This is a genomic window from Pseudomonas sp. ef1 (genome assembly GCF_007293365.2).
GTDB classification, from domain to species: Bacteria; Pseudomonadota; Gammaproteobacteria; order Pseudomonadales; family Pseudomonadaceae; genus Aquipseudomonas; species Aquipseudomonas siliginis.
Window position 1 is genome coordinate 1260365 of the sequence record NZ_CM129815.1, and the last position, 230686, is coordinate 1491050.

199 protein-coding genes, 2 tRNA genes and 6 pseudogenes (2 of these 207 cut by a window edge) are annotated in these 230686 nt (G+C 60.7%); 104 read left to right on the forward strand and 103 right to left on the reverse strand.

The window, feature by feature from the left end; all coding sequences use genetic code 11:
• The 9 genes from FEE99_RS05850 to FEE99_RS05890 all read left to right on the forward strand — a co-directional run.
• Nucleotides 1-477: the final stretch of an aminotransferase gene (locus FEE99_RS05850; protein WP_041477497.1), read on the forward strand. 2436 nt of this gene lie to the left of the window's left edge; only the last 477 of its 2913 coding nucleotides appear in the window; its start codon lies beyond the left edge, outside the window; its stop codon occupies nt 475-477.
• Between the two features lie 305 nt (nt 478-782).
• Nucleotides 783-1661 carry an N-carbamoylputrescine amidase gene (gene aguB / locus FEE99_RS05855; protein WP_041477498.1) on the forward strand — a complete coding sequence of 293 codons (879 nt, stop codon included), beginning with the start codon at nt 783-785 and terminating at the stop codon, nt 1659-1661.
• Nucleotides 1661-2767, forward strand: a complete 1107-nt coding sequence (gene aguA, locus FEE99_RS05860; protein WP_041477499.1) for an agmatine deiminase — start codon at nt 1661-1663, stop codon at nt 2765-2767. The genes aguB and aguA overlap by 1 nt, the downstream gene beginning before the upstream one ends.
• A gap of 245 nt (nt 2768-3012) precedes the next feature.
• On the forward strand, nt 3013-3225 hold the full coding sequence (locus FEE99_RS05865; RefSeq protein WP_041477500.1) for a hypothetical protein: 213 nt from the start codon (nt 3013-3015) through the stop codon (nt 3223-3225).
• Nucleotides 3226-3678: 453 nt separating this feature from the next.
• On the forward strand, nt 3679-4983 hold the full coding sequence (locus tag FEE99_RS05870) for an OprD family porin (protein ID WP_041477501.1): 1305 nt from the start codon (nt 3679-3681) through the stop codon (nt 4981-4983).
• Nucleotides 4984-5214: 231 nt separating this feature from the next.
• A complete protein-coding gene (locus FEE99_RS05875) occupies nt 5215-5961 on the forward strand; it encodes a 2OG-Fe dioxygenase family protein (protein WP_041477502.1) in 747 nt (248 codons plus the stop codon).
• 79 nt (nt 5962-6040) lie between these two features.
• Complete coding sequence (locus FEE99_RS05880; protein ID WP_008080517.1) at nt 6041-6418, forward strand: GNAT family N-acetyltransferase; 378 nt, start codon at nt 6041-6043, stop codon at nt 6416-6418.
• Nucleotides 6415-7131 (forward strand): AzlC family ABC transporter permease, encoded by a 717-nt coding sequence (locus FEE99_RS05885; RefSeq protein WP_016772152.1) that lies wholly within the window; start codon nt 6415-6417, stop codon nt 7129-7131. The genes FEE99_RS05880 and FEE99_RS05885 overlap by 4 nt, the downstream gene beginning before the upstream one ends.
• A complete protein-coding gene (locus FEE99_RS05890; RefSeq protein ID WP_041477503.1) occupies nt 7110-7427 on the forward strand; it encodes an AzlD domain-containing protein in 318 nt (105 codons plus the stop codon). The genes FEE99_RS05885 and FEE99_RS05890 overlap by 22 nt, the downstream gene beginning before the upstream one ends.
• Here the strand turns inward: FEE99_RS05890 and FEE99_RS05895 are convergent.
• Nucleotides 7344-8270 (reverse strand): LysR family transcriptional regulator, encoded by a 927-nt coding sequence (locus tag FEE99_RS05895; RefSeq protein ID WP_041477504.1) that lies wholly within the window; start codon nt 8268-8270, stop codon nt 7344-7346. The genes FEE99_RS05890 and FEE99_RS05895 overlap by 84 nt on opposite strands.
• Before the next feature lie 468 nt (nt 8271-8738).
• Between FEE99_RS05895 and FEE99_RS05900 the strand changes: the two genes are divergently transcribed.
• The 4 genes from FEE99_RS05900 (at nt 8739) to FEE99_RS05915 (ending at nt 10531) form a co-directional block, all read left to right on the forward strand.
• Nucleotides 8739-9029, forward strand: a complete 291-nt coding sequence (locus tag FEE99_RS05900) for a type II toxin-antitoxin system RelB/DinJ family antitoxin (RefSeq protein WP_041477505.1) — start codon at nt 8739-8741, stop codon at nt 9027-9029.
• Nucleotides 8995-9309 (forward strand): type II toxin-antitoxin system YafQ family toxin, encoded by a 315-nt coding sequence (locus FEE99_RS05905; RefSeq protein WP_041477506.1) that lies wholly within the window; start codon nt 8995-8997, stop codon nt 9307-9309. The genes FEE99_RS05900 and FEE99_RS05905 overlap by 35 nt, the downstream gene beginning before the upstream one ends.
• Before the next feature lie 137 nt (nt 9310-9446).
• Nucleotides 9447-9854 (forward strand): MbcA/ParS/Xre antitoxin family protein, encoded by a 408-nt coding sequence (locus FEE99_RS05910; RefSeq protein WP_041477507.1) that lies wholly within the window; start codon nt 9447-9449, stop codon nt 9852-9854.
• Nucleotides 9851-10531 carry an RES family NAD+ phosphorylase gene (locus FEE99_RS05915; RefSeq protein WP_041477508.1) on the forward strand — a complete coding sequence of 227 codons (681 nt, stop codon included), beginning with the start codon at nt 9851-9853 and terminating at the stop codon, nt 10529-10531. The genes FEE99_RS05910 and FEE99_RS05915 overlap by 4 nt, the downstream gene beginning before the upstream one ends.
• On the opposite strand, the gene FEE99_RS05920 is transcribed toward FEE99_RS05915, so the two are convergent.
• Together FEE99_RS05920 and FEE99_RS05925 are read right to left on the reverse strand one after the other, a co-directional pair.
• A complete protein-coding gene (locus FEE99_RS05920; RefSeq protein ID WP_052392142.1) occupies nt 10522-11316 on the reverse strand; it encodes a lipopolysaccharide biosynthesis protein in 795 nt (264 codons plus the stop codon). The two genes, FEE99_RS05915 and FEE99_RS05920, sit on opposite strands and share 10 nt — an antisense overlap.
• A gap of 333 nt (nt 11317-11649) precedes the next feature.
• Nucleotides 11650-11745, reverse strand: coding sequence for a DUF3077 domain-containing protein (locus FEE99_RS05925; protein ID WP_353188696.1), 96 nt, complete (start codon nt 11743-11745; stop codon nt 11650-11652).
• Between FEE99_RS05925 and FEE99_RS05930 the strand changes: the two are divergent.
• Nucleotides 11714-11815: pseudogene (locus FEE99_RS05930) on the forward strand (helix-turn-helix domain-containing protein); the annotation flags it as partial. The gene FEE99_RS05925 and the pseudogene FEE99_RS05930 sit on opposite strands and share 32 nt — an antisense overlap.
• Nucleotides 11816-11900: 85 nt before the next feature.
• Here the strand turns inward: FEE99_RS05930 and FEE99_RS05935 are convergent.
• The 6 genes from FEE99_RS05935 to FEE99_RS05960 all read right to left on the reverse strand — a co-directional run bounded on the left by FEE99_RS05935 (nt 11901) and on the right by FEE99_RS05960 (nt 16620).
• Nucleotides 11901-11976 (reverse strand) — tRNA-Thr (locus FEE99_RS05935).
• Between the two features lie 429 nt (nt 11977-12405).
• On the reverse strand, nt 12406-13641 hold the full coding sequence (locus FEE99_RS05940; RefSeq protein ID WP_041477510.1) for a methyltransferase: 1236 nt from the start codon (nt 13639-13641) through the stop codon (nt 12406-12408).
• The gene (locus tag FEE99_RS05945; RefSeq protein WP_016772145.1) at nt 13622-14311 is read right to left on the reverse strand and encodes an ABC transporter permease; all 690 of its coding nucleotides are present in this window, start codon (nt 14309-14311) and stop codon (nt 13622-13624) included. Before FEE99_RS05945 ends, FEE99_RS05940 begins: the two co-directional genes overlap by 20 nt.
• Nucleotides 14308-15003 carry an ABC transporter permease gene (locus FEE99_RS05950; protein WP_041477511.1) on the reverse strand — a complete coding sequence of 232 codons (696 nt, stop codon included), beginning with the start codon at nt 15001-15003 and terminating at the stop codon, nt 14308-14310. The genes FEE99_RS05945 and FEE99_RS05950 overlap by 4 nt, the downstream gene beginning before the upstream one ends.
• A 77-nt stretch (nt 15004-15080) precedes the next feature.
• Nucleotides 15081-15833 (reverse strand): ABC transporter substrate-binding protein, encoded by a 753-nt coding sequence (locus FEE99_RS05955; RefSeq protein ID WP_041477512.1) that lies wholly within the window; start codon nt 15831-15833, stop codon nt 15081-15083.
• Between the two features lie 13 nt (nt 15834-15846).
• Nucleotides 15847-16620: an ABC transporter ATP-binding protein gene (locus FEE99_RS05960; RefSeq protein ID WP_024011209.1), complete on the reverse strand. Its 774-nt coding sequence runs from the start codon at nt 16618-16620 to the stop codon at nt 15847-15849.
• A 543-nt stretch (nt 16621-17163) separates the two neighbouring features.
• Here FEE99_RS05960 and gabP point away from each other — a divergent pair.
• Nucleotides 17164-18555: a GABA permease gene (gene gabP / locus FEE99_RS05965; protein ID WP_016772141.1), complete on the forward strand. Its 1392-nt coding sequence runs from the start codon at nt 17164-17166 to the stop codon at nt 18553-18555.
• A 71-nt stretch (nt 18556-18626) separates the two neighbouring features.
• On the opposite strand, the gene FEE99_RS05970 is transcribed toward gabP, so the two are convergent.
• The 16 genes and pseudogenes from FEE99_RS05970 to FEE99_RS06045 form a co-directional block, all read right to left on the reverse strand.
• Nucleotides 18627-19079 carry a hypothetical protein gene (locus FEE99_RS05970; RefSeq protein ID WP_041477513.1) on the reverse strand — a complete coding sequence of 151 codons (453 nt, stop codon included), beginning with the start codon at nt 19077-19079 and terminating at the stop codon, nt 18627-18629.
• A 6-nt stretch (nt 19080-19085) separates the two neighbouring features.
• Nucleotides 19086-19499: a hypothetical protein gene (locus FEE99_RS05975; RefSeq protein ID WP_016772137.1), complete on the reverse strand. Its 414-nt coding sequence runs from the start codon at nt 19497-19499 to the stop codon at nt 19086-19088.
• Between the two features lie 29 nt (nt 19500-19528).
• Nucleotides 19529-20464: an alpha/beta hydrolase family protein gene (locus FEE99_RS05980; RefSeq protein WP_237143805.1), complete on the reverse strand. Its 936-nt coding sequence runs from the start codon at nt 20462-20464 to the stop codon at nt 19529-19531.
• A 106-nt stretch (nt 20465-20570) separates the two neighbouring features.
• A complete protein-coding gene (locus FEE99_RS05985; RefSeq protein WP_041477515.1) occupies nt 20571-21629 on the reverse strand; it encodes a PDDEXK nuclease domain-containing protein in 1059 nt (352 codons plus the stop codon).
• A gap of 279 nt (nt 21630-21908) precedes the next feature.
• Nucleotides 21909-22253, reverse strand: a complete 345-nt coding sequence (locus FEE99_RS05990; protein ID WP_041477516.1) for a hypothetical protein — start codon at nt 22251-22253, stop codon at nt 21909-21911.
• Between the two features lie 22 nt (nt 22254-22275).
• The gene (locus FEE99_RS05995) at nt 22276-23754 is read right to left on the reverse strand and encodes an aminotransferase-like domain-containing protein (protein ID WP_041477517.1); all 1479 of its coding nucleotides are present in this window, start codon (nt 23752-23754) and stop codon (nt 22276-22278) included.
• Nucleotides 23755-23781: 27 nt separating this feature from the next.
• A complete protein-coding gene (locus FEE99_RS06000) occupies nt 23782-25206 on the reverse strand; it encodes an L-lactate permease (RefSeq protein WP_041477518.1) in 1425 nt (474 codons plus the stop codon).
• A 15-nt stretch (nt 25207-25221) separates the two neighbouring features.
• Complete coding sequence (locus tag FEE99_RS06005; protein WP_041477519.1) at nt 25222-25836, reverse strand: glutathione S-transferase family protein; 615 nt, start codon at nt 25834-25836, stop codon at nt 25222-25224.
• Nucleotides 25833-27614, reverse strand: coding sequence for an FAD/NAD(P)-binding protein (locus tag FEE99_RS06010; RefSeq protein ID WP_041477520.1), 1782 nt, complete (start codon nt 27612-27614; stop codon nt 25833-25835). Before FEE99_RS06010 ends, FEE99_RS06005 begins: the two co-directional genes overlap by 4 nt.
• Nucleotides 27608-28639 carry a 2,3-diaminopropionate biosynthesis protein SbnB gene (gene sbnB, locus FEE99_RS06015; protein WP_041477521.1) on the reverse strand — a complete coding sequence of 344 codons (1032 nt, stop codon included), beginning with the start codon at nt 28637-28639 and terminating at the stop codon, nt 27608-27610. Before sbnB ends, FEE99_RS06010 begins: the two co-directional genes overlap by 7 nt.
• A 5-nt stretch (nt 28640-28644) precedes the next feature.
• The gene (sbnA, locus tag FEE99_RS06020; protein WP_041477522.1) at nt 28645-29619 is read right to left on the reverse strand and encodes a 2,3-diaminopropionate biosynthesis protein SbnA; all 975 of its coding nucleotides are present in this window, start codon (nt 29617-29619) and stop codon (nt 28645-28647) included.
• Between the two features lie 404 nt (nt 29620-30023).
• A tRNA-Phe gene (locus FEE99_RS06025) sits at nt 30024-30099 on the reverse strand.
• Nucleotides 30100-30190: 91 nt separating this feature from the next.
• Complete coding sequence (locus tag FEE99_RS06030; protein WP_041477523.1) at nt 30191-30463, reverse strand: oxidative damage protection protein; 273 nt, start codon at nt 30461-30463, stop codon at nt 30191-30193.
• Nucleotides 30460-31527, reverse strand: a complete 1068-nt coding sequence (gene mutY / locus FEE99_RS06035) for an A/G-specific adenine glycosylase (RefSeq protein WP_041477524.1) — start codon at nt 31525-31527, stop codon at nt 30460-30462. Before mutY ends, FEE99_RS06030 begins: the two co-directional genes overlap by 4 nt.
• Nucleotides 31524-33740 (reverse strand): AsmA family protein, encoded by a 2217-nt coding sequence (locus FEE99_RS06040; RefSeq protein WP_041477525.1) that lies wholly within the window; start codon nt 33738-33740, stop codon nt 31524-31526. Before FEE99_RS06040 ends, mutY begins: the two co-directional genes overlap by 4 nt.
• A 78-nt stretch (nt 33741-33818) precedes the next feature.
• Nucleotides 33819-34007, reverse strand: a pseudogene (locus tag FEE99_RS06045) (aspartate 1-decarboxylase autocleavage activator PanM); the annotation flags it as partial.
• Between the two features lie 361 nt (nt 34008-34368).
• Between FEE99_RS06045 and FEE99_RS06050 the strand changes: the two are divergent.
• The 7 genes from FEE99_RS06050 to FEE99_RS06080 all read left to right on the forward strand — a co-directional run bounded on the left by FEE99_RS06050 (nt 34369) and on the right by FEE99_RS06080 (nt 40348).
• Nucleotides 34369-36033 (forward strand): OFA family MFS transporter, encoded by a 1665-nt coding sequence (locus FEE99_RS06050; RefSeq protein WP_016772126.1) that lies wholly within the window; start codon nt 34369-34371, stop codon nt 36031-36033.
• A gap of 273 nt (nt 36034-36306) precedes the next feature.
• Complete coding sequence (gene hisB / locus FEE99_RS06055) at nt 36307-36900, forward strand: imidazoleglycerol-phosphate dehydratase HisB (RefSeq protein ID WP_016772125.1); 594 nt, start codon at nt 36307-36309, stop codon at nt 36898-36900.
• The gene (gene hisH / locus FEE99_RS06060; RefSeq protein WP_016772124.1) at nt 36900-37538 is read left to right on the forward strand and encodes an imidazole glycerol phosphate synthase subunit HisH; all 639 of its coding nucleotides are present in this window, start codon (nt 36900-36902) and stop codon (nt 37536-37538) included. The genes hisB and hisH overlap by 1 nt, the downstream gene beginning before the upstream one ends.
• Complete coding sequence (locus FEE99_RS06065; protein WP_016772123.1) at nt 37539-37799, forward strand: DUF2164 domain-containing protein; 261 nt, start codon at nt 37539-37541, stop codon at nt 37797-37799.
• 101 nt (nt 37800-37900) lie between these two features.
• Nucleotides 37901-38641 carry a 1-(5-phosphoribosyl)-5-[(5-phosphoribosylamino)methylideneamino]imidazole-4-carboxamide isomerase gene (hisA, locus tag FEE99_RS06070; RefSeq protein WP_039756586.1) on the forward strand — a complete coding sequence of 247 codons (741 nt, stop codon included), beginning with the start codon at nt 37901-37903 and terminating at the stop codon, nt 38639-38641.
• Nucleotides 38642-38748: 107 nt separating this feature from the next.
• On the forward strand, nt 38749-39519 hold the full coding sequence (gene hisF, locus FEE99_RS06075; RefSeq protein WP_016772122.1) for an imidazole glycerol phosphate synthase subunit HisF: 771 nt from the start codon (nt 38749-38751) through the stop codon (nt 39517-39519).
• 73 nt (nt 39520-39592) lie between these two features.
• Nucleotides 39593-40348, forward strand: coding sequence for a substrate-binding periplasmic protein (locus FEE99_RS06080; RefSeq protein WP_041477526.1), 756 nt, complete (start codon nt 39593-39595; stop codon nt 40346-40348).
• On the opposite strand, the gene FEE99_RS06085 is transcribed toward FEE99_RS06080, so the two are convergent.
• The 5 genes and pseudogenes from FEE99_RS06085 to gpmI form a co-directional block, all read right to left on the reverse strand.
• Nucleotides 40329-41702, reverse strand: coding sequence for a Vps62-related protein (locus FEE99_RS06085; RefSeq protein WP_081932411.1), 1374 nt, complete (start codon nt 41700-41702; stop codon nt 40329-40331). The two genes, FEE99_RS06080 and FEE99_RS06085, sit on opposite strands and share 20 nt — an antisense overlap.
• A gap of 115 nt (nt 41703-41817) precedes the next feature.
• A complete protein-coding gene (locus tag FEE99_RS06090) occupies nt 41818-42594 on the reverse strand; it encodes a divergent polysaccharide deacetylase family protein (RefSeq protein ID WP_041477527.1) in 777 nt (258 codons plus the stop codon).
• Between the two features lie 2 nt (nt 42595-42596).
• Nucleotides 42597-43916, reverse strand: coding sequence for a S41 family peptidase (locus tag FEE99_RS06095; RefSeq protein WP_039756590.1), 1320 nt, complete (start codon nt 43914-43916; stop codon nt 42597-42599).
• A 31-nt stretch (nt 43917-43947) separates the two neighbouring features.
• Nucleotides 43948-45232, reverse strand: a pseudogene (locus tag FEE99_RS06100) (murein hydrolase activator EnvC family protein).
• A gap of 313 nt (nt 45233-45545) precedes the next feature.
• Nucleotides 45546-47075, reverse strand: coding sequence for a 2,3-bisphosphoglycerate-independent phosphoglycerate mutase (gpmI, locus tag FEE99_RS06105; protein WP_041477529.1), 1530 nt, complete (start codon nt 47073-47075; stop codon nt 45546-45548).
• 153 nt (nt 47076-47228) lie between these two features.
• Here gpmI and FEE99_RS06110 point away from each other — a divergent pair, with 153 nt between their 5' ends.
• From FEE99_RS06110 to secB, 3 genes are read left to right on the forward strand one after another with little or no spacing between them, the layout of a single operon-like run.
• The gene (locus FEE99_RS06110; protein ID WP_016772116.1) at nt 47229-47642 is read left to right on the forward strand and encodes a rhodanese-like domain-containing protein; all 414 of its coding nucleotides are present in this window, start codon (nt 47229-47231) and stop codon (nt 47640-47642) included.
• A 1-nt stretch (nt 47643) separates the two neighbouring features.
• On the forward strand, nt 47644-47898 hold the full coding sequence (gene grxC, locus FEE99_RS06115; RefSeq protein WP_016772115.1) for a glutaredoxin 3: 255 nt from the start codon (nt 47644-47646) through the stop codon (nt 47896-47898).
• A 57-nt stretch (nt 47899-47955) separates the two neighbouring features.
• A complete protein-coding gene (gene secB, locus FEE99_RS06120; RefSeq protein WP_016772114.1) occupies nt 47956-48441 on the forward strand; it encodes a protein-export chaperone SecB in 486 nt (161 codons plus the stop codon).
• Between the two features lie 122 nt (nt 48442-48563).
• On the opposite strand, the gene FEE99_RS06125 is transcribed toward secB, so the two are convergent.
• A complete protein-coding gene (locus FEE99_RS06125; protein WP_016772113.1) occupies nt 48564-49019 on the reverse strand; it encodes a tRNA (cytidine(34)-2'-O)-methyltransferase in 456 nt (151 codons plus the stop codon).
• Between FEE99_RS06125 and FEE99_RS06130 the strand changes: the two genes are divergently transcribed.
• Nucleotides 49018-49458 carry a hypothetical protein gene (locus FEE99_RS06130; protein ID WP_041477531.1) on the forward strand — a complete coding sequence of 147 codons (441 nt, stop codon included), beginning with the start codon at nt 49018-49020 and terminating at the stop codon, nt 49456-49458. The genes FEE99_RS06125 and FEE99_RS06130 overlap by 2 nt on opposite strands.
• Before the next feature lie 187 nt (nt 49459-49645).
• Nucleotides 49646-51637, forward strand: coding sequence for a leucine-rich repeat domain-containing protein (locus FEE99_RS06135; RefSeq protein WP_237143807.1), 1992 nt, complete (start codon nt 49646-49648; stop codon nt 51635-51637).
• A gap of 610 nt (nt 51638-52247) precedes the next feature.
• Here the strand turns inward: FEE99_RS06135 and ntrC are convergent.
• The 5 genes from ntrC to glnA form a co-directional block, all read right to left on the reverse strand.
• Entirely contained in the window at nt 52248-53684 is a 1437-nt protein-coding gene (gene ntrC / locus FEE99_RS06140; protein ID WP_016772108.1) for a nitrogen regulation protein NR(I), read from the reverse strand.
• The gene (glnL, locus tag FEE99_RS06145; RefSeq protein ID WP_024011230.1) at nt 53681-54766 is read right to left on the reverse strand and encodes a nitrogen regulation protein NR(II); all 1086 of its coding nucleotides are present in this window, start codon (nt 54764-54766) and stop codon (nt 53681-53683) included. The genes ntrC and glnL overlap by 4 nt, the downstream gene beginning before the upstream one ends.
• Nucleotides 54767-54996: 230 nt before the next feature.
• Nucleotides 54997-55620, reverse strand: coding sequence for a DUF4124 domain-containing protein (locus FEE99_RS06150; protein ID WP_041477532.1), 624 nt, complete (start codon nt 55618-55620; stop codon nt 54997-54999).
• The gene (locus FEE99_RS06155; protein WP_041477533.1) at nt 55617-56129 is read right to left on the reverse strand and encodes a DUF4124 domain-containing protein; all 513 of its coding nucleotides are present in this window, start codon (nt 56127-56129) and stop codon (nt 55617-55619) included. The genes FEE99_RS06150 and FEE99_RS06155 overlap by 4 nt, the downstream gene beginning before the upstream one ends.
• 334 nt (nt 56130-56463) lie before the next feature.
• A complete protein-coding gene (gene glnA / locus FEE99_RS06160; RefSeq protein ID WP_016772104.1) occupies nt 56464-57870 on the reverse strand; it encodes a type I glutamate--ammonia ligase in 1407 nt (468 codons plus the stop codon).
• A gap of 327 nt (nt 57871-58197) precedes the next feature.
• Between glnA and thiI the strand changes: the two genes are divergently transcribed.
• A complete protein-coding gene (gene thiI, locus FEE99_RS06165) occupies nt 58198-59652 on the forward strand; it encodes a tRNA uracil 4-sulfurtransferase ThiI (protein ID WP_024011233.1) in 1455 nt (484 codons plus the stop codon).
• Nucleotides 59653-59791: 139 nt separating this feature from the next.
• Nucleotides 59792-61612 (forward strand): translational GTPase TypA, encoded by a 1821-nt coding sequence (gene typA / locus FEE99_RS06170; RefSeq protein WP_016772102.1) that lies wholly within the window; start codon nt 59792-59794, stop codon nt 61610-61612.
• A 155-nt stretch (nt 61613-61767) separates the two neighbouring features.
• Here typA and FEE99_RS06175 read toward each other — a convergent pair whose 3' ends face one another.
• On the reverse strand, nt 61768-62205 hold the full coding sequence (locus FEE99_RS06175; RefSeq protein WP_041477534.1) for a YkgJ family cysteine cluster protein: 438 nt from the start codon (nt 62203-62205) through the stop codon (nt 61768-61770).
• Nucleotides 62206-62464: 259 nt separating this feature from the next.
• Here FEE99_RS06175 and FEE99_RS06180 point away from each other — a divergent pair, with 259 nt between their 5' ends.
• The 5 genes from FEE99_RS06180 to FEE99_RS06200 all read left to right on the forward strand — a co-directional run bounded on the left by FEE99_RS06180 (nt 62465) and on the right by FEE99_RS06200 (nt 72014).
• Nucleotides 62465-64915: a glycogen/starch/alpha-glucan phosphorylase gene (locus FEE99_RS06180; RefSeq protein WP_041477535.1), complete on the forward strand. Its 2451-nt coding sequence runs from the start codon at nt 62465-62467 to the stop codon at nt 64913-64915.
• Between the two features lie 251 nt (nt 64916-65166).
• Nucleotides 65167-68745, forward strand: coding sequence for a DUF2339 domain-containing protein (locus tag FEE99_RS06185; protein WP_041477536.1), 3579 nt, complete (start codon nt 65167-65169; stop codon nt 68743-68745).
• Nucleotides 68742-70106, forward strand: coding sequence for a DUF3999 domain-containing protein (locus tag FEE99_RS06190; RefSeq protein ID WP_041477537.1), 1365 nt, complete (start codon nt 68742-68744; stop codon nt 70104-70106). The genes FEE99_RS06185 and FEE99_RS06190 overlap by 4 nt, the downstream gene beginning before the upstream one ends.
• Nucleotides 70107-70397: 291 nt before the next feature.
• On the forward strand, nt 70398-71408 hold the full coding sequence (locus tag FEE99_RS06195) for a class 1 fructose-bisphosphatase (protein WP_016772098.1): 1011 nt from the start codon (nt 70398-70400) through the stop codon (nt 71406-71408).
• Between the two features lie 3 nt (nt 71409-71411).
• Complete coding sequence (locus FEE99_RS06200) at nt 71412-72014, forward strand: DUF924 family protein (RefSeq protein ID WP_041477538.1); 603 nt, start codon at nt 71412-71414, stop codon at nt 72012-72014.
• A gap of 107 nt (nt 72015-72121) precedes the next feature.
• On the opposite strand, the gene FEE99_RS06205 is transcribed toward FEE99_RS06200, so the two are convergent.
• Complete coding sequence (locus FEE99_RS06205) at nt 72122-74014, reverse strand: methyl-accepting chemotaxis protein (RefSeq protein ID WP_041477539.1); 1893 nt, start codon at nt 74012-74014, stop codon at nt 72122-72124.
• Nucleotides 74015-74296: 282 nt separating this feature from the next.
• On the opposite strand from FEE99_RS06205, the gene FEE99_RS06210 reads away from it, so the two are divergent.
• The gene (locus FEE99_RS06210; RefSeq protein WP_016772095.1) at nt 74297-74551 is read left to right on the forward strand and encodes a hypothetical protein; all 255 of its coding nucleotides are present in this window, start codon (nt 74297-74299) and stop codon (nt 74549-74551) included.
• A gap of 29 nt (nt 74552-74580) precedes the next feature.
• The gene (locus FEE99_RS06215; protein ID WP_041477540.1) at nt 74581-75150 is read left to right on the forward strand and encodes a lipocalin family protein; all 570 of its coding nucleotides are present in this window, start codon (nt 74581-74583) and stop codon (nt 75148-75150) included.
• Between the two features lie 121 nt (nt 75151-75271).
• Here FEE99_RS06215 and FEE99_RS06220 read toward each other — a convergent pair whose 3' ends face one another.
• The gene (locus tag FEE99_RS06220) at nt 75272-76636 is read right to left on the reverse strand and encodes a formimidoylglutamate deiminase (protein WP_041477541.1); all 1365 of its coding nucleotides are present in this window, start codon (nt 76634-76636) and stop codon (nt 75272-75274) included.
• A gap of 145 nt (nt 76637-76781) precedes the next feature.
• Between FEE99_RS06220 and hutC the strand changes: the two genes are divergently transcribed.
• The 15 genes from hutC to mdoH all read left to right on the forward strand — a co-directional run bounded on the left by hutC (nt 76782) and on the right by mdoH (nt 96410).
• Nucleotides 76782-77492, forward strand: a complete 711-nt coding sequence (gene hutC, locus FEE99_RS06225) for a histidine utilization repressor (RefSeq protein ID WP_162803449.1) — start codon at nt 76782-76784, stop codon at nt 77490-77492.
• Entirely contained in the window at nt 77489-78061 is a 573-nt protein-coding gene (locus tag FEE99_RS06230) for a HutD/Ves family protein (protein ID WP_041477542.1), read from the forward strand. The genes hutC and FEE99_RS06230 overlap by 4 nt, the downstream gene beginning before the upstream one ends.
• A 475-nt stretch (nt 78062-78536) precedes the next feature.
• Nucleotides 78537-80225, forward strand: coding sequence for a urocanate hydratase (gene hutU / locus FEE99_RS06235; protein WP_016772090.1), 1689 nt, complete (start codon nt 78537-78539; stop codon nt 80223-80225).
• A gap of 148 nt (nt 80226-80373) precedes the next feature.
• Nucleotides 80374-81846, forward strand: a complete 1473-nt coding sequence (locus FEE99_RS06240; protein ID WP_041477543.1) for a purine-cytosine permease family protein — start codon at nt 80374-80376, stop codon at nt 81844-81846.
• Nucleotides 81847-81917: 71 nt separating this feature from the next.
• Nucleotides 81918-82886 (forward strand): ABC transporter substrate-binding protein, encoded by a 969-nt coding sequence (locus FEE99_RS06245; protein ID WP_041477544.1) that lies wholly within the window; start codon nt 81918-81920, stop codon nt 82884-82886.
• Between the two features lie 70 nt (nt 82887-82956).
• Entirely contained in the window at nt 82957-83808 is an 852-nt protein-coding gene (locus FEE99_RS06250) for an ABC transporter permease (protein ID WP_016772087.1), read from the forward strand.
• Complete coding sequence (locus FEE99_RS06255) at nt 83805-84635, forward strand: quaternary amine ABC transporter ATP-binding protein (RefSeq protein ID WP_016772086.1); 831 nt, start codon at nt 83805-83807, stop codon at nt 84633-84635. Before FEE99_RS06250 ends, FEE99_RS06255 begins: the two co-directional genes overlap by 4 nt.
• Before the next feature lie 184 nt (nt 84636-84819).
• Nucleotides 84820-86343 (forward strand): histidine ammonia-lyase, encoded by a 1524-nt coding sequence (gene hutH, locus FEE99_RS06260; protein WP_041477545.1) that lies wholly within the window; start codon nt 84820-84822, stop codon nt 86341-86343.
• A 117-nt stretch (nt 86344-86460) separates the two neighbouring features.
• Entirely contained in the window at nt 86461-87993 is a 1533-nt protein-coding gene (gene hutH, locus FEE99_RS06265) for a histidine ammonia-lyase (RefSeq protein WP_041477546.1), read from the forward strand.
• 100 nt (nt 87994-88093) lie between these two features.
• Nucleotides 88094-89299 carry an imidazolonepropionase gene (gene hutI, locus FEE99_RS06270; RefSeq protein ID WP_041477547.1) on the forward strand — a complete coding sequence of 402 codons (1206 nt, stop codon included), beginning with the start codon at nt 88094-88096 and terminating at the stop codon, nt 89297-89299.
• Nucleotides 89300-89309: 10 nt separating this feature from the next.
• Complete coding sequence (gene hutG / locus FEE99_RS06275) at nt 89310-90113, forward strand: N-formylglutamate deformylase (protein ID WP_041477548.1); 804 nt, start codon at nt 89310-89312, stop codon at nt 90111-90113.
• A gap of 241 nt (nt 90114-90354) precedes the next feature.
• Entirely contained in the window at nt 90355-91326 is a 972-nt protein-coding gene (gene pip / locus FEE99_RS06280) for a prolyl aminopeptidase (RefSeq protein WP_041477549.1), read from the forward strand.
• The gene (gene dtd / locus FEE99_RS06285; protein WP_041477550.1) at nt 91323-91760 is read left to right on the forward strand and encodes a D-aminoacyl-tRNA deacylase; all 438 of its coding nucleotides are present in this window, start codon (nt 91323-91325) and stop codon (nt 91758-91760) included. Before pip ends, dtd begins: the two co-directional genes overlap by 4 nt.
• 305 nt (nt 91761-92065) lie before the next feature.
• A complete protein-coding gene (locus FEE99_RS06290) occupies nt 92066-93847 on the forward strand; it encodes a glucan biosynthesis protein G (RefSeq protein WP_162098724.1) in 1782 nt (593 codons plus the stop codon).
• A complete protein-coding gene (mdoH, locus tag FEE99_RS06295; protein ID WP_041477551.1) occupies nt 93840-96410 on the forward strand; it encodes a glucans biosynthesis glucosyltransferase MdoH in 2571 nt (856 codons plus the stop codon). The genes FEE99_RS06290 and mdoH overlap by 8 nt, the downstream gene beginning before the upstream one ends.
• Nucleotides 96411-96660: 250 nt before the next feature.
• On the opposite strand, the gene FEE99_RS06300 is transcribed toward mdoH, so the two are convergent.
• The 11 genes and pseudogenes from FEE99_RS06300 to ubiE form a co-directional block, all read right to left on the reverse strand.
• Entirely contained in the window at nt 96661-97533 is an 873-nt protein-coding gene (locus FEE99_RS06300; protein ID WP_370695128.1) for a methyl-accepting chemotaxis protein, read from the reverse strand.
• 30 nt (nt 97534-97563) lie between these two features.
• Nucleotides 97564-98577: pseudogene (locus FEE99_RS06305) on the reverse strand (methyl-accepting chemotaxis protein); the annotation flags it as partial.
• A 205-nt stretch (nt 98578-98782) separates the two neighbouring features.
• The gene (locus tag FEE99_RS06310) at nt 98783-99490 is read right to left on the reverse strand and encodes a 16S rRNA (uracil(1498)-N(3))-methyltransferase (protein ID WP_041477553.1); all 708 of its coding nucleotides are present in this window, start codon (nt 99488-99490) and stop codon (nt 98783-98785) included.
• Nucleotides 99487-100278, reverse strand: coding sequence for a twin-arginine translocase subunit TatC (gene tatC / locus FEE99_RS06315; protein WP_016772075.1), 792 nt, complete (start codon nt 100276-100278; stop codon nt 99487-99489). The genes FEE99_RS06310 and tatC overlap by 4 nt, the downstream gene beginning before the upstream one ends.
• Nucleotides 100275-100718 carry a Sec-independent protein translocase protein TatB gene (gene tatB, locus FEE99_RS06320; RefSeq protein ID WP_081932413.1) on the reverse strand — a complete coding sequence of 148 codons (444 nt, stop codon included), beginning with the start codon at nt 100716-100718 and terminating at the stop codon, nt 100275-100277. Before tatB ends, tatC begins: the two co-directional genes overlap by 4 nt.
• Nucleotides 100719-100728: 10 nt before the next feature.
• Nucleotides 100729-101010, reverse strand: coding sequence for a twin-arginine translocase TatA/TatE family subunit (locus FEE99_RS06325; RefSeq protein ID WP_016772073.1), 282 nt, complete (start codon nt 101008-101010; stop codon nt 100729-100731).
• 25 nt (nt 101011-101035) lie between these two features.
• Nucleotides 101036-101368, reverse strand: a complete 333-nt coding sequence (locus FEE99_RS06330) for a phosphoribosyl-ATP diphosphatase (protein WP_003220849.1) — start codon at nt 101366-101368, stop codon at nt 101036-101038.
• Nucleotides 101361-101762, reverse strand: coding sequence for a phosphoribosyl-AMP cyclohydrolase (gene hisI / locus FEE99_RS06335; protein WP_007899278.1), 402 nt, complete (start codon nt 101760-101762; stop codon nt 101361-101363). Before hisI ends, FEE99_RS06330 begins: the two co-directional genes overlap by 8 nt.
• A gap of 120 nt (nt 101763-101882) precedes the next feature.
• Complete coding sequence (gene ubiB, locus FEE99_RS06340; protein WP_041477554.1) at nt 101883-103487, reverse strand: ubiquinone biosynthesis regulatory protein kinase UbiB; 1605 nt, start codon at nt 103485-103487, stop codon at nt 101883-101885.
• The gene (locus tag FEE99_RS06345; protein WP_016772070.1) at nt 103484-104107 is read right to left on the reverse strand and encodes a ubiquinone biosynthesis accessory factor UbiJ; all 624 of its coding nucleotides are present in this window, start codon (nt 104105-104107) and stop codon (nt 103484-103486) included. Before FEE99_RS06345 ends, ubiB begins: the two co-directional genes overlap by 4 nt.
• On the reverse strand, nt 104107-104877 hold the full coding sequence (gene ubiE, locus FEE99_RS06350) for a bifunctional demethylmenaquinone methyltransferase/2-methoxy-6-polyprenyl-1,4-benzoquinol methylase UbiE (RefSeq protein WP_016772069.1): 771 nt from the start codon (nt 104875-104877) through the stop codon (nt 104107-104109). Before ubiE ends, FEE99_RS06345 begins: the two co-directional genes overlap by 1 nt.
• Nucleotides 104878-105031: 154 nt before the next feature.
• Here ubiE and FEE99_RS06355 point away from each other — a divergent pair, with 154 nt between their 5' ends.
• The 3 genes from FEE99_RS06355 to FEE99_RS06365 all read left to right on the forward strand — a co-directional run bounded on the left by FEE99_RS06355 (nt 105032) and on the right by FEE99_RS06365 (nt 106851).
• Nucleotides 105032-105307 (forward strand): polyhydroxyalkanoic acid system family protein, encoded by a 276-nt coding sequence (locus FEE99_RS06355; RefSeq protein ID WP_041477555.1) that lies wholly within the window; start codon nt 105032-105034, stop codon nt 105305-105307.
• 229 nt (nt 105308-105536) lie between these two features.
• Nucleotides 105537-105959: a phasin family protein gene (locus FEE99_RS06360; RefSeq protein ID WP_041477556.1), complete on the forward strand. Its 423-nt coding sequence runs from the start codon at nt 105537-105539 to the stop codon at nt 105957-105959.
• 10 nt (nt 105960-105969) lie between these two features.
• Nucleotides 105970-106851, forward strand: a complete 882-nt coding sequence (locus tag FEE99_RS06365; RefSeq protein WP_041477557.1) for a phasin family protein — start codon at nt 105970-105972, stop codon at nt 106849-106851.
• Nucleotides 106852-106994: 143 nt separating this feature from the next.
• On the opposite strand, the gene FEE99_RS06370 is transcribed toward FEE99_RS06365, so the two are convergent.
• The 9 genes from FEE99_RS06370 to argS form a co-directional block, all read right to left on the reverse strand.
• Complete coding sequence (locus tag FEE99_RS06370) at nt 106995-107615, reverse strand: TetR/AcrR family transcriptional regulator (RefSeq protein ID WP_024011259.1); 621 nt, start codon at nt 107613-107615, stop codon at nt 106995-106997.
• Between the two features lie 30 nt (nt 107616-107645).
• A complete protein-coding gene (phaC, locus tag FEE99_RS06375; RefSeq protein WP_041477558.1) occupies nt 107646-109328 on the reverse strand; it encodes a class II poly(R)-hydroxyalkanoic acid synthase in 1683 nt (560 codons plus the stop codon).
• A gap of 140 nt (nt 109329-109468) precedes the next feature.
• Nucleotides 109469-110323, reverse strand: coding sequence for a poly(3-hydroxyalkanoate) depolymerase (gene phaZ / locus FEE99_RS06380; RefSeq protein ID WP_016772063.1), 855 nt, complete (start codon nt 110321-110323; stop codon nt 109469-109471).
• A 94-nt stretch (nt 110324-110417) separates the two neighbouring features.
• Complete coding sequence (gene phaC, locus FEE99_RS06385; protein WP_041477559.1) at nt 110418-112097, reverse strand: class II poly(R)-hydroxyalkanoic acid synthase; 1680 nt, start codon at nt 112095-112097, stop codon at nt 110418-110420.
• A 257-nt stretch (nt 112098-112354) separates the two neighbouring features.
• Complete coding sequence (locus FEE99_RS06390) at nt 112355-112726, reverse strand: gamma-butyrobetaine hydroxylase-like domain-containing protein (RefSeq protein WP_041477560.1); 372 nt, start codon at nt 112724-112726, stop codon at nt 112355-112357.
• A 77-nt stretch (nt 112727-112803) separates the two neighbouring features.
• Nucleotides 112804-114141 (reverse strand): ATP-dependent protease ATPase subunit HslU, encoded by a 1338-nt coding sequence (gene hslU, locus FEE99_RS06395; RefSeq protein ID WP_041477561.1) that lies wholly within the window; start codon nt 114139-114141, stop codon nt 112804-112806.
• Nucleotides 114142-114196: 55 nt separating this feature from the next.
• Complete coding sequence (hslV, locus tag FEE99_RS06400; RefSeq protein WP_007968352.1) at nt 114197-114727, reverse strand: ATP-dependent protease subunit HslV; 531 nt, start codon at nt 114725-114727, stop codon at nt 114197-114199.
• 288 nt (nt 114728-115015) lie between these two features.
• Nucleotides 115016-115726: an SPOR domain-containing protein gene (locus FEE99_RS06405; protein ID WP_041477562.1), complete on the reverse strand. Its 711-nt coding sequence runs from the start codon at nt 115724-115726 to the stop codon at nt 115016-115018.
• A gap of 1 nt (nt 115727) precedes the next feature.
• A complete protein-coding gene (gene argS, locus FEE99_RS06410) occupies nt 115728-117464 on the reverse strand; it encodes an arginine--tRNA ligase (RefSeq protein WP_041477563.1) in 1737 nt (578 codons plus the stop codon).
• Between argS and FEE99_RS06415 the strand changes: the two genes are divergently transcribed.
• Entirely contained in the window at nt 117463-117585 is a 123-nt protein-coding gene (locus tag FEE99_RS06415; RefSeq protein WP_256674698.1) for a hypothetical protein, read from the forward strand. The genes argS and FEE99_RS06415 overlap by 2 nt on opposite strands.
• 90 nt (nt 117586-117675) lie before the next feature.
• On the opposite strand, the gene FEE99_RS06420 is transcribed toward FEE99_RS06415, so the two are convergent.
• Nucleotides 117676-119895 (reverse strand): primosomal protein N', encoded by a 2220-nt coding sequence (locus FEE99_RS06420; RefSeq protein WP_041477564.1) that lies wholly within the window; start codon nt 119893-119895, stop codon nt 117676-117678.
• Between the two features lie 284 nt (nt 119896-120179).
• Here FEE99_RS06420 and rpmE point away from each other — a divergent pair, with 284 nt between their 5' ends.
• From rpmE to FEE99_RS06435, 3 genes are all read left to right on the forward strand, one after another.
• Nucleotides 120180-120401 carry a 50S ribosomal protein L31 gene (gene rpmE, locus FEE99_RS06425; protein ID WP_041477565.1) on the forward strand — a complete coding sequence of 74 codons (222 nt, stop codon included), beginning with the start codon at nt 120180-120182 and terminating at the stop codon, nt 120399-120401.
• Nucleotides 120402-120442: 41 nt separating this feature from the next.
• The gene (locus FEE99_RS06430; RefSeq protein ID WP_041477566.1) at nt 120443-121225 is read left to right on the forward strand and encodes a thermonuclease family protein; all 783 of its coding nucleotides are present in this window, start codon (nt 120443-120445) and stop codon (nt 121223-121225) included.
• A 184-nt stretch (nt 121226-121409) separates the two neighbouring features.
• Nucleotides 121410-122678 carry a malic enzyme-like NAD(P)-binding protein gene (locus tag FEE99_RS06435; RefSeq protein WP_016772053.1) on the forward strand — a complete coding sequence of 423 codons (1269 nt, stop codon included), beginning with the start codon at nt 121410-121412 and terminating at the stop codon, nt 122676-122678.
• 267 nt (nt 122679-122945) lie between these two features.
• On the opposite strand, the gene FEE99_RS06440 is transcribed toward FEE99_RS06435, so the two are convergent.
• A complete protein-coding gene (locus tag FEE99_RS06440; RefSeq protein ID WP_371924026.1) occupies nt 122946-125390 on the reverse strand; it encodes a penicillin-binding protein 1A in 2445 nt (814 codons plus the stop codon).
• 219 nt (nt 125391-125609) lie between these two features.
• Here FEE99_RS06440 and FEE99_RS06445 point away from each other — a divergent pair, with 219 nt between their 5' ends.
• The 11 genes from FEE99_RS06445 to hemE all read left to right on the forward strand — a co-directional run bounded on the left by FEE99_RS06445 (nt 125610) and on the right by hemE (nt 141765).
• Nucleotides 125610-126674, forward strand: a complete 1065-nt coding sequence (locus FEE99_RS06445; RefSeq protein WP_041477568.1) for a pilus assembly protein PilM — start codon at nt 125610-125612, stop codon at nt 126672-126674.
• On the forward strand, nt 126674-127240 hold the full coding sequence (locus tag FEE99_RS06450; protein ID WP_041477569.1) for a PilN domain-containing protein: 567 nt from the start codon (nt 126674-126676) through the stop codon (nt 127238-127240). The genes FEE99_RS06445 and FEE99_RS06450 overlap by 1 nt, the downstream gene beginning before the upstream one ends.
• A complete protein-coding gene (gene pilO / locus FEE99_RS06455) occupies nt 127237-127860 on the forward strand; it encodes a type 4a pilus biogenesis protein PilO (protein ID WP_041477570.1) in 624 nt (207 codons plus the stop codon). The genes FEE99_RS06450 and pilO overlap by 4 nt, the downstream gene beginning before the upstream one ends.
• The gene (locus tag FEE99_RS06460) at nt 127857-128381 is read left to right on the forward strand and encodes a pilus assembly protein PilP (protein ID WP_041477571.1); all 525 of its coding nucleotides are present in this window, start codon (nt 127857-127859) and stop codon (nt 128379-128381) included. Before pilO ends, FEE99_RS06460 begins: the two co-directional genes overlap by 4 nt.
• Nucleotides 128382-128394: 13 nt before the next feature.
• Nucleotides 128395-130473 carry a type IV pilus secretin PilQ gene (gene pilQ / locus FEE99_RS06465; protein WP_041477572.1) on the forward strand — a complete coding sequence of 693 codons (2079 nt, stop codon included), beginning with the start codon at nt 128395-128397 and terminating at the stop codon, nt 130471-130473.
• A gap of 4 nt (nt 130474-130477) precedes the next feature.
• The gene (gene aroK / locus FEE99_RS06470) at nt 130478-130996 is read left to right on the forward strand and encodes a shikimate kinase AroK (RefSeq protein ID WP_024011270.1); all 519 of its coding nucleotides are present in this window, start codon (nt 130478-130480) and stop codon (nt 130994-130996) included.
• A gap of 152 nt (nt 130997-131148) precedes the next feature.
• The gene (gene aroB, locus FEE99_RS06475) at nt 131149-132249 is read left to right on the forward strand and encodes a 3-dehydroquinate synthase (RefSeq protein ID WP_041477573.1); all 1101 of its coding nucleotides are present in this window, start codon (nt 131149-131151) and stop codon (nt 132247-132249) included.
• Nucleotides 132250-132259: 10 nt separating this feature from the next.
• Complete coding sequence (locus FEE99_RS06480; protein ID WP_041477574.1) at nt 132260-133846, forward strand: AAA family ATPase; 1587 nt, start codon at nt 132260-132262, stop codon at nt 133844-133846.
• 614 nt (nt 133847-134460) lie between these two features.
• Nucleotides 134461-138906: a glutamate synthase large subunit gene (gene gltB / locus FEE99_RS06485; RefSeq protein ID WP_041477575.1), complete on the forward strand. Its 4446-nt coding sequence runs from the start codon at nt 134461-134463 to the stop codon at nt 138904-138906.
• Between the two features lie 126 nt (nt 138907-139032).
• Nucleotides 139033-140451 carry an FAD-dependent oxidoreductase gene (locus FEE99_RS06490; RefSeq protein ID WP_007909438.1) on the forward strand — a complete coding sequence of 473 codons (1419 nt, stop codon included), beginning with the start codon at nt 139033-139035 and terminating at the stop codon, nt 140449-140451.
• 246 nt (nt 140452-140697) lie between these two features.
• Nucleotides 140698-141765, forward strand: coding sequence for a uroporphyrinogen decarboxylase (gene hemE / locus FEE99_RS06495; RefSeq protein WP_041477576.1), 1068 nt, complete (start codon nt 140698-140700; stop codon nt 141763-141765).
• 132 nt (nt 141766-141897) lie between these two features.
• Here hemE and FEE99_RS06500 read toward each other — a convergent pair whose 3' ends face one another.
• Nucleotides 141898-143172 carry an MFS transporter gene (locus FEE99_RS06500; RefSeq protein ID WP_041477577.1) on the reverse strand — a complete coding sequence of 425 codons (1275 nt, stop codon included), beginning with the start codon at nt 143170-143172 and terminating at the stop codon, nt 141898-141900.
• A 118-nt stretch (nt 143173-143290) separates the two neighbouring features.
• Between FEE99_RS06500 and FEE99_RS06505 the strand changes: the two genes are divergently transcribed.
• A complete protein-coding gene (locus FEE99_RS06505; RefSeq protein ID WP_041477578.1) occupies nt 143291-144193 on the forward strand; it encodes a LysR family transcriptional regulator in 903 nt (300 codons plus the stop codon).
• A gap of 103 nt (nt 144194-144296) precedes the next feature.
• Here the strand turns inward: FEE99_RS06505 and FEE99_RS06510 are convergent, their stop codons facing one another.
• The 22 genes from FEE99_RS06510 to FEE99_RS06615 all read right to left on the reverse strand — a co-directional run bounded on the left by FEE99_RS06510 (nt 144297) and on the right by FEE99_RS06615 (nt 163446).
• Nucleotides 144297-144734 carry a hypothetical protein gene (locus FEE99_RS06510; RefSeq protein WP_041477579.1) on the reverse strand — a complete coding sequence of 146 codons (438 nt, stop codon included), beginning with the start codon at nt 144732-144734 and terminating at the stop codon, nt 144297-144299.
• Nucleotides 144735-144869: 135 nt separating this feature from the next.
• Nucleotides 144870-145313, reverse strand: coding sequence for a hypothetical protein (locus FEE99_RS06515; protein ID WP_041477580.1), 444 nt, complete (start codon nt 145311-145313; stop codon nt 144870-144872).
• 29 nt (nt 145314-145342) lie between these two features.
• Nucleotides 145343-146569, reverse strand: coding sequence for a beta-ketoacyl-ACP synthase (locus FEE99_RS06520; protein WP_041477581.1), 1227 nt, complete (start codon nt 146567-146569; stop codon nt 145343-145345).
• Nucleotides 146569-147297, reverse strand: a complete 729-nt coding sequence (fabG, locus tag FEE99_RS06525; RefSeq protein WP_041477582.1) for a 3-oxoacyl-ACP reductase FabG — start codon at nt 147295-147297, stop codon at nt 146569-146571. Before fabG ends, FEE99_RS06520 begins: the two co-directional genes overlap by 1 nt.
• Nucleotides 147290-147754 (reverse strand): hotdog family protein, encoded by a 465-nt coding sequence (locus tag FEE99_RS06530; protein WP_041477583.1) that lies wholly within the window; start codon nt 147752-147754, stop codon nt 147290-147292. Before FEE99_RS06530 ends, fabG begins: the two co-directional genes overlap by 8 nt.
• Nucleotides 147751-148947 (reverse strand): beta-ketoacyl-[acyl-carrier-protein] synthase family protein, encoded by a 1197-nt coding sequence (locus FEE99_RS06535; RefSeq protein ID WP_041477584.1) that lies wholly within the window; start codon nt 148945-148947, stop codon nt 147751-147753. The genes FEE99_RS06530 and FEE99_RS06535 overlap by 4 nt, the downstream gene beginning before the upstream one ends.
• Complete coding sequence (locus tag FEE99_RS06540; RefSeq protein ID WP_177327007.1) at nt 148944-149555, reverse strand: hypothetical protein; 612 nt, start codon at nt 149553-149555, stop codon at nt 148944-148946. Before FEE99_RS06540 ends, FEE99_RS06535 begins: the two co-directional genes overlap by 4 nt.
• Entirely contained in the window at nt 149555-150280 is a 726-nt protein-coding gene (locus FEE99_RS06545; RefSeq protein ID WP_041477585.1) for a class I SAM-dependent methyltransferase, read from the reverse strand. The genes FEE99_RS06540 and FEE99_RS06545 overlap by 1 nt, the downstream gene beginning before the upstream one ends.
• Nucleotides 150277-151524, reverse strand: a complete 1248-nt coding sequence (locus tag FEE99_RS06550; protein ID WP_041477586.1) for an NAD(P)/FAD-dependent oxidoreductase — start codon at nt 151522-151524, stop codon at nt 150277-150279. Before FEE99_RS06550 ends, FEE99_RS06545 begins: the two co-directional genes overlap by 4 nt.
• Nucleotides 151511-152674: a hypothetical protein gene (locus tag FEE99_RS06555; protein WP_041477587.1), complete on the reverse strand. Its 1164-nt coding sequence runs from the start codon at nt 152672-152674 to the stop codon at nt 151511-151513. Before FEE99_RS06555 ends, FEE99_RS06550 begins: the two co-directional genes overlap by 14 nt.
• The gene (locus FEE99_RS06560; protein WP_041477588.1) at nt 152671-155001 is read right to left on the reverse strand and encodes an MMPL family transporter; all 2331 of its coding nucleotides are present in this window, start codon (nt 154999-155001) and stop codon (nt 152671-152673) included. The genes FEE99_RS06555 and FEE99_RS06560 overlap by 4 nt, the downstream gene beginning before the upstream one ends.
• On the reverse strand, nt 154985-155587 hold the full coding sequence (locus tag FEE99_RS06565) for an outer membrane lipoprotein carrier protein LolA (RefSeq protein ID WP_041477589.1): 603 nt from the start codon (nt 155585-155587) through the stop codon (nt 154985-154987). Before FEE99_RS06565 ends, FEE99_RS06560 begins: the two co-directional genes overlap by 17 nt.
• Entirely contained in the window at nt 155584-156009 is a 426-nt protein-coding gene (locus FEE99_RS06570; protein ID WP_143979012.1) for an acyl-CoA thioesterase, read from the reverse strand. The genes FEE99_RS06565 and FEE99_RS06570 overlap by 4 nt, the downstream gene beginning before the upstream one ends.
• Entirely contained in the window at nt 156002-157546 is a 1545-nt protein-coding gene (locus FEE99_RS06575; protein WP_041477591.1) for an HAL/PAL/TAL family ammonia-lyase, read from the reverse strand. The genes FEE99_RS06570 and FEE99_RS06575 overlap by 8 nt, the downstream gene beginning before the upstream one ends.
• Nucleotides 157527-158474 carry an LpxL/LpxP family acyltransferase gene (locus tag FEE99_RS06580; protein ID WP_041477592.1) on the reverse strand — a complete coding sequence of 316 codons (948 nt, stop codon included), beginning with the start codon at nt 158472-158474 and terminating at the stop codon, nt 157527-157529. Before FEE99_RS06580 ends, FEE99_RS06575 begins: the two co-directional genes overlap by 20 nt.
• Nucleotides 158471-159205 (reverse strand): glycosyltransferase family 2 protein, encoded by a 735-nt coding sequence (locus FEE99_RS06585; protein WP_041477593.1) that lies wholly within the window; start codon nt 159203-159205, stop codon nt 158471-158473. Before FEE99_RS06585 ends, FEE99_RS06580 begins: the two co-directional genes overlap by 4 nt.
• The gene (locus FEE99_RS06590) at nt 159198-160877 is read right to left on the reverse strand and encodes an acyl-CoA synthetase family protein (protein WP_041477594.1); all 1680 of its coding nucleotides are present in this window, start codon (nt 160875-160877) and stop codon (nt 159198-159200) included. Before FEE99_RS06590 ends, FEE99_RS06585 begins: the two co-directional genes overlap by 8 nt.
• Nucleotides 160874-161419, reverse strand: a complete 546-nt coding sequence (locus tag FEE99_RS06595; protein WP_041477595.1) for a COG4648 family protein — start codon at nt 161417-161419, stop codon at nt 160874-160876. The genes FEE99_RS06590 and FEE99_RS06595 overlap by 4 nt, the downstream gene beginning before the upstream one ends.
• Nucleotides 161416-161670: an acyl carrier protein gene (locus tag FEE99_RS06600; RefSeq protein WP_041477596.1), complete on the reverse strand. Its 255-nt coding sequence runs from the start codon at nt 161668-161670 to the stop codon at nt 161416-161418. The genes FEE99_RS06595 and FEE99_RS06600 overlap by 4 nt, the downstream gene beginning before the upstream one ends.
• 9 nt (nt 161671-161679) lie before the next feature.
• A complete protein-coding gene (locus FEE99_RS06605; RefSeq protein WP_039756723.1) occupies nt 161680-161955 on the reverse strand; it encodes a phosphopantetheine-binding protein in 276 nt (91 codons plus the stop codon).
• Nucleotides 161933-162745, reverse strand: coding sequence for a lysophospholipid acyltransferase family protein (locus FEE99_RS06610; protein ID WP_041477597.1), 813 nt, complete (start codon nt 162743-162745; stop codon nt 161933-161935). The genes FEE99_RS06605 and FEE99_RS06610 overlap by 23 nt, the downstream gene beginning before the upstream one ends.
• Nucleotides 162721-163446 carry a beta-ketoacyl synthase chain length factor gene (locus tag FEE99_RS06615; RefSeq protein WP_041477598.1) on the reverse strand — a complete coding sequence of 242 codons (726 nt, stop codon included), beginning with the start codon at nt 163444-163446 and terminating at the stop codon, nt 162721-162723. The genes FEE99_RS06610 and FEE99_RS06615 overlap by 25 nt, the downstream gene beginning before the upstream one ends.
• Nucleotides 163447-163802: 356 nt before the next feature.
• Between FEE99_RS06615 and FEE99_RS06620 the strand changes: the two genes are divergently transcribed.
• On the forward strand, nt 163803-164573 hold the full coding sequence (locus tag FEE99_RS06620; RefSeq protein ID WP_024011296.1) for a ParA family protein: 771 nt from the start codon (nt 163803-163805) through the stop codon (nt 164571-164573).
• Between the two features lie 130 nt (nt 164574-164703).
• On the opposite strand, the gene trxC is transcribed toward FEE99_RS06620, so the two are convergent.
• On the reverse strand, nt 164704-165138 hold the full coding sequence (gene trxC, locus FEE99_RS06625) for a thioredoxin TrxC (RefSeq protein ID WP_041477599.1): 435 nt from the start codon (nt 165136-165138) through the stop codon (nt 164704-164706).
• Between the two features lie 236 nt (nt 165139-165374).
• On the opposite strand from trxC, the gene FEE99_RS06630 reads away from it, so the two are divergent.
• Nucleotides 165375-165644 carry an AbrB/MazE/SpoVT family DNA-binding domain-containing protein gene (locus FEE99_RS06630; protein ID WP_008077592.1) on the forward strand — a complete coding sequence of 90 codons (270 nt, stop codon included), beginning with the start codon at nt 165375-165377 and terminating at the stop codon, nt 165642-165644.
• 74 nt (nt 165645-165718) lie between these two features.
• Nucleotides 165719-166006: a type II toxin-antitoxin system PemK/MazF family toxin gene (locus FEE99_RS06635; protein ID WP_241088571.1), complete on the forward strand. Its 288-nt coding sequence runs from the start codon at nt 165719-165721 to the stop codon at nt 166004-166006.
• 5 nt (nt 166007-166011) lie between these two features.
• On the opposite strand, the gene selO is transcribed toward FEE99_RS06635, so the two are convergent.
• The 5 genes and pseudogenes from selO to FEE99_RS06660 all read right to left on the reverse strand — a co-directional run.
• Nucleotides 166012-167475, reverse strand: a complete 1464-nt coding sequence (gene selO, locus FEE99_RS06640) for a protein adenylyltransferase SelO (protein WP_041477601.1) — start codon at nt 167473-167475, stop codon at nt 166012-166014.
• A gap of 48 nt (nt 167476-167523) precedes the next feature.
• Complete coding sequence (gene mscK / locus FEE99_RS06645) at nt 167524-170877, reverse strand: mechanosensitive channel MscK (protein WP_041477602.1); 3354 nt, start codon at nt 170875-170877, stop codon at nt 167524-167526.
• Between the two features lie 34 nt (nt 170878-170911).
• Nucleotides 170912-172654 (reverse strand): potassium/proton antiporter, encoded by a 1743-nt coding sequence (locus tag FEE99_RS06650; RefSeq protein WP_041477603.1) that lies wholly within the window; start codon nt 172652-172654, stop codon nt 170912-170914.
• Between the two features lie 294 nt (nt 172655-172948).
• On the reverse strand, nt 172949-173821 hold the full coding sequence (locus FEE99_RS06655; protein ID WP_370695130.1) for a methyl-accepting chemotaxis protein: 873 nt from the start codon (nt 173819-173821) through the stop codon (nt 172949-172951).
• A 30-nt stretch (nt 173822-173851) separates the two neighbouring features.
• Nucleotides 173852-174574 (reverse strand): annotated as a pseudogene (locus FEE99_RS06660) (MCP four helix bundle domain-containing protein); the annotation flags it as partial.
• A 277-nt stretch (nt 174575-174851) separates the two neighbouring features.
• Between FEE99_RS06660 and FEE99_RS06665 the strand changes: the two are divergent.
• Together FEE99_RS06665 and FEE99_RS06670 are read left to right on the forward strand one after the other, a co-directional pair.
• Nucleotides 174852-175082: a hypothetical protein gene (locus FEE99_RS06665; RefSeq protein ID WP_016772015.1), complete on the forward strand. Its 231-nt coding sequence runs from the start codon at nt 174852-174854 to the stop codon at nt 175080-175082.
• Nucleotides 175079-175381 carry a cell division protein ZapA gene (locus tag FEE99_RS06670; protein ID WP_041477605.1) on the forward strand — a complete coding sequence of 101 codons (303 nt, stop codon included), beginning with the start codon at nt 175079-175081 and terminating at the stop codon, nt 175379-175381. Before FEE99_RS06665 ends, FEE99_RS06670 begins: the two co-directional genes overlap by 4 nt.
• Before the next feature lie 57 nt (nt 175382-175438).
• On the opposite strand, the gene FEE99_RS06675 is transcribed toward FEE99_RS06670, so the two are convergent.
• Complete coding sequence (locus FEE99_RS06675; RefSeq protein WP_041477606.1) at nt 175439-175810, reverse strand: hypothetical protein; 372 nt, start codon at nt 175808-175810, stop codon at nt 175439-175441.
• Nucleotides 175811-176107: 297 nt separating this feature from the next.
• Here FEE99_RS06675 and FEE99_RS06680 point away from each other — a divergent pair.
• Both FEE99_RS06680 and FEE99_RS06685 read left to right on the forward strand, forming a co-directional pair.
• Nucleotides 176108-177085 (forward strand): annotated as a pseudogene (locus FEE99_RS06680) (cache domain-containing protein); the annotation flags it as partial.
• Nucleotides 177086-177292: 207 nt separating this feature from the next.
• Entirely contained in the window at nt 177293-178000 is a 708-nt protein-coding gene (locus tag FEE99_RS06685) for a methyl-accepting chemotaxis protein (protein WP_370695131.1), read from the forward strand.
• Nucleotides 178001-178091: 91 nt separating this feature from the next.
• Here FEE99_RS06685 and FEE99_RS06690 read toward each other — a convergent pair whose 3' ends face one another.
• Nucleotides 178092-179894 (reverse strand): acyl-CoA dehydrogenase, encoded by a 1803-nt coding sequence (locus FEE99_RS06690; protein ID WP_041477608.1) that lies wholly within the window; start codon nt 179892-179894, stop codon nt 178092-178094.
• A gap of 165 nt (nt 179895-180059) precedes the next feature.
• Nucleotides 180060-184013 carry a trifunctional transcriptional regulator/proline dehydrogenase/L-glutamate gamma-semialdehyde dehydrogenase gene (gene putA / locus FEE99_RS06695; protein ID WP_041477609.1) on the reverse strand — a complete coding sequence of 1318 codons (3954 nt, stop codon included), beginning with the start codon at nt 184011-184013 and terminating at the stop codon, nt 180060-180062.
• Nucleotides 184014-184471: 458 nt separating this feature from the next.
• Between putA and putP the strand changes: the two genes are divergently transcribed.
• The 5 genes from putP to FEE99_RS06720 all read left to right on the forward strand — a co-directional run bounded on the left by putP (nt 184472) and on the right by FEE99_RS06720 (nt 190680).
• Nucleotides 184472-185956, forward strand: coding sequence for a sodium/proline symporter PutP (gene putP, locus FEE99_RS06700; protein ID WP_016772011.1), 1485 nt, complete (start codon nt 184472-184474; stop codon nt 185954-185956).
• Nucleotides 185957-186303: 347 nt separating this feature from the next.
• On the forward strand, nt 186304-188319 hold the full coding sequence (gene tssI / locus FEE99_RS06705; protein WP_041477610.1) for a type VI secretion system Vgr family protein: 2016 nt from the start codon (nt 186304-186306) through the stop codon (nt 188317-188319).
• Nucleotides 188300-189022 carry a DUF4123 domain-containing protein gene (locus tag FEE99_RS06710; protein WP_221264868.1) on the forward strand — a complete coding sequence of 241 codons (723 nt, stop codon included), beginning with the start codon at nt 188300-188302 and terminating at the stop codon, nt 189020-189022. Before tssI ends, FEE99_RS06710 begins: the two co-directional genes overlap by 20 nt.
• Nucleotides 189023-189355: 333 nt before the next feature.
• Nucleotides 189356-189676 carry a hypothetical protein gene (locus FEE99_RS06715; protein ID WP_041477611.1) on the forward strand — a complete coding sequence of 107 codons (321 nt, stop codon included), beginning with the start codon at nt 189356-189358 and terminating at the stop codon, nt 189674-189676.
• A 164-nt stretch (nt 189677-189840) separates the two neighbouring features.
• Nucleotides 189841-190680: a 23S rRNA (adenine(2030)-N(6))-methyltransferase RlmJ gene (locus FEE99_RS06720; protein WP_016772007.1), complete on the forward strand. Its 840-nt coding sequence runs from the start codon at nt 189841-189843 to the stop codon at nt 190678-190680.
• A gap of 100 nt (nt 190681-190780) precedes the next feature.
• Here FEE99_RS06720 and msrA read toward each other — a convergent pair whose 3' ends face one another.
• The 5 genes from msrA to aceE form a co-directional block, all read right to left on the reverse strand.
• Entirely contained in the window at nt 190781-191446 is a 666-nt protein-coding gene (gene msrA / locus FEE99_RS06725; RefSeq protein WP_041477612.1) for a peptide-methionine (S)-S-oxide reductase MsrA, read from the reverse strand.
• 202 nt (nt 191447-191648) lie between these two features.
• On the reverse strand, nt 191649-194345 hold the full coding sequence (locus FEE99_RS06730; protein WP_041477613.1) for a putative bifunctional diguanylate cyclase/phosphodiesterase: 2697 nt from the start codon (nt 194343-194345) through the stop codon (nt 191649-191651).
• A gap of 254 nt (nt 194346-194599) precedes the next feature.
• Nucleotides 194600-195997, reverse strand: coding sequence for an alkaline phosphatase D family protein (locus tag FEE99_RS06735; RefSeq protein WP_041477614.1), 1398 nt, complete (start codon nt 195995-195997; stop codon nt 194600-194602).
• A gap of 276 nt (nt 195998-196273) precedes the next feature.
• Nucleotides 196274-198229, reverse strand: a complete 1956-nt coding sequence (gene aceF / locus FEE99_RS06740) for a dihydrolipoyllysine-residue acetyltransferase (RefSeq protein ID WP_041477615.1) — start codon at nt 198227-198229, stop codon at nt 196274-196276.
• 11 nt (nt 198230-198240) lie between these two features.
• Nucleotides 198241-200886, reverse strand: coding sequence for a pyruvate dehydrogenase (acetyl-transferring), homodimeric type (aceE, locus tag FEE99_RS06745; RefSeq protein WP_041477616.1), 2646 nt, complete (start codon nt 200884-200886; stop codon nt 198241-198243).
• A 262-nt stretch (nt 200887-201148) separates the two neighbouring features.
• On the opposite strand from aceE, the gene FEE99_RS06750 reads away from it, so the two are divergent.
• From FEE99_RS06750 to FEE99_RS06830, 17 genes are all read left to right on the forward strand, one after another.
• Nucleotides 201149-201274, forward strand: coding sequence for a hypothetical protein (locus FEE99_RS06750; RefSeq protein WP_256584330.1), 126 nt, complete (start codon nt 201149-201151; stop codon nt 201272-201274).
• Nucleotides 201271-204210: a bifunctional [glutamate--ammonia ligase]-adenylyl-L-tyrosine phosphorylase/[glutamate--ammonia-ligase] adenylyltransferase gene (gene glnE, locus FEE99_RS06755; RefSeq protein WP_041477617.1), complete on the forward strand. Its 2940-nt coding sequence runs from the start codon at nt 201271-201273 to the stop codon at nt 204208-204210. The genes FEE99_RS06750 and glnE overlap by 4 nt, the downstream gene beginning before the upstream one ends.
• A gap of 326 nt (nt 204211-204536) precedes the next feature.
• A complete protein-coding gene (gene waaF, locus FEE99_RS06760) occupies nt 204537-205571 on the forward strand; it encodes a lipopolysaccharide heptosyltransferase II (protein ID WP_041477619.1) in 1035 nt (344 codons plus the stop codon).
• A 1-nt stretch (nt 205572) separates the two neighbouring features.
• Nucleotides 205573-206634 (forward strand): lipopolysaccharide heptosyltransferase I, encoded by a 1062-nt coding sequence (waaC, locus tag FEE99_RS06765; RefSeq protein ID WP_041477620.1) that lies wholly within the window; start codon nt 205573-205575, stop codon nt 206632-206634.
• Entirely contained in the window at nt 206634-207755 is a 1122-nt protein-coding gene (locus FEE99_RS06770) for a glycosyltransferase family 4 protein (RefSeq protein WP_041477621.1), read from the forward strand. Before waaC ends, FEE99_RS06770 begins: the two co-directional genes overlap by 1 nt.
• Nucleotides 207755-208561 (forward strand): lipopolysaccharide core heptose(I) kinase RfaP, encoded by an 807-nt coding sequence (gene rfaP / locus FEE99_RS06775; protein ID WP_041477622.1) that lies wholly within the window; start codon nt 207755-207757, stop codon nt 208559-208561. The genes FEE99_RS06770 and rfaP overlap by 1 nt, the downstream gene beginning before the upstream one ends.
• A complete protein-coding gene (locus FEE99_RS06780) occupies nt 208561-209295 on the forward strand; it encodes a lipopolysaccharide kinase InaA family protein (RefSeq protein WP_041477623.1) in 735 nt (244 codons plus the stop codon). Before rfaP ends, FEE99_RS06780 begins: the two co-directional genes overlap by 1 nt.
• A complete protein-coding gene (locus FEE99_RS06785) occupies nt 209292-210044 on the forward strand; it encodes a lipopolysaccharide kinase InaA family protein (RefSeq protein ID WP_041477624.1) in 753 nt (250 codons plus the stop codon). The genes FEE99_RS06780 and FEE99_RS06785 overlap by 4 nt, the downstream gene beginning before the upstream one ends.
• Nucleotides 210044-211495, forward strand: a complete 1452-nt coding sequence (locus tag FEE99_RS06790) for a lipopolysaccharide kinase InaA family protein (protein WP_041477625.1) — start codon at nt 210044-210046, stop codon at nt 211493-211495. The genes FEE99_RS06785 and FEE99_RS06790 overlap by 1 nt, the downstream gene beginning before the upstream one ends.
• A 180-nt stretch (nt 211496-211675) precedes the next feature.
• On the forward strand, nt 211676-212005 hold the full coding sequence (locus FEE99_RS06795) for a YceK/YidQ family lipoprotein (protein WP_371924025.1): 330 nt from the start codon (nt 211676-211678) through the stop codon (nt 212003-212005).
• A gap of 172 nt (nt 212006-212177) precedes the next feature.
• A complete protein-coding gene (locus FEE99_RS06800) occupies nt 212178-213935 on the forward strand; it encodes a carbamoyltransferase family protein (RefSeq protein WP_024011327.1) in 1758 nt (585 codons plus the stop codon).
• Nucleotides 213919-215049 carry a glycosyltransferase gene (locus tag FEE99_RS06805; protein ID WP_041477628.1) on the forward strand — a complete coding sequence of 377 codons (1131 nt, stop codon included), beginning with the start codon at nt 213919-213921 and terminating at the stop codon, nt 215047-215049. The genes FEE99_RS06800 and FEE99_RS06805 overlap by 17 nt, the downstream gene beginning before the upstream one ends.
• Nucleotides 215049-215945, forward strand: a complete 897-nt coding sequence (locus FEE99_RS06810) for an antimicrobial resistance protein Mig-14 (RefSeq protein ID WP_041477629.1) — start codon at nt 215049-215051, stop codon at nt 215943-215945. Before FEE99_RS06805 ends, FEE99_RS06810 begins: the two co-directional genes overlap by 1 nt.
• A gap of 8 nt (nt 215946-215953) precedes the next feature.
• Entirely contained in the window at nt 215954-217354 is a 1401-nt protein-coding gene (locus FEE99_RS06815) for a PIG-L deacetylase family protein (protein WP_041477661.1), read from the forward strand.
• Between the two features lie 81 nt (nt 217355-217435).
• Entirely contained in the window at nt 217436-218392 is a 957-nt protein-coding gene (locus tag FEE99_RS06820) for a glycosyltransferase (RefSeq protein ID WP_041477630.1), read from the forward strand.
• A 54-nt stretch (nt 218393-218446) separates the two neighbouring features.
• Complete coding sequence (locus tag FEE99_RS06825; RefSeq protein ID WP_041477631.1) at nt 218447-219208, forward strand: hypothetical protein; 762 nt, start codon at nt 218447-218449, stop codon at nt 219206-219208.
• Nucleotides 219209-219262: 54 nt separating this feature from the next.
• Entirely contained in the window at nt 219263-220357 is a 1095-nt protein-coding gene (locus FEE99_RS06830) for a glycosyltransferase family 4 protein (protein WP_041477632.1), read from the forward strand.
• On the opposite strand, the gene FEE99_RS06835 is transcribed toward FEE99_RS06830, so the two are convergent.
• On the reverse strand, nt 220352-220918 hold the full coding sequence (locus FEE99_RS06835) for a lipopolysaccharide kinase InaA family protein (protein WP_224787295.1): 567 nt from the start codon (nt 220916-220918) through the stop codon (nt 220352-220354). The two genes, FEE99_RS06830 and FEE99_RS06835, sit on opposite strands and share 6 nt — an antisense overlap.
• A gap of 150 nt (nt 220919-221068) precedes the next feature.
• Here FEE99_RS06835 and FEE99_RS06840 point away from each other — a divergent pair, with 150 nt between their 5' ends.
• From FEE99_RS06840 to hldE, 3 genes are all read left to right on the forward strand, one after another.
• A complete protein-coding gene (locus FEE99_RS06840) occupies nt 221069-222241 on the forward strand; it encodes an O-antigen ligase family protein (protein WP_064361052.1) in 1173 nt (390 codons plus the stop codon).
• A 15-nt stretch (nt 222242-222256) separates the two neighbouring features.
• The gene (msbA, locus tag FEE99_RS06845; protein WP_041477635.1) at nt 222257-224062 is read left to right on the forward strand and encodes a lipid A export permease/ATP-binding protein MsbA; all 1806 of its coding nucleotides are present in this window, start codon (nt 222257-222259) and stop codon (nt 224060-224062) included.
• A gap of 99 nt (nt 224063-224161) precedes the next feature.
• Nucleotides 224162-225583: a bifunctional D-glycero-beta-D-manno-heptose-7-phosphate kinase/D-glycero-beta-D-manno-heptose 1-phosphate adenylyltransferase HldE gene (gene hldE, locus FEE99_RS06850; RefSeq protein ID WP_041477636.1), complete on the forward strand. Its 1422-nt coding sequence runs from the start codon at nt 224162-224164 to the stop codon at nt 225581-225583.
• Nucleotides 225584-225667: 84 nt separating this feature from the next.
• Here hldE and FEE99_RS06855 read toward each other — a convergent pair whose 3' ends face one another.
• The 4 genes from FEE99_RS06855 to FEE99_RS06870 form a co-directional block, all read right to left on the reverse strand.
• A complete protein-coding gene (locus FEE99_RS06855) occupies nt 225668-226636 on the reverse strand; it encodes a hypothetical protein (protein ID WP_041477637.1) in 969 nt (322 codons plus the stop codon).
• 32 nt (nt 226637-226668) lie between these two features.
• Entirely contained in the window at nt 226669-227481 is an 813-nt protein-coding gene (locus FEE99_RS06860) for an aldo/keto reductase (RefSeq protein ID WP_041477638.1), read from the reverse strand.
• Nucleotides 227478-228653, reverse strand: coding sequence for an NAD(P)/FAD-dependent oxidoreductase (locus FEE99_RS06865; RefSeq protein ID WP_041477639.1), 1176 nt, complete (start codon nt 228651-228653; stop codon nt 227478-227480). The genes FEE99_RS06860 and FEE99_RS06865 overlap by 4 nt, the downstream gene beginning before the upstream one ends.
• Before the next feature lie 117 nt (nt 228654-228770).
• Nucleotides 228771-229103 carry a DMT family transporter gene (locus FEE99_RS06870; RefSeq protein WP_016771980.1) on the reverse strand — a complete coding sequence of 111 codons (333 nt, stop codon included), beginning with the start codon at nt 229101-229103 and terminating at the stop codon, nt 228771-228773.
• 107 nt (nt 229104-229210) lie between these two features.
• Here FEE99_RS06870 and FEE99_RS06875 point away from each other — a divergent pair, with 107 nt between their 5' ends.
• The gene (locus FEE99_RS06875) at nt 229211-230107 is read left to right on the forward strand and encodes a LysR family transcriptional regulator (RefSeq protein WP_041477640.1); all 897 of its coding nucleotides are present in this window, start codon (nt 229211-229213) and stop codon (nt 230105-230107) included.
• An 11-nt stretch (nt 230108-230118) separates the two neighbouring features.
• A protein-coding gene (waaA, locus tag FEE99_RS06880; RefSeq protein ID WP_041477641.1) for a lipid IV(A) 3-deoxy-D-manno-octulosonic acid transferase crosses the window boundary here: on the forward strand, nt 230119-230686 show its 5' end (the start). Its footprint extends 707 nt past the window's final position; only the first 568 of its 1275 coding nucleotides appear in the window; its start codon is at nt 230119-230121; its stop codon lies off the right edge, out of view.

Genomic DNA, 230686 nt, shown 5'->3' on the forward strand with positions numbered 1-230686 from the left:
GGCATGGGTAACGGCCAGCCACTTGGCGCGGTGATCACCCGCCGGGAAATCGCCGAGGCGCTGGAGGCCGAAGGTTATTTCTTCTCGTCGGCGGGCGGCAGTCCGGTCAGTTGCCAGATCGGCATGGCGGTGCTCGATGTGATGGAGGAGGAAAAGCTCTGGGAAAACGCCCAGGTCGTCGGCGGTTACTTCAAGGCGCGCCTGGAAGCGTTGATCGATAAACATCCGCTGGTCGGCGCGGTGCACGGCTCCGGGTTTTATCTGGGGCTGGAGCTGATCCGCAATCGCCAGACGCTGGAACCGGCAACCGCCGAGACAGCGTTGCTGTGTGATCGCCTGCGCGAGTTGGGGATCTTCATGCAGCCGACGGGCGATGACTTGAACATCCTCAAGATCAAGCCACCGATGGTGACGTCGCGCCAGAGCGTGGATTTCTTCGTCGAAATGCTGGATCGGGTGTTGAGCGAAGGCCTGTAAGCAAGGCACATCCCCTTTGAGAGCGAGCCTGCTCGCGAAAGCTGTGTATCAGTCGCCACATGCGGTGACTGACACAGCCCATTCGCGAGCAGGCTCGCTCCCACATTTGTTTTCGCTCTCAAGTCCGATTTGTATCGATTTAATTAGCGTTCAAACGAAGAGATTACTTATTTATAGCTTTTAAAGCCGATATTTATCGGTTATAAATTCGCCATTGCTCCGGCATGGCGATCTCTTGTCCGGTGCGCGCGTTTTCTTTTCGGTTGAATTCTTCGACCGTCAAAGCACTAGCCCGGAGATGATTCATGAGCCGTATCGTTACCGTCGCCGCCACGCAGATGGCCTGTTCGTGGGACCTGGAAGCCAACCTCGAAACCGCTGAAAGACTGGTCCGTGAAGCCGCCGGCAAAGGCGCGCAGATCATCCTCATCCAGGAACTGTTCGAGGCACCGTACTTCTGCCAGAAGCCCAATCCGGATTACCTGCAACTGGCAACGACGGTTGAAGAAAACGTCGCCATCAAGCATTTCCGGAAAATTGCCAAAGAGCTGCAAGTGGTGCTGCCGATCAGCTTCTACGAACTGGCCGGGCGTGCACGCTTCAACAGCATCGCGATCATCGACGCCGACGGCAGCAACCTCGGGATTTATCGTAAAAGCCACATTCCGGACGGCCCGGGCTATCACGAGAAGTATTACTTCAACCCGGGCGACACCGGCTTCAAGGTATGGAACACCCGTTATGCGAAAATCGGCGTCGGCATCTGCTGGGACCAGTGGTTCCCGGAAGCGGCGCGCAGCATGGCCTTGCAAGGCGCGGAAATTCTCTTTTATCCAACCGCGATCGGCAGCGAGCCGCACGACAAGACCATCTCTTCACGCGACCACTGGCAGCGGGTGCAGCAGGGCCATGCTGGCGCCAACCTGATGCCGCTGGTTGCCAGCAACCGCATCGGCAATGAAGAGCAGGACGGCTACGACATCACCTTCTATGGCTCTTCGTTCATCGCCAACCAGTTCGGCGAAAAAGTGCAGGAGCTGAATAAAACCGAAGAAGGTATTCTTGTGCACACGTTCAACCTCGACGAGCTGGAACATATTCGCAGCGCGTGGGGTTCATTCCGCGACCGCCGGCCGAATCTGTACGGCGCGTTGAAAACCCTCGACGGTTCCCTGGAGTCCTGATGACCACATTGAAAAGTACCCCGCGCGCCGACGGCTTCTACATGCCGGCCGAGTGGGCGCCACAAACCCAGACCTGGATGATCTGGCCCGAGCGCCCGGACAACTGGCGTCTGGGTGGCAAACCGGCGCAGGCCGCGCACGCCACAGTGGCCAAAGCCATCGCCCGCTTCGAGCCGGTGACCGTTGCCGTCTCCGCCGGCCAATACGAAAACGCCCGCGCGCGCCTCGATGTGCCGAATATCCGCGTGGTGGAAATGTCCAGCGACGATGCCTGGGTTCGTGACAGCGGCCCGACCTTCGTTATCAATAACCATGGCGAAGTGCGCGGTGTGAACTGGGATTTCAACGCCTGGGGCGGTTTCGATGGCGGCCTGTATGCACCGTGGAACCGTGATTCGCAGGTCGGCGGCAAGATCCTAGAGATCGAACGCAGTCCACGTTACCGCACCGAAGGTTTCGTGCTCGAAGGCGGTTCGATTCATGCCGACGGCGAAGGCACGCTGATCACCACCGAAGAATGCTTGCTCAACCGCAATCGCAACCCGCACCTGAGTCGCGAAGAAATCGAAGCCGTACTCAGCGACAACCTGTCTGTGGACAAGATCATCTGGTTGCCGGATGGCTTGTTCAACGATGAAACCGACGGCCATGTGGATAACTTCTGCTGCTACGTGCGTCCGGGCGAAGTGCTGCTGGCGTGGACCGATGATCCGCAGGATCCGAACTACCCGCGCTGCCAGGCCGCGATGCAAGTGCTGCAAAGCAGCACCGACGCCAAGGGCCGCCCGTTCACGGTGCACAAAATGCCGATTCCGGGGCCGCTGTACGCGACCGAAGAAGAGTGTGCCGGCGTCGATGCGGTGGACGGTTCGCAGGAGCGCAATCCTTCCGTGCGTCTGGCCGGTTCCTACGTGAACTTCCTGATCGTCAACGGTGGCATCATCGCGCCGAGCTTCGACGACCCGATGGATGCCCCGGCCAGGGAAATTCTGCAGAAGCTGTTCCCGCAGCACGAAGTGGTGATGGTGCCGGGCCGTGAACTGTTACTGGGTGGCGGCAATATTCACTGCCTTACCCAACAGCAGCCAGCGCCGCACAAAGAGTGAGTTGAGTCGTAACAGCTTGAGTTGATTCACAAATCAGCCAGGCAATGATTAGCTCGCTCAGCATGAAAGCAAGCCCGCGGCCCGTCAGGACCGTGGGCTTGTTTGTATCCTCCGGTCGACATTCGAGTCGCCTTGGCATAGCTCTTGTATTGCTCCTGATGCACTAGGGAGGGAGGGGAACTTCAACAGTTCTGTCACAAACCTTGGATAACGTAGCCGCTCACGAACGGGGAGAGAGCGCTGAAATGAACGCCGAAGTGAACGTAGTCAGCGAGCGGACTGTGCATCCCATGGCCGTCAACGGCGAATCGCTCCAGCTTGTCGCGCACTGGTTGAAGTCCAATGGAACGCGTCAGATCAGACAACCTGATCCGCGCCGGATGATGATCGAGCGTTACCCCGCTGGCCTGTTCAGCGAGGCCGAGCTGGAAGCCTTGTGGGATGTGATGGACGGATAGGAACAACAGGGATTGGTCAAAAAGCGCTGCCGGGATGGCGGCGCTTTTTTTGGCCTGATTTTTATCCACAGGCATTCAAAGGTGGGAGCGAGCCTGCTCGCAAAGGCGTCAGCACTGCCAATGACTTTATGCGCGTTCGCGAGCAGGCTCGCTCCCACAGTTCAGAACTCCCTGCTTAACCTCATTTTTCTGCAACCGCCCAGCAAAAAAATTACGTTTCTTAGACGTTTTTCGCCTATTTAAAGACGATTCTTGAAATTGACACACAGTTCAGGGCGCGGCTACGATTCGGCCCAACGCCTGTGGCTAACCGCCATGACTCAAAATAAGGAGCAGGCCCGCCAGGACGTTACGTCGGCGGGCTTTTTTGTTTCGGGGTGAATACAAGAGTGCAGAAAGCGCCGTTTCAGCCGTTCGACACAGCGCGTTTCAACCCGTAATAAGGAAAACAAAATGTTGAACAAGCGAATCAGTCTGATCGCACTGGGGATGTTGAGTGCTACACAGGCCATGGCTAACGACCAGGCCGAATCCAAGGGTTTCGTTGAAGACAGCAGCCTGAAAGTGCTGCTGCGCAACGCCTACATCAATCGTGATTACATAGACGGTAACAAGGACAAGGCCGAATGGGGCCAAGCGGCCATCGGTACGTTCTCGTCGGGCTTCACCCAAGGCACCGTAGGTGTCGGTGTGGACGCTTTCGGTCTGTACGCATTGCGCCTGGACGGCGGCAAGGGCCGTAGCGGCGCCGGCGGCATCGACTTCTTCAGGCAGGAAAATGATGGTCGCGCGAACCACGACATCGCCAAGGGCGGTGCTGCGGTCAAGTTTCGTGTATCCAACACCGTACTGACCTACGGCGACCAGATGCCGGCCCTACCGGTGCTGAGCTACGACAACGTGCGTCTGCTGCCGGAAAGCTACACCGGTACTTTGGTCACTTCCCGTGAAATCGAAGGCCTGGAATTGAACGCCGGTCGTTTCACCGCCGAATCGCGCAAAAGCGATGAAGGCCGTGACAGCGGCGGTCTGAAGTCGATCAACGTGTTGGGCGGCAGCTATCAGTTCACCGAACACTTCAAAGGCGCGCTGTACGCCTCCGACGTTGAGGACGTCTTGAAGAAACAGTACGTGAACGCCAACTATGTGATTCCGTTCAACAAGGATCAGTCGCTGACCCTGGATTTCAACGGCTATCGCACCAAGCTGGACAGCTCGTACGTACGCGAAAACACCGTGCCGGGCGAAAGTATCGTCACCGGTCGCGACAACAAGATCTGGAGCCTGGCAGCCACCTTCGCCACCGGCCCGCACTCGTTCACCGTGGCGCACCAGCGTTCCACCGGCGACAGCAACCTCGGTTATGCCTACGGCGGCTACCAGAAAGATCAGGGGCGTGTCGGCGACGGTGGTAACTCCATCTATCTGGCCAACTCCTACTGGTCTGACTTTAACGCCGAAGACGAACGCAGCTGGCAGCTGGGTTACGGTCTGGACTTTGGTTCGTTCGGCGTTCCGGGTCTGAGCTACAACTTCGCTTACGTGCGCGGCGACAACATCACCACGTCCACCAGCGAAGGCGGCACCGAGCGCGAAATCTTCAACCAGTTCAAGTACGTCGTGCAGAGTGGCCCGGCCAAAGACCTGAGCGTGAAGTTGCGCAGCTCGATCCTGCGCGTGTCGCAGAAATCCAGCGAGTACAACGTCAGCGGTAACGAGCTGCGTGTATTCGTGGACTATCCGATCAACATCTTCTGATGATCGATCCGCTGTAAGAAAAATGAGAAAACCCCGATTCGTTCGGGGTTTTTTTTCGCCGGTTTTTCAGCGAAAACCGCAAATAACCGGTGTTCTTGTCATATAAAAGTCGTTTTTCAAGCGCTGCAGATTCCGTTTCAAGCAGTGCTTCAAATGCCTGAAATTCTTTCTCATGGACGCCAATTCTCCACCCAATAGATTAGGGCGTTCAACGCAGCGGAGAATTTGGTAATGATCGTTTTGAACAGAGAAGTGGGCGAATCGCTACGGCGCGACAAGTTTGTCAACGTCCAGGGTGGTGACTTCAATCTCTACGGTCATTTTGCCGACTTCGTCAGACTGACCAAAAGTTGGGAAAACATGGAGCCTGACAGCTATTACGGTCAGGCCGAAGCCGGCATGCGTTATCGTCGTTACAGCGACTTTGAATACAACCCGAAAACCCGCGAACTCAAGCAACTTGAGCATCGCGCCTACGTGCAATCGAAAGAGAACAACGCTTACGTCGGTGGCGTGGTACGGCACTTTCAGGACTTTTCCGAAGAAGTGATCTCTTCCCCGGTGATGCGCAGCCTGATCGACACCGATTTCGAAGTGTACAAAAGTGTGCTGCCGGAAGAGTTGCACGATGAAATCTGGCAGTGCCAGATCCATCAGATCCGCATCGAGATCAAACCCGGCAAACAGCTGGAAATCACTCCTGAAGGTATTCATTGCGACGGCTATCCGTTCAGCGGTGTGCACTTCTGGGGGCGCAGTAACGTAGAGGGTGCCGAGAGTCGACTGTACGACATCCACGAGCATCAACTGGCGGCGACCACCTACGAGGAAATTCTCGATACCACCTTCTTCCTCGACCGCGACATGCGCCATTACGTGACCCCGGCGCGCAATACCCACACCCATGCCATGGCGTACCGGCAGATTCTGGCGATTTCCTTCTCGCGGCCCGGGACCGCTTTCGACATTGTTCGCTAATCAGATCACCCCAATCGACGGCGTCGAGTGCTCGACGCCAGTGGTACTGCGCCGCGCCACCGCCAAGGATGCGCAACGCATGGAGCGCTTCTTCCGCCAGTTCGACGAAGTGTCGTTCTGCGAATGGCAGGACGCCAAATGCCTGCGCGGCGTGTTGATCCAGAAAACCACCACGGCGTATCTGGCGTTCGATGTGGCTGGCGAGATCGTCGGCGCGGTGCTCGGCGGCATGCTCGGCAGTCGCGGCACGATCAACCATCTGGCCGTGAGCCCGCGCTACCGCAGTCAGGGCGTGGGCCAGCGTCTGGTCGAAGCAGCGTCGTCCGACATGAAACGGGTCGGGGTGCTGCGGATGTTTCTGTTCGTCGACGATGCTAACCTCGCGGGCAAGCGATTCTGGACTGCCCAGGGTTTTTGCGAGCCTCACGGCGAACGGACATTTGAGAGGGATCTATGAATGAAAGGTCCGGCAGCGCGCCGCTGATGGCGACTCATCAGCCGTCGCGCACGTTTGCCGAAGCCAGCCCGGTGGTCGCCGGGTATTTCACCGTGTCGTTTGTTTTCGGGCTGATGGCGGTCAACGCCGGTCTGCCGATGTGGCTGCCAGTAGCGATGTGCTTGTTTGTCTATGCCGGCGCCTCGCAGTTCGCTGCGCTGGCGCTGATCTCCAGCGGCGCATCGCTGACCACCATTGTGCTGACCACTTTCCTGATCAATGCGCGGCACATGCTGATGTCGGTGTACATGGCCAAGGCGCTGCGCGCCCTTGGCTTGAGCCGCATGGAGCGTTGGGCTTACGCCGGTGGCCTGACGGATGAATCCTTCGCCTTTCATAGCGTCAAGCTTGGCACGGGCGCACCGGTCAATGTGCGTTACCTGATCGGCTTCAACCTGTTCTGCCACACCTCGTGGGTGCTCGGCGGTTTGCTCGGTGCGGTCTGCGCGCAGTACGCGGCGCACTTGATCAAATATCAGCTCGATTACGCGCTCACGGCGATGATGCTCTACGTGCTGGTCTCGCTGTGCAACACGCGCAACAAACTGATTGCCGCCGCTGCCGCCGTGGTCTGCATGGGGGCGCTGAGCCTGATCGGCAGTTCGCCCTTCAACGTATTTATCGCCACGTTTGTGGGCTGCGGAGTGGGTGTATGCCTGACCAAACGTTCCTGATTCTGGTGGTGGTGCTGATGATGGCCGTGACCTTCCTGCCACGCGCCTTGCCGCTGCAGATCAACACCGACCACTGGCCGCCCTTCGTGGCGCGGGCGCTGGAATATCTGCCGGTGGCGATCGTCGCTGCGATCAGCCTCACACCCCTGTTGATCAAGGATCGGCAGATCCAGCTCGATCGCCCGGAATTCTATGCTGCGATTCCGACGTTGCTATGTGCGTATTTCAGCAAAAACCTCTTTCTCAGTGTGGCGGTGGGGACGGCTGCGTACATTGCGCTCGGCTCGTTCATGTAGCGGCAGATCAACGACGTCGTTCAGCGCCTGGTGCGACAGCTCCGGATTGTTTACTGCCAGGCGCACTTCGAGGAAATCCTCGAAACCGGGAAAAATCGTCAGACCGTTCTTCTGCGCAGCTTCACGCGAGACCATGCCGACCGCATCCATCTGCGTGATCAACGACAGCGTCAGGGTTTCGCTGCAGGAATAGACCATGCGCTGGCCGTTCTCGTGATTGCCCAGCCCGGCGTCGAGAAACCGCAAGAAGCTGTGGGAATACGGACAATCTTCCGCAGGACGCACCTGAAACTTGTTGCCCAGCAAGGTCAGCGGATCGTTTTCCTGACCGCAATGCGCACCGACCACCTGCACCTGCACCTCGGGCAGCACGATGCTCGGCAGCCCCGGCCGCTGCGGGCCGATCAGCACGGCAAGGTCGAAATCTTCGTTCCTCAGCTTGCTGAGGTTTTCCATCGACTCGGCGTAGCTGAATTCCATCTGGTAATCGGGAAACACCTCAATCAGGCGTCCGATCATGCGTCGGTTGAAATCAGGCGACAGGGTGTTGTTCAACGCCACCTTCAACGTGCGCTGCCCGGGCACCTTCAGCGCCTCGACCTTTTCTTCCATTTGTCGCGTGGCGATCAACACTTTGTCGATGTAAGGCGTGAGCTCCGTACCTTGCGGCGTCAGCGTCAGGCCCTTGTTGGAGCGGCGAAACAAGCGGAAACCGAACTGCTCTTCGACCTTGTTCAACTGTGCGGCCAACGCCTGCACGGTCAGGCACGAATGCTCGGCTGCAGCCGACAACGAGCCGGTCTGCACGATGCGCATGAGGTTGCGTAAGGTTCTGCTATCCATGGGTAATGCCCTCTGAAGTGGGCTGGGTATTGTTGTTTACGAAACGACCGAAACGGCGCCATATGCCGGCTATATTCCTGCACCTGAGCATAGTTGTCGCGGATTTAGTAGCGAATTGATTTCCCCGCCGATGGCTGGAGGCTGACAGAGGATCGGGGTTTTTGCTGGGGTGGGGGTGATGAAGGTCAAAAAAGTGCGTGGTTTTGGTGCGCGGTGAGATTTTTTTCGAAGAGAAACAGCTTACATCTTCCTAGCTTTTTGCCTGCGTCATACGCAGATAGGTCTCAGGTAAAGTAACGATTCAGCTGATAGCGCCCGACAGTCAAAGGAGTTGAAATGGATGTCTGGCATGCGAGCCATGGTGGTAGATAACCACCTATCAACTTCGCGTTGACCGACGAAGATCACTCCGAACACAATGCAGAGGTAGCGCTGATGTAGCTACAAAACCACGATGAGGTAATTGAAATGGCTGCACTACTGAAAACTACCGATGTGCGCTGCCGCATTGATGAGGATTTGAAAGCGCGTGCGACTGAAGTCTTGAACGCTTGCGGGCTGAGCATTAGCGACGCCATGCGACTTTTTCTGCGACAGGTTGTTGCTACTCAGGGGCTTCCCTTCGAGGTGCGAGTTCCATCGGAGAAGACGGCCCGCGCAATGATGGAAGCACGAGAAATCCGTCAGCGTTTCGACTCGATAGACGACATGCTAAGGAATGCTGATGGCGAAACAGGAGAAAACGCAAAAACGCCCTGATCGGCCTAAACAGTGTGCACAGACTTCTGAATTCAAGAAGTCTTGGGATCGTTATAACCGTGCCGGAAGGCGAGATATGAACGACGTTCGGAAGGTGATGGCAATGTTGTTCCTGGGGCAGCAGTTACCGGCAGAATATCTGGATCATGCGCTGACTGGAGATTGGTCTGGATTCCGCGAGTGTCATATCGGTGGCGATTTTCTGATGGTTTACGAGAACACACGTCCAGACCTGATCACGTTCGTGGATTTAGGGAGTCATTCAGAACTGTTTAAATAGCGCAGAAAAACATAAGCCGGCTTAACTCTGGCTTCTGAGCGTTTGATTGTTACGATTCGTTCATTTGTGTATCAAAACGCTAAAAAATTACAGGTATGTACTAGTCTTCAGCTAAGACAAAAAATCAGGAGGCGTCTATGCCTACCTCATCCCCAGCTCTCACCCCACGCGAACAACTCGACGCCCCCGAAGCCGGCCGGGTTGCGCTGAAGTTCTTCTTCAGCCTCATGGAGCATTGGGGCTGTAGCGCCGAGCAACAACGCACCCTGCTCGGAGGAGTCGGCAACACCACGTTCTATAAATACAAACACCTGCCAAACATACGCCTGCCCCATGACACCCTCGAGCGCATCTCTTACCTGATGGGTATTCACAAGGCGTTGAGCATCATCTTCAGCAATAGTCGCGAGCGCGCCTACAAGTGGGTCAGCAGCCCGAACAACGCGGCACCGTTCAATGGCAAAACCGCGCTGGATTACATGCTGGCGGGCCGGGTGGTCGATATCGCCGATGTACGCCGCTACCTCGACGGAGTGCGCGGTTGAAAGCGCCGGCGCCGGTGGATGTGCCATGGCCGCGGGCGTATCGCATCGTCAACAGCAGCTTCCCGCCGATTGCGCTGTTCGAAGACGTCCTCGACCCCGAGGACCTCGAAGTTGCCTACGCCATCGAAGCGCTGACCAATGATCGCCTGATCGAACAGGCCGGCGTCCTTGCCCGCGTACGTCCCGAAGATCGCCTGTCCGGCCCCGGTTCCAGCCCGGTGATGGCTGCGTTCACTCACGTCGGCAAACGCAGCCGTTTCAGTGACGGCACCTTCGGCGTCTATTACGCCGCCAGCAGCCAGGCTGCGGCCATCGCTGAAACATGTTTTCACCAGGAACGCTTTCTTGCCGCGACCCGGGAAGCCGATCTCGAATTGACCATGCGTACCTATATCAATCAGGTGACCAAACCGCTGCATGATGTCCGCCATGGCTTTGATCACTTGCATCAGCCTGATCCTGAAGCCTATGGCCCATCACAGCTGTTCGCGCGGCAACTGCGCGATGCCGAGTCGTGGGGCTTGCTCTATAACAGCGTGAGGTTGCCTGGGCATGAATGCGTTGCAGCGTTCCGTCCGCCTGCGGTTTCGATTCCGAAGCAGGGCAAGCATTTGCGCTATGTCTGGAGCGCGAGTGAGGGCAGGATCTCGTTTGTGTTCGAGATCAGTCAGGTCTGAATTATCGCTTTGACTTTGTCGAGCGTTGTGACGGGAATGACGCTGGATGGAATTCGCGAAGAGGGCGACAAGTTGTAAACGGCAAATTTACTGTCGATGACTTTGTCGGACATGAGTTTCAGAGATGGAAGAATTCTGGAATGAAAATGCTGGTCCAGACCGCACGGCGAGATTGAGCTTCCATCAGTCTCGTAAAAGCGCCCCGCGGACTGGTTCATATCCGCTCCCACCAAAATCACCTTTGAAAAGCCTGCGTGATAGGCAAGTTGGAGTGCGAGATACAAGACTGTGCGGGCATCAAAAAAACCATGGGCCAGGTTTTTGCTGAATCCGATACTGCGGTTTCGGCTACCCAGAACAGCGCGACTACGTACCAGATCCTGGTTGTCGCGCAGTAGCCATTCAGTCAAGGTTGGTTTGGGCGCTTTCTTGAGCAAATAGAGATCACCTGTCGGTTCAACAATCAGTTCCTGAGCCTGGTTAGCCCACACAGCTACACGCTGACTAGTGCGCATCGCATAGGCAAACAGTTCAGGTTGTTGTAGCGAAAAACTGGTATCGGTGCATGCGTAGAAGAACGGCTTTATGCCTGTTCCCATGAACATGGATATCGCGCCGTTCACCGTGATCATCGGGATGTCGGCAAACTGTTCAATGGGAAAGTCCTTCGCGGAGTTGCCCGACGCGATAATGAATACAGCGCCTTGAGCAATGTTTCGACAGTCAGAAAAGTCCCTGATTTGCGAACGTGCGGAGCCGTTTGGCGTTTCTGATGTTGAGTTCATCGATGGTCTCTTGGTCCATGTCATGCATTCAGTCCGTTGTGCTGACGTGATGAAGCGGGATGACTCTTCCACAGCGCCGCGCTTTGTAAGGGAGTGTTGCGCTCGGCGTTAGTTCCCAATTGGCTGCGGGGCGGCCGATGCGTTGGCCAAGAACGCTCCAGTGGCTGGCGGGTTGTCTGGATAGATGCAGGAGGGAAGTCGGATATGTCCGCGCATCAAGGGATCTTGAGGAAGGCCGGCATGTTTTCGGCAGGCCTGAAATGCAAAAAGCCCTCGCATCAACGAGGGCTTCGAATGGCGGTTTGCATCAATGCCTTTCTGGTGGCGAATCCATTACTTCACCACATCATCGATCAATGCCTTGCTTAGCTCGTGCAGATACTGCGAGGCATAAGCGCGGACTTTGCAGGATTGGGAACAGGGGCACAGGCAGCCGACGGGTGCAGCGCAGACTCTCTTGCGGGTCGCAAGTCAGCATCCTGAGGCGTTGCGGGATTTACATCCTGCCCGATCCCCATTTTGGACGTCTTGGCTGACTCAGAAACAACAAAGCCCCTGCATTTCTGCAGGGGCTTTGTTTTGTATGGTGCCGGCACCAGGAGTCGAACCCGGGACCTACTGATTACAAGTCAGTTGCTCTACCAACTGAGCTATACCGGCGTGTGGGCGACGATTATAGCGATTGGGTAGATCCTGTAAACCCCTGAATTCAGACTATTTTTGCATTCCGGAAAAATCAGGCCCTGCGCAAATTAATGCGCAGCTTTTGTACCTCAAGCGCAGTAAGGCATTTATGCAGGGCGTACAGTTGAGTTTGGGCTTTCGGGACCCTGCAGTTATTCACTCGGCAAGCCCAATATTCGCCGGTTATGTCGTTTTGATTGGCAGCTTATGCACAACTGAGGGGCGCGGATACTGGCTTATGCGAGGTGTTGTGAACCCATTCTCATCTTGTTCGCAAATCCCTGTTTTACAGGTTTTTTATTCATGTGAACAAAAAATGACCAGTGTTGTTAAAGCGACCAAACAGGCGCAGATATTGGATCCACAGCAAATCCATCAACAGAGTTATCCACAGGTCGTAACGTTTTAGGCGCGCTCGGCGAGCAGCAGTAAGTTACGCGGTGTGAGAGAGGTATCGCAAAAGGTGCCGAGGCGTACGACGTATCCCTGTTCCGCGAGGAAAAGCGCCCGATCCAGATTCAGCCAGAGCTCCAATGGTCGCCGGAACAAACCGCGCAGCAATTCGAGATTGCGAACTTCGGCCAACCGCTGCCAACCGGCTGCTTCGAGTTCGGGCCAATCTGGCTCGCCGACTGTGGATAACTCTTTGAGCACAGCCAGATCGCGACAGTAAGCAGCGAACGGTTTGTCCAGCCAGGCGCTGGGCAGGGAGGGCGTTGGCAGGTATTCATCGACGCCGCGCACTTGCCGTTGCAGCAGGTCGAAAGCCAGGCGACGAGCCATCGAGGTGTCACGCTGGCGCCGGACGCGCGCACCGGCGGTGACGGTTTCGCTCATCGGCAGCGACAGATCTTCCAGCGAGAGCTGTAGAAGCGATGCCGATCCTGCGCAGGACGAGGCCTGGTATTCGTTACGACTGATGCGGTTGTAACAGCACGGTGCGATCGCCATTTGCTGGCAGCCGGCAGCACTGGCCAAATGCATCAAGCGCACGTGCAGATCACCGCAGGCGTGGAGGGCGACGGGGGTGTGGGCGGCGTTCAATACGACCGGGGCGTCTGCCGCGAGTACATCCTGTTCGACATGCAGGGCGTGCAAGTGATGACGCTGACTCAGTGACTGACCGCTGGCGACCAATAGCGGATCGTATTCAACACAAGTCAGTTGTTGTCCCGACCCCAGTAAGCGCCGGCCCAAATGTCCCTTGCCCGAACACCAGTCCAACCAATGCGTCGGCTGCGAAGCGAAAGACAAACGACTGGCAAACGCTTCAATCTGCTGCCACTTGCGCCCGGGCACATCGACATTCAAACGATGCCCGGCAGCCTCAAGCGCATGCCCCGAAAACTCACCGACCGCACTCAACTCTGCCGACAACTTCGCCAATGAAGCGAACGGCTCTGGCCCATCGACAAGATCAGCAGGATGGTTATGCGCGCGTTCTGCATCTTCCAGCGACCGCCCGCGTAGCCACGCAGACAACTCCGGGTAGGACGCTTCCCATGGAAGTTGTAGGTGAGTGAACGGTCGAGGTTTCCACAGCGCCTGATGCTCAATCAAATAAGCATCCAGCGCGGTGAAGCGGGCGAGTAGGGCCTCGTCCGTCAGCACGTGGGAAGTATCAGCGGCCTTGGCAGGCATCGACGCGCAGCCAGCGTTCCAGCAGCTTGAAGCCGCGAACCAGCACGTAAGCCATGACCAGGTAGAACACACCGGCGGCGAAGAAGATCTCCACCGGCAGATAAGTGCGGGCAATGATCGTGCGGGCCATGCCGGTCAGTTCCAGCAGGGTCACGGTGCTGGCCAGGGCGCTGGCCTTGAGCATCAGGATCACTTCGTTGCTGTAGGCCGGCAGGCCGATGCGCGCAGCACGCGGGAGGATGATGTAGAACATCGCTTTCGGTCTGGACATGCCCAACGCTCGCGCGGCTTCGATCTCGCCCGGTGGAATCGCCTGAATCGCACCGCGCAGAATCTCGGCGATGTACGCCGCCGTGTGCAAGGTCATGGTCACGGTCGCGCACCAGAACGGATCGCGCAGGTAGGGCCACAACGCGCTTTCACGTACGGCGTCGAACTGCGCCAGGCCGTAATAGACCAGGAACAGCTGCACCAGCAGCGGGGTGCCCCGGAAAAAGAAGATGTAGGCGTAAGGCAGCGAGCGCACGTACCAGCGCTTCGAAGAGCGGGCGATGCCCAACGGAATGGCGAGCAGCAGGCCGGCAATGACCGCGATGGCGACCAGTTCCAGCGTCAGGGTCGCGCCCTGTGCCAGTTTTGGCAGCCACTTGATGATGACTTCCCAGTTCATTGCGCGCTCCTCGCAAAGCCGCGGGCGGCGCGTTTTTCCAGGAAGTGCATGCCGGTCATCGCCAGCACTGTCAGGCCGAGGTACATGATCGCCGCGACCATATAGAAGGTGAACGGTTGTTTTGACACGGTCACACCGATCTGCGCGTGACGCATGATTTCTTCCAGACCGATGACCGATACCAGCGCGGTGTCTTTCATCAGGATCATGAACAGGTTGCCCAGGCCCGGCAGGGCGATGCGCCACATCTGCGGCATGATCAACCGGGTGAAAATCCGCCACTTCGACAGGCCCAGGGCCTGGCCGGCTTCACGGTGGCCCTTGGGAATGGCCAGCAGGGCGCCGCGAAACACTTCCGTGGCGTAGGCGCCGAAGCACAGGCCCAGTGCGATCACACCAGCGGCAAAGGCGTTGAGTTGCAGGTCGGGGTTGCCGAAGTACTCACCGAGGGCGCGCATCAGGTTGACCGTACCGAAGTAGATCAACAGCACCCAGAGCAATTCCGGGACGCCGCGCACCAGTGTCGAGTAGGTACCGCCAAGCCATTGCAGCGGCTTGTACGGGGAAGTCTTGGCCAAGGCGCCGAGCAGGCCGAGCACCAGGCCCAGGCACAGGGCGGTGAGGGCCAGTTGGACGGTCATCAGCGCACCAGCGGCGAGCGCCGGGCCGAATCCGTAGAGGTCGATAATCATGGGTTTCTGTTCAAATTGCGGCAGGCAAAGTCGGGAGCCGGCGCCGCTTGATCACGGCGCCGGTCCCACAGGTCAGATCAATAGATGCTGAACGGGAAGTACTTGTCGTTGATTTTCTTGTAGGTACCGTCAGCGACGATTTCCTTCAGTGCGGCGTTCAGCTTGTTGCGCAGTTCGTTGTCACCCTTGCGCACGGCGATACCGATCTTGTCGCTTTCCACCACCGGGTCGCCCTTGAACTCGTAGTTCTTGCCGGCTTCGGTTTTCAGCCAGTCATAGTTGGCGTACTTGTCGGCGAGGATCGCGTCGACACGACCGGAGGTCAGGTCGAGGTAAGCGTTTTCCTGGGTGTCGTAGAGGCTGACCTTGATGTCGTCACCGTAGGTGTCTTCCAGCCAGGTGCCGGCCAGCGTTGCGCGCTGGGTGCCGATGGTCTTGCCCTTGAGCGAGTCCTTGTCGGTTTTGAAGTCGACGTTTTTCGGCGCGATGAACTGCAATTTGTTCGAGTAGTACGGGTCGGTAAAGTCCACCGCGGCTTTGCGCTCTTCGGTGATCGACAGCGAGGAAATCAGGAAGTCGAACTTCTTCGCGTTCAGCGCCGGAATGATGCCGTCCCAGTCAGAGGTGACGACGGAGCATTCGGCTTTCATCTTCGCGCACAGGGCGTCGCCGATTTCCTTGTCGAAGCCGACCACCTGGCCGCTCGCGTCTTTATTGTTGAACGGCGGGTAGGCCGCTTCGATGCCCATCTTCAGGGTTTCAGCCATGGCACCGGCGCTGAACGCGAGGGTGACGGCGGCGGCCAGGAAGACCTTTTTGAAATTCTGCATGCATGTTGCTCCGTTAGCGGTTGCTGGACATGAATTGTTTGCAGCGCGCCGAAAGCGGGTTATCGAACACCTGCTGTGGCGATCCTTGCTCTTCTATAAGGCCCTGATGAAGGAACACCACTTCGCTGGAGACCTGGCGGGCGAAGCCCATTTCGTGGGTCACGAGCAGCATGGTGCGGCCTTCTTCGGCCAATGCGCGGATGACACTAAGTACTTCCTGAACCATTTCCGGGTCAAGGGCGGAGGTGGGTTCGTCGAACAGGATCACCTTCGGCTGCATCGCCAGCGTGCGCGCAATCGCTGCGCGTTGCTGCTGGCCACCGGACAATTGCGCCGGGTAGGCGTGGCGCTTGTCGGCGATGCCGACCTTGGCCAGCAACGCTTCGGCGACTTCGATGGCCTCGGCCTTGCTCTGGCCGAGCACGCGGCGCGGGGCCTCGATGACGTTGTCGAGCACGCTCATGTGCGGCCACAGATTAAAGTTTTGAAATACAAAACCAATCTCCGAGCGCAGGCGGTTGATCTGTTTGCCGTCAGCGGCGACCAGTTCGCCGTTCTTCGCGGCTTTGAGCTTGAGTTCTTCACCGGCCACCAGGATCTGGCCCTGATGCGGGTTTTCCAACAGGTTGATGCAGCGCAGGAACGTGGACTTGCCGGAACCGGAAGAGCCGAGGATCGAGATCACGTCGCCGTCGCGGGCGGTCAGCGAGATGCCTTTGAGCACCTCCAGCTGTCCGTAGCGTTTGTGCAAGTTGCGGATTTCAAGCGCGGGCGTGGCCTCAGCCATGTGCGTTCCTCATATATGTTGCGCTCCTGCTGTTGGCGGGCCTTCCTGGCGAGGCGGCCAAGCTAGCATAGCGTTTCAATGGCAGCCAACAGCGCTACGAGCGGTAAACGGGTGGCATGTGGCGGGTTGTCGCATCGGCGCAGCAGACTGTCGCCCCATCAACAACCGAACGGGTGTTTGATCGTGCAAACCCGTGGGTGCCGCGTAAAAAAAGGCGCGATGTTGCCAGCTTTGGCGGGGTGTTGGAAGCGCTATCCGGCCGAACGTTCCTTATTCGCCCTTTTTCTGTGCGCCGCACACTTTTTCTGTGTGTTTCTGGTGCGCGGATTCGTCTGGAAAGTGAGTCGCCGGGTAACGTTCTGGCGAATAGCCATTAAACTCAAGGACTTGCATCGGATGCCGGAGCCCCCGGCCCTCAAGGACTTGAAACATTTTGGCGCAAATATTGCGTGCAGAATAAGGAACAGGCCGTTGGATTCTTTTTACGAGAAAGAATTTACAGACGCGCCGGACGCACTCGCTTTCCTTGCAAAGGTAGTCTCTATGAGCAGTACCCCAAGCTCCACTGGCCTCGAACAGGGGCTCAAACCGCGTCATGTGACCATGTTGTCGATCGCCGGTGTGATCGGCGCCGGTCTGTTCGTCGGCTCCGGCCACGCCATCGCTGCCGCCGGCCCGGCCGTGCTGCTGGCCTACGCCGCTGCCGGTACTCTGGTGGTGCTGGTGATGCGCATGCTCGGCGAGATGGCCGTGGCTTCGCCGGACACCGGTTCGTTCTCGACTTACGCTGATCGCGCGATCGGTCACTGGGCCGGATTCACCATCGGCTGGCTCTACTGGTGGTTCTGGGTGTTGGTGATTCCGCTGGAAGCCAACGCCGCCGCGACCATCCTGCATGCGTGGTTCCCGGGTGTCGACATTTGGGCTTTCGCTCTGGTCATCACCATGCTGCTGACCGTGACCAACCTGTTCAGCGTGAAGAATTACGGTGAGTTCGAGTTCTGGTTCGCCCTGATCAAGGTGCTTGCGATCATCGGCTTCATCGGCCTCGGCCTTGCAGCGATTTTCGGCTTCCTGCCGACCAGCCAGGTCAGTGGCGTTTCGCACCTGTTCGACAGCGGCGGCTTTCTGCCCAATGGCATGGGTGCTGTGCTGGGCGCGATCCTGACCACCATGTTCTCGTTCATGGGTACCGAAATCGTCACCATCGCGGCGGCGGAGTCGAAAGATCCTGGCAAGCAGATTTCCAAGGCGACCAACTCGGTGATCTGGCGGATCGGCCTGTTCTATCTGGTGTCGATTTTCATCGTGGTTGCGCTGGTGCCGTGGAACGATCCTACCTTGGCCAACCTCGGCTCCTATCAGACCGTACTTGAGCGCATGGGCATTCCCAACGCCAAGATGATCGTCGACATCGTCGTACTGGTCGCGGTGACCAGTTGCCTGAACTCGGCGCTGTACACCTCGTCGCGCATGCTGTTCTCCCTCGGCAAGCGCGGCGATGCCCCGGCCATGTCGACCCGCACCAACAAGAGCGGCACGCCTTACTGGGCGGTGATGCTGTCCACCGGCGCAGCGTTCCTCTGCACCTTCGCCAACTATGTGGCTCCGGCCGCGGTGTTCGAATTCCTCCTCGCCAGCTCCGGCGCCATCGCGCTGCTGGTGTATCTGGTGATCGCCTTCTCGCAACTGCGCATGCGGAAACAGCGCATGGCGCGCGGCGAGAAAATCGTCTTCAGCATGTGGCTGTTCCCGGGGCTGACCTGGGCGGTGATCATCTTCATTGTCGCCGCGCTGACCATCATGCTGTTCCAGGAAGCCCACCGCGTGGAAATCCTTGCCACGGGCCTGCTGAGCCTGATGGTGGTAGCCGCTGGTCTGCTGGTGTCGCGCCGTCGCAAGCTGGAGAAGCGTGGTGCGGTGGTGTTGAACTGAGTCGTAACGCGTGATGTAAAAACGGCCGCTGTCAGGGATGACTAGCGGCCGTTTTTGTTTCTGAGAAGGGCTTATTCGCTCTTGTCTTCCTGGGTCTCTACCGACTTCCCATAAGCATCCAGCGCCACCCCGAAATCCGTAATGAACTGCGGCTCGCTCAGCCAGGCCTGGGCTTGTTCGATGGTCATGCCGTCGGCCCACATGCGGTAGTCGATGAGCATGTCGGCGGCCAGGTGCGTGGCGGCCATGCCTTCGTTGTCGGCGTTTTCCATGTCGAGCAGTTCAGGATGGTCGACGATGATGAAGGCCAGTTCGCGCAGCAGGGTCAGCAGCATTTCGTTGCGGCTGACGGCTTCGGCGTCGCGCATTTTGCTGAACATCGCCAGGGTGTATTCCGGGATCGGCTCGGCGAGGTGGCCGAGGTCTTCGTCCTGATCCAGCGGTTTGCGCCCGACCATGCGGATCTGCTTGGCTTTGGCCTTGGCGCGTTTGGCGCGTTTCTGTTGCTTGTTCAGGGATGCCATGGGAGCTCAGTTCTTCTGTTGGGTTTGTGCAGCGATCGCGTCGGATGCCGCTACATAGTCAGCCTGGAAGGCTGGGGATTCGATCCACGCCAGCGCGCCGGCCTCGTCGGTTTCCTGCGACCACTGGCGATACTCGATCAACGCGGCGAGGATGAAATCCATCGCGCCTTCCTCACCTTCCTGCTCATAGACCAGTTCCAGCAGCGGATCTTCAAGGAACGCGGTGCACATGGCCTGTTGGCTGATCTTCTCGGCGTCGATCATTTTCTTGAACAGCTCGGTCAGGTCCACCGATTCGAAGTCGATGCGGTCGTCGTTCGGGTCCAGCTCGACCGGCGCTTCGGCGCGCTTGGTGCGGTTCTGCTTGGCCTTGGCTTTGGCCCGGGTGGCGCGTTTTTGCTGCTTGTTGGCGGAGGCCATGATGTGTTCCGTCGTGCGTTGAGAGGGGCTCAGCTGCGTGGCACTTGTCGGCCGGGTGTATCGGCGGCCAGTGCGCCGGTCTGCAGCCAGGTCAGAGCAATGGGCCATAGTGTGGCTTGGTATGCGCTGCGAAAAAAGCCGAAATGTCCGACTTGTCGTTCGCCGATGTCCTGCGGCGCAATGCGCAGATGGGTTTTTGCCGCGTAGCTGAAGTAGCCGAGCAGGCGTTCGATCGCCGGGATCGTTCCGTAAGGATCATCGCTGAGGCTGATGGCGAGGGTCTGCGCGCGGACGCCATCGAAGGGCAGGGCGCCCGCCTTTTTCATCAGCACCCGACCGCTTGGACGATCCTCGTACCGTGCAGTGGGTGTGTTCCAGTCGCAGACTACGCCGGTTGGCGTGTCCTCCAGCCAGCCGATCCGCTTGCCTGGAAAATAGCCGCAGAGCAGCGTCATCAAAGGCATGATCACATGCCACTTGCCGAACATCCGCCAGCGCTGTTCGGAAGCATAATCGCGCCAATAAGCGAACTGCGCACCGACGGTTACCAACCGTCGGATCACCTTGCCCGACTCCGCCAAGCCCGCCGCGCAGCCGCCGAAACTATGGGCGACCACATCGATTGGCTGACCGGGAAACTCCCGCTGCGCCCGTTTGAGCATCGCTTCGAAATCCAGCGCGCCCCAGTCGCTCCACGAGGCACGCAGCCCTTTGATCGACTCGCCGCGCGATTCGCCGATGCCCCGATAGTCGTAGGTCATCACGTCGAAGCCGTGGCAGAACAGATAGGCCGCGAACCGTGAGTAGTGGCGACAGCGCACGGAGGTGGCGGCGTTGATGATGACCACCGGGCGCTGTGGATCGGGCGAACTATGGCGCCAGGTGAAGCCGCCGAGTGCGTAGCCGTCGTCGGCAGTTTCCTTGAAGGACGTGCCTTCAGCTGCAGTCAAAACTGGTTGGCTCAACTCTGCGTCTTCCAACTCGAATGGGGGCTTGCTGCCTATGGCGCTTGACCTCGGCGGTTAGGTGCCAACCATAGTCGCCGCGCTGATCAAGAACAATCCGGCCGGTTCATTCACTGGATTGAATGAGCATGCGTTCTTCGATCAACGCCTGTTCGCGGTTGAGTTCAGCACGTAACTCTTCTTCGCTCGGCAGTATCGTCTTGTAGCTGCTGGCGAACAGTTGCTCATTGCCTTTGAGCATGGAATAGCGCGCCACCGAGTCATTGCTTTCCGCGCTGAGAATGATACCGACGGTTGGCTTGTCACCTTCGCTGCGCTTGAGCTCGTCGTACATGCGCACATACATGTCCATCTGCCCGACATCGCGGGCGCTGAGCTTGCCGCGTTTCAGGTCGATGATCACGAAGCACTTGAGCAGGTAGTTGTAGAACACCAGATCGATATAGAGGTCGACGCCGTCAGTGCTGATGCGTTGTTGGCGGGCGACAAAGGAAAAGCCTTTGCCAAGTTCAAGCAGAAAGCTTTGCAAGTGATCGATGAGGGCTTGTTCGAGTCCGCTTTCCCTGACTTTGCCTGCCGAGGGCAGACCGAGAAATTCGAGCATGACCGGGTCGCGAATGAATTCCCGCGGATTGCATTTCATCGCGTCGATGTTGGTCGTGGCTTCCTCGACTACCTCGGCTTTGTCCTGACTCATCAGCAGGCGCTCGTAGTAGAGCGTCAGGATCTGACGATCAAGGGCGCGGCTTGACCAGTTGAGGTCGGCGCATTCGTTCATGTACCACAGGCGCGCTTTCTCGTTCTCGACGCGTAGCAGGCGGCGGTAGTGGGTCCAGCTCAATTCGGAACGCACTGCGTTCCAAATTGGAAAAGACTGATAAAAGCTACGCATATATCGCAGATTGCGCTCATCAAATCCCTTCCCGAATTGCCCCGTTAGATCCTTCGCCAGCAGCGCGAGCAACTGCTGGCCATAACCCGCTCGCTGAGCGCCTTTCTGTTCGAACTCGACGATGTGCCGGCCGATTTGCCAACAAGTCTGCACCTGAATCGTATCGACCGCGCGTAGCACTTTTTGCCGCGCCTGGCGAATCAGCTCGCCCGGTTCGCCCAGCAGTGAATCGATTTTATGGTCTTGCGTATCAGCAGGTTTGAGCTGGCTCATCGGGTCTTCCGCATTCTGGAAACAGAGACGCAAGCATGCCGGGGAAGGCGGCGCAGGTATGTCGGGCGAACCTGCGAGTTCGGAAGGAAGGGTGGGACAGGCGTTGCGGGACATTGCCACCGGAAGGCGCGCAACGGGGTAAATGTCCGTAGTCCATTTCGTACTTTTGCCCAGTCAATCGCCGCAGAGTTGGCAGCGCTGCGGTGAGCGATCTGGTGTTGCGCTGGAATGAAAGAACAGGCAGGCAAGAGGCTGCTTCAAAAAAGCGCCCCAGTTGCATCATCGCGAGCGCTTGCCCTTCGACCTCTGCTCACGCATCCGTCCTTTGCGATAAATCCACAGCCCGAACACACCGATGGCCAACATGAACGCGGTCCAGAAGCTCTGCCACATGAACTCGAACCAGTATCGCCGAGGTTGCAGTGCCAAGGTGTAGGTGCTGCGCGGTCCGCGATTGTTGGTGGTGATGGAACCGCTGACCCAGCTTTCGATAAGCATGTAGATCGAAAGACACACGGCTAAGGCAATCAGCACGCCAGCGAGCACGGTAAGCCAGAACGTCCAGCGGCTCGGGCGATACGGCGGGGGATGCGGCAAGCGAATACGGGTTCTTTTCTGATTCATAAGCGAGGCTCGCGCAAGCCGGTCAGGAAACTGCCAGCTCTTGAAGTTGTTCAGTCGGCATCTGCCGCGGGCTCGTCGGGCGTGCGGCAAGGTGGGCGCATTCGGCGATCACCTTGAGAATGCCGATCACCGCCGGGGTCAGCGTAGTGCCGAGGCAAATGCGCACGCCTGTGGAAGCCTGGCCGTCGGCGAAAAAGATGCCGCTGCCAGCCACGTGGCAACCGCGCTCCGTGGCCAGTTGCTGCAGCGCAGACATGTCGGTGTGTGCCGGCATTTCGACCCAGTGGATGAAGCCGCCGCGCGGTGGCACATAGACGGTCCCGAGCGGGAAATCCGTGCGCACCAGTGCTTCGACAAAACTCGCCAGCGAGGATAGTTGCGATCTCAATCTGGCGCAGTGTTCGTCCATGTAGCCACGGCCGATAAATTCATTGAGGACGTTTTGCGCAAGGCTGGAAACGGCCAGGTTGCGCGAAAACATCTGCGCGAGGATGGCATTGCGGTATTTGCCGGCCAGACACCAGCCGACGCGATAACCCGGCGCGATGGTTTTGGAAAAGGACGAGCAGTAGATCGTCTGGCCGCTGCTGTCGTAGCTCTTGAGGGCGCGCGGCCGATCAGCTTCGGGCACCAGGTCGAAGAAGATGTCGTCTTCGATGATCGGCACATCCGCTTCCCGGGCGATCCTGGAAAGTCGCGCGCGCGCTTCGTCGGGCATGATGAAGCCACGCGGATTCTGCAGCGTCGGGTTGAGAAAAATCACCGCGACCTTTTTTTGCTTCAGCGCTTCTTCCAGATGATCGACATCCAGGCCCGTACGCCCGTGGGTGCGGATCGGCAGGGCGCGCATGCCCAGGCGTTCGATGGTCTGCAGGATGCCGTAATAGGTCGGGGTTTCGATGGCGACTGTAGCGCCTTTCGACGCGACGGCTTCCAGGGCCAGTTCGAGAGCGATGGTGTCGCCCGATGTCACCAGAATGTCGTCCGGCCCGCATACCACTCCGCGAGTCAGCATCAGGCCGGCAATACGCCTTCGCAGCGCGGGAAGGCCGGGTGGCGCGACCAGGCCGCTCAGCGTGTTGTCAGTCTTGGCGGCCAGCACCGAGAGGCATTTGTTGAGCAGCACGTTGGGCGTGAGATCGCTGTGCAGGACAGCCGAATTCAGCGATGCGGTGGTGCGCGAGGCCGCTTCGGAGAGCATCGCAACCACCGCATGATTGACGTTGACGGTGACACTGGAAAAGTCGAAAGCGCCGGACGGTTTTGCCCGCCCTGATGCCGAGACGAAGTAGCCGACGCGCGGCACCGTCGAGACGTAGGCGTCGGCCTCGAGATCGGCCAGCGCCCGCTGCACCGTGGTGATGCTGGTCTCGAACATCCGCGCCAGAACGCGGATTGACGGCAGTTTCGCTTCGGCCGCCAGGTCACCGCTGTCGATCTGGCGAATAATCCAGTCCTTGACTATCCGCCAGCGCTTGTCCGGCAAATCAAACCTGTCCATAAGTTCTCTGTGATGATTCGAAACAATTCACAGAAAGTAGAGCAAAACGATCCCCGTTGCAGCAACTATGACGATGTTCAGCGCCACCAGACCGAAGGCGAAGCGGATCAGGCTGTTTTCTTCCTGGCGGTTGGCCCCGGCAAGTCCGGTGATCAATGACAGGATCGACAGCGAGCCAAGTGCGCCATGGCCGGCGGCGCTGTTGACCATTGCCGCCAGCCACGCCCCGTGTTCGCTGCTCAGCGCGGCAATGGACGGCATCACCAGCGTGTTGCCGCCGACGTTGGAGCCGGTGACATAGCCGGCAATCCCTGCCAGCAGGGCGATCGTCGGCGCCAGCGAAATACCCGACATGGATTGCAACGCGCTTTGCGCCTCGACAAGGAATCCGGCGTTGACCATCACCTGGGAGAGCAGCAGGAACAGGAAGATTGTCGTGACCGGAAACTTCGCCCGGTTCAACAGCGCTTGCCAAGGAAATCCGGCGCCTGCTGTTTGCCTGAACGCCATCAGCACGGTCACGATCAGCAGCGCCAGCCCTGGAGACGCCAATGGCTTCCATGAAACGTGTTCGCCCCTGATGACCCACAGGCCATCCCAACCCGACAGCACGAACAATCCGCGCGACGCCACAATCACTCCCAGCAAGGCCAGATAAGGCCATGCCGCGCTCGGCCAGCGCACCAGTTTTTTCCGTTGCGCCCAGGAGATGCCCAGGCCGACGCAAGCCACGGCCAGCCCGGCCAGCACACCGGAAACTTCCGGGCCGACCCACAGGTTGACGCAATACAGCACGGCAACGAACAGGGCGGTCACGACGATCAGCCCCAGCCACGGAGTAATCCTGCGGATGCCGGCCTGCCACAAGGCCAGCGACGCCAGGCAGAGGAACACCGGCGCGCTGATCAGCGCTGAATGGCTACCGAGGGTTTGCGCCGGCAAATGTGCCAGCAGGGCACCGATCACCGTTGCCAGACCCAGCGTGCCCCACGGCATGATGACCATGCCGGCGAGAGCGATTTTCATCCCCGACTGGCGAGTGAAAAGCCCCATCAGCAGCGGCACCGTGGCAATCAGGGAAACGCCGAAGCCGGTCATCGCTTCCAGCAGCGGCGCCAGCCCCAGCACGATGAAAATCACCTGCGCGGGGGGTGTCCAGCCGAGTTCCTTGACCCACGCGCCGATGGCCTGCGGTGCACCGCCGCGCTCGACCAGAATGACGAAGGCCAGCCCCGGGACGATTACGCACGCGGTGCTGAGAAACAGGATCGTGGTGTCCTGAAAAATCGCCGAGGAGATGGCCGCCGACACCGGCCCGGCAGCGCCCAGTGCCCACAGCACCAGCACCAGCACCACACCGGCCAGCGCGGCCTGTACCGGCGGACGCCGGAGGATCAGGATCAGCGCGATCACCAGCGCGATCGGTGACATTTGCAGCAAGAGAGAACTCATAGCAGTTTCCTTGGCTTAATCGTGCGTCTGTCCGCTGTACTCGGTCGCCCGCATGGACGCGCGCTGGCAGAACGTCTGATACCACTCGCTCAGGCGTGCTTGCGCCGAGAAGTCCGAGAGTTGACGGAAAGCGATCCAGTCCAGCGCGGTCGCCAAGGCGATGTGGCCGATGGTGATCGGGCCATTGAGGTCGACGTGTTCTTCGATGAAGCGATACGCCTCCTTGAGTTTGTAGGCCTGGCCGTCCGCGTACGCCGGATAGCGCAAAGCCTCGGGGCGCCGCTCGACTTCCCAGCGCAGCTTGATGCCGACGTCGCACATGCCCTGCGCCAATGCCTGCAGGCGCAGCGCCTTGTAGCGCTCGGGGCCGCTTGCCGGAATGAATTTACGGCCGTTGCTCAGGTCATCGAGGTATTCGCAAATCACGATGGAATCGAACAGTGCGGTGTCGTCGGGCAGCATCAGCACCGGCACTTTACCCAAGGGGTTGGCCTGGTAAATGGTCGCGTTCGGTGAAGTCGGGCTCGTCTCGTGATGTATCACCTCAAGGCTCGATGCGATGCCAAGTTCGTGAGCCAGCACCAACACCTTGCGGGCGTACGGCGAATGCGTCTGATAGTAGAGTTTCATGCGCGAGTTCCTGTCTCAAGGATGGCGGTGGCGACTCGATGGGCGTCCATGAACAGCCGCGAAGGTGCGCCCGCCGAGGTGACGTAGTGGTTGTAATAGCAAGAACCTTCGGCGAGCGGTCCCAGCACCCAGATGTCACGCACCGCTTCGCCGCTGTTCGACTTGGGGTTGGACGCCGCGTCGACATCGATGCCGTCGATGCCCGGCACATCGGTGCGTGGACGCACAAGGCCCAGGCGCGCGAGGTCGCGCACAGGTGCGCAGTCGCTGTGGGTGACGCCGCTGCTCTGCACGTAACCTGCGACTCGCTTGAAGTGTTCGATAGCCGGGCGTGAGCCGGGCTTGAGGAAGGTCAGCAGGCCGGCATCACACAGCGCGAGCAGATCGGCGTGGCGCTCCTTCTGCGGGCCGGCGACCAGACGGTTGATCGCCTTGTGCCAGCGGCCATAGAACTGCCGATGCGAATCTTCGGTGAGCCCGTCGAAATCGACCGCCTCACGCAGCCGATCACGCAAGTCACGCCAGACTTCGATGGCGGCTTTGATCGGCGACGCGCCGCGTCCCAGACGTGCTTCATGCAAGTCGGCTTCGAGGGTGTCGTAAATCCATGCGTGATAGTTGTAAGGCGTGACGCTGTCGGGCAGTTTGTGGCTGATCAGCTCCAGCGGACTGATAGCGCCGGCAATCGCTTCGAACTCGCGCAGCAAGGCTTCACAAGCGGCCACACCGGCAGGGCCGGCAACGCTGACGGTTCTGAGCTGCTCAAGCAGCTGTTGCGGCGCTGAAGGTTTATGCAGAACGGCGACCGCAGCGGCACGCATCTCCAGCAGCATCAGCGGCAGAATGTCCCGTTCGAAATCCAGTCGGCGGTTGTGCGCGTTGAGCCGCAACGACTCGATGCGCTCGCTCGTCAGCAGCACGGCGCTATGGCGGGGGCAGCCGACCAAGCCATTGGGACGCGTGCGAAACGGCAGCCCGTCCCGCGACTGAATGAAGATCACCGGCTCCTGACCCGAAGGCTGGTAAGTGTGACTGCCATCGGCCATGGGTTTGTAGATCCCGCCTCTGCCAGCCGTCAGCGCCGCCAGGGTGTCCATGGCGCCCAGGCCCAACCCTTCGATCAACACCGTTTCGCCGGGCTCGACGGTGGTGAGGCTGCCGGGCAGCGGATAGACGTTATCGACCCGGTTCTGCCCCGCCAGGCGCAGGCGCCCGGTGTGGCCGACGGTCAGCACCAGACGATCCACCGTCACCGCAGCGCCGTCGGCGGTCAGCAGAAGGTATTGCTGATTCTCGTTGCGCTCGACCGCCGTGACCTGATGCCGATGCAGATTGACCGTGACCCAGGCGGGTGCGGTAGCGAGGATCCGCGTGAAGGCGTCGGCCAGATAAGCGCCGAGCAGGTGCCGTGGCAGAAAATCCTCCGGCTCGACGTCGCGACCGTCGGCGGCGAGCAGGCCGCTGTCGGGGTCAACCTTGACGCGCCGTGCTCGGCACCACGCGAGAAAGTCCGGCCCTGGTCGTTCCCGGGCGTCGGTCAGATCACCGAACGCTGCTGCGTCGGGAAATACCCCGAGCTGACCGGCGACGGTGTTGAGCAACAGGTAGTCCGGTTGATCGGGCCAGTGCGCGCCGCTGCCGAGCACGTTGGGCTCGAAGATGTCGATGACGACCGGTTGTTGCGGGCGTTCCTCGGTGCGGCTCAACAGGCGCTCGAATACCGACATTCCGCGCGAACCGCAGCCGACCAGTCCAATGTGCACAGGCGCCTTCACCATCTGCGCTCCTCGCCAAAAAATGACGGGATGGCAATTGCCGTACCGGCCGCCACCGCAATGTCGTGGATCATCCGGCCAATCGCGAGATCGAGAATGCCCATGCCGAATGGCGAATAGATCAGCGGTTTGTCTTGGGCGACATGCAGGTCACCGCGAATCAGCTGCGCCACTGTGCCGGTGACAAAGTCGCGATGGCCGTATTGCTGCTCGGCCAGATGCGGTGAGGTATTGGCCTTCAGGCAATGGGTGATGTCGTCGAAGTAGTTGTAACTTTCCTCGATGATTTCGGCGCCGATATCCCGCAGCGAGATGTTCAGAACAATCTGCCCCGGGCGGAACGTGCCCTGGCCTTTTACGTAGGGCTCGCCCGCGCTGGTGGCGAACACCACGATGTCGGCAGTCAGTGCGTCTTCGAGCGACAGCAGGCGTACATCCGGCAGGCCCAGTTGTTCGCCAAATTCCGCGAGGGCTTGCGCCGATTCGGCGTTGAGATCGTGAATGCCCACGCTGTCGAAGGACCAGTCGTCCGCGACGAAAGTCTCGAGGATATTTCTTGAGATTACCCCGCCACCAATGATCGAAAGTGTCGCCGCGTGGCGGTTCTGGCCATTCAGCCACCAGGCACCCAAGACTGCCGACGCTGCCGTGCGCACGGCACTGATCAGTGCCCCTTCGAGCAGGGCGTAGGGATAACCGGTCTGCGGGTCGTTGAGAATCAGCACGGCAGATGCGCGCGGAATGCCTGACTTGATGTTGTCGGGATAACTGGCAATCCACTTGATCCCGGAGACGGATTGATCGCCCTCGCTGTCGACGATGGCCGCCGGCAGCGCAATGATCCGGTTCGCCGGTTGCGCAGGGAAACGCAAAAAGTAACTGTCGGGGTTAACGGTTTCGCCACGCTCGTGGGTCAGGTAGGTCTGCGCCACCATGTCGATGGTTGCATGCCGCAGCCCGTTGAGGATGTCTTTGACGACAGCGCCGGGGATGACGTGGAACGGCTGGATCGGATTCTGTGTGGTCATGAGGATTACGCCGAGAGTGCCAGAGCGATTTCAGGGAAAAGGGGCTGCAGTGCGGTTGCGCCGATCCGCTGGGTGACCCAGTCGTCGGAGTAGATGGTTTCGAGATAGCGCTCACCCATGTCCGGGGAGATCGCCACCACGACATCGTCGGGCCGGATACGCGGCGCCCACTGGCGGATGCCGGCGAGCACAGTGCCGGTGGAGCCGCCGAAGAGCAGGCCGTAGCGTTGCGCCAGCCAACGGCAGACCTTGATCGTCTGTTCCTCGGGAATCGACAGGAAGTCGTGAATGCCCGACGACTCGAATATCTCCGGCAGGCGGCTGGTGCCGAGCCCCGGGATATGGCGCGTGCCGCCCGGCAGGCCGAACGTCACCGAGCCGACGGTATCGACGGCAATGACTTTGGTCTGCGGATGATGTTCGGCGAAGTAGTTCTTGCAGCCCATCAGCGTGCCGGTGGTTCCCGCGCCGACGAACAGGTAATCCACCTGGGGAAACTTGCGCGCGATGGACCTGGCAGTCGCTTGATAGTGGGCGAGGGGGTTGGTCGGATTCTTGTACTGGTTGAGCCAGATGTAGTCGGCGTTGTCAGCGACCAGTTGTTCGATCAGGCGAATCCGCGAATTCAGGTAACCGCCGTTCTCGTCACGCTGATCGACCATGAGCATTTGCGCGCCAAGGGCTTGAATCAGCTTGCGGTTCGGCGCGGAAATATTCGGGTCGATTACGCAAACGAACTTGTAGCCCTTGGCGGCGCAGACCATGGCCAGCGCAACGCCCAGATTCCCCGATGAGGATTCGATGAGGCGCGTCTTGTGGTTGATCAGTCCGCGGACTTCAAGATCAGTGATCAGCGCGTGCGCGGTCTTCAGCTTGATGGAGCCCGCGGGATTCAGTCCTTCGATTTTCAGCTGGATCGTTGCGCTGCAAAGATCGCCGATCTGCACATAACTGTCTTCATTGATGAGTTGCTTGATCATACGTCGTCCGTTTCGCTCTTTTGCCGGGCGCACGGGGGCGCCAGCATTCATCCTGGAATGTTTGAAAAGCAGTAACTGCAGTTCGCCTGTGGGTTGGGTTTCAGATTTTTTTGCTGGACAGGAAGTGACCTTGCGGGCGACGCCGATCGATTCAAAAAATCAGGGTTTTGCGCTCTGAGGGCTACAGGAGTCCAGAGTGTTGCGGGGCGCAAAGTAGAGCCAGTCATTGGCTCGCCAAGGCTTGCTTGAAGTATTGGCGAAACGCCATCTGCGCGGAGAGATACAGATTTCCGGTTTTTTCCAGTACAGCTGGAATCCGGGTGTATCGAAGGGGACGAGGGGAGGGGAATCAAATCGCAGGCATAAAAAAACCCTGAATCTTGCGATTCAGGGTTTTCGGTATTTGGTGCCCAGAGACGGAATCGAACCGCCGACACGGGGATTTTCAATCCCCTGCTCTACCGACTGAGCTATCTGGGCAACGGGGCGCATTAAAAGGGTTTTTCGGATTTACGTCAACGACTTTTTGAAAATTTCTTAAATTAATTCCGTCGCTTACGAAATATACCGGTTATTCGGCTGGCGGCACGTAGCCTTCGGCCTTGGCGTATTCCTCGCCGGAGAAGTACTTGTCCATTTCGCCCTGCAGGTATTTGCGATCGTCGGCGTTCATCATGTTCAGGCGCTTTTCGTTGATCAGCAGGGTCTGGTGTTTCTGCCAGTCGGCCCAGGCCTTGGCCGAGACGTGGTCAAAAATATCCTGGCCCTTGGCACCCGGGAAAGGGGCGCGCTCCAGCGCGGGCAGTTCTTCTTTGTACTTGCGGCACATTACGGTGCGGGTCATGGCGACTCTCCTGCATTCAATACGGCGGCCGCGCGCTCGAGCAAGGTCTTGACCGGGGCAGCAAGGCCCAGGCGCGGCGGGGTGGCGAGGTTATACCAGAGCCAGTCGGCCTCGGCCACGTGATGGCTGGCTTCCTGCACCTGAACCAGCCACGGTTCGATGGACAACTGGAAGTGGCTGAAGGTGTGAATCAGGCTCGGCAGCGCCTGCTGCTGGCCCATGGTCAGCGAGTGCTGATCGGCAAGATGTTGCAGATCTTCCAGATCATCCAGCTCCGGCAGGCTCCACAAACCGCCCCACAGTCCCGTCGACGGGCGGCGGTAAAGCAGAATCGCGCCTTCACCGTTGGCGAGCATCGGCATCAGCGTGCGTTTTTGCGGGATGGCCTTGCGTGGCTTGGGAATCGGATAACGTGTTTCCAGGCCAAGCATGTGCGCTTCACAGCCACGCTTGAGCGGGCACAGCAGACAGCTCGGCTTGCTGCGCGTGCAGAGTGTGGCGCCAAGATCCATCATCGCCTGGGTGTAAGCGTTGACCCGATCGTGCGGGGTGAAGCGCTCGGCGTTGGCCCAGAGCTGTTTGGCCACTTTTGGCTCGCCAGGGTAGCCCTCTTGCGCAGTGAAGCGCGCCAGCACGCGTTTGACGTTGCCATCGAGGATCGGCGCGCGCAGGCCCATGCTGATGCTGGCGATCGCCCCGGCGGTGGACAGGCCGATGCCCGGCAGCTCGGTGAGTTTTTCCACGTCGCGCGGGAATTCGCCAGCGTACTGGCTGACGACGATCTTCGCGGTCTTCTGCAGATTGCGTGCGCGAGTGTAATAACCCAGCCCGGTCCACAGATGCAGCACCTCGTCTTCCGGCGCTTCGGCAAGCGCTTCGACTGTCGGCAGCGCCGCCATGAAACGCTCGAAATAGTTGAGCACGGTGCTGACCTGAGTCTGCTGCAACATGATCTCGGACACCCACACCCGGTACGGATTGATGTCCTGCTGCCACGGCAAATCGTGGCGGCCATGGCGGTCGAACCATTCCAGCACCGCCGTGGAAAACTGCTCCGCTGTCATCGCTTGAACAGCCCCTTCAATGCGTTTTTCAGTTCCGGACTGACTTTGTCGCCCAATTTCTCGTCGATCTTTTCGCTGAGTTTGTTGCCGGCCATTTTGCTGGCGACCTGACCAAGGCGGTCATTGTCGACGCGACAGGCCTTGGCCCCCAGTTCCAGCGGGCCACGGCAGCGCAGCGGCCACTCGATGCCGACGAACTTCTCGCCGACCTGACAGGCCGGGTCAGGCATGGCGCTGGTGTCGCCCTCGACGATGATGCCGACGCGGTAATCCATGCCGAGCACGCGCAGGTCGATGTCGCCGTCACCGTTGACGGTCATGCCAGGGATACGCACTTTCAGGTCGGGGTTGCTGGCGACGCCGTTGCGCACGGTCAGGTTGCCCTTGAGCTCCTCGAACGGCGTGTCCTTGCCCCGAGGCTCGCCGCTAAGGGTCTTGCGGTTGAGGGTGGCGATGCCTTTGCACAATTGCTGTTCGAGATTGGCGTTGAGCAGCACGCCGTTGTTGATGACGAAACTGGCGTTGCCGTTGAGCGTGTCGATCAGCGCCTGCTGGCTGTTGCCGCTGCCGGTGAGGCTGCTGGTCAGCGTTACCAGACCTTTGACCGGCGGAGTCTTGCCTTGGCTTTCGATGATTTTTTCAGCCGGCACACGGTTGAGCCGGGTCTGCAGGTTGAGCACCGGCGCGCTTGGGCGTACGTCGAGTGTGCCGTTGGCGACGAAGCCGCCGTTGTACAGATCACCGCTCAGGTTAGTCAGCGTCAGCAAGCCGCCCTGGCCGGTGGCTTTGAGCGCGGCGTTCTGGATCGGCAGCTTGTCGAGGGTCAGTTGGCCGAAGGTCAGGTCGGCATCGACGTCGAGTTTGGCCAGGCGTTCGACCGGCAGCAGACGCTCGGTGCTCCAGGCGGTTTTGCTCGGTTTGTCCGGCAGCGGCGTGGTGCCTGCGACGGCGCCAGCCTCGGTGCTGGCGACTTCGGCCTGACGGGTTTGCGTGGCGTTGTTGGCCTGGGCCGATTTCGGTGGCAGGTAACGGTCGACGTTGAACGTGTCGGCCTTGAGAATCGCGCGCAGCGATTGTTTGGCGAAGTCCTCGATGGCGATGCGGCCGCTGAAGCTGCTGTCATCGAGTTTCAGGTTGATATTGTCGAACGACAGACTGGTCGGGGTGGCCGCAACGCGGCTGACCAGTTCGACCTTGCTCAGGCTGCCTTCGCCCATCGCCGGCAGTGTCTGGCCGATGCTGTCGACGAATTTCGCCAGATCGAACTGGGCGATGGAAATGCCGCCGCTGATCTGTGGCGTCTTGTCGAGGTCGTTGGCTTTCAACTCGCCCAGGGCGCGCAACTGGTTGGCGGAAATCTTGATGCCGGTCCATTCGGCGACGTTCGCTGCCTTGTCCAGCAATAACTGGCCCTGAGCAGAGAAGGTCATGGTTTTGCCTTGCAGCGGATCGCCAGCGAGTTCGCCGGTCAGCTTCAAGTCTTCGAACTTGTAGCGTTGCAGGGCGCGCTCGAAGCGCAGCTCGCCGTTGAGCTCGGTACGCACGCGCAGCACCGGTTGATTGGTGCCAAGGAACGCGGTGGCTTTCACCGGGATATTGGTCGAATCGTGTACCGGGCCGGTGCTCAACTGAATGCTTTCGGCACTGAACTGCTTGCCGGTCAGCTCATCGTTGTATTCAACGCGGGCGTTGTTGACGGTCAGACTGTCGATGTCGAGGCGGATCGGTTGCGCCGGTTTTTCCACGGCGACGGTCGGCTCGCTGGCGGTCGCGCCCGGTGTGGCGGGTGGAGTCGAGCCAGGTGCCACAGGCACCTTGCCGATGTCTTCCCAGTTGCCGTGGCCGTTCTTGTCGCGGTTCAGGCGCAGGTTGAGGCCTTCGACGCGCACGTCACTCATCTGCACTTCGCGGCGCAACAACGGCAGCACGCGCACGGACAGGCCGAGCATCTGCAAGTCGGCAAACGGTTCGGCAGGTTTGGCCAGGGTGGCGACGCTGGCTTCGTGCAATTCCAGGCCGAGCCACGGGAACAGGCTCCAGCCGATATCGCCATTGAGCGTCAGCTCGATGTGGGCCTTGTCGCGGGCTATCTGGCGGATCTCGTCTTTGTAGTCGTTGGGATCGAAGAGGTGGGTCAGGGCAAAACCTGCCGCCACAATGATCAGCAACAGCCCGAGAAGTACCAGACCCAGGATTTTGCCGAACGCTTTCATGGGCGAGTCCTTGTAGTTAGTCGAATTCGTCATTTGGCCGGGGAGTATAGCGCTGCAAACACCCGGTTCGGTGTGGCGTCATCTGCCGAGGGTCGGCGGTGGCACCTGCAACTCCGCCACCGGTGCCTGCGCTTGAGGATGCCCGGCGGGCGCCAGAGGGCGCAATCCGGCCCCCGCTTGCGACGCCATTTTCTGCGCTTGGTTCACCAGTCGTTCAGCCCCGCCAAGGCGACGGGTAACTTTTCGCACGCATAAATGGGACAAGTAGCGAATGCACATATCGGTGTCAGGCACCTGAACAACATCCGGCATGGTAACCCCGTTGAAATGCCGTCTGTAGGAGCTGCGGAACGCTGCGATCTTTTGATTTTGGCATTTTCAAAAAGATCAAAAGTTCGCAGCGTTCCGCAGCTCCTACAGGGGGCGAACACAGTTGACAGAAAAAAGGTGATATCAGTTTGGTTTTTCTGTCACCTGAGAATGGTAACCTTCGCCAGTTCGTCCGCCCGTCTGCGACTTAACGTCGCGCCTTCAAGGAGCTTCACCTAAAAAAACGGTCATGCCTGCGTGCATAAGGCCGAGGGTGAGCAGTGGCTGGCGAACCATACTAACAATTGGGGGATACACAATGAGCACGAGCATCACGGCGGACGGCCTCAAAGCCGACCAGCCTGCGTTCCTGTCCAAGGAACGCATCATCGCCAAGCCCGGTTTCAACCGTTGGCTGGTTCCACCGGCCGCTTTGGCCATTCACCTGTGCATCGGCATGGCCTACGGCTTCTCGGTGTTCTGGTTGCCGCTGTCCAAGGCGCTGGGCGTTACCGCGCCGGTGGCTTGCGCGCCGGACATGAGCTTCATCGCACAGGTATTTTCGTCGAACTGCGACTGGCCGATCTCCATGCTCGGCTGGATCTACACGCTGTTCTTCATCTTCCTCGGCTGCTCGGCAGCGATCTGGGGTGGCTGGCTGGAACACGCCGGGCCTCGTAAAGCGGGCGTGGTCTCGGCCTTGTGCTGGTGCGGCGGTCTGCTGATTTCCGCGCTGGGTATCTATACCCACCAGATCTGGCTGATGTGGATCGGCTCCGGCGTGATCGGCGGTATCGGTCTGGGCCTGGGCTATATCTCGCCGGTGTCGACCCTGATCAAGTGGTTCCCGGACAAGCGCGGCATGGCGACCGGCATGGCGATCATGGGCTTCGGTGGCGGCGCGATGGTCGGTGCACCGTTGGCGACTGCGCTGATGAGCCACTTCGCATCGCCAGAAGGCGTGGGCGTATGGCAGAGCTTCGTGGCCATGGCGGCCATTTACTTCGTGTTCATGATCGGTGGCGCATTGTCCTACCGCGTGCCGCCAACCGGCTGGAAGCCTGAAGGCTGGACCGCTCCGGCGAAGAAAGCTTCCAACGCGATGATCACCAACCGTCACGTTCACGTGAATGTAGCGTGGAAAACTCCGCAATTCCGTCTGGTCTGGCTGGTGCTGTGCCTGAACGTGTCGGCGGGTATCGGTATCCTCGGCATGGCTTCGCCACTGTTGCAGGAAGTGTTCGGCGGCAAACTGCTGGGCGTCGATGTGCCGTTCGGTCAACTCGACGCTGGCCAACTGGCCTCGATCGCGGCGATCGCAGCGGGCTTCACCGGACTGCTGAGCCTGTTCAACATCGGTGGCCGCTTCTTCTGGGCTTCGTTCTCGGACTACCTGGGCCGCAAAAACACCTACTTCGTGTTCTTCGCGCTGGGTTTTGCCCTGTACGCGCTGATTCCGAACATGGGCCATCTGGGCAACGTTGCGCTGTTCGTGGCGGCGTTCTGCATCATCCTGTCGATGTACGGCGGTGGTTTTGCCACGGTTCCGGCGTATCTGGCCGACCTGTTCGGTACACAGATGGTCGGTGCGATCCACGGTCGTCTGCTGACTGCCTGGGCCGCTGCCGGTGTGCTCGGTCCGGTGCTGGTGAACTACCTGCGTGAGTATCAGTTGAGCATCGGCGTGGAACGCGCTGCCGCTTACGACATCACCCTGTACATCCTCGCCGGCCTGCTGGTTCTGGGCTTCCTGTGCAATCTGATGGTGCGCCCGGTGGCCGACAAGTACTTCATGACCGACGCTGAACTGGCCGCCGAACAGGCGCTGGGCCACGACAAGGGTGCCGATGCCAGCACCGTTCTGGAGTGGAAAGCTGCGCCGGGCACCAAGCCTTTGGCGATCGCTGCCTGGCTGGTAGTGGGTATTCCGTTGGCGTGGGGTGTGTGGGTGACCCTGCAGAAGACGGCGGTACTGTTTCACTAAGGTGTTAGCTGAATAAACACCGAACCTGTGGGAGCGAGCCTGCTCGCGAAGACGGAGCACCAGTCGACATCAATGTTGGCTGGCGTACCGCATTCGCGAGCAGGCTCGCTCCCACATTTGTTTATGGCATGCCTGTACTGGCTTGTATGGACATGTCTACCCGCGACAGCCGGGCGTTCTATCCGTCAGGCATCTCTCCTCTCGTGTTTCTGTTTGCGCCTCGCGTGCCTATAATGGCTGCCTTTTTCGCCCAATGATTTTGCGGAGCTGGTGATGGCCGAACGTAAGGCGTCTGTCGAGCGCGACACTCTGGAAACCCAGATCAAAGCCTCGATCAACCTTGATGGCACCGGAAAGGCCCGATTCGATATCGGTGTACCTTTTCTTGAGCACATGCTGGATCAGATTGCCCGTCACGGGTTGATCGACCTGGATATCGAATGCAAGGGCGATCTGCATATCGACGACCACCATACGGTGGAAGACGTCGGTATCACCCTCGGCCAGGCGTTTGCCAAAGCCATCGGCGACAAAAAAGGCATCCGTCGCTACGGCCATGCCTACGTGCCGCTCGATGAAGCGCTGTCGCGCGTGGTGATCGATTTCTCCGGTCGCCCGGGCCTGCAGATGCACGTGCCGTACACCCGCGCTACCGTCGGCGGTTTCGACGTTGACCTGTTCCAGGAGTTTTTCCAGGGCTTCGTCAACCACGCGCTGGTCAGCGTGCACATCGACAACCTGCGCGGCACCAACACCCACCACCAGATCGAAACCGTGTTCAAGGCTTTCGGCCGCGCGCTGCGCATGGCTGTCGAGCTGGACGAGCGCATGGCCGGGCAAATGCCGTCGACCAAAGGCGTTCTGTAATGCAGACGGTTGCAGTTATCGACTACGGCATGGGCAATCTGCACTCGGTGGCCAAAGCGCTCGAGCACGTCGGCGCCGGCAAGGTGCTGATTACCAGCGACGCGAACGTGATTCGAGAAGCCGACCGTGTGGTATTCCCGGGCGTTGGCGCGATTCGCGATTGCATGGCGGAGATCCGTCGCCTCGGCTTCGATTCGCTGGTCCGTGAGGTCAGCCAGGATCGGCCGTTCCTCGGCATTTGTGTCGGCATGCAAGCCTTGCTCGATACCAGCGAAGAGAACGCCGGCGTCGACTGCATCGGCCTGTTTCCGGGCGCGGTGAAATTCTTCGGCAAGGATCTGCACGAAGACGGCGAGCACCTGAAGGTCCCGCACATGGGCTGGAACGAGGTGAAGCAGAACATCAGTCACCCGCTGTGGCACGACATCCCCGACCTGGCGCGTTTCTATTTCGTGCACAGCTACTACATCGCCGCCGCCAATGCGCGTCAGGTTGTAGGCAGCGGTCATTACGGTGTCGATTTCGCCGCAGCGCTGGCCGATGGCTCGCGTTTCGCCGTGCAGTTCCACCCGGAGAAAAGCCATACCCACGGCCTGCAACTGCTGCAGAACTTCGCTGCGTGGGACGGTCGCTGGTAAATGGCTGTCAAGAAATCCAAACCGCCGATTCTGACCCTCACTCCCGAGCAGGAGAGCGAGGCCAGTCGCAAGATTCAGCGGTTCATGGAAGACCGTTTCGAACTGGACCTGGGGTCGTTCGAAGCGGCGGAAATTCTTGAGCTGTTTACCCGCGAGATTGCTCCGCACTATTACAACAGGGCGATTTTCGATGTGCAGACCCACCTCAAGGAACGGTTTGAAAGCATCGAAAGCGACCTGTGGGCGCTCGAAAAAAATTAGGAGCAGCTGCAAGCTTCAAGCTGTCAGCTGCAAGAATCAGACACACGTGCGCGCTTGCAGCTTAAAGCTTGCAGCTTGCAGCTCTTTGACGAAGGAAAAGCATGCTAATTATTCCTGCTATCGATCTTAAAGACGGTGCCTGCGTGCGTCTGCGCCAGGGCCGCATGGAAGATTCCACGGTGTTCTCCGATGACCCGGTGAGCATGGCTGCCAAGTGGGTGGAGGGCGGTTGCCGCCGTCTGCATCTGGTCGACCTGAACGGCGCGTTCGAAGGCCAGCCGGTCAACGGCGAAGTGGTTACCGCAATCGCCAAGCGTTACCCGACCCTGCCGATCCAGATCGGTGGCGGCATCCGTTCGCTGGAAACCATCGAGCATTACGTCAAGGCGGGCGTGAGCTACGTGATCATCGGTACCAAAGCCGTAAAAGATCCGGCGTTCGTTGCTGAAGCCTGCCGTGCGTTTCCGGGCAAGATCATTGTCGGTCTGGATGCCAAAGACGGTTTCGTCGCCACCGACGGCTGGGCGGAAATCAGCACCGTACAGGTCATCGACCTGGCCAAGCAGTTCGAAGCCGACGGCGTATCCTCGATCGTTTATACCGACATCGCCAAAGACGGCATGATGCAGGGCTGCAACGTACCGTTCACCGCCGCGCTGGCCGCTGCCACCAGGATTCCGGTGATCGCTTCCGGCGGCATCCATAACCTGGGTGACATCAAGTCGCTGCTCGACGCCAAGGCACCGGGCATCATCGGCGCGATTACCGGCCGGGCGATCTATGAGGGCACTTTGGATGTTGCAGAGGCTCAAGCTTTTTGTGATGGCTACGCGGCCAGATAAAAGCAGCTTCAAGTTGCAAGCTGCGAGCTGCAAGTTAGAAGCGCGACCGCAATCCGCCCTTTCTTGCAGCTTGAAGCTTGAAGCTTCTTAATCGGAGATTAAGTCTTATGGCGTTAGCCAAACGCATCATCCCTTGCCTGGACGTGGACAACGGCCGGGTCGTCAAAGGCGTGAAGTTCGAGAACATCCGCGACGCCGGTGACCCGGTGGAAATCGCCCGTCGCTACGACGAGCAGGGCGCCGACGAAATTACCTTTCTCGACATCACCGCCAGCGTCGATGGCCGTGACACCACGCTGCATACCGTCGAGCGCATGGCCAGCCAGGTGTTCATTCCGCTGACCGTCGGCGGTGGTGTGCGTACCGTGCAGGACATCCGCAATCTGCTCAATGCCGGCGCGGACAAGGTGTCGATCAACACCGCCGCCGTGTTCAACCCCGAGTTCGTCGGCGAGGCCGCGCAGCATTTCGGCTCGCAGTGCATCGTCGTTGCCATCGACGCCAAGAAAGTTTCCGGTCCCGGCGAAACCCCGCGCTGGGAAATCTTCACCCACGGCGGGCGCAAGCCGACCGGTCTCGACGCAGTCGAGTGGGCGAAGAAAATGGAAGGCCTCGGTGCCGGCGAGATCCTCCTGACCAGCATGGATCAGGACGGCATGAAAAACGGTTTCGACCTCGGCGTGACCCGCGCCATCAGCGACGCGCTGGGCATTCCGGTGATCGCTTCCGGTGGTGTCGGCAATTTGCAGCATCTGGCCGATGGCATTCTCGAAGGCCATGCCAGTGCGGTGCTGGCGGCGAGTATTTTCCACTTCGGCGAATACACCGTGCAGGAAGCCAAGGCCTACATGTCGCATCGCGGCATCGTCATGCGCTAAAGCGTACAGGCCAGTGGACAGCATGGCGCGCCCAAGGCACTCTTGGGCACGCCATGGATTCCGGTAGCCCGACATGATCAAACGCCTGCTTGTTGTTCTCGCCAGCGCCTCGTTGTTGTTCATCAGCAATGCCCGGGCCGAAACCAGTCCCGACACCGATCTGGTGCTGCTCACCGAGAACTTCCCGCCGTACAACATGGCGAAGAACGGCAAGAATTTCGCCCAGGGCGACAACATCAACGGCATTGCCACGGACATCGTTCGCGAGATGTTCCAGCGCGCCGGCCTCACTTACAGCCTGACCCTGCGTTTCCCCTGGGAGCGTGTCTACAAACTCGCCCTGGAGAATCCCGGCTACGGGGCCTTCGTCATGGCGCGCCTGCCCGATCGCGAAAGACTGTTCAAATGGGTCGGCCCAATCGGCCCGGACGACTGGATCCTGCTGGCCAAGGCTGACAGCAAGATCACCCTCGAAACCCTCAATGATGCGCGCAAATACAAGATCGGCGCCTACAAGGGCGATGCGATTGCCGAGACGCTCACCAAGCAAGGCCTCAAACCGGTGGTAGTGCTGCGCGATCAGGACAACGCAAAAAAACTGCTCAATGGCCAGATCGATCTGTGGGCCACGGGTGATCCTGCCGGCCGTTATCTGGCGCGGCAGGATGGCGTGACCGGCCTGAAGACCGTGCTGCGCTTCAACAGCGCCGAGTTGTATCTGGCGCTGAACAAGGACGTCTCCGATGAGGTGGTCAACAAGCTACAGACCGCGCTGGATCAGTTGCGCAAGGAAGGCGTGGTCGATGAAATCATGGCGCGCTATCTGTAACGGCTGACTCGTCGGGCTCTGGCTGGGAGGCGCTGATTTCGCCCTCGGTCGCAGGCGCAAGCACAGTCTGATCTTCGACCGCCTCCGGCTCAGTTGCGACGATGATTTCAGGCTCGGTGGGTGCGTACTGGCTGATATGCAGGCTATTGCCATCGGTGTAGCTGAAACCTTCCGTCACTGACGTACCGTCTGCGCGCACCAGGCTGTATTCGCTCTGCGCCAGATAAGCCGCCACGGAGCGGTTTTTGTCCACCACTGCAACCACTTCGATGGTCGCAGTATTGAGCCATTCATTCGAATGCAGTTCGCATTGGGTGAAATCGTGGCCCAGCCGTGCGGAAAACATCAGCGCGCCGTGCTGACGGGTTTGCCATTGCGCGCCGAATTCGATGGATGTGGTCTGGGTGAAAGTACGTAAGCCGCCAGTACGCTGGGCGCGCTGCGCATTCCACCTGAATATCTGGTTGTCGTTGCCACTGTTGCGTGCGTGACCGACGAGGATGTAGCGATCCTTGCGTTCAAGCAGATAGAAGGGCGAGTGACGCCATTGCTCAGCGGCGGTGTAACGCGGATCGTTGACCGTGAACCAGGGGAGGCTGGCGGTGTAAGTCGCATCGTCCGTTGGCTCTACAGGTGTTGGCGTTTCGCCGCAGAGCACCGGTGGAGATGGGCGTGTAGACATCTGCAGGCCGATCTGCAAGCGCAAGCAGTAGACCGGGAAACTGGCCGGTCGGGTGTAGTCACTCAAGCTGAAAAAACTGCCCGATGCCAAATAGACTTCGCCCGGCAAAGCGGCTGGAGGAACGGCGCTCCAGGTGCTGACGCGCTGTCGGGCCTTGCTGCCCTTGTCGTCCCAGAGCAGATCGGTGGTATTCGACGCGATCACCAGGTCTTCGCGAACGCAGCGCACCGCGTTGAGCGAAGGTTTTTCATGATCGTTCGAGCACACCGACCCCAGCGCTACGTAGCCTGCGGGAGCTAGCGGTCGCCAGATCGACAGATCTCTTTTCGAGCCTGATCCGGAGTCCTTCCAGACCAGCTCGTAATCATCGGGACGTCGCAGTGCCCTGCCTTTGGTGGGGTCAGTGCTGGCAATGTCTGCCTCACAAACAACCGCCACCACGCGTTCGCCGTTGATGTTGCCAACGCCTCTGGTGACGAAGTCGCCCAAGGGGAAATAACCGGGCAGCGCGTCGGGAGCCGGGGTCGGGCGCCAGAACGACGCGGGTCTGGCTGACAAACCGTTGGTATCCCAGATGCGCAGAAATTCTGTTGTGAAGTTGATCAGCAGGTTATCGATGCGGATCGGTTCAGTCCGCCCAACGGGCGGGATAATCGGGGCGTTGTTTGTCATGGGCACTCCTGATAGTTGCAAGCGACTCAAAGGAGTCGCGACCTGTTGCAGGTCTCACTATCCGGAAGGGGGAGGGGCGTTCGGTGGTAACTATGTATTGCAACGTGACCGGGTGTTACCGGTAAACGCCATCCTTGCCATGGCCAGCCATGGCGCGGTTGCTGCGCACGCTGATCATCTGCCTGATATCGATCCAGTCGATGCCCTGCGCTTTGAGCTTGGGTAATTCGCGCTCGAGCACCGCCAGGGTCTGCGGATACGGATGGCCGATCATTACAGCTGAACCCTGTTTGTGCGCCAAGGCGATCGCGGTCTGCAACTGAGTGGCAATGGCCGCTTCGGTGCGCTCATCATCAAGAAACACATCACGGGAAACGCTGGCCAGATCGATTTTCTGCGCCTGCTGCGCAGCGACCGTTTGAGCGCTGGTGCGGCTGTCGACGAAGAACTTGTGCCGACGCTGCAATTCGCCCATCAGCCACGCCATCGCCGCTGGCTGCGCGGTCATGCGGCTGCCCATGTGATTGTTGATGCCGGCGGTGAACGGGACTTTTTCAAACGCGGCATTCAGGCGTTTCTGCAGCTCTTCGATGGGCAGTTCCGGGTGCCAGGCGTAAGGCCCGGTGGCCGGGTCCATGGGCATGTGCAGGATGACGATCTTGCCGGCGCGATGGGCTTCGCGGGCAAATTCCGTGGCGTGGGGGGTATCGGGCATGATCGCCGCCGTGACCGGGCCGGGCAGGGCGAGCACGCGACGATCCCGGGGCAGGTTCTGCCCCAGGTCATCGATGATCAGTGTCAGGTAGGCCTTGTGCGGCGAGGAACTGGCGGGCTCTGCTTGGGCAAGACCCGCCAGACAGCACAACAGAACGCAGAGGGAACGCAGCAACATCCTCAGCGGCCGGACGTGATGCTCAGGCCTTTGAGCAGGCTCAGGGCCTGGGCCAACTGGTAATCGTCATCCTGCGGCATCGCTTTGGCCTTGCCGCCGGAACCGCTCGGTTTGTCGGCGCCGCCGTTGCCGTTGCCCAGGTGACCTTGCAGATCAGCTTCCTTGAAGTACTCGCTGTCGGCTTCGTTGGTGATCTTCGCGCGGCGCACTTCGATGTCCGGCACGATGCCCTGAGCCTGGATCGAGCGGCCGTTCGGCGTGAAGTACAGCGCGGTGGTGATCTTCAGCGCGCGGTCGTTGTTCAGCGGCAGCACGGTCTGCACCGAGCCCTTGCCGAAACTGGTGGTGCCCATGACCACGGCGCGTTTCTGATCCTGCAGGGCGCCGGCGACGATCTCCGAAGCCGATGCACTGCCACCGTTGATCAGCACGACCATCGGCACCGCTTCGCTTTCGTCCTTGCCGGTGGCGGAGAAGCGCAACTCGGAGTTGGCAATGCGGCCCTTGGTGTAGACGATCAGACCTTTGGTGATGAAATGGTCGACCACTTCCACCGCCGATTGCAGCACGCCACCGGGGTTGTTGCGCAGGTCGAGGATGATGCCGTTGAGCTTCTTGCCGTTGTCCTTGCGCAGTTTGGCCAGAGCCTTGGAGACTTCTTCGCCGGTCTTGACCTGGAACTGGGTGATGCGGATGTAGCCGTAGCCCGATTCCAGCAGCTGCGCCTTGACGCTCTTGACCTGAATTACTGCACGGGCCAGGGTCACGTCGAACGGCGTGCCGCCATCGCGAACCAGGGTCAGGGTGATTTTCTGGCCGATCTTGCCGCGCATCTTGTCGACGGCTTCGGTCATGGTCTGGCCACGGGTTGGCTGGCCGTTGATCTTGACGATGAAGTCACCCGCCTGGATGCCCGCCTTCGACGCTGGCGTGTCATCAATCGGCGAGACGACCTTTATGAAGCCGTCCTCGGCGCCGACTTCGATGCCCAGGCCGCCGAATTCACCGCTGGTGCTTTCCTGCAGCTCGGTGAAATCTTCCGGGCCAAGGTAGGCCGAATGCGGATCGAGGTTGCTGAGCATGCCCTTGATCGCGTTTTCCAGCAGGGTCTTGTCGTCTACAGGCTCGACGTACGCGGCTTTGATCCGGTCCATGACCTCGGCGAAGGTGCGCAGCTCTTCCAGTGGCAACGGCGCCTTGGCGGTCGCGGCAGTGCCTGCCGGAGCGACGGTCGGGGCCGGTTGCGCGGCGAACGCCAGAGGCGCGCCGATCACCAGGGCGATCGTCAGGGCCAGCGAGGTAAGGCGGGACAAATGCAGCATGTCGAACGAACTCCTGAATTAGGTGGTGCGCCTATCCTTGCGCACGGCACCATTGCGCCGGATCACTCGGGTGACCCTGCTGACGAATTGCGAAATACAGCGCTGGCGTGTCCTGACCGCCACTGTTACCGACAGTGGAAATCGACTCGCCCGCCTTGACCACATCACCCGCCGACTTGAGCAGCGTCTGGTTGTGGCCGTAAAGACTCAGAAAACCGTTGCCGTGATCAAGAATCACCAGCAAACCGGCACCGCGCAGCCAATCGGCGAACACCACGCGCCCGCCGTGTACGGCGTGCACCTGGCTGCCGGCGGAGGCGCTGATCATCACGCCATCCCACTTGGTGCGGGCGTCGTCGCCACGGCTTTCACCGAAGCGTGCGAGTAATCGACCATCAACCGGCCACGGAAGTTTTCCCCGGGTTGCAGCAAATGGCCCGCCAAACGTTTCGCCGCTGCTCGATACCAGCGCGCCGGGGCTTGATCTGGCGGGTTTTCGTGGGGCGTCGCTGGTTTCAGCCTGCGCCTCACGCAAACGCTTTTTTTCCGCTTCCTGCTGGGCGATCAGCGCTTTCTGCCGCGCTTCTTCTGCCTCACGAGCCTGTCGGGCCAGGGTTTCTTCAATGGTTTTAAGGACTTTAGACAGGTCTGCCTGATCCTGCTCGCGGGCGGCGAGTTTCTGGTCGCGGGCCTTGACGTCGTCATTGAGTCTGGCGAGAACCTGCTGGCGCTCCTTGCGGACTTTCTCGAGTGCTTCGCGCTGCGTGTCGAGGTCGCTTTTCTGCACCAGCAACTGCGCTTGCTGCAGACCGATGTCTTTTTCGACATTGGCCAGTTGGCGCAGGGTTTCGTTGAAGTTCTTCAACTGCTCCAGGCGTGCCTGGCTCAGGTAGTCGTAATAGGTGAGGGTGCGGGCGAATTTCTCGGGATTCTGCTGGTTGAGCAGCAGCTTGAGATATTCCTGGCGGCCGTTCTGGTAAGCCGCACGGGCCTGAATGGCGATCAGTCGCTGCTGTTCAGTGCGCGCGCTCTGGAGTTTTTTTCTCTGCATCGAGTCGCTGCAGCTCGGATTCGCTTTTCTGCAGTTCTTTCTGCAGCGCGTCGACCTGCTTCTGCAGCTTGCCCATCTCGGTTTCAGTGCCCTTGAGCTCTTTCTGCACGCCGGACTTTTCTTCCTGCAGCTTGCCCAGAAGCTTTTTCAGCTCGGCGATATCCTGACGCGTGGCCTCCAACTGCTGTTGGGTTTGCGCGCGCTCGTCGGCGAAGGCCGGCTGGAGCAGACAGGTCAGAGCAAGGGCGATCAGGACGCGAAGCATAGGGGCGGGCGGCACCAGGGTAAGGGACGGCCTAGTATGCCCGCCCGAGGCTGCAAAAAAAACGCCCAATTGGGGCTGTGTGATAACTGGACAGAAAAACACTGCACACCAATGCAGGAGTGACCTGTGGCGAGGGGATTTATCCCCGTTCGGCTGCGCAGCAGTCGTAAAACCAGCACACGCGGTGTACCAGAGATACCGCGGTGTTCGATTTCAGGGCGGCTGCGTCACCCAGCGGGGCGGTGCGACGGTTCGCTAAATCCCCTCCCCACAGAGTCATCTCCAACAGGTTTCGCCGTTTTCTGGATTCGCGTTACACCAGAATCGAAGTCCCGGTCATCTCCGCCGGTTTTTCCAGACCCAACAGCATCAGCATGGTCGGTGCCACGTCCGCCAGCACGCCGCCTTCGCGCACTTTCAGGTCGCGTTTGCCGACATAGATGAACGGCACCGGCTCGGTGGTGTGCGCGGTGTGCGCCTGGTGGGTTTCTTCATCGGCCATTTTTTCGACGTTGCCGTGGTCGGCAGTGATCAAAGCTTCGCCGCCGACTTTTTCCAGCGCTTCAACGATGCGACCGACGCAGGTGTCCAGGCACTCGACCGCTTTCACCGCTGCATCGAACACACCGCTGTGGCCGACCATGTCGCCGTTGGCGTAGTTGACCACGATCACGTCGTAGCGCTGGTTTTCGATGGCGTCGACGATACGGTCAGTGACTTCCGGGGCGCTCATTTCCGGCTGCAAGTCATAAGTCGCGACTTTCGGCGACGGGATCAGGATGCGCTCTTCGCCCGGGAACGGTTCTTCACGACCGCCGGAAAAGAAGAAGGTCACGTGGGCGTATTTTTCGGTTTCAGCGATGCGCAGCTGGGTCTTGCCGTTTTTTGCCAGGTAATCACCAAGAACGTTTTCCAGGCTGCCGGCGGCGAAGGCCGACGGTGCCGGAATGCTTGCGGCGTACTGGGTCAGCATGACGAAACCGGCCAGTTTCGGCTGACGGGCGCGCGCGAATTCCTTGAAATCGTCTTCGACGAACACGCGGGTCAGCTCGCGGGCGCGGTCGGCGCGGAAGTTCATGAACACCACGGCGTCGCCGTCTTCAACTTTGACCGGCTCACCGATGGAAGTGGCTTTGACGAATTCGTCACTTTCGCCACGGGCGTAGGCGGCTTCGAGACCTTCCTGAGCGGTGGCGGCGTTGAATTCGCCGTTGCCGTCGACGATCAGGTTGTAGGCCTGGGCGACGCGATCCCAACGGTTGTCACGGTCCATGGCGAAATAGCGGCCGATGATGCTGGCGATCCGGCCTTTGCCGAGGGCCTGGAAAGTTGCGTCGAGCAGTTCGATCGACGAAGCGGCACTTTTCGGCGGCGTGTCGCGGCCATCGAGGAAGGCGTGCAGGTAGATTTTTTCGGCGCCGCGCTTGAAGGCCAGTTCGGCCATGGCGATCAGATGATCCTGGTGGCTGTGCACGCCGCCATCGGACAGCAGGCCCATGAAGTGCACGGCTTTGCCGGCGGCCACGGCTTTATCCACAGCGGCGCAGATGGTCGGGTTTTCGAAGAATTCGCCGTCGCGGATCGCTTTGGTCACACGGGTGAAGTCCTGATACACCACGCGCCCGGCGCCGAGGTTCATGTGTCCGACTTCGGAGTTGCCCATCTGGCCATCCGGCAGACCGACGTCCATGCCGCTGCCCGAGATCAAGCCGTTCGGCACGGTGGCCCACAGACGAACCAGCACAGGTTTCTTTGCCGCGAACACGGCATTGGATTCGGGGCTGTCGCTGTGACCGAAGCCGTCGAGAATCATCAGGACCAAAGGTTTGGGCGTAGTCGTCATGGAATCCACTCGTGGCTGATAAAGAAGAGGGCGATGGAAAACGGAGTTGGAGTTTAAAGCGAAGTTCCGACCGCGTCACCGCCGGACGGGGTTTGGCCGACCATAGTGGCTGTGTATACTGGCCGACATTTTAACGCCCTGGAACCTCCTTCGATGGTTGCTCACCTGATTGAATTTGCCACTAACCACTACATTCTTGTCGGTATCTTCGTCGTACTTCTGGCTCTGTTGCTGGCGCACACGATGCAGGGCGGCGGCAAGAGCCTGAGCACCGGCGAGCTGACCGCACTGGTCAATAAAGATGCAGGCGTGGTGGTGGACATCCGTCCGGCCAAGGATTATGCCGCTGGCCACATCGTCGGCGCGGTGAACATCCCGCAAGACAAACTGGCCGCCCGCGTCGGCGAGCTGGAAAAGCACAAGGCCAAGACCATCATTCTGGTCGACGCCCTCGGCCAGACCGCCGGCACCCACGCCCGCGAGCTGATGAAGTCCGGCTTCACCGCCGCCAAGCTGTCCGGCGGGATTTCCAGCTGGAAAGGCGACAACCTGCCGCTGGTGAAATGACATGAGCGAAGTCATCGTCTATTCCAGCGATTACTGCCCTTACTGCTCGCGCGCCAAGCATCTGCTCGCCAGCAAAGGCGTGGCCTTCGAAGAGATCAAGGTCGATGGCAAGCCGCAGTTGCGTGCCGAAATGACCAAAAAGGCCGGGCGCACGTCCGTGCCGCAAATCTGGATCGGCGCAAAGCACATCGGCGGTTGCGATGATTTATACGCCCTGGAGCGCGCCGGCAAACTCGACGCGCTGCTCAAGGGCTGAACGGCTGCACCCACGTACAGCACTCCCTAAAAGACCCAAGATCGATAAGGATCTGAGATGACTGACCAACAGAACACTGCAGCCAGCGAAGAAGAAACCGCACCGCAATTCTCCTTGCAGCGCATCTACGTACGCGACCTGTCCTTCGAAGCCCCGAAAAGCCCGGCAATCTTCCGCCAGCAGTGGGATCCGGCGGTCGGTCTGGATCTGAACACCCGCCAGAAAGCGCTGGAAGGCGATTTCTACGAGGTGGTGCTGACCCTTTCCGTTACCGTGAAAAACGGTGAAGAAGTGGCCTTCATCGCTGAAGTGCAACAGGCCGGTATCTTCCTGATCAAGAATCTGGACGCGGCTTCGATGAGCCACACCCTCGGTGCGTTCTGCCCGAACATCCTGTTCCCGTACGCCCGCGAAACCCTGGACAGCCTGGTCACCCGCGGTTCATTCCCGGCGCTGATGCTGGCCCCGGTGAACTTCGACGCCCTGTACGCGCAAGAGCTGCAGCGCATGCAGGAAAGCGGCGAGACCCCGACCGTTCAGTAAGACGGTTCAGCAAGACCCCATGTGGGAGCGAGCCTGCTCGCGAAAGCGGTCTGTCAGACACATCAATGTTGACTGACACTCCGTAATCGCGAGCAGGCTCGCTCCCACATTTGCTTGCGGCGTTACTTGAAGTCGTTCTGCCGCCACGCTTCGTACACGGCGACCGCCACGGTGTTGGACAGGTTCAGGCTGCGGCAGCCTTCGCGCATCGGCAGGCGCAGGCGCTGTTCGGCGGGCAGGGCGTCGAGCACGTCCGCTGGCAGGCCACGACTTTCCGGGCCGAACAGAAACGCGTCGCCGGGCACGAACGCGGCATCATGGAACGGCCGCGAGCCCTTGGTGGTGAAGGCGAACACGCGCGGGTTGCCCAGACTTTCCAGACAACTGGCCAGGTCAGCGTGACGCTGCAACGTGGCATATTCGTGATAGTCGAGACCGGCACGGCGCAGGCGCTTGTCGTCCATCTCGAAACCCAGTGGTTCGATCAAATGCAGGTGGCAGCCACTGTTGGCGCACAGCCTGATAACGTTGCCGGTGTTCGGCGGAATTTCTGGTTGAAAAAGGATGACGTGAAACATGCACGGCTCCGAAGGTAAAGATGAGCGGCATTCTACGCCGCCTGTGGACAACCGTTCGAAACTATTGCCGCGAGTCATCGGCTCGCTGGCGATTGTCGGCTTGATGATCGGCTTGATGATTGGCCGTCTGACGACGCCCGATCCAAGCGTGCTGGAGCGTGTCGAGGTCACCGATGGCGGCCTGGTGGTGTGGTTCAACAACGAGCCGAAACTGCACGGCGAGATTATCGATGGCACCGTCGCGCTGCTGTTTCAGGCCGAAGGTCGACCGCAGAAGGGCCAGCTCAGGCTCAACGGCAAGGACGTCAACTGGCGCACGCGCAAAAGCGATGGAGGGTTATTGCTGACGGTGCTGGCAGCGCGCCCGTTGCAGGGCGACTGGGTTGGCAGCGAGGTCGATGATCGTTGGCGGCTGGAGATCCGCTTGAGCGAGCCCTAGGGGCAAGTCCTCATCACTGGGGCGCGCTCCGACACTGTTTGAGGTCGTTTCCCACTGCGGCCGTCTCCCTTTCCCATCTCCGTCCGATGCTCGTCCACGCTATCGTTTGCCCCTTCAAACGGCAGGATGCCGAAACCCGTCGTCCCCTTGCTCGACTGCATGGGGCATCTTTTTCAAGGATGAAAACATGCCAGTAAAACCCCCTCGCGGTGGCGGTACCCACGTGGACGTTCCGGGCAGCCCGCTTCGGGCTGCGGACGCCGACATTTCGCTCCACGGCCACTCGGGTCGCACAGGCGTCGATGTGAATTTTGCTTCGCATCATTTGCTGCCGCGCGCCGAATCATCCAGTGACGCGACCCTGGGTGCCATACCCCCTGCCGCGGCCGTTGTGGTGCGCGCACTCGCGGAAGGTATTCGCCCTCCCGCAACCCAGCCTTCGCTGGACAATTACGTCACCAACGCCCGAGCGATACTTCCACAGGTCAACAGTGAGGGTTTGCGGGTGATCAGTCGGCGAACCTACGCAGACCTGGTCAACGGCGACCTGGTGCCTGTCGCAGTGGATCCTGCGACGGGTCTGTATCGAGCCCGGCGGCCAAGCGAGTTGCTCCCATCCGGCCCGGTGATGCTGCGCGATGTGGACAGCGGACTTTGGTATGCGCGTGAAGTCGCGGAACCAACTACCCGGGAGCAGATCCGCAAGTACCTGCCCGACACGACCGACGAGGACGCGGAGGCCTTCATCGCCCGGTTCGATGACAAGGACGTGGCAGAGCTTGAGCTCAAGCATATCCAGCTTGGGCTGGCGCAATTGGACTCGACGCGTTTTGACCTGCCGATCAGTCGAGGTCGCATTTCATCGGACAAGGAGTTACATGAGGCGCGGAATGTGTGGACGACGTTTCGCCAGCTGTATAGATGGCAAGGCCAGCCCGAACAGCGCGTCTACCGTGATGGGCGGCATGTGGGCTTCAAGCTGGAAATCGATCTGACGATATGGCCAGTTCAAAAACCGCTTTCCTTGAAATTCAGCTCAGTGGTTTCTCTGACTTTAAGAGGCCGTGGCCGGCTGGACCCGGACGTGTTTTGCGCACAGTTTCCCAATCTTGAAAGTCTGACCATTACCAGTCAGGCAATCGAAGTGGAAGGGCGGTTTCAAGGCTGGAACGTGATCGAACGGGCTTATTCGAAATTCAGGCTGGATTCGCGATTTGCCGAGCAATTGAAAAGATTCCCGCGTTTGCAAAGGCTGCACCTGCAGGACTGTGAACTAACGTCTGACTTTTCCGTACGAGGCCTTGCCAGGCTAAACGAGCTATGGCTTTGCAACACATTCGAGGCCCCGGTGAACAGCCTGGACATGCAGATGCGGCGTCAGGAGCAAGTCACCTTTTTGCAAGTGGCAGCTGATATCAGAGGGATGACTGAACTGCGGGTGCTGGATCTGAGCCGCACCGGAATACACCTGCTGCCTTCCGGACTTGAGGCCATCGACGTGGCGTCGAAGCTGGAAGTGTTGAGACTGGGGGGCAATCCGCTTTCGATCAGCCCCTCACTCGAACACATGACCGCACTGCAGGAGCTGGATCTTTCCAATACACGATTGCAAAGATTTCCCGAGGGCATTACCGACAGGATTCCCGCAAGAGAACTGAATCTTGCGGACAATCACATCAGGTCGATCCCCGAATCCGTGGAGCTCAGAGCGGGCTTCAATCTCATCGGCAATCCGATAATGGACCCGGCCTCTTTACGGCGGTTGATACGAGCACGTGTAGAGTCAGGTACCGATATCTGGCTTGGGCAGGAAAGCAGCGATGTAACTGCCGATCTCTGGCTACGCAATGTGCCACAGGAACAGATAGCGGAAAAACAAGCGCTGTGGGACAGGCATAACGCCGCAATGCCACTGGCAGTGACCGGCATTCTTCGTCGACTGAGTCGAACGCCCGAGTTTCACGTTGAACGCCCGCTTGTGCAGCGGCGCGTGTGGTGGTTTCTGGAAATGTATGACAGCGCCGAAGTCAACGAGCGGGCCAGGCTCGACGCCATTCTTTATACGGAAACGAGTCCCGGGAGAATGCTGGACAGGCTGGAGAATGACATCCGCAACTATGACGGAGGGCGACAGAGTCAGCCGCTGCATCCTTTGCCCAAGCGCCCCAGATTCGAATAGGGGCGGGACGCATTGTGGTGTAAAAGCGGGAATCCCTGACCTGCCTGTATCAGGGTTCCCAAAAGCATGGGCTTCGCTTGCAGCGTCAGCCCGGTGTAAAGAGGGAACCCCCGGCCTGCCTGTACCAAGGATCCCAAAAGGGTAAGCTCGCTGCTTTGCGCTGTGAGCCCGGTGTAAAGAGGGGAATCCCCGGCCTGCCTGTACCAAGGTCCCCGAAACGGGTGGTGAATCGAATCACCTGAGATAGATATTGCAGGCGGCGTGCCAGGTTTTGATTTGCTGTAACAAAAAATGCTTCGAAAACGCGAAAGCCCCGGAATACGGGGCTTTCGCTTATTTCAAGTCTGGGTTTTTCGGCACTTTCAGATGCGGGGGTGGCGATACGGCTCTGCGCGATCACGGTTCATTGTGCATTGATGCGGTGCACGGTGCCCTCACCCTGACCCTCTCCCAGAGGAAGAGAGGACTGACCGAGTTGCCCGGTCAAGTTACGCCGACCTGAGATACCGAGCCGACCCCAGGCCTCGAAACCACCCGAGATTGCTCCCTTCCCCCGGGAGAGGGCTGGGGTGAGGGGGATCGATCCTGAGTACACGACAACCCTTAAGCGTTAACCCTCTTCCCCCTCATCATCATCCCCACCATCAACCTTCATCCCCAGTTCCTTGATCTTGCGCGTCAGGGTATTACGCCCCCAACCCAGCAACACCGCCGCATCACGCCGACGTCCTGCGGTGTGCTTCAGTGCCGTCTCGATCATGATCCGCTCGAACGCCGGCACTGCGCTGTCGAGCAGGCTCGACTGGCCGCGAGCCAGGGCTTGATCGGCCCATTGGCGCAGGGCCTGTTCCCAGTTGGTCACTGGCGCCGAATCCTGCGGCAGGTTGAGCAGTTCCGGTGGCAAGTCGCTGATGTGCACTTCGCGACCGGAGGCCATGACGGTGATCCAGCGGCAGGTGTTCTCCAACTGGCGCACGTTACCTGGCCACGGCAGGTTTTTCAGGTATTCCTCGGTCTCGCTTTTCAGCAGCTTGGGCTCGACTGCCAGTTCCTGCGCGGCGCGGCTGAGGAAGTGCCGGGCCAGGGTTGGAATGTCTTCGCGACGATCCGACAGGCGCGGGATGTGGATGCGGATCACGTTGAGGCGGTGGAACAAATCCTCACGGAATTTTCCGGCGTGGACGAGGGTTTCCAGATTCTGGTGTGTCGCAGCGATGATGCGCACATCGACCTTGACCGGCACATGACCGCCGACGCGATAGAACTCGCCATCGGCCAGCACGCGCAACAGACGCGTCTGGGTGTCCGCCGGCATGTCGCCGATTTCATCGAGAAACAGCGTGCCGCCGTCCGCCTGTTCAAAGCGACCGCGACGCAAATTCGCCGCGCCGGTGAACGCGCCTTTCTCGTGGCCGAACAGTTCCGATTCCATCAGATCCTTGGGGATCGCCGCCATGTTCAGCGCAATGAACGGCGAGGCCGCGCGTGGGCTGTGGCGGTGCAGGGCGTGGGCCACCAGCTCTTTACCGGTACCGGATTCGCCGTTGATCAGCACGGTGATGTTGGAGTGGCTCAGGCGCCCGATGGCGCGAAACACTTCCTGCATCGCCGGCGCTTCGCCGATGATTTCCGGGGTGCGCGTCAGCGCCGGCACCACTTCCAGGCCTTGCTGTTCCTGCGCATGCTGATTGGCGCGTTTGACCAGCGAAACCGCTTCATCGACGTCGAACGGCTTGGGCAGGTACTCGAAAGCACCACCCTGATAGGAGGCGACAGCGCTGTCCAGATCGGAGTGAGCGGTCATGATGATGACCGGCAGCCGTGGGTGCTGTTCGCGAATTCGCGCCAGCAGATCCAGGCCACTGGCGCCCGGCATGCGGATATCGGAAATGATCACGTCCGGCTGCTGCCGGGCCAGACGACTCATCACGCCATCGGCGCTGTCGAAGCTCTGGGTGGTCATGCCTTCCTGCTGCAAGGCTTTTTCCAGGACCCAACGGATAGAACGGTCGTCATCGACGATCCACACGGTTTCACTACGGCTCATGTCGATGTGGCTCCTTGTTCCAGTGGCAGGAAGATCGAGAAGGTGGTGTGGCCTGGATGGCTCTCACACTCGATCAGGCCCTGGTGCTGACTGATGATGTTCTGGGTAATGGCCAGGCCCAGCCCGGTACCATCCGGGCGGCCGCTGACCATGGGAAAGAAAATGGTTTCCTGCAGTTCCGCCGGAATGCCGGGACCGTTGTCGATGATCTCGATCTTGGTCACCAGACGATGGCGGATGTGGCCGATGGTGAACTGGCGCATGGCGCGGGTGCGCAGGCTGATGCGGCCCAGGCGCAGCTCGTTCTGGCTGCTGATGGCCTGCATCGCATTGCGCACGATGTTCAACACCGCCTGAATCATTTGCTCGCGGTCGATCAGGACGTCGGGAATGCTCGGGTCGTAATCGCGCACCAGGGTGATGCAGCCCTGGCTTTCGGCTTCGACCAGATGGCAGACGCGTTCGAGCACTTCGTGGACGTTGCACATGGCCAGCGATGGCAGTTTGTTCGAGCCGAGCATGCGATCGACCAGATTGCGCAGGCGGTCGGCCTCTTCGATGATCACATTGGTGTAATCGCGCAGGCTTTCCTCCGGCAGTTCGCGGGCCAGCAATTGCGCTGCGCCACGGATGCCGCCAAGAGGGTTCTTGATCTCGTGGGCGAGGCCGCGCACCAGCATCTTGCTGGTTTCCTGCTTGGACAGCTGCGCCTCTTCCTTGGTGATGCGCAACAGGCGATCACGCGGGTGCACTTCAAGCAAAAGCAAAGTCTCGCCGTTGCTGAGGATTGGCGTGACCGCGTAATCCACGGTCAGCGTCTGGCCGGTGAGGGCGGTGAGCATCGCTTCACGCTTGGTGAAAGGGTGCGCCTGCTCCACGGCCTGACGCAGGGAATTGAGCGCCTCGGGGGATTCGGTGAACAGCTCGCTGATGAACTGGCCGTGGCTGCGCTGACCGCTGACGGCCAACAGCATCTCCGCCGCCGGGTTCATGTACTCCAGGCGCAATTCGGCGTCGAGCAGGATGGTCGCCGTGGTCAGGTTGTCGAGCAGCAAACGGTGAATAGCGTCGCTTATGGTCATCTGGACCCCTTTTGGAGCAAGGCGTGCGCGAGAACAAAGCGCTGATGTCGGGAAAATGCAAAAACCAAACCAAGGCTCCGAAAAGAAGCGTTTAAGCCCTGAAACAGGCGTTTGACGCGCGTTTGTATGGCACGAAGCCAGCTCAAACGGGAAGTTTCGAACCAAAATGGGTTGGGTTGTGGGCGAGATGCAGTTTAGTGCACCAATAGAGTGCGCGCGGCTGGCGGAGGTTAAAAGAAGCGCAGGAATGGATTTTTCGGCTCTGCAGGTTTGTCCTTGAGCGGGCACTCCGGGCGCACGCCATAGTCGTCGGCAACGCAGGGTTTGACCTGACGTTTCTGCGCCAGGGAAATGCGCAGCATGTGGAACGGCTGATTGGCGGTGCGTTCCACGGTACGCCCGGCGGCGTCGAGAATCTCGATCGAAAGGCTGTGGCTGCCGCGATCGATATTGCTCAGCGCAAATACCGGGCTGACGCCGGGCTCGCCAGTGGCCTTGCCATCCAGCAGCAAGCGATAACGATGGCCGCTTTGCAGGCCGGGCTCGCTGGTGACGCTGACGATCAGCTCGCCGGCGCTGCTGCGCAGAGTGGCATCGGGCTCCGGGATCAGAATGCGCAGCATGTCGTAGTGAAAGGGCGCTGGTTCGGCGGATTTTTTCGCTGTGGTGATCGGCGCTGCGGTGTTGGCAGGGACAGCCATGCGATTGCTCGTCGCGATCGGCACTCGCTTGGCGTTGGCGCGTGGCTGGTCGGTATAGACGCGGTTGCCCTGCGCGTCGACATAGGTAAAGACCTCCGCCAAGGTGTACGTCGACATCAGCGCCAGAATGAGTGCCAGCCCCGCGCGGATCATGGTCTATGCACCCGTTGCACGGTGAAGACCGCTGGCGGGCTCTGCTGAACGACGCTTTGGCCGTCGATCACTTGCACGGCCAGGCGATGCTCGCCGCGATCGATGTTGACCAGTTGCAGAACCGGCACGTTGCTCGGCTGGCCATAGGGCTGGTCGTCGAGCAGCAGCCTTAATTGATGCGGCGGTTGCAGGCGCGGCTTGATCAGGACGTTGACCGTGAAGGTGCCGTTGTTGGCGCGCAGCGCCTCGTCAGTGGGCAGACCGGCGAGCTCGAGGATTTCATAGGCGTTGCGCGGTGGTTGCGGTTGTTCTGCGGTGGGTGCTTGCGGCGCACTCGGTGCTTGCGGCTCGACTCGATTGAGTGGCGGCAGCTCGACCGGTTGCGCCTGCACGCCGTCCGGCGGCTGATTGCTGTACGCCGTGTTGCCGTTGGCGTCGGTGTACTTGTAGATCTGCGCGGCGGCGGGCAGGGCGATCAGCAGCAGAATGTAGAGAAGCGTGCGACCCATGAAATCGACCGGGATTGGAAGCGATGGGTAGCAGCATAGGACAGGTGGGGCGGTTGGCCAAAACCGTTAATAACTGGAATTGAAAAGACTGGTAGCCAAAACATGGATCGTTCCCATGCTCTGCGTGGGAATGCCTCCTGGGCGCTCCGCGTCCAGTGACGCAGAGCGTCACGGGCTGCATCCCACGCGGAGCGTGGGAACGATCAAACGATCCATGACCCACCGCCTTCGCGAGCAGGCTCGCTCCCACATGGAAAATGCGTTGCGCCGGGCAATAAAAAGGCCTCCCGAAGGAGGCCTCTTTTGTCACGCCGCTTTACGCAGCGCTACCGGATCAGCAGCTGTAGTACAGCTCATATTCCAGTGGGTGCACGAAGGTGCGAACCTTGATTTCTTCTTCCGATTTCAGCGCGATGTAAGCGTCGATGAAGTCGTCGGAGAACACGCCGCCCTTGGTCAGGAACGCGCGGCCCTTGTCCAGCTCTTCCAGGGCTTCTTTCAGGCTGCCGCAAACCTGTGGAATCTCTTTCGCCTCTTCAGGCGGCAGGTCGTACAGGTTCTTGTCGGCGGCATCGCCTGGGTGGATCTTGTTCTGGATACCGTCCAGACCGGCCATCAGCAGTGCTGCGAAGGCCAGGTACGGGTTGGCAGCCGGATCCGGGAAGCGTGCTTCGATACGGCGGGCTTTCGGGCTCGACACGTAAGGAATACGGATCGAAGCGGAACGGTTGCGAGCCGAGTAGGCCAGCATTACCGGAGCTTCGAAGCCTGGCACCAGACGCTTGTAGGAGTTGGTCGCCGGGTTGGTGAAGCCGTTCAGGGCCTTACCGTGCTTGATGATGCCGCCGATGAAGTACAGAGCGGTATCGGACAGGCCGGCATAGCCTTCACCTGCGAAGGTGTTCTTGCCGTCTTTCCAGATCGACATGTGTACGTGCATGCCCGAACCGTTGTCGCCGTACAGTGGCTTCGGCATGAAGGTCGCGGTGCGGCCGTAAGCGTCGGCAACGTTGTGCACAACGTATTTCAGGGTCTGAACTTCGTCGGCCTTCTTCACCAGGGTGTTGAACTTGACACCGATTTCGTTCTGGCCGGCAGTCGCCACTTCGTGGTGGTGAACTTCAACCGACTGACCCATTTCTTCCAGTGCGTTGCACATGGCGGTACGGATTTCGTGGTCGTGGTCGAACGGTGGAACCGGGAAGTAGCCGCCTTTCACGCCTGGACGGTGACCCTTGTTGCCGCCTTCGATGTCCTGGTCGGACATCCACGAACCTTGCTCGGAGTAGATCTTGAACATCGAGCCGGAGATGTCCGACTTGAATTTCACCGAGTCAAAGATGAAGAACTCAGGCTCTGGACCGGCGAATACGGTGTCACCGATACCGGTGGCTTTGAGGTGCTCTTCGGCGCGCTTGGCGATCGCACGTGGGTCGCGATCATAGCCCTGCATGCTCGAAGGCTCGATGATGTCGCACACCAGAATCAGGGTTGGGTCTTCGGTGAACGGATCGAGCACGGCCGTTTCGTCGACCGGCATCAGGATCATGTCGGAGGCTTCGATGCCTTTCCAGCCGGAGATGGAGGAACCGTCGAACATCTTGCCGACTTCGAAGAAGTCGTCATCCAGCGCATCGCGAGCCGGCATGGTCACGTGGTGCTGAGTGCCTTTGGTGTCCGTGAAGCGCAGATCAATCCACTTGACGTCATGATCTTTGATGAGTTGAACCGACTTCGACATAGTGTCCTCCGGGTGAATTAGGGCGGGTAGTGGATGCCCTTAATAATGGTGATGCCGGCGCGAATACTCTGCCAAGGCAACCTGCCTCACAAGGGAGCAAATTGCATGCCAGTGCCCCAGCATGGGTTTTTTGCCCCAAATTCACGCTTATTAAGGCGTGCGAGGTACTGAATCGACAAATCCCGCCCCTTAATGTTGCGTTTAAATTCAGAAATGACCTGTTTTGGTGCAAGCAAAACCTTCTGCACATTAACTGGTTAAACCTTGAGCAATTTCCGCTATAATCCGCGCCCCCCTTTTTCGGCTGGCCGTTCGCGCGCTGTTTTCATGAAACTTATCGTAAAAGTCTTCCCCGAGATCACCATCAAAAGCCGACCTGTCCGGACGAAATTCATCCGCCAGTTGGCCAAGAACATCCGCACCGTGCTCCGTGACCTGGACCCGGCCGTGGTGGTGAACGGCGTGTGGGACAATCTCGAGCTGGAAACCCGCGTTACCGACCCCAAAGCCTTGAAAGAGATGGGCGAACGCCTGACCTGCATGCCGGGTATCGCGCATTTTCTGCAGATCGACGAGTACCCGCTGGGCGACTTCGACGACATCACCGAAAAGTGCAAACAGCACTACGGCGATGCACTGGCCGGGAAGATTTTCTCGGTGCGCTGCAAGCGCGCAGGCAAGCATGCCTTCAGCTCGATGGACGTGGAAAAATACGTCGGCAGCAAGCTGCGTCGCGAGTGCGGTGCGGCCGGAATCGACCTTAAAGCACCGCAAATCGAAGTCCGTATCGAAGTTCGCGACAAACGGTTGTTCGTGATTCACAGCCAGCACAACGGCATCGGCGGCTACCCGCTGGGTGCGTTGGAGCAGACGCTGGTATTGATGTCCGGCGGCTTTGATTCGACCGTGGCGGCTTATCAGATCATGCGTCGCGGCCTGATGGCGCACTTCTGCTTCTTCAATCTCGGCGGGCGTGCCCACGAATTGGGCGTGATGGAAGTCGCGCACTTCATCTGGAAGAAGTACGGCAGCTCGCAACGCGTGCTATTTGTCAGTGTGCCGTTCGAGGAAGTGCTGGGCGAAATTCTCGGCAAAGTCGATAACAGTCATATGGGCGTGGTTTTGAAGCGTATGATGTTGCGCGCCTCGTCCGAGATCGCCGAACGCCTGCACATCGATGCACTGGTGACCGGTGAAGCGATCTCCCAGGTGTCGAGCCAGACGCTGCCGAACCTGTCGGTGATCGACTGCGTGACCGACAAGCTGGTGCTGCGGCCGCTGATCGTCGCGCACAAGCAGGACATCATCGACACCGCCAACGAGATCGGCACCGCCGATTTCGCCCGGCACATGCCGGAATACTGCGGCGTGATTTCGGTCAACCCCAAGACCGCCGCCAAGCGTGGCCGGGTTGAGCACGAAGAGAAAGAATTCGACATGGCGGTACTCGAGCGCGCGCTCGCCAACGCCAAACTGGTGCCGATCGATCGGGTAATCGACGAGTTGGGCCAGGATTTGCAGATTGAAGAAGTCAGCGAAGCGCTGGCCGGTCAGATCGTGATCGACATCCGCCACCCGGATGCCGCCGAGGATGACCCGCTGGAGCTCGCCGGCATAGAGGTACAGACGATGCCGTTCTATGCAGTGAACGCACGTTTCAAGGAACTGGACCCTACTCGCCAGTACCTGCTGTATTGCGACAAAGGCGTGATGAGTCGCCTGCATGCCCACCATTTGCTCAGTGAGGGGCATGCCAATGTGCGCGTTTATCGACCGAGCTAAGTGCCCGGGGCTGTTTGCCTGTGGCCTGCGTCACCGGCCCCCCGACACCGCCGTCAAGCTGTAACGGCCATGCCGGACACTACTGCTAATCGCTGCCATGACTTGTCAGCAAACCGAATCCTCTGATCGAGATACACAAGTGATCGAAAATCTACGCAACATCGCCATCATTGCCCACGTTGACCACGGTAAAACCACCCTGGTAGACAAACTCCTGCGTCAATCCGGCACCCTGGAGCGCAACGAGCTCAACGACGAGCGCGTGATGGACTCCAACGACCAGGAAAAAGAGCGCGGTATTACCATTCTGGCGAAGAACACCGCCATCAACTGGAACGGCTACCACATCAACATCGTGGACACCCCGGGCCACGCCGACTTCGGCGGCGAAGTTGAACGCGTAATGTCGATGGTCGACTCCGTTCTGCTGCTGGTTGACGCTCAAGACGGCCCTATGCCGCAAACCCGTTTCGTGACCAAGAAGGCTTTCGAAGCCGGCCTGCGTCCAATCGTGGTGATCAACAAGGTTGACCGTCCAGGCGCGCGTCCGGACTGGGTTCTGGACCAGATCTTCGACCTGTTCGACAACCTCGGTGCTACCGAAGAACAACTGGACTTCCAGGTTGTTTACGCTTCGGCCCTGAACGGTATTGCCGGTCTGGACCACACCGCCATGGCGGAAGACATGACTCCGCTGTACCAGGCAGTAGTCGACCACGTTCCGCCTCCGGCCGTTGACCGTGACGGCCCGTTCCAGATGCAGATCTCCGCTCTGGACTACAACAGCTTCCTGGGTGTTATCGGTGTTGGCCGTATCGCCCGTGGTCGCGTCAAGCCGAACACCCCGGTTGTCGCTATCAGCGCCGACGGCAAGCGTCGCAACGGTCGTATCCTGAAGCTGATGGGTCACCACGGTCTGCACCGCATCGACGTTGACGAAGCAGCAGCTGGCGACATCGTCTGCATCAGCGGCTTCGACGAGCTGTTCATCTCCGACACTCTGTGCGATATCAACACCGTCGAGGCAATGAAGCCGCTGACCGTTGACGAGCCAACCGTTTCCATGACCTTCCAGGTAAACGACTCGCCATTCTGCGGTAAAGAAGGCAAGTTCGTGACCTCCCGTAACATCAAGGATCGTCTGGACAAAGAGCTGCTGTACAACGTTGCACTGCGCGTTGAAGAAGGCGACTCGGCTGACAAGTTCAAGGTTTCCGGCCGTGGTGAGCTGCACCTCTCGGTACTGATCGAAACCATGCGTCGCGAAGGCTTCGAGCTGGCCCTGGGCCGTCCTGAAGTGATCATCCGTGAAGTCGACGGCGTGAAGCAGGAACCGTTCGAAAACGTCACCATCGACATCCCTGAAGAATCCCAGGGCAAGGTCATGGAAGAGATGGGTCTGCGTAAGGGCGACCTGAGCAACATGGTGCCGGATGGCAAGGGCCGTGTTCGTCTGGAATACAACATCCCTGCTCGCGGTCTGATCGGTTTCCGTAACCAGTTCCTGACCCTGACCAACGGTGCTGGCATCCTGACCTCGATCTTCGACCGTTACGCTCCAGTGAAGTCGGGCCACATGTCCGGCCGTCAGAACGGCGTTCTGGTTTCGGTTGAAACCGGCAAGGCTCTGACCTACTCGCTGGAAACCCTGCAGGCTCGTGGCAAGCTGTTCGTAGAACACGGCCAGGAGATCTACAACGGTCAGATCGTTGGTCAGAACAGCCGTGACAACGACCTGGGTGTCAACCCAACCAAAGGCAAGAAGCTCGACAACATGCGTGCTTCGGGTAAAGACGAAACCATCGCTCTGGTCCCACCTGTTCGCTTCACCCTGGAACAGGCTCTGGAATACATCCAGGAAGACGAGCTGTGCGAAGTCACTCCTAAGTCGATCCGTCTTCGCAAGAAGATCCTCGACGAAAGCGAGCGCACCCGCGCTGCGAAGAAAGCCAAGGCGTAATTCAGCCCTGGAATAGAAAACGCCCCCGGTCGCGAGACCGGGGGCGTTTTTGTTTGTCCGGGATTCAAGGCAAAAAAAGATCGCAGCCTTCGTCAGCTCCTACAGGGATACGCATTGCCATGTAGGAGCTGCCGAAGGCTGCGATCTTTTGATCTTCAGAATTTCTCGATCGACCGCGAATTCTGCACCCGCTCGACTTCTTTCGGCTTGTACGCGCAATACCCCGGCCGCGGCCCGATCTTCGGGTGGTTGCGGCAGGTGTCCGGGCGCTTGTCATAAATGGTGCACAGGCGGCTTTTACGATCGAGGTAATAGCAGTCGTTGTTGCTCATGCGCTGCAGGGTGAAGATCCCCGACTTCTGATTGAAGCGCTCGACCAGACCTTCCTTTTGCAGACGCTTGGCGATGTTCTTTGGCGGATCGCCCAGTTCGAACTCGTCGACGACGCCGATGCGCACCAGATCCTTGATCTTCACTTCGACCGGCAGCGTGCAGCAGCTGGACATGCACGAGCCGCACATCGGCGCCGAGTATTTGGCCCACGTATCGAGACGATCAATCTCGGCGGCGGCGATCAGGTTGGGCTTCATCATCGGGAGTTACCAGGTGTGTATGCATCAGGGCGCGCGATCATACCGGGAGCGGTGGAATTTTGAACAACCTTTCGCCAGATATTTTCGCAGCGGCCGCATTTTGCCCGACAGGACGGCACGGCCCCTGCATTCATTGGCTCATCCGCCAGGGTTATGTCGCACTGGCGCACAGTCCGGGCAAATACTGCCGAACCAGAGCCGTTAGCGCCGGTCAGACCGTCTAGGCTCAGAAAATTCCCGCTCGCTCGAGGTCCTGTTGATGACTCAAGAACCACTAGTTCGCGAAGCAGAGGTGGCCGCATTCCGCGACGCCGTCCTGACCAAACTCACCTACGCCGTGGGCAAAGACCCCGATCACGCCTTCGACCATGACTGGTTCGAAGCCATCGCCCTGGCCGCGCGTGATCACATGGTCGAACACTGGATGGACCACACCCGACAGATCTATCGCAAAGGCCAGAAGCGGGTTTATTACCTCTCGCTGGAATTTCTCATCGGCCGTTTGCTCTACGACAGCCTGAGCAACCTCGGCCTGCTCGACGTCGCCCGTGAGGCGCTGACCGAACTGGGCGTCGATCTGGAGCGCATCCGCCTGCTGGAGCCCGACGCGGCGCTCGGCAACGGCGGCCTCGGTCGGCTCGCGGCGTGCTTCATGGAAAGCATGTCGACCCTCGGCATCGCCGGCCATGGCTATGGCATTCGTTATGAGCATGGCTTGTTCCGTCAGGCGATTGTCGATGGCTGGCAACAGGAGCAGACCGAACACTGGCTGGATTTCGGCAACCCTTGGGAATTCGAACGGCCGGAAGTGGCCTACCCGATCGGCTTCGGCGGCAGCGTCGAAACCGTCACCGATGCCTCCGGCAAGACTCGTCAGGTCTGGTCGCCAGCGGAAACCGTGCGCGCAATTGCTTATGACACGCCGGTGGTCGGCTGGCGCGGGGCGAGCGTCAACACGCTGCGCCTATGGCGTGCCCGCGCCATGGAAGATCTGCACCTGGAGCGCTTCAACGCCGGTGACCACCTGGGCGCCGTGGCGGAAGTGGCCCGCGCCGAGAGTATCTCCCGCGTCCTTTATCCGGCCGACAGCACCGAAGCCGGGCAAGAGCTGCGCCTGCGTCAGGAATACTTCTTCGTCGCCGCTTCGTTGCAGGATCTGCTGCGCCGTCACCGCAACATGCACACCTCGGTGCTGACCCTCGGTGATCACGCGGCGATCCAGCTCAACGACACTCACCCCTCGATTGCAGTGGCCGAGCTGATGCGCCAACTGGTCGACGTCTACGACGTCGCGTGGGACGCAGCATGGCAAGTCACCGTCGACACGCTGTCGTACACCAACCACACGCTGCTACCGGAAGCACTGGAAACCTGGCCGGTCGGGCTGATGGAACGCATGCTGCCACGGCACATGCAGATCATTTACCTGATCAACGCACAGCACATCGATTCGTTGCGGGCCAAGGGCATTCACGACTTCGACGTGTTGCGTGCGGTGTCGCTGATCGAAGAAGACAACGGCCGCCGGGTGCGCATGGGCAACCTCGCGTTCCTCGGTTCCCACAGCGTCAACGGCGTGTCCGGTCTGCATACGCAGCTGATGCGCAAAACCGTATTCGCCGAACTGCACAAGCTCTACCCGGAGCGGATCAACAACAAAACCAACGGCATCACCTTCCGCCGCTGGCTGTATCAGGCCAACCCGGAACTGACCTCGATGCTGATCGACGCTCTCGGCCCGGACGTGCTCGACCATCCCGAAGAGCGCCTGCTCGAACTTGAACCGTTCGCCGAGAAAACCGCCTTCCGCAAAGCCTTCGCCGAGCAGCGGTTGCACAGCAAGAAGGCGCTGGCCTATCTGATTCACGAGCGCCTCGGGATCGCGGTCAACCCGGCAGCGATGTTCGACGTGCAGGTCAAACGTATCCACGAATACAAGCGTCAGTTGCTCAACCTGATGCACACCGTGGCGTTGTACCAGGCGATTCGTGCCGAGCCGGAAGTCGACTGGGTGCCACGGGTGAAGATCTTCGCCGGTAAAGCGGCGGCGAGTTATCACCAGGCCAAGCTGATCATCAAACTGACCAACGACATCGCTCGGGTGGTGAACAACGATCCGACCGTGCGTGGCCTGCTGAAAGTGGTGTTCCTGCCCAACTACAACGTCAGCCTGGCCGAGAGCATCATCCCGGCGGCGGACTTGTCCGAGCAGATTTCCACCGCCGGTTTCGAAGCGTCAGGCACTAGTAATATGAAGTTCGGCCTCAACGGCGCGCTGACCATCGGCACCCTCGACGGTGCCAACGTGGAAATGTGCGAGCGCATCGGTGCCGAGCACATGTTCATCTTCGGTCTCAGCGCGCAACAGGTTGAAGCGCGCAAGCAGAACCACGAGTTCAGCGCCGTACCCGACATCGCCGCCTCCCATCGTTTGAACGATGTGCTGCAAGCGATTCGCAGCGGTGTGTTCTCGCCGGACGATACCTCGCGTTATACCGGGCTGATCGACTCGTTGATCGACTATGACCGCTTCCTGGTCTGCGCCGACTTCGACTCCTACTGGGAAGCGCAGAAGCGTGTCGATGCGCACTGGCATGACTCGCAGAACTGGTGGCGTTCGGCGGTGCTCAACACCTCGCGGATGGGCTGGTTCTCTTCCGACCGGACGATTCGCGAGTACGCCACGGATATCTGGAAAGCGCTGGAGTAACTTTCCCCGACAAATCTGCGCAAGGCCCAACGTTTGTTGGGCCGGATCGATATACTGAGCGCCGGTTAAAAGGCATCAATCACCGCCGTACCCTGTGGGAGCGAGCCTGCTCGCGAAGCGATCGTCGACTTAAACAGAAATGTTGGCTGACAATCCGCCTTCGCGAGCAGGCTCGCTCCCACACGGTTTGTGCCTAGACTGAAGCCATCGCCGGACTCGCCCCGCCCCGGGGCTGCTTAGGGATATCGACCATGCAATGGATGTTCATGTTGATCGGGCTGGTGCTCGGTGGACTGCTCGACGAGTCGTTCAGTGGCGCGCTGTTAGGTGCGCTGCTGGGGCTGGTCATCGGCCAGATGCTGCGCATCGCGCGCCTTGGCTCGCAGGCGGCGGAGCAGCAGCGTCAACTCGAGCAGGTGCGCGAAGCCTTGCAAGGCGTGGCTCAGCGGCTGTTTGTGCTGGAGGGTTCGCCCTCGCATGCGCCGAAACCACCACCTGAAGTCGAGCCAGTCGCCGCACCCGTCGACGTGGCTGAGCAGGCAGCCCCGCCCCCTGAGCTGACCTGGGAACTGCCCCCCGAACTCGAACCGATTTCCGCCGTCGCCCGCGAAACCAGCCAGCCGCTGCCGGCCGATGTCTGGCGCGCCGAACCGGCTCCTGCGGCACCGCCACAAAAAACCGCCGAACCCCGTGGCCCGAACCTGATCGAGCGCGGCATCAGCGCTGCGCGCAACTGGCTGTTTGGCGGCAACACCGTGCTGCGCGTCGGTGTGGTGCTGCTGTTTTTCGGTCTGGCATTTTTACTACGTTACGCCACCGAAGGCATGGTGGTGCCGATCGAGTTGCGTTACGCCGGTGTTGCGGCAGCGGCGTTCGCCTTGCTTGCGCTGGGCTGGTGGCTGCGCCGACGCAATAGCAACTATGCGTTGATGCTGCAAGGCACCGGGATCGCGGTGTTGTACCTGACGGTGTTTGCGGCGATGCGTCTGCATCCGTTGCTTGATCCGTCCGCTGCACTCGGTTTGCTGGTCGCGGTGACGGTGTTCTCGGCCATTCTGGCGATCACTCAGGATGCACTGGGGTTGGCCGCAGCGGCAGCGTTGGGCGGTTTCGCCGCGCCGATTTTGACTTCTACCGGCGAAGGCAATCACGTCGCACTGTTCAGTTATTTCGCCTTGCTCAACGCCGGCATTCTCTCCATCGCCTGGTTCAAGGCCTGGCGCCTGCTCAACCTTATCGGCTTCGTCGGCACCTTCGGTATCGGTTTCGCCTGGGGTCTGCGTTCCTACACGCCGGAACTGCTGTGGAGCACCGAGCCGTTTCTGATTGTGTTTTTCCTTATGTACCTCGCCATCGGCCTGCTGTTCGCCCGGCGCAAATTGCGCGAGATGGCGGATGCCCCGCCGGACGCTGACCGCGAGGCGTTGCTGCAATGGTCGGCCCGCAAGGGCGATTACGTCGACGGCACCATGCTGTTCGGCCCGCCGATCATTGGCTTCGGTCTGCAGTTTGCGCTGGTGCAGCATCTCGAATTCGCGGCGGCGTTCAGTGCTCTGGCGCTGGGCATGATCTATATGGCACTGGCCAAAGTTTTGATGGGCGGGCGGGCGATGCTGCTGGGCGAAACCTGCCTGGCGCTGGGGGTGATTTTTGCCAGCCTGGCGATTCCGCTGGGGCTCGATGCGCGCTGGACGTCTGCGGCGTGGGCCGTGGAAGGCGCGGGGATTTTCTGGCTCGGCTTGCGTCAGCATCGACTGTTTGCCCGGGCCTTTGCCTTACTGCTGCAACTGGGTTCGGCACTGGCGTTTCTCAGCCAGCTGCAGCCCGGCGAGAGCAGCCTGCTCGACGGCGCACCGCTGGGCGCGCTGATGCTTGGCGCCGCGCTGCTGTTCAGTTTCTTCCAACTGCGCAAGGCTACGCCCGAGCAGACATCGCCGTGGGAAAGACAAGGCCTGCCAGTGCTGGCGTGTCTGGGCCTGACGTTCCTGTATCTGCTGGCGCCGTTGTTCCTGTTCATCCAGGGCACGGCGATCAGTTGGGCCTTGGCCGGGTTGGCGACTTTGTTCGTGGGGCTGCGGATTCAATCACGCACATTCCTGTTTACCGCGTTTGCCGTGCAGTTGCTGGGCGGCGCGTTGTTCCTGCTGCGCCTGCAAACTGCCGGTGAAGATTCGGCGGCGGTGTTCAGCGCTGGCTGGAGCGGTTTGCTCAGTGCGTCCTTGATCGGACTGGCCTTGATTGGCGGCATGCTGCTCGCGGCGCGGGATGAGATGATGCGCGGCGATGTGCGCCTGCTGCGCGGCTTGTCGGTGGTGTTGCTGGCGGGGTTGGTGCTGATCAATCTGGCGGTGCTGTTCGTGCTGCCGTGGCAAACCGCGAGCGCGGTGTGGGCGGCCAGCGGTTTGCTGATCATCTGGCTGAGCCTGTACCTGCAACAGCGTCTGAGTTTCGTTTTCGGCCTGCTGTTGCAGGTGGTCGGCGGCGCAGCGTTTCTGCTCGCCGGCCCCGAATGGCTCGGGCCGTTGTCCAGCGAAGGGCTGAAACCGTTTGCCCATGGCGGCTTCTGGACACCGCTGGTGCTGGGGCTGGCCGCGCTGATCGGTGCGTGGCGCTTGCAATTGGGCAACCATGCCACGGCTTTTGATGCCTTGAGCTTGCAGCGCTTGTCGCAAGTGCTGCTGGTCTGGGGCGCCGGTTGGTGGACGCTGGCGTGGGTCAGCGAAATCCTGCGTTTCGCCTCGCCGAACCTCCAAGGCACATTGCTGCTGGTCGCTGCGATCAGTGTGGCGCTGTGGACGATTTTGTCACTGCGCTTGAAATGGCCGGCGCTGGGGTTGCTCTGCACCTTGCTGATTCCGGCGGCGGCGCTGGTTTTGCTCGGCGCTTGGCATTCGCGCTACCACCCGGCCGCCGACTTCAGCTGGCTGGCGTGGCCGGCGCTGTTCGCGGTGCATTTCTTCAGCCTGCGCCGCTTGGCTTCGGTGTTGCCGGCGCGCGCATTGAGCGCGGCCCATGTGCTCGGTTGCTGGCTGCTGATTGGCGTGCTGGCGCTGGAGTTGCGTTACGGCCTGCTGTTGTTGGCCGAGCAGTACAACGCGTGGCGGTGGCTGGGCTGGGCGATTCTGCCGAGCCTCTATCTGTTGCTGATGGCTGCACCGCGCAACTGGCCGTGGCCGGTGGCCGCATTTGCCCGCGAGTACCGCTTGTATGCGGCGGCACCGCTGGCGGTGCTGATGCTGGCGTGGTTCTGGCTGGCCAATGGCGTCAGCGATGGCAATGCCGAACCATTGCCTTACGTGCCGCTGCTCAACCCATTGGAGCTGGGTCTGCTGTTTGCGCTGTTCGGCGTTTATGCCTGGTCGCGCAGCGCCGTCGCGCAGTTGTCGATCCGTCAGGATCATGCCGACAAGGCTACGCAACTGATCGCCGGGGTTTCGCTGTTCGCCTTCTGCACCGAGCTGGTCACCCGCGCGGCGCATCACTGGGCCGGCATCCCGTTCGAGCTTGATCAACTGCTCGCGTCGATGCTGGTGCAGGCCGGCCTGTCGATCGTCTGGACGTTGATGGCGCTGGGGCTGATGATCGGCGGCCATCTGCGCCATCGCCGCGAAGTGTGGCTGATCGGCGCGGCGCTGATCGCGCTGGTGGTGGCCAAGCTGATTTTTGTCGAACTGAGCAACCGTGGCGGCCTCGCCCGGATCGTCTCGTTTATCGGCGTTGGCGTGTTGCTGCTGGTGGTCGGCTACTTTGCGCCGCTGCCACCCAAACGCGTCGAGGCTGAACCGGCGGCGGACAAACCCGCGCCGGAAACCGAAGGAGTTGCATCTTGAGTCGCATGCTGAATCTGGGTTGGTTGGCGCTGGGCGTGGTGATGGTCGCTGGCGCTCAGGAAAAACCGGCGGACTTCGCCACGCAGTTGCCGTTGACGGTGAGCGGCAATGGCCCGTGGTATCGCCTCGACTTGCCGCTGAGCGCGCAATTGCAGGCGCGCCAGACCGATCTCAGCGACTTGCGTGTGTTCAACGCCGCCGGCGAAGCGCAGGCCTACGCCTTGGCTCGCGAATCGGCGCAGACCCGCGACGACGGCAAGCTGCACGAGGTCAAATGGTTCCCGCTGTACAACGCTGCCGACGCCAGCGAGCGTGCGCCGAATGTGCGCGTGCAGTCGACCACCAACGGCACCCTGGTCGAAGTGCAACCGTCCTCGCAACTGGAGGCGGGCGAAGAAGTGCTGCGCGGCTGGCTGCTCGATGCCAGTGCGATCAAGGCACCGTTGCAGCAGTTGATCCTTGACTGGACCAGCGAGCGCGACGGTTTCCAGCGTTTCAGCATCGAGGCCAGTGACGATCTGCAGCACTGGCAGTCATGGGGCGAGGGCCAGGTGGCGCGGCTGACCTTTTCCGATGAACGCATCGAACAGCACGAAGTGACCCTGCCGGGGCAGAGCGCGCGCTATGTGCGTCTGCTGTGGGAGTCGCCGGGTTCGGCGCCCGTCCTGACGTCGGCGCAATTGAAAAGCAGCGACCCGCGCAACCTGCCGCTGCCTTTGGTCTGGTCGCCCAGCGTGGCCGGCAACAGCAGCAAATCCGGGGAATACATCTGGCAGTTGCCGATGGGGCTGAATGTCGAGCGGGTGCAGATCGAGCTGAAACAGCCGAACAGTCTGGCGCCGGTCACGTTGGCCGGCCGGCGCGAGAGCAACTTGCCGTGGCAGCCACTGAGCAGCGGTTTGCTGTATCGCCTGAGCCAGAACAATCAGGACGTGGTGCAGAACGAAATCCCGCTGTCCGGGCAGACCGTGCAGCAACTCAAGCTGACCGTGGATGAGCGCGGCGGCGGGTTGGGTGAGCAGGCGCCGGACCTGAAATATGCGGTGCGCGCCACGCAAGTGATCTTCCTCGCCCGGGGCGAAGGGCCGTACAGCCTGGCCTTGGGCAATGCCACGGTGAAAACGGCGAACCTGCCGCTGGCAACGTTGATTCCGGATTTCAAGCCAGAAAAGCTGGCGAGCCTGGGCAAGGCGACGGTGCAGGACGAAGCAGTGGCCACGCAAACCTCAACGGCGACGACGGCTGCGGTGGCCGGGACCAACTGGAAGAAGTTCGGCTTGTGGGCGGTGTTGCTGCTTAGTGTGGTGTTTCTCGGGGCGATGGCGTTCAGCCTGTTGCGCAAGCCGCCAGCCAATACCTGAGCATGGCGGCGCTTTGCGCCATTCGCGAGCAGGCTCGCTCCCACAGGGCAATGCATTCCATTGTGGGAGCGAGCCTGCTCGCGAAGGCGCCCGGGCAAACACTGAAAATCTTCAATCGCTCATGCCGAACCGAACTACGCTGAATCCGACACCTGAACTCTCCACCAACAATCACGTCTCATACAGGCAAATACACCCAGGCGCACGTTAGCCGGCGTCTTCGCTCGCTAGGTTTTCAGACTCCCTGTAAACTGCGCGGGTTTTCCGCCCCCCATTCCACCGGAGCCGTCCATGTCCCGCGTTACCTTGAGTCGCTATTTGATTGAGCAGACCCGCAGCAACAACACTCCTGCCGATCTGCGCTTTTTGATCGAAGTGGTGGCGCGTGCCTGCAAGGAGATCAGCCACGCCGTGTCCAAAGGCGCCCTGGGTGGTGTTCTGGGCAGCATGGGCACCGAGAACGTGCAAGGCGAAGTGCAGAAGAAGCTCGACGTGATCTCTAACGAGATCCTGCTCGAAGCCAACGAATGGGGCGGTCACCTGGCCGGCATGGCGTCCGAAGAAATGGACAATGCCTACCAGATCCCCGGCAAGTACCCGAAGGGCGCATACCTGCTGGTGTTCGACCCACTCGACGGCTCGTCGAACATCGACATCAATGCCCCGGTCGGCACGATCTTCTCGGTATTGCGTTGCCCGAACGAATACCTGAGCCAGAACGAGCCGCTGAATGAAAAAGCGTTCTTGCAGCCAGGCACCCAGCAAGTGGCCGCCGGTTACGCCATCTACGGCCCGCAGACCATGCTGGTGCTGACCCTGGGCGACGGCGTCAAAGGCTTCACCCTGGACCGCGAAATGGGCAGCTTCGTACTGACTCATGAAGACATCACCATCCCGGAAACCACCCAGGAATTCGCCATCAACATGTCCAACCAGCGCCACTGGGAAGCCCCGGTACAGCGCTATGTCGGCGAGCTGCTGGCCGGTGAAGAAGGTCCGTTGAAGAAGAACTACAACATGCGCTGGGTCGCGGCGATGGTTGCTGACGTCCACCGCATCCTGACCCGTGGTGGTCTGTTCATGTACCCGCGCGACAGCCGCGAGCCGTCGAAACCGGGCAAGCTGCGCCTGATGTATGAAGCCAACCCGATGTCGTTCCTCGTCGAACAAGCCGGCGGCGCGTCCACCGACGGTCACCAGCGCATTCTCGACATCCAGCCGGAAGGCCTGCACCAGCGCGTTGCAGTGTTCCTCGGTTCGAAAGAAGAAGTCGCCCGCGCCACGGCCTACCACAAGGAATAAACCATGCACGCGCCCTGGCAGCCGTTGCTCGACTGGTGGTTCGGACACGCCGAATCAGCGAACGAAGTGGCGGCCGAAAAGGGCAAGTTGTGGTTCGGCAAGCGAAACAGCCAGGACCTCGAAGCGCAGACGCGTTTCGGGGTCTTTGTCGATCAGGCCCTGGCCGGCGAATTGACTGAGTGGACGCAATGTCCCGAAGGCTGGCTGGCGGTAGTGCTGCTGCTCGATCAACTGCCACGCATGATCTATCGCGATACTCCCAAAGCCTTTTCCGGTGATCTGCGCGCTCAGAAGCTCGTCGCTCAAGGCATTGCAGCGGATTTTGATCGGCAGTTGAAGCCGATTCAGCGTGTGTTCATTTATCTGGTGTTCGAACACTGCGAAAACCTCGCGGTGCAGAACGAAGCCGTTTCCAGATTTATTGAATTGGTGGCTGAGCAGCCAGAGTCGGAGCGGGCGGTGTTTGCCGATAACCTGGACTACGCCGAGCGGCATCAGAAGGTGATTGCCCGGTTTGGAAGGTTTCCGCATCGCAATGCGGTGTTGGGGCGGGAGTCTACGTCTGAGGAATTGGAGTTCCTGTCCAGGCCCGGCTCAAGATTCTGAATCTCCAGTGCGGCTTATGCCGCTTTCGCGAGCAGGCTCGCTCCCACAATTGAAATGCATTCCACTGTGGGAGCGAGCCTGCTCGCGAAGAGGCCTGAGGCTGCAGCTTAGATCCTGAAGCTGCCGACCAGATGCTTCAACCGCGCCGCCTGCTGCTCAAGGTCCGAACACGCGCGCAACGTCGCCTGCAAGTTCTCCACGCCTTCCTGATTCAGCGTGTTGATCTCGTTGATATCAACGTTGATCGACTCGACCACGGCGGTCTGTTCTTCGGTCGCGGTGGCTACCGACTGGTTCATGCCGTCGATTTCGCCGATGCGCTGGGTCACGCTGCCCAGACGCTCGCCGGCCTGGTTGGCGATGCCAACGCTGCTTTCGCTCTCGCGCTGGCTCTCGGTCATGATGGTTACCGCCTGGCGTGCGCCGACCTGCAGCTCTTCGATCATCTTCTGTACTTGCTGCGCCGAATCCTGGGTGCGGTGCGCGAGGTTGCGCACCTCGTCGGCGACCACGGCGAAACCGCGTCCGGCTTCACCGGCGCGCGCGGCTTCGATGGCGGCGTTGAGCGCGAGCAGGTTGGTCTGCTGGGAAATGCTGGTGATCACTTCGAGAATCTGGCCGATGTTCACCGTGTTGCTGTTCAGCGTTTCGATATTGCCGCAGGAATCGCTGATCTTCGCCGACAGTTGTTGCATGGCGTGGATGGTTTTATCCACCACCTGCTGGCCGTCGACCGCGAGGCTGCGCGCATCGCTGGAGTGCTGCGAGGCGAGGGCGGCGTTCTGGGCGATTTCCTGGGCGGCGGCGCCGAGCTGATTGATCGCGGCGGCGACGCTGTTGGTGCGGCTGGCCTGCTGGTCGGAGTTGTACATCGACGAGTTCGAGGCAGCGACCACACGCAATGCAACTTCGTTGACCTGGCCGGTAGCCGAGGACACTTCGCGGATCGACGTATGAATGCGTTCGACGAAGCGGTTGAACGACGTACCCAGCGCGCCGAATTCATCATTGCCGTGAATCACCAGACGTTTGGTCAGATCGCCTTCGCCTTCAGCGATGTCATGCATCGCACGGCCCATGGTCAGCAGCGGTTGCATCAGCACGCGAATCAGCATGCCGAGCAGGCCGATGATGATCAACACGGCGATGACCATGGCGATCAGTGCCGAGGTGCGGAATTCGCTGAGCATCGAGAACGCGGTGTCTTTGTCGAGCACCAGCGCCACGTACCAGTCAGCCGATGGCACGCCGTTGACGTGGGTGAATGAGATCAACTGGGTCTTGCCGTCGAACTCGACTTCTTTCAGGCCCGGGCTGACTTTGGGCGCACCGTTCGGATAAGCCTCGGCCAGTGTTTTGAGCACCAGCTTGCTGTCCGGATGAATCAGGATTTTCCCTTCGGCGCTGACAATGAATGCATGACCGTGGCCGCCGAAGTTCAGCGAGTTGATGATCGCGCTGACGCTGGTCAGATCGATGTCGGCCCCGGCCACGCCGAGCATTTGGCCCTGACGCTGCACCGGGGTGGCGACGGTGATCACCAGTTTGCCCGACGAAGCGGCGATGTACGGTTCGGTGACGATGGTCTGCTGCGCGCTGTTGGCTGCTTTGTACCAGCCGCGAGCGCGCGGGTCGTAGTCCGGCGCACGGTTGCCGGCCGGCACTGAGAACATCACGCCGTCAGCGCCACCGAAGTAGCTGAGCTGGAAATTGCCGGTGTAGGCGGGCAGGTCGATGATGCGCTTGAGGCTGGCGGGCGCGTTGCCGTCGACGGCGACTTGCTGCGACAGCGATTGCAGCAGTTGAATGCGACTTTCCAGCCAGGTCTGGATGTTGCTGGTGGTCAGGCTGCCCAGCTCCTGCATGGTCGCCTCGGTGCTGCTGCTCAAGGCCTGACGCTGGCGATAGTCGTTGAAGAAGATGAAACAGGCGAACGCAACGGCCACCACAAGGGCAGCAGCCAGCAAAATCTTGTGGCTGAATTTTATGTTTCTGGTCATCGAATGAACTACCGCGAAGGGGCTGGTCAGGAAATGGCGGCAATTTGCCATATTCGGCAGCGTTGCGCTGCTCTTATTTTCGACCGCGCCGCGCCAAAGATTAGGCGCTTGCAGGGAAAGTCGACGAAATGCTCGACGGCTTCACAAAGTTTTTGATTTACCGGCAAAAGCCGGACGGGCGGGCTGATAAATAGGCGTTCGGTCACGGAACCAGATGACACTTTTCTCTTCTAAGCTTCTGGTTGGCACCATGCCATCCCCCCTCGTTCCAGGAGTTTCACCATGTCGCTGCGATCTATCGCCCTGCTGTCGTTTTGCGTGCTGTTGGCCGCATGCAGCAAGGTCAATCAGGAAAACTACTCCAAGCTCTCGGCCGGCATGGCCAAGTCCGAAGTGGAAACCCTCCTCGGCAAGCCCACCGATTGCTCGGGCGCGCTCGGTATGTCCAGCTGCACCTGGGGCGACAAGAACAGCTTTATCAGCGTGCAATACGCCGGTGACAAAGTGCTGATGTTTTCCGGCCAAGGCCTGAAGTAAACCGGGGCTTCGCGCCCACGGAGAAAAAAATGAAGCGGTTATTGCTGATCCTTTTTGCTGGCCTGGTACTGGCTGGCTGCGCCACTTCCGGCGTCGACCCGTTGGCGCCCAAGACCGTCAACAGCGTCAATCTCAAGCGTTATCAGGGCACCTGGTATGAACTGGCACGCTTGCCGATGTACTTCCAGCGCCACTGCGCGCAATCCGAAGCCCATTACACCCTCAAGCCTGACGGTAATGTCGGCGTGCTCAACCGTTGCCTGACCCCGGAGTGGCAGTGGGAAGAAGCCAGGGGCACGGCTTATCCACAAGTGCCGGGCAAGACCGACAAGCTCTGGGTCGAATTCGATAACTGGTTCTCGCGCCTGCTGCCGGGTGTGGCGAAGGGCGAGTACTGGGTGTTGTACGTCAGCGACGATTACAAGACCGCCATCGTCGGCGATCCGAGTCGCAAGTACCTGTGGCTGCTGTCACGCACACCGACCGTCAACGGTGTAGTGCGGGAAGAATTGCTGAGCAAGGCGCGTCAACAGGGTTACGACACCACACGCCTGATTTGGCGGGCGTCGGATCGGCAGATGGCCAAGACCTCCAATTAAGCCGCTATACAAATCAAATGTGGGAGCGAGCCTGCTCGCGAAGAGGGTGTATCAGTCGACATGAATATTGACTGATACACCGCGTTCGCGAGCAGGCTCGCTCCCACAGTTTGGTTTTGGGTCAGCCCAAGAGATCGCGCAGGACCTGGGTGAAGGCTCGGGCGCTTTGCTCTTCGCCGGCATGCCGGCCATCGCGCACCACCCATTGACCATTGACCAGCACATCGCGCACCTGGCGATCGCCGCCGGCGAACAACCAGCGATTGAGAATCCCGTCCCCCGCAGCCGTCGCCAGATACGGATCGTTGCCATCGAGGACAATCCAGTCCGCACGCTTGCCCACTTCCAACGCACCAATCTGCTGCCCCAGCGCCTGCGCGCCGCCGTCCAGCGCCGCGTCGTACAACGTGCGCCCGACCATCGGCTGCTGCGCGCCATACAAGCGATTGCGCCGCTGGTCACGCAGACGCTGGCCATATTCCAGCCAGCGCAATTCTTCCACCACGCTCAGCGACACATGGCTGTCGGAGCCAATGCCCATGCGCCCGCCCTGGGCAAGAAAATCCACCGCCGGGAAAATCCCGTCACCCAGATTCGCTTCAGTGGTCAGGCACAGCCCGGCGATCGCGCGACTGTTGGCCATCAGCGTGACTTCTTGCGGATTGGCGTGGGTGGCGTGGACCAGACACCAGCGCTGATCGACTTCAGTGTTCTCGTACAGCCATTGCAGCGGACGACGACCGCTCCAGCTCAGGCAATCGTCGACTTCTTTCTGCTGCTCGGCGATATGGATGTGCACTGGGCATTGTTTGTCACTGGCCGCCAACACTTCGCTGATCTGCTGCGGAGTTACCGCCCGCAGCGAGTGGAAACACAGGCCCAGCGATTGCGCCTTTTGCTGCGCCAGTAACGGCTGCAAACGCGCTTGCAGATTCAGATAGTTTTCAGTGCTGTTGATAAAGCGACGCTGGCCATCGTTGGGCGTCTGCCCGCCGAATCCGGAATGACTGTAGAGGACCGGCAGCAGGGTCAGACCGATGCCGCTTTCGCTCGCGGCCTGACTGATGCGCAAGGCCAGTTCCGCCGGATCGGCGTACGGCTGGCCGTTGCTGTCGTGGTGCACGTAGTGAAATTCGGCGACCGAGGTGTAACCGGCCTTGAGCATTTCGATGTACAGCTGACGGGCGATGATGCCAAGCTGATCCGGGTTGATTTTTCCGACGAGGCGATACATCAGATCGCGCCAGGTCCAGAAACTGTCGTTGGGGTTGCCGGCCACTTCGGCCAGTCCAGCCATGGCACGCTGGAAGGCGTGGGAGTGCAGATTTGGCATCCCCGGCAGTAACGGCCCGCGCAGCCGCTCGGCTTCGTCTGCGCTGGAATCGGCCTGGATTCGGGTCAACAGGCCATCGGCGCTGACCTCGAGACGTACATTGTTGGCCCATCCCTCAGGCAGCAGTGCGCGTTCGGCAAAGAAGGCGGACATCGTTCGGCACCCCATGTGTGTTATTTGTATATACATATACAGACGTTTGCCTGCCCGGTAAACTCCGGCAAGCTAGTCACTTTCATCCAATGAACAGGGATCAACCGTGCCGACTCCGCCTCCAGTTTCTCCGTTGGCCGCGAACATGGGCGACAGTCCGGCGCCTTTGTACGCCCGCGTCAAACAGATGATCACCCAGCAGATCGACAGCGGTAACTGGCCGCCGCACTACCGCGTGCCGTCGGAAAGCGAACTGGTCAGCCAGCTCGGCTTCAGCCGCATGACCATCAACCGCGCCCTGCGCGAGATGACCGCCGACGGCCTGCTGGTGCGCATGCAAGGCGTGGGCACGTTTGTCGCCGAACCGAAGAGCCAGTCCGCGCTGTTCGAAGTGCACAACATTGCCGACGAAATCGCCTCGCGCGGCCATCGCCACACCTGTCAGGTCATCACCCTCGAAGAAGAGGCCGCCGGTTCCGAACGCGCGCTGGCGCTGGACATGCGCGAAGGCCAGAAGGTCTTCCACTCGCTGATCGTGCACTACGAAAACGACATTCCGGTGCAAATCGAAGACCGTTTCGTCAACGCCCTGGTCGCGCCGGAATACCTCAAGCAGGATTTCACCCTGCAAACACCTTATGCCTATCTCAATCAGGTCGCGCCGCTGACCGAGGGCGAACATGTGGTCGAAGCGATTCTTGCCGAGCCGTCGGAGTGCAAGTTGCTGCAGATCGAAAAGGGCGAGCCGTGCCTGCTGATTCGTCGGCGTACGTGGTCGGGGCGTCAACCGGTGACGGCGGCACGTTTGATCCACCCCGGCTCCCGCCATCGTCTGGAAGGGCGCTTTCATAAATGAATTATCAAGTGAAGGTTCTACGCGCCGAAGGCTACCCGCGCATGCCGTGGAAAAACGGCGGCGGCAGCACCGAGGAAATCACTCGGGATGCGGGCGCCGGCCTGGACGGTTTCGGCTGGCGCCTGTCAATTGCCGACATCGCCGAATCGGGCGGTTTCTCGACATTCGCCGGTTACCAGCGAGTGATCACCGTGTTGCAGGGCGACGGCATGACTCTGTGCGTCGACGGTGACGCTACCCGCCCACTGTTACCGCTGGACCCGTTCGCCTTCAGCGGCGAAAGTCGGGTGTCCTGCACCTTGCTCGGCGGTGCGATTCGCGACTTCAATCTGATCTACGCGCCGCAACGTTACAGCGCGCGGTTGCAGTGGTTGGCCGGCGAGCAGCGGTTCTTCAGTTCGGCATCGACAGTGCTGGTGTTCAGTGTCAGTGAGCTGATGGACGTGCGTGTAGGTGACGGCGTTTCACAGCTCGGTCGGCATGATTGCCTGCAGCTGGACGGCAACAGCGGGCTGGTCGAAGTCTCCACCAACGCCGCATGCTGCGTGATCGAACTCCTCCACAACTGAACACACCCCTGTGGCGAGGGAATTTATCCCCGCTGGGTCGCGAAGCGGCCCCATTCTTGATAAAAAAAAGCGGTCTGCTGCGCAGCCCAGCGGGGATAAATCCCTCGCCACGAAAGCCATCCCCACTCTTGTTTCCCTCTACGCACCAACTTGTTACCGAACGCCCCAGCGTGGCGCAAAACCACGCTGACCTGACCCAGCCGCATCTCCTCAGAATCCCCACCCGAAAAATTTCATCCACGCCAGAACCCTTGTTTCAGGCGCCCTCCAGCCTCGTCCACGATTTTCCTTGAGCACGCCTCCAACAAGTTGGCCGCTTGATTGCATATGCTTGTATGTACAAGTAAAGACGTATGCGTATGAGTCGTTCGAGACTCTCTGCAGCGTCCACTGATTCGCTTGTCGCGCAGCATAGCGCGCAGGCTGCTGCCCACTGCCAGGGTTGGTTTGAATTGATCGCTGAGGAGTCTTTTTCGTGACTGACAATACCCAGAACAGCAACAAGTTTCGTGACGTGCAGATCCGCGCCGCACGCGGTAACACGCTGACCGCCAAGAGCTGGCTGACGGAAGCGCCGCTGCGCATGCTGATGAACAACCTCGACCCGGAAGTTGCCGAAAACCCGAAGGAACTGGTGGTCTACGGTGGCATCGGCCGCGCTGCGCGGAACTGGGAGTGCTACGACAAGATCGTTGAAAGCCTGACTAATCTGAACGACGACGAAACCCTGCTGGTGCAGTCGGGCAAGCCGGTCGGCGTATTCAAGACTCACAGCAACGCACCGCGCGTATTGATCGCCAACTCCAACCTGGTGCCGCACTGGGCGAGCTGGGAACACTTCAACGAACTCGACGCCAAAGGCCTGGCCATGTACGGCCAGATGACCGCCGGCAGCTGGATCTACATCGGCAGCCAGGGCATCGTTCAGGGCACCTACGAAACCTTCGTCGAAGCCGGACGCCAGCATTACAACGCTGACCTCAAGGGCCGCTGGGTGCTCACCGCCGGCCTCGGTGGCATGGGCGGCGCGCAACCGCTGGCCGCCACCCTGGCCGGCGCCTGCTCGCTGAACATCGAATGCCAGCAAGTCAGCATCGATTTCCGCCTGAAGAGCCGTTACGTCGATGAGCAAGCCAAAGACCTCGACGACGCTTTAGCGCGTATCGACAAATACACCAAAGAAGGCAAAGCGATCTCCATCGCGCTGCTCGGCAACGCGGCGGAAATCCTCCCGGAACTGGTCAAGCGTGGCGTGCGCCCGGACATGGTCACCGACCAGACCAGCGCCCACGATCCGCTCAACGGCTACCTGCCGGCCGGCTGGAGCTGGGACGAATACCGCGCCCGCGCCAAGACCGAACCGGCAGCTGTGATCAAAGCCGCCAAGCAGTCGATGGCTGTGCACGTCAAAGCCATGCTGGAGTTCCAGAAGCAAGGCATCCCGACCTTCGACTACGGCAACAACATCCGTCAGATGGCTCAGGAAGAAGGCGTCGAAAACGCTTTCGATTTCCCGGGCTTCGTGCCGGCCTACATCCGTCCGCTGTTCTGCCGTGGCATCGGCCCGTTCCGTTGGGCGGCGCTGTCGGGTGATCCACAGGACATCTACAAAACCGACGCCAAGGTCAAAGAGCTGATCCCGGACGACGCGCATTTGCACAACTGGCTGGACATGGCCCGCGAGCGCATCAGCTTCCAGGGTCTGCCGGCACGTATCTGCTGGGTCGGTCTGGGCCAGCGCGCCAAGCTCGGTCTGGCCTTCAACGAAATGGTCCGTAGCGGTGAGCTGTCGGCCCCCGTGGTGATCGGTCGCGATCACCTCGACTCCGGCTCGGTGGCCAGCCCCAACCGCGAAACCGAATCGATGCAGGACGGTTCCGACGCCGTCTCCGATTGGCCACTGCTCAACGCACTGCTGAACACCGCAAGCGGCGCAACCTGGGTGTCCTTGCACCACGGCGGCGGTGTCGGCATGGGCTTCTCGCAACATTCGGGGATGGTGATCGTCTGCGACGGTACCGATGAAGCCGCCGAGCGCATCGCTCGCGTGCTGCACAACGACCCGGCTACCGGCGTCATGCGCCATGCCGATGCCGGTTACCAGATCGCCATCGACTGCGCGAAAGAGCAGGGGCTGAATCTGCCGATGATCACTGGCGGGTAACACGCTCTGGTTTTATTTGGGAGCGAGCCTGCTCGCGAAGGCGTCGTGTCAGTCGCTACTGCTGTGCCTGATACACCGATTCGCGAGCAGGCTCGCTCCCACAGAGGAATTTCAGTGAACCCGAATAGCAATCCACAGAGGTTGAATCATGGCGGTTAACAACGAACGTGCAGGCAGTACTCCGTTGATCGAAAGGCGTTCGATCGACTACATCCCGGAAGCGGAAAGACACGGTCGTCTGTTCAGTCAGTTCACCCTGTGGATGGGCGCCAACCTGCAGATCACCGCGATCGTCACCGGGGCCTTGGCCGTGGTGCTTGGCGGTGATGTGTTCTGGTCGTTGATCGGTCTTTTGATCGGCCAACTGCTCGGCGGTGGTGTGATGGCGCTGCATGCCGCGCAGGGACCGAAACTAGGCTTGCCGCAGATGATCTCCAGTCGTGTGCAATTCGGCGTTTATGGCGCTGCGATTCCGATCGTGCTGGTGTGCCTGATGTACCTCGGCTTCACCGCCACCGGAACGGTGCTGTCCGGGCAGGCGCTGGGCCAGTTGTTCGGTGTCAGCGACAGTGTAGGCATCCTGATTTTCGCCAGCGTCATCGTGCTGGTCACAGTGCTTGGCTACCGGGTAATCCACTGGATCGGCCGCGTCGCCAGTGTGATTGGCGTGATCGCTTTTGTGTTCCTGTTCTGGCGGCTGATGAGCCAGACCGACGTCGGTGCACTCCTGCAAATCCGCCACTTCAGCTGGAGCAGCTTTCTGCTGGCGGTGTCGTTGGCTGCGTCCTGGCAGATCGCTTTCGGCCCGTATGTGGCGGACTACTCGCGTTACCTGCCGAGCGCCACTTCATCGGTGAAAACCTTTTTCGCCGCTGGCGCAGGTTCGGTGATCGGCGCGCAGGTGGCGATGATCCTCGGCGTGTTTGCCGCCGCGTCGGCCAACGGTCAATTCGCTGGCCATGAAGTCGCCTACATCGTCGGCCTCGGCGGTACCGGCGCCACTGCCGCGCTGCTGTATTTCAGTATCGCGTTCGGCAAGGTGACCATCTCGACGCTGAACTCTTACGGCAGCTTCATGTGCATCGCCACCATCATCAGTGGCTTCAAAGGACACCTGACGGTTACCCGCATGCAACGGCTGGTGTTCGTGCTGTTCATCGTCGGCGCGGCAACCCTGATTGCCCTGCTCGGGCAGCACTCGTTCCTCGGTGCGTTCAAGTCGTTCATCCTGTTTCTGCTCGCCTTCTTCACCCCGTGGAGCGCGATCAATCTGGTCGACTACTACTGCATCACCCGCGAGCGTTACGACGTGCCGGCGCTGGCCAATCCGGACGGTCGCTACGGCCGCTGGAACCTGCTCGGTATCAGTGTCTATGTGTTCGGCGTGCTGGTGCAGTTGCCATTCATCTCGACCAAGTTCTACACCGGCCCACTGGTGGCCGCCCTCGGTGATGTCGACATTTCCTGGATCATCGGTCTGGTTCTCCCGGCCGCCGTCTATTACTTCTGCGCAAAGAAATGGCACAGCACCGTGCCCGATCACCTGATTCTGCCGGTCGAGCAGAACAGCACCCAACAAGCAAAAACGAGCGGGGCCGGTCGCGCTGCGGCGCAGGCCTGATCTGGACGTGGACCAGGCTGGATGCCTCTTGAACTGCCGTAAGCCCATTCATGATTAGGAGCGTCACGACAATGAAATCGAACAAGACCCTGCTGACCACATTGCTGTCCATGGGCCTCTTGGCCAGTGCCGGCGCGACGCAAGCCGCCGGCTGGTGCGAATCGGGCAAACCGGTGAAATTTGCCGGGCTGAACTGGGAAAGCGGCATGCTCCTGACCGACGTTATGCAAGTGGTGCTGGAGAAAGGTTACGGCTGCAAGACCGACAGCCTGCCGGGCAATTCCATCACCATGGAAAACGCCCTGAGCAGCAACGATATTCAAGTGTTTGCCGAAGAGTGGGTCGGCCGCAGCGAGGTCTGGAACAAGGCCGAGAAGGCCGGCAAGGTCGTCGGCGTCGGTGCACCGGTGGTGGGCGCGGTCGAAGGCTGGTACGTGCCGCGTTACGTGATCGAAGGCGACGCCAAGCGCAAGCTTGAGGCGAAAGCCCCGGACCTGAAAAACATCGCTGACCTGGGCAAGTATTCCGCCGTGTTCAAGGACGCCGAAGAGCCGTCCAAGGGCCGCTTCTATAACTGCCCGGCCGGCTGGACCTGCGAGCTCGACAACAGCGAAATGCTCAAGAGTTATGGCCTGGAAAACAGTTACACCAACTTCCGTCCGGGCACCGGACCTGCGCTGGATGCGGCGGTGCTGTCGAGCTACAAGCGTGGCGAGCCGATCCTCTTCTACTACTGGTCGCCGACCCCGCTGATGGGCCAGATCGATGCAGTCAAACTGGAAGAGAAACCCGGCGTCGACAAGACCGTCAGCATCAAGGTCGGCCTGTCGAAAACCTTCCACGACGAAGCCCCGGAACTGGTCGCCGTGCTGGAAAAGGTCAACCTGCCGATCGACCTGCTCAATCAGAACCTCGGGCGCATGGCCAAGGAACGTATCGAGTCGGCAAAACTGGCGAAAATCTTCCTCAAGGAACATCCTGAAGTCTGGCACGCATGGGTGAGCGACGACGCAGCCAAGAAAATCGACGCGGCCTTGTAGGTCAGGTTTCCCCGGCTGCCAGCCACGGCAGCCGGACGCTTGATCGCAACCCCTTGATTGAGAGTCCCTTATGTTTCCCGAAAGCTTTACCTTTTCCATCGCCGACTGGGTCAACGGTTGGGTCGATTCGCTGGTGACCAACTACGGCGACGTGTTCCGGCATATCTCCGACACGCTGTTGTGGGCCATCGTCAGTCTCGAAGGTTTGCTGCGTGCGGCGCCGTGGTGGTTGATGCTGGCAATCGTCGGTGTCATCGCCTGGCACGCCACGCGCAAGGTCGTGACCACCGCCGTGATTGTCGGCTTGCTGTTTCTGGTGGGTGCGGTCGGCCTCTGGGACAAACTCATGCAGACCCTGGCGCTGATGATGGTCGCGACGATCATTTCGGTGCTGATCGGCATCCCGCTGGGGATTCTCTCGGCGCGCAGCAATCGCCTGCGTTCGGTGCTGATGCCGCTGCTCGACATCATGCAGACCATGCCGAGTTTCGTTTACCTGATTCCGGTGCTGATGCTGTTCGGCCTGGGCAAGGTGCCGGCGATTTTCGCCACGGTGATCTACGCCGCGCCCCCGCTGATTCGCCTGACCGACCTTGGTATTCGCCAGGTCGACGGCGAAGTCATGGAAGCGATCAATGCCTTCGGCGCCAACCGCTGGCAGCAACTGTTCGGCGTGCAACTGCCGCTGGCGCTGCCGAGCATCATGGCCGGGATCAACCAGACCACGATGATGGCCCTGTCGATGGTGGTGATCGCCTCAATGATCGGCGCCCGCGGCCTCGGTGAAGACGTACTGGTGGGGATTCAGACCCTCAACGTCGGCCGTGGTCTCGAAGCCGGGCTGGCGATCGTGATTCTCGCGGTGGTCATCGACCGCATCACTCAAGCGTACGGTCGGCCACGCCATGAGGTGAGCAAATGAGCAATGCAAGCGTGAGCAAGATCGAAGTGCGCAACGTCTTCAAGATTTTCGGCAACCGCGCCAAGGACGCGCTGGCCATGGTCGGCCAGGGCAAGAGCAAGGATCAGGTGCTCAACGAAACCGGTTGCGTGGTCGGCGTGAACGACTTGTCGCTGAGCATCGGCACTGGCGAAATCTTTGTGATCATGGGCCTGTCCGGCTCGGGCAAATCCACCCTGGTGCGCCACTTCAATCGCCTGATCGATCCTACCAGCGGGGCGATTCTGGTCGATGGCGAGGACATCCTGCAGTACGACATGGACGCCCTGCGTGAATTTCGTCGACACAAGATCAGCATGGTGTTCCAGAGCTTCGGTCTGCTGCCGCACAAAACCGTGCTCGATAACGTCGCCTACGGCCTGAAAGTGCGCGGCGAGAGCAAGCAGGTCTGCGCCGAACGCGCGCTGCACTGGATCAACACCGTCGGTCTCAAAGGCTACGAAAACAAATACCCGCACCAGCTCTCCGGTGGCATGCGTCAGCGCGTCGGCCTCGCCCGTGCATTGGCGGCGGACACCGACATCATCCTCATGGACGAAGCGTTCAGTGCGCTGGACCCGCTGATCCGCGCCGAAATGCAGGACCAGTTGCTGGAACTGCAAAAGACCCTGCACAAAACCATCGTCTTCATCACCCACGACCTCGACGAAGCCGTGCGCATCGGCAATCGCATCGCGATTCTCAAGGATGGCCGGTTGATCCAGGTGGGTACGCCAAGAGAGATCCTGCACTCGCCGGCGGATGAGTATGTCGACCGCTTCGTGCAGCGGCGGGCGGCGGTGGTCTGAGACTGAGTGGCCGTCGTGGCGAGGGGATTTATCCCCGTTCGGCTGCGAAGCAGTCGTAAAACCGGCCACTGCGGTCTGTCTGACGGATTTGCGGGCATGGTTTGGGGCGGCTTCGCCACCCAACGGGGATAAATCCCCTCACCACAGGGTTACTTGCATCAACAGAATTGGTATGAGGTTTTAGATGTCCCAGGCTGAAAAAATCGTTATCACAGGCAGCCCTCTGCGTTGGCAGGACGTGGTCGCCGTCGCCCGGCACGGTGCGCCACTGGAACTGTCCAGCGAAACCTGGGCGCGCATCGATAACGCTCAGGCCATCGTCCAGCGCATCGTCGCCAGCGGCGAGCGCGCCTATGGCGTCAACACCGGTCTGGGCGGTCTGTCCAACGTCTCGCTGCAGGACGAACAGCTCAGCCAACTCTCGCGCAACACCTTGCTCAGCCATGCCTGCGGTGTCGGCCCGGTGCTCAGCGACGAGCAGACCCGCGCAATCATCTGCGCTGCGATCCACAACTACAGCCACGGCAAGTCCGGCCTGCATCGGCGTGTGGTCGAAGGGCTGCTGGCGCTGCTCAATCGCGGCATCACCCCGCAGGTGCCGTCGCAGGGTTCGGTGGGTTACCTGACGCACATGGCGCACATCGGCATCGCGCTGCTCGGCGTTGGCAATGTCAGTTATCGCGGGCAGATCATTTCGGCGCAACAGGCGCTGGCCGAAGAGGGCCTGCAACCTGTGCAGCTCGGCGCGAAGGATGGCTTGTGTCTGGTCAACGGCACGCCCTGCATGACCGGCCTCAGTTGCCTGGCGATTGCCGATGCTACGCGGCTGTTGCAATGGGCCGATGTCATTGGTGCGATGAGTTTCGAAGCCCAGCGCGGCCAGATCGATGCGTTCGATGCCGAGATCATTGCGCTCAAGCCGCATCCGGGCATGCAGCAGGTCGGCGAAAATCTGCGTGCATTACTCGATGGCAGCCAAGTGATCGCCGCAAGCAAAGGCATTCGCACTCAGGACGCGCTGAGCATCCGTTCGATCCCGCAGGTCCACGGCGCCGCGCGTGATCAACTGGAGCACGCAATCAAACAGGTCCAAGCCGAACTCAACGGCTGCACCGACAACCCGTTACTGCTCGGCACACCGGACAATTTCCGGGTGATGTCGCAGGCCAACCCGCACGGTCAATCCGTGGCGATGGCTGCGGATCTGCTGGCGATTGCCATGGCTGAAATCGGCTCGATCGCCGAGCGTCGTCTGGACCGTTTGGTCAATCCGCACGTCAGCGGTCTGCCGGCGTTTCTGGTGGCCAATCCCGGGGTCAACTCGGGGATGATGATCGTGCAATACGTCGCCGCCTCGCTGTGTGCGGAAAACCGTCAATTGGCGCAACCGGCGGTACTCGACAACTACATCACCTCGGGCCTGCAGGAAGATCACCTGAGCATGGGCACCAACGCCGCGCTGAAGCTGCATCGCGCGCTGGAAAACTGCACGCAGATCCTCGCGATTGAATACCTGCTGGCGGCGCAGGCGTTTGAATTCCTCAAGGAACAGCGCTTTGGCGTGGGCACTGACCGCGCGTGGAAACTGCTGCGCGAAACGGTCCCCGCCTACGATCAGGATCGCTGGCTGGCGCCGGATATCGCTGCCGCTGCGACCGTGCTGAAAGACCCGAATCTGCCGCACAACGTTCTCCCGAATTTGTACTGACAACTACCCATACCAGCGTGCCAAGGCGTGGATCGTTCACAAGACGAGAAACGACGGATAACGGAATGCTCCGGAGCGACTGGTAGTTAATAACAAACTCTCAAAAGGAGCATTTTAATGACTGCGCTGAACCTGATCCCCGGCCAACTGAGCCTGGCCCAACTGCGTGACGTCTATCAGAACCCGGTCACACTGACCCTCGACAACAGCGCCAGCGCGCAGATCGAGGCCAGCGTCGCCTGCGTCGAACAGATCCTCGCCGAGAACCGCACCGCCTACGGCATCAACACCGGTTTCGGCCTGCTGGCCTCGACGCGCATCGCCAGCGAAGACCTGGAAAACCTGCAGCGTTCGCTGGTGCTCTCGCACGCTGCCGGCGTCGGCCAGCCGATCAGCGATGACCTTGTGCGACTGATCATGGTGCTCAAGGTCAACAGTCTCAGCCGTGGTTTTTCCGGCATCCGTCGGCAGGTGATCGATGCGCTGATCGCGCTGATCAATGCCGAGGTCTATCCGCACATTCCGCTGAAAGGTTCGGTCGGTGCGTCGGGCGATCTGGCGCCGTTGGCGCACATGTCGCTGGTGCTGCTGGGCGAGGGCAAGGCCCACTACAAGGGCGAATGGCTTGAAGCCACCGAAGCGCTGAAAGTCGCCGGCCTGGCGCCGCTGACGTTAGCGGCTAAAGAAGGTCTGGCGCTGCTCAACGGTACCCAGGTTTCCACGGCGTTTGCCCTGCGCGGTTTGTTCGAAGGCGAAGATCTGTTTGCCGGTGCAGTGGCGCTGGGCAGTCTCACCGTAGAAGCCGTGCTCGGTTCGCGCTCGCCGTTCGACGCGCGCATTCATGCCGCGCGTGGGCAGAGAGGACAGATCGACGCCGCTGCGGCTTATCGCGATCTGCTCGGCGAGCGCAGCGAAGTTTCCGCCTCGCACCAGAACTGCGACAAGGTCCAGGACCCGTACTCGCTGCGCTGCCAGCCGCAAGTCATGGGCGCCTGCCTGACCCAGTTCCGCCAGGCCGCTGAAGTGCTGGCGGTCGAAGCCAACGCGGTTTCCGACAACCCTCTGGTATTCGCCGCCGAAGGCGACGTGATTTCCGGCGGCAACTTCCACGCCGAACCGGTGGCCATGGCCGCTGACAACATGGCCCTGGCCATCGCTGAAATCGGCTCGCTGAGCGAACGCCGCATCTCGCTGATGATGGACAAGCACATGTCGCAACTGCCGCCGTTCCTGGTGGCCAATGGCGGGGTGAACTCCGGTTTCATGATCGCCCAAGTCACCGCTGCGGCGCTGGCCAGCGAAAACAAGGCGTTGTCCCACCCGCATTCGGTGGACAGCCTGCCGACCTCGGCCAACCAGGAAGACCACGTGTCGATGGCCCCGGCCGCCGGCAAGCGCCTGTGGGAAATGGCTGAGAACACTCGCGGCATTCTCGCCGTGGAATGGCTGGCGGCGGTGCAGGGGCTGGATCTGCGTAACGGCCTGAAGACTTCGCCGAAGCTGGAACAGGCGCGGGCGATCTTGCGTAAGGAAGTGCCGTTCTATGAGAAGGACCGCTTCTTTGCGCCGGACATCAATGCTGCGACGCAATTGCTGGCTTCGCGGTGTCTGACCGAGCTGGTGCCGGCGAAGCTTTTGCCGAGCCTGTGATGGCCTCTTCGCGAGCAGGCTCGCTCCCACTGGGGAACCCTATTCAACTGTGGGAGCGAGCCTGCTCGCGAATCGATTTCGAACAAGACGAGGATTTGGGATGAAAACCCTCTGGCAACACTGCCACGTCGCAACCATGGCCAACGGCGCCTATTCGATCATCGAGGATGCCGCGATCGTGACGTCCGGCACGCTGATCGAGTGGATCGGCCCGCGCACTCAATTGCCGACCGGCGAATACCCGGCGGTCAATGATTTGCAGGGTGCGTGGGTCACCCCCGGTCTGATCGACTGCCACACCCACACCGTGTTCGGCGGCAACCGCAGCGGCGAGTTCGAGCAGCGTCTGCAAGGCGTCAGCTACGCCGAGATCGCCGCGCAGGGCGGCGGCATCGCCAGCACCGTGCGCGCCACCCGTGAAGCGAGCGAAGACGAGTTGTTCGCCAGCGCCGCCAAACGCCTGAAAAGCCTGATGCGCGACGGCGTGACCACGGTGGAAATGAAATCCGGCTACGGTCTCGATCTGGCCAACGAGCGCAAGCTGCTGCGGGTCATCCGGCGCCTGGCCGAAGAGCTGCCGATCAGCGTGCGCAGCACTTGCCTGGCGGCGCACGCGTTGCCGCCGGAGTACAAGGATCGCGCCGACGATTACATCGATCTGGTCTGCGAGCAGATGCTTCCGGCCCTCGCCGCCGAAGGTTTGGTCGATGCCGTGGATGCGTTCTGCGAATACCTGGCGTTTTCGCCGGAGCAGGTCGAGCGGGTCTTCGTCGCCGCGCAACAACTCGGACTGCCGGTGAAGCTGCACGCCGAGCAATTGTCCTCGCTGCATGGTTCCAGCCTCGCCGCGCGCTACAAAGCCTTGTCCGCCGATCACCTGGAGTTCATGGACGAGGACGACGCGATCGCCATGGCCGCTGCCGACACCGTCGCCGTGCTGCTGCCAGGCGCGTTCTACTTTCTGCGCGAAACCCAATTGCCGCCAATGGACGCGCTGCGCAAGCACAAGGTGAAGATCGCCATCGCCAGCGACCTCAATCCCGGCACCTCGCCCGCGCTGTCGTTGCGCCTGATGCTGAACATGGCCTGCACCTGTTTTCGCATGACTCCGGAAGAAGCCCTGGCCGGGGCGACCCTTCATGCCGCGCAGGCGTTGGGCATGGCCGATACCCACGGCTCGCTGGAGGTCGGCAAGGTCGCTGATTTCGTGGCGTGGGACATCGAGCGTCCGGCGGATCTGGCCTATTGGCTCGGGGGCGATCTGGACAAGCGCGTCGTGCGTCACGGCGTCGAATCGAATCTGTAGGAGAACGGTTGTGGACAAGGTTCTGAATTTCAAACAAGGCCGCGTGCCGCTGCTGATCAGCATGCCCCACGCCGGCGTGCGTCTGACCCCGGCGGTCGAAGTCGGGTTGATCCCCGTCGCGAAGAGTTTGCCGGACACCGACTGGCATATCCCGCAGCTCTACGATTTTGCCGAGGAACTGGGCGCCAGCACCCTGGCTGCCGAGTATTCGCGTTTCGTCATCGACCTCAACCGGCCGTCCGACGACAAGCCGTTGTATGCCGGGGCGACCACCGGGTTGTATCCGGCGACGTTGTTCGACGGCATTCCGTTGTTTGAGGAGGGGCAGGAGCCGTCGAAAGAGGAACGCGCGACTTATCTGGAGCAGATCTGGACGCCGTATCACCGCACCTTGCAGGAGGAACTGGCGCGACTGAAAGCCGAATTCGGTTACGCGCTGTTGTTCGATGCGCACTCGATCCGCTCGATCATCCCGCACCTGTTCGACGGCAAACTGCCGGACTTCAACCTTGGCACGTTCAATGGCGCCAGTTGTGATCCGCAACTGGCTGCTGAACTGGAAGTGATCTGCGCGCGGCACGAGCAGTTTACTCATGTGCTCAACGGTCGCTTCAAAGGCGGGCACATCACCCGCCAGTACGGCGATCCGGCGCAGAACATCCACGCCGTGCAGCTGGAACTGTGCCAGTCCACCTACATGGAAGAGTTCGAACCGTTCCGCTACCGCGCTGACCTCGCCGAGTCGACGCGGGTGGTGCTCAGGGAATTGCTGCAGGGCTATCTGGCCTGGGCAAAATCTCACTACAGCGCCTAACCCCTGTGGGAGCGAGCCTGCTCGCGAAGGCATCCGTTCAGCCGACAACCAGGCTGAATGACACACCGCGTTCGCGAGCAGGCTCGCTCCCACAGGATCGCGTTCAGCCCGTGAGGGTGATGGCTGACAAACGGTGACAGCGCACAGGCATGCTCATTGACGCAAATCGGGTTTATGATGCCCAACGGCAGAATAATACGAGTCCCCCCAGGGATGACCTCGACCCCTTACGGAGCGCGCAATGCAGACTTTGTTTCCGCAGATCAAACCCCACGCCCGGCACGATCTGGCTGTCGATGACACCCATACGCTGTACGTCGATGAAAGCGGCTCGCCGGAAGGATTGCCGGTCGTATTCATCCACGGTGGCCCCGGCGCCGGCTGCGACGCCCAGAGCCGACGCTATTTCGATCCGAATCTGTATCGCATCGTCACCTTCGACCAGCGCGGCTGCGGTCGCTCCACCCCGCACGCCAGCCTGGAAAACAACACCACCTGGGATCTGGTCGAAGACCTTGAGCGCATCCGCAAACACCTGGGCATCGAAAAATGGGTGTTGTTCGGCGGCTCCTGGGGTTCGACCCTGGCGTTGGCCTACGCGCAAACCCACCCGGAGCGCGTGCACGGTTTGATTCTGCGCGGGATCTTCCTCTGCCGTCCGCAGGAAATCGAATGGTTCTATCAGGCCGGCGCCAGCCGTCTGTTCCCCGATTACTGGCAGGACTACATCGCGCCGATCCCGCTGGACGAGCGCGACGACCTGCTCACCGCTTTCCACAAACGCCTGATCGGCAACGATCAGATCGCCCAGATGCATGCGGCCAAGGCGTGGTCTACTTGGGAAGGGCGCACCGCGACCCTGCGGCCGAACCCGCTGGTGGTCGATCGGTTCTCCGAGCCGCAGCGCGCGCTGTCGATTGCGCGGATCGAATGCCACTACTTCACCAACAACGCCTTCCTTGAGCCGAACCAGCTGATCCGCGACATGGGCAAGATCGCTCATCTGCCCGGCGTGATCATTCACGGGCGCTACGACGTGATCTGCCCGCTCGACAACGCCTGGGAATTGCACCAGGCCTGGCCGAACAGCGAATTGCAGGTGATCCGCGACGCCGGCCACGCCGCGTCCGAGCCGGGCATCACTGATGCGCTGGTGCGCGCGGCGAGCAAAATGGCCCAGCGCCTGCTCGACTTGCCACTCGAAGAAGCATGAAGGCGCTGTTACAACGCGTATGCGGCGCGCGGGTTGAAGTCACTGGCGAGGTAGTCGGCGCAATCGATCAGGGTTTGCTCGTGCTGGTCGCGGTAGAACCCGACGATACGCGTACCAGCGCCGACAAACTTCTGCATAAGCTGCTTAACTATCGAGTATTCAGTGACGCCCAGGGCAAGATGAATCTGTCCCTGGCGGATGTGGGTGGCGGGTTGCTGCTGGTCTCTCAGTTCACACTTGCCGCCGACACCAAAAGCGGCCTGCGCCCGAGCTTTTCCACGGCCGCACCGCCGGCACTGGGTGAGGAATTGTTCGACTATTTATTGAGCCAGGCGAAACAGGTGCATGGCACTGTGGCATCAGGTAGATTCGGCGCCGATATGCAGGTGCACCTGGTCAACGATGGCCCGGTTACCTTTTTGTTACAGACGTGACAGTGCCTGAAACACCTTTTTCGGAAATTTCGACTGTTTTTAGGCTGTTTTCGCGATAAATACTTTGTTACCCCTGATGCGTTGTCATCCGGGCTACTAGATAATCGCGCGCTGCGGGGATCGACATTCGTTGATCCGTTTTGACTTAGGTAGAGACTTGTCTGGATCCGATTGGGGAATCATTTTGCCCCGGCGGAGTCGGAACAATGCTCGCCAACCTGGCATAAAGATAGCTGGCCGTTGGTTTATTGATCTGTTTTCGGCGAGGGTTGCTCGTGATTGTTAGTCCCTGTAATGCAGCAAAAATGTCTGCCAAACGCATGCGAAGTGCTCTGGTAGCGGGTTCGGCGCTCCTGTGCCTGCTCAGCGCCGGTCAGCTTTGGGCGTTCAATCTTGACGACGTATCGGCCAAGGCCAAAGAGCTGGCCGGGCAGAAGTTCGAAGCCCCGCGCAGCAACCTGCCGAACGAATTCCGCGAAATGAAGTTCGCGGACTACCAGAAGATCCGCTTCCTCACCGAAAAGGCTGAGTGGGCCGATCAGAAGACGCCGTTCAAGCTCTCCTTCTATCACCAGGGTATGCACTTCGATACACCGGTGAAAATCAACGAAATCACCACCAATACCGTCTCGGAGATCAAATACGATCCGAGCCGCTTCGATTTCGGCGACCTGAAATTCGATCCGAAAGCCACCGAGCAACTGGGTTATGCCGGTTTCCGTGTGCTGTACCCGATCAACAAGGCCGACAAGCAAGACGAGATCATGACCATGCTCGGCGCGAGCTACTTCCGCGTCGTCGGCAAGGGCCACACCTATGGTCTGTCGGCCCGTGGTCTGGCGATCGATACCGCGCTGCCGTCGGGTGAAGAGTTCCCGCGTTTCCGCGAGTTCTGGATTCAGCAGCCCAAGCCGGGCGACAAGCACCTGGTGATCTTTGCTCTGCTCGACTCGCCGCGTGCCACTGGTGCCTACCGTTTGATCCTGCGTCCGGGCAGCGACACCATCGTCGACGTCAAGGCGCAGATGTTCCTGCGTGACAAGGTCGGCAAACTGGGCATCGCGCCGCTGACCAGCATGTTCCTGTTCGGCGCCAACCAGCCGTCGAAAGTGCTCAACTACCGTCGTGAACTGCACGACTCCAGCGGTCTGTCGATCCATGCCGGCAACGGCGAGTGGATCTGGCGCCCACTGAACAACCCGAAACATCTGGCTGTGAGCAACTTCAGCGTCGAGAACCCGCGTGGTTTCGGTCTGCTGCAGCGTGGCCGTGATTTCAGCCACTACGAAGACCTCGACGACCGCTACGACAAGCGCCCAAGTGCCTGGATCGAGCCGAAGGGCGAGTGGGGCAAGGGCACTGTCGATCTGGTAGAGATTCCGACCGCAGACGAAACCAACGACAACATCGTTGCGTTCTGGAGCCCGGAAAAAATGCCGGAGCCAGGCCAGCCGCTGGACTTCGCCTACCGCATGCACTGGACCATGGACGAAGCAGCACTCCATGCGCCGGACAGCGCCTGGGTGGCGCAGACCCTGCGTTCGACCGGTGACGTCAAGCAATCGAACCTGATCCGTCAGCCCGATGGCAGCGTGGCCTATCTGGTCGACTTCGAAGGTCCGTCGCTGGCGGCACTGACGCCGGATGCCGACGTGCGCAGTCAGGTCAGCGTCGGCGACAATGCCGAACTGGTCGAGAACAGCGTGCGCTACAACCCGGAAACCAAGGGCTGGCGCTTGACCCTGCGGATGAAGATCAAGGATCCGAGCAAAGCGACCGAGATGCGCGCTGCCCTGGTTCAGCCGGTGGTCACCGCGGATCTGGGCAAATCGGTGCCGGCGTCCAATTCGTCGGTCGCCAAGGCTGACAAGGTTGCCGCCAAGCAACAGGAAAAACTCGACAAGGAAGCCAAGGCCGCCGAAGCCAAACAGGCTGAAGCCAAGCCTGCAGCCGACGCCAAGGACAAGGCCAACAAAGACGCCAAGCAGCCAGTCGCTGCCGACGCGGCCCCAGCCACACCGGAATCGGCGCCGACTGAAGAAGTCCTGACCGAGACCTGGAGCTATCAGTTGCCTGCCGATGAGTAATTCACCAGTACAGCCAGAGACTCTGTCCGAGTATCTGGCGCATCTGCCGATGACCGACGAGCAACGCGCGGAACTCGCGGGTTGCCAGTCGTTCAGCGAGCTGCATGAACGCCTGTCGTCCTCGACATTCGACGCCCCTGCCGAAGCCGCCCAGGCTTCGGTGGGCAAGCGTCTGACCCTGAGCACTGCCGAAGAACTGGCTGAAGCGGAGATGCTGGTGCTCGATGCCAGCGGTCGGGTCAGCCTCAAGGCGACCCCGCCAATCCGCCGCACCAAGGTCGTGCCGGAGCCATGGCGCACCAATATTCTGGTGCGTGGCTGGCGCCGTCTGACCGGGCGCACCAACCCGCCGCAGCCGCCGAAGGACGCCAACGTCCTGCCGGCCGCGCGCTGGCGCACCGTCGGCTCGATCCGTCGCTACATCCTGTTGCTGCTGATGCTCGGCCAGACCATCGTTGCCGGTTGGTACATGAAAGGCATCATGCCGTACCAGGGCTGGTCGTTCGTCGATCTGGAAGAAGTCCTGCATCAGCCGCTGCTGCAAACCGCCACGCAAGTGCTGCCGTATGCGCTGCAAACCAGCATCCTGATTCTGTTCGGGATTCTGTTCTGCTGGGTATCGGCCGGTTTTTGGACCGCGCTGATGGGCTTCCTCGAGTTGCTCACCGGCCACGATAAATACCGTATCTCCGGGAAAAGCGCGGGTAACGAGCCGATTCCGAAAGATGCGCGTACGGCGCTGGTGATGCCGATCTGCAACGAAGACGTGCCGCGTGTATTCGCCGGGCTGCGTGCGACGTTCGAATCGGTAGCGGCCACCGGTGATCTGGATCGCTTCGACTTCTTCGTCCTCAGTGACAGTAACGACACCGATATCTGCGTCGCCGAGCAACAGGCCTGGCTGGATGTCTGCCGCGAAGCCAAAGGCTTCGGCAAGATCTTCTATCGCCGTCGTCGCCGTCGTGTGAAGCGCAAGAGCGGCAACCTCGACGACTTCTGCCGTCGTTGGGGTGGTGACTACAAGTACATGGTCGTGCTCGACGCCGACTCGGTGATGAGTGGCGAGTGCCTGACCAGTCTAGTGCGCCTGATGGAAGCCACGCCGGACGCCGGGATCATCCAGACCGCGCCACGTGCGTCGGGCATGGACACCCTGTATGCGCGCATGCAGCAGTTCGCCACCCGCGTGTACGGCCCGCTGTTTACTGCCGGCCTGCACTTCTGGCAGTTGGGTGAATCGCACTACTGGGGTCACAACGCGATCATCCGCATGAAGCCGTTCATCGACCACTGCGCTTTGGCGCCGTTGCCGGGCAAGGGCGCGTTCTCCGGTGCGATCCTGTCCCACGACTTCGTCGAAGCTGCGCTGATGCGCCGTGCCGGTTGGGGCGTGTGGATTGCCTACGACCTGCCGGGCAGTTACGAAGAGTTGCCGCCGAACCTGCTCGACGAGCTCAAGCGTGACCGTCGCTGGTGCCACGGCAACCTGATGAACTTCCGCCTGTTCCTGGTCAAGGGCATGCACCCGGTGCACCGCGCGGTGTTCCTCACCGGCGTGATGTCCTACCTGTCGGCGCCGCTGTGGTTCTTCTTCCTGGTGTTGTCGACCGCGCTGCTGGCGGTGAACACGCTGATGGAGCCGCAGTACTTCCTCGAACCGCGTCAGCTCTATCCGCTGTGGCCACAATGGCACCCGGACAAGGCCATCGCGCTGTTCTCGACGACCATCGTGCTGCTGTTCCTGCCGAAGCTGTTGAGCATCATCCTGATCTGGGCCAAGGGCGCGAAAGAGTTCGGCGGCAAGTTCAAGGTGACCCTGTCGATGCTCCTGGAGATGCTGTTCTCCATGCTGCTGGCGCCGGTGCGGATGATTTTCCACACCCGCTTCGTCCTCGCCGCGTTCCTCGGCTGGGCCGCGACCTGGAACTCGCCGCAGCGTGACGACGACTCGACGCCGTGGAGCGAAGCGGTCAAGCGCCACGGTCCGCAGACGTTGCTGGGCTTCTTCTGGGCGTTGCTGGTGATCTGGCTGAACCCGAGCTTCCTCTGGTGGCTGGTGCCGATCGTCGGTTCGCTGATGCTGTCGATCCCGGTATCGGTGATCTCCAGCCGTGTCGGCCTCGGTCTGAAGACCCGTGACGAGAGCCTGTTCCTCATCCCCGAGGAATACAATCCGCCACAGGCCTTGCTGGCAACCGATCAGTACACCCACGAAAACCGTTATCACGCCCTCAACGACGGCTTCGTCCGCGCCGTGGTCGATCCTCAGCAGAACGCCTTGGCGTGCTCGCTGGCGACCTCGCGTCACGGTCAGGCCGAGCCGATCGAGTGGTTGCGTCAGGAACGTGTGCGACACGCGATCAAGGTCGGCCCGGCCGGGCTGAACAACCATGATCGTCTGCAACTGCTCAGCGATCCTGTAGCACTGGCACGCCTGCACGAGCAGATCTGGTCCGAAGGTCACGCTGAGTGGCTGGACGCCTGGCGCGCGTCGGTGAAAGCCGATCCGCATGCGCCGTTGCTGCCGCTGCGACCGGTGAGCCTGCAGGCTCAGCCGGCCTGATAAGAGAACCCCGCTGATTCAGCGGGGTTTTTTTATGTCCGCTGATTTGCGAACAAATCCGGATAAAGCCTAAAACCAGTGCATAGCATCCGTCGCCAAATTGGCGCGCCCGTTACCTACGACGCGCAGACCGCGCCGCTGCCTTCGCGAGCAGGCTCGCTCCCACCTTGGAATGCGTTTCCCTGTGGGAGCGAGCCTGCTCGCGAATGGCATCACCTCGGTTACAGGCGAACCGGGGTTGTGCATCAACTCAGACTTTGAAACGGCCTACCAGCATCTGCAGATGCGTGCCCAGTCGCGCCAATTCAACGCTGGATGCGGCAGTCTCCTCGCTCGCCGCCGACGTCTGATCGGACACATCGCGCACGTTCAGCACGCTGCGGTTGATCTCTTCGGCCACGGCGCTCTGCTGCTCGGCAGCGGCGGCGATCTGCTGGTTCATCGCCTGAATCGCCGAGACGGTGCGGGTGATGCTCTCCAGTGAGCCACCGGCACGCCGGGTCAGTTCGACGCTGCTGTCGGTGAGGCTGCGGCTGTTGTCCATGATCGTCGCCACTTGCTGGGTACCGTTTTGCAGACCGACGATCAGCTCCTCGATCTCTTCGGTGGACTTCTGGGTGCGCTGGGCGAGGCTGCGCACTTCGTCGGCAACCACGGCGAAACCACGTCCGGCTTCCCCGGCACGGGCCGCTTCGATGGCAGCGTTGAGGGCCAGCAGGTTGGTTTGTTGGGCGACAGACTTGATCACGTCGAGGACGCTGCCGATCTTGTCGCTTTCACGCTTGAGCTCGCCCATGGCTTCAGTGGAGTGACCCACCTCGATTGCCAGACGCTCGATCTGCGCGATGGCTTCGCCGACGACCTTGTCGCCTTCACGGGCCTGTTGGTCAGCGGCGACAGCGGCCTCTGAGGCTTCTTCAGCGTTGCGTGCGACTTCCTGCACGGTGGCGGCCATCTCGTTCATGGCGGTGGCGACCTGATCAGTCTCGACCTTCTGATTGTTGACCCCGGCGCTGGTCTGCTCGGTCACCGCCGAAAGTTCTTCAGCGGCGCTGGCGATCTGCGTGACGCCGTCGCTGATACCGCCGATCAATTCGCGCAGGCCTTGGGTCATGCTTTGCATCGAGCGCTGCAATTGACCGAGCTCATCGCGACGCAGGGAAACCAGGTTGTGGGTCAGGTCACCGGCGGCCACGCGCTCCGCCACTTTCAGGGTCTGGGTCAGCGGAATGATGATTTGTCGGGTGATCGCCCAAGCGGCAATCAGACCGAAGGCCAGCGCCAGCGCAGTAGCGATAAGCAGCATGTTCTTGGCGTGGGCGGCATCGGTGTCGCGCACCACGGTTTGCGATTCGGTGAGCTTTTTGCTCGCCGCGATCAGGATGTCGCCCTGAGCCGACATGTTGGCCAGTGCGGCGGCGTTCTTGACCTGCGAATCACGGAACTGAGCGACAGCGGCGCGGTAAGCCTTGAGCGAGTCGGTGGCTTGCTGCAGGTTGGCGATGTGCTGCTCTGGCACGCGGGTCGGCAGGCTTTCGAGGTTCTTCAAGGCGTTGTCGATGGCGGTCAGCGCCGGTTGCTCGGCATCGGCCTTGCCGCTGTAGGTGTAACCGCGCACCTGATAGCGCGCCTGCTGCGACAGTTTGCTCAGCTCGATGACAGCGTTGTACTGCGCAACGCTGTCGCCTTGCAGCAGCGCACTTTCGACTTCGCCGACCTTGGCCACAGCATTGTCAGCGTTGGCGCCAAGCTTGCTGCGCGCATCTTCACGGTGCACGGTGGCCTGGGTCATTTCGCCGAAAGCGCGTTTGTATTCGGCGACCGCAGCCAGTTGCTGGTCGACCATCGCCACATCGGATGGCTGCTCGATCATGCCGCGTGCCGATTGCAGACCGCTTTCGAGTTTGCTGAGCAATTCATTGACCGCGCCCGGACCCTGTTCACCACGACGCATGTCGTAGTCCATGCGCGCCAGGCGCAGGTCTTTGGTCAGCTCATTGAGGCTGGAAATGAAGCCGAGCTTGTCGCCACGGCTGATGATGCCGCTCATGCCGGTCCAGCCGGTGAACGTGATCAACAGCGTCAGCAACAGCACCAGGCCGAAACCGATGCCCAGCTTGCGTTTGACGCTGACGTTTCCAAGACTCTCGGCTAACCAACGGTACATGCGACCACTCCCTTCGGACCACTTAATTGGATTTATAGGAGTTGTATCGGCTGGGTGATGGCAATCTGTAACGCCACTTGTCCGCGACTGTAGGGGCTTGTAGGAGCTGACGAGTGCAACGAGGCTGCGATCCTTTGATCTTGCTTTTAAAACAAGATCAAAAGATCGCAGCCTTCGGCAGCTCCTACACAGGATCGGTGTCGCGCTAGAACAGGCGTGCGAGCAGGGCGGTGACGGCGGTTTCGACGCGCAGGATGCGCTCGCCCAGTTGCACCGGTTGCAGGCCGGATTTGGCCAGCAGGTCGATTTCGTAAGGTATCCAGCCACCCTCGGGGCCAATGGCCAGGGTCACCGGTTCGTTCAGGGCGCGCGGGCAGGGCGGGAAGTGGCCGGGGTGGCCGACCAGGCCGAGGGTGCCCGCGCTGATCGCCGGCAGCCGATCCTCAACGAAAGGCTTGAAGCGCTTTTCGATGACGATCTCCGGCAACACCGTATCGCGAGCCTGTTCGAGCCCGAGGATCAACTGCTCACGAATCGCTTCCGGCTCCAGAAACGGCGTCTGCCAGAAGCTTTTCTCCACGCGATAGCTGTTGACCAGAATCACCTTGGCCACCCCCATGGTCGCGACGGTCTGGAACACGCGGCGCAGCATTTTCGGCCGGGGCAGGGCCAGCACCAGGGTCAGCGGCAACTTGGCCGGCGGTGGCTGATCGAGGCTGACGCGCAGCTCCGCTTCGCCCGCTTCGAGGCGCAGCAACTCGGCCGAACCCATCAGCCCGTTGATGCGCCCGACGCGCAGGCTGTCACCGACTTCCGAGCGATGGACTTCCTGCATGTGCGTCAGGCGCCGGTCGCGCAGGATCACGCGGTCGGCCGCAATGAAGTCGGCCTCTTCGAGCAGCAGCAGGTTCATGCCTGAGTCGCTGGCGGCTGGTCGTTGTGGTCGTCGGCCGGGGTTTCGTCCGGGCGTTCGCGCTTGCTGACCAGCGCGCCGAAGAGAATGCCGATCTCGAACAGCATCCACATCGGCACAGCCAGCAGGGTCTGCGAGAAGATGTCCGGCGGGGTGAGGATCATGCCGACCACGAAGCAGCCGATGATCACGTACGGGCGGATCTTCTTCAGGTATTTGACGTCGACCACGCCGATCCACACCAGCAGGACCACGGCCACCGGGATTTCGAACGCCACGCCGAAGGCGAAGAACAGCGTCATGACGAAATCGAGGTAGCTGGCGATGTCGGTCATCATTTCCACGCCGGCCGGGGTGGCAGCGGCGAAGAATTTGAAGATCAATGGAAAGACGAAGTAATAGGCGAACGCCATGCCGATGTAGAACAGCAGGATGCTGGAGATCAGCAGCGGTACCGCGACGCGTTTTTCATGCTTGTACAGGCCCGGCGCGATAAAGCCCCAGATCTGATGCAGGATCACCGGAATCGCGAGGAATAGCGAAACCATCATGGTCAGCTTCAACGGCGTCAGGAACGGCGACGACACGTCGGTGGCGATCATCGTCGCGCCGACCGGCAGGTACTGGCGCAACGGCGTCGAGACGAAGGTGTAGATCTGCTGGGTGAACGCGAACAGCCCGGCAAAGATGATGAAGATCGCCGCCACGCAACGCAGCAGGCGGGTGCGCAACTCGGTGAGGTGCGATACCAGCGGCATGTGCTGGTCGTTTTCCGGAAGATCGCTCATGGGGCTCGCGGCGGCAGTGTAGGGTCTTGAGGCGCTGGTGTAGTCGGCGCGGCGGAGGGCGCTACGGGTTCAACCGATGTGTCTGTGGTAACCGGCGCAGGTCCTGGCGGTGTTACAACAGGTGCAGGAGTCGGAGCGGCAGCGCTGTGAATCGTCTGCTCGCCCACAGGCTCGACCGGCGTCGGCTCCTGCTGGTTCGGATTGAAGATCTTCCGCGCCTCTTGCTCCAGCGACAGAATATGTTCGTTGTGCAGTTGCCGACGGATCTCGTCGGCACCGATTTCACGTTCAACTTCCTGTTTGATCGCGTTGAAGCTGCGCTTCAGGCGGCCGACCCACAGACCGGCGGTGCGCGCCGCGCCCGGCAGACGCTCGGGGCCGAGCACCAGCAGGGCGACGAGGCCGACGAGCAGCAGTTCAGAGAAGCTGATACCAAACATTAGTCAGTGCTCACACGTCTTTGCGGATCGGCTCTTCGACTTTCTGCGCCTGCACGTCGATGGTGTGCGGCGGGTTGGCCTGAGCAGTGGTTTGCGGCTGCACCGGTGGCACTGGCTGGGCCGGCGGGGTCACGCTCGGCTCGGCCGGTTTTTCGTCGTCGTTCATGGCTTTGCGAAAGCCCTTGATCGATTCGCCAACGTCGGTGCCGAGGTTTTTCAGTTTTTTGGTACCGAACACCAGCACCACGACAATCAGAATGACGACCCAGTGTTTCCAGTCAAAAATGCCCATGTGGCGATTCCTCTCTAAAAGTTGTTCAGGCGGACGGACGCGAGGCTTTCTCGACGTGTCCGGACAGGCCGAAGCGACGGTCCAGTTCATCCAGCACGGCCTGCGGATGCTGCCCCAGTTGGGCGAGCATGACCATGCTGTGGAACCACAGGTCGGCGGTCTCGTAGATCACATCACTGCAATCGCCGCTGATGGCGGCATCCTTGGCGGCAATAATGGTTTCGACCGACTCTTCGCCGACTTTCTCCAGAATCTTGTTCAGCCCCTTGTGATACAGGCTGGCGACATACGAACTGTCGGCGGCTGCGCCTTTGCGCTCTTCAAGTACCTGAGCGAGGCGGGTCAGGGTGTCACTCATGTGTGTGTCCTGCGGAATAGATAGCGTGCGGGTCTTTCAGAACCGGGTCGACCGTTTTCCAGTCGCCGTTTTCGAAGACCCGGTAAAAGCAGCTTTGACGGCCGGTGTGGCAGGCGATGTCGCCGATCTGTTCAACCATCAGGATGATCACGTCGGCATCACAGTCCAGGCGCATTTCATGCAGGGTCTGCACATGGCCGGACTCTTCGCCCTTGCGCCACAGCTTGCCACGGGAACGTGACCAGTAGATTGCACGATTCTCCGCAGCGGTCAGTTCCAGCGCTTCGCGGTTCATCCAGGCCATCATCAATACGCGCCCGGTCTTGTGATCCTGGGCAATCGCCGGCACCAGGCCGTCAGCATCCCACTTGATCTCGTCCAGCCAGTTTTTCATCGTCAAATCTCGAAAAGCAGCAGCAAGCCATGAGCTTCGAGCTGCAAGTAAACGCACGTTGCGGTGTGCCAGTAGCGTCAAGCTTGAAGCTGGCAGCTTATAACTTGCAGCTCAATCGTGCTATCGGCGAACGACCAGATACAAACCGACCGCGATCATGATTCCGGCGGGCCAGTGCGCCCACGCGGTCAACGGACCACCCGCAGCGAGGATCGCGCCGCCGGCCAGATGCGCGCAGCCGAGCAGGCGCAGGAACCAGTCGTCCTTGCGTTTGTGCCACGGCGGCGGAGGGTCTTTGGCGTGGGGTTGCGACATGCGTTCGAGCAGATCGCGGGCCATGTTCGACAGGTGCGGAATCTGCTCCAGCTGGCTCTGCACGTTGCCCAGCAGGGCTTTCGGGCTGACGCGTTCGCGCATCCAGCGCTCGAGAAACGGCTGCGCGGTGTTCCACAGATCCAGATCCGGATACAACTGACGACCGAGGCCTTCGATGTTCAGCAAGGTCTTCTGCAACAGCACCAGTTGCGGCTGCACTTCCATGTTGAAGCGGCGTGCGGTCTGGAACAGGCGCATCAATACCTGGCCAAATGAAATATCTTTTAACGGTTTTTCGAAGATCGGTTCGCACACGGTACGAATCGCCGCTTCGAATTCGTTGAGTTTGGTTTCCGCCGGCACCCAGCCCGAATCGATGTGCAACTGCGCGACACGGCGGTAGTCACGCTTGAAGAACGCGAACAGGTTGCGCGCCAGATAATCCTGGTCTTCCGGGGTCAGGCTGCCGACGATGCCGCAGTCGATCGCGATGTATTGCGGGCTCCACGGATTGACGGTGCTGACGAAAATGTTGCCCGGGTGCATGTCGGCGTGGAAGAAACTGTCGCGGAACACCTGAGTGAAGAAAATCTCCACGCCACGCTCGGCGAGCATTTTCATGTCGGTGCGCTGGTCAGCGAGGGTCGCCAGATCGGTGACCTGGATGCCGTAGATGCGCTCCATCACCAGCACTTTCGGCCGGCACCAGTCCCAATAGACTTGCGGTACATAAAGCAGCTGCGAGCCTTCGAAGTTGCGGCGCAACTGGCTGGCGTTGGCCGCCTCGCGCAACAGATCGAGTTCGTCGTAAATGGTCTTTTCGTAATCCTGCACCACGTCGACCGGGTGCAGCAGGCGCGCGTCAGCGGAGAATTTTTCCGCCGCGCGGGCGAGGATGAACAGCCATGCCAGATCCTGCGCGATGATCGGTTTCAGGCCTGGGCGAATGACCTTGACCACGACTTCTTCGCCGCTTTTGAGCTGCGCCGCATGCACCTGCGCTACCGAGGCCGAGGCCAGGGGGGCGACGTCGAAACGGCTGAACACTTCGCTGATTTTCTTGCCCAGCTGTTCTTCGATCAGCTTGATCGACACTTGCGAATCGAACGGCGGCACGCGGTCCTGCAGCAGCATCAGCTCATCGGCGATGTCTTCGGGCAACAGGTCGCGGCGGGTCGAAAGAATCTGCCCGAACTTGATGAAGATCGGCCCCAGATCCTGCAACGCCAGACGCAGGCGCGCGCCACGATTGAGTTCCAGCGGCTTGCGGGGCAGCCAGCGCCACGGCAGCAAAAAGCGCACGGCCAGAAGGAACCAGGGCAGCGGCAGATCGAACAGCAGGTCATCGAGGCGGTAGCGGATCACGACGCGCTGGATGCGCAACAGACGGCGGACGGCAAGCAGCTTCATGCGTTATCGCTTGGGTCGAGGGATCGGGAAAGGCGCTCGAAACGCGCCTCGAGTCGTTCCAGATCAAGTTTGATCCGGTCCAGTTCGCTGAATCGCGCTTCGGCTTCGCGCTGCCCGACAAGGGTGCGTGATTCTTCGGCGAGGTATTCGGCAAGATTCTGGTTGAGGCTGGCAAATCCTTGTTGATACCAGCGCGCGCGGCTGCGCAGATGGCCGCCGAGCAATTGCGTGGCGACCGGCCCGAGCCAGCGCGAGAGTTCGTACTCCCAGTCCAGCTCAAGATCCTGCAGTACGCCGGCCAGCTCCAGCAGCACGCCGCTGTCGCCATCGAGCTCGACTTCCGGCGCGTGCAGCACGGCGGTCTTGTCCTTGCTCAGGGCCAGTTTCACCAGGCTTGAGGCCGGTGCACGCAACGTGCAATCGACGTCCGCTGCCCACTGCGAAGCCAGCATCAGGCCTTCGTCACTGGGCAGTATGAACAGTTGCAGCGCCGGGCTGCGGCAGTCGACGGCAATCACCTTGCCGGTCAGATGCGCCAGGCGCGGCAGCGCCGTGCTGTCGAGACGCAGCACCCGGTTGAGGCCGAGTTCGACGCTGGCGAGCAGCCCGGTGAGCAACATCAGGGTTTGATGCCGCGGTGCAGGGCGACGATGCCTGCGGTCATGTTGTGATAGGTCACGCGGTCGAAACCGGCCTCGACCATCATCGACTTCAGGGTTTCCTGATTCGGGTGCATGCGGATCGATTCGGCCAGGTAGCGATAGCTTTCCGAGTCATTGGTGATCAGCTTGCCCATCAGCGGCATGAAGGCGAACGAGTAGGCGTCGTAGGCTTTGGACATCAGCGCGTTGGTCGGCTTGGAAAACTCCAGCACCAGCAGGCGGCCGCCGGGCTTGAGCACGCGCAGCATCGAACGCAACGCGTCCTCTTTGTGCGTCACGTTGCGCAGGCCGAAGGCGATGGTCACGCAGTCGAAATGGTTGTCCGGGAACGGCAGTTTTTCCGCGTCGGCCTGGACGAATTCGACGTTGCCGGCAACGCCCAGATCGAGCAGACGATCACGACCGACCTTGAGCATCGACTCGTTGATGTCGGCCAGCACGACCTGGCCGGTCGGGCCGACGAGGTTCGAGAACTTGCGGGTCAGGTCGCCGGTGCCACCAGCGATGTCGAGCACGCGGTTGCCGCTGCGCACGCCGGAAAGCTCGATCGCGAAACGCTTCCACAGACGGTGCATGCCGCCCGACAGAAGGTCGTTCATCAGGTCGTATTTAGCGGCTACGGAATGGAAAACCTCAGCGACTTTTTCCGCTTTCTGGCTTTCCGGAACGTTTTTGAAGCCGAAGTGAGTGGTGGGTTCGGCATCACTGCCTTTGCGCTGATCAGTCATATCGCTGTCACCAAAAGAGAATGCGCGACATTCTAATCCCCAAGCCATGCTTTGTCTTGGAATGGCTAAAGGTAAGATGAGCAACCTTCGGGACGATTTGCCGCAGATGCGGTCAAGATTCAACGTCAGCCATTCAATCATCAGGAGTCATTCCATGGCCAAAATCAGTGTTGAGCGCGCCCACACCCTGGGCAAGGAAGCCGCCCGCGTAAAGGCCGACAAACTGGCCACAAAGCTCAATGAACAATACGGCCTGGAGCCGCAATGGTCAGGCGACACCCTGAACCTCAAGCGCTCCGGCGTGAAAGGCGAAGTGCATGTAGCGGACGATTCGATCAGGGTCGACGTCGAACTGGGGCTGATGATGTCGGCCATGAGCGGCATGATCAAAGCCGAGATCGAGAAGGCGTTGGATAAAGCCCTGGCCTGATTCAGGTTGAAATCCAATCCCCTGTGGGAGCGAGCCTGCTCGCGAAAGCGGTGTATCAGTTGACTGAAATGTTGGCTGATATGACGCATTCGCGAGCAGGCTCGCTCCCACATTTGTTTAGAGTTGCTCCCGCTGGTTAGGGTGCCCTTTCTAATTTTTCTCCCTATTTTGTGCCTGAGCCCGACACTCGTCCGGCAGTTCCTCAAACCTTCTGCGCGTGAGGTGCACCATGGCCAAAGTCATTTTGAAGAAAAAAATCGACGCTCCGACTTCTACCCTGAGCGACGTCAAATCCTATGCCCGCAAGATCTGGCTGGCAGGCCTGGGCGCCTACACCAAGGTCGGCCAAGAGGGCAGCGAGTACTTTCAAGAGCTCGTCGCCGCTGGTCAAACTGTTGAAAAGAAAGGCAAAAAAGCCGTCAGCGAAAAACTCCATGCGGCCAACGCCGAGATCGATGAGGCGGCCACTCAGGTCAGCTCGTTCAAGGGTCGCGTGGAAGTTCAGCTCGACAAGGTCGAGAAGGCCTTCGACAACCGTGTGGCCAGCGCCTTGAATCGGATCGGCATTCCGTCTAAACATGACGTTGAGGCACTCTCTGCTAAGCTCGATGAGCTGACGGCATTGCTCGAACGCGTCGCGCGAAAATCTTAAGGAGAACGGGATGGCTGGCAAAAAGAACACCGATAAAGAAAGCAGCTCGTGGGTCGGGAAGGTCGAGTCCTACTCCCGCAAAATCTGGCTGGCTGGTTTAGGCGTGTACTCGAAGATCGACACTGACGGCAGCAAACTCTTCGATGCATTGGTCAAAGACGGCGAGAAAGCCGAGAAGCTCACCAAGACTGCGGTCGGCAAGAAAGTCGAGGACTCGACCTCCTCGGCCAAGTCGCGTATCAGCGGCGTGAAAGATCGCGCACTGGGCAAGTGGGACGAGCTGGAAGGGGCTTTCGACAAGCGCCTGAACAGCGCGATTTCGCGCCTGGGTGTGCCGAGCCGCAATGAGGTCAAGGCGCTCAACGCCAAGGTCGATACGCTGACAAAGCAGATCGAAAAACTCACCGGTCTGAAAGCGCAGCCTGTGGCGGCGAAAACCGCTGCGGCGAAACCTGCCACTAAAACTGCAGCGGCCAAACCTGCGGCGAAAACCGCAGCCAAGCCACTGGCCAAAGCGGCGGCAAAACCGGCTGCGAAAGCTGCGGCAAAAACTGCAGCAGCCAAGCCTGCGACCAAGGCTGCCGCCAAACCGGTTGCCGCCAAAGCAGCGGCAAAACCTGCGGCTAAAGCAGCAGCAAAACCAGCGGCCAAGCCAGCAGCGAAAACTGCTGCCGCCAAACCCGCTGCGAAGCCTGCGGCCAAACCGGCTGCGGCGAAAAAGCCAGCAGTGAAAAAACCGGCCGCGCCGAAAGCCGCTGCGCCGAAACCGGCTGCGGCGCCATCGACTGCGCCAACAGCTCTGGCCAACGCGGCAAACTCCGCTGCGGCACCCACGGCAGCAGCTACTCCGACTGCGGCATCGACACCGTCGACGCCATCCAGTCAGTCCTGATTTCAGGGCAAATCAAAAACGCCCGGCCTGTGAAGGTCGGGCGTTTTTTTGAAGATCAAAAGATCGCAGCCTTCGGCAGGTCCTACAGGGGAACGCATTTCAAATGTAGGAGCTGCCGAAGGCTGCGATCTTTTGATTTTGGGTCAGTCGTGATCCTCAAGGTATTGCAGCGCCATCCGCTCTGTAGCCACCTTCACTGGCGGCAGCAAATGCGGCGCCACCAGCATCATGATCTGATAAACCACCAACCGAACCTCTCCCTCACGATCAAGAATCCGCTGGTAATCCAGCGAGAACAGCAACGTCATGGTCACCTGCTCCACCAGTTGCCCCAATGCCTGGGTATCGCTGACCAGTTGCCCCGAAGCCTTCAATCGCGCCAGCAACGACGCCAGCGTCCGCTTCAGCGCATTGAGCAGATTGCGAATCCCCTTGGCCAGTTTCGGCAAGCGCCCGGCGAGGTTCGACAGGTCCTGGAACAGGAACCGATACTGCGCCAGTCGTTCGACGATCAAATGCAGAAACAGCCAGTAATCCTCCGGCGCCAGTTCAACGTCCGGCGGCGGGTCGAGCAGGGGTGCGAGTTCGTGCTGGAAGCGTTCGAACAGACCGAGAATCAGCGGTTCCTTGCCGTGGAAGTGGTAGTAGAGATTGCCGGGGCTGATCCCCATTTCGTTGGCCACCTCCATGGTGGAAACGTTCGGCTCACCCTTTTCGTTGAACAGTTGCAGCGCACATTCGAGAATCCGGTCGCGGGTTTTCATCCAGTCTTCTTAGAAAAAATCGGTTGAGCGTCAGCGCACATGCACATAGGTGCCAGGTGCCGCTTCCATCGGTGGATAGTTCGGATTGCCGAGGGTGGTGCGAGTTTCATTCAGGGCGCCGGAGCGCTGGGCGACCCATTCCAGCCACTGCGGCCACCAGCTGCCGTCGACGTGTTTGGCATCGTAGTACCAGGCACGCGGGTCGCTGCTCAGTTTGGCGTTCTCGACGTAGGCAGCTTTCGGGTTGCTCGGTGGGTTGAGGATGCTCTGCACGTGACCGCTGTTGGACAGCACGAAACGTCGTTCGCCACCGAGCAGCAGGGTCGAGCGATACACCGCGTCCCACGGCGTGATGTGGTCGTTCATGCCGGCGACGCTGAAGCTGTCGACATTGACCTTCTGCAGATCGATCGGCGTACCGCACACCTCGAGACCGCCCGCGTGGATCAGCGGGTTGTGCTTGAAGAAGTCCAGCAGATCGCCGTGCAGCGCCGCCGGCAGGCGCGTGTTGTCGTTGTTCCAGTAGAGGATGTCGAAGGCTGGCGGCTCCTTGCCCAGCAGGTAGTTGTTGACGAAGTAACTCCAGATCAAATCGTTGGGGCGCATCCAGGCGAAGACCTTGGCCATGTCGCGACCATCGAGCACGCCTTTCTGATACGAGCGACGCTTGGCCGCTTCCAGAGTTTGTTCATCGGCGAACAGCGTGGCCGGGGTCTCGATCTGGCTGTCGAGCAGACTGACCAGGTACGTCGCGCTGGCGACCCGGCGCAGTTGCCGTTTGGCCTGCAAATGCCCTTGCAGGGCGGCAATGGTCAGGCCGCCGGCGCAGGCGCCCATCAGGTTCACTTCGCGGGCGCCGGTAATCGCCCGGCAGATGTTCATCGCTTCTTCGACTGCTTCGACGTAACTCGACAGGCCCCACTCGCGATGGCGCACATCAGGATTGCGCCAACTGATCATGAAGGTCTGCAGGCTGTTTTTCAGGGCGTACTGGACGAAGCTGTTCTGCGGGCTCAGATCGAAAATGTAGTACTTGTTGATTTGCGGCGGCACCACCAGCAGCGGCTTGGCGTACTGCTTTTCGCTCATCGATTTGTACTGGATCAACTCGAACATTTCATTGCGAAACACCACCGATCCGCTGGTGGTCGCCACGGTTTTGCCGACCTCGAACGCCTGCTTGGTCACTTGCCGTGGCAGGCCGTCGTTATGCAAAAGATCATCGAACAGATGGCTCAGGCCACGCACCAGACTCTGCCCGCCGGAATTGAACAGCTCCTTGACCGCCAGCGGATTGAGCAGCGTGTTGGAGGGCGCTACGGCGTCATTGAGCAGGGTGAAAGCGAAGTGCGCACGGGCACGATCTTCAGGGCTCATGTCGCCTTCATCGATCCAGCTTTTGACCTGTTTTTGCCAGGCCAGATACGCCTGCAGGCTGCGCCGGTAGAACGGGTTGAGGCTCCACGCCGGATCGGCGAAGCGGCTGTCTTGCGGGTTGGTCGGGTGCAGGGTTTCGCCGAGCAGCACGCGGCCCAACTGCCCGCCAAGCTTCAGCGCATGCTTTGCGCTGTGCAACGGATTGCGCAAGCCGTGGGCGGCGACGCTGCGCAGTGTCGACAGCAGATCCCTGCCACGCAGACCGGCGATCGCACTTTGGGCGTTGATAAACACGGCGGGGCTGGGCACCACGCCCGTCGCTGGTTTTTCGCGCATGACTCAACACTCCTTCGTCTTCAGGGCAAAAACACACTCACCGAACCAGAACACCATAGACGCTGTAACCGGTTGCTGCCTGCGCGGCGTCCTGCCGCGCGCTTGATTTGGAAAGTGCTGCATAAAGCAGGCCGCCGCGATCAGCCGCCGAGCGGGGTCGGATGCGGGTGCATGACTGCGCGCAGACGCTCCTCTTCGAGAAACTTCATGATGATCGGCGCCACCGCTTCGGCGCGAGTGATCAGGAACAGATGGCCGTCATCGATGATGTGCAACTGCGCATTGGGAATGCGCCAGGCGAGCATGCGCATGTTGATCAGCGGAATCAGTGGGTCGTCATCGCCGGCCAGCACCAGCGTCGGCTGATGGATCTTGTGCAGCCAGTGGATGCTGGTCCAGCCGAGGCCGGCGAACAGCTGCCAGTAGTAACCGAGCTTGCCCGCCGAGCGCACTTTTGCCGCATGGCTGGCAGCCAGCGTCGGGTCGCGACGGAACGAGCCGCCGTAGATCATCGGCGCGATGCGGATCACATGGGATGGCTGAATGTAGCGGCGCGGGCTGGCCATCATCCACAGCACTTTCGGTTTGCCCGGCACCATCACCGCACCGGCCGCAGTGGCCGCCAGTACCAGTTTCTTGCAGCGCTCGGGATAGTCGTAGGCAAACTGCTGCGCCAGGGCGCCGCCCCACGACACGCCGATCACATTGACCTGACCGTAGTCGAGATAGTCGAGCATCCGCGCCGTCAGTTTGGCCAGGCCGGGGAAGCGATACGGTCGGTTCGGCGTCGATGAGCCGCCGACCCCGGGCACGTCGAAGGCGATCACTTCCAGATCCGGGTCGAGCGCCGCGACAAACGGGAACACCAGCTCCAGGTTGGCGCCGATGCCGTTGAAAATCAGCAGAGGCGTCAAATGAGGCTTGCCGGGGCGCACCGCCGTGCGAAGGGTCTGGCCATCCAGATCGACGGTGCGGAATATGAACGGTTGCGGCATGGGTCAAACCCTTCGGGTCAGTTGGGAGCAGCTGCAAGCCGCAAGCTTCAAGCAGAACCCGCTCAGCTTGTCGCTCGCAGCTTGAAGCTTGCCGCTATCTTTCATGTACATAAGTGCCCGGCGAAGCCTCGCCTGCCGGGTACGCTTTGTTGCCCAGTTTCGTCGGGGCCTTTTTCAGGTTGCCCGAGCGCTCGGCCAGCCATGCCTGCCAGTACAGCCACCAGGAATCGGTGTGCTTGGTCGAATTTTCCTGCCAGTCATCGGCGGTTGCCGCCATCTCTTCGCTGGTCATGTAGCGCGACTTCGGATTGCCCGGCGGGTTGAGGATGCTTTGGATATGGCCGCTGCTCGACAGCACGAATTCAACTTTGCCGCCGAACAGCTGCGCCGACTTGTAGCAGGACTTCCACGGCGTGATGTGATCGTTGGTGCCGGCCAGCGAGAAGATGTCGGCGGTGACCTGCTTGAGGTCGATCGGCGTGCCGCACACTTCCAGTGCATTGGGACGGATCAGTGGATTGTTTTTGAACATCTCGATCAGGTCGCCGTGGAACGCAGCGGGCAGGCGGGTGGTGTCGTTGTTCCAGAACAGAATGTCGAACACCGGCGGCTCGTTGCCGAGCAGGTAGTTGTTGACCCAGTAGTTCCAGATCAGATCGTTGGGGCGCATCCAGGCGAAGACCTTGGCCATGTCTTTGCCTTCGAGCACGCCGGCCTGGTAGGAGTGGCGCTTGGCGGTCTCCAGGGTCTGCTCATCGACGAACAGGGCGACGTCGCTGTCCAGGGTGGTGTCGAGCACGCTGACCAGCAAGGTGAGGGCGTTGACCTTGTTCTCGCCGAGCGCGGCGTAGTGGCCAAGCAGGGCGGTGCAGGTGATGCCGCCGGAGCAGGCGCCGAGCATGTTGACGTCTTTGCTGCCGGTGATCGCGGTGACTACGTCGACCGCCTCCTTCAGCGCTTCGATATACGTCGACAGACCCCACTCGCGCTGGGCCTTGGTCGGGTTGCGCCAGCTGATGATGAAAGTCGGCACATTGTTGCGCAGGCAGAAGCGCGCCAGACTCTTGTCCGGGCTCAAGTCGAAGACGTAGAACTTGTTGATCTGCGGCGGCACTACCAGCAGCGGGCGTTCGTGGACCTGCTCGGTGATCGGCCGGTACTGGATCAGCTCCAGCACATCATTGCGGAACACCACCGCGCCTTCGGTGACGCCGAGGCTCTTGCCGACTTCGAACGCGCCCATGTTGACCTGGCTCGGCATGCCGCCGTTGTGCACCAGATCCTTGGCCAGATGCGAGAGGCCATCGAGCAGGCTTTTGCCGCCGGTTTCGAAGAAGCGTTTGACCGCCGCCGGGTTGGCCGCCGTGTTGGTCGGCGCCATGGCTTCGGTCATCAGGTTGATGACGAAATGCCCGCGAGCGATGTCCTTGGGGGACAGGCTGCTGTCATCGATCCAGGCATGCAGTTCCTTGCGCCAGGCCAGGTAGGTTTGCAGATAACGTTTGTACAGCGGGTTCTGGCTCCACGCCGGGTCGGCGAAACGGCGGTCGTCACCGGCCGGTTGCAGCGCGGACTTACCCAGCAGCACGTTCTTCAGCTCGAGGCCGAAATGGGTCACGTGCCTGACGCTGTGAATCGGTTGTCTGATGGCCTGTTTCAGCACCATTCGAGCAGAGGCCAGCAGATCCTTTCCGCGCAGCCCGACGACGGGGTTAAGCCCCAGAGTGTTTTCCGAGGCTTGGTACTTCAGGTCATCGTTATTCTTGTCACTCATCTACGACGCTCCATTGTCCTGAGACGAGTACCCGGTTTCACGCTGTCGCTTCCACAGCCAATGCCGGGTACTACTGCTCGGGTGACCGTTGATTCTGCATAGCTGCTTTACAGTCGTAGAGCACTGCAGGGAACTTGCCAGCTCCATTGGTTACCCGAGTTTAATTTTTTTCGCAAGCGGCCGATCCGGGGCCATATGCGCGGAGCATTCAAACAGATGAAGTTAGAAAATGCCCTCTAAAGAGCGAGAGCCACGGCCTAGAGCATCAGCTTGACGAACGACTCGTTCGGATCGCGGGATTTTCCGGCCGCGCGCAGCTCGGCAAGATAATCGTCCCAGAGTTCGTTCTGGCGCTTGCCGAGTTCATAGAGGTATTCCCAGGTGAACAGGCCGCTGTCATGACCGTCGTCGAAGGTCAGTTTCAGTGCGTAGTTGCCAGCCGGTTCCAGCTTGCTCAGACCCACGTTGAGCTTGCCGAATTGCAGGATCGGTTTGCCGTGGCCCTGGACCTCGGCGGAGGGAGAGTGCACGCGCAGAAACTCCGCGGGCAGGGTGAATTCCTCGCCGGACGCGTAAGTGAGCGTCAGGGTTTTCGAGGCTTTGTGCAGTTTGATGTCGGTGGGAATCATGAAAAACAGCCTTTAGCTGCAAGCTACAAGTTGCAAGCTTAACTCAGCTTGCCGCTTGTAGCTTGTAGCTTGCCGCTCTACAGAATGTAGCGGGACAGATCTTCGTTCTGCGCCAATTCGCCGAGGTGGCTGTTGACGTAGTCGGCGTCGATCAGAATCGCCTTGTCATCGTGGGCGCTGGCCAGGTCGCCGGCGCTGAACGACACCTCTTCGAGCAGACGCTCAAGCAGGGTGTGCAGGCGACGGGCACCGATGTTCTCGGTTTTCTCGTTGACCTGCCAGGCGATCTCCGCCAGACGCTTGATGCCCTCGGGCTGGAACTGGATGTTCAGGCCTTCGGTCTTCAGCAGCGCGCAGTATTGCTCGGTGAGCGAGGCGTGCGGTTCGCTGAGGATGCGTTCGAAGTCTTCCGGGCTCAGGGCCTTGAGCTCGACGCGGATCGGCAGACGACCTTGCAGCTCCGGCACCAGATCGCTTGGCTTGCTCAGGTGGAACGCACCGGAGGCGATGAACAGGATGTGGTCAGTCTTGACCATGCCCAGCTTGGTGTTGACGGTGCAGCCTTCGATCAGCGGCAGCAGGTCGCGCTGTACGCCTTCGCGGGAGACATCGGCGCCGCCGACATTGCCGCGCTTGGCGACCTTGTCGATCTCGTCGATGAAGACGATACCGTGCTGCTCGACCGCTTCCAGCGCCTTGGCCTTCAGTTCTTCTTCGTTGACCAGACGCCCGGCTTCTTCATCGCGCACCAGTTTCAGCGCTTCCTTGACCTTGAGCTTGCGCGACTTCTTCTTGCCCTTGCCCATGTTGGCAAACAGCGATTGCAGCTGGTTGGTCATCTCTTCCATGCCTGGCGGCGTGGCGATCTCGATGCCGGAGACTTCGGCGACTTCGATTTCGATTTCCTTGTCGTCCAGCTGGCCTTCGCGCAGACGCTTGCGGAACAGCTGACGCGTGTTGGAATCGGAACTCTGCGCCTCTTCATTGCTGAAGCCCATGCGTGCTGGCGGCAGCAACGCGTCGAGGATGCGATCCTCGGCGGCGTCTTCGGCGCGGTGGCGTACACGGGTCATTTCCTGTTCGCGGAGCATTTTGATCGCGGCATCGGCCAGATCACGAATGATCGACTCGACGTCACGGCCGACATAACCGACTTCGGTGAATTTGGTCGCTTCGACCTTGATGAACGGCGCATTGGCCAGTTTCGCCAGGCGACGGGCAATCTCGGTTTTACCGACACCGGTCGGGCCGATCATCAGGATGTTCTTCGGGGTCACCTCAACGCGCAGCTCTTCAGGCAGCTGCATGCGGCGCCAGCGGTTGCGCAGGGCAATCGCGACGGCGCGCTTGGCATCGTCCTGGCCGATGATATGGCGGTTGAGTTCGTGGACGATTTCGCGGGGAGTCATGGACATAATAATTGACGGTCCTCAAGCAGAAACAAGCCGTGGCACACGGGCCGCAACAGGCTTACTCAGCGAGATCCTGCTCCTCAATGGTCTGGGTGTGGTTGGTGAATACACAGATGTCGCCGGCGATGCCGAGAGCGGTTTCGACGATCTCGCGCGCCGACAGGTCGGTCTTTTTCAGCAGGGCGCTGGCGGCGGCTTGCGCGTAGGCGCCGCCGGAACCCATGGCGATCAGGCCATCTTCGGGTTCGACCACGTCACCGTTGCCGGTGATGATCAGCGAAGCATCCTTGTTGGCGACCGCGAGCATCGCTTCGAGCCGGCTCAGGGAGCGGTCGGTGCGCCATTCCTTGGCGAGTTCGACGGCGGCGCGGATCAGGTGACCCTGATGTTTTTCGAGCTGGCCTTCGAAACGTTCGAACAGGGTGAAGGCGTCGGCGGTGGCACCGGCGAAACCGGCGATGACCTGGCCGTGGTACAGGCGACGGACCTTTTTCGCGTTGCCTTTCATCACGGTGTTGCCGAGAGAAACCTGGCCGTCGCCGCCCATGACGACTTTGCCGTGGCGGCGGACTGAAACGATGGTGGTCAAGGGAAGAGTCTCCACGCAGCGGGGCGAAAATGCCTTATGCCCATTCATATGGGGGTGCTGGAGGGGATTTCAACCGGTTGGGGCGATGGGAGACGAATGGTGTGTGATGACTGTGGCGAGGGGATTTATCCCCGTTCGGCTGCGGAGCAGTCGCGAAACCATCATTTGCGGTATGCCTGCTGCACCGCAATGGCTGGTTTCAGGGCTGCTCCGCAGCCAAACGGGGATAAATCCCCTCACCACAAAGTTTGAAGGTCACCTGCAAGTTGCAGCTGACCTCTGAGAGCCTTAGCGGCTCTGGCGTTGTTGTAACAACAGGTTGCTGAAGCCGGCACCGGCCAGTTGTTTCTGCGCCGTGGTCAGTTGTTCACGGTTGCTGAACGGGCCGACCAGCACGCGATACCAGGTTTCATCCTTGACCGTGCCGGACTCCACCGCCACGGCCTGGCCGAGCAGAATGATCTGCGCGCGAACCTTGTCGGCATCGGTTTCCTTGCGGAACGAACCGGCCTGGAGGAAAAACTTGGTCACTGGCGCGGCCTTGCTCACCGGTGGCGCTGGCGGCGGCGTGATCCCGGCCAGAGCTGCCTGCGCCCGTGCAGTGTCGATCTTCGCCGCTTCGGCCGGGGTTACCGGCGTGGTCGGTACGGCCGGCACTTGCGGCGTCGGCAAAGTCTTTTCCGGCACCGCGTCCGGCGGCACGATCACTTCCGATTCCGGCAGCAGGGTGTAGAAGTCGTACTTCGGTTTCACAGGTTGCGTCGGGCTCGGCGGGGTCTTGTTGGCCTCGGCGATCTTTGACGCTTTCTGCTGCTGTTCGACTTTCTCGCGCTTGACCGTGTCGCTGCCCTTGCCCGGTTCCAGTTTCATCAGAAACACGATGAACGCGCCGACGGTCAAGCCTATGGCCATCCACAGCCAGCCCGGAATCGGTTGTTTCGCCGGGGCTTGATAGCGGCTGGCGCCGCGTTTGGGTGCAGGTTTTTTCTTGGCAGCCAACTTACATACGCTCCAGAGTTTCCAGACCCAACAGCTCCAGGCCTTGCTTGAGGGTGCGACCGGTCAGTGCGGCCAGACGCAGACGGCTCTGCATCTGCGCCGGGGTGTCGGCGGCGAGGATCGGGCAGTTCTCGTAGAAGCTGGAGAACAGGCCGGCGACGTCGTACAGGTAAGTGCAGAGAATGTGCGGGGTGCCTTTTTCAGCCACGTTGTTCAGCACTTCGCCGAACTGCGCCAGCTTCGCCGCCAGCTCCTGCTCGTGCGCCGCTTCGAGGACGATCTGGCCGTCGACTTCGCTGAAGTCCTTGCCCAGTTTGCGGAACACACCGGCCACGCGGGTGTAGGCGTACAGCAGGTATGGCGCGGTGTTGCCTTCGAAGTTGAGCATCAGGTCGAAGTTGAAGCTGTAGTCGCTGGTGCGATGCTTGGACAGGTCGGCGTATTTCACCGCGCCGATGCCGACGACCTTGGCGATGTTGCGCAACTCGTCTTCGGCCAGGGTCGGGTTCTTCTCTTTCACCAGGTTGTAGGCGCGTTCCTGGGCTTCGGTCAGCAGGTCGATCAGCTTCACGGTGCCGCCATCACGGGTCTTGAACGGACGCCCATCGGCGCCGTTCATGGTACCGAAACCCATGTGTTCCATTTCCATCGGATGGGTGACGAAACCGGCCTTGCGCGCCACCGCGAAGACCTGCTGAAAGTGCAGGGCCTGGCGCTGGTCGACGAAATACAACGCGCGATCAGCCTTGAGCTTGCCGCTACGGTAGCGCACGGCCGCCAGGTCAGTGGTGGCGTACAGGTAACCGCCATCGGCCTTGACGATGATCACCGGCAGCGGGTCGCCATCGGCGTTCTTGAACTCGTCGAGGAACACGCACTGGGCGCCGTTGCTCTCGACCAGCATGCCCGCTGCTTTCAGGTCGTTGACCACATTGATCAGGTCGTCGTTGTAGGCACTTTCGCCCATGACGTCGGCCATGGTCAGTTTGACGTTGAGCAGTTCGTAGATCTTCTGGCAGTGCGACAGCGAGATGTCCTTGAACTTGGTCCACAGTGCCAGGCATTCGGCATCGCCAGCCTGCAACTTGACCACCAGGCCACGGGCGCGATCGGCGAATTCTTCGGACTCGTCGAAACGCTGCTTGGCCGCACGGTAGAAGTTTTCCAGATCGGACAATTCGTCGCTGGTGATCGGGTTTTCCTGCAGGTACGCCATCAGCATGCCGAACTGAGTGCCCCAGTCGCCGACGTGATTCTGGCGGATCACTTCGTCGCCGAGGAACTCAAGCACGCGGGCCACGCCGTCGCCGATGATCGTCGAGCGCAAGTGGCCGACGTGCATCTCTTTGGCCAGGTTCGGCGCCGACAGATCGACCACGGTGCGCTGCGCCGGGCCGGCCTTGCGCACGCCGACATGGGCGTCGGCCAGTGCGGCGTCGAGGCGCGAGGCCAGTGCCTGGGTGTTCTGGAAGAAATTGATGAAGCCCGGGCCGGCGATTTCGGCCTTGGTGACGTTCTCGTCAGCGGGCAGGGCGGCGATGATTTTCTCCGCCAGATCCCGTGGCTTCATGCCGGCCGGCTTGGCCAGCATCATGGCGATGTTGCTGGCGAAGTCGCCGTGGGTCTTGTCGCGGGCGTTCTCCACCTGGATCGCCGGCGTCAGGCCTTCAGGCAACACACCTTCGTTGACGAGTTGGGTGAGGGCTTGCTGGATCAGCTGGCGAATGGTGTCTTTCATGGTCTTCTCTTTCGACCGCAAGCGCGGCGGGCGCATCGATGCGCGGGTGGAAAAACTGGGCATTATCCGTTGCGAAGACGGGCTTGCCAACCTTAGCAGGCAGCTTATGGATTTGTGGTGACAATTCGACCGTTATCGCTGGCAAGCCAGCTCCCACAAGAGCGGCGCAGTCCCTGTGGGAGCTGGCTTGCCAGCGATAGCAATCGATCAATCAGTACAAATCGACGGGATCAACATCCAGCGACCAGCGCACCGCCCGCCCACTCGGCATCTGCTCCAGCACCAGCATCCAGCTCGCCAGCAAGCGGTGCAGCGGTGCCCGCGCGGTCGCCTGTAACAACAGCTGGGCGCGATAACGCCCGGCACGGCGCTCCATCGGCGCCGGCACCGGCCCGAGCAACTCGATGCCGCTCAGATTCAATTCGGCCAGCAAGCGTTCGGCCGCGCTGCACGCTTCATCGAGAAAGCCTTCCGCCTGCCCCGGCTTGTGCGCCTCGGCACGCAACAGCGCCAGATGGGCAAACGGCGGCAACCCGGCCGCGCGGCGCTCGCTCAAGGCTTGTTCGGCAAAGGCGAAATAACCCTGCTCGGTCAGTTGCACCAATAAAGGGTGGTCGGCCAAATGCGTCTGGATGATCACCCTGCCCGGCTCCTCAGCCCGGCCGGCGCGCCCGGCGACCTGGACGATCAGTTGTGCCATGCGCTCGCTGGCGCGGAAGTCGCCGGAGAACAGGCCGCCGTCGGCATCCAGAATCGATACCAGCGTCACCCGGGGGAAATGGTGCCCTTTGGCCAACATCTGCGTGCCGACCAGAATGCACGGCTGACCCTTTTGAATCGTCGCAAACAGCTGATTCATCGCGTCCTTGCGCGATGTACTGTCGCGATCGACGCGCAGTACCGGGTAATCCGGGAACAGAATCGCCAGGCGTTCTTCGGCGCGTTCGGTGCCGGCGCCGACGGGGCGCAGATCGACCTTGCTGCACTTCGGGCACTGGCGCGGCGTGCGCTCGACGTTGCCGCAGTGGTGGCAGCGCAACTCGCCGTAACGTTGATGCACGGTCATGCGCGCATCGCAGCGCGAGCACTCGGACATCCAGCCGCAATCGTGGCAGAGCAGGGTCGGGGCAAAGCCGCGACGGTTGAGGAACACCAGCACCTGCTGGCCGTTGGCGAGGGTCTGGCCGATGGCTTGCTGCATCGGCCCGGAAATACCGCTGTCGAGCGGACGGCTTTTCACGTCCAGCCGCAGGAAGCGCGGTTGCTTGGCGCCGCCGGCGCGTTCGTTCAGGCGCAACAGGCCATAGCGACCGGTGTAAGCGTTATGCAGACTTTCCAGCGACGGCGTGGCGGAGCCGAGCACGATCGGGATGTTTTCCTGCCGCGCGCGTACCAGTGCCAGATCGCGAGCGTGGTAGCGCAGACCTTCCTGCTGTTTATAGGAGCCGTCGTGCTCTTCATCGATGATGATCAGCCCGGGATTTTTCATTGGCGTGAACAGCGCCGAGCGGGTGCCGATAATAATATCGGCCTCGCCATCACGGGCGGCGAGCCACGCGTCGAGGCGTTCGCGATCATTCACTGCCGAATGCAGCAGGGCGATGCGCGCATTGAAACGCTGTTCGAAACGCGCCAGGGTCTGCGGGCCGAGGTTGATTTCCGGGATCAGCACCAGTGCCTGTTTGCCGGCTTCGAGGGTTTCGCGGATCAGTTGCAGATAGACTTCGGTCTTGCCGCTGCCGGTGACGCCGGCCAGGAGAAACGCGTGATAACTGTCGAAACCGGCGCGAATCGCTTCATACGCCGCGCGTTGTTCGCTGTTGAGCGGCAGCTCCGGTTGTGCCAGCCAGTGTTCATGGCGGACGCCGGGGGCGTGGCGGCGGATTTCGACTTGCACCAGTCCCTTGGCCAGCAGCAGATCGAGGCTGTCCTTGCTCAGCATCAGTTTGCTCAACAACTGATGGGCGACGCCGTGGGGGTGCTGGGCCAGCGTGGTCAGCGCCTCGCGCTGGCGTGGCGCACGGGCCACTCGCGGGTCATCGACGCTGGCGCCGGGGGCCACCGACCAGAAGCGTTCCTGGCGGGCTTCGGCCAGCTCGCCCTGACGCAGCAGCACCGGCAAGGCCCAGTTCAAGGTGTCGCCGAGGCTGTGCTGGTAATACTGCGCGGTCCACAGGCACAGCTTGAACAGCGCTGGCGGCAGCGGTGAAGTCGAGTCGAGGAGGGCCAGTGCCGGTTTGAGTTTTTCTGCCGGCACCTCGCTGGTGTCGGTGACCTCGACCAGAATCCCGATCATCTCGCGCCGACCGAACGGCACCCGCAAGCGCATGCCCGGCTGCAATTGCTCGCGCCGCACCCCGGCCGGCGCCCGGTAATCGAACAGGCGGCGCAAAGGCGAAGGCAGGGCAAGGCGCAAAATGGCGTCGGGCACGCGGGGGGATCTCGATACGCAAAATGATCGGATATGCATGACCTGTGGGAGCGAGCCTGCTCGCGAAGGCGGTGGGTCAGGCAACACATGTGTCGACTGCCATGGCGCCTTCGCGAGCAGGCTCGCTCCCACAGGGAAGTGCGTTCAAGGCCGGGAGCCTAGCAGACGGTCGGTCTCGGTGACAGCTTGCGCGATTGAAAAGGTCTGGTAGAATCCGCGGCCTAATTACGTGCGGTATTCAACAATAGTGTTGGGTGGCGGCACGCTAGCCTGAGGAAGACACCATGAAAGCCGATATCCATCCGAACTACCCGGAAATTGCTGTTACCTGCAGCTGCGGTAACAAGTTCGAAACTCGTTCGACCTACGGCAAAGCCCTGGCGATCGACGTTTGCAACGAATGCCACCCGTTCTACACCGGTAAGCAGAAGACTCTGGACACCGGCGGCCGTGTGCAGAAGTTCGCAGACCGTTTCGCTACTTTCGGCGTCGGCAAAAAAGCCTGAGGCTGATCATTTTGGAAGGTCGCTTCGACTTCTCCAGACTGATGAAAAAGGCGTCCCTTGCGGGCGCCTTTTTTGTGTCTGCGATTTGGCTGTCCGCCGCCCAGGCGTTCTGCCCGACACCCGCAGGGCTGACCAGCGTCAGCGTGCAGCGGGTGGTCGATGGCGACACCCTGCGCCTGAGCGACGGGCGCAATGTGCGCATGATCGGCCTCAATACGCCGGAGCTGGGCAAGCAGGGCCGCAGCGACGAACCCTTCGCCGTGGCGGCGCGCAAACGCCTGCAAGCTCTGGTAGATGAGAGCGGCGGCCGGGTCGGCTTGCGGCCCGGCAAGCAGGCGAAAGACCATTACGGGCGTACGCTCGCGCATGTTTACAGCGTCAGCGGAGTGAATCTCGAAGCGCAAATGCTTGCCGATGGCCTGGGTTTTCACGTTGCGGTCGCGCCGAATGTCGACCTGGTCCCCTGCCAGCAGGCCGCCGAACGCAGCGCGCGACAGGCCGGGCTTGGTCTCTGGCGGCAATCGCCGGTGCAGAAAGCGCAGGAGATCCAGCGTTCAGGCTTTGCCGTAGTCAGCGGTCGGGTGAGCAAGGTGCAGCGCAATCGCGGCGGAATCTGGATCGAGTTGCAGGACAGGGTTGTATTGCGGGTTGCACCCAATCTGCTCGGACGATTTGACAGTGCTGATCTGGAAGCACTGAAAGGCAGGCAGATCGAGGCGCGTGGCTGGGTGGTTGACCAATCCCGGCGCGATGGATTGCAAAAAGGTCAGGCGCGCTGGTTGTTGCCGTTGACCGATCCTTCGATGCTGCACGTACCGCGTTGAAGAAAAATTGTAGACATTTTTACAGCTGATTGTGAACAGTCCAGCCCTTGTGCGCCGTGGCTCTTGGCCCAAAGTCGTAGGGCAGGGCGCTTGACAGCGGTGACTGCCCAGTCTTGTGGGGACTTTGCGAGGCGCGTATCCTCGCTGACCAGTCTGTCCAACAGTAAAAAAGCGGAATGCCAAAATGTCTGATCTGAAAACTGCCGCTCTCGAATACCACGCCAATCCTCGTCCGGGGAAGCTGAGTGTCGAGCTCACCAAGGCCACTGCTACCGCCCGCGACCTGTCGCTGGCCTACAGCCCCGGCGTAGCTGAACCAGTACGCGAGATCGCTCGCGATCCTGAACTGGCCTACAAATACACCGGCAAGGGCAACCTGGTGGCAGTCATTTCCGATGGCACCGCGATTCTCGGCCTGGGCAACCTCGGCCCGTTGGCGTCCAAGCCTGTAATGGAAGGCAAGGGCGTACTGTTCAAGCGTTTCGCCGGCATCGACGTATTCGACATCGAAGTCGACTCGGAAAGCCCGCAAGCCTTCATCGACACCGTCAAGCGCATCTCCATCACCTTCGGTGGCATCAACCTGGAAGACATCAAGGCGCCAGAGTGCTTTGAGATCGAACGCGCTCTGATCGAGCAGTGCGACATTCCGGTGTTCCACGATGACCAGCACGGCACCGCGATCGTGACCGCTGCCGGCATGATCAACGCCCTGGAAATCGCTGGCAAAACCCTGCCGGAAGCAAAAATCGTCTGCCTCGGCGCCGGCGCTGCCGCCATCTCCTGCATGAAACTGCTGGTGAGCATGGGCGCTCGCATCGAAAACATCTTCATGGTTGACCGTACCGGCGTGATCCACTCCGGCCGTGACGACCTGAACCAGTACAAAGCCGTTTTCGCCCACGCTACCGAGAAGCGCACCCTGGCAGACGCACTGGCAGGCGCTGACGTATTCGTCGGTCTGTCCGGTCCGAACCTGCTGAGCGCCGAAGGCCTGCTGTCGATGGCGGCCAACCCGATCGTCTTCGCCTGCTCCAACCCGGATCCGGAAATCTCCCCGGAACTGGCGCACGCCACCCGTAGCGACGTGATCATGGCTACCGGCCGTTCGGACTACCCGAACCAGGTCAACAACGTGCTGGGCTTCCCGTTCATCTTCCGTGGTGCCCTGGACGTTCGCGCCAAGCGCATCAACGAAGAAATGAAAGTCGCCGCCGCCAACGCCCTGCGCGAACTGGCCAAACTGCCTGTTCCACAGGACGTGTGCGATGCCTACGGCGGTGCTCCGCTGGAATTCGGTCGTGAGTACATCATTCCGAAGCCAATGGACAAGCGCCTGATCACCCTGATCTCCGACGCCGTGGCCAAGGCCGCGATCGAGACCGGCGTTGCTACTCTGCCGTATCCGAAGAACTACCCGCTGAAAAGCGTGGATGACGTGTTCAACGGTTAAAAGCAGCCGCCCATAAAAAACCCAGCCTGGTGCTGGGTTTTTTTATGGGCTGCAAGCTACAAGCTGCAAGCTACAAGCTGCAAGCTACAAGCTACAAGCTGCAAGCTGCAAGCTGCAAGCTGCAAGCTGCAAGCTGCAAGCTGCAAGCTGCAAGCTGCAAGCTGCAAGCTGCAAGCTGCAAGCTGCAAGCTACAAGCTACAAGCTACAAGCGTGCATCGTTCGCGCTTTTGCTTGCCGCTTGTAGCTTGGCGCTTGCAGCTGCTCCCCTAGAACAGATCGATCGGCGCCTGTTCATCCGCCGGCAGCGGGCTGCCTGGCACTGCCCCGTTGCCCAGCTCGTTCACCGATGGCGGCGTGTCTTCGGCCTTGAACAGTTCGAAGTATGCGCCCGGTGTGCTCGGTGTTGCTGCACGGCCGCTGACCGGGTCTACCCGCAGGCTGAGCAAGCCTTCTGGCTCAGGCTGCACATGCGGCGGCTTGTCTTTCAGCGCGGCCGACATGTAATTCATCCAGATCGGCAGCGCCACAGTACCGCCGAACTCACGGCGACCGAGGCTTTCCGGCTGGTCGAAACCGGTCCACACCGTGGTTACGTAATCAGCGTTGTAGCCAGAGAACCAGGCATCTTTCGATTCGTTGGTGGTGCCGGTCTTGCCGGCTATATCGCTGCGGCCCATGGCCAGCGCACGGCGGCCGGTGCCGAGTTTGATTACGTCCTGCAGCATGCTGTTGAGGATGTAGGTGGTACGTCCATCGACAATCCGCTCGGCCACGGCCGGCGCTTGCGGCACTGCCGGATTGGCCGACGCTTCACCGGCAACCGGGGCGGCATTGACCGTGAACGACTCGGTAGCCGGCGCAGCGATACCGTCGGTCGCCGCGCCACCCTGTGGCACGGTCGGCGGGTTGGCGACGAACAGCGTGTCGCCGTTACGGCTTTCGATCCTGTCGATGATGTACGGGGTGATCTTGTAGCCACCGTTGGCAAAGGTGCTCCAGCCAGTGGCGATTTCCATCGGCGTCAGCGTTGCGGTGCCGAGTGCCAGCGACAGGTTCGGCGGCAGGTCCTGCTTGTTGAAGCCGAAGCGAGTGATGTAGTCGATGGTCTTGCCCACGCCCATGGCCTGCAGCAGGCGGATCGACACCAGGTTGCGCGACTTGTACAGCGCTTCACGCAGGCGGATCGGGCCGAGGAAGGTGTTGGTGTCGTTCTTCGGTCGCCAGACCTTGTCCAGGTACTCGTCGACGAACACGATCGGCGCATCGTTGACCAGGCTGGCAGCGGTGTAGCCGTTATCCAGCGCGGCGCTGTAAACGAATGGCTTGAAGCTCGAACCAGGCTGACGCTTGGCCTGCATGGCACGGTTGTAGTTGCTCTGCTCGAAGGCGAAGCCACCTACCAGCGAACGGATCGCGCCGTTCTGCGGATCCAGCGACACCAGTGCGCCCTGAGCCTGTGGTATCTGGCTGAATTTCAACGAATTGTCTGTCTGGCGCTGCACGCGGATCAGATCACCGACCTGCGCCACATCCGACGGCTGGCGCGGATTGGCGCCCATGCTGTTGGTATTGAGGAACGGTCGTGCCCATTTCATCGTGTCCCAGGCAACGTGCTCTTCTCCGGTGCGGGTCAACACCTGCAGGCCGGTTTTATCGACCTGGGTGACGATCGCAGGTTCGAGGCTGCTGATGGTGCGCTGCTTGGTCAGCTCGCTGGCCCAGGCTTCGCGGGTCTTGCCCGGCAAGCGCGACTCGGGGCCACGGTAGCCGTGGCGCTGGTCGTAGGTCATCAAGCCTTCGTGCAGCGCGGTGTTGGCCATTTCCTGCAGATTGCTCGGCACTGTGGTGGTGACGCGGAAACCTTCGGTGTAGGCCTCGCTGCCATAACGACCGACCATTTCGGCACGGGCCATTTCGGCGATGTACGGTGCGTTCACTTCCGGGGTCGGTACGTGATAGCTGGCGTTCAGTGGCTCGTTGATCGCGGCGGTATAGTCGGCTTCGCTGATCTTGCCCAGCTTGTACATGCGCCCGAGGATCCAGTCGCGGCGTTCTTTACTGCGCGCCGGGTTGGCCAGCGGATTGAAACGCGACGGTGCTTTCGGCAGGCCGGCGATCATCGCCATCTGCGCCAGGCTGATGTCACGGATCGATTTGCCGTAATACACCTGCGCCGCCGCCTCGATGCCGTAGGCGCGGTTGCCCAGGTAGATCTTGTTGACGTACAGCTCAAGGATCTCGTCCTTGGTCAGTTGTCGTTCGATCTGCAGGGCCAGAAGAATTTCGGTGGTTTTGCGCGAGAAGCTGCGCTCGCTGGTGAGGAAGAAGTTCTTCGCCACCTGCATGGTGATGGTGCTGCCGCCGGACTGAATATGTCCGCTCTTGACCAGTTGCGTCGCCGCGCGCATCAGGCTGCTCGGGTCGACGCCATAGTGGTTGGCAAAATTGTCGTCTTCAGCACTTAGTAACGCATTGATGAAGTTGGGCGGAATGTCGGCGAAACGAATCGGTGTACGGCGCATTTCGCCAAATTCTGCGATCAACTTGTTGTCGCTGCTGTAGACGCGCAGAGGAATCTGCAACTGAATGCTTCTCAGCGCCTCCACAGACGGCAAACCCGGACTAAGGTAAAGAAAGGCGCCGCTGAGACCTAAGAGCAGTCCGCAGAAAACGGCGACGATGGACCAACCGAAAAATTTCAGCAGACGAATCAAGGCTTTTGGACATCCAGGGCAAAGAATGAATTTGGCACGGGGCTGCGGTTACACACAGAGCCATCCGCGCTGGCAGTAAAAAGCGGAAAAAATCGCTGGGCATTATAAGCACTTTTCCGTCGGGGGCGTCATTGGCGCTTCTGTCAAGACGGGGGTGAAGGAACGCAATGCGTATTACAGAGTCCGTAACTCACGGAAAGTCATAGGGAATTGGTAGTGCTGGGACTCTTCAATAAAAAGACCAATGCGTTACTGGGGATCGACATCAGCTCCACGTCGGTGAAGCTGCTGGAACTGAGCCGTCAGGGCGAGCGCTACCGGGTCGAGGCCTACGCGGTGGAGCCGTTGCCGGCGAACGCTGTGGTCGAAAAGAACATCGCCGACCTCGAAGGCGTCGGCCAGGCGCTGAGCCGGTTGCTGGTGAAAGCGCGAACCGGGGTCAAGAGCGTGGCGGTGGCAGTGGCCGGTTCGGCGGTGATCACCAAGGTCATCGAGATGGACGCCGGGCTGTCCGACGACGAAATGGAAAACCAGCTCAAGATCGAGGCCGACCAATACATTCCCTATCCGCTGGACGAAGTCGCCATCGACTTTGAAGTCCAGGGCGTCTCGCCGCGCAACCCGGATCGGGTCAACGTGCTGCTTGCCGCCTGTCGCAAGGAAAACGTCGAGGTGCGTGAAGCGGCGCTGGCGCTCGCCGGCCTGACCGCGCGGGTGGTGGACGTCGAGGCCTACGCCCTCGAGCGCTCGTTCGGTCTGCTGGCGACGCATCTGGCGGCCTCCCAGGAGCGCCTGACCGTGGCGGTGGTCGACATCGGTGCGACCATGACCACCCTCAGCGTGCTGCACAACGGCAAGATCATCTACACCCGTGAGCAATTGTTCGGCGGACGCCAGCTTACCGAGGAGATCCAGCGCCGCTACGGCCTCACGGTCGAACAGGCGGGCCTGGCGAAAAAACAGGGCGGGCTGCCTGACGATTACGTCAGCGAGGTCTTGCAGCCATTTCGCGAGGCGCTGGTGCAGCAAGTCTCGCGTTCGCTGCAGTTCTTCTTCGCCTCCGGCCAGTACAACGCGGTCGACCATATCCTGTTGGCCGGCGGCACCGCCTCGGTGCCCGGCCTGGACCGTCTGATCGAACAGCGTCTGGACACGCCGACGCAGGTCGCCAACCCATTCGCCGACATGGCCTTGGGCAGCAAGGTCAACGCAGGAGCGCTGGCCAGCGACGCGCCAGCCTTGATGATTGCCTGCGGGCTCGCGCTCAGGAGTTTCGACTGATGGCGCGGATCAACCTTCTCCCCTGGCGCGAGGAACGCCGCGAAGAACGGCGCAAACGCTTTCTGCTGGTCCTGATCGGCGTGCTGGCCGGCTCGATCGGCGCGGTGCTGATTGCCGACCAGATCATCAGCGCAGCGATCGAGCGGCAGATGGCGCGCAACGATTACATCGGCAAACAGATTGCCGTGGTCGACGAACGCATCAAACAGATCGGCGAACTCAAGGCGCGCCGCCAGCAACTGGTCGAGCGCATGCGCATCATCCAGGACCTGCAGGGCAATCGGCAGATCAGCGGGCGGGTCTTCGACCAACTGGCGCGTACCCTGCCGGACGGCGTGTATTTCACCGATGTGAAAATGGCCGGCAAGACCCTGTCCATCAGTGGCGCGGCGGAGTCGAACAACCGGGTCTCCGAGCTGATGCGCAATCTCGACGCGTCCGACTGGTTCGACGCGCCAAGCCTGAATGAGGTCAAGGCCACCAGCGCCGATCAGGTCGAACAGGCCAATGTCTTCCAGCTTACCGTCCGTCAGACTCAGCCCAAGGTTGTGGAGGACGAGCAATGAACGCCTCCGAATGGCTGCAAAGCCTGCGCAATATCGATTTCAACGACCTCGACACCAGCAACATCGGCTCCTGGCCCCCGGCGGTAAAAACCCTGTGCGGTGCGCTGGTGATGGTGTTGATCCTCGCGCTTGGCTATTACTTCTTCATCAGCGACATGGAAAATCAGCTCGACCTCAAGCGCGAAGAGGAAACCACCCTCAAGGAACAATTCGCCAGCAAGGCGCGGCTGTCGGCGAACCTTGAGCTCTATACCCAGCAAATGAAGGAAATGGAAAACACCTTCGGCGTATTGCTGCGGCAATTGCCCAGCGACACTGAAGTGCCGGGCCTGCTCGAAGACATCACCCGCACTGGTCTGGGCAGCGGCCTGGAATTCGAGGAAATCAAGCTGCTGCCGGAAGTGACCCAGCCGTTCTACATCGAACTGCCGATCCAGATCACCGTGACCGGTGCCTATCACGACCTCGCGACCTTCGTCAGCGGCGTCGCCGGCCTGCCGCGAATTGTCACTCTGCACGATTTCGAACTGGCGCCGGCCAATCCCGAGGGCGGGACGAAGCTGCGCATGAGTATTCTTGCCAAGACGTACCGCTATAACGACAAGGGGCTGGAAAAATGACCCCGATTCGTTATCTCGTCCTGCCCATGATGCTGGCGCTGAGCGGCTGCGGTGGCGGCGATGACTTCAGCGACCTCGACGCGTACCTCAACGAAGTGCGCCTGCGTCCGGCGGGCAGGATTGAACCAACGCCGACATTCCGGTCTTACCCCACATTCACATACAGCGCCGCCAACCTGCGCAGTCCGTTCTCGCGGCAGGCGCGGGTCGATCTGGCCGGGCAGAAACACGGCTCGCGCAACGTCAAACCCGACCCCAATCGGGTCAAGCAATATCTTGAAGGATTCAATATCGAGCAGTTCGAAATGGTCGGCACGATCGCCAATGCCTCGGGCTCGTTTGCGCTGTTGCGCGGCGCAGGCGGGGTGCATCGCCTGAAGGTCGGCGACTACCTGGGCCGCAACGACGGCCGCATCGTCGCCATCAGCCCTACCCAGGTCGATGTGGTGGAAATCGTGCCCGACGGCGCCGGCGCCTGGCTGGAGCGGCCGCGCACCATTCCTTTGAAAGAGCACTCATAGTGGAAGTCGAACAATGAACAGGATTTTCTCCACCCTCGGTTTTTCGCTATGGATAGCGCTGGTGTCACCGATGGTAATGGCGGCCAGTCTGAAAGCGCTGGATGTTGCCGCGCTGCCGGGTGACCGCGTCGAACTGAAGCTGTCGTTCGACGGCCCGCCACCACAGCCCAAGGGCTACACAACCGAGTCACCGGCACGCATTGCACTGGATCTGCCGGGCGTGACCAGCCAGTTGGCCAACAAGAATCTTGATCTGGGCAGCGGCAACGCGCGCACGGCCACGGTGGCCGAAGCCAAGGATCGCACGCGGCTGATTGTCAGCCTGACGCAGTTGGCGCCTTACAGCACGCGGGTCGAGGGCAATAGCCTGTTTGTGGTGGTCGGTCAGGGCGCCTCCACGACAGCGCCGCGTCCGGCTGCCGTTGCACCGCGTGCCGCCACGGCCGCTGCGGCACCGGCCAGACCAGCCGCGCAACGCAGCAGGGCGATTCGCGGTGTCGATTTCCAGCGCGGCACCGAGGGCGAGGGCAACGTAGTCATCGACCTCTCTGATCCGACCATCGCCCCGGATATCCAGGAGCACGATGGCAAGATCATCCTCAGTTTCGCCCGTACGCAACTGCCGGAAAAACTGCGCGTGCGCCTCGACGTCAAGGACTTCGCCACGCCGGTGCAGTTCGTCAATGCCGCGGTAACCGGTGATCGCGCAGTGATCAGCGTCGAGCCCAGCGGCACCTTCGACTACTCCACGTTTCAGACCGACAACAAGCTCACCGTGAGCGTTCGGCCGATGAGCATCGACGACCTGCAAAAGCGCAACGCCGACCGTCAGGCCTATGTCGGCGACAAGCTCTCGCTGAATTTTCAGGACATCGATGTGCGCTCGGTGCTGCAACTGATCGCGGACTTCACCAATCTCAACCTGGTGGCGAGCGACACGGTGCAGGGCGGTATCACCTTGCGCCTGCAAAACGTGCCGTGGGATCAGGCACTGGATCTGGTGTTGAAAACCAAGGGGCTGGACAAGCGCAAGATCGGCAACGTGCTGCTGGTCGCGCCGGCCGATGAAATTGCCGCCCGCGAGCGTCAGGAACTGGAATCGCAGAAGCAGATCGCCGAGCTGGCGCCCCTGCGTCGTGAGCTGCTGCAAGTCAATTACGCCAAGGCAGCGGACATTGCCAAGCTGTTCCAGTCGGTGACCAGTGCCGAGGCCAAGGTCGACGAGCGCGGTTCGATTACCGTCGATGAGCGAACCAACAACATCATTGCCTACCAGACCCAGGATCGCCTCGACGAACTCCGGCGGATCGTCGCGCAGCTGGATATTCCGGTACGCCAGGTGATGATCGAGGCGCGCATCGTTGAGGCCAACGTCGATTATGACAAGAGCCTGGGCGTGCGCTGGGGCGGTTCGGTGCAGAACAAGGGCAACTGGAACGCGTCCGGGGTCAATGGCTCCTCGAGCACCATCGGTACGCCGGGCAGCACCGGCACCAACTCGCCGTTCGTCGACATGGGCACGGTCAACAATACCTCGGGGATCGGCATCGCGTTCATCACCGACAACGTGCTGCTGGATCTGGAACTGACGGCGATGGAAAAGACCGGCAACGGTGAAATCGTCTCGCAGCCGAAGGTGGTCACCTCGGACAAGGAAACCGCAAAAATCCTCAAAGGCACCGAGATTCCCTATCAGGAGGCCAGCTCCAGCGGCGCGACCTCGGTGTCGTTCAAGGAGGCTTCGCTGTCACTGGAAGTCACCCCGCAGATCACCCCGGACAACCGCATCATCATGGAGGTCAAGGTCACCAAGGATGAGCCCGATTACCTGAACAAAGTGCAGGATGTGCCGCCGATCAAGAAAAACGAGGTCAACGCCAAAGTGCTGGTAAATGACGGCGAGACCATCGTAATCGGCGGTGTTTTTTCAAATACTCAGAGCAAGGTCGTAGATAAGGTGCCATTTCTTGGCGATGTGCCGTATCTTGGCCGCCTTTTCCGGCGTGATGTGGTTTCGGAGAAAAAATCCGAGCTGCTGGTATTTCTCACTCCGCGTATCATGAATAACCAGGCGATTGCTGTGAGTCGTTGATTCTGTGCGAAATTTGATACTTGTAGGACCGATGGGTGCTGGCAAAAGCACCATCGGCCGATTGCTGGCCAAAGAGCTGCGCCTGCCGTTCAAGGATTCCGACAAGGAAATTGAGCTGCGCACGGGTGCCAATATCCCATGGATCTTCGACAAGGAAGGCGAGCCCGGCTTTCGTGACCGCGAGCAGGCGATGATCGCCGAGCTGTGCGCGTTCGATGGCGTGGTGCTGGCGACCGGCGGCGGCGCAGTGATGCGTGATGCCAATCGCAAGGCCCTGCATGAAGGCGGGCGCGTGGTGTATCTGCACGCCTCCGTCGAGCAGCAGGTCGGCCGCACCTCCCGCGACCGCAATCGGCCGCTGCTGCGTACCGCCGATCCGGCGAAAACCCTGCGCGACCTGCTCGAGATCCGTGATCCGCTTTATCGGGAAATTGCCGATCTGGTGGTGGAAACCGACGAGCGGCCGCCACGCATGGTGGTGCTCGACATTCTCGACCGTCTCGCGCAGTTGCCACCCCGTTAAAGCATCGCCCGAAATGCGCTATCCTCGGCGTCCTGTCAGCGCCCGCCGAGGGTGTGGCGGATGCCGGGCGAGCGGCGTCATACCGCTACGAGCCGCAGAACACCAATAATTTCAGGGCAGGATGCCTGCTTCCATCTTCACTGTGGGGACACATGCAGACACTCAAGGTCGATCTAGGCGAGCGCAGCTACCCGATTCATATTGGCGAAGGTCTGTTGGATCAGCCGGAACTGCTGGCGCCGCATATCCACGGGCGGCAGGTGGCAATCATCTCCAACGAAACCGTCGCGCCGCTCTATCTCGAACGTCTGACCCGCAGCCTTGCGCAGTTTTCGGTTATCTCGGTGGTGTTGCCTGACGGCGAAGCCTTCAAGAACTGGGAAACCCTGCAACTGATTTTCGACGGTCTGCTGACCGCCCGTCATGACCGCCGCACCACCGTGATCGCCCTGGGCGGCGGGGTGATCGGCGACATGGCCGGTTTCGCCGCCGCCTGTTATCAGCGCGGTGTCGATTTCATCCAGATTCCTACCACGCTGTTGTCGCAGGTCGATTCCTCGGTCGGCGGCAAGACCGGCATCAACCATCCGCTGGGCAAGAACATGGTCGGCGCGTTCTATCAGCCGAACGTGGTGCTGATCGATACCGCATCGCTGAAAACCCTGCCGCAGCGCGAGCTGTCGGCGGGCCTGGCGGAAGTCATCAAGTACGGCCTGATCTGCGACGAACCATTCCTGACCTGGCTCGAAGAAAACGTCGACGCCCTGCGCGCGCTGGATCAAACCGCGCTGACCTATGCGATCGAGCGTTCCTGCGCGGCCAAGGCTGCGGTGGTCGGCGCCGATGAAAAGGAGACCGGCGTCCGCGCTACGCTCAACCTCGGCCACACCTTCGGCCACGCCATCGAAACCCACATGGGCTATGGTGTCTGGCTGCATGGCGAGGCGGTGGCGGCGGGCACGGTGATGGCGCTGGAAATGTCCGCGCGCCTGGGCTGGATCAGCGAACAGGAGCGTGATCGCGGCATTCGTCTGTTCCAGCGGGCCGGTCTGCCGGTCATTCCGCCTGAAGAGATGAGCGAAGCCGATTTTCTCCAACACATGGCAATTGATAAAAAAGTGATCGACGGTCGTCTGCGCCTGGTGCTGCTGCGCCGGATGGGCGAAGCGGTAGTGACCGACGATTATCCGAAAGAGGTTCTACAGGCCACGCTGGGAGCGGATTACCGCGCCCTGGCTCAGCTTAAAGGTTAAAACGATTCCGATGACTAGTTTGCATGCCGACGAGGCGTTTCTCGGCCATTTCCAGTTAAGTCACGACCCGTTCGCGCCACGGGTGCCGGGCTTCAAATTCTTCCCGGCCCAGCGCAAACCGGTGCTGGGTCAACTGCATCACCTGGCGCGTTACAGCCAGTTGCTGCTGGTGGTCACCGGCCCGCAAGGCAGCGGCAAGACCCTGCTGCGGCAGGCGCTGGTGGCCAGCACCAATAAGCAATCGGTGCAGAGCGTGGTGGTTTCCGCCCGTGGCGCCGGTGATGCGGCCGGCGTGCTGCGCCAGGTGGCGCAGGCGCTGGATGTCGCGCAGGCCGAAGTCGGCGCGATTCTCGAGCAGGTGGTGCAACTGGGTCTGACCGGGCAGGAAGTCTATCTGCTGGTGGACGATGCCGAGCAGCTCGACGAGTCCGCGCTGGAAGCGTTGATGGCGCTCGGCGCCGGCACGCCGGAAGGTCGTCCGCATGTGTTCCTGTTCGGCGAGTCGTCGCTGATCGCTCAGCTCGAGGCGTTGCAGCTCGAAGAAGAGCGTTTCCACGTCATCGAATTGCAGCCGTACACCGAAGAAGAGACCCGCGAATATCTCGACCAGCGGCTGGAAGGCGCGGGCCGGGGTGTCGAACTTTTCACCGCAGATCAGATCTCTGATATTCACGAAAGCTCCGAGGGCTGGCCGGGCAACATCAACCAGGTCGCTCGCGATGCATTGATCGAAGTCATGATTGCCAGCCGCTCCGCGGTCAAGCGTCCAAGTATGGGGTTCAACATGCCGAAGAAACACGTATTGGCGATTTCCGCCGTCGTTGTGGTCGCGGTTGCTGCCGCCTGGCTGATGCCGGGTCGCAGCAAGGCACCGACCACCGGTGCTCCGGCCAACGAACAGGCGCAACTGCCATTGGGTCAGGGCGCAGCGAACGGCGCCAACCCGTCCGTCGAATTCGCCGGCAACACCCAGCCGATGCCGCTGCCATTGGTCGGCAACTCGCAGCCGGTCATGCGTGGCCCGCTAGCGGAGGCCGCAGGTGGCATTACCGAAGGCGACGACGGCGTGCCGCTGGAAGGCTCCAGCGATACGCCGCCGACCGTAACCACCTCTGCACCGCCTGCGGGCGTTCCGGCCGGTCCTGCGCCGACACCGGCTCCGACCCCTGCCGCCAAACCGGCACCAACACCGGCACCGACGCAGATCGCCACGGCCAAGCCTGCTCCGGCCACGCCAGCGCCAGCCGCGAAACCGGCCCCCGCTCCGTCCAAGCCTGCCGACAAGCCGGTCACCGTGGCCAAGGCTGCCGGTGGCAGCTGGTACGCCGGTCAGCCGACCAGCAACTATGTCGTACAGATCCTCGGTACCAGCTCGGAAACCGCTGCGCAGAACTTCGTCAAGGAGCAGGGCGGCGAGTACCGTTATTTCAAGAAAGTCCTCAACGGCAAGCCGCTTTACGTGATCACCTATGGCAACTTTGCCAATCGTGATGCGGCCGTTTCTGCCATCAAGGCCTTGCCAGCGAAGGTTCAGGCTGGTAAACCTTGGCCTCGCACTGTCGCCAGCGTCCAACAGGAACTGGCAACAACTCGCTGAAGATTCGGCGGCCTTACCCAGGCCGCCTCTCCAAGCACCTCAAAATTTCTACGAGTGCGCGCCGCCTCCAGGGACGGTTGGCGCTTGCTGACGACCGCGACGCCGCCCCATTTTTTGCTGGGCAAGGCGCGAGGAACGTAGTTTGGTTTTTCCAAATAAGTTCCGAGCAACGCTGCCCAGCGAAAAATGGGGCGCGTCCCTTCGGGTTGCGCGCCAACGTGTGCGAGGCTGCGTTGCGGGATTTGCCAAGGGAACAACCATTGGCAGCATCCCGCGCCTTGCCTCGCACACGTTGGCGTGCAACGCGGTTCGCCAGCAAGCGCCAACCGTCCCTGCGGTCGCGTGCCTTGTGGTGTCTGCGTCACAGTAGTCTTTGAGTCGTTGCGGTCAAAATTAAAAAAGTTTTGACTAGCACAGCAGATCGCTTTAAACCTTTCACAAATGCGACATGAATTTGCGACAGTTCGTCGTCAAATTTGTGAGCCTCTGTGTCGCTGTGTACAATGACCACCCTTTTGCCCCCGCTAAGCCGGCGTACGTTCGGCGCGGAACGCAAGTGGTTGAATTGAAAAGAAATTTGCCTCGAATAGAGGCAGCCTGGTGAGAAAGTGTCTATGAAAGCAGGTCTGTACCAACCAGATGAATTCAAGGATAACTGCGGTTTCGGCCTGATAGCTCATATGCAGGGCGAGCCCAGTCATACCCTTTTGCAAACGGCCATCGAGGCCCTGACCTGCATGACCCACCGCGGTGGGATTAATGCCGACGGCAAGACCGGTGACGGTTGCGGTCTGCTGATTCAAAAACCCGACGCCTTCCTGCGAGCCATTGCCCAAGAGAGCTTCGGCGTCGAAATGCCCAAGCAATATGCCGTGGGCATGGTGTTCTTCAATCAGGATCCGGCCAAGGCCGAAGCCGCTCGCGAGAACATGAACCGCGAGATCCTCGCCGAAGGCCTGCAACTGATCGGCTGGCGCCAAGTGCCGATCGACACCAGCGTCCTCGGCCGCTTGGCCCTTGAGCGCCTGCCGCAGATCGAGCAGGTCTACATCGGCGGCGAAGGCCTGAGCGATCAGGACATGGCCGTGAAGCTGTTCAGCGCCCGTCGCCGTTCGTCGGTGGCCAACGCCGCTGACACCGACCACTACATCTGCAGCTTTTCGCACAAGACCATCATCTATAAAGGCCTGATGATGCCGGCCGACCTGGCCGCGTTCTATCCGGACCTGAGTGACGAGCGCCTGCAAACCGCGATCTGCGTGTTCCACCAGCGCTTCTCCACCAACACCCTGCCGAAATGGCCGCTGGCGCAGCCGTTCCGCTTCCTCGCCCACAACGGCGAAATCAACACCATCACCGGTAACCGCAACTGGGCGCAGGCCCGTCGGACCAAGTTCACCAATGATCTGATGGATCTGGAAGAGCTCGGCCCGCTGGTCAACCGCGTCGGTTCCGACTCCTCGAGCATGGACAACATGCTCGAACTGATGGTCACTGGTGGCATCGACCTGTTCCGTGGCGTGCGGATGATCATTCCGCCTGCGTGGCAGAACGTCGAAACCATGGACCCGGATCTGCGTGCGTTCTACGAGTACAACTCGATGCACATGGAACCGTGGGACGGCCCGGCAGGCGTGGTGATGACCGATGGTCGCTACGCGGTGTGCCTGCTCGACCGTAACGGTCTGCGTCCGGCGCGCTGGGTCACCACCAAGAATGGTTTCATTACCCTCGCCTCGGAAATCGGCGTGTGGAACTACCAGCCTGAAGACGTGCTCGCCAAGGGTCGCGTCGGCCCGGGCCAGATCTTTGCCGTGGATACCGAAACCGGGCAGATCCTCGACACCGATGCGATCGACAACCGTCTTAAATCCCGTCATCCGTACAAGCAATGGCTGCGCAAGAATGCCCTGCGCATTCAGGCGACCATGGAAGACAACGACCACGGTTCGGCTTTCTACGACGTCGACCAGCTCAAGCAGTACATGAAGATGTATCAGGTCACGTTCGAAGAGCGTGATCAGGTGCTGCGTCCGCTTGGCGAGCAAGGTTACGAAGCCGTGGGCTCGATGGGCGACGACACGCCGATGGCCGTGCTGTCCCAGCGTGTACGCACGCCGTACGACTATTTCCGCCAGCAGTTCGCGCAGGTCACCAACCCGCCGATCGACCCGCTGCGTGAAGCGATCGTGATGTCGCTGGAAATCTGCCTCGGTGCCGAGCGCAACATTTTCCAGGAGTCGCCGGAACACGCCTCGCGCGTGATCCTCAGCTCGCCAGTGATCTCTCCGGCCAAATGGCGCTCGCTGATGAACCTCGACCGTCCGGGTTTCGAACGGGCGATCATCGACCTCAACTACGACGAAAGCCTTGGCCTCGAAGCGGCGATCCGCAACGTTGCCGATCAGGCTGAAGAAGCCGTGCGCGCCGGGCGTACCCAGATCGTCCTCAGCGACCGTCATATCGCCCCGGGCAAGCTGCCGATCCACGCTTCGCTGGCGACCGGTGCGGTGCACCACCGTCTGACCGAAAAAGGCTTGCGTTGCGATTCCAACATCCTCGTTGAAACCGCGACCGCCCGTGACCCGCATCACTTCGCGGTGCTGATCGGTTTCGGCGCCTCGGCGGTGTATCCGTTCCTGGCCTACGAAGTATTGGGCGACCTGATTCGTACCGGTGAAGTCCTGGGCGACCTCTACGAGGTGTTCAAGAACTACCGCAAAGGCATCACCAAAGGTCTGCTGAAGATCCTGTCGAAGATGGGTATCTCGACCATCGCTTCGTACCGTGGTGCGCAGCTGTTCGAGGCCATTGGTCTGTCCGAAGAAGTCTGCGAGCTGAGCTTCCGTGGCGTGCCAAGCCGGATCAAGGGTGCGCGTTTCGTCGACATCGAAGCCGAGCAGAAAGCCCTCGCCGTCGAAGCCTGGAGCCCGCGCAAGCCGATCCAGCAGGGCGGTCTGCTGAAGTTCGTCCACGGTGGCGAATATCACGCGTACAACCCGGACGTGGTCAACACCCTGCAAGCCGCTGTGCAGCAGGGCGACTATGCCAAGTTCAAGGAATACACCTCACTGGTGGACAACCGTCCGGTGTCGATGATTCGCGACCTGTTCAAGGTCAAGACCCTCGATACACCGCTGGACATCAGTGAAGTCGAGCCGCTGGAGTCGGTGCTCAAGCGCTTCGACTCCGCCGGCATCTCGCTGGGCGCACTGTCGCCGGAAGCTCACGAAGCCCTGGCCGAAGCCATGAACCGCCTCGGCGCGCGTTCCAACTCCGGCGAAGGCGGCGAAGATCCGGCGCGTTACGGCACCATCAAGAGCTCGAAAATCAAGCAGGTTGCCACCGGCCGTTTCGGTGTAACTCCGGAATACCTGGTCAATGCCGAAGTGCTGCAGATCAAGGTCGCCCAAGGCGCCAAGCCGGGCGAGGGCGGGCAACTGCCGGGCGGCAAGGTCAACGGGCTGATCGCCAAGCTGCGTTACGCAGTGCCGGGCGTGACCCTGATTTCGCCACCGCCGCACCACGATATCTACTCGATCGAAGACTTGTCGCAACTGATTTTTGACCTCAAGCAGGTCAACCCGCAGGCGCTGGTTTCGGTGAAGCTGGTAGCAGAAGCGGGCGTCGGCACCATCGCCGCCGGTGTGGCCAAGGCCTATGCGGACTTGATCACCATTTCCGGCTACGACGGCGGCACCGGTGCTTCGCCGCTGACCTCGATCAAGTACGCTGGCGCGCCGTGGGAGCTCGGCCTCGCTGAAACCCACCAGACCCTGCGCGGCAACGACCTGCGCGGCAAAGTCCGGGTGCAGACCGACGGCGGCCTGAAAACCGGCCTCGACGTGATCAAAGCGGCAATCCTCGGCGCCGAGAGCTTCGGCTTCGGCACCGCGCCGATGATCGCACTGGGCTGCAAATACCTGCGCATCTGCCACCTGAACAACTGCGCCACTGGCGTCGCGACGCAGAACGAGAAGCTGCGCAAGGATCACTACATCGGCACCGTCGACATGGTGGTGAATTTCTTCACCTACGTCGCCGAAGAAACCCGTGAGTGGCTGGCCAAGCTTGGTGTGCGCTCCCTCGAAGAGCTGATCGGTCGCACTGATCTGCTGGAAATCCTCGAAGGCCAGACCGCCAAGCAACATCACCTGGACCTGACCCCGCTGTTGGGCAGCGATCACATCCCGGCGGACAAACCGCAGTTCTGCGGTGTTGAGCGCAACCCGCCGTTCGATAAAGGTCTGCTCGCGGAGAAGATGGTCGAGCTGGCCGCGTCGGCGATCAACGACCTCAGCGGTGCCGAGTTCGAGCTGGACATCTGCAACTGCGACCGTTCGATCGGCGCCCGGATCTCCGGCGAAATCGCGCGCAAGCACGGCAACCAGGGCATGGCCAAGGCGCCGATCACGTTCCGTTTCAAAGGCACGGCCGGGCAGAGCTTCGGTGTGTGGAACGCCGGCGGTCTGAACATGTACCTGGAAGGCGACGCCAACGACTACGTCGGCAAAGGCATGACCGGCGGCAAGCTGGTCATCGTGCCGCCGAAGGGCAGCGTCTATAAAACTCAGGAAAGCGCCATCATCGGCAACACCTGCCTGTACGGTGCCACTGGCGGCAAGTTGTTCGCCGCCGGCACCGCAGGCGAGCGTTTCGCCGTGCGTAACTCCGGTGCCCACACCGTCGTGGAAGGCACTGGCGATCACTGCTGCGAGTACATGACCGGTGGTTTCGTCTGCGTGCTGGGCAAGACCGGTTACAACTTCGGTTCTGGCATGACCGGTGGTTTCGCCTACGTGCTCGATCAGGACAACACCTTCGTTGACCGGGTCAATCACGAACTGGTGGAAATCCAGCGGATCAGCGGCGAGGCGATGGAAGCCTATCGCAGCCACCTGCAGAACGTGCTGAACGAGTACGTCGCCGAAACCGACAGCGAGTGGGGTCGTGAACTCGCCGAGAACCTCGATGATTACGTGCGTCGTTTCTGGCTGGTCAAACCGAAGGCAGCGAGTCTGAAATCTCTGCTCTCCAGTACTCGTGCGAGTCCGCAGTAACGACGCAGCTGCAAGTCACTAGCTTCAAGCGACAAGTTGAAGCTAGTACGCGTTGTACCGGACTAATGTGATTTTCTTGCAGCTTGAAGCTTGTAGCTTGGAGCTGTCGTGTAAGAGGTTTTAGTAATGGCTGAACGTCTGAATAACGACTTCCAGTTCATCGATGTCGGGCGCAAGGATCCGAAGAAGAAACTGTTGCGTCAACGCAAGAAAGAGTTCGTTGAAATCTACGAACCGTTCAAACCCCAGCAGTCGGCCGATCAGGCCCACCGCTGCCTGGGTTGCGGCAACCCGTATTGCGAATGGAAGTGCCCGGTGCACAACTTCATTCCAAACTGGCTCAAATTGGTGGCCGAGGGCAACATCCTTCAGGCCGCCGAGCTGTCGCACCAGACCAACACCCTGCCGGAAGTCTGCGGCCGGGTGTGCCCGCAGGATCGTCTGTGCGAGGGTGCCTGCACCCTTAACGACGGCTTCGGCGCGGTGACCATCGGTTCGGTCGAGAAGTACATCACCGACACCGCATTCGCCATGGGCTGGCGCCCGGACATGTCCAAGGTCAAGCCGACCGGCAAACGCGTGGCGATCATCGGCGCAGGCCCGGCGGGTCTGGGTTGTGCCGACGTGCTGGTGCGTGGCGGCGTAACCCCGGTGGTGTTCGACAAGAACCCGGAAATCGGTGGCCTGCTGACCTTCGGCATCCCCGAGTTCAAGCTGGAAAAGACCGTGCTGAGCAATCGTCGCGAAGTCTTCACCGGCATGGGCATCGAGTTCCGTCTCAACACCGAAGTCGGTAAAGACGTGACCATGGAACAACTGCTCGCCGAATACGACGCGGTGTTCATGGGCATGGGCACCTACACCTACATGAAGGGCGGTTTTGCCGGGGAGGATCTGCCGGGCGTTTATGACGCGCTGGATTTCCTCATCGCCAACGTCAACCGCAACCTGGGCTTTGAAAAGTCGCCGGAAGATTTCGTCGACATGAAAGGCAAGAAGGTCGTGGTACTCGGCGGCGGCGACACGGCGATGGACTGCAACCGCACCTCGATCCGTCAGGGCGCCAAGTCGGTGACCTGTGCCTATCGTCGCGACGAAGCGAACATGCCCGGCTCGCGCAAAGAGGTGAAGAACGCCAAGGAAGAAGGCGTGAAATTCCTCTACAACCGCCAGCCGATCGCCATCGTCGGTGAAGACAAGGTCGAAGGCGTGAAGGTGGTCGAGACCCGTCTCGGCGAACCGGATGCCCGTGGCCGTCGCAGCCCCGAGCCGATCCCGGGTTCCGAAGAGATCATCCCGGCCGATGCCGTGGTCATCGCCTTCGGCTTCCGCCCGAGCCCGGCGCCGTGGTTCGAACAGTTCGAGATCCAGACCGACAGCCAGGGCCGCGTTGTTGCGCCTGAGCAAGGTCAGTACAAGCACCAGACCAGCAACCCGAAAATCTTCGCCGGTGGCGACATGGTGCGCGGTTCCGACCTGGTGGTGACGGCGATCTTTGAAGGGCGTAATGCGGCTGAAGGGATCCTCGATTACCTGGGTGTGTAAACGCCGCTCGAAACTGCAATGCGATACCTGTGGGAGCTGGCTTGCCAGCGATAGCATCTCCTTGGTTTACCTGACAAACCGAGTTGTCTGCATCGCTGGCAAGCCAGCTCCCACAGTGTTTTGTGGTGTTGCAAAGTCAGCATTCCAGCGCGACAAATTGACCCGATAGACAAAAGGCTGACCCACATCCGTGCCTTTTGCCTCGCGCTCTGAGAAAATGCCCGCACTTTTTTTCCGGATGCCGACATGACTGCCCTGAAGAACGACCGTTTCCTCCGCGCCCTGCTCAAGCAACCCGTTGACGTCACCCCTGTGTGGATGATGCGCCAGGCCGGTCGCTACCTGCCGGAGTACCGCGCCAGCCGCGCGCATGCCGGCGACTTCATGAGCCTGTGCATGAATCCGCAATTCGCCTGCGAAGTCACCCTGCAACCGCTCGACCGCTACCCGCAACTGGACGCGGCGATCCTGTTTTCCGACATCCTCACCATTCCCGATGCCATGGGCCAGGGCCTGTACTTCGAGACCGGTGAAGGTCCGCGCTTCAAGAAAGTCGTCAGTACCCTGGCCGACATCGAAGCGTTGCCGATCCCGGATCCGCACAAAGACCTCGGTTACGTCATGGACGCGGTCAGCACCATCCGTCGCGAACTCAACGGTCGTGTGCCGTTGATCGGTTTCTCCGGCAGTCCGTGGACCCTCGCGACTTACATGGTTGAAGGCGGCTCGTCGAAAGACTTCCGCAAGACCAAGGCGATGCTTTACGACAACCCGCAAGCCATGCACCTGCTGCTCGACAAACTGGCGCAGTCGGTGACGTCGTACCTCAACGGCCAGATCATGGCCGGTGCGCAAGCGGTACAGATCTTCGATACCTGGGGCGGCAACCTGTCGGCAGCCGCGTATCAGGAATTCTCCCTGGCCTACATGAAGAAAATCGTCAGCGGCCTGATCCGCGAGAACGACGGACGCAAAGTGCCGGTGATTTTGTTCACCAAGAACGGCGGCCTGTGGCTGGAAAGCATCGCCGAAGCCGGCGCCGACGCCCTCGGCCTGGACTGGACCTGCGACATCGGCAACGCCCGTGCCCGTGTCGGCGACAAGGTTGCCCTGCAAGGCAACATGGACCCGACTGTGCTTTACGCAAAACCGGAAGCGATCCGCATTGAAGTCGGGCGCATTCTGGCCAGTTATGGCAAGGGCAGCGGCCACGTGTTCAACCTTGGTCATGGCATCACCCCGGAAGTTGATCCGGAACATGCCGGCGCATTCCTGCGTGCCGTGCATGAGCTGTCGGCGCAGTATCACGAGTGATCAGCGCCCAATAAAAAAACGCCCGGCCAATGCCGGGCTTATTTTAGATCGAAAGATCGCAGCCTTCGGCAGCTCCTACATCGGGATTTGCGTTTCCCTGTAGGAGCTGCCGAAGGCTGCGATCTTTTGCTTTTAAGCTTTGACACCGCCAAGCGGTGGCAGCTTCGCCAGCTTCAACGCCACCAGCAGGGCAATCAGCAACAACGCGCCAATAAACAGGCCGATGCCGTTCCACCCGCCCAGATGCCAGAACACCCCGCCCGCCGTCCCGGCAATGCTCGACCCGGCGTAATAACTGAACAGATACAGCGACGACGCCTGACCCTTGGCCGTCAACGCGCGCCGGCCGATCCAGCTGCTCGCCACCGAATGCGCGGCGAAGAAGCCGAAGGTGAACACCAGCATGCCGACGATCACCAGCAACAACGAGGTGAACATGGTCAGTGCCAGTCCGGCGAACATCAGCGCAATCGTCGCCCAGAGCACTTTGCGTCGCCCCAGTTTGTCCGCCAGCGAACCGATCTTCGCCGAGCTGTAGATCCCCGACAGGTAGACCACCGAGAGCAATCCGACAAATACCTGATCGAGGTTGTACGGCGCAGCCAGCAAGCGGTAGCCGATGTAGTTGAACAGCGTGACGAACGCGCCCATCAGCACGAACGCTTCAAGAAATAGCAGCGGCAGGCCGGCGTCGCGAAAGTGCATGGTGAAGCCGTCGAGCAGGCTGCGCGGGTGCAGCGAGCGGGCGCGGAAGTTGCGCGACTCCGGGAGGATCTTCCAGAACACCGCCGCCGCGACCAGCGCCAGACCGCCTATCACCACCATCGCCGTGTGCCAGCTGACGAAGTCGATCAGCACGCCGGTGATCAAGCGCCCGCTCATCCCGCCGATCGCGTTGCCGCCGATGTACAAACCCATCGCCAGGCCGATGTGCTGTGGATGGATTTCTTCGCTCAGATAGGTCATCGCCACCGCTGCCAGGCCGCTCAACGACAGGCCGATCAGCGCGCGCATGATCAATACGCCGTGCCAGCTCGGCATCATCGAACTGGCGATGGTGCACAACGCGGCAGCGAACAGCGCCGCGACCATCACTGGTTTACGGCCGATGCGGTCGGAGATCGGCCCGGTGATCAGCAGGCCGAAGGCCAACATGCCGGTTGCCACCGAGAGGATCAGACTGCTCTGCGCCGCGTTGATCCCGTATTCGTGGGACAGCAGCGGCATCATCGGTTGCACGCAATAGAGCAGCGCGAACGTCGCAAAGCCGCCACAGAACAGCGCCAGCACCGTGCGCATGAACGCCGGCGTGCCTTTTTCGATGTAGAACTCCTGCAGCTCGGCGAGGGCATCGTCGTCGGCTGCGGGCGGGATTTCGTGGGCAAGGGGCGCGACAGCAGTTTTCACTTCAGACCTCGGAAAGCACAGCCGGGCAGGCAATGAAAAAATCATATAGCTGGCTAATGTTTCTATCCAATATATTGTTCGACCTGTTTGATAGCTTCAGCGACCTAATGGAAATCCTATGGAACTGCGTCATCTGCGTTACTTCATCGCAGTCGCCGAAGAACTGCATTTCGGCCGGGCCGCACAGGTGCTGGGCATCTCCCAGCCACCACTGAGCCAGCAGATTCAGGCGCTGGAACAGCAGCTCGGCGCGCGCTTGTTCGAGCGCACCAATCGTCGGGTCGAGTTGAGCGAAGCGGGCAGGTTGTTTCTGCAAGAGGCGCGGCTGGTGCTGGCGCAGGTCGACAAGGCCGCGGATGTCGCCCGGCGTGCGCAACTTGGTGAGCTGGGTGAGTTGAAGATTGGCTTCACCTCGTCGGCGCCGTTCAATTCGACGATTCCGCAGGCGATTTTTTCTTTTCGTCAGCGCTTTCCGGCGGTGCATCTGAACCTGCGCGAAATGAGCAGCACCATGGTCGCCGATGCTCTGGTGGACGAGTCGATCGAAGTCGGCATCATGCGCCCGCTCGGATTGCCGGATTCGCTGAGTGTTGTGGAGTTGATGCGCGAGCCATTGGTGGCGGTGCTCAGTTCCAAGCATCCACTGGCCCAAGGCAGCGATGAAGGCCTGTTTCTATCGGCGCTGGCGCTGGAGCCATTCGTGTTTTTCCCGCGCAGCTATGGCAGCGGGCTCTATGCGCAACTGCTAAACCTGGCCCGTGACGCCGGCTTCAGCCCGCACTTCGCTCAAGAGGCTGGTGAGGCGATGACCATTATTGGTCTGGTGGCGGCGGGCTTGGGTGTATCGGTGCTGCCAGCGTCCTATCAACGCATGCGCATCGACGGCGTGGTCTACCGACCGCTGCTCGATCCCGAAGCGATCTCAGCGGTGTGGCTGGTGCAGCGCAAAGATCAGAAATCACCGATGGCCAAGGCGTTTGTCGAACTGCTTACCCGCAAGGTTGAGCCTCTGACGGTGTGAAGGCGGCTGGCGCTTTCGCGAGCAGGCTCGCTCCCACAGGGAAACGCATTCCAAGGTGGGAGCGAGCCTGCTCGCGAAGGCGTCGGCCCAAACATCACAGATTTCAGGGCAACCGCACCAGATCCCCCTTCAAAGCCACCCGGGTAACAAAAACTCCTGCCCGGCACTCGTAGGTATTCAAATCCTTGCGTACACGCTGGTCGTAGTAACTGACGATATTGACCACCGCATTCGCCCCGACCCGCTTGGCATCAGCCTGCAATTTGATCAGATTCGACTGCAACACCCATTCACACGAAGCCTGATCGCTCTTGTTGAAGCCGTTGGTTTTCAAATCACTGACCACCCCTTGGCGCAGCAACTGCTGAGTGCCCTGCGGCCCGTTGCCGATCAGGTAGAACTTCACACTGCCGTCCAGTCGCCCGGCGCGAATGGCGTCCGACAGCACGGTTTCGAAAGGCATGTACATGAGGTTGGTGGCATGGCTGGCACTTGGCAGCAGGGCGATAAGCGCAGCGGCCATCAGGGCTTTCACTTGCATGGTCATCTCCTTTGACGGTGAAAGAGACTGCGAGGGCAGGTGACGGTGCTGCGACCTGCATCAGCGAGTGTAGATGCTGCTGAATCACTGCAAATAAAAAGGGCGCCAAACGGCGCCCTTTGTCATTTCTGGCGTTTACTGAACCTTCGCCAGATCACCCTTCAGCGCAACGCCCGCCATGATCGCGCCGGCGTGGCATTCGTAGGTTTGCGCGTCCTTGCGCTCGTTGCGCTTGTAGAAGCTGACGATGTTGGTCACGGCGTTGGCGCCGGCGTTTTTCGCGGCCTGGTGCAGGCTGATGATTGCCGATTGGGCGACCCACTCGCAGGCGACTTCATCGGATTTGTTGAAGGCGTTGGTTTTCTTGTTGGTCACGGCGTCGGGGCTGACGACGGTGACTTTGCCGGCCGGGGTGTTGCCGGCCAGATAGAATTTCACGCTGCCATCGATCTTGCCGGAGCGGGTGGCTTCGGCGACGGCTTTGTCGAATGGCAGGTAGACCGCCGTGTCGCGGGCCTGGCTGACCGCTGGCAGGGCGCAGAGCAGCAGGGTAACGGCGGCGAATTTCTTGAAGTGCATGTAGGTCTCCTTGACCTGGATTGATTCGGTTATGCCCAGCGGCGGAAGATCAACGAAGTGTTGACGCCACCGAAAGCGAAGTTGTTGTTCATCACGTAGTCGTGGTGCATCTGACGAAATTCGCCGCGCAGGTAATCGAGCTTGCCGCAGTGCGGGTCGACCTCGTCGAGGTTGAAGGTGTGCACGTAACGGTCGCTGTTGAGCATCTCGATGCTGAACCATGACTCCAGCGCACCGCAGGCACCGAGGGTGTGGCCGAGAAAACTCTTCTGCGAGCTGATCGGCATGTGTTCGCCGAACAAGCTGCTGGTGGCCAACGTTTCGGCGATGTCGCCCTGTTCGGTCGCGGTGCCGTGGCCGTTCACATAGCCAATGGCGTCCGGACTGAGGCCGGCATCTTCCAGGGCCAGCTCCATGGCGCGGCGCATGGTGACCTGTTCCGGGCGGGTGGTGTGCTGGCCGTCGGCGTTGCTGCCGAAACCGACGATTTCCGCGTGAATGTGCGCGCCACGGGCGAGGGCGTGTTCCAGCTCCTCAAGCACGAGCATGCCGCCACCTTCACCAATCACCAGACCGTCGCGGCCCTTGTCGTACGGGCGTGGGCTGGTCTGTGGTGCATCGTTTTTCAAGCTGGTGGCGTAGAGCGCGTCAAACACCATGGCTTCAGTCGGGCACAGTTCTTCGGCACCGCCGGCGAGCATCAACGGCAGGCGGCCGAACTTGATTGCTTCGTAGGCGTAGCCGATGCCCTGGCTGCCGCTGGTGCAGGCGCTGGAGGTCGGGATCAGGCGGCCGGTGAGGCCGAAGAAAATGCTGATATTGGCGGCGGTGGTGTGCGGCATCATCCGCACGTAGGAGTTGGCGTTGAGCCCCTCGGCCACCGAGTTGAGCAGCATGTTGCCGAAGGCTTTGATTTCGTCAGTGCTACCGGTAGATGAACCACAAGCGACGCCCATGCGCCCGTCCTTGATCGATTCGTCACCGAGCAGGCCAGCATCGGCCAGAGCCTTTTCTGCTGCGCCGACCGCCAGTCGTGAAACTCGGCCCATGCTGCGCAACTGCTTGCGGGTCCAGTGCGACGGTACGAGGAAATCATCGATAGGTCCGGCCAGACGTGTGTTGAGTTCAGTGAAGCGATCCCACTCGTCCATGCGGCGAATGCCGCTGCGATTGGCCGCGAAATTGCCGGCGATGGTCGGCCAGTCGCTGCCCAGCGAGGTGATGCCGGCCATGCCGGTGACGACGACGCGCTTCATCAGCACAGGCCTCCGTTGACCGCCAGCACCTGGCGGGTGATGTACGAGGCTTCCGCCGACATCAGGAAATTTACCGCAGAGGCCACTTCTTCCGGGGTGCCCATGCGTTGCGCGGGGATCATTTTCATCAGTTCCTCCACCGGCACGTTTTCGTCGAGCATGGCCGTGTCGATCAGGCCAGGGGCGACGCAGTTAACGGTGATTTTGCGCTTGCCCAGCTCGATCGCCAATGCCTTAGCGGCGCCAATCACCCCGGCCTTCGAAGCGCTGTAGTTGACCTGGCCACGGTTGCCGATCAGGCCCGAAACCGAAGTAATGCACACGATGCGTCCGGCGGCGCGACGACGGATCATCGGCATCATCACCGGGTGCAGGACGTTGTAGAAACCGTCGAGGTTGGTGCGCAGGACCACGTCCCAATCGTCATCGCTCAGCGCCGGAAACGCGCCGTCGCGAGTCAGCCCGGCGTTGAGTACCACGCCGTAATAGGCGCCATGGTTTTCGACGTCGGCCTCGAGAATGCTTTTGCAGGTTTCACGGTCGGCGACGTCGAATTGCAGAATGCGTGCGCGGCGACCCAATGCTTCGATTTCGGCCTGCACCGCTTGGGCTTCGGTCATGCCGCTGCGGCAATGCAGGACGATGTCGTGCCCGGCTTGCGCCAGACGCAAGGCAATGGCGCGGCCGATGCCACGGCTGGAGCCGGTGACCAGTACGGATTCAGTCATCGTGCGACTCCTTTGTCTGTTGCAGATATTGGTTGGCTTGCGGCGGGCGGAACACGTTCAGCCGGGCGCTGGCATGTATGCCGTCGCCGTGGATATGGCATTCGAATACGCCCATGCCGTTGTCGTCTTCCAGTGAGCGCAGGCCGTGGATGGTCAGCTCGCTGCCGGCCGCAAAGGCTTCGACGTTGCACTCGAATTTGCGCGTGCCGAGCAGAAAGCCCAGCTCCGGCGGATTGCCTTTTTGCCGGGCGTGGCAACCGGCGAAAGCGGCGACGCTCTGCGCCATCAGCTCGACGCCGACCCACGCCGGCAGGCTGCCGTCGGGCAGGTTGAACAGGCCGTCGGGCTTGACCGTGAGGCGGGTGAAAATCTGCTCATCGTCGAAGCGCTCGATGGCGTCGATCAGGATCATGTCGCCGGCATGCGGCAGCAGTTCGGCGAGCGGCCAGTGGCTCATGGGGCGTCTCCGATAATCAGGCTGACGTTGTTGCCGCCGAAGGCAAACGAGTTGCTCATCAGGTAGCGCGGTGCAATGGACGTCAGGCGTTCGCTCGCGGTCACCCACTTGAGCGGCGGCAGCGCGGGATCGGCCTGGCCGTCCCAGATATGCGGCGGTAACGCCTGCTCAGGGTTGTCGGCACTCAGGCTCAGCCAGCAGAACGCCGCTTCCAGCGCGCCGGCAGCGCCGAGGGTGTGACCGGTCAGCGGCTTGGTTGACGAGCAGGCGACGCCTTGGGGAAACAGCGCCGCGACCGCCAGACTTTCCATCGCGTCGTTGTGCTGGGTCGCGGTGCCGTGCAGGTTCAGGTAGTTGATTTGCGCGGCTTGCAGATGCGCGCGGCCAAGGGCTTTCTGCATCGCTTGCAGAGCGCCGCGACCGCTCGGCTCCGGCGCGGAAATATGGTGCGCATCCGAGCTGGCGCCCGTCCCCAGCAGGGCGATTCCCGGGCCTTCGCCGCGCTGTTTGCTCATCACGAACAGCACCGCTGCCTCGCCGATATTGATGCCGTTGCGGTTGGCGGAGAACGGATTGCAGCGCTCATCTGAAACGGCTTCCAGCGAAGAGAAACCGTTCAGCGTGAGCTTGCACAGACTGTCGACGCCGCCGCACAGTACCGCGTCGCACAAGCCCAGATCGAGCAGGCGCTGAGCGCTCATCAGCGCGCGGGCGCTGGAGGTACAGGCGGTGGAAATCACGTAGGCCGGGCCGCTCAGTTGCAGCCATTCGGCGAGAAAATTCGCCGGGGCGCCGAGTTCCTGTTGGCGATAGTCGTACTCGCGGGGAAATTGCTGTTCGCGGATGTAATGCGCCAGACCCCGGCTGGCCTCGTCGATGCCCGAGGTGCTGGTGCCTAGCACCACGCCTATGCGCTCGCGGCCGAAGGTCTGGATCGCACGATCGATGTCGTCTCGAATCTGCAGCGCGGCTTCCAGCAGCAGCTGATTGTTGCGACTGCTGTGCTCGACCAGGTCCGTAGGGATCGCCGCCAATTCACCGTGTACGCCAGCCACAGGCAGTTCACGTTCGGCGACCCAGCCGGACTCGCGGCGCATCCCCGAACAGTCGCCGGCGAACAGATTGCGCGCGACTTCAGACTTGTCGCGGCCCAGGGCGCAGATCACGCCGAGGGCATTCAGGTAAGCGGTCATGGCGTCGATTCACCTAACTGGGAAACGCGATAGTGCGGGCCTTGGGGCAGATTCAATTGGAAGCTCAACGGTTGTGAATAGCGGATGTTCCAGCGCGCCGGCAGTGAACGCTGATCGGCCTGTTGTCGGGCGTCGGGATAATTGCGCAGCAGCTCGGCAGGAGGCGTCAAGGCGAACAGCAGTGCGGCGAACAACTCCCGCGCCTCGGGATTGGGCGGCAGCAGACCGTCGGCCTGCCAATGCCCATCGATCAGTTGCTGACGGGCTTGGGGAATACCCAGCGGATCCATCATCGACCAACGCGTGCCGGCGCCTTCGCGCTGGATCACCAGCAGCCAGTCCTGACGTTGCCCGGCTTGCTCGCGCTCAATGTGCAGTTGCAGCGGCAGAGGCAGCGTCGGGTTGGCCGCTGGCAGCGGTGGCTGGCTGGCGCAGGCACTCAACAGCAAGGCTGACAAAACGATCGCCAGCCATGCAGCAAACCCTGTGGGAGCGAGCCTGCTCGCGAATGCCATCTGACATTCGCCACTTTGGCTGACTGATACACCGCTTTCGCGAGCAGGCTCGCTCCCACAGGGTTTCAGGTGTTCAGATCGATAGCCGTACATCAGACAGATTCCTGCAATGGCTTGCGCGCGACGATGTTTACCAGCGTCTCTTCGCGCTCACCGAATGGCTTGGGTTTGCTCAACCCCAGCCGCTCCAGCAAACCAAAATCCTTCGACCGGCTCCACCACAGATACGGGTAGGAAACATTGCGCTCGGCAAACTCGAAGCCCTGCTCGCGGATCATCTGCAGGTAGCCGGCGGCGCTCTTCTGCACATGCATCGGATGGCGGAACAGCCAGCGAATCACCCAAGTATCAATGTAAGCCTCGGTGGATTCGGCGAACAGCAGATAGCCGCCCGGCTTGAGCACGCGATAGAACTCGGCCAAAGCCTTTTCCTGCTCGACCAGATGATGGAAGGTCTGGTGGCAGAACAGCAGGTCGACGCTGGCATCGGCGACGTTGAGCGTGGCGCAATCGCTGCCGATCAACTCGACTGGCATGCCCAGGCGGGTGGCCTCTTCGGCGCTGAGTTGCAAACTGTGCGGGTCGGCGTCGACGCCGATCAGTCGCTGCGGGGCGAAGGTCTGACGCAGGTGGCCGAAGGACTTGCCCTGACCGCAACCGGCGTCGAGCAGCACCGGGTGTTCCGGCAGCGGCTCACTGAATAATCCACGCAAATCGTTGATCGCCACGCGCAGCACATGGTGCTGCCAGGTGTGGCTGCGCAAGAACCAGAGACCGAAGCGGGTTTCCTCGACGTAACTGTCGCTCAAGTAATTCATGAGGCGTCCTGCGCGCAGAGTTGGGAAATCATCTTCAGCCGGCGCCGCGCTTCACTGACGAACGGGTTGCGCTCGTCCCAGGCGTAACCGGCGAGGATCGAGCAGATCATCCGGCGAATTTCCGCTTGGCTGTCCTCATAGAAAATCACGTCCTGGAAGGTGCCGGCGTACCAGCCTTCGACGTAGCAACGGAAGGTATCGACGCCGCGTTTCAACGGTTCGGCAAATTCGCTTTGCCAGTCCACCGTTTCACCCTGCAACTGGCGGTGCAGCACGCCGGCAGCCATGCTCGCCGAACGCATGGCGATGGTCACGCCGGAGGAGAATACCGGGTCAAGGAATTCTGCGGCGTTGCCCAGCAGCGCGAAGCCCGGGCCGTGCAGGGATTTCACGTTGGCCGCATAGCCGCCGAGGGTGCGCGCCGGGGTGTCCCAGACCGCGTTGTTCAGAACCCCGGCGAGGCTCGGCGTCTCGGCGATGAAGCTGCGCAGGCAGGCATCGAGATCGCTGTCGCGACCCCGGAAATGTTCCTCAGCCGCGACCACGCCTACCGAGCAGCGGCCATTGCAGAACGGGATGGTCCAGAACCACACATCGCGATGCTCGGGATGGGTGGTGACGAGGATCTTTTCACGGTCGAACGCCGGGTTGTCGATGTGATCTTCGACATGGGTGAACACGGCCTGACGCACCGGGAAATTCGAAGGTGCTTCGAGGTCGAGCAAGCGCGACAGCACGCGGCCGTAGCCGCTGGCGTCCAGGACGAAATCGGCTTCGACGCGGTACTCGCTGCCATCTTCGCGGCGCACATCGAGTTGTGGTTTCGCCTGATCGAAATCGACGCTGACAATCGCATCGCCATAACGGATTTCCGCACCTTGCAATGCTGCTTGATCGGCCAGCAACTTGTCGAAATCGGCGCGCTGCACCTGGAACGTGGTCGGCTTGCCGGCGGTGAAAGTGTCGCCAAAATCGAAGGCGCTGTAGCGCTCGCCCCAGGCAAACGCCGCGCCGGTCTTGCGCTGGAACCCGGCGGCGTTGACGGCGTCGAGCATGCCGGCTTCTTCGACGAAATCCAGGCAGTGGCTGAGCAGGCTTTCGCCGATGGAGAAGCGTGGGAAGTGCTGGCGCTCGAGCACCAGCACATCGTGGCCCTTGCGTTTGAGCAGGGCTGCGGCGATAGCACCGGACGGGCCGGCACCGATGATCACGACCTGACGGGATTCCATTTCAACGATTGGCACGTGAGCTCCGGGGCAAGGGACTGTTCAGATTCAGGGGCGCGCGATGCAGACCGATAAGGGCCGGCAGCAGCGTCGCGATCAGACCCATCAGCATCAGCGCGAAATACAGCGCGGGGGTGATGAGTTGTTGTTGCAATAGCAGGTTGAGAAAGACGATTTCGCTCAGGCCGCGAATGTTCAGCAGCACGCTTTCGCGCCAGCGGCTGGCGCCAGCGAACGAGGCGCCCGCCCAACCGAGGCCGAGCCAGTTGCCGAGCAGTTTACTGGCAATCGGCAACAGCAGCAGCGCCGCCCATTGCCCGGCGTCGAGGCTGGCGAGGGCGCTGTGCACGTCGATTTGAACGATGCCGAACGTGAGGATCAGCGGGATCGCGATCCATGTCTGCAAACGGCTCATCCAGCGCGCCGGCAACGGCAGCACCAACGGCACTTTCAACAGCGCCATGCACAGCAGGTAGCCGATGCCGAAAATCAGCGCGTTGAGTTTGTAATGCTCGGCCATGACCAGCAACGCGAAGAAGCCGAGGCTGTAGGTCAGCGGGCGACGCGCGCGCAGCAGGTGCAAAAGCAGCGGCACGCCGGCCATGGCCACAGGCAGCAACAGGCTGCTCAGGTGCAGGCTGCCTTGGGCTAGGCCGAACAGCGTCCAGCAAGTCAGATCGATAAGGATCGCGGTCTGCACCAGCCGCCGCGTGGCAGCGGGCGGGTAATCGATATGACGCAGGTACAGGTACAACACCGGGATCGCGGTAATGGCGAAGACCAGTCCGATGGCCAGTGCGCTGAGCCACGGCTGCGTCGGCAGCAACCAGTACGCGACCGCCAGCCCGCAAGCGAACGGCACAGCGAAACTCGGCACAGCGATTTTTACGCTCTGGCGATCCAGACGTAGATCGATGACATCGCTGAGAATGTGCCCGAGCAGCAAGGCGAAGCTCAGGCTGTAGAGGTTTTTCAGCCAGTCAGGGGCGATCAGTTGCGCGCCGCTGAGCTGCCAGCCCGGTTCGATCCAGAAGTACATCAGCAACGGCAAGCCGAAGCTCGCCAGCAGCAACTGGCTGACGATCGGAATCAGGCCGAAGTGACGGCCGACCCGGGTCGCCAGCGCAAACAGCGCCAAGGCCAGCAACCAGAAGCCGAAGATCATCATGCGGCTGGCTCCGCAACCGGTTCATGGCGCCCGGCCCACGGTGCGAGCATGAAGCTGAACGCCAGGCCGAGGCTTACCGACAGGCCGAAATTGCTCACCGCCGGCGTACTGGAGACCGCCAGCAGGCCGAACGATAGCCACGTGGTGACGGCGGCGAGCAAGGTGCCGAGCAGACTTACCGCCGCGCCGCCGACCTGTTCACGCATGAGGATTGCGTAATCGACGCTGATCGCCGTCACCAGCAACAGGCCGAACAGGCTGAACAGGGTCAGCGGCTGACCGAGCCAGCCAAGGCTGGCCAGACTGCACAGCGCCGCCAGCAGTGGCAGGGCGACGATACGCAACGCGCCAGTCAGGCCGAACGGCAGCATCAGCACCAGCACGATCAACACGCAGGAGGCCAGTTTCAGTTCGGCGGCGCTGATCTGCGTGGCGGCGAACACCTTGTTCAGGTCACCGAGGCGATCGACCAGCACCACTCCCGGCAAATCGAGTGCCTGCACGCGCAGCAATGACGGATTGTTCAAGCCCTGCAGGCTGGTGATTGCTGCGACGCCGTCTTCAGTCGGGCCAAGCCATAGCGTGCGATACGGCTCGCCGAGCGGGCCGGCCAGCGCGGCGTCAATGTCTTCGGCGGGCAGGGTCTGCAATTGCTGCAATTCGTTTTGCAACGCCGTCGCTGGCACGCCGAGATCGAGCAGCGGTTGCCAGAATGACGGCAGCTTGTTCAGTGATTCGCGCACTTGCTGTTGCTGGCTCGGCGCGCTGACCAGTTGATCGAGGGCCAGATAGCCTTGCAGCTTGTCGAGGTTGACCAGTTGCTGCAGGCGCTCGCTCAGCGCTGCCTGGCGCTCGAGCAATTGCTCCTGATTGGCCGCGCGGACGAGGAAAAACTGGCTGGTCGGTTGAAAACCGGTGATGCGCGCGATGGTCTGCGCTTCGTCGGTCAGATGCTGCGGCGCGCCAACCCATTGGCGAATGTCGTTTTTGCTCTGCAACTGCATCAAGCCGCCGATGCAGAAGGCAATCAGCAGCGCCAGCAGCGCGGGCGTGCGAATGCAACCGAGCAGCGCCTCACGCAGATGAATCAGGCGCTCGGCCAGGCGCAGCGGCCATTGCGCCGGGCGCAGTTGAACATTTTTCAGCAGCGCCGGCAGCAGGCAGACCGCCGACAGATAGGCACCGAGCAAGCCGGCGGCGGAGAACACGGCGATCTGCGTCAGCGCCGGGAACGGTGTCCAGGCCAGCGCCAGATAGCCGATAACGCTGGTGATCAGGCTCAGGGTCAGCCCCGGCAAGGTCAGGCGCAGGGCCGGCCAGCTGCGCCACGGCTTGAGACTCCAGCTTTTGGACAGATAGTGCAGCGGGTAATCGACGGCGACGCCGATCAGACTCGAACCGAGTACCAGCGTCATCACATGGATGTGGCCGAACAGCGCCACGCAGGCCACCGCGCCGAACAGCATGCCGACCAGCACCGGAACAAATGCCAGCAGCACGCCCCAGCGGCGAAACGCCAACAGCAGCAACAGCAGAATGCCGACCGTTGCGCCGCCGCCGACCCAGGTCATCTCCCGGGTGGCCTGTTGCTGACCGTTGGCGGCGTAGAGCAGGCCACTGGCGGCGAGCAACTGCACATCGCTTTGCGCCGCTTGTTCGCGGCTGTGCTTGAGTAGCTCTGCCACTTGCAACGGCAGGTTCATGTCGAAGGCGTTGCCGGTGGTGCGCGCACGCAACATCACCCAGCTCTTGCCGTCGGCATCGGCGACCAGTGCGCCGCTGCCAATGTCCAGTTGCACTGCGCCATGTTTCGGCTGGCTGTTCTGGATGCGTCCGGTCAGGCCCAGCCAATCGTCCTGGCTCGGCACCAGGGTAAAGCCGTTGAACGGATCGAACAGCGCCTGTACTCGCTGCTGGATGAACGCGTCGGGGTGCTTGCTGAGTAGCTGCCGATCATCCGCCGAGAGCATCGCAAGGCGTCCTTGCAGCAATTGCTTGCGCAGCGCCGGCAAGTCGGCTTGCAGGTTCCACTGCACGGTTTCGAACAGACCGCTGGCCTGCCATTGTTCGCCCAGTTGTTGAGCCATGGTCAGCGCTTGCTGGCGATCGGCGTGGCCGACCAGCACCAGCATTTCGCGATTGAGCGGTTCTTGCATGCGCTGTTCGGCGCGCAACTCCAGCGCGTCTGGATTGGTCCCGGGTACCAGCTCCATGAGATTGGCCGACAGCGGCGCACCGTCGCGCCACTGCCAGGCAGCCAGCACGACAACGGCCAGCAGCAGGCTCAGAAACAGCCAGGGCAGCTTGCGTTCACTCGGCAAAGTCATGTTGCTCCGCTTCGCTCAAGGGTTGCTCGGCCGTGCTGTCCTGCATGCGCAGCAGGGTGCTGTCGCCTTGGGTTTCCAGCAGCTCGATGGTTTGCACAAGGGCGCCGCCATCGATATTGATCTGCTGGAACACTTGCTTGAGCAGCATCGAACGCGGCGTCAGGGTCAGTTGCCACTGCTGCGCCGTGCCGCTCAGGGCCAGTTCGAAATCGCGCTGCAAACCGCTGCTGTCACCTTGCAGTACGGCGAGAAACAGCCGGTTCTGCTCGGCGCCGGCGCTCTTGTTCGGCAGCAGTTGCCAGCCGTTGGCGTCACGACGGGCGATGCCGTTGGCGGTGATGCGGTAATCCTGTTGCAGCGGAGTTTTCAACAGCCACAGCAGGCCATGATTTTTAGCGAGGACGAAGCTGCCCTTGCTGATCAGCGGCTGCGGCAGGGCGCGCAGGTGTTTTTCCTGGATGAACTGGCCGTGGATAACATCCGGTTTCGCCAGTTGTTCACTCAGTTGTTGCAGTTCGAAGGCATTGGCCCATGACGACACGGCCAGCAGCGTCAACGCGCCGAGGCTTCTATAAAACACATTCATCGCAGCATCCTTTCCACGGCATCGGTGAAGACTTTGGGTGAAGCCATTTGCATCTCGCGGCTGCTGACTTCGACGGCGACCTGCACGGAGCTGGCGCGGGTCAGGCGTTCGCCGGTCTGCAGGTAGGTGATCAGGTAATTGATCTTCAGACGGTTTTCCCACTCGACCAGACTGGCGCGCACGTTCAGCCGCTGGCCGAACACCGCGCCGCGCACGTAGCGAAGTTGCAGGTCGATGATCGGCCAGGCGTAACCCGAGTCGACCATGTGCGTGTAGTTATGGCCGATCTTGTCCAGCAGCGCACAGCGTGCCACTTCGAGATATTTGACGTAATGGCCGTGCCAGACCACGTGCATGGTGTCGACGTCGAAAAACGGCACGAGAATCTCGGTATCGGCGTGAAGCACTCCGGCACTACGCATGCAGCCTCCAGTGTTGCGCGGCGATGCGTTGCAGGCACAGGCGCAGTTCGCCTTCCAGCGCACGGTCTTCGATGACCGGCGGGAAGTCTTTGCCCAGCTCTTCGTGCATCGCTGCCAGTGCTGGCGGCAGCGGGCGCGCATCGGCGGCTTGAGCGCGCAGCCAAACGCCCTGATTGGCGGCGAGCAGCGTGGCGGCGGCGACCTGTTCTGTCAGCTCCAGCACGCGAATCGCATCACGGGCGGCGATGGTGCCCATGCTCACCTTGTCCTGGTTGTGGCACTCGGTGGAGCGCGAGAACACGCTGGCCGGCATGGTGTTTTTCAGCGCTTCGGCGGTCCAGGCGCTGGTGCCGATCTGCACGGCTTTGAAGCCATGGTTGATCATGGCCCGATCGGCGGGTGCGCCGGAGAGGTTGCTCGGCAAGCCGTGGTTGTAGCGCTCGTCGACCAGCAACGCCAATTGCCGATCGAGCAGATCGGCGACGTTGGCCACGAGGTTTTTCAGGCTGTCCATGGCAAAGGCAATGTGCCCGCCGTAGAAGTGCCCGCCATGCAGAACACGCTCGGCTTCGGCATCGATGATCGGGTTGTCGTTGGCGCTGTTCAGCTCGGTTTCGATGAAGCCGCGCAGCCAGTTCAGGCTGTCGGCCAACACGCCGAGCACATGCGGCGCGCAACGCAGCGAATAACGATCCTGCAGACGATGCAGTGGCGCGGTCGGCGCGTCGATTGCCAGATCCTTGCGCAGCCACGCGGCGACCTGCATCTGCCCCGGGTGCGGTTTGGCGGCGAACAGACGCTCGTCGAAGTGCTCCGGGTTGCCTTGCAGCGCGACGACATTGAGCGCGGTGATGCGCGTGGCCAGTTGCAGCAGGTAATCGGCGCGAGCGAAGGCGAGGCAGGCGAGGCCGGTCATCACCGCCGTGCCGTTCATCAGCGCCAGCGCCTCTTTCGGACGCAGCACCAGCGGCGTCCAGCCAAGCTCGCGATGCACGTCGGCAGCCTGACGACGTTCGCCACGGAACATCACTTCGCGCTCGCCGGACAGGGTTGCGGCGACATAGGAAAGAGGCGTCAGATCGCCGCTGGCGCCGACCGAACCCTCTTCGGGAATCAACGGCAGGATGTCGTATTCGAGAAACGCATGCAGACGCTCGAGCAGTTCGACGCGCACCCCGGAAACGCCGTGACACAACGACTGCAAACGCGCCGCCAGCACCGCGCGGGTTGCCTGCGCGTCGAGCAGTTTGCCCAGGCCGCAGCCGTGAAAAGTGTAGAGATGACGCGGCAGCGCCTCGACGTGATGCAGCGGCACCGCGACCACGCAGGAATCGCCGTAACCGGTGGTGACGCCGTAGATCACACCTTCCTTGTCCAGCAGCGAATCGAGAAACCGCGCGCCCTTGGCGATGCGCTCGCGATAGTCGGCGTCAGCCTGCAACTGCACGGGCGCCTGACGGTTGGACAGGGCCAGCACGTCTTCGATGCGCAAAGGGCGTTCGCCGAAGGTTACCGGCTCATGGGTTGGCGTCGTCATCGGTCTTCCAGAAAGGGTAAAAGTTAAACCATTGCTGCGGGGCTTCGAGGCAATAGTGACTCAGGCGCTGCGCGTAGCGAGTGGCCCACTGATGAATGACCTGCTCGCGCTCGCGGCGTGTCCACACCACCGCGTCGGCGAACGGTTCGAGAGTCAGGCGATAGTGGCCGTCGGGTTGCTTGAGGCACATCAGCAGATTGACCGGGCACTTGAGCAGGCCGGCCAGTAACCACGGGCCTTGCGGAAATGGCGCCGGGTGGCCGAGAAAATCCACCGTCACGCTGCGCCCGCCGTGCAGTGGCACGCGGTCACCGGCAATCGCCAGCCACTCGCCGCGTTCCAGCCGTTCATGCAGTTGCAGCATGATCACCGGGTCGAGTTCGCTGACCTGAATCAGGCGCAGATTGGTCGCCCCGGCCTCGCCAAGCAAGCGGTTGAATTGCTCGGCGTGCTTGGTGTGCACCAGCACGTTCATGGTGACCTTTTCGCCGATCTCCGCCAGCGCCCGGCACACTTCGAGATTGCCCAGATGCGCGCCGACCAGCAGTTGTCCGCGACTACCGCGCAACTGCTTGCGCAGCAGCGCCGGGTCGATGATTTCGATCTGCTCGATGCTCAACTTGCCGTTCCACACATCGAGCTTGTCGAGCAGCGAATCGGCAAATGTCATGAATTGGCCAAACACCCGCCAATGGCTCGGGCGCAGGTCGTCGCGCCGGCTCCACGCGGCCAGCCGCTGCTGGTACTGCCAGGCACTGCGCCGGGCGACCCGGCCGAAGAGGAAAAAATACAGGACGATGCCGTACAGCAACGGGCTGAGCAGGCGCCGTCCGAGGACTCTGGCGGCGAACGCGGTGAATTTCATCAGCAGGAAACTGCCGCGCTCTTCGCGGTCGGCCCAGTGCTTCTTGTCGACTTCTTCGCTCATGGTTTCCACCGCCGCCAGAGGATCACCGGCCAACGCAGCAACATGCCGAAAAACAGCCGCGTGTGCATGCTGGAAATCAGCGCGTTGTCGTGGAACAGGCGAAAGTGCGACACGCCGTCCAGCGGGTAATGCACGCTTGTCTGCAGCCAGCGCATCGGCTGATTGCGCCAGGCCAGCCGCACAAGAATGTCCGAGTCGAAATCCATGCGCTTGCCGACCTTGGCCGAGTCGATCACGGCCAGAGTCGGCGCCAGCGGATAAACACGGAAGCCGCACATCGAATCGCGAATCTGCAACGACAGGGTGTTGATCCAGACCATCACGTGGGTCAGGTAGCGCGCGTACAAACGCCCTTTCGGCACGCTCTCGTCGAACAGCGGATAGCCGCAGATCATCGCCTCGGGATGGCCGCGGGATTCGCCGACGAAGCGCGCGACGTCGTGCAAATCGTGCTGGCCGTCGGCATCGACCTGCAAGGCATGGCTGTAACCCAGACGCGAGGCTTCACGCAGACCGGTCATCACCGCGCCGCCCTTGCCCTGATTGGCCGTCAGGCGCACCAGAAAAACCCTGTCGCGCTCGGACAGGGTGTCGAGCACCCGCGCGCAGGACGGCTCGCTGGCATCGTCCACCAGAATGCACGGCAGACCTTGTGCGAGCAGGGCATCGACCACGGTGGTGATCGCGGTTTCGTGGTTGTACACCGGGATTACGGCGCAGGGGTTATGCATGGGCAGGCCCCAGGAGAATGCGTCCGCTGGAACAGGTCGCCGTGTCATTGCGATAAGCGAAATACAACTTGCCGCGCTCGGCATCGAAACGCAGATGCAGCTGGATTTCGTCACCCGGGCGCACCAGTTGCTGGAATTTCAGCACTTCCATTCCGGCAAACGCGCCGTCCAGCTTCAGCAACTGCCGACCCAGATTCAGCGCCCACTCCACCTGCACCACCCCGGGCAACACCGGCGCCTTGGGAAAATGCCCGCTGAAGTAGGCCAGGTCCGGCGGCACGCTGAGTTGCAGGCTCCACTCGCCGTCGCTTGCGCTTTGCTCCAGCACTTCGGGGGCTTTGGGTCGCGCGGCCAGCAGCAATGCTTCGACGTCGGCTTGCGCCAGTTTGCCCTGGCTGTTCAATGGCATCTGCCGCAGCAGGCGCCAGCGTCGGGGCAGGGCGAGGGCTTCGCAATGTTGGCTCAGATGTTTGCGCAGGGTTTCGGTCAGGTCGCGGCGACCGTGCTCGCGCAGGGCGAACAGGCCCGATTCGCTGAGCACCAGCAGCGCACCGAGCGAGGCGCGGTTTTCCTGGACCACACCGAGGCGCGCTTCGACGACCCAGTCATGGGCTGCCAAGGCCTGCTCGAGCATCGGCAGCGAGATGCGTTTTTCTTCCAGTTTGACGATGCGGTCCAGTCGCCCCAGCAGTTCGAAGCGACCATCGGCGGCAATGCGCGCGGCATCGGCGCTGTGTTCGACATGGCCGGCAGGCAGGTAAGGCGAGGCGATCAGCAGGGCGCCGTCGCTGTCCTGGCTCAGTTCGACGCCAGCAAACGGCCGCCACAACGAATCGCCCTGACGCCAGGCGATGCCGCCGGTTTCCGAGCTGCCGAGGATTTCCGTCGGCCATTGCTGCAAGCGCTGTTGCAGACTTTGCGCCGCTTCCGACGGCAACGCGCCCCCGGAGGAAAACACCCGGCGCACCGCGCTCAGGGCCGGCCAGTCGAGGTTGTCGCCCATGCGCTTGAGCAGCGCCGGGCTGGCGACCCAGGCGAAGGCCGGGTATTCGCGGCTGGCGCGCTGCAAGTCTTCGGAGAACGCCAGTTGCCGGCGCACGAACGGGCGCCCGGCGCACAATGGCCACAACACGCGAAACAGCAGGCCATAGATGTGTTGCGTGGCGACACTGCCGATGATGCAGGCTTCACCGAGGTCTGCGCCCCACAACTGTTCCAGCGCTTCGACCTCGTTGGCCAATTGGCGCAGGGTCTTGTCGATGCGCTTGGGCTCGCCGCTAGAGCCGGAAGTGCACAGGCTCAGGCGGCATTGATCGAGATCCAGTTGTGCACCGGGCAGTTCGGGCTGAGTGAAGTCGTCCAGCTGTGCATCGCCTGATTGATCGGTCAGCCATAGATCGACTTCCTGCGACCAGCGCTGACGCGTCTGCGCTTGCAGATCCGCCGGCAGCAACACGCTGACGCCGGCACGCCACGCGCCGAGCAGGGCGATGGCGAGGTCGGCGGCATCTTCCAGATGCACGGCCAGCCTTTTCACGCCTTGGCTTTGCAGACCCGCGGCGACGCTCAGGGCCTGCGCTCGCAGTTGCGTGTGATCGAGTGCCGGCGCCTGGCAGATCGCCCGTGCCGGCAGTGCCTTGAGCAACAGCTGCTCAAGTTTTATCCAATTCATGTACGGCCTCTTACCCGTTGTCGTATCAGCCATTCAATGGCAAACATCAGGCCGATCAATCCGTAGGAGATCAGGCCGGTGTACAACATCCACCAATCCAGCGGCGCCCACAGGGTGAGGAGGGCGGCGCACAAACCGTTGCAGAAGAAAAACACGCTCCAGGCCAGCGTGACCTTGCGCGTGTAGCGAATGGCAACCTGCGGCAGCTCCGGCTCACGCAAGCGCGCCAGACGCTCGACCATCGGCGGGCCGAATTTCAGGCTTGCGCCGAACAGCACCAGCATGAATGCGCTGATCAGCACCGGGTACCAGCGCAGCAGCTGCGGGCTGTCGAACACCGCGAGCAGCAGGCAGAAAACCATCGCCACGCACGCCATCCACAGGCTGCCCGGCTTGCGTTCGCCGGTCAGGGCTCGCGCCAGCCACAGGCTGCCCAACAGCAGCGCAAATTGCCACGGGGCGAAATGCTCCATGCCGAAATACACCGCAAAGGGGTACAGCAGACCGGCCAGCAGCAGGCCCAGGCCGATCAGTCGGCTCATGCGGCCGGTTGAACCAGACGGAACACCGCCTCGACCACGTCACCGACGGTGCGCACCGATTTGAACTCTTCGGCGGCGATTTTCTTGCCGGTCTGGCGTTTGATGTGATCGATCAGGTCGACGGCGTCGATGCTGTCGATTTCCAGATCCTGATACAGATTGGCTTCCATGCTTACACGGGCCGGATCCAGTTCGAACAGCTCGACCAGGGCATCGCGCAGGGTGTTGAAAATATCGTCACGAGTTTGCATGGTCCGGTCTCAAGCTGCCTGTTTTGCCGTGACGAATGCCGCAAGGCTGGCCACGTTGGTGAAATGGTTGCGGGTGTCTTTGGCATCGGCGTCGATCTTGATGCCGTATTTTTTCTGGATCGCCAGGCCCAGTTCCAGCGCGTCCACGGAGTCCAGGCCGAGGCCTTCGCCGAACAATGTCTGCTCGTCGCCGATGTCCTCGGGGCTGATGTCTTCCAGGCCCAAGGCATCGATGATCAGCAGTTTGATGTCACGCACCAGGCTAGCGGTGTTCAGTTCGCTCATCTGCGGCGAGCTCCTTAATGAAATAGTCATGCAAATAATCGTTGAGCTTGCGCGAAGCCTGCGGTGCGGGGCCTTGCGCGGCGAAGGTCTGTGGGTCTATATCGGCCCCCACGCGAAAACTGAAGTGCACGCGGCGATGGGGGATGCGATACCACGGCTCGGCTTTGGTCAGGGTGGTCGGGCTGACCTTGATGATCACCGGGGTAACGATTTTCGCACCGCGCAGGGCAATTGCCGCCGCCCCCCGATGAAAGGCCGGCGCCTGCCCCGGCTGGGTGCGGGTGCCTTCGGGGAAAATGATCAGGGTCTGGCCGTCCTGCAATGACTGCGCGGCGGCGTCGAGCATGTCCATGCTGCCGTCGTTGCTGATGTACTCGGTGCGGCGCAGCGGGCCACGGGTGAACGGGTTTTCCCAGAGGGTTTTTTTCACCACGCAATTGGCGTGGCGCACCAGACCGATGAGAAACACCACATCGATCAGCGACGGGTGGTTGGCGATGATCATCTGCCCCGGGCGACCGAGGCGCTCGGCACCCTCAATGTCGTAAGTGAGCACGCCGGTGCGGGCCATGAAACGCACGAAAAACCAGAACAAGCGACTGACCGTACGCCGCGCGCGCAGGCGATGGACCAGCGCGTCACCGGGCAGGCAGCCGAGCAGCGGAAATACCAGCAGGCGCAGACACAGCCCGCCGAGCCCGAACAAGGCGAAGCTCGCAGCAGTGGCCAGCAGGCGCCAGTAGTAGGCGTCGCGGTGTTTGGCGGTCACGGGTTGCGATGCCAGGTCCATACACGATTTTTCCACGCATGTTGGCAGTCAGGTTGCTGGCCGAGCAGGGTTCGCAGCAGGTTGAGCGCGTGCGGCCAGTGCGCCTTTGACCGGGTTTCGGTGCTGCTGTTCAGGGTCAGCCGCCAGTCGGTACCGGGCGTGAGCAACAAGCCCAGCGCATAAGGGAACGGCACATCATCGACCCACTGCGAATACGCCTCGGGCGGCTGCTCTTCGGTGATCACCAGCAGCACCGCCGGGGCGCCTTCATCAAGCAATGCCGCCGCTTCGAGCATGCCGTGTTCGAGGCCGTCGCCAGCAGCGGCGAGGGCGGTCATTTCGCTGGTTTCACCGCGCATGATCGACCACAAACCGATGATCGCGTTATGCACCGACAGGCTGAATTGGGTCGGCGACAAGGGCTGCTCGGTGGCCAGATCGCGGAGGATTTCAAACGTGCGGGGGGTTTCGCCGTGCCGCGAGACGAACACCAGCGGCAGATTGTCCCGCCCGTCGGCCAGCGGCCAGCCAACGCTGAAGGCCATCCGCGCCAGGCGGCTGAGGCGGCGGCGCTGCATGGCCGGCAGAAACGACACATCGGGCGCGGCATCACTGCTCTGCAGCACGACCGGTTGTCGGCTCCAGGCCTGCCAGGCGTCCACGCTGTCGAGCCCCGGGGCCCACGCGCGCCATTGGGCGATGTTGAAGTTGATCACGGACATTCATCCCGCCCCTGCGGGCTTTCGTTGACGCGTTGAGTCGCCAGCGCCGCAGCAGGCTTGGCTTGGCGCAGGGCGCCGGGTGGCGCGCATTATCCCGGTGCGACGGGTGTGTAGCAAATGTTGGTTACATTTTGCCCAACAAAATGTACCGAGCGGTTCGCTGTATGGCTATCACTTGGCCATTATCCAGATTTGACGCGGCGTGTCTGTCAGGTGTCTCCGTAATGGCTGGCGGTTTTTTCCATGCCTGGGCGTCGGTTTTTACACCTGACGACGTAGTCCATGTCCGTGAAGGTAGCGAAGCGCGGTCACCGCCAACTACACTCGGTCATTCTTTGATACACGGAGGTTTGGTCATGCGGCGCGTGGTGTTCAATCAGAAAGGTGGCGTGGGCAAATCCAGCATCGCCTGCAACCTGGCGGCGGTCAGCGCCAGCGAGGGTTATCGCACGTTGTTGGTCGACCTCGATGCGCAGGCCAATTCCACTCAGTATCTGACCGGTCTCACCGGCGACGATATCCCGATGGGTATCGCTGACTTCTTCAAACAGACGCTGTCCTCTGGGCCGTTCTCGAAAAAGAATCAGGCGGACATCTATGAAACGCCGTTCGACAACCTGCACATCATTACCGCCACCGCCGAGTTGGCCGACCTGCAGCCCAAGCTCGAGGCGAAACACAAGATCAACAAGCTGCGCAAGTTGCTGGACGAATTGTCCGAGGACTACGACCGGATTTATCTGGATACCCCGCCAGCACTGAATTTCTACGCGGTATCGGCGCTGATTGCCGCGGATCGAGTATTGATCCCTTTTGACTGCGACAGCTTTTCACGTCAGGCCCTGTATGGACTGATCGCCGAGATCGAGGAATTGAAGGATGACCATAACGAAGGCCTGGAAGTGGAAGGTATCGTGGTCAATCAGTTTCAGGCGCGGGCCAGCCTGCCACAGCAGATGCTCGACGAGTTGATCGCCGAAGGCTTGCCGGTACTGCCGGTGTACCTGAGCAGTTCGGTGCGCATGCGCGAGTCGCATCAGGCCAGCATGCCGCTGATCCACCTCGATCCACGGCACAAGCTCACGCAGCAGTTCGTTGAACTGCACAATTTGCTGGAAGACCACTGATTCCCCGACTCACACGCAAATCATGTGGGAGCGAGCCTGCTCGCGAAGAGGCCGGCACATTCAACATCGGCGCTGAATGATCGACCGCCTTCGCGAGCAGGCTCGCTCCCACAGGGGGATCTGTGGTGGGTCAGATTCCTTGGCCACGCAGCCATGCCATCAGCTGCGGCAATGGAAATGCACCACTTTGCCGCGCTACTTCCCTGCCGTTTTTAAACAGAATCAGACTCGGAATCGAGCGAATCCCCAACTGCGCCGACAACTGCTGATTCGCTTCGCTGTCGAGCTTGGCCAGCCGGCACTTGCCCGCCAACTGCGCCGCAGCCTGTTCGAACACCGGCGCAAACGACTTGCACGGCCCGCACCAGTCCGCCCAGACATCCACCAGTAACGGCAGATCGCCCTTTATCTGACTGGCGTAATCGCCTTGTTTGAGTTCGAAGGGTTTGCTCAACAGCACCGCAGACTTGCAGCGCCCGCATTTGGGCTGGTCAGCCAGGCGCTCGGTGGGGATGCGGTTGACGCCGTTGCAGGAGGGGCAGGGGATGAGGAGTGGGGTGGTCATGATTGGTTCTCTGATAGGCAGTCTATAGAACTGATTTGGAGTCGATCTGCCAACTTATCAATGTCGCAACTGCTCACATTTTTCTCAAAACAGTTCCGGGATCGATGGCTAGTCTGAAGACCAATTCGGCGTTTTACGCTTGTCGTGAGGAGATCGCTTTGTCTTTATCTGCGTGCTACTTTTGTTGCACTAGTCCAGGAATCGATGATTCCTATGCATCAAATCGGAGCGACATAATGTCCGTAACTTCCAAGATACGCCGCCAAGGCGGCGCTGCCGTCATTACGATTCCGCCCACGCTTTTAAAGTTGTTGCATCTGGAGGTTGGCGCACAGCTAGAGCTGAATGTGGTCGATGGCGAACTGATTGCTCGTCCAGCCGTAGCCGCTACGCGTAAGCGTTATAGTTTGTCAGAGCTACTCGAAGGCGCAGAAGAATTGCAGAAACTTAACGCCCAGACTAGCGAGACCCTTGAAGGTGATTCTGTCGGCCGGGAGCTGGGTTGATGGTGCGCCGACAGCCCCCTCAGCGGGGTGACGTTTACTGGATTGATCCAAACCCAGTGGCGGGGCGGGAGATGATGAACAGACATCGCTTTGTGGTGATCACGCCCAGAGAGATCAACGCATTGGGCGTGAGCATGACGGTGCCTGTTACTAGCGGTGGGAATTTCAGCCGGAATATGGGTTTGGCGGTCGCCATTACTGGCCACGAAACCAATGGTGTAGCGGTGTGTAATCAGGTTCGCAGTTTTGACATAGAACAACGGGTACGAGACGGCACGGCCAAATTCATCGAGCGACTGGATGACGTGACAATGTCTGACATCGTCGACCGTGTAATCAGTGCAATCGACCCGCTAAGCTGAAGCGCCTACGAAGAACAACTGATCTCCAAATGCTTTCCCCACTCCGGTGGCCGCTCGGCGTAACCCTCCATCCCCGGCTGCTCCTCAAACGGTTTGCTCAGCACCGCATGCAGTCGGCGTACCTCGGCATAATCCCCTTGTTCCGCCGCATCAATAGCCTTTTGCGCCAGATAATTGCGCAGGATGTACAGCGGATTGACGGCATGCATCCGTGCGCGGCGTTGTGCCTGATCGGCATTGCCGTCGCGGGTAACCCGGGCGACGTAGCGCTCGCCCCAGGCATCGAAACCTTTGATATCGACAAAATCGTCGCGCAGGCGGGCGATGGCCTGTTCGGCTGACTCTTCACCGAGGCGGCGGAAGAACAGCGTGTAGTCGATGCCGCTGTTCTGCATCAGTTGCAGCAGGTTTTCCAGCAGTTGCTGGTCCTCCTCCTCGGCGGTGGTGAAGCCGAAGCGGCGGCGCATCAGGTCGAGGTAGTGCGCCTGGAACAGCGGCAGGTACAAGCCGAGGGTTTCGCGCAGGGCCTCGACGCTGATGAACGGCGTCAGCGCCTGGGCGAGCGCGCTGAGGTTCCACTGGCCCACCGGCACCTGATTGCTGAACGAGTAGCGACCCTGATCATCGGAGTGATTGCAGATGAAATGCACGTCGAAGTCATCGAGGAAGGCGAACGGGCCGAAGTCGAAGGTGATGCCGAGGATCGACATGTTGTCGGTGTTCATCACGCCGTGACAGAAGCCGTAGGCCTGCCACTTGGCGATCAGTTCGGCGTTGCGCTCGACGATCTCGCGGAACATCGCCAGATACGGTTCCGGTTGTTCGAGGCATTCGGGGAAGTGCATCGCCAGCACATGCTCACCAAGCTGCTTCTGCTGCTCGGGGCGTTTGGTGTAGTAGAAGTATTCGAAATGGCCGAAGCGGATATGGCTCGGTGCCAGACGCAGCACCATCGCTGCGCGTTCTTGCTTTTCCCGCCAGACCGGGGTATCGGAGCCGATCACGCAGGCTGCCCGCGAAGATGGAATGTTCAGCGCAAACAGCGCTTCGGAGGCGAGAAACTCGCGAATCGATGAGCGCAGCACCGCGCGGCCATCGCCCATGCGTGAAAACGGCGTCTGCCCGGCGCCTTTGAGGTGCAAGTCCCAATGCTCGCCAGCGTTGTTGTACACCTCACCCAGCAGCAGGCCGCGCCCGTCACCCAGTTGCGGGGTATAACCGCCGAACTGATGCCCGGAATACACCATCGCCCGTGGCTCGGCGTCGGCCCACAGCTTGTGGCCGCCAAACAGTTGCGCGAATTCTTCGGTGTCGGCGCTGGCCGCATCGAGATCAAGCAAGGCCAGAGCGGCCGGGCTGGCGACCACCAGACGCGGATTGTCGATCGGCTCGGGCAGCACGTGCGCGGAGAACGCGTCGCCCAGGCGGGCAAAGCGGTTATCGAAAGTCAGTTCGTCGAGGGCTTTCACGGGCCGGCTCCAGCAGAATGTCCGAGCATTCTGCTGGGACCATGTCGGTTAGTCGAGTTTGCTCGGTGGCGGTTCCGGCAACGGTTTCTGCCCGTCGACGATCGGCACGATGGTTTTGTTCTCGGGTTCCACAGGCACCATCTTGTATTCCTGACCGTGGAGGTTCTTCAGATAAACCTCCATCTGCCGGAACGAAATGTTGATGTGCTGCTTCTTGAACTCGCGATTGATGAAGCGGTTGACCTCATCCAGCACCGGGTTGCGGTCACCGAGATCGCGCACATGCATGCGCAGTTCGTGGTCGAGCGTGCTTTCGCCGAAGTTGAGGAAGTACACGTGTGGCTCAGGTTCTTTGAGCACGCGCGGGTTCTCCCGAGCCGCTTTGAGCAGCAACTCCTTGACCAGATCCAGATCCGAGCCGTAGTCGACGCCGAGTTTCAGCGTTACGCGGGTGATGGTGTCGGTCAGCGACCAGTTGATCAGTTGCCCGGTGATGAACGTTTTGTTCGGGACAATGATGTCCTTGCGGTCGAAGTCGGTGATGGTTGTGGCGCGGATGCGGATCTTGCTCACCGTGCCCGACAGGTTGCCGATGGTGATGGTGTCACCGATCCGCACCGGGCGTTCGAAGAGGATCATGATGCCGGAGATGAAGTTGGCGAAGATCTCCTGCATACCGAACCCCAGTCCTACCGACAGCGCCGCCACCAGCCATTGCAACTTGTCCCAACTGACGCCGAGGGTCGACAGGGTGGTGACAAAACCAACGCCGGCAATCACGTAGGACAGCAGCGTCGTTGTCGCATAAGCGCTGCCCTGGGCCAGATTGAGTTTGGACAGCACGAACACTTCGAGCAGGCCGGGCAAGTTGCGCGCCAGAGCGAAGGTGATACCGATGATGATCAGCGCGCCGAGCATGTCGCCGATGCTGATCGGCACCATGCTCATGTTGGCGCCGGTGCCGCTGGTGTATTCGTAAAGGGTGATGTTGTCCAGATACGAGAACACCGAAATCAGGTCCGACCAGACCCAGTACAGCGCCGCAATGAAGCCGCCGAGCAGGGCCAGGCGGATCAGACGCAGGGACTGTTCGTTGACCTTTTCGATGTCCAGGGTCGGCTCTTCGATCACCGCTTCGCCGTCGCCAGCTTCTTTTGCCGCCTGCCGTTTGGCCAGCGCGCGCTGGTAAGCCAGACGCCGCGCGGCAACGCTCAGGCCACGCACGAAGGTGGCCTCGATCACCAGCCAGAACATCAGCAGGTACAGGGTATTGATCAAGCGGTCGCTGAGTTTCAGTGCGGTGTAGTAGTAGCCGAAGCACACCGCAACAAACAGGGCGATCGGCAGCAGCGTGAACATCACACCGACGGCTTTGCGGAACAGCGAGGCATTCTGGTGCGTCGGGCTGCTGATCAGCAGGCGACTGAGCAGCCATGCCATCAACGCATAGCAAGTCAGCACCACCGGCATGCCGAGCACGTCATCGGCCAGCGCCGCCGGTTGCAACTCGGCGACGGCTACCACGGCGACCAGCGCCATTACTACCAGGCCGAGTCGACGCACCCAGCCCTGAAGGAACTCGACCTGCGGCTTCTCCCAGCGGAAGTGCAATTCCGCCACGCCACCCGGCGCGAGAATCCGGTACGCGGTGTAGAACACCAGCCAGGCCTGACCCATCTGCAACAACGCCGCGCCCATGTTGGCGTTCTGCCCGCGCGCGTCGATCTGCAGGGCCAGACCGCACAGCGCCAGCCCCAGCGCCACCGGCATTGCCAACAGAATGTTGATCAGAATCGCCTGCGGCGTGTGCCACTGGCTGTCGCGCTTGAAGTGGCCGATGTCCTGGTGAACCTTGTTGAGTCTTCCGTACAGCGCTTTGCGGCGCCACAACAGGGCGCCGATCAGCAGCGCCAATGGCAGGAACAGCAAGGGACGCTGGGTCAGGCCGTCAGTCAGTTCGCTCAGGCTCGACGCCCAGGGCAGGGTGTTGACCTGTCGCTCGAGACGCTCGGGCACGCCGCGCATCCATTCCACGTCCAGCGGCTTGTTGCTGGGGATCCAGAACATCTGTTCGTCGAGGGTCGCGCGCAGGCTTTGCGCGGTGCTCAGCAATTGTTTCTGGTTGAGCTGCAGGGTGATCGATTCATTGAGCATCGCGCTCAATTCGCGGTTCAGCCGCTCGAGCAGATCAGCGCGGGTGTTGGCCAGATCGAGCAGGCTCTTGCGCAACTGCGGCGTGACCTGCTCCGGCGGCTGGGTGGCCAGCAAATTGTCGACGTAGGTCGCCGGATTGCTCAGCAGCTCCCGCTGTTGGCTGACATCGAATTGATACAGGCGAATATCGGCAATCTGGTCGGCGAGGTCGCGGTCGACCTTCAAGTGCGGCAGCGCCTGCTTCTGTTTGTAGAGAATTTTCGACAGCAGCAGGCTGCCCTTGAGCACGCTGATCTGTTCGTCCAGTGCCGAATCGCTCTGGGTCAGGGTGTCGAGTTGCTGTTTGGTCTGCAGGTTCTGCTGCGTGACTTCGTTGAGACGGTCGGTGCTCTTGAGCAAATAGTCGGAAAGCTTGAGGTTGGTCGCGCTCTCGCTCGCCAGCAGGCTGCTGCCGCCGGCCTTCTGCGCTTCGATCGATTGCTGGGTGACGGTTTCCTGCGACTGCGCCAGACGTTTCTGGTTGATCAGGGTTTGCAGTTCCTGAATCTCGCGGTCGAGGCGATCGGATTTCTCCGAGAGCAAGTCATGCTGAGCGTTGCCCAGATCCTGCAACTGGGTGTTGCCGGCCAGTTCCTGGCGGCGCAGCGGAATCAGCGCGTTGAGTGCGGCGAGTTCGGCGTTCAACTGGTCGCGCTGTTCGGCGGTGACCGTTTTGCCCGTGTCCTTGCCGGATTTGAGGATGGTGTTGATCTGCTGGATGCGCGTCTGGCTGGCGGAAATCTCCGCCTGCGCACGCTCGGGGCGAGTCTGCGCGGTGATGATCAGGCTGTTGGCGTCGGCCAGGGCTTTTTGCAGATCGCTTTGCTGGGTCGAGCGATCAGTGAGGATCTGCTCCAGTTGCTGGATCGACTCTTTCGGAAAACGCTGCGCTACCGGCACCGGTGCAGTGGCCTTGAGGCGGCTCAGTTCGCGGGTGTTTTCAATCGTCTGCTTCGGCGCGTTGGCCAGCTGACGCTTGAGATCGATCAGTTTCTGCTCGTAATCACGCTGATTGTTCAGTTGATTGAGGGTGTTCTGCAGGACGGTCTGCAGGGTCTTCTTGTCGGCGTCCGGCAGTTTGCTGTCGGCCAGCTTGTCGAGGCTGGCCTGCACGGCATCGCTGGACGGTGGTTCGGCAGCATGCAGCGGGCCGACAACGAGACTGAGGCCCAGCAGGGCCGCGGCGAAAAAGGAGCGCAGGGTAGGCATAGAGACCGGTCAAGCAAGTGAGAGTGGAAGCAGTTTAGAGGAAGAGTCCGGGGCCCGGGCGACTTCCTTCGGGGAATCTGACGCCCACTTTGCCGATCTTGTTCCCGTCCATGACCGCAACCGTCCAGTGGGTGTTGTTCCACTCCACCTGGTCGCCGACGATGGGAGCGCCCCCGACTTTCTGGGCGATGAACGCGCCCAGGGTCATGTCCGGATCGATGCCTTCGGCCGGCAAGCCATACAGCGCTGCAACCGCTTTAAGCTGGGCGTCTCCTTCGAGTACGAAATCGCCGAAGAAGCGCAAATCGAGGCCACGTTGCGGCGCCTGGCTGAACAGTTTGCCGAGGGCCGACAAGTTGTGTTCATGACCAATAACACACAGCAAATCATCGACTTCCAGCACCGTACTACCCGACGGATGGAGCAGTTGCTGACCACGAAACAGCGCCGCGATGCGGGTGCCTTCGGGCATTTTCAGCTCACGCAGGGGCGAGCCGATGCACCATTTCTCAGCGCCGAGCTTATAAACGAACAGCTCCCACTCACTGGTGACGTGGACTTCCAGCGCCGCCCGGGAAATCGGCGCGGGTTCTGGCGGAACGGTCACCTTGAGCAATTTGGCCACCCACGGCAGGCTCGTGCCTTGCACTAGCAGCGACACCAGTACGATGAAGAAGGCCAGGTTGAAATACAGCTGCGCTTGCGGCAGCCCGGCCATCAGCGGGAACACCGCGAGAATGATCGGCACCGCGCCGCGCAGGCCGACCCAGGAAATAAAGGCTTTTTCGCGACCGTGGAAGGCCTTGAACGGCAGCAGGCCGACCATCACCGACAGCGGCCGCGCGAACAGAATCATCCACAGCGCCAGACCGAGGGCGGGCAGGGCGATCGGCAGCAGATCGTGGGGCGTGACCAGCAGGCCCAGCACCAGGAACATGCCGATCTGCGCCAGCCAGGCCATGCCGTCGAGCATATGCAGAATGCCGTGGCGGCTGCGCACCGGGCGGTTGCCGATCACCAGACCGCACAGATAGACAGCGAGGAAGCCGCTGCCATGCAAGGCGTTGGTCAGCGCGAACACCACCAGACCGCCAGCGATGATCAGAATCGGATAGAGCCCGGCCGCGAGATTGATGCGGTTGACCAGTTGCAGCATCACCCAGCCGCCGCCCAGACCGATCACACCACCGATGCCGAACTCGCGGATCAGGTGGGTCAGCAGACTCCAGTGCAGGCCGGTTTCGCCGCTGGCGAGCATGTCGATCAGGGTCACTGTGAGAAACACCGCCATCGGGTCGTTGCTGCCGGATTCGATTTCCAGACTGGCGCTGACCCGTTCGTTGAGGCCTTTACCGCCGAGCAGCGAGAACACCGCAGCGGCGTCGGTCGAACCGACGATGGCGCCGATCAGCAGGCCCTGAATCAGATTGAGGTCGAACAGCCACGCAGCGGCCATGCCGGTCAGCCCGGTGGTGATCAACACCCCGACCGTGGCCAGCGACAGCGCCGGCCATAACGCCACGCGGAAACTCGACACCCGCGTACGCAAGCCGCCGTCGAGCAGGATCACTGCAAGGGCGAGGTTGCCGACCAGATAGGCCGTCGGGTAGTTATCGAAAATGATCCCGCCACCATCGACCCCGGCCGCCATGCCGACCGCGAGAATGATGACCAGAATCGGAATGCCGAGACGTGAAGAAAGAGAACTGACAAGAATGCTTGCGCCTACCAGCAACGCGCCGATCAAGAACAGGCTGTTGATGGTCGTCGCATTCAAAGGCAGTACTCCAGAAGCGTAAAGACGGGGGCACAAACTGACCATGCAGTCTGCGTGCCAGCGATTCTAACCTGTTGAAATGTGATGCTGTCAAAAAGCTTTTCTGCAGACTCCCCCTGGAAATGCGGCGAGTGATGACTGTGGCGAGGGGATTCATCCCCGTTCGGCGGCGCAGCCGTCGTAAAACCGCTGTACGCGGATCCTCAGAGGGAACCGCATACGCTGCTTTGGGGCGGCTTCGCCACCCAACGGGGATAAATCCCCTCGCCACAGGGGAAGCTCCAGCGAGGTGTGTTACAGGCTGAACCGCCCAACCATGTTGTTCAAATCCAGCGCCAGGCGCGACAGCTCATTGCTCGCCGCGCTGGTCTGATTCGCGCCGGTCGCCGACTGCACCGACAGATCGCGGATGTTGACCAGATTGCGATCGACTTCCCGCGCCACCTGCGCCTGCTCTTCGGCAGCGCTGGCGATGACCAGGTTGCGCTCGTTGATTTCGACGATGGCGCTGTTGATCGTGTCCAGCGACATCCCGGCGCCACGGGCAATATTCAAGGTCGATTCGGCGCGCTCGGTGCTGTTGCGCATCGAATCCACGGCGTGTTCGGTGCCGCTCTGGATGCTGCCGATCATCCGCTCGATTTCGCTGGTCGACTGCTGGGTGCGATGGGCCAGGGCGCGCACTTCGTCGGCTACTACGGCGAAACCACGACCGGCCTCACCGGCACGGGCCGCTTCGATGGCTGCGTTCAATGCCAGCAGGTTGGTCTGGTCGGCGAGGCCACGGATCACGTCGAGTACCTTGCCGATGTCGCGGGATTCATTGGCCAGGTCGCCGATCAGCGAAGCGGTGCTCTGCACATCGGCGCTCATGCGTTCGATGGCGCTGACGGTTTCCTGCACCAGATCACGACCGTCGCCCGCCGAAGTGGTCGCGTTTTTCGAGGCTTCCGAAGTGCTGACCGCGTTGCGCGCGACTTCTTCGACGGCGCTGGTCATCTCATTCACGGCGGTGGCCGCCTGCTCGATTTCGTTGTTCTGCTGGGTCAGGCCGCGAGCACTTTCATCGGTGACGCTGTTCAGCTCTTCTGCGGCAGACGCAAGCTGTGTGGCCGAACCGGAGATGCGCTGCAGGGTATCGCGCAGCTTCGATTGCATCTTCGCCATCGCCGCCAGCAAGCGCCCGGCTTCATCTTCGCCATCGACATGGATCGGCTGGGTCAGGTTGCCTTCGGCGATGGTTTCCGCCGCCTCCAGTGCCTTGGAAATCGGCTTGGTAATGCTCACGGTCAGCAACCAAGCGAACAGCAGGGTCAGGCCGCTGGCGATCACCAGCAGGGTCACCACCAGATTGAACGACATCGAATACTGATCCTTCGCGCCCTGGTCGGTTTCGGCGATCTGCTGGGTGTTGATCTCCAGCAAGCGCGCCAGCGCGGTATTCACCGCTTCCGAATTGCTCAGCAAATCGCTGTTGAGCATCTGCCGCAACTCGTCGATCTGGTTGTTGCGCGACAGGGTTTTCATGCGCTCTTCGAGCTGACGGTACTGCGCCAGCAATTGCACGTACTGATCGTACGCCGCACGTTCCTGCGGGCCTTCGATCAGTGGCTCATAGGCGCGTTGCGCATCGGCGATCTGGCGGTTGCGCATGTCGAACAGTTCCATGGTTTTCTGCTGCACGTCGGGTTCGCGGTTGATCAGCAAACGGTAGGACAGCACGCGCAGGCGCAGTGTCAGCTGGGTGAATTCGTCGAGGGCCTTGATCGATGGCACGCTGGCGGTGGCGATGTCTTCGCCGGCCGCGCGGATCTTGCTCATCTGGTTCAGCGCAAACACGCCGAGGATCAACATCAGGCCGCCGATCAGGGCGAAACCGGTGAACGCCCGTGGGGCGATATTCATATTGCGAAGGGACATGGGCGGATACCGAAAAGGGCCGCATCCATGCGGGCAGAGACTGCTGTATGGGTGACTTATCGGTCATACGACTTAAGTCTTGAGGTGGTGTGCGTATTTGTCGCAGACAGGCTTGAGCGACGAAGTGCAGGAACCAGATCGACCAATCACAGTCTTTTAAACTCGCGAGAAGCTTCGCCACCCAGGAAAATCAAGGCCTTGCGCCGGTTTAACCCTGGCATCCGTGGTGACTTTTCTTTATCGTACGCGCCCTTCGAAAAACGCTTGGAAGATCAAAATGTTGGAAGCATCCCTCAGCCAATTGGAACAGCTCGTCAGCGACCTGGTGCAACAGAACCAGACCTTGCTGCAGACCAACCAGACCCTGTCCACGGAACTGGCCCAGGCCAAGGATGAAAACGAAAACCTGCAACTGAACCTGATGGAACAGGAAGAAAAACACGGCGCCACCGCCGCGCGCATTCAGGCGCTGGTTGATCGCGTCAATGCCGGTCCTGTCAGCGCATGAACCACGGCACAGCAGGGGTAAAAGTCATCTCCATTCTCGGCGAGGACTATTCGATCAAGGCACCGGCCGGGGAAGAACAGAGCCTGCTGGATGCGGCGATGATGCTCAAGGCAGCGCTGGAAGACACCAAGCGCAAATACCCGACGCTGATCGGCGATCGTTTGCTGGTGCTGGCGGCGATGAATCTGTGCTCGCAGCAGATCGAAATGAAGAAACAGCACCAGGAAGAACTCGACCGTTATCAAGAGCAAGTCAGCGCCACGGTCGACACCATTGCCAAGACGATCAGTCAGGGTTGACTCGCTTTTCGCAGCGCCTCGGTACATTGAGGCGCTGAACATGCTGAGGTCTTGTTGCTATGAGGCTTGGAGTATTGGCTGCCAGTAGACTTTTGTTGTCCATTCTCCGTCGGATTGCTTGATGAACTCTGAGTGGGAAACTCTATAGGTAGTATTTTCGATCGTCACTTCATCACCCTTGGAAAGCAGGTAGATATATTCTGCCGACGGAATTGGCTGAACTGTGCTGTACGTCGTGCCTGCGAGGGTGGTGATCGTAATTTTGTAATGGATTACCGGGAAAACCATGACCTCGGTGAAGTGCCTGCGAATAATCATCGATTGAGAAGTCGAGCTCCCGACAAAGTCGCCAATGAGCGCCGATTTAACAAACGTATCGTTGTCAGCCATTGCCTGAACAAAATTCTTTCGTGGACCGGTGTCAGTCATGTTCTTTCTCCTGCGATGGACGGCTTGGATCTGCGACGCGGATGCTTGTCACAGACGTGAAACCGCGAATCTAAGCCACCCGATGCAAGTTGTAACCTGTCAGACTTGACAGTGAATCCCTCGATATAACGGCCAGCTTCTTGCTTGTAAGGATACGGCTGTACCGAAGGTTGTGTTTTATTCTGATGCTCTTTGTATACAATCGGCACGGCTGTTGCAGTGGTTCAGGCTCTTATTCTTCGGGGGTGCTCCATGCAGTGGTGGCGACGCAGTATTCAGTGGCAGTTGATTCTCGGCATGGGCACGGCCCTGCTGATCAGCATCGTGATTGTGGTTGGCATTTATACCCTGGTGGTCAACCGCCTCGCCCAGAGCTATCTGGTCGAACAGGCGCTGCCGTCGAGCATTGAAGCGACGCGCAACGATATCGAACGCATCCTCGTACAACCGCTCACCGCCGCCAAGGACATCGCCAGCAACAGCATGGTGCGTGACTGGCTGGCGACAGGCGAAGACAGCAGCAAAACCGCGCTTTTCGCGCAATATCTGGAAGGCATCCGCGCTGAACACAAAGCCTTTACCGCGTTGATCATCGGCACCGAATCCAATCATTACATCACCGAAAAAGGCCTCGATCGCACCCTCAGTCGCTCGAAACCGGCCGATGCCTGGTTCTATTCCTTTCTCGACAGCAATCAGCCGCGCACGCTGAATATCGACAACGACGGCGCCACGGGCGAGCTGGCCTTGTTCATCGATCTGAAGGTCGAGCAGGCCGGCAAAGTCGTTGGTGTCGCCGGACTTGGGCTGAGCATGAAAGAGCTGTCGGAGCTGATTCACAACTTCAGTTTCGGCGAGCGCGGCAAGGTCTATCTCGTGCGTTCCGATGGTTTGATTCAGGTCCATCCTGAAGCGCAGTTCAGCGGCAAACGCACCTTGACCGAGCAGATCGGCGCCAACGCGGCGCAAGCGCTGATGGGGCACAAATCCGCAGTGAACAGCAGCTTCCAGCGCGACGGTGAAGACTTCCTCGCCTTCAGCCTGCCCCTGCGCGATCTCGGCTGGACGCTGGTGGCCGAAGTGCCGCAGTCGCAGATCTACGCCGAAGCACGGAAAGCGATGTGGATGAGCGGCGGCATCGGTCTGGTGGTGGCGCTGGTCTGCCTGGCGTTGGTGGTGTGGCTGGCGCAGGGGCTGGTGCGACCGATTCGACAAGTAACACGGGCGCTGGTGGCCATCGGTAGCGGTGGTGGAGATTTGACTCACCGGTTAGATTCCAGCCGTGCCGATGAGCTGGGTGACCTCGCGCGCGGCTTCAACCGTTTCCTCGACAGCCAGCGCGCGATGATCGGCGAGGTGCTGACCACCAGCGAACGCCTGCGCACGGCCGTGGGGCAAGTGGCGAAGGTGGTGGACAACACCGCCGAGCGTTCGGGCCGGCAGCAGGAAATGACCGACATGGTTGCCACCGCCGTCCACGAAATGGGCCTGACCGTGCAGGAAATCGCGCAGAACGCTGGCAACGCCGCGCTTGCCTCGCAAACCGCGCGCGATGAGGCGTTGCAGGCACGGGAAGTGGTCGGTGGCTCGATCCGTCATATCGAAAGCATGTCCGACGAGATCGGCGTGGCGGCAGGGGCGGTGGGTGAGCTGGCGCAGCAAGTGGCGTCGATCGATTCGGTGCTGGCGGTGATTCGTGGCGTTTCCGAACAGACCAATCTGCTCGCGCTCAACGCCGCCATCGAAGCTGCCCGCGCTGGCGACATGGGCCGTGGCTTCGCGGTGGTCGCCGATGAAGTGCGCACCCTCGCGCGCAGGACCCAGGCCTCGACCGACGAAATTCAACTGATGATCGGCAGCCTCAAGCAAGGCGCGGAAAACGCCGTGTCATCGATGCGCACCGGCCAGGCCGCTACCGGTACCGGGGTTGAATCGAGCCAGCGCACCGGCGCGTCGCTGACGGCGATCACCGGCCAGGTCGAGCGCATCAGCGATATGAACCATCAGGTAGCGACGGCAACCGAAGAGCAGTCCGCGGTGACTGAAGAGATCAACCGCAACGTGCAGGGGATTTCCGATCTGGCGCGGGCGACGGCGGGGGAGGTTCGTGCGTGTCGTGAGGATTGTCAGATGTTGCAGCGGCTGGCGGATGATCTGGCGCGGCAGATGGGTGGGTTCAAGTTGAGCTAAAGGATCAAGATCAAAAGATCGCAGCCTTCGGCAGCTCCTGCATTGGAATGCGTTTCCTGTAGGAGCTGCCGAAGGCTGCGATCTTTTGCTTTTAAAACCACGCGTCCTGCATCGCCAGACACGTATCATCCCGCGCCTCCAGCAAGTCCAGCTCATGCTGGCACCCCGGCACTTCCCATGTCAGGAAATACCGCGCCGCCTGCAACTTGCCCTTATAGAAGTCGACATCCGCCGAATTGCCTTTGGCCAGGCCTTCCTCGGCGCGAATCGCCTGCTCCAGCCAGCGCCAGCCGATCACTGCGTGGCCGAACACTTTCAGGTACAACGCCGAGTTCGCCAGGCTGCTGTTGACCTTGCCTTGGGACAGATCCGTCAGCAGGCCGATGGTCACGGTTTGCAGGCGTGCAACGAGTTTTTCCAGTGGTTCGCGCAGTGCGCTCAGTGAGTCGTATGCAGTGGCACGTTCGGCCGTGTTGGCGATCAATCGAATCAGCTGCTTGAGACCGGCGCCACCGTTCTGCGCCAGTTTGCGCCCAAGCAGATCCAGCGACTGGATGCCGTGGGTGCCTTCGTGGATCGGGTTCAGGCGGTTATCGCGGTAGTACTGCTCCACCGGGTACTCACGGGTGTAGCCGTGGCCGCCAAGAATCTGGATCGCCAGTTCGTTGGCCTTCAGGCAAAACTCCGAAGGCCAGGATTTGACGATCGGTGTCAGCAAGTCCAACAGTTCATGAGCCTGTTTGCGTTCGGCTTCGGTTTCCAGCGTGGTGGTGTCATCGAACAACCGCGCGGCATACAGGCCGAGGTCAAATGCCCCTTCGACGTAGGATTTCTGCGTCAGCAACATGCGTCTGACATCGGCGTGCTGAATAATCGCCACCGGCGCGGTGGTCGGATCTTTGCTGTCCGGCACCCGGCCCTGCGGCCGCTCACGCGCATATTCCAGCGAATACAGGTAACCGGCATAGCCGAGCATGACCGCGCCCATGCCGACGCCGATTCGCGCTTCGTTCATCATCTGGAACATGTAGCTCAAACCATGGTGCGGTTTGCCCACCAGATAGCCGACGCACTCACCGTTATCGCCGAAGTTCAGCGCCGTCGAGGTGGTGCCGCGCCAGCCCATCTTGTGGAACAAACCGGCGAGCAGCACGTCGTTGCGCTGGCCGAGGCTGCCGTCGTCGTTGACCAGAAACTTCGGCACGATAAACAGCGAAATACCTTTCACCCCCGGCGGGGCGTCCGGCAGTTTGGCCAGAACCATGTGCACGATGTTTTCCGACAGCGGGTGATCGCCGCCGGAAATGAAGATCTTGTTGCCCTTCAGGCGATAGGTGCCGTCGGACGCAGGCTCGGCGCGGGTACGAATGTCCGACAGCGATGAACCGGCATGGGGCTCGGTCAGGGCCATGGTGCCGAAGAAGCGTCCGTCGATCATCGGTTGCAGGAAGCGCTGTTTCTGCTCTTCGCTGCCAAAGCTCTCGATCAGGTTGGCCGCGCCCATGGTCAGGAACGGGTAGGACGTCGAAGCTGCGTTGGCGGACTGGAAATGCGCGAAGCAGGCTTGCGACAGCAGGGTCGGCAATTGCATACCGCCGGCCTCGAAACTGCGCGCTGCGTTAAGGAATCCGGCCTCAAGGAAGGCATCCACCGCCGGTTTCACTTCAGGAATCAGGATCGCCTTACCATCCTCGTAGCGCGGCTCGTTCTCGTCGCCCTTGCGGTTGTGCGGCGCAAAGTACTTCTCGGCGATGTTGCGCGCGGTGCCGATGGCGGCGTCGAAGGTCTCGCGATTGTGCTCGGCAAAGCGCTCGCGCCGGGTCAGGCCCTCGGCATCGAGGACTTCGTACAGCTCGAAAGCCAGATTGCGGGAACTGAGCAGCGTCTCGGACATGGCGGCCTACCTTAAAGAAAGTATGCCGCAGTCTAGGTAGGCCCATAAAAATGGGGAAGGAAGATAGATAAGGGTGATGGGGCGGCACAAGCTTCAAGCTTCAAGCTGCAAGTAAGAGCAGTTTGCTTTTACTTGCAGCTTGTCGCTCGAAGCTTGTAGCTGCTTTTATCCGATCGTCATCAAGCTGGCATTACCCCCCGCCGCAGCGGTGTTAACGCTCAATGCCCGCTCGATCACCAGGCGCTCCAGGGCAATATTTGTCTCGCCCTGGGACAGTCCCTGAACGCCAACGATTGCACCGCCACGCTGGGCGATCTGCTGGCAGACGCCGCGCAACTGGTCGGAGTGGCCGTGATGCAGCACGGCATCGAAGACCACTTCGTCCTTGTTCCAGTCGGCAACGCGTTTGATCCGCGCCTGGACTTCCTTCGGCAGGCGGGCGAATAGCGTCTTGGTCAGCTCGGTTTCCGGCCACACTGCCGAACCGCCAACCGCCAGCACCGCCGCCAGTTGCGTCAGCAGATCACCTTCAACTTCCGCCAGGCACAGCACGTGTTCGCGCGGCAGGATGGCGTAGCTGTTTTTCTCGCCGGTCGGGCCAGCCAGCACGCGGGTGATGCCGCTCTGCGATTGCGCAGCGTACTGAACGCACAGGGTGCTCAGGTCAGCGAACTTGTTGTTGTCGGCCCAGGCTTTCAGCGCGTTCAACGATTGGCTCATGGCATCGCGCAAACGCACGTCCGGGGCGACGATGGCGTCACCGCGAGCGAAGGATTGCTCGATGGCGTCGCTAGGACGCGTCGACAGCAAACGGTACAGATACAGCGGGCCGCCGGCTTTCGGGCCAGTACCCGACAGGCCTTCGCCGCCGAATGGCTGCACGCCGACCACGGCACCGACGATGTTGCGGTTGACGTAGACGTTACCGGCGTTGACGTTGTCGATCACCTTGGCGATGGTCTCGTCGATGCGCGTGTGCACGCCCAGCGTCAGGCCGTAACCGGAGGCGTTGATCTGACCGATCAGTTGATCCAGCTCTTTGCGCTTGTAGCGCACCACGTGCAGTACCGGGCCGAAGATCTCGCGTTGCAGTTCGTCGAAGCTTTCCAGCTCGATCAGGGTCGGCATGACGAAGGTGCCGCGCTTGATCTCTTCGCTGTCGGCAATCGCCACCTGGTAAACATTGCGACCTTTGTCGCGCATGCCCTGGATGTGCTTGTCGATGCCCGCCTTGGCTTCGGCGTCGATCACCGGGCCGATGTCCACGGACAGACGCTCGGGGTTGCCGAGACGGCTTTCGGCCATGGCACCTTTGAGCATTTCGATGACGCGATCGGCGGAATCTTCCTGCAGGCACAGCACGCGCAACGCCGAGCAGCGCTGACCGGCGCTGTCGAAGGCCGACGACACTACGTCGATCACGACTTGTTCAGTCAAAGCCGAGGAATCGACGATCATCGCGTTCTGGCCACCGGTTTCGGCGATCAGCGGAATCGGACGGCCCTGGCTGTCGAGACGGCCAGCGATGTTGCGTTGCAGCAAGCGCGCGACTTCGGTGGAACCAGTGAACATCACGCCTTTGACGCGTTCGTCACCGACCAGACCGGCGCCGACGGTTTCACCGCGACCCGGCAGCAGTTGCAGCACGCCTTCCGGGATGCCGGCTTCGAGCATCAGGCGCACAGCCTGAGCCGCTACCAGCGGAGTCTGCTCGGCCGGTTTGGCCAGTACCGGGTTACCGGCAGCCAATGCCGCAGCGACCTGGCCGCTGAAGATCGCCAGCGGGAAGTTCCACGGGCTGATGCACACCACCGGACCCAGTGGGCGGTGGGCGTCGTTGCTGAAATCGTTGCGCGCCTGCACTGCGTAATAACGCAGGAAGTCGACGGCTTCGCGCACTTCGGCGATGGCGTTGGCGAAAGTCTTGCCGGCTTCGCGAGCCAACAGGCCCATCAGTGGCTGGATCTCGCCTTCCATCAAGTCAGCGGCACGTTCCAGGATCGCCGCACGTTCGGCCGGCGGGGTGGCCTGCCAGATCGGCGCGGCGTTCAGCGCGCATTGAATGGCGTTGTCGACATCTTCAACGGTAGCTTCTTGAACATGACCGACCACATCGCGGTGATCGGACGGGTTCAGCACGGCGACCGGCGTTTCGTTGCTGGACGCGCAACCGAGCATCGGCGCAGCTTTCCAGTCGTTGTGCGCGGTGGCGAGCAGGGCGCAGGACAGCGAGGCCAGACGATGTTCGTTGGCCATGTCGATGCCGCTCGAGTTGGCGCGCTCGGCACCGTACAGGTCACGCGGCAGCGGAATGCGCGGGTGCGGCAGGCCGAAACCGCCTTCCACGGTGGCCATCTGCTCGATCTGCGCCACCGGATCGGCCACCAGTTCCTGAATCGAAATCGACTGGTCGGCGATGCGGTTGACGAACGAGGTGTTGGCGCCGTTTTCCAGCAGACGACGCACCAGGTACGCCAGCAGGGTTTCGTGGGTGCCGACCGGTGCGTACACACGGCACGGACGGTTCAGCTTGCCTTCGGCAACCTTGCCTACAACTTGTTCGTAGAGCGGTTCACCCATGCCGTGCAGGCACTGGAATTCGTACTGGCCCGGGTAATAGTTCTGACCGGCGATGTGGTAAATGGCCGACAGGGTATGGGCGTTGTGGGTGGCGAACTGCGGGTAGATGACTTCCGGCACCGACAGCAGTTTGCGTGCGCAAGCAATGTAGGAAACGTCGGTGTACACCTTGCGGGTGTAGACCGGATAGCCTTCCAGACCTTCGACCTGAGCGCGTTTGATTTCGCTGTCCCAGTACGCGCCTTTCACCAGGCGGATCATCAGGCGATGACGGCTGCGGCGGGCCAGATCGATCACGTAGTCGATCACGTACGGGCAACGCTTCTGGTAAGCCTGGATGACGAAACCGATGCCGTTCCAGCCAGTCAGCTGCGGCTCGAAGCACAGGCGCTCAAGCAGATCCAGCGACAGCTCGAGGCGGTCGGCTTCTTCGGCGTCGATGTTCAGACCGATGTCGTATTGCTTGGCCAGCAGGGTCAGCGACAGCAGACGCGGGTACAGCTCGTCCATCACACGCTCGTACTGCGCACGGCTGTAACGCGGGTGCAGCGCCGAGAGCTTGATGGAAATGCCCGGGCCTTCATAAATCCCACGGCCGTGGGACGCTTTGCCGATCGAGTGGATCGCTTGTTCGTACGAGGCCAGGTATTTCTGTGCGTCGACTTCGGTGAGTGCCGCTTCACCGAGCATGTCGTAGGAATAGCGGAAGCCTTTGGCTTCGAACTTGCTCGCATTGGCCAGTGCTTCGGCGATGGTTTCGCCGGTAACGAACTGCTCGCCCATCAGGCGCATGGCCATGTCGACGCCCTTGCGGATCATCGGCTCGCCGCTCTTGCCGATGATGCGGCTCAGCGACGAGGTCAGGCCGGCTTCGTTGTGGGTGGAGACCAGTTTGCCAGTCAGCAGCAGACCCCAGGTCGCAGCGTTGACGAACAGCGAAGGGCTGTTGCCCAGGTGCGGATGCCAGTTGCCGGTGCTGATCTTGTCGCGGATCAGCGCATCGCGGGTGCCTTTGTCCGGGATGCGCAGCAGCGCTTCGGCCAGGCACATCAGAGCCACGCCTTCCTGGGACGACAAGGAGAATTCCTGCAACAGACCCTGAACAATACCGGCACGACCGCCGGCACTTTTCTGGTTACGCAGTTTTTCGGCGATGGTCGCCGCGAGCTTGTTGGTGGCTTCGGCCATCGGTGCCGGCAGGCGTGCCTGCTCGATCAGCATTGGCACCACTTCCGGCTCAGGGCGGCGGTAAGCAGCGGTGATCGAAGCGCGCAGCACCGATTGCGGGAGGATGCTTTCAGCGAATTCGAGGAAGCATTGGTGAGCGTGATCGGTCTGCACTTCGCCTGCGTCATCGGCGTCTTTGGCGGTCAAACCGTTCAACTCGGTCAGGGTTGCACCACCCTCGAGTTTTTCCAGGTAATTGAAAATTGCCTGCTTGATCAGCCAGTGCGGCGTGCGATCAATCGAGGTTGCGGCAGCCTTCAGGCGCTCGCGGGTCGGGTCATCGAGTTTGACCCCAAGGGTGGTGGTAGCCATATTTTTATCCTCATGGTTGCCACAGTTGCGTGGCATCAGCTGGCCGCAAGATTAGCCGTGCGCTGAATGAGGTGCAACCGGGTGCAACCCTTTTTTTGCCGGAATAATACGCAGCTCGTCAGGAAATAATTTCTGGTACGAAAGTGCTGCTCCTGCTTGGTGCTTTTGCTTCTAGCAAAGAGGCGTGACTGCCACAAAAGGGAGCAAAAACGGGGTGATCGTCGATTAATCCGACTGGGTGCAACTAATTCTCGCGAAACTGGTTGCACCTTATTTGCTTTGTTGCATAGCATTCGCCGCCAAGGTGCAACCGGGAATAACCCGGTGTACCGGCTGATGGCTTTCCTGGGGAAACATCAGTCTTAAATGCGCGGGATCCCGGATCGTCTGCCAAACGTCGTCGTTTGCGAGCGGTTCACTACCGCCGCTACATAAAAACAAAGCCAGGGCGTAACTCAATGAGCGTAAGCAATCCAACCCTGATCACGTTCGTGATCTACATCGCAGCAATGGTGCTGATCGGCTTGATGGCCTATCGCTCCACCAACAACCTTTCTGACTATATTCTCGGTGGTCGCAGCCTCGGCAGCGTCGTCACCGCGCTGTCTGCCGGTGCCTCCGACATGAGCGGCTGGTTGCTGATGGGCCTGCCGGGCGCCATCTACATGTCCGGTCTGTCCGAAAGCTGGATCGCCATCGGCCTGATCGTCGGCGCCTACCTGAACTGGCTGTTCGTCGCTGGCCGTCTGCGTGTGCAGACCGAGCACAACGGCGATGCCCTGACTCTGCCGGATTACTTTTCCAGCCGTTTCGAAGATAAAAGCGGCTTGCTGCGGATTATCTCGGCGATCGTGATTCTGGTGTTCTTTACCATCTACTGCGCTTCCGGCATCGTCGCTGGTGCGCGTCTGTTCGAAAGCACGTTCGGCATGACCTACGAAACGGCGCTGTGGGCCGGTGCTGCGGCGACGATTGCCTACACCTTCATCGGCGGTTTCCTCGCGGTGAGCTGGACCGACACCGTCCAAGCCACGCTGATGATCTTCGCGCTGATCCTTACGCCTATCATCGTCCTGCTGGCCACTGGCGGCGTCGACACCACGTTCCTGGCCATCGAAGCGCAAGATCCGAGCAACTTCGACATGCTCAAAGGCACCACCTTCATCGGCATCATCTCGCTGATGGGTTGGGGTCTGGGCTACTTCGGGCAGCCGCACATCCTCGCGCGTTTCATGGCGGCGGATTCGGTGAAGTCGATCGCCAAGGCGCGTCGCATTTCCATGGCCTGGATGATCCTGTGCCTGGGCGGCACCGTTGCGGTGGGCTTCTTCGGTATCGCCTATTTCTCGGCGCACCCGGAAGTGGCCGGTCCTGTGACCGAGAACCCGGAGCGCGTGTTCATCGAACTGGCGAAAATCCTCTTCAACCCATGGGTTGCCGGTGTACTGCTGTCGGCCATTCTGGCTGCGGTAATGAGCACCCTGAGCTGCCAGTTGCTGGTGTGCTCGAGCGCCCTGACCGAAGACTTCTATAAAGCCTTCCTGCGCAAGTCCGCTTCGCAACTGGAACTGGTCTGGGTCGGTCGTGCCATGGTGCTGCTGGTAGCCCTGATCGCTATCGCGCTGGCTGCCAACCCGGAAAACCGCGTACTGGGCCTGGTGTCCTACGCCTGGGCCGGTTTCGGTGCTGCGTTCGGACCGGTGGTGCTGATCTCGGTCGTCTGGAAAGACATGACCCGCAACGGCGCACTGGCCGGCATTCTGGTCGGCGCGATCACCGTGGTGGTCTGGAAGCACTTCGAACTGTTGGGTCTGTACGAAATCATTCCTGGCTTCATCTTTGCCAGCCTGGCCATCTACTTTGTCAGCAAGGCGGGTGAACCGACTCGCGGCATGGTTGAGCGCTTCGAGGCAGCGGAAAAAGATTTCCATTTGAACAAGTGATGGACTGAGCTTCGGCTCACATGAAAACGGCCCGTTTCCTAGAGGAAGCGGGCCGTTTTTTTGTTCCTGTGATTCTTCAACAACACTGGAGAGCCCTGTGGGAGCTGGCTTGCCAGCGATGAAGGTGTGTCAGTCAGCGATAAGTTGAATGTGCCGACCTCATCGCTGGCAAGCCAGCTCCCACAGGGACACTGACCGGCTTGAAGGAATGTCTGTAGTCAAAGTGCTAATTTCTAAAGGTCCTTTCAGCAAACCACGTAGGGCAAATCTGAATTTCCCGTCACCTGCTCATCACCCCTTGCCCCTCATGCAGAATCGCCCGCCCTCACACTGCAGAGAGACATCGGATGTTCGCGCCTGCCAATCAACCGCGTTTCACGTTGACCCTCGAAGGCGCCCAGCATGACCTCAAGGTCCTTGAGTTCACGGGCAGGGAAGCCATCAGCCAACCCTTTCGCTTCGAGCTGGAACTGGTCAGCGAGCGGCCGGACCTGGATCTGGAAAGCCTGCTGCATGGTCAGGCGTTTCTGAGTTTCGATGCTCAGGGTTGCGGTATTCATGGTCAGATTTATCAGGTCGGGCAGGGCGATTCCGGGAAACGTCTGACACGCTATCACCTCAGCCTTGTCCCGCGTCTGACGTATCTGGGGCATCGCATCAACCAGCGGATTTTTCAGCATCAGAGCGTGCCGCAGATAGTCACGCAGATCCTCAAGGATCATTCGATCCTGCGCGATGCCTTTGAATTTCGCCTGGGCAGCGAATACCCGGAGCGCGAATACTGCGTGCAATACGCCGAAAGCGATCTGGCCTTCATCCAGCGCCTGTGTGCCGAAGTCGGCATTCATTACCACTTTCAACACAGCCCCGAAGGCCATTTGCTGGTATTCGGCGACGACCAGACCGTGTTCCCCAAGCTGCCCGAGCCGACGCTGTATCTGCCGGGCAGCGGCATGTCGGCGGGCGCGCCGGCGATTCAGCGTTTCAATGTGCGTGTGGAAACCCGCACCAGCGTCGTCACCCGGCGCGACTACAACTTCGAAAAACCACGCCTGTCGCTGGAAAGTCGCAGTGACGGCGAACAACGTCCAGTGCTGGAGGACTACCACTTCCCCGGCCAATTCAACGATCGCGAAACCGGCAGACACCTGACGCGCCGTGCGCTGGAACGGCACGTCGCCGATTACCGTCAGGCCGAGGGCAGCAGCGACGAGTCTTCATTGGTCTGCGGCCATTTCCTGCAACTCACCGAGCATCCGCGCAGCGACTGGAATGATCTGTGGTTGCTCACCTGTGTCGAGCATCGCGGCCGTCAGCCGCAGGTGCTTGAGGAATCGGTGACCAGCGATGGCGAATCCTTCCAGGGCTACCGCAATACTTTCGTCGCCACGCCGTGGGACGTGGTCTTTCGTCCGGCGCTGTGCCCGGAAAAACCGCGCATGTCGGGCTACCAACCTGCCGTGGTCACCGGCCCGAAAGACCTTGAGATCCATTGCGATGAATACGGCCGGGTCAAAGTGCAACTGGCCTGGGACCGCGATGGCGAACTCAATGAGCATTCCAGTTGCTGGCTGCGCGTTGCGACCGGTTGGGCTCACGATCACTACGGCAGCGTGTTGATTCCGCGCGTCGGCATGGAAGTTTTGGTCGGCTTCATTGATGGCGATGCCGACAAGCCGCTGGTCATGGGTTGCCTGCCGAATGCGGCGACCCCGGTGCCGCTGGATCTGCCGGCAGACAAGACCCGCAGTATCTTCCGCAGCCAGAGCAGCCCTGGCGGTGGCGGTTATAACGAACTGCGCATCGAAGACAAAAAAGGCGCCGAGGAAATCTACCTGCGTGCCCAGCGCAACTGGACCCAGCACGTGCTCAACGACCAGCACCTGCAGGTCGATAATCAGCGCAGTGTGGTGGTCACCGGCATCGCCCGCCATGAACTCAAGGCCGACGAGCAGCGCATTACTCACGGCCAGCGCCAGACCGAAGTCAGGCAGGATGATCATTTGTCCGTGCTCGGCGACCGGCAGGTGCGGGTGAACAGCCAGGCCACCAGCGCCTCGGCGCAGATCCATATCAGCGCAGGCCAGCAAGTGGTCATTGATGGCGGCGCGAGCGCGACGATTCAGGCCGGGGGACAGTGGATCAACATTGGTCCCGGCGGAATTTTCAGCAGCGTGCCGATTGTTGTGGGTGGCGCGCCGATGGCGGCGACCAGCGCTGCGCCGGTGGTGCCGGGATTGCCGGAGAAACTGGCCGCTGCGCCAGCGGCGATTCTCACCGCCGCACAGATCATGAGTCTCAAAGGTGATGCGCCATTCTGCGAGGAGTGTGAGCGTTGTAAGGATGGTGTTTGTGCAGCGTGAGGAATTGACGCCCGAACAATGGCTGGCGCGGCAGCCGCTGCATGCGTCGGAACAACTGTTCGCCATTTTCAGCCGCGCCAGCGACGCCGATGCCTTCAAAGCCTGGCAGGGCACGGCGAATCCGGTCTGGGCCGAAACCATTTATGCCGAGTGGGACGCGGTGATGCCCTACGTGGGAATTGTCGCTGCAGACAGTGAGTTTTTACGTTGGGTGGCGGAAACAGAGTGCCGGGATTGGGGATGGTTGGCGGTGTCTTCGGCGGATCTTGACGTGCTGGTCGAACATTTCCGCAGCCTCAGTCAAGTGCTGATGCCGGACGGTAAAACCGTGTTTTTCCGCTTTTGGGATGGTCGGTTTCTGCTGCCTCTTTTGCACTCTGATGAGGTCATTCCCGCGCAATGGCTGCCAGTCGTTTCGCGAGCCTTGATCAATGGCCAAGCCATTGAAATCGGGGGCCGTGCGCTGGTTTCGGGGCGGGTCTTTCCGTGGTGGAGCGTGCCGCAGTCGTTGTTAGCGCAGACTGATGCAAGCGTACGCATCGCCAATGCTCTGCAATGGCTGAGCGAGGAGCAACCGGCCGTGTTCGAGGCGTTTCCCGAGGCTGTTTTGCGCTGCAAGGTCGGGCAGTTTTTCAAATTATCGATGTCGGAAGATTCGTCACGATCGGCGCTTCTGGAGTTTTTGCTGGCAGAGGCAGAGTGAAATTTCGGGGCAGACGCTTCGGACGTTTCCTTCGAATCGCGGCGGTTTTCATGAACTGGTGCGTGGTGAGTTGCAGGGATAGTCTTTTCGTTGTCACTGCGAGAGCGGTGGCAGGGTGAAGGATCTCCCGCAATCATGACGTTACAGTTCGTTGGTTTTTTGCGGAACTTGGTTTCAAGTTCGTAAGATCGTTCGCGGCGGCTGTGCGTGGGACACGCTTCGGCGTGGCCGAGGTCCATGATTGCTCGGTTCCTACTCTTGCGCACAGCTGCCACCCAAACCCGTAGGAAGGTGTGGCGGCGGCTCACGTTAATCAATCATGGAACGACAAAAATGGCCACTATGCATACTGATCCTCCCTACGAAAAAATCACCCCGCACCCCGACAACCGCTTCATGGCCCTCACCGGCAATTGCAGCGACATGCCCAGCCTGTTCGTCGACACCCATGTGCCCCTCGACATCCTCATGGACGCCGCCAACTATCGCATCCGCGCCGTGGTCCAGGTCCTGGAAAACATGTGCATGCGCGGCTCGATCGAATGCGACTCCGTGATCCTCAGCGACTTCGCCCTGCTGTGCGCCATCCCATTGCGCGATGGCTGTGATGTGCTGGACGTCATCGGCAGACGGCTGCGCAGCATGCCCGCCTGAAGATCAAAAGACCGCAGCCTTCGGCAGCTCGTACAGAGTGAACGCGTATCCCGTGTAGGAGCTGCCGAAGGCTGCGATCTTTTGATGTTGAGGCCCGCTCGGCTGCGAACCCCTGACTTGCCGCCCGGTAAAAGGTAAACTTTGCGGCCCTCGCAGGAGCAGCCATGAATTATCGTCACGCCTTCCATGCCGGCAATCACGCCGATGTGTTCAAACACCTGACCTTGACCCGCCTCATCGCTCTGATGTCGCGCAAGGAGCAGCCGTTTGCCTATCTCGACACGCACGCCGGCATCGGTCTGTATGACTTGCAGGGCGATCAGGCCAATCGCACCGGCGAGTACCTGGAAGGCATTGCGCGGTTGTGGGATCAGCCGGACCTGCCGGCGCTGACTGCCGACTATATGAAGGTGCTGCACGAGATGAATCCGGATGGCCAGTTGCGCTATTACCCGGGTTCGCCGGAGCTGGCGCGGCGCCTGACGCGGCCGCAGGACCGGGTGATGCTCAATGAGAAGCACCCGGAAGATGGCGTGTTGCTCAAGGACAACATGGCCGGCGATCGTCGAGTGAAAGTGCATCTGGGCGAGGGCTGGCACGTGGCGCGGGCGATGTTGCCGGTGCAGGAAAAACGCGCGGTGATGCTGATCGATCCGCCGTTCGAGCAACTGGACGAGATGCAGCGTTGCGCGGCGTCGATGAAAGAAGCCATCGGCCGTATGCGCCAGACCGTGGCAGCGATCTGGTATCCGGTGAAGGATCAGCGTGCACTGCGGCGTTTCTATCAGGACCTGGCAGGCACCGGTGCGCCGAAGTTGCTGCGCGTGGAGCTGCTGGTGCATCCGCTGGACACGCCGAACAGCCTGAACGGTTCCGGGCTGGCGATCGCCAATCCGCCGTGGGGGCTGGAGGAAGAATTGCGTGAGCTGCTGCCGTGGTTGTCGAAGAAGCTGGGGCAGACTCAGGGTGGCTGGCAGATGGATTGGTTGATTGCCGAGAGTTGATCAACAGCAAGATCAAAAGATCGCAGCGTTCCGCAGCTCCTACAGTTGAATGCGTTTCCCTGTAGGAGCTGCCGAAGGCTGCGATCTTTGGCTTTCAGGGTTAGTTCCCCGCAAGGCTCGCAGGCATGCACACGCCGGTGCCGCCAATCCCGCAGTAACCTTCAGGGTTCTTCGCCAGATATTGCTGGTGATAAGCCTCGGCAAAGTACACGGTCGGCGCCTGTTCAATCTCGGTGCTGATTTCACCCAGACCGGCCTTGGCCAGTTCCGCCTGATACACGTCTTTGCTTTTCAGTGCCGCATCCAGTTGCTCAGGGGTGGTCGCATAGATCACCGAGCGGTACTGGGTGCCGATGTCGTTGCCCTGACGCATGCCCTGAGTCGGGTTGTGCAGTTCCCAGAACATCGCCAGCAGTTCTTCGTAACTGACTCGGGCCTTGTCATACACCACCAATACCACTTCGGCGTGGCCAGTCAGGCCCGAGCAGACTTCTTCATAAGTCGGGTTCGGCGTGAAACCGCCGGCGTAACCGACCACGGTGCTGACCACACCTTCGCGCTGCCAGAAACGTCGTTCCGCGCCCCAGAAGCAACCCAGACCGAAAATCGCAAAGTCGACGTCCTGAAAGAATGGACCGAGCAGTGGGGTGTCTTCGAAGACGAAGTGTTTTTCCGGCAGGGTCATCGCGGTTTCGCGGCCGGGCAGGGCTTGTTCTTTGGTTGGAAGCACGTTTTTGTTCACCAGAATTTCCGAGCGCAGAACCATGAGCGTTCCTCTCAGTCAGGTTGGAGGTAAAAAGTCAGACCGCCAGTGTGCCGAATGATGCCGAGTTAATCACTACCCAATGTAGGAGCTGCCGAAGGCTGCGATCTTTTGATTTTGCTTTTTAAAAACCAGATCAAAAGATCGCAGTCTTCGGCAGCTCCTACAGGGGGCGGGATGTTATGGCGAGAATGGGGTAGCGGGGTTAGAGACAGAGCGGGCCGCGCGGATAGCGCTTGAGAGCCTGGATCAGCTCGCCGCCTGGAATCGGTCGGTCGAACAGGTAACCCTGGCCGACGTCGCAACGATGCCGGCGCAGGAATGCCAGTTGCTCGGCGGTTTCGATGCCTTCGGCGACGACCTTGAGTTTCAGGTTGTGGGCCATGGCGATCACCGCAGAGGTGATTTCCATGTCGTCCTGGTTGTCCGGGATTTCGTGGATGAAGCTGCGATCGATCTTGATGATGTCGATCGGGAATTTCTTCAGATAGCTCAGCGACGAGTACCCGGTGCCGAAGTCATCCATGGCCAGGGTCAGGCCGAGGCGCTTGAGCTGGTCGAGCTGCAAATGCGTGTCTTCGGTAGCTTCCAGCAGCAGGCCTTCGGTCAGCTCGAGTTCGAGCAGATTGGCCGGCAGTGCTTCTTCCTTGAGGATGTTGGCGATCGAGGCGACCAGATCCGGATCGGAGAACTGTTTCGGTGACAGATTGATTGCCACTTGCAGGTTGCCCAGGCCGGCAGCGGTCAAGGATTTGCTCATGCGGCACGCCTGACGCGCGATCCACTTGCCGATAGGAATGATCAGGCCGGTTTCCTCGGCGACGCTGATGAACTGATCCGGGCGAATCATGCCGCGCTCCGGGTGGTTCCAGCGCAACAGCGCTTCCATCCCCAGCAGACGACCGCTGCGCAGGCACAGTTTCGGCTGGTAGAACACGTCCAGCTCGTTCTGCGTGAGGGCGCGGCGCAGGTTGTTCTCGACGAACAGTTTGTAACTGGCCTCGGCGTTCAGCGCTTCAGTGAAGACCTGCAACTGGTGTTTGCCGTTGGCCTTGGCTTTGTGCAGTGCCAGACCGGCGTTGCGCATCAGGGTTTGCGGATCGCGCCCGTGCAGTGGCGCGCAGGCCAGGCCGACGGAGCCGGTGACGCTGATCAGCTGGTTGTCGACGAACATCGGCTTGTCGAGGGTCATCAGCAACTGACTGGCGATCTGCTGCCCGGCTTCAAGATCGGTGTCGTCGAGCAACACGGCGAACTCGTTACTGGCAAAACGCGCCAGGCTGCCACTCGGGCTGAGGCTGTTGCGCAGGCGCCGGGCGAGGCTGATCAACAGTTTGTCGCCGGTCTGGTGGCCGAGGCTGTCGTTGATCCGCTTGAAGTTGTCGATGTCCACCAGCAACAGGCTGATCGGCGTATCGCTGTCGCGGGCGAAGCGCTCATCGAGATTGCGGATGAATGCCGGACGGTTGCCGAGGTTGGTCAGGTTGTCGGTGTAGGCCAGGCGCTCGATGCGTTGCTGCGCCAATTTGGTCTGAGTGATGTCTTCGTAGATGCCGATGTAATGCGTCAGCTCACGGTTATCGCCATAGACCTTGGAGATCGACAGCTGGCCCCAGTACGGTTCGAGGTTCTTGCGTCGGCTCTTGAATTCACCCTGCCAACTGTTGCTCTGGGCCAGCGCCGAAGGTGCGTCGAACAGCAGTTCGCTGAGATTTTCCAGCGCCGGCAATTCCGACAAGCGCTGACCGTGGACTTCCTCGGTGGTGTACTGGGTGATCGCGGTGAAGCTCGGGTTGACGTACTCGACCACGCCGTCGCAGTTGACCAGCAAGAAGGCGTTGGCGCTTTGCTCGACCGCGCGCTGAAACAGGTGCAGGGCGCTGGTGGCAGTGCGGCGGTTGTGGTTGTTGATCACTTGTGCGAACTGGTCGGCCAGTTCGCCGGCAAAGGCGATTTCGTCGGACTGCCAGGCGCGGGTGACGCCGGTCTGTTCCAGGCACAACACGCCGACTACCTGGCCGTCGACGCGAATGCTGGCATCGAGCATGGCGTTGACGTCACGCGGACGCATCGCCTCGGCCATCTCGCGGGTACGCGGGTCGTGCATGGCGTTATGGGCATCGATGGCGCGGCTGCTGTGCAGGGCTTCCATGTAGTCGGGGAAGCCGCTGATATCGATCGGCTCCGGCAGGATGTATTCCTGGGTCGCGCGATGGTAAGCGGAGATCGGCAGCAAGCGCTGGCCTTCCAGGTTCCACAGGCTGGCGCAGTCGATCTCGTAGATATCGCAGGCGCAGCGGGTGATCAGTTCAGCGGCTTCCTGCAGCGAGTTGTGCGTGCTGTAGCGCTGGCGTGCGAGCAGCAGAATCAGATCCTGCTGGGCACGCACGCGCTCCAGATGCTGCAGTTGTTCCTGCTGGGCACGCTGGTTCAGCTCAAGGGCGATTTGCAGGCGCGAGTTCTGGGTTTCCAGATCCACCGAAGGCAGCGCCTGGGCTTCGTCGAACACCTCGTCGACCGCCAGCAGGTAGCCGCGCAGCAAATGCCGGTTGTGCTGTTTGTAGGCTTCGCCCAGCTCGAGGATGTTCAACGCGCCGGCGGCGGTGTGCAGGGTGTAGCGCACCACGTAATGTGCGCTTTTGCTCAACTGCTGCTGAATCGCATCGTGCAGTTGATAGCGCGCCTCGGGCTCCATCAGGCTGGCGTAGGGCGAGCCGACCAGCGCGCAGAGCTCGACGGCCGGCTGGCCAAACTGGCGTTCGCAGTTGGGATCGAGGAACAGCATTGCCCAACTGGCTTCATTCAAGCGCTCGAAACGCAGCATGCCGAGCCGCGAGGGCACAGGCAACTGCGTCACTACCTCGGCCGCCATACGGCTGGCGGCATCGGGCTGGCTCTTCATGAAGGAAACTCGCTTGGAAATATGCTGAATGCGCCGGGCTCTCGCCCTCTTGTCTGTTGGCTGCGGCAAGGTTGCATCATTGCGGCACCGACTGACAAGAGAGATGAAGGCCAAGTGCTATAAGAATATGTCGGCTGCAGTGAACATTTCTCCAGTGCACAACTGAAATGAGCAGAAGATCGCAGCTTCACGCAGCCCCGACAGGGTAATGCGCCTTGTGTAGGAGCTGCCGAAGGCTGCGATCTTTGGGTGTTTCAACGCAATTTCATACTGATCGACTGCAAGTTCTTGCCATCGCGGTCATGGTAATTGACCAATATCTGATCAGCCTCGACGACCACATGCGCAAAATTGTCCTGACTCACCACCGCACTGGTCAGCTCGTGCCGATAATCCCCTGCCGCCGTGCGCACCAGCGGTTGATCGAGGATGAACGTCGAGGCCTTGGCATACGGCAGCAATTTGCTGTTGTGCAGCGGCGAGGACACGAGGGTGTGCACCTCGAAATCGGTGTCCTCGCTGTGACTCAAGCGACTGGTCAGCGAGCCATGGACGTCGCCGGAGACGAACACCACGTTCTTGATCCGGTGAGTGCGGATGGTTTCCAGCAGGCGCAGACGCTGTTCGGGAAATGCTTTCCAGGCATCGTCACCGTTGAACTTGCGATCGGGATAGAACATCACGCTGGTCACCACGAACTTCACTCGTGCCGGGCTATGGATCAGCCATTGCAGCAGGGCCTGTTCCTGCTCGATGTCGAGAATGCGCCGGTCTTCTTTCGAGAGGTTGCGTCGGGTGCGGCTGTCGGTGACGAACCAGGCGATATCGCTGTCGCCAAACTGATACCAGTAATGCTTCAACGTATCCCGGTCTATCTGACCCTTCTCATTACATGCATAAACCGGGCTGTGGCTGGCTTGATAAAGTTCATAAGCGGCCATGGCGTTGCGATATAAGTCCTCGTCCGCTGCGGTGGCATTGGCAGGCCAGTTATCTTCTATTTCATGATCGTCGAGCATCATGTAAGTCGATGTATTGGACATCAGTCGCTGAATATTCGGTTGCGAAAATGCCGTTCGATATTTCTTCAGGATGTCTTTGGCTTCGCGATCCGGAGCAATGACATTCAAATCATCTACATACACTTGATCTCCGGTCATGATCACCGCGCTGACAGGTAGATGACTGTTCTCGACCAGTCGATTGATCGAGCCAAAGATGCGGTCGCCCAGTTGCGGCAAGGAAGCGACGCCAGCGGTAATCCGCAGATAACGGCACGAACCGACGACAAAGCCCCTAGACTGGCTGGCTTTCGCGGTGCGGGTGCGAAAGCGGTAGAGCTGTCGCGGCCATTGCAATGGAAACTCAATGACCGTGTCGATGGTATGGACCGGATTCATCGGACTTAACCAGCCGGCTTGATATTCGTATTCACAATCAGCTTCGAGATCCTGCAATACCAGTACACCCGACATGTCATTGGCCGGGTTCAAAAGTGCAAATACGCTGTTCGACCATTTTTCCGTGCCGGCCTTGCGAGCGCGAACTCCGGCAAATACACGTTTTTTGTCCTGTTGTTCGCCGCGCATGAAAATACGCACTTCGTTAGTTGTCGCGTGGCCCACGATGGGGCCGATAGTCGGTTTGAACATGATCGATTCCGTTCGAGATTTTAATAAACAAGATTTAAATAAGCGGAGCGCGTTGAAGCAACTTTCCTGAGCAGAGGTTAGTTGGCCAGCGGCGGAAAATATTGGCGTTAAGTGGACCAGACCTGTGGCCGATGTCAGCGCAGGTTGTAGGAAAGAGGCGCGATCCGGTTTATTTCAGGCAAAAAAAGCCCCGTCAATTGACGGGGTTGAGGTACGAGCGTGTGGCGCTCGAAAGGGTGCAGCAAGCGGCCCTCCGTCGCCGGAGGGCCGTTTGAGTTACAGCAGGATGGTGCGGATGTCGCCCAACAGACTGCCCAGACGCTGAGTGAAGCGTGCCGCTGCAGCGCCGTTGATCACGCGGTGATCGTAGGACAGCGACAGTGGCAGCATCAGCTTCGGCTGGAAGGCTTTGCCGTCCCAGACTGGCTGGATGGTTGCCTTGGAAACACCAAGAATCGCCACTTCCGGCGCGTTGACGATCGGCGTGAAGCCGGTGCCGCCAATATGGCCGAGGCTGGAAATGGTGAAGCAGGCGCCTTGCATCTCGTCCGACGACAGCTTCTTGGTGCGGGCTTTTTCCGCCAGCGAAGCCGCTTCGGCTGCCAATTGCAGCAGGCTCTTCTGGTCGACGTTCTTGATGACCGGCACCAACAGGCCATCCGGAGTGTCGACGGCGAAGCCGATGTTCACGTATTTCTTGCGGATGATCGCCTTGCCGCTTGGCGCCAGCGAACTGTTGAAGTCCGGCAGCTCCTTGAGCAAGTGCGCGCAGGTCTTGAGCAGCAGCGGCAGGATGGTCAGCTTGACGCCAGCCTTCTCGGCCACGGCTTTCTGCGCAACACGGAAAGCTTCCAGCTCGGTGATGTCCGCCGAGTCGAATTGCGTCACGTGTGGCACGTTCAGCCAGCTGCGGTGCAAGTTGGCAGCGCCGACCTGCATCAGGCGGGTCATCGGCACTTCTTCGATTTCGCCGAAACGGCTGAAATCGACCACCGGAATCGGCGGAATGCCCGCACCACCGGTAGCGCCGCCGGCAGCGGCCGGCGCTTCCTTGGCCTTCTGCATCATCGCCTTGACGTAAACCTGCACGTCTTCCTTGAGGATGCGACCGTGCGGACCGCTGGCGCCAACAGCGCTCAGCTCGACGCCGAACTCACGGGCCAGTTGACGCACGGCAGGGCCGGCGTGAACTTTCGCGCCCGGCTTGGCCGGTGCGGCGGCTGGAGCGGCGGCAGCAGGAGCAGCGGCCGGAGCAGCAGCGGCAGGTGCCGGAGCGCTTGGTGCAGCAGCCGGAGCCGGGGCAGCAGCAGGGGCCGCGCCTTTGACTTTCAGCTTGAGGATCAGGTCGCCGGTACCGACTTCGTCATCCAGCTTGATGGAAACGCTTTCCACCACGCCAGCGGCAGGCGATGGGATTTCCATGCTTGCCTTGTCGGATTCCAGGGTGATCAGCGACTGGTCGGCTTCGACAGTGTCGCCGGCCTTGACCAACACTTCGATGATCTTGGCTTTGCCAGCCGAGCCGATGTCCGGAACGTGGATGTCCTGAACGCTGTCGGCAACCGGTGCTGCTGGCGCGGCTGCCGGAGCAGGCGCAGCGGCAGCGGCCGGTGCAGCAGCCTGGGCCGGAGCGGCAGCCGCAGGGGCCGCAGCACCCGCCACTTCCAGATCCAGAATCAGGTCGCCAGTGCCGACTTCGTCGTTGAGCTTGACGCTGATGGCCTTGACCACGCCAGCGGCAGGCGACGGGATTTCCATGCTGGCCTTGTCGGATTCCAGAGTGATCAGCGATTGATCAGCTTCGACGCTGTCGCCGACCTTGACCTGGATTTCGATGATCTGCGCCTTGCCCGACGAACCGATGTCCGGCACGTGCACTTGCTGAACCGAAGCGGCAGCAGGAGCAGCGGCTGGTGCGGCAGCAGCAGGAGCGGCAGCCGGTTTTTCCTCGGCTTTCGCAGCAGGCGCAGCGGCAGGAGCAGGGGCCGCTTCAGCGGCGCCCTCGACTTCCAGCTCAAGCAGTTCGTCGCCTTCTTTCAGGCGATCGCCCAGCTTCACTTTCAGGCTCTTGATGACGCCGGCTTTCGGGGCCGGCACTTCCATGCTGGCCTTGTCCGATTCCAGGGTCAGAATGCTCTGGTCGGCTTCGATGCGGTCGCCGACCTTCACAAACAGTTCAATTACTTCACCTTCACCGCTGCCGATGTCAGGTACGCGAATGAGTTCGCTCACAAAATGTCTCCTCAGCAGTCCAGTGGGTTGCGTTTTTCCGGGTCGATGCCGAACTTGACGATGGCCTCGGCCACGACTTTAGGTTCGATATCACCACGGTCAGCCAGTGCTTCCAGGGCTGCCAACACCACGAAATGACGGTCGACTTCGAAGAAATGACGCAGTTTCTTGCGGCTGTCGCTGCGGCCGAAACCGTCGGTGCCCAGGACTTTGAATTCCTTGGACGGTACCCACTGACGGATCTGCTCGGCGAACAGCTTCATGTAGTCGGTAGAGGCGATGACCGGACCTTTACGGCCGTTCAGGCACTCTTCGACGTAGCTCAGCTTAGGCTTCTGGCCAGGCTTGAGGCGGTTGCTGCGCTCTACGGCGAGGCCGTCGCGACGCAGTTCGTTGAAGCTGGTAACGCTCCACACGTCAGCGCCGATGTTGAACTCTTCACGCAGGATCTTCGCCGCTTCACGCACTTCACGCAGGATGGTGCCGGAGCCCATCAGCTGAACGTGGTGCGCCGCATCGCGGGTGTCTTCCTCGAGCAGGTACATGCCTTTCTTGATGCCTTCTTCGGCACCGGCCGGCATGGCTGGCTGCTGGTACGACTCGTTCATCACGGTGATGTAGTAGAAGATGTCCTGTTGCTCCTCGGTCATCTTCTTCATGCCGTCCTGAATGATCACCGCCAGCTCGTAGCCGTAGGTCGGATCGTAGGTGCGGCAGTTCGGGATGGTCGCGGCCAGCAGGTGGCTGTGACCGTCTTCGTGCTGCAGACCTTCACCGTTCAGGGTGGTACGCCCGGCGGTGCCGCCGATCAGGAAGCCACGGGTACGGCTGTCGCCAGCGGCCCAGGCCAGGTCGCCGATACGCTGGAAGCCGAACATCGAGTAGAAGATGTAGAACGGCAGCATCGGCTGGTTGTGGCTGGAGTACGAAGTACCGGCAGCGATGAACGAGCTCATGGCGCCTGCTTCGTTGATGCCTTCTTCAAGGATCTGACCTTTCTGGTCTTCCTTGTAGAACATCACCTGGTCCTTATCGACTGGCTCGTAGAGCTGGCCGACGGAGGAGTAGATACCCAGCTGACGGAACATGCCTTCCATACCGAAGGTACGGGCTTCGTCCGGGATGATCGGGACGATGCGCGGGCCGATTTCCTTGTCCTTGACCAGTTGCGCGAGGATTCGCACGAAAGCCATGGTGGTGGAAATTTCACGGTCGCCCGAGCCATCGAGGATGGCTTTGAGGGTGTCCAGATCCGGAGTCGGTACGCTGAAGCTCTGCGCACGGCGCTGCGGCACGAAACCGCCCAGGGCAGCACGGCGCTCGGCGAGGTAGCGGGCTTCGGCGCTGTTTGGCTCTGGTTTGAAGAACGGCAGGTTCTCCAGCTCTTCGTCCTTGACCGGGATGTCGAAGCGGTCGCGGAACAGCTTCAGGCTGTCGACGTCGACTTTCTTGGTGTTGTGCGCAGTGTTTTTCGCTTCGCCGGCACCGGTGCCATAACCCTTGATGGTCTTGGCGAGGATGACGGTCGGTTGTTCCTTGTGGTTGACCGCTTCGTGGTACGCCGCGTAGACCTTGTACGGGTCGTGGCCGCCACGGTTGAGTTTCCAGATCTCGTCGTCGGACAGATCGGCAACCATTGCCTTGAGTTCAGGCGTGTTGAAGAAGTGCTCGCGAACGAACGCGCCGTCTTTGGCTTTGTAGTTCTGGTATTCGCCGTCGATGACTTCGTCCATGCGGCGTTGCAGGATACCGTCGACGTCTTTGGCCAGCAGCGGGTCCCAGAAACGGCCCCAGATGACTTTGGTCACGTTCCACTGAGCACCGCGGAACACGCCTTCGAGTTCCTGGATGATCTTGCCGTTGCCGCGAACCGGGCCGTCGAGGCGCTGCAGGTTGCAGTTGATGACGAAGATCAGGTTGTCCAGCTTCTCGCGGCCGGCCAGGGAGATCGCGCCCAGGGATTCCGGCTCGTCGCACTCGCCGTCGCCCAGGAAGCACCAGACTTTCTGTTTGCCCGGCTGGATGAAACCGCGATGCTCCAGGTACTTCATGAAGCGCGCCTGGTAGATCGCCTGGATCGGACCCAGACCCATCGATACGGTCGGGAACTGCCAGAAGTCAGGCATCAGCCAAGGGTGCGGATAGGACGACAGGCCTTGACCATCGACTTCCTGACGGAAGTTGTTCATCTGGTCTTCGGTGATGCGGCCTTCCATGAATGCGCGGGCGTAAACGCCTGGCGAGGTGTGGCCCTGGAAGTAGATCAGGTCGCCGCCATGTTCGTCGGTCGGGGCCTGGAAGAAATAGTTGAAGCCGATGTCATACAGGGTCGCACTGGAAGCGAAGCTGGAGATGTGACCACCCAGGTCCGAATCTCGCAGGTTCGTGCGCATTACCATGGCCATCGCGTTCCAGCGTACCAGCGAGCGAATGCGGCGTTCCATGAACAGGTCGCCAGGCATGCGTGCTTCGTGGGTAACGGGGATCGTGTTGCGGTAAGGCGTGGTGATCGCGTAAGGGAGCTGCGAGCCGCTGCGGGTCGCGAGTTCGCCCATACGGGTCATCAGATAGTGAGCACGGTCTTCGCCTTCTTTGTCGAGAACCGATTCCAGGGCGTCCAGCCATTCCTGGGTTTCGACGGGATCGAGGTCTTGCATGGCTTGCTCCAGGGCGGAAAGGCTTCCAGAATCGGTTGCCTGAGTTTGCGACTGGCCTTGTGGGCAGACGATTTAAAATTCTTGGATTGCCGACAGGTTGTTCCGGCGGCGTGTAGTTTTACTACAAATCTTCCGGCATTTCAGCCTTTCGAATGTATAGACGAGTAGTAAAACTACAGATGAAAGGCTTGTGGCCTCCGACTGCGTTGTGAGAATAATCGTTAAGGCGGGTCGATTTCCATCCGAATAAGGTGAAAGTTTGATGCTGGATGCCAAAGAAGAAGAAATTTCAGCTATTTCTAACTTTTGTTCGACAGTCCTTCACGTAGCGGGTTTTCATCATTCACTACAAGCGGCCCTTATTACGCCGATCAAGGATAGACCATGACCCTGCCCGTGCTTGCCGAACTGCCCGCCATTCTCCTGCCGTTGGTCAGCCGATCCGAGCAGTCGTTCCGTACGTCCGTCGCCGCCCTTGAAGACGATCACGGCCTGTCGAACTGGACGTCGGAGCGCTGGGCGCAATTCGCCCGCGTCAGCGCCGCCAGCGAATTTGTCATTGAACAGAGCATTCGTGACCCTTTGATGTTGCTGTCGCTGGTGGCATCCGGTGAACTTGATCGGGCATTTGCGCCCGGCGAACTGTGCGCACAGATCGCCGCCGCCGTGAACAGCGCGCAGAGCGAAGACGAACTCGGCCGCGCCTTGCGCCGCCAGCGCGCACGCCATCAGGTGCGGATCATCTGGCGCGACCTGACCCGTCAGGCCGATCTGGTGCAGACCTGCCGCGACCTCTCGGACATGGCCGACGCCACCATCGATCAGGCTTATCAATGGCTGTACAGCCGCCATTGCGAGCAATTCGGCACACCCACCGGCCGGCGCAGCGGTGAGCCGCAGCAGATGGTCATCCTCGGCATGGGCAAACTCGGCGCGGTCGAGCTGAATCTGTCTTCCGACATCGACCTGATCTTCGCCTACCCCGAAGGCGGCGAAACCGTCGGCGTGAAACGCTCGCTGGATAATCAGGAATTCTTCATCCGCCTCGGCCAGCGTCTGATCAAGGCGCTCGATCCGATGACTGTCGACGGCTTCGTGTTTCGCGTCGACATGCGCCTGCGCCCCTACGGATCGTCCGGTGCGCTGGTGCTCAGCTTCAATGCGCTGGAGCAGTATTACCAGGATCAGGGCCGCGACTGGGAACGCTACGCGATGATCAAGGCGCGGGTGGTGGCTGGCGATCAGGTTGCCGGCGCGCAGTTGCTCGACATGCTGCGGCCGTTCGTTTATCGGCGTTATCTGGACTTCTCGGCGATCGAAGCGCTGCGCACCATGAAGCAGCTGATCCAGCAGGAAGTGCGGCGCAAAGGCATGGCCGACAACATCAAGCTCGGCTCCGGCGGCATTCGTGAAGTCGAGTTCATCGCTCAGGCCTTTCAGTTGATCCACGGTGGCCGCGATCTGAGCCTGCAACAGCGTCCTCTATTAAAGGTGCTGAGCACGCTGGAAGGGCAAGGCTATCTGCCGCCGGCGGTGGTCAGCGAATTGCGCGAGGGTTACGAGTTTCTGCGCTACACCGAACATGCCATTCAAGCGATTGCCGACCGTCAGACGCAGATGCTGCCGGACAGCGCGCAGGATCAGGCGCGCATCGCCTTCATGCTGGGTTTCGCCGATTGGCCGGCATTCCACCAACAGCTGATGTACTGGCGCGGGCGCGTGGCCTGGCATTTCGCCCAGGTGATCGCCGATCCCGACGAAGAACAGGGCGGCGAAAGCGAAGTGGTGGTCGGTGGTGAGTGGCTGCCGCTGTGGGAGGAAGAACAGGACGAGGAGGCCGCGTGCCGACAGTTGCAGGAGGGCGGTTTCGTCGATGCCGGCAAAGCCCTGAAAGCGCTGGCCGGTTTGCGTGGCAGTCCGCAATTGCGCGCGATGCAGCGGCTGGGGCGCGAGCGTCTCGATGCTTTTATTCCGCGACTGCTTGCGCAAGCGGTGGAGCACGACAATCCCGATCTGGTACTCGAGCGCGTGCTGCCGCTGGTGGAAGCGGTGGCGCGGCGTTCGGCGTATCTGGTGTTGCTCACGGAAAACCCCGGTGCGCTGCGCCGCCTGCTGACCTTGTGTGCGGCGAGCCCGTGGATTGCCGAGCAGATCACGCGCTTCCCGCTGCTGCTCGACGAATTGCTCAACGAAGGTCGGCTGTTCAAGCCGCCGCTGGCGCCGGAACTGGCGGCCGAGTTGCGCGAACGCCTGACGCGAATTCCCGAGGACGACCTCGAGCAGCAAATGGAAGCCCTGCGCCATTTCAAACTGGCGCACCGCTTGCGCGTCGCCGCCTCGGAAATCGCCGGCAGCCTGCCGTTGATGAAAGTCAGCGATTACCTGACCTGGCTGGCCGAAGCGATTCTCGAACAGGTGCTGGCGCTGGCCTGGCGGCAGACCGTGGCCAAGTACGGCACGCCGCTGCGCACCGACGGCACGCTGTGCGATCCCGGCTTCATCATTGTCGGTTATGGCAAAGTCGGCGGTATTGAATTGGGGCATGGTTCGGACCTGGATCTGGTGTTCATCCATGACGGCGATCCGCAGGCGGAAACCGACGGGCCGAAATCCATCGACGGCGCGCAGTTCTTCACGCGCCTGGGGCAGCGGATCATCCACCTGCTCACAGCGCAGACCAATTCCGGCCAGCTGTATGAAGTGGATATGCGCCTGCGGCCGTCCGGCGCTTCCGGGCTGTTGGTGAGCTCCCTCGGCGCATTCGCGCGCTATCAGGAAAACGAAGCCTGGACGTGGGAGCATCAGGCCTTGGTGCGCGCGCGCGTGCTGGTGGGCAGTCAAGATGTTGGCCACGCTTTTGAAAAAGTCCGCGCGCAGGTGTTGGGCAAACCACGGGATCTGGCCAGGCTGCAGCAGGAAGTCAGCGAGATGCGCGCCAAGATGCGCGACAACCTCGGCACCCGCAGCACCGCAGCCGGCACGGCGGCGAATGCGTTCGACGCGGGCGTGCCGTTTGACCTCAAGCAGGACGCCGGAGGTATCGTCGATATTGAATTTATGGTGCAATACGCGGCCCTGGCGTGGTCGCACAGCCATCCGCCGCTGCTGCGCTGGACCGATAACATCCGCATTCTGGAAGAGCTGGAACACGAACGGCTGATGCCCGCCGAAGATGCCAGTCTGTTGCGCGAGGCGTACAAGGCCTACCGCTCCGCCGCCCACCGGCAGGCCTTGCAGAAGGACGCCGGGGTGATACCGGGCGACCAGTTTGCCGACGAACGCCGGCAGGTTTTGCGGATATGGAAAGAGATGGGGCTAAGCTGAAAGCGGTTTATGCAGCACCCAATACCCTGTGGGAGCGAGCTTGCTTGCGAAGGCGGAGTGTCAGACGACACCGATGTCGGATGTGATGGCCCCTTCGCGAGCAAGCTCGCTCCCACAGTAATATGCGCTGAAATGCAGATGTTGAAACAGATGCAAAACCCTGTGGGAGCTGGCTTGCCAGCGATAGCGGAGTATCAGACGACAATAATGTTGAATGTGAAGACCCCATCGCAGGCAAGCCCGCTCCCACAGTAGATCTACAGTGTTTGTAGAATTATCGAGGCGGGGAGGCGTAAATGCCTCCCCGGTTCGTTTTTGGAAACCACATGAATATTCTGATCGTTGGGCCCAGTTGGGTCGGTGACATGGTGATGGCGCAGACACTGTTTCAGTGTCTCAAGCAGCGCCACCCGCAATGCGCAATCGACGTGCTGGCGCCCGAATGGAGCCGGCCGATCCTTGAGCGCATGCCCGAAGTGCGCAAGGCCTTGAGCTTCCCGCTCGGCCACGGCGCGCTGGAACTGGCGACGCGCCGACGCATCGGCAAGTCCCTGCGCGGTCAGTACGATCAGGCGATCCTGCTGCCCAATTCGCTGAAATCGGCACTGGTACCATTTTTCGCCGGCATTCCGAAACGCACCGGTTGGCGCGGTGAATTCCGCTATGGCCTGCTCAACGACGTGCGTACCCTCGACAAAGAACGCTATCCGCTGATGATCGAGCGCTTCATGGCCTTGGCCTATGAAGCCAACGCCGAGCTGCCGAAGCCGTACCCGCGCCCGAGTCTGCAAATCGACCCGGTGACCCGCGAGGCGGCACTGGCCAAGTTCGGCCTGACTCTCGATCGCCCGGTCCTGGCTTTGTGCCCCGGCGCCGAGTTCGGCGAATCCAAGCGCTGGCCGTCCGAGCATTACGCCAAGGTCGCCGAAGCGCGCATCCGCGAAGGCTGGCAGGTATGGCTGTTCGGCTCGAAAAACGATCACGCGGTCGGCGAAGACATTCGCGCCCGGCTGATCCCGGGCCTGCGCGAAGAATCGGTCAACCTCAGCGGCGGCACCTCGCTGGCCGAGGCCATTGACCTGCTGTCCTGCGCCGATTCCGTTGTGTCCAATGACTCCGGCCTGATGCACGTCGCTGCGGCATTGAATCGTCCGCTGGTCGCGGTATACGGCTCGACCTCGCCGGGCTTCACCCCGCCGCTGGCCGAGCAGGTCGAGATCGTGCGCCTGGGCATCGAATGCAGCCCGTGCTTCGATCGCACTTGCCGGTTCGGCCATTACAACTGCCTGCGTCAGCTGATGCCGGAAGCGGTCAACGATGCCTTGCAGAAGTTGCAGGGCTCCGTGGTCGAGGTTCATTAACTTGCGGGTATTGCTGATCAAGACCTCATCGCTGGGCGACGTGATTCACGCGTTGCCGGCGCTGACCGACGCTGCACGCGCGATCCCGGGGATCAAGTTCGACTGGGTGGTGGAAGAGGGCTTCGCCGAGATCCCGACCTGGCACCCGGCGGTCGATAAAGTGATTCCGGTGGCGATCCGCCGCTGGCGCAAGAATCTGTGGAAAACCATCACCAGCGGCGAGTGGAAACGCTTCAAGCAAAGCGTGCGCGCCAATAAATACGATCTGGTGATCGACGCTCAAGGCCTGCTGAAAAGTGCCTGGCTGACCCGCTACGTCAAAGCCCCGGTGGCCGGCCTCGATAAAACCTCCGCGCGCGAACCGATAGCTGCGCGCTTCTACGATCGCAAACTCGCTGTCGCCCGTGGTCAGCACGCCGTCGAACGCGTGCGCCAGTTGTTCGCCATTGCCTTGGGTTACGACCTGCCCAAAGGCCTAGGCGATTACGGCCTCAACGTCGAGCGACTGGTCGAGTTGCCGCGCAAGAATGCCTACGTGGTGTTCCTCCATGGCACCACTTGGGACACCAAGCACTGGCCGGAACTCTACTGGCGCGAGCTGACCGAGCGGGTCGGCTACCTCGGCGTCGGCGTCAGGCTGCCATGGGGCAACCCACAGGAAAAGGCCCGCGCCGAACGCATCGCTGCCGGCTTCAAGCACGCTGAGGTGCTGCCGAAACTCAATCTGGCCGGCGTCGGCAAAGTCCTCGCCGGCGCGCAAGCCTGCGTGGCAGTGGACACCGGGCTTGGCCATCTGGCCGCTGCGCTGGATGTGCCGACCATCTCGTTGTTCGGCCCGACCAACCCGGGCCTGACCGGCGCTTACGGCAAGCTGCAGATTCATCTGGCCAGCGACTTCCCGTGCGCGCCCTGCATGCAGAAAAAATGTACCTATCAACCGACCGCGCAGGATGCCCGTCAGTTTGACCTGAAACGCGAGCAGCCTTTGTGCTTCACGCGTGTGAACCCCGAGCGTGTCGCCAGCCGACTGAGCACGTTGTTAATGGCTGAGGAGCTGCGCTGATGCAATTGGCATTTGTCCTGTACAAATATTTCCCGTTCGGTGGCTTGCAGCGCGACTTCATGCGCATCGCTCTCGAATGCCAGAAGCGCGGCCATCAGATTCGCGTCTACACGCTGATCTGGGAAGGCGACGTGCCGCCGGGTTTCGAAGTGCTGGTGGCGCCGGTCAAGGCCTTCTTCAACCACCGTCGCAACGAAAAGCTCAGCGCGTGGATGGCAGCGGATCTGGCCAAGCGTCCGGTCGATCGCTTGATCGGATTCAACAAAATGCCTGGCCTGGATGTCTACTATGCCGCCGACGGCTGCTTCGAAGACAAGGCGCAGAACCTGCGCAACTCGCTGTATCGCCGCTGGGGTCGCTATCGCCATTTCGCCGAGTACGAGCGCGCCGTGTTCGCCAAAGACGCGAAGACCGAAGTGCTGATGATTTCCGAAGTGCAGCAGCCGCTGTTCATCAAGTATTACGACACGCCGCTCGAGCGCTTCCACCTGCTGCCGCCGGGCATTGCCCAGGATCGTCGGCGGCCGGCGGATGCCGATGAGATTCGCGCCGGTTTCCGCGCTGAATTCAATCTCAAGGACGACGAGTTGCTGCTGGTGCAGATCGGCTCCGGCTTCAAGACCAAGGGTGTCGATCGCAGCCTCAAGGCGCTGGCCGCCCTGCCGGCCGAATTGCGCAAACGCACCCGGCTGTTTGTAATCGGCCAGGATGACCCCAAATTGTTCCAGATGCAGAGTGCGACGCTGGGCCTGGGCGACAATGTGACCTTCCTCAAAGGGCGCAGCGATATCCCGCGTTTCCTGCTCGGTGCCGACCTGTTGATCCACCCGGCCTACAACGAAAACACCGGCACCGTGCTGCTTGAAGCGCTGGTGGCCGGGTTGCCTGTACTGGTCAGTGCGGTCTGCGGTTACGCCCATTACATCGCCGAAGCCGATGCCGGGCGAGTGCTGGACGAGCCATTCGAGCAGGCGCAGCTGACCCGATACCTGACCGAGATGTTGAGCGACGACGCTGCACGGGCGGCCTGGAGCCGTAACGGTCTGGCCTTCGCCGAGACGGCCGACCTCTACAGCATGCCGCAGCACGCGGCGGATGTGATTCTGGCGGAGCACGCTTAATGAAGTTGATGCTGGCTGAACCGTTCAAAAGCCTTTGGGCCGGACGCGACCCGTTCGCCGAAGTCGAAGGCTTGCAGGGCGAGGTGTACCGCGAGCTGGAAGCGCGCCGGACATTGCGCACGGAAGTCGACGGCAACGGGTTTTTTGTGAAAATCCACCGTGGCATCGGCTGGGGCGAGATCTTCAAGAACCTGCTGACCGCCAAGCTGCCGGTGCTCGGCGCGGGTCAGGAGTGGAAAGCCATTCAGCGTCTGCAGGAAGCCGGCGTGCCGACCATGACTGCCGTCGCCTACGGCGAGAAAGGCAGCAACCCGGCGGATCAGCATTCGTTCATCGTCACCGAAGAACTCGCGCCGACCATCAGCCTCGAAGACTTCAGCATTGACTGGGTCAAGCAGCCGCCGGAGCCAACACTCAAGCGCGCGCTGATTGCCGAAGTCGCGCGGATGACCGGGATGATGCACCGCGCCGGGGTCAATCACCGCGACTGCTACATCTGCCATTTTCTGCTGCACACCGACAAACCGGTCACACCGCAGGATTTCAAACTCTCGGTGATTGACCTGCATCGAGCCCAGACCCGCCCGGCGATCACCCAGCGCTGGCGCAACAAGGATCTGGCGGCGCTGTACTTCTCGGCGCTGGACATCGGCCTGACCCGCCGCGACAAACTGCGTTTCCTCAAGGGCTATTTCCAGCAACCACTGCGGCAGATTCTGGCGGAAGAAGCGCCATTGCTGAGCTGGCTGCAAGGCAAGGCCGACAAGCTCTACGAGCGTAAACAGCGTTACGGGGATGCGCTCTGATGGCGGGTTGGACACTTGAGCCGCAGTACGGCGAACTCGCCGAAGATTTCGGCAGCCTCGAAGCCGTATTTGCCTTGCAGGGCGAACGCCTGACCCGCGATCCGCTGTCGGAGGTGGTTCGGGTGCAGCGCGACGGCGTCAATTATTACGTCAAACGCTACGTCGGCGCCGGTAAGGGCCTGCGCCGTTACCTCGGCAAGCCGCGCGTAAAAATGGAATGGCAGAACCTCAAGCGCTTCGCCAAGTGGGGCATCCCCACGGCCGAGGTGGTGGCCTGGGGGCTGGAGCGGCGGGGCGCGGCCTACGATCGGGGCGCGATGATCACCCGTGAACTGCCCAATACCGAAGACCTCTCGGCGCTGGCCGAGCGCAAGGATCCCAGGCTCAAGGATCGCGCCTGGGTCGACGGTGTCAGCCAGCAATTGGCCGGTTACACCCGGACCATGCACGACCATCGGTTTACGCATAACGATTTGAAATGGCGCAACCTGCTGATCGACGATCAGGCGCGCATCTTCCTCATCGACTGCCCCAACGGCGAATTCTGGCGCGGCTTCTGGCTCAAGTACCGGATCACCAAGGACCTCGCCTGTCTCGACAAACTGGCCAAATATCACCTGTCCAACACCCAGCGCCTGCGCTTCTACAAGCAGTATCGCCAGTGTGATCGGCTCGATGTCGCCGACAAGAAACGGATCCGCCATGTGGTGAGATTTTTTGAGGGGCGCGAATGACTGATTTTCTTGCCGAACAGGACCGCGCACTGCTGGAGCGCCACGGTCTCGGCAATTTCGATGCACTGTGGGCCAAACAGCTTGAAGCTGTGGATGAGCCCAACACTGCCGGTGGCGGCTGGAGCAGCGTGTTCCGTCTCGATCTTGAAGGCCAGGGCTATTACCTCAAGCGCCAGAGCAATTATCTGACCCGAACTTTGCAGGCACCGTTTGGCGAACCGAGCTTTGCCCGCGAATTTCGCAACATCAGCCGTTATCGCAAGCTGGGCATTCCGGCGTTGCAGGCGGCGTTTTTCGGTGAGCGCAAGGTCGCTGGGGAAGTACGCGCCATTCTGCTCACCCGTGCACTGGACGGCTGGAGCGACCTGGATTCGTTGCTGGCGCGCTGGACGCAGCTCAGTGCCGCGCAGCATTCGGCAATTCTCAAGGCATGCGGGCTGTTGGCGCGGCGGCTGCACGGCGCGCGTCAGGTGCATGGCTGTTTCTATCCCAAACATATTTTCCTGCGCGCCACCGGCGACGGCTATGAGGCGCAGCTGATCGATCTGGAGAAAACCCGGCCGTTGCTGTTCGGCATGCGTGACCGGGTCAAGGATCTGGAACCGTTGCAACGCCGAGCGCCGCAATGGAGCGAGGCAGACTTGCGCCAGTTGCTCGCGGCTTATCTCGATCAGCCGACTGACAGCTCGCTGCTCGACAGCTGGCTGAGCCGACTGACAGCGCGGCGCAGCCACAAGGAGACCCGCTGATGCAATTGTCCGAGCTGGCCCGCTCCGGGCGTACCCCCTCACTGCCGCTGACCGTGACCCTGGCGGACGCCGCCGGTGTTGCGGATTTGCAGTTGCTGAGCCTGCTGCGGGTGTTGCCCGGGCAGCGCTATGTTGGCGCCGGCGTCTGGCGCGGTCGGCCGGTATTGGCCAAATTGCTGGTAGGCAGCAAGGCCGCCCGGCATTTTCAGCGTGAGCTGGACGGTGTGCGCCTGCTCGCGGCGCAAGGCCTGACCACGCCGCTGCTGTTGGCCGATGGACTGAAAGACGGTGAGGGTGGCTGGCTACTCTTCGAATTCCTCGAGGGTGCCGAGAGCCTCGGTGATGCCTGGGCCAAGGTCGAGTCTCTGCCGGCGCTGGCCGACGAGCAAACCGCCGTTCTGGCCGAAGCGCTGGATGCGATCGGTCGGATGCATGGCAAAGGACTCTGGCAGGAAGATCTGCACCTGGACAATCTGCTGCGTCACGGCGGTCAGTTGTACCTGATCGATGGCGCCGGAGTTCGTGCGGAAGCGGCGGGGCAGCCACTGTCCCGACAAAAAGTGCTGGAAAACCTCGGGGTGTTTTTCGCCCAGCTACCGAAGTCACTCGAGCCGTTCACCGAAGAGTTGCTGGTCTATTACCTGTTGAGCAACAGCGAACATGCGTTGCCGCTGGAGGCTCTGCAGAAACAGATCGACAAGGTGCGCAGTTGGCGACTCAGGGATTATCTGAACAAGGTCGGCCGTGAATGCACGCTGTTTGCCGTGCAGCGCGGTGCATTTGCCCTGCGCGCCGTTCGCCGTGAAGAAGCAGCGGCCATGCTGCCGGTGCTTGATCAGGCCGACGCCTTGCTTGATCAGGGGCATCTGTACAAGACCGGCGGCGCGGCCAGCGTCGGCAAAGTCGAGGTGGCCGGGCGAGCTCTGGTTATCAAGCGCTACAACATCAAGAATTTTGCCCATTGGCTCAAACGCTTCTGGCGCCCGAGCCGGGCCTGGCATTCGTGGCGTGAAGGCAATCGCCTGGCGTTCCTGGGCATCGCCACGCCGAAACCGCTGGCGGTACTCGAAAAGCGTTTTTTGTGGCTGCGCCGCAGTGCCTATCTGGTCACCGAATACCTGCCCGGGCCGGACATCATCGAGCGCTTTGCGCCGTACGTGGAAAATGGCCAGGCGCCGGAAGCCGAGTTGCTGGCGCTTGATCAATTGTTTGCCCGATTGATCGCCGAGCGCATCAGTCATGGCGACTTCAAAGGCCACAATCTGTTCTGGCAGACGGATCGCTGGGCGCTGATCGACCTCGACTCCATGTGTCAGCACTCATCGATCGGCAGTTTTGCCCCGGCTTACGCCCGCGATCGCGCGCGCTTCATGCGCAACTGGCCTGAAAACAGCGCGTTGTACCAGGTCATTGATCAGCGGTTGCCGAAAGAAGTCTCCAGCGCAGGGTGATTCCTTCTCACGAGCAGACTCGTTCTTGCAATGGACCTGGTCCACTGCGAAACGGAGTCTGTGGGCAGTAGCGGACAAAATACAGCGATCTGTCCTACAACTTCTCCAGAAGCCATGAACTGTGCCCTGCTCGGGCTCGATGCTAATTTGCCTGACGATCTCGGAGGGCGAATCTTGAGCATGAAAAAAATTCTGACGCTGGGCGTAATGTCTGCAGTTCTCTCAGGCTGTGGCAGTTTCTCGACCGTTTTGCAGGGCGACGCCGATGCTGCCCGTGACCTGCGCAAAAAGAAGACCTACTGCCAATCGATTCCGCGCATCTACAGTGGTCTGGCCTTCGATTTTTGCACTCTGAATGCGCCGCCTGATCCTACGGGTATGCTGGCGCCCTTTGTGTTGCTCGATCTTCCGCTGTCCGCCGTGTTCGATACGCTTTCGTTGCCTTACACGGTCTATCGGCAGATTACCGATTCAAATCTGAGTATTTACTGGCGCAGAGACGGCTATTGAGTCGTTGGACTCGCTGAATCGGATCAATCGCGCAGGTGGCAATTCGTACAAGGTAATTCCCGTCATGTTTACGCTATAATCCCGCCCTTTAGCTGCCGCTCGCCCTGTGCGAGGGCACATCAATTTTCAAGGCGCATCGCGCCTGCATGCAGACTAAAGAGGCTAGACCCCTGTGGCATTGACGATTCTTGGCCTGTCCGGCGCCCTTAGCCATGATCCTTCCGCAGCCTTGTACATCGACGGCAAGCTGGTCGCGGCGGCTGAGGAAGAGCGCTTCGTACGCGATAAACATGCAAAGAACCGCATGCCCTACGAATCGGCGAAATTCTGCCTCGAGCAGGCCGGTATCAAACCTTCCGACGTTGACGTGGTGGCGATTCCATTCGCCCCGATCAGCCTGTTCGGCAAGGCCCGCTGGCACTACGCCAAGCGCTACTGGTATGCCCCTGATCGCGCACTCGATGCCATCCTGATGGGCAACCGTCGCTACAAGCGCTATCGCAACAAGATCGTCTGGTGCCTCGAGCAACTGGGCTTCGATCCGAAGAAAATCAAGATCGAGCCGGTCGAGCATCACCTGGCTCACGCCTCCAGTGCTTATCACTGCTCCGGTTTCAAAGAGAAAACCGCGATCCTCGGCATCGACGGTAAAGGCGAATACGCCACGACCTTCTTCGGTTACGGCGAAAACGGCAAGATCCACAAGATCAAGGAATTCTTCGACCCGGATTCCCTCGGTGGTCTGTACGGTGCGATCACCGAATTCCTCGGTTTCGAGATGCTCGACGGCGAGTTCAAGGTCATGGGCATGGCGCCATACGGCGATGCCAGCAAGTACGATTTCTCGCGTCTGGCCTCGTTCGAAAATGGCGAGCTGGTGATCAACACCGACTACGCCAACGTGATCGGCCTGCGTCGCTATAAAGAGAAGGGCAAGGGTTTCTACTTCTCGCCGAAGCTGATCGAGTGGCTGGGTCCGAAGCGCGAAGGCGACATCGCCGACGAGCCGTACATCCACTACGCCGCGAGCATGCAAGCGCTGTTCGAGAAGCTCGCGCTGCAGATGATCGACCACTATCTGGGCGACGTGCTCAAGGAAACCGGCAAACTGGCTTTCGCTGGTGGCTGTGCGTTGAACGTCAAGCTGAACCAGAAAATCATCGCTCGCGACGACATCAAAGAGCTGTTCGTACAGCCTGCATCCGGCGATGCCGGCACCGCAGTCGGCGCTGCCGCTTACGTGTCGCACGCCCGTGGCGTACCGGTCGAGAAGATGGAACACGTCTACCTCGGCCCGTCGTACAGCAACGAGGACGTGATTGCTGCGTGTGCCCGTCACGAGAACAAGCCGACCTGGCGCAAGCTCGACAACATGCCGGAGCAGATCGCCCAAATCATGGTCGATGGCAACCCGGTCGCCTGGTTCCAGGGCCGTATGGAGTTCGGTCCGCGTGCGTTGGGTGGTCGTTCGATCATCGGTTGCCCGAGCGTGGCCGGTGTCGCCGACCGCATCAACCACCAGATCAAGTTCCGCGAGCGCTGGAGGCCTTTCTGCCCGTCGATGCTCGACACCGTCGCTCCACAGATGATCAAGATCGATCACCCGGCGCCGTTCATGACCTTCACCTTCGAAGTCGCCGAAGAATGGAAAACCCGCGTGCCGGAAGTCGTCCATGAGGACGGTACTTCCCGTGCCCAGGTACTCAAGCGCGAATACAACCCGCGCTACTACGACATGATGAAGGCGCTGGAAAACCTCACCGGTAACGGCGTGTCGCTGAACACTTCGCTCAACCGTCGTGGCGAACCGATGATCTGCTCGCCGACCGACGCGCTGAACATGTTTTTCGGCTCGGATCTGCAGTACCTGATCATGGAAGATATTCTGGTGGTCAAAGAGGGCGCCAACGCTTATGACTCGCTCGGCTGAACGCCATGTGCTGCAGTTCTGTCACGGCTATGACGGGCCGTTCCTGGACTGCGCGCGGCAGTACGCCAGCCTGTTTGCCGGCACCGGCTATCGGGTGACCACGGTGTTTCTGACCGGGGCCGCCGATAGCGAGGTGGCCGCAGCGTGTGCTTCCGATGAAGTGTTGTTCATGGAGTACAGCTCCAAGGCCATTCGTGGCCTGAAACTGGGGGCTATCGGCGATCTGCGCAAGATCGTCGCCTCACGCAATTTCAGTCTTTGCATCGCCCATCGCTTCAAGCCGATCTATATCGCCTTGCTCGGCACATCGCTGCCGGTCATTGGTGTGCACCACGCGTTCGGCGATTACCAGCGTGGGACGCGCAAGTTGTTCGCGCATATTTTCCGCCAGCGCCTGAGCCTTCTCGGCGTGTCGGATGCAGTGCGTGACGACATGCGGCGCTGCCTGCCGAAATGGCCGGCAAGCCGAATCCAGACGTTGTACAACCGCATCGATGTGCCTGCACTGCAAGCCCGTCAGGTACCTTCCGAAGAAGCACGGCAGATCCTCGGGCTGTCGCCGGATGCCTGGATTGTCGGTAACGTCGGCCGCCTGCACCCGGACAAGGATCAGGCCACGTTGCTGCACGGGTTTGCCCAAGCGCTGCCAGGCCTGCCGGCCAACAGTCAGCTGGTCATTCTCGGCAGTGGTCGCCTGGAGCAGGATCTCAAGGGGCTGGCCCGTGAGCTGGGCATTGCCGACCGAGTGCTGTTTCTCGGTCAGGTGCCCGATGCGCGCAATTATTTCCGCGCCTTCGATGTGTTCGCCTTGAGCTCCGATCATGAACCGTTCGGCATGGTCTTGCTGGAGGCCATGGCCGCCGGCTTACCGTTGCTGGCCACCGCGTGCGGCGGGGCGAAGGAAGTGGTGGAGGGTGTGGGCATTCTGTTTCCATTGGGCGATGCCGAGCATCTGGCTCAGGGGCTGCAACATCTGGCCGCGATGGATGAGCCGCAGCGTCGTCAATGTGCGCAGATGATGCTTGAGCGACTGCATGAGCGTTTCTCCGACCGTGCGGTGCGCGAGACCTTCTGGCGCCTGCCGCCAGTTACCGATCTGGCAACGAGGGGCTGATGCTCAACCGATTTCAAGGCTGGCGCGAACGTGGCTGGTCGCCCGTTGACGCCTCGACCTACGCCACTACCTGGCAACGTTATGGCGGCAGTGTCGCGACACATCCGCTGGTCATCGAGCGCCTGGCGGATCTGGCCGGGATCCCGGTGCGTTATCTGGCCTGGCAGCAGCAGGGCGATGTCAAAGCCGCTATTGCTACCTGGGGGCGGGACCTGGCGTTGTCCAAGGACGTGCTCAAACGCAACGGCAAGAAAGGCCTGTTCGACCTCGGCAATGCCGAGCTGATCCTGCCAGCCGCCGTCGATGCTCAGGCACCGCTGCGGCATCGGGCGCGCTATCTGTCGGCACTCAACGAAGGCCGTTTCAGTGGCCTGAAGTTGCAGGCTGAGCAACTGGCCATGGCCCGCACGCCGGAAGAGTTGTCGAAAAAGTTTCGCTATAACCAGCGTCGCGAATTGCGTCTGCTGGAAGAAGCGGGCGGTGTGGTGCGAGCGGTCAGCGAGTTTTCCAGCGTTGAGCTGGCCGCGATGTACTGCGATCTGTTTCAGCGCCGCTGGGGCTTTCCGGCGACCGGCGCGGCGCGCATGGCCGAGGTCATCGAGTTGCTGCGCGAGCTGTTGATCGGCTCGGTCATTTTCCTCAACGATGCGCCGATTGCGATTCAATTGGTCTACCGCGTTGAGGCGGCAGAATGGATCAGTGTCGAATACGTGAATGGCGGCGTGGATCCCGAAACCCGCGAGTTCAGCCCCGGCAGCGTGCTGAGCTTTCTCAATACGCAAAGCGCCTGGGAACACGCACGGGCACTCGGCAAGCCGTTGCGTTTTTCGTTCGGTCGCGCTGACCGTGAATACAAGGACCGCTGGTGCAACCCTGTGCCGGTGTTCACCGTATGAGTCAGACCATGAGCCGCAAACAGCAATTGCTCAGACGCCATCGACGCAACAAGCGCGTGGCCATGTTGGTCGCGCTGGCCGCCATCATCGCGCTGAGCGTACTGGTCGCCTGGTGGCTGGCGCCGGTGTTGCTGATTGGCGGCTGGATCGCCCATGAGGCGTGGTTTGCCGATCATCTGTTCTACGCGCCCGGCGACGATTACCAATACAGCTTCCCGGCGTATACGCCGCAGCCTAAGGTGCATCTGAACGGCGAGCAGTTGCGTCTGGATGAAGGTGTGATGCTGGCCGACGATGCCACGCTGATCCTGGCGGTGCGAGCCAAAGGCACTTGGCTGGGACGTTTCTTCGATCCTCGGGTCGAGTTGTCGGGCGGCGCCAATCCTGACGTGCAAACCTTTGAACGCGGTGTCGGCGGCCTGCGCTACCTGAACCTCAGCGGTCAGGCGCAAGCATTGTCCGAAGGCGTATTGCGTCTGCGCGGCCGTTTCTGTCGAGTGTCGGGCGAGCCGGTACTGTGGGCGCTGGAACACGCTGATTATCGTCGCCAGCGGGTCATGGTCATTGCCCCTCACGCCGACGATGCGGAGCTGGCGGCGTTCGGGTTGTACAGTCAGGCCGATGAAGCCTGGATCGTCACCCTGACCGCTGGCGAAATCGAGGCCGAACATTATCAGCAGATGGGCATGAGCAAGGTCGACGCCGCGCGGCTGAAGGGACGCTTGCGCGCCTGGGACAGCCTCACCGTGCCGCAATGGGCTGGTGTCCCCCAGGAACGCTGCGTGCAGTTGGGCTATTTCTGCCTGCAACTGGCCGCGATGCGGGACAAGCCGGAGCAACCGGTGGGTTCGCGCGAAGCGGATTTGAGCGATACCCGTCTGTTCCGTCAATTCAATCGGTTTGTTCTGCCAAGTGACGCCGATGGCGCGCCGACCTGGAACAATCTGCTGGCCGATCTGCGCGAAACAATGCTGCGCGCGCGTCCGGACGTTATCGTGCTGCCGCATCCGACGCTGGACCCGCACCCCGACCACATCTGTGCGCAGCAGGCTGTGCTTGAAGTGTTGGGGGGGCTGGACTGGCAGCCGACGCTGCTCGGTTATGCCAACCATCTGCACGATAACGACCGGTGGCCGATGGGCAATAGTGGCGATGGCGTGGCGCTGCCGCCAGCCTTTGATGCTGGCGTGCCGGTGCAGCCTGTATGCATGACGTTGTCCGTGGAGCAGCAGCGTGACAAGGCCATGGCCCTGGGCATGATGCATGACCTGCAGCCGCCCGCGCCGTTCAAGCGTCGCTTGCGTCGAAGCTTGCAGCGATTGCTGGCTGGGCGCGCCGGTTCGCCTTATGGCGAAAACGAATTTTTCCGCAAGGCGGTTCGGCGACATGAACTGTTCTGGCGTTTGTAGCGACACAGGCGCCCGCGCAAGACTGTCTTGCGGGCGGGCATGTTCAGGTTTGCTCGGGTTGCTGTTGCGGCAAGGAAGACAATGAAAGTTCTATTTCTGGTGCAGAAAGATCAACGGGCCATTCTCGATCGTTTGTATGAGGGTGTCGCCGCCCATTGTGAGTGCGATCTGCGCTGGTTGAGCGGTGACGAGCAGCGCAATCTGCGGCGATATTTCCGCCGCGAAGTCGATGTTACCCGCTATGACCGCATCGTGTTTTTCCTGCGCTTCAAGCAGGAGATCCGGCAGGTCGGGTTTATCCGCACTATCCCCAATCTGGTGATTCTGGAGCACGATGCCTATCAGAATTACATCCCCTGCAAGTACACCGGCAAGTTCAGTGCGCACTATCGGCGTTTGCCGTGGGCACGGGTGATCAGTTCCGGTTTCGTGGTGGCCGAGCGCCTGCGCTCGGAGGGCTTCGACGCCGTGTTCGTGCCCAAGGGCTACGATCAGACGCAATTGCAGGACCAGGGGCGCGAGCGGGATATCGAACTCGCCTTCGTCGGCAGCACCAACAGTGTGGCCTACAGTGGCCGCAAGGCGCTGCTGGATGAACTGGGCCAGGTCGAGCCGCTGCTGGTGACGCGGACCAAGTCCGGGGCTGAATACCTGGAAACGCTCAACCGTATCCGCTTTTTTGTCAGCGCGGACGTGGGCATGGGCGAGTTCATGATCAAGAACTTCGAAGCCATGGCTTGCGGCTGCGTCCTGCTGGCCTATGATCAAGGCGCCGCCGAAGCTGCGGCGCTGGGTTTGCAGGACATGCACAACGTGGTGTTCTATCAGACGATCGCGCAGTTGCAGGAAAAGCTGGCCACGCTGCGCGAGGATCCGCAACTGGCGCAACGCATCGCTGACAACGGTCGCGAGCTGGCGGTGGAGCAGTTCAGCTTCGCGCGGATCGGTCAGCGCATCGTTGAAGAGCTTGAGCCGTCGTTGCGTGAGCGGGCGCCGCTGAGTCTGCTGGAAAAAATCCGCCTGAAAGTGGGCATTTGACAAGTGTCATATAGCCAGTGATATTGCTGGCGACTTCTGATTAACGAGATATCGGTGCAATTTTCCAAAGAAAGCCAGATTACATTGGTGGTTACCAGCTGCGGTCGACTCGATCTGCTCAAGGCCACTCTCGATAGCTTCGACCGGTACAACACGGCACCCATTCGTGAAGTGTTCATCACCGAAGATGCCGGCGACGAAGGCGTTGCCGGGATTCTGCCTGCCCACTGGAAAGAACATTGCACGGTCTTCGTCAATCGTCCGAAGCTGGGCCAGTTGGCATCGATCGACCTGGCCTACGGACACGTCAGCACCCCCTACATTTTTCATTGCGAAGATGATTGGGAGTTCTATCGTCCGGGGTTCGTCGAAGACTCGATGACCATTCTGCAAGCGCGGCCGGAAATTCTGCAGATCTGGTTGCGCAGCTATAATCACGATCTGCGGGTTCACAGTCCTTACATCCATTTGGGCGCGCGCGGGATTGTCGATGGCGTCGCCTGTTATCCGCTGATTTCCGACAAGCCGGAGTGGCAGGGGTTCTCGCTGAACCCGGGGTTGCGCCGACTCGAGGATTATCGGTTGTGTGCGCCTTTCGCCGGGCACGGTGGCGAGAAGGCCTTGTCACAGCGCTACTCGCAACTGAACAGGGAGGCCTTGATACTCGAGGCAGACGCGGTCATGCACACCGGTTTTGGTCTGCATGTGCAAACGGATGTCGAGCGTGAACGCAAAGCGCGCCGCAATCGCCGCGAGCAGATTAAATTTGCCTTGTTTCTGTTGCTGGGAGTCTGCATTGGCTGGTTCATCAACTGAGTTCGAGTACGCCGCAGCTTGTCCCCGCAAATCCGTGCAACGGCTTTCTGCCCTATGAATATTCTCAATATCATGTGGGCCGGTGGCGCTCCGTTCGCATCAATTCACAAAGTGCACCAGCAAATACTCTCTCAGGCTGCGCCGTCGGCGGTGGTCAAAACCTGGCTCCTCCAGGGGCAGGGAGCCGAGTGCGGCGTGGATGTCGGTGAGGTCCGGGAGTGGCAGTTATCGTCAGCGCGCCTGAAGGGCCGGCATTTCTGGCGTTTTGCCAAACCCGTGATGCGGGCGAGGTTTCGCCAGGCGCTCGTGGACAGTGACGCTCGATTGCTGCTGCTGGACGGCATGGGCGTTGCCCGCACGTTATTGCCGGTCCTCAAGAAGCTGCCGCATATCCGCGCGGTAGTGATTTTCCACGGTTCGGCGCGATTGAATGCCGGCGACCAGGCTTTATTCCAGGCAATCCCTGCGTCCCGGCTGAAACTGATTGCCGTTTCCAGCACTCTCGCCGATTCACTGGCCCGCGATCTGCAGATGCCTGTCACCGCGCTGCGAAGTGCGTTCGATCCGGTGGCGTTTCGCGCTGACCTGTTCACCCGTGAGCAAGCCCGGGCACGATTGGGATTGCCGCAAGGCGATACGCCGGTATTGGGCGCGGTAGGGCGGCTGGTCTCCGAGAAGGGTTTCGGCTATCTGCTGGATGCCTTTGCCGCAGCACTCGACACCCGCCCGGACTTGCGCCTGGTCATTATTGGCGAAGGCTCCAAACGCGCGGCGCTGGAGCAGCGCATCGACGCGCTTGGCTTGCACGACAAGGTCTTGCTGACCGGGCATCTGAACGAAGCAGCGCAGCTTTATCGTGCGTTCGACTGGGTTGCGATCCCTTCGCTGGAAGAGGGCCTCGGTCTGGTCATGCAGGAAGCGGTGATGGCCGGCGTACCGGTGTTGTGCAGCGATCTGGAGGTGTTCAGCGAACAACTGGGCAGCGCCGGCTGGTATGCCCCGGTCAATGACACAAAGGCCTGGTCCGAGACCATCGACCGCGCCTTCGGTGCCTCATCTCAAGCGATCAATGCCGAGCAGTACCGGATGCTTTCACCGGACGAGGCCTGGGCGAACTTCAGCCAGGCTGCCCGCGCATTGTTTTCATGACGACAAGACCGCGCGCTCAAGTGCCTGCATCGGAAAGCTGTCGTTCAGCTTTTCGCGCGCAATATAGCGTGCGAAGTGTTGCAGGTTGCGTTTGATCAAGCGCTTTGGCAACGGTCCGCGGGTGAAGCGCATGTCGGCGACATCGATCAGGCCCATGCGGTTGTCTGGTGTGACGACGATGTTGCCAAGATGCAGGGAGCGGAAATAGATGCCCGAGCGGTGCAGGCTGCGTATCAGCTCGGCCAGATCCGGCAATGCCTGAGTCCAGTTGAAACCTTGTTTTGCGGCGATCTGGCGCAGCGTTTGCCCTGGCAGAGGCTCATACAGCACGGCGGTCATGCCTGGTTTCTCAAGGCGAAAGAACTGGAGGATCTGCAGCGTCGGTACGCCGAGTTTGTGCAGCTCGACGGCGTTGTCGATGAATCGCTTCGAGTAGGGGCGAAACAAGGCGGATGAAAAAAACCTTTTGCGACGAAACAGTTTGAGAATTTTCCCATCCTGCAGCAGGTAGACTTTCGGCCCATAGCTGTCCGCTTCCAGAACTTTGGCGGCGTCGATCATTTGGTCTAGAGCGGCTTGTGAGAGCCGGGAGCATCGCATCGTAGGAAGCCTTGTCGAAAGTGCGGGGTGTAGTAGCGGGCAATGATGCCGAAAAGTTTCGATTTTAACCATGCCGCGTCGCATGGGCGAACCCTTGTCAGGAGCAGATTGATGCAGGAAACACGCTGGGCGCAACTATGGATGGCGATGGGGCTCTTGTGGTTTTTACTGGCTATTGCCGTAGCGCCCACCAACAAGGTCTACCAGCAGGGGCTGGTGGCTCTCGTCTGGTTGCCGGCGCTAGTGCTGGGCTGGGCTGCGCGGCACCGCGTCAGAGAAGTGCTCCATGAACAACGCTGGATCTACCTGCCATTGCTCGGATTGCTGGTCTGGTCGCTGATCAGTCTGGCATGGACAAACGCACCGGAAACGGGGCGCGAGGCCAAGCGTCTGTTGTATATCGTGGTGTTCCTGCTGTTTTTTCCGGTGTTCGCCAGCGGACGCCCCGAGCGATTGATTCGCCTGATGCAGTGGGGCGGGCTGGGATTGGCAGTAACTGCGCTGGTGGCCATCGTCAGGTTTTACGTCATCGAAGGTAACGCCTGGTCTGCCCGGGTGGAAGGTCTGGGTGAACTGGCGCATCCGATCCTCGGCGGCTATGTCATCGGCCTGGCGGCGGTGTGGCTGGCCCTGTGGGCGCCGCGTGGCGTGATGTGGCAAGGGGTCTGGACACTGGCGTTGGCGGTGCTGGGTATCTTTGTACTGATGAGTCAGAGTCGAGGCGCGGCGCTGGCGTTGTTTCTGACCATCCTGGCCATGCCGATCTGGTGCCGTGACCGCCACAGCCGAATCGTCGCAGCCGTGGCCCTGGTGGTGGCGATTGTGGCGCTGTGGCTGTTCGAACCGTTGGTGCTGGCGCGAGGAGTTTCCTTTCGTCCGCAGATTCTGATGGCCTCTCTGGATATGATTGCCCAACATCCCTGGGGTGGGTTGGGCCTGGGTGGGGATTACCGGGTTTTCTGGTCGGGCATGACCTTCGATCACGCCCACAATCTGTTCACCCATGTTGCGATCGTACTGGGTCTGCCGGGACTGCTGTTGTGGTCTGTCGTCTGGTTCGCCGTTATTTTCCAGGCGTGGAAAGTTCGAGAAACGCTGTATGCCCGGGGGATCATCGGTATCTGGCTGTTCTCGACACTGGCGATGCAGTTCGACGCTGCCAGCCTCACCGGCACTCCGCGCGCCGAGTGGTTCATCAGCTGGCTGCCGTTGGGGCTTGCCAGCGTTTTGGTATGGGCGCGGGCCAATGGCAGCGCTTGTGATAAAATTTCGCGTTCTTCTTAACCAGTGAGCTCTACGATGACTGACGCACCGCCCAAAGCGGAACAGGAATCCAGCCTGAAAATCTACTTTCGGCTGTTGGGGTACGTAAAACCCTATATCGGTCTTTTCCTGCTGAGTATCGTGGGCTTCGTGATCTTTGCTTCCACGCAACCAATGCTGGCCGGGATTCTCAAATATTTTGTCGATGGCCTGAGCAACCCGGAAGCGGTGCTCTTCCCCAACGTTCCCTATCTGCGAGACGTGCAATTGCTGATGGCTGTGCCGTTGCTGATCATCCTGATCGCAGCGTGGCAAGGCCTCGGCTCGTTTCTCGGCAACTATTACCTGGCGAGAGTTTCGTTGGGGCTGGTGCATGACCTGCGTATCGAACTGTTCAACAAGCTGTTGGTACTGCCCAATCGCTATTTCGATACCCATAACTCGGGTCATCTGATCTCGCGCATCACTTTCAACGTGACCATGGTCACCGGCGCCGCCACGGATGCCATCAAAGTGGTGATCCGCGAAGGCCTGACCGTGGTTTTCCTGTTCGCCTATCTGCTGTGGATGAACTGGAAACTGACTCTGGTGATGCTGGCCATTCTGCCGGTGATCGCGTTCATGGTCGGCAACACCAGCAAGAAATTCCGCAAGCAGAGCAAGAAGATTCAAGTGGCCATGGGCGACGTCACCCATGTGGCTTCCGAAACCATTCAAGGCTATCGCGTCGTGCGCAGTTTTGGTGGCGAAGCTTATGAGCAGCAGCGTTTTGCGGCGGCCAGCCAGAGCAACACCGACAAACAGTTGCGCATGACCAAGACTGGCGCGGTGTATACGCCGATGCTGCAGCTGGTGATCTACACCGCCATGGCCGTGCTGATGTTCCTCGTACTGTTCCTGCGCGGTGATGCAACGGCCGGTGATCTGGTTGCCTACATCACGGCTGCCGGTTTGCTGCCCAAACCGATCCGGCAATTGTCTGAAGTCAGCTCGACCATCCAGAAAGGTGTGGCCGGCGCCGAAAGCATTTTCGAGCAGCTCGATGTCGAGCCGGAAATCGACACCGGTACGATCGAGCGTGATCGGATCAGTGGCCATCTGGCGGTGAACAACCTCAGCTTCACTTACCCGGGCACTGAACGGGAAGTGCTGAAAAACATCAGCTTCACCGCGTCGCCAGGTCAGATGATCGCCCTGGTCGGGCGTTCCGGCAGCGGCAAATCGACGCTGGCCAGTCTCATTCCGCGCTTCTATCACCACGAGACCGGCGAAATCCTGCTCGATGATGTCGAAATCGAGGACTATCGTCTGCGCAATCTGCGTCGCCATGTAGCGCAAGTGACCCAGCACGTGACGCTGTTCAACGACACCATCGCCAACAACATCGCTTACGGCGATCTGGCAGGCGCGCCTCGCGAAGATATCGAGAAAGCCGCCAGGGATGCATTTGCCATGGACTTCATCGCGCAAATGCCTCAAGGCCTGGATACCCAGGTCGGTGAGAACGGTGTGCTGTTGTCTGGCGGACAGCGTCAGCGCCTGGCGATTGCCCGGGCCTTGCTGAAAAACGCCCCGCTGCTGATCCTCGACGAAGCGACTTCGGCCCTTGATACCGAGTCCGAGCGGCACATTCAGGCGGCACTCGACCATGTCATGAAAGGCCGCACCACGCTGGTGATTGCCCACCGTTTGTCGACCATCGAGAAGGCCGATCTGATCCTCGTCATGGATCAGGGCGAGATCGTCGAACGCGGCACTCATGCCCAACTGCTTGCTCATAATGGCTACTACGCGCGTCTGCATGCGATGGGGCTGGATGCTCCGGCTGAAGACATTGCCTGATCTGCAGATGAGGGTGGGCCAGCCTCACCCTCGTGTATTCCCGGCGCGCGCGATCCTGTTAATATCGCGCCCCTGTTCATTTTGTATGTGGGTTGCTCCATGAAATTGTCGATGCCGCGATTCGATCAAGCCCCTGTCTTGGTGGTCGGCGATGTCATGCTCGACCGTTACTGGCATGGCGGAACCTCACGGATTTCTCCTGAAGCGCCGGTGCCGGTGGTCAAGGTCGAGCAGATCGAGGATCGCCCGGGCGGTGCCGCCAACGTTGCGCTCAACATTGCCGCGCTGGGTGCGCCGGCATCGCTGGTGGGCGTGACCGGCGATGACGAAGCCGCCGACAGCCTGAGCAACAGTCTCAAGGGCGCGGGCGTGCGCGCCTTGTTTCAGCGCATCGCGCACCAGCCGACCATCGTCAAGCTGCGGGTCATGAGCCGGCACCAGCAACTGTTGCGTATCGATTTCGAAGAAGTGTTCGCCACCGATGCTCTGGCACTGGCCGCGCAGGTTGACGGGTTGCTTGAAGGCATCAAGGTGCTGGTGTTGTCGGATTACGGTAAAGGCGCACTGAAAAATCACCAGGCCCTGATCCAGGCCGCTCGTGCCAAGGGTATTCCGGTGTTGGCTGATCCCAAGGGCAAGGACTTTTCGATCTACCGCGGTGCCAGCCTGATCACACCGAATCTCAGCGAGTTCGAAACCATCGTCGGTGGTTGCGCCGATGAGCACGAACTGGTGAGCAAGGGCGCCGTCCTGATGCAGGAGCTCGACCTCGGCGCGCTGCTGGTGACCCGTGGTGAACACGGCATGACCTTGCTGCGTCCGGATCATCCGGCGTTGCATCTGCCGGCCCGCGCCCGCGAAGTGTTCGACGTGACCGGTGCCGGCGATACGGTGATTTCGACCCTGGCCGCGGCCATTGCCGCAGGCGAAGAACTGCCGCACGCCGTGGCGCTGGCCAATCTGGCAGCAGGCATCGTCGTCGGCAAGTTGGGTACCGCCGCGATCAGCGCCCCGGAACTGCGACGCGCCATTCAGCGCGAAGAAGGTTCGGAGCGAGGCGTGCTGGGTCTTGAGCAACTGCTGCTGGCGGTTGACGATGCCCGTGCGCACAACGAGCGGATTGTTTTCACCAATGGCTGCTTCGATATCCTGCATGCCGGCCATGTCACCTATCTGGAACAGGCCCGTGCTCAGGGCGACCGCCTGATCGTGGCAGTCAACGATGACGCCTCGGTCAGCCGCCTGAAAGGCCCGGGCCGGCCGATCAACAGCGTGGATCGCCGCATGGCGGTACTCGCCGGTCTCGGCGCGGTGGACTGGGTGATCAGTTTCTCTGAAGGCACACCGGAAAACCTGCTGCGCGAGGTCAAGCCGGACGTGCTGGTCAAGGGCGGCGATTACGGTATCGATCAGGTGGTCGGCGCGGATATCGTCACCGCCTACGGCGGTACCGTGAAAGTTTTGGGTCTGGTGGAAAACAGCTCGACGACAGCGATCGTGGAAAAGATCCGCGGCCAATAAGATCAAAAGATCGCAGCCTGCGGCAGCTCCTACAGGGGAATACATTCCAATGCAGGAGTCGTCGAAGGCTGCGATCTTTTGCTTTCAGGAATTCACTTTCTTGCGCGGTACGATTTTCTTCAGCAGCTGCCTGGCCTTGCCGCGCAGGCGTGCCAGTCCAGTAGCCTTCTCGGGTGGCGTCAGACCCTGTTGGCGCAACCAGTCCTTCCAGCGAATCCGCTCATCACGCACCAGCCAGCCATCCTGTCGCGCGAAGCTTTCGGCCAGATACAGACCGCGGGTACTCGCTGGATACAGTTGATCCTTTTTCAGGGTGTACAACTCGGGCAGCGGCTGGCCGTCGTGCAATGGCATCAAGTACAGGTCTGGCCGTTTGCGATCGAGCCGCGCCACCAGTTGATCGCCTTCCAGACGCTCGTCGACATGAAACAGGCTCAAGGACTTCGCCTCCTTGGGCACGTCCAGGCGCAAGTCATAGATCAATTGCAGGGACGCCGTCGGCAGATGCACGTACGCCCTTGGTCGCTCCAGCAATTGCAGGTTGGCGCAGCGCACCGGACGCGCCGAACCGGACAACGGCGTCAGGCGAAACGGCAACGCCTCACGGTAATGCAGCGCAGCGGAGTAGGGCGCCGGCAACCAAGTCTCGTTGAAGCGCCCGCCGAGCCAGCCTTCCGGGGTTTCCAGCAGACACTCTTCGGCAATCTCCTGAATCGCCGTGTGCAGCGGAATGTTCAGCTCATGGGCCGGCACGTAGCCGGAAATCAGCTTCAGTACCACGTCGCCGCGATCCTGCCGACGCTGGCGCACCAGCACCCAGTAATCGCGATTCTGCCAGTGCAGGGTCAGGCGCACGGACACGCCCAGGTTGGCCAGTTCCAGCGCGAAGCGCTCGCTGTCGGCGACGCTGACCGGTTTGCGCCGTTGAAGGGTCTGGGCGAAGTTCAGCGGCATGCCGACGCTCTGATAGCTCAGGCCCTCGGGCGTGGCTTCGACGAACAGCGGCAGTGTCTTGAAGTTGCTCGGGTTCTTGCGGATGAGCGTGCGCGGCATATCGGCTCCTGGCTTAAGGCCGCGGGGCGGCGTCAGTGACTACGAAGGACCTGGGCAACGGTCGCTACGTTATGGGCGAGGTGCAGCGGATTGATCGTGCCGACAATAGCACTGGCAACGCCGGGATGAGTGAACAGCAACTCGAAGCTGGCGCGCACCGGATCGACTCCCGGACTCAGACAGACATGACCGCTGGCCAGGGCTTTTTTCACCAGAATGGCTTTGCCGTGGGCAGCAGCATAGTCAATGACCGCCTTTTCGTTTTGTTCGTTCAGATTGTAGGTGACCATCGCGCAGTCGCCTTGCTCCAGCGCTTTCAGCCCACCTTCGACGGTTTTGCCGGAAAAACCGAAGCCGCGAATCTTGCCCTCGGCCTTCAGCGCCGCGAGGGTGGCGTAGACCTCTTCGTGCTCGAGGATGGCCATGTCGTTGCCGTCCGAGTGCACGAGGACCAGATCGATAAAATCCGTTTCCAGACGTTGCAGGCTGCGCTCGACCGACATTCGCGTGTGCGCGGCGCAGAAATCGTGACGCGACAGGCCATCGGCAAACTCTTCACCGACCTTGCTGACGATCACCCAGTCCTGACGCTGACCGCGCAGCAGCGGGCCGAGGCGTTCTTCGCTGCGACCATAGGCCGGTGCGGTGTCGATCAGGTTGATGCCCAGATCGCGCGCCTGGCGCAGCAGCATGCGCGCCTCGTCATCACCGGGAATCTGAAAGCCGTTGGGGTATTTCACCCCTTGATCGCGGCCGAGTTTGACCGTGCCCAGGCCCAGCGGCGAAACCGTCAGGCCGGTGCTGCCCAGTGGGCGATGCAGTTCGTGCAGAGTGGCGATGCTCATGGCAGCAGTTGCTCCCATGCGGGGACGCCGAGCGGCGGTTTCGGCAGCGGCGGCAGCGGCTCGGTCGCCTGCGGCTGGATGCCGTCGCGTTGCAGCGAGGCGATAACGCGGTCGGCGAAGTCTGGCGCCAGTGCCAGTTTGGTCGGCCAGCCGACGAGCAAGCGACCTTCCTCGGCGAGGAATGCGTTGTCCGGACGGGACAGGCCGGTTTGCAGCGGCTCCGCGCGGTCGACGCGCAGGGTGGCCCATTGCGTGGTGCTGAGGTCGATCCACGGCAGCAATTGGCCGATTTCCTTTTGCGCAGTGGCGATCTGTTCGGCTGGCTCGCGGGCCACGCCTTCGCTTTCGGCGATGTCGCCGCCCATGTACCAGACCCACTGGCCATCAGCCGCCGGATGCGTGGTCACGGTAATGCGCGGCTTGGTGCCGCCGCCCAGGCAGTGCGCGTACAGCGGTTTCAAACCGGGGCCTTTGGCGAGGATCATGTGCAGGGGGCGGCGCTGCATGGCCGGACGGCTCAGGCCCAGGGCTTCAAGCAGTTCGGCCGTGCCGGCGCCGGCGCTGAGGACGATGCGCTGGGCGCGGATCTCACGGCCATCGACTTTCAGGCCGACCAGCACGCCGGCTTCCAGCAACGGTTCGATGACCTGCCCGGCGAGCAGACCGTCACCGGCCAGCTCGGCCAGGCGCTGGATCAGGCTCGGGACATCCACTACCAGTTCGGCGAGGCGATAGACCTTGCCCTTGAAGCGCTTGTCCTGCAGGGCCAGCGGCAGTTCATCGCCCTTGACCTGATCGACCCGGCCACGCACGGCTTTGCTGGCGAAGAAACTGGTCAGATTGCCGGCCAGTGTGCCTGGCGACCACAGATAATGCGCTTCGGACAGCAGGCGCACGCCGGACAGATCCAGCTCACCATTGCCGGCCAGCGCCTCGCGCCAGCGTCGCGGCATATCGGCGATGGCTTCCGAGGCCCCGGTCAGCGCGCCGTGCAGCGCGTACTTGGCACCGCCGTGGATGATGCCCTGGGACTTTACGCTCTGCCCGCCACCGAGGCTGGCGCTTTCCACCAGCACGGTCGAAAAACCCTGACGGCGCAGGCGCGCATTCAGCCAGAGGCCGGCGACACCAGCGCCGACAATCAGAACGTCGGTGGAAATAACGGATGGCATGCAGCGACCTCGGAGCTTGAAGAAGCCGCAAGTTTCAAGCTTCAAGCTGCAAGCTGCAACCCGGACCAGCAAATCAGCAATGCTTGCGGCTTGCAGCTTGAAGCTTGCTGCTGCTTTTTAATGCCCCGCGGTTTTCGAAAACAGCTGAATCACGACGACCCCCAGCACGATCAACGCCATCCCCAGCATTGCCGGTACGTCGAGTTTCTGCCCGTAGATGAACAGCGCTGCGACGCTGACCATGACAATGCCCATCCCCGCCCAGACGGCGTAGGCAACGCCCACCGGTACGGTGCGTACCACCAGCGTCAGCATCCAGAATGCAATCCCGTAGCCGACAATCACCAGAATCAGCGGTAGAGGAGTGCTGAAGCCCTTGACCGCTTTCATCGAAACGGTAGCGATCACTTCGGCGCAGATGGCGATGGCCAGATAGACGTAGGCGTTCATGGTTTGATCCTCAAATAAATCATTGCTTGCTGGAGTGACATTCTAGGGACTGCTCAGATGGGGTAAAGTCATTAGCTATCTGTTCAGTAGATAGGTTGAAAAATTGCATGCAATGGAATCTCGAGCAGTTGCGAGTATTTGTCGACGTCGCCGAACAGCGATCCTTTTCCGCCGTGGCACGCCGACAACGCAAGGCGCAATCGGCGATCAGCAGTGCTGTCGCGATGCTCGAAGAGGATTTGGGCGTGAGCCTGTTCGAGCGCAGCAGTGGCCGTCAGCCCAGTCTCACCGAGGCGGGGGAGGCATTGCTGGAAGAGGCTCGGGAAGTGTTGCGCCAGTGCGAGCGCCTCAACGGCCGCGCGATGGCCATGCTGCGCGGCCAGGAGGCGCAGTTGCGGGTGGCTCAGGACGAGGCGATGCCGTATCAGGCGCTGGTGGAAAGTTTCGGCGAACTGGCCGAGCAGTTTCCCAGCCTGGAAGTGCAACTGACCAGCGCCGCCCAAGGCGAAGTCGCGCGCAAACTGGTCGAACGCCGGGCCGATCTTGGCTTGTTGTTCTATCACGATGAAATCCCCGAGGCCCTTGAGCGCCGCGTACTGGGTCGAGTGGAAATGGTCACGGTCTGTGGCGTCAATCATCCGCTGGCGCAGCATTCCTATGTGACCTGCCAGCAACTGGCGCAGCACCGGCAATTGCTGATGTCGACGCAGACCAGCGTCTATCCCGGCAACGAGCCGGCCAGCCCGCAGGTGTGGCGCGCCGACAGTTTTTACGTGATGTCCGAATGGCTGGTGCGCGATCTCGGTTGGGCCTGGTTGCCGCGTCACGTTGTGCAGTACTCGGCGTATCAAGGCCAGATGATTGAGCTTGACAGTGAATGGACGCCGCCGGCGCTGGTGGTGGAACTGGTCTGGCGTCGCGACGAACCGCTCGGCCCGGCCGCGCGCTGGCTGGCGGAACGTTTTGCCGTGCACTTGCGGGCGATCGGCGACAAAAGCCGATAAACTCCGCCGCCATGAATAGAACTCTCTACACCGCGCTGTTTTACCTGGGGCTGCCATTGGTGGCGATTCGGCTGTGGCTGCGTGCGCGCAAGGCGCCGGCGTATGCCAAACGGATTGGCGAACGTTTCACTTATCGCATGCCCACCCTGCAGCCCGGTGGCATCTGGGTACATGCGGTGTCGGTCGGCGAAAGCATTGCCGCCGCGCCGATGATCCGCGCGCTGCTGGAACGCTATCCGACGCTGCCGATCACCGTGACCTGCATGACCCCGACCGGTTCGGAGCGGATTCAGGCACTGTTCGCCAACGAGGCGCGCATTCAACACTGCTATCTGCCGTATGACTTGCCTTGTGCGGCGGCGCGTTTTCTTGATCGCGTACAGCCCAGGCTTGCAGTGATCATGGAGACCGAGCTGTGGCCCAATCATATTCATCAATGTGCCAAGCGCGGGATTCCGGTGGCGTTGGCCAATGGGCGGTTGTCGCAGCGTTCCGCCAAAGGCTATGGCCGCTTCAGCAAACTCACTGCGCCGATGCTTGCCGAGATGAGCCTGTTGGCGGTGCAGACCGAAGCCGAGG

Coding starts and splice junctions, on each gene's coding strand:
- aguB (WP_041477498.1), top strand. CDS start 783: ATGAGCCGTATCGTTACCGTCGCCGCCACGCAGATGGCCTGTTCGTGG.
- aguA (WP_041477499.1), top strand. CDS start 1,661: ATGACCACATTGAAAAGTACCCCGCGCGCCGACGGCTTCTACATGCCG.
- FEE99_RS05865 (WP_041477500.1), top strand. CDS start 3,013: ATGAACGCCGAAGTGAACGTAGTCAGCGAGCGGACTGTGCATCCCATG.
- FEE99_RS05870 (WP_041477501.1), top strand. CDS start 3,679: ATGTTGAACAAGCGAATCAGTCTGATCGCACTGGGGATGTTGAGTGCT.
- FEE99_RS05875 (WP_041477502.1), top strand. CDS start 5,215: ATGATCGTTTTGAACAGAGAAGTGGGCGAATCGCTACGGCGCGACAAG.
- FEE99_RS05880 (WP_008080517.1), top strand. CDS start 6,041: ATGGAGCGCTTCTTCCGCCAGTTCGACGAAGTGTCGTTCTGCGAATGG.
- FEE99_RS05885 (WP_016772152.1), top strand. CDS start 6,415: ATGAATGAAAGGTCCGGCAGCGCGCCGCTGATGGCGACTCATCAGCCG.
- FEE99_RS05890 (WP_041477503.1), top strand. CDS start 7,110: ATGCCTGACCAAACGTTCCTGATTCTGGTGGTGGTGCTGATGATGGCC.
- FEE99_RS05895 (WP_041477504.1), bottom strand. CDS start 8,270: ATGGATAGCAGAACCTTACGCAACCTCATGCGCATCGTGCAGACCGGC.
- FEE99_RS05900 (WP_041477505.1), top strand. CDS start 8,739: ATGGCTGCACTACTGAAAACTACCGATGTGCGCTGCCGCATTGATGAG.
- FEE99_RS05905 (WP_041477506.1), top strand. CDS start 8,995: ATGGCGAAACAGGAGAAAACGCAAAAACGCCCTGATCGGCCTAAACAG.
- FEE99_RS05910 (WP_041477507.1), top strand. CDS start 9,447: ATGCCTACCTCATCCCCAGCTCTCACCCCACGCGAACAACTCGACGCC.
- FEE99_RS05920 (WP_052392142.1), bottom strand. CDS start 11,316: ATGAACTCAACATCAGAAACGCCAAACGGCTCCGCACGTTCGCAAATC.
- FEE99_RS05940 (WP_041477510.1), bottom strand. CDS start 13,641: ATGCCTGCCAAGGCCGCTGATACTTCCCACGTGCTGACGGACGAGGCC.
- FEE99_RS05945 (WP_016772145.1), bottom strand. CDS start 14,311: ATGAACTGGGAAGTCATCATCAAGTGGCTGCCAAAACTGGCACAGGGC.
- FEE99_RS05950 (WP_041477511.1), bottom strand. CDS start 15,003: ATGATTATCGACCTCTACGGATTCGGCCCGGCGCTCGCCGCTGGTGCG.
- FEE99_RS05955 (WP_041477512.1), bottom strand. CDS start 15,833: ATGCAGAATTTCAAAAAGGTCTTCCTGGCCGCCGCCGTCACCCTCGCG.
- FEE99_RS05960 (WP_024011209.1), bottom strand. CDS start 16,620: ATGGCTGAGGCCACGCCCGCGCTTGAAATCCGCAACTTGCACAAACGC.
- gabP (WP_016772141.1), top strand. CDS start 17,164: ATGAGCAGTACCCCAAGCTCCACTGGCCTCGAACAGGGGCTCAAACCG.
- FEE99_RS05970 (WP_041477513.1), bottom strand. CDS start 19,079: ATGGCATCCCTGAACAAGCAACAGAAACGCGCCAAACGCGCCAAGGCC.
- FEE99_RS05975 (WP_016772137.1), bottom strand. CDS start 19,499: ATGGCCTCCGCCAACAAGCAGCAAAAACGCGCCACCCGGGCCAAAGCC.
- FEE99_RS05985 (WP_041477515.1), bottom strand. CDS start 21,629: ATGAGCCAGCTCAAACCTGCTGATACGCAAGACCATAAAATCGATTCA.
- FEE99_RS05990 (WP_041477516.1), bottom strand. CDS start 22,253: ATGAATCAGAAAAGAACCCGTATTCGCTTGCCGCATCCCCCGCCGTAT.
- FEE99_RS05995 (WP_041477517.1), bottom strand. CDS start 23,754: ATGGACAGGTTTGATTTGCCGGACAAGCGCTGGCGGATAGTCAAGGAC.
- FEE99_RS06000 (WP_041477518.1), bottom strand. CDS start 25,206: ATGAGTTCTCTCTTGCTGCAAATGTCACCGATCGCGCTGGTGATCGCG.
- FEE99_RS06005 (WP_041477519.1), bottom strand. CDS start 25,836: ATGAAACTCTACTATCAGACGCATTCGCCGTACGCCCGCAAGGTGTTG.
- FEE99_RS06010 (WP_041477520.1), bottom strand. CDS start 27,614: ATGGTGAAGGCGCCTGTGCACATTGGACTGGTCGGCTGCGGTTCGCGC.
- sbnB (WP_041477521.1), bottom strand. CDS start 28,639: ATGACCACACAGAATCCGATCCAGCCGTTCCACGTCATCCCCGGCGCT.
- sbnA (WP_041477522.1), bottom strand. CDS start 29,619: ATGATCAAGCAACTCATCAATGAAGACAGTTATGTGCAGATCGGCGAT.
- FEE99_RS06030 (WP_041477523.1), bottom strand. CDS start 30,463: ATGACCCGCACCGTAATGTGCCGCAAGTACAAAGAAGAACTGCCCGCG.
- mutY (WP_041477524.1), bottom strand. CDS start 31,527: ATGACAGCGGAGCAGTTTTCCACGGCGGTGCTGGAATGGTTCGACCGC.
- FEE99_RS06040 (WP_041477525.1), bottom strand. CDS start 33,740: ATGAAAGCGTTCGGCAAAATCCTGGGTCTGGTACTTCTCGGGCTGTTG.
- FEE99_RS06050 (WP_016772126.1), top strand. CDS start 34,369: ATGAGCACGAGCATCACGGCGGACGGCCTCAAAGCCGACCAGCCTGCG.
- hisB (WP_016772125.1), top strand. CDS start 36,307: ATGGCCGAACGTAAGGCGTCTGTCGAGCGCGACACTCTGGAAACCCAG.
- hisH (WP_016772124.1), top strand. CDS start 36,900: ATGCAGACGGTTGCAGTTATCGACTACGGCATGGGCAATCTGCACTCG.
- FEE99_RS06065 (WP_016772123.1), top strand. CDS start 37,539: ATGGCTGTCAAGAAATCCAAACCGCCGATTCTGACCCTCACTCCCGAG.
- hisA (WP_039756586.1), top strand. CDS start 37,901: ATGCTAATTATTCCTGCTATCGATCTTAAAGACGGTGCCTGCGTGCGT.
- hisF (WP_016772122.1), top strand. CDS start 38,749: ATGGCGTTAGCCAAACGCATCATCCCTTGCCTGGACGTGGACAACGGC.
- FEE99_RS06080 (WP_041477526.1), top strand. CDS start 39,593: ATGATCAAACGCCTGCTTGTTGTTCTCGCCAGCGCCTCGTTGTTGTTC.
- FEE99_RS06085 (WP_081932411.1), bottom strand. CDS start 41,702: ATGACAAACAACGCCCCGATTATCCCGCCCGTTGGGCGGACTGAACCG.
- FEE99_RS06090 (WP_041477527.1), bottom strand. CDS start 42,594: ATGTTGCTGCGTTCCCTCTGCGTTCTGTTGTGCTGTCTGGCGGGTCTT.
- FEE99_RS06095 (WP_039756590.1), bottom strand. CDS start 43,916: ATGCTGCATTTGTCCCGCCTTACCTCGCTGGCCCTGACGATCGCCCTG.
- gpmI (WP_041477529.1), bottom strand. CDS start 47,075: ATGACGACTACGCCCAAACCTTTGGTCCTGATGATTCTCGACGGCTTC.
- FEE99_RS06110 (WP_016772116.1), top strand. CDS start 47,229: ATGGTTGCTCACCTGATTGAATTTGCCACTAACCACTACATTCTTGTC.
- grxC (WP_016772115.1), top strand. CDS start 47,644: ATGAGCGAAGTCATCGTCTATTCCAGCGATTACTGCCCTTACTGCTCG.
- secB (WP_016772114.1), top strand. CDS start 47,956: ATGACTGACCAACAGAACACTGCAGCCAGCGAAGAAGAAACCGCACCG.
- FEE99_RS06130 (WP_041477531.1), top strand. CDS start 49,018: ATGCACGGCTCCGAAGGTAAAGATGAGCGGCATTCTACGCCGCCTGTG.
- FEE99_RS06125 (WP_016772113.1), bottom strand. CDS start 49,019: ATGTTTCACGTCATCCTTTTTCAACCAGAAATTCCGCCGAACACCGGC.
- FEE99_RS06135 (WP_237143807.1), top strand. CDS start 49,646: ATGCCAGTAAAACCCCCTCGCGGTGGCGGTACCCACGTGGACGTTCCG.
- ntrC (WP_016772108.1), bottom strand. CDS start 53,684: ATGAGCCGTAGTGAAACCGTGTGGATCGTCGATGACGACCGTTCTATC.
- glnL (WP_024011230.1), bottom strand. CDS start 54,766: ATGACCATAAGCGACGCTATTCACCGTTTGCTGCTCGACAACCTGACC.
- FEE99_RS06150 (WP_041477532.1), bottom strand. CDS start 55,620: ATGATCCGCGCGGGGCTGGCACTCATTCTGGCGCTGATGTCGACGTAC.
- FEE99_RS06155 (WP_041477533.1), bottom strand. CDS start 56,129: ATGGGTCGCACGCTTCTCTACATTCTGCTGCTGATCGCCCTGCCCGCC.
- glnA (WP_016772104.1), bottom strand. CDS start 57,870: ATGTCGAAGTCGGTTCAACTCATCAAAGATCATGACGTCAAGTGGATT.
- thiI (WP_024011233.1), top strand. CDS start 58,198: ATGAAACTTATCGTAAAAGTCTTCCCCGAGATCACCATCAAAAGCCGA.
- FEE99_RS06175 (WP_041477534.1), bottom strand. CDS start 62,205: ATGATGAAGCCCAACCTGATCGCCGCCGCCGAGATTGATCGTCTCGAT.
- FEE99_RS06180 (WP_041477535.1), top strand. CDS start 62,465: ATGACTCAAGAACCACTAGTTCGCGAAGCAGAGGTGGCCGCATTCCGC.
- FEE99_RS06185 (WP_041477536.1), top strand. CDS start 65,167: ATGCAATGGATGTTCATGTTGATCGGGCTGGTGCTCGGTGGACTGCTC.
- FEE99_RS06195 (WP_016772098.1), top strand. CDS start 70,398: ATGTCCCGCGTTACCTTGAGTCGCTATTTGATTGAGCAGACCCGCAGC.
- FEE99_RS06200 (WP_041477538.1), top strand. CDS start 71,412: ATGCACGCGCCCTGGCAGCCGTTGCTCGACTGGTGGTTCGGACACGCC.
- FEE99_RS06205 (WP_041477539.1), bottom strand. CDS start 74,014: ATGACCAGAAACATAAAATTCAGCCACAAGATTTTGCTGGCTGCTGCC.
- FEE99_RS06210 (WP_016772095.1), top strand. CDS start 74,297: ATGTCGCTGCGATCTATCGCCCTGCTGTCGTTTTGCGTGCTGTTGGCC.
- FEE99_RS06215 (WP_041477540.1), top strand. CDS start 74,581: ATGAAGCGGTTATTGCTGATCCTTTTTGCTGGCCTGGTACTGGCTGGC.
- FEE99_RS06220 (WP_041477541.1), bottom strand. CDS start 76,636: ATGTCCGCCTTCTTTGCCGAACGCGCACTGCTGCCTGAGGGATGGGCC.
- hutC (WP_162803449.1), top strand. CDS start 76,782: ATGGGCGACAGTCCGGCGCCTTTGTACGCCCGCGTCAAACAGATGATC.
- FEE99_RS06230 (WP_041477542.1), top strand. CDS start 77,489: ATGAATTATCAAGTGAAGGTTCTACGCGCCGAAGGCTACCCGCGCATG.
- FEE99_RS06240 (WP_041477543.1), top strand. CDS start 80,374: ATGGCGGTTAACAACGAACGTGCAGGCAGTACTCCGTTGATCGAAAGG.
- FEE99_RS06245 (WP_041477544.1), top strand. CDS start 81,918: ATGAAATCGAACAAGACCCTGCTGACCACATTGCTGTCCATGGGCCTC.
- FEE99_RS06250 (WP_016772087.1), top strand. CDS start 82,957: ATGTTTCCCGAAAGCTTTACCTTTTCCATCGCCGACTGGGTCAACGGT.
- FEE99_RS06255 (WP_016772086.1), top strand. CDS start 83,805: ATGAGCAATGCAAGCGTGAGCAAGATCGAAGTGCGCAACGTCTTCAAG.
- hutH (WP_041477545.1), top strand. CDS start 84,820: ATGTCCCAGGCTGAAAAAATCGTTATCACAGGCAGCCCTCTGCGTTGG.
- hutH (WP_041477546.1), top strand. CDS start 86,461: ATGACTGCGCTGAACCTGATCCCCGGCCAACTGAGCCTGGCCCAACTG.
- hutI (WP_041477547.1), top strand. CDS start 88,094: ATGAAAACCCTCTGGCAACACTGCCACGTCGCAACCATGGCCAACGGC.
- pip (WP_041477549.1), top strand. CDS start 90,355: ATGCAGACTTTGTTTCCGCAGATCAAACCCCACGCCCGGCACGATCTG.
- dtd (WP_041477550.1), top strand. CDS start 91,323: ATGAAGGCGCTGTTACAACGCGTATGCGGCGCGCGGGTTGAAGTCACT.
- FEE99_RS06290 (WP_162098724.1), top strand. CDS start 92,066: ATGTCTGCCAAACGCATGCGAAGTGCTCTGGTAGCGGGTTCGGCGCTC.
- mdoH (WP_041477551.1), top strand. CDS start 93,840: ATGAGTAATTCACCAGTACAGCCAGAGACTCTGTCCGAGTATCTGGCG.
- FEE99_RS06300 (WP_370695128.1), bottom strand. CDS start 97,533: ATGCAAAGCATGACCCAAGGCCTGCGCGAATTGATCGGCGGTATCAGC.
- FEE99_RS06310 (WP_041477553.1), bottom strand. CDS start 99,490: ATGAACCTGCTGCTGCTCGAAGAGGCCGACTTCATTGCGGCCGACCGC.
- tatC (WP_016772075.1), bottom strand. CDS start 100,278: ATGAGCGATCTTCCGGAAAACGACCAGCACATGCCGCTGGTATCGCAC.
- tatB (WP_081932413.1), bottom strand. CDS start 100,718: ATGTTTGGTATCAGCTTCTCTGAACTGCTGCTCGTCGGCCTCGTCGCC.
- FEE99_RS06325 (WP_016772073.1), bottom strand. CDS start 101,010: ATGGGCATTTTTGACTGGAAACACTGGGTCGTCATTCTGATTGTCGTG.
- FEE99_RS06330 (WP_003220849.1), bottom strand. CDS start 101,368: ATGAGTGACACCCTGACCCGCCTCGCTCAGGTACTTGAAGAGCGCAAA.
- hisI (WP_007899278.1), bottom strand. CDS start 101,762: ATGAAAAACTGGCTGGACGAGATCAAGTGGGATGCTGACGGCCTGGTG.
- ubiB (WP_041477554.1), bottom strand. CDS start 103,487: ATGAAGCTGCTTGCCGTCCGCCGTCTGTTGCGCATCCAGCGCGTCGTG.
- FEE99_RS06345 (WP_016772070.1), bottom strand. CDS start 104,107: ATGTTGCTCACCGGGCTGCTCGCCAGCGTCGAACTCGGCCTCAACCGG.
- ubiE (WP_016772069.1), bottom strand. CDS start 104,877: ATGACTGATCAGCGCAAAGGCAGTGATGCCGAACCCACCACTCACTTC.
- FEE99_RS06355 (WP_041477555.1), top strand. CDS start 105,032: ATGGCCAAAATCAGTGTTGAGCGCGCCCACACCCTGGGCAAGGAAGCC.
- FEE99_RS06360 (WP_041477556.1), top strand. CDS start 105,537: ATGGCCAAAGTCATTTTGAAGAAAAAAATCGACGCTCCGACTTCTACC.
- FEE99_RS06365 (WP_041477557.1), top strand. CDS start 105,970: ATGGCTGGCAAAAAGAACACCGATAAAGAAAGCAGCTCGTGGGTCGGG.
- FEE99_RS06370 (WP_024011259.1), bottom strand. CDS start 107,615: ATGAAAACCCGCGACCGGATTCTCGAATGTGCGCTGCAACTGTTCAAC.
- phaC (WP_041477558.1), bottom strand. CDS start 109,328: ATGCGCGAAAAACCAGCGACGGGCGTGGTGCCCAGCCCCGCCGTGTTT.
- phaZ (WP_016772063.1), bottom strand. CDS start 110,323: ATGCCGCAACCGTTCATATTCCGCACCGTCGATCTGGATGGCCAGACC.
- phaC (WP_041477559.1), bottom strand. CDS start 112,097: ATGAGTGACAAGAATAACGATGACCTGAAGTACCAAGCCTCGGAAAAC.
- FEE99_RS06390 (WP_041477560.1), bottom strand. CDS start 112,726: ATGATTCCCACCGACATCAAACTGCACAAAGCCTCGAAAACCCTGACG.
- hslU (WP_041477561.1), bottom strand. CDS start 114,141: ATGTCCATGACTCCCCGCGAAATCGTCCACGAACTCAACCGCCATATC.
- FEE99_RS06415 (WP_256674698.1), top strand. CDS start 117,463: ATGGTCTTCTCTTTCGACCGCAAGCGCGGCGGGCGCATCGATGCGCGG.
- argS (WP_041477563.1), bottom strand. CDS start 117,464: ATGAAAGACACCATTCGCCAGCTGATCCAGCAAGCCCTCACCCAACTC.
- rpmE (WP_041477565.1), top strand. CDS start 120,180: ATGAAAGCCGATATCCATCCGAACTACCCGGAAATTGCTGTTACCTGC.
- FEE99_RS06430 (WP_041477566.1), top strand. CDS start 120,443: ATGAAAAAGGCGTCCCTTGCGGGCGCCTTTTTTGTGTCTGCGATTTGG.
- FEE99_RS06435 (WP_016772053.1), top strand. CDS start 121,410: ATGTCTGATCTGAAAACTGCCGCTCTCGAATACCACGCCAATCCTCGT.
- FEE99_RS06450 (WP_041477569.1), top strand. CDS start 126,674: ATGGCGCGGATCAACCTTCTCCCCTGGCGCGAGGAACGCCGCGAAGAA.
- pilO (WP_041477570.1), top strand. CDS start 127,237: ATGAACGCCTCCGAATGGCTGCAAAGCCTGCGCAATATCGATTTCAAC.
- FEE99_RS06460 (WP_041477571.1), top strand. CDS start 127,857: ATGACCCCGATTCGTTATCTCGTCCTGCCCATGATGCTGGCGCTGAGC.
- pilQ (WP_041477572.1), top strand. CDS start 128,395: ATGAACAGGATTTTCTCCACCCTCGGTTTTTCGCTATGGATAGCGCTG.
- aroB (WP_041477573.1), top strand. CDS start 131,149: ATGCAGACACTCAAGGTCGATCTAGGCGAGCGCAGCTACCCGATTCAT.
- FEE99_RS06480 (WP_041477574.1), top strand. CDS start 132,260: ATGACTAGTTTGCATGCCGACGAGGCGTTTCTCGGCCATTTCCAGTTA.
- gltB (WP_041477575.1), top strand. CDS start 134,461: ATGAAAGCAGGTCTGTACCAACCAGATGAATTCAAGGATAACTGCGGT.
- FEE99_RS06490 (WP_007909438.1), top strand. CDS start 139,033: ATGGCTGAACGTCTGAATAACGACTTCCAGTTCATCGATGTCGGGCGC.
- hemE (WP_041477576.1), top strand. CDS start 140,698: ATGACTGCCCTGAAGAACGACCGTTTCCTCCGCGCCCTGCTCAAGCAA.
- FEE99_RS06505 (WP_041477578.1), top strand. CDS start 143,291: ATGGAACTGCGTCATCTGCGTTACTTCATCGCAGTCGCCGAAGAACTG.
- FEE99_RS06510 (WP_041477579.1), bottom strand. CDS start 144,734: ATGCAAGTGAAAGCCCTGATGGCCGCTGCGCTTATCGCCCTGCTGCCA.
- FEE99_RS06515 (WP_041477580.1), bottom strand. CDS start 145,313: ATGCACTTCAAGAAATTCGCCGCCGTTACCCTGCTGCTCTGCGCCCTG.
- FEE99_RS06520 (WP_041477581.1), bottom strand. CDS start 146,569: ATGAAGCGCGTCGTCGTCACCGGCATGGCCGGCATCACCTCGCTGGGC.
- fabG (WP_041477582.1), bottom strand. CDS start 147,297: ATGACTGAATCCGTACTGGTCACCGGCTCCAGCCGTGGCATCGGCCGC.
- FEE99_RS06530 (WP_041477583.1), bottom strand. CDS start 147,754: ATGAGCCACTGGCCGCTCGCCGAACTGCTGCCGCATGCCGGCGACATG.
- FEE99_RS06535 (WP_041477584.1), bottom strand. CDS start 148,947: ATGACCGCTTACCTGAATGCCCTCGGCGTGATCTGCGCCCTGGGCCGC.
- FEE99_RS06540 (WP_177327007.1), bottom strand. CDS start 149,555: ATGTACGGCTATCGATCTGAACACCTGAAACCCTGTGGGAGCGAGCCT.
- FEE99_RS06545 (WP_041477585.1), bottom strand. CDS start 150,280: ATGAATTACTTGAGCGACAGTTACGTCGAGGAAACCCGCTTCGGTCTC.
- FEE99_RS06555 (WP_041477587.1), bottom strand. CDS start 152,674: ATGATGATCTTCGGCTTCTGGTTGCTGGCCTTGGCGCTGTTTGCGCTG.
- FEE99_RS06560 (WP_041477588.1), bottom strand. CDS start 155,001: ATGACTTTGCCGAGTGAACGCAAGCTGCCCTGGCTGTTTCTGAGCCTG.
- FEE99_RS06565 (WP_041477589.1), bottom strand. CDS start 155,587: ATGAATGTGTTTTATAGAAGCCTCGGCGCGTTGACGCTGCTGGCCGTG.
- FEE99_RS06570 (WP_143979012.1), bottom strand. CDS start 156,009: ATGCGTAGTGCCGGAGTGCTTCACGCCGATACCGAGATTCTCGTGCCG.
- FEE99_RS06575 (WP_041477591.1), bottom strand. CDS start 157,546: ATGACGACGCCAACCCATGAGCCGGTAACCTTCGGCGAACGCCCTTTG.
- FEE99_RS06580 (WP_041477592.1), bottom strand. CDS start 158,474: ATGAGCGAAGAAGTCGACAAGAAGCACTGGGCCGACCGCGAAGAGCGC.
- FEE99_RS06585 (WP_041477593.1), bottom strand. CDS start 159,205: ATGCATAACCCCTGCGCCGTAATCCCGGTGTACAACCACGAAACCGCG.
- FEE99_RS06590 (WP_041477594.1), bottom strand. CDS start 160,877: ATGAATTGGATAAAACTTGAGCAGCTGTTGCTCAAGGCACTGCCGGCA.
- FEE99_RS06595 (WP_041477595.1), bottom strand. CDS start 161,419: ATGAGCCGACTGATCGGCCTGGGCCTGCTGCTGGCCGGTCTGCTGTAC.
- FEE99_RS06600 (WP_041477596.1), bottom strand. CDS start 161,670: ATGCAAACTCGTGACGATATTTTCAACACCCTGCGCGATGCCCTGGTC.
- FEE99_RS06605 (WP_039756723.1), bottom strand. CDS start 161,955: ATGAGCGAACTGAACACCGCTAGCCTGGTGCGTGACATCAAACTGCTG.
- FEE99_RS06610 (WP_041477597.1), bottom strand. CDS start 162,745: ATGGACCTGGCATCGCAACCCGTGACCGCCAAACACCGCGACGCCTAC.
- FEE99_RS06615 (WP_041477598.1), bottom strand. CDS start 163,446: ATGTCCGTGATCAACTTCAACATCGCCCAATGGCGCGCGTGGGCCCCG.
- FEE99_RS06620 (WP_024011296.1), top strand. CDS start 163,803: ATGCGGCGCGTGGTGTTCAATCAGAAAGGTGGCGTGGGCAAATCCAGC.
- trxC (WP_041477599.1), bottom strand. CDS start 165,138: ATGACCACCCCACTCCTCATCCCCTGCCCCTCCTGCAACGGCGTCAAC.
- FEE99_RS06630 (WP_008077592.1), top strand. CDS start 165,375: ATGTCCGTAACTTCCAAGATACGCCGCCAAGGCGGCGCTGCCGTCATT.
- FEE99_RS06635 (WP_241088571.1), top strand. CDS start 165,719: ATGAACAGACATCGCTTTGTGGTGATCACGCCCAGAGAGATCAACGCA.
- mscK (WP_041477602.1), bottom strand. CDS start 170,877: ATGCCTACCCTGCGCTCCTTTTTCGCCGCGGCCCTGCTGGGCCTCAGT.
- FEE99_RS06655 (WP_370695130.1), bottom strand. CDS start 173,821: ATGGCGAAGATGCAATCGAAGCTGCGCGATACCCTGCAGCGCATCTCC.
- FEE99_RS06665 (WP_016772015.1), top strand. CDS start 174,852: ATGTTGGAAGCATCCCTCAGCCAATTGGAACAGCTCGTCAGCGACCTG.
- FEE99_RS06670 (WP_041477605.1), top strand. CDS start 175,079: ATGAACCACGGCACAGCAGGGGTAAAAGTCATCTCCATTCTCGGCGAG.
- FEE99_RS06675 (WP_041477606.1), bottom strand. CDS start 175,810: ATGACTGACACCGGTCCACGAAAGAATTTTGTTCAGGCAATGGCTGAC.
- FEE99_RS06685 (WP_370695131.1), top strand. CDS start 177,293: ATGGGCCTGACCGTGCAGGAAATCGCGCAGAACGCTGGCAACGCCGCG.
- FEE99_RS06690 (WP_041477608.1), bottom strand. CDS start 179,894: ATGTCCGAGACGCTGCTCAGTTCCCGCAATCTGGCTTTCGAGCTGTAC.
- putA (WP_041477609.1), bottom strand. CDS start 184,013: ATGGCTACCACCACCCTTGGGGTCAAACTCGATGACCCGACCCGCGAG.
- putP (WP_016772011.1), top strand. CDS start 184,472: ATGAGCGTAAGCAATCCAACCCTGATCACGTTCGTGATCTACATCGCA.
- tssI (WP_041477610.1), top strand. CDS start 186,304: ATGTTCGCGCCTGCCAATCAACCGCGTTTCACGTTGACCCTCGAAGGC.
- FEE99_RS06710 (WP_221264868.1), top strand. CDS start 188,300: ATGGTGTTTGTGCAGCGTGAGGAATTGACGCCCGAACAATGGCTGGCG.
- FEE99_RS06715 (WP_041477611.1), top strand. CDS start 189,356: ATGGCCACTATGCATACTGATCCTCCCTACGAAAAAATCACCCCGCAC.
- FEE99_RS06720 (WP_016772007.1), top strand. CDS start 189,841: ATGAATTATCGTCACGCCTTCCATGCCGGCAATCACGCCGATGTGTTC.
- msrA (WP_041477612.1), bottom strand. CDS start 191,446: ATGGTTCTGCGCTCGGAAATTCTGGTGAACAAAAACGTGCTTCCAACC.
- FEE99_RS06730 (WP_041477613.1), bottom strand. CDS start 194,345: ATGAAGAGCCAGCCCGATGCCGCCAGCCGTATGGCGGCCGAGGTAGTG.
- FEE99_RS06735 (WP_041477614.1), bottom strand. CDS start 195,997: ATGTTCAAACCGACTATCGGCCCCATCGTGGGCCACGCGACAACTAAC.
- aceE (WP_041477616.1), bottom strand. CDS start 200,886: ATGCAAGACCTCGATCCCGTCGAAACCCAGGAATGGCTGGACGCCCTG.
- FEE99_RS06750 (WP_256584330.1), top strand. CDS start 201,149: ATGCTGGATGCCAAAGAAGAAGAAATTTCAGCTATTTCTAACTTTTGT.
- glnE (WP_041477617.1), top strand. CDS start 201,271: ATGACCCTGCCCGTGCTTGCCGAACTGCCCGCCATTCTCCTGCCGTTG.
- waaF (WP_041477619.1), top strand. CDS start 204,537: ATGAATATTCTGATCGTTGGGCCCAGTTGGGTCGGTGACATGGTGATG.
- FEE99_RS06770 (WP_041477621.1), top strand. CDS start 206,634: ATGCAATTGGCATTTGTCCTGTACAAATATTTCCCGTTCGGTGGCTTG.
- rfaP (WP_041477622.1), top strand. CDS start 207,755: ATGAAGTTGATGCTGGCTGAACCGTTCAAAAGCCTTTGGGCCGGACGC.
- FEE99_RS06780 (WP_041477623.1), top strand. CDS start 208,561: ATGGCGGGTTGGACACTTGAGCCGCAGTACGGCGAACTCGCCGAAGAT.
- FEE99_RS06785 (WP_041477624.1), top strand. CDS start 209,292: ATGACTGATTTTCTTGCCGAACAGGACCGCGCACTGCTGGAGCGCCAC.
- FEE99_RS06790 (WP_041477625.1), top strand. CDS start 210,044: ATGCAATTGTCCGAGCTGGCCCGCTCCGGGCGTACCCCCTCACTGCCG.
- FEE99_RS06795 (WP_371924025.1), top strand. CDS start 211,676: ATGAAAAAAATTCTGACGCTGGGCGTAATGTCTGCAGTTCTCTCAGGC.
- FEE99_RS06805 (WP_041477628.1), top strand. CDS start 213,919: ATGACTCGCTCGGCTGAACGCCATGTGCTGCAGTTCTGTCACGGCTAT.
- FEE99_RS06810 (WP_041477629.1), top strand. CDS start 215,049: ATGCTCAACCGATTTCAAGGCTGGCGCGAACGTGGCTGGTCGCCCGTT.
- FEE99_RS06815 (WP_041477661.1), top strand. CDS start 215,954: ATGAGCCGCAAACAGCAATTGCTCAGACGCCATCGACGCAACAAGCGC.
- FEE99_RS06820 (WP_041477630.1), top strand. CDS start 217,436: ATGAAAGTTCTATTTCTGGTGCAGAAAGATCAACGGGCCATTCTCGAT.
- FEE99_RS06830 (WP_041477632.1), top strand. CDS start 219,263: ATGAATATTCTCAATATCATGTGGGCCGGTGGCGCTCCGTTCGCATCA.
- FEE99_RS06835 (WP_224787295.1), bottom strand. CDS start 220,918: ATGATCGACGCCGCCAAAGTTCTGGAAGCGGACAGCTATGGGCCGAAA.
- FEE99_RS06840 (WP_064361052.1), top strand. CDS start 221,069: ATGCAGGAAACACGCTGGGCGCAACTATGGATGGCGATGGGGCTCTTG.
- msbA (WP_041477635.1), top strand. CDS start 222,257: ATGACTGACGCACCGCCCAAAGCGGAACAGGAATCCAGCCTGAAAATC.
- hldE (WP_041477636.1), top strand. CDS start 224,162: ATGAAATTGTCGATGCCGCGATTCGATCAAGCCCCTGTCTTGGTGGTC.
- FEE99_RS06855 (WP_041477637.1), bottom strand. CDS start 226,636: ATGCCGCGCACGCTCATCCGCAAGAACCCGAGCAACTTCAAGACACTG.
- FEE99_RS06860 (WP_041477638.1), bottom strand. CDS start 227,481: ATGAGCATCGCCACTCTGCACGAACTGCATCGCCCACTGGGCAGCACC.
- FEE99_RS06865 (WP_041477639.1), bottom strand. CDS start 228,653: ATGCCATCCGTTATTTCCACCGACGTTCTGATTGTCGGCGCTGGTGTC.
- FEE99_RS06870 (WP_016771980.1), bottom strand. CDS start 229,103: ATGAACGCCTACGTCTATCTGGCCATCGCCATCTGCGCCGAAGTGATC.
- FEE99_RS06875 (WP_041477640.1), top strand. CDS start 229,211: ATGCAATGGAATCTCGAGCAGTTGCGAGTATTTGTCGACGTCGCCGAA.